At 37.7% G+C, this 230,686-nt stretch carries 206 protein-coding genes, 1 tRNA gene and 1 riboswitch (1 of these 208 running past the window's edge); of the genes, 100 read left to right on the top strand and 107 right to left on the bottom strand.

The window, feature by feature from the left end:
• The first annotated feature begins 53 nt into the window (after positions 1-53).
• The 7 genes from astA (at position 54) to B6A32_RS01260 (ending at position 7,867) form a co-directional block, all read left to right on the top strand.
• Positions 54-1,070: an arginine N-succinyltransferase gene (astA, locus tag B6A32_RS01290; RefSeq protein ID WP_085300950.1), complete on the top strand. Its 1,017-nt coding sequence runs from the start codon at positions 54-56 to the stop codon at positions 1,068-1,070.
• 57 nt (positions 1,071-1,127) lie between these two features.
• Positions 1,128-2,600 (top strand): succinylglutamate-semialdehyde dehydrogenase, encoded by a 1,473-nt coding sequence (astD, locus tag B6A32_RS01285; RefSeq protein WP_085300949.1) that lies wholly within the window; start codon positions 1,128-1,130, stop codon positions 2,598-2,600.
• A 235-nt stretch (positions 2,601-2,835) separates the two neighbouring features.
• Positions 2,836-3,633 (top strand): DUF1338 domain-containing protein, encoded by a 798-nt coding sequence (locus B6A32_RS01280; RefSeq protein ID WP_085300948.1) that lies wholly within the window; start codon positions 2,836-2,838, stop codon positions 3,631-3,633.
• 144 nt (positions 3,634-3,777) lie between these two features.
• Complete coding sequence (locus B6A32_RS01275; RefSeq protein WP_332888748.1) at positions 3,778-4,134, top strand: DUF3802 family protein; 357 nt, start codon at positions 3,778-3,780, stop codon at positions 4,132-4,134.
• Positions 4,135-4,176: 42 nt separating this feature from the next.
• Positions 4,177-4,830: a single-stranded DNA-binding protein gene (locus tag B6A32_RS01270; RefSeq protein WP_085300947.1), complete on the top strand. Its 654-nt coding sequence runs from the start codon at positions 4,177-4,179 to the stop codon at positions 4,828-4,830.
• A 43-nt stretch (positions 4,831-4,873) separates the two neighbouring features.
• Positions 4,874-6,991 (top strand): hypothetical protein, encoded by a 2,118-nt coding sequence (locus B6A32_RS01265; protein WP_085300946.1) that lies wholly within the window; start codon positions 4,874-4,876, stop codon positions 6,989-6,991.
• A gap of 210 nt (positions 6,992-7,201) precedes the next feature.
• Entirely contained in the window at positions 7,202-7,867 is a 666-nt protein-coding gene (locus B6A32_RS01260) for a TVP38/TMEM64 family protein (protein ID WP_085300945.1), read from the top strand.
• A gap of 233 nt (positions 7,868-8,100) precedes the next feature.
• Here the strand turns inward: B6A32_RS01260 and B6A32_RS01255 are convergent, their stop codons facing one another.
• The 3 genes from B6A32_RS01255 to ccoG are packed head-to-tail and all read right to left on the bottom strand — an operon-like array spanning position 8,101 to position 11,196.
• A complete protein-coding gene (locus B6A32_RS01255) occupies positions 8,101-8,733 on the bottom strand; it encodes a DsbA family protein (RefSeq protein WP_085300944.1) in 633 nt (210 codons plus the stop codon).
• Positions 8,734-8,785: 52 nt separating this feature from the next.
• A complete protein-coding gene (locus tag B6A32_RS01250; RefSeq protein WP_085300943.1) occupies positions 8,786-9,763 on the bottom strand; it encodes a serine/threonine protein kinase in 978 nt (325 codons plus the stop codon).
• Positions 9,763-11,196, bottom strand: a complete 1,434-nt coding sequence (gene ccoG / locus B6A32_RS01245; protein WP_233131289.1) for a cytochrome c oxidase accessory protein CcoG — start codon at positions 11,194-11,196, stop codon at positions 9,763-9,765. The genes B6A32_RS01250 and ccoG overlap by 1 nt, the downstream gene beginning before the upstream one ends.
• Before the next feature lie 232 nt (positions 11,197-11,428).
• On the opposite strand from ccoG, the gene B6A32_RS01240 reads away from it, so the two are divergent.
• On the top strand, positions 11,429-11,785 hold the full coding sequence (locus B6A32_RS01240) for a hypothetical protein (protein WP_085300942.1): 357 nt from the start codon (positions 11,429-11,431) through the stop codon (positions 11,783-11,785).
• A gap of 156 nt (positions 11,786-11,941) precedes the next feature.
• Here B6A32_RS01240 and B6A32_RS01235 read toward each other — a convergent pair whose 3' ends face one another.
• Together B6A32_RS01235 and hutG are read right to left on the bottom strand one after the other, a co-directional pair.
• Complete coding sequence (locus B6A32_RS01235; RefSeq protein ID WP_085300941.1) at positions 11,942-13,306, bottom strand: formimidoylglutamate deiminase; 1,365 nt, start codon at positions 13,304-13,306, stop codon at positions 11,942-11,944.
• A gap of 11 nt (positions 13,307-13,317) precedes the next feature.
• Complete coding sequence (gene hutG, locus B6A32_RS01230) at positions 13,318-14,130, bottom strand: N-formylglutamate deformylase (RefSeq protein ID WP_085300940.1); 813 nt, start codon at positions 14,128-14,130, stop codon at positions 13,318-13,320.
• Positions 14,131-14,455: 325 nt separating this feature from the next.
• Between hutG and B6A32_RS01225 the strand changes: the two genes are divergently transcribed.
• The 9 genes from B6A32_RS01225 to B6A32_RS01185 all read left to right on the top strand — a co-directional run bounded on the left by B6A32_RS01225 (position 14,456) and on the right by B6A32_RS01185 (position 25,752).
• A complete protein-coding gene (locus B6A32_RS01225; RefSeq protein ID WP_085300939.1) occupies positions 14,456-15,184 on the top strand; it encodes a glutathione peroxidase in 729 nt (242 codons plus the stop codon).
• 158 nt (positions 15,185-15,342) lie between these two features.
• Positions 15,343-15,588: a VF530 family protein gene (locus tag B6A32_RS01220; RefSeq protein WP_085300938.1), complete on the top strand. Its 246-nt coding sequence runs from the start codon at positions 15,343-15,345 to the stop codon at positions 15,586-15,588.
• Between the two features lie 83 nt (positions 15,589-15,671).
• On the top strand, positions 15,672-16,532 hold the full coding sequence (purU, locus tag B6A32_RS01215) for a formyltetrahydrofolate deformylase (RefSeq protein WP_085300937.1): 861 nt from the start codon (positions 15,672-15,674) through the stop codon (positions 16,530-16,532).
• Between the two features lie 115 nt (positions 16,533-16,647).
• Positions 16,648-17,544 (top strand): M61 family metallopeptidase, encoded by an 897-nt coding sequence (locus B6A32_RS01210; protein WP_085300936.1) that lies wholly within the window; start codon positions 16,648-16,650, stop codon positions 17,542-17,544.
• A gap of 1 nt (position 17,545) precedes the next feature.
• Positions 17,546-19,759 (top strand): recombinase family protein, encoded by a 2,214-nt coding sequence (locus B6A32_RS01205; protein WP_085300935.1) that lies wholly within the window; start codon positions 17,546-17,548, stop codon positions 19,757-19,759.
• A 22-nt stretch (positions 19,760-19,781) separates the two neighbouring features.
• Positions 19,782-21,212, top strand: coding sequence for a glycerophosphodiester phosphodiesterase (locus B6A32_RS01200; RefSeq protein ID WP_085301512.1), 1,431 nt, complete (start codon positions 19,782-19,784; stop codon positions 21,210-21,212).
• The gene (locus tag B6A32_RS01195; RefSeq protein WP_085300934.1) at positions 21,212-23,515 is read left to right on the top strand and encodes a hypothetical protein; all 2,304 of its coding nucleotides are present in this window, start codon (positions 21,212-21,214) and stop codon (positions 23,513-23,515) included. Before B6A32_RS01200 ends, B6A32_RS01195 begins: the two co-directional genes overlap by 1 nt.
• 267 nt (positions 23,516-23,782) lie before the next feature.
• Complete coding sequence (locus tag B6A32_RS01190) at positions 23,783-24,142, top strand: hypothetical protein (RefSeq protein ID WP_085300933.1); 360 nt, start codon at positions 23,783-23,785, stop codon at positions 24,140-24,142.
• 2 nt (positions 24,143-24,144) lie between these two features.
• Positions 24,145-25,752 (top strand): hypothetical protein, encoded by a 1,608-nt coding sequence (locus B6A32_RS01185; RefSeq protein WP_085300932.1) that lies wholly within the window; start codon positions 24,145-24,147, stop codon positions 25,750-25,752.
• A 13-nt stretch (positions 25,753-25,765) separates the two neighbouring features.
• Here B6A32_RS01185 and B6A32_RS01180 read toward each other — a convergent pair whose 3' ends face one another.
• Positions 25,766-28,612, bottom strand: a complete 2,847-nt coding sequence (locus B6A32_RS01180) for a serine/threonine-protein kinase (protein WP_085300931.1) — start codon at positions 28,610-28,612, stop codon at positions 25,766-25,768.
• An 89-nt stretch (positions 28,613-28,701) separates the two neighbouring features.
• On the opposite strand from B6A32_RS01180, the gene B6A32_RS01175 reads away from it, so the two are divergent.
• The 4 genes from B6A32_RS01175 to B6A32_RS01160 all read left to right on the top strand — a co-directional run bounded on the left by B6A32_RS01175 (position 28,702) and on the right by B6A32_RS01160 (position 30,839).
• Entirely contained in the window at positions 28,702-29,277 is a 576-nt protein-coding gene (locus tag B6A32_RS01175) for an ECF-type sigma factor (protein ID WP_085300930.1), read from the top strand.
• Between the two features lie 156 nt (positions 29,278-29,433).
• On the top strand, positions 29,434-29,799 hold the full coding sequence (locus B6A32_RS01170; protein ID WP_085300929.1) for a hypothetical protein: 366 nt from the start codon (positions 29,434-29,436) through the stop codon (positions 29,797-29,799).
• A gap of 13 nt (positions 29,800-29,812) precedes the next feature.
• Positions 29,813-30,142: a hypothetical protein gene (locus B6A32_RS01165; protein WP_085300928.1), complete on the top strand. Its 330-nt coding sequence runs from the start codon at positions 29,813-29,815 to the stop codon at positions 30,140-30,142.
• A 19-nt stretch (positions 30,143-30,161) separates the two neighbouring features.
• The gene (locus B6A32_RS01160) at positions 30,162-30,839 is read left to right on the top strand and encodes a PEP-CTERM sorting domain-containing protein (RefSeq protein WP_085300927.1); all 678 of its coding nucleotides are present in this window, start codon (positions 30,162-30,164) and stop codon (positions 30,837-30,839) included.
• A 130-nt stretch (positions 30,840-30,969) separates the two neighbouring features.
• Here the strand turns inward: B6A32_RS01160 and B6A32_RS01155 are convergent, their stop codons facing one another.
• A complete protein-coding gene (locus B6A32_RS01155) occupies positions 30,970-31,965 on the bottom strand; it encodes a plasmid recombination protein (protein WP_085300926.1) in 996 nt (331 codons plus the stop codon).
• A 317-nt stretch (positions 31,966-32,282) separates the two neighbouring features.
• On the opposite strand from B6A32_RS01155, the gene B6A32_RS01150 reads away from it, so the two are divergent.
• Together B6A32_RS01150 and B6A32_RS01145 are read left to right on the top strand one after the other, a co-directional pair.
• Positions 32,283-34,079 (top strand): M61 family metallopeptidase, encoded by a 1,797-nt coding sequence (locus B6A32_RS01150; RefSeq protein WP_085300925.1) that lies wholly within the window; start codon positions 32,283-32,285, stop codon positions 34,077-34,079.
• A gap of 24 nt (positions 34,080-34,103) precedes the next feature.
• Positions 34,104-34,862 (top strand): sce7726 family protein, encoded by a 759-nt coding sequence (locus B6A32_RS01145; protein ID WP_085300924.1) that lies wholly within the window; start codon positions 34,104-34,106, stop codon positions 34,860-34,862.
• Here the strand turns inward: B6A32_RS01145 and B6A32_RS01140 are convergent.
• From B6A32_RS01140 to B6A32_RS01130, 3 genes are read right to left on the bottom strand one after another with little or no spacing between them, the layout of a single operon-like run.
• Positions 34,859-35,986: a beta family protein gene (locus B6A32_RS01140; RefSeq protein ID WP_085300923.1), complete on the bottom strand. Its 1,128-nt coding sequence runs from the start codon at positions 35,984-35,986 to the stop codon at positions 34,859-34,861. The two genes, B6A32_RS01145 and B6A32_RS01140, sit on opposite strands and share 4 nt — an antisense overlap.
• Positions 35,987-35,995: 9 nt before the next feature.
• Positions 35,996-36,490 carry an ImmA/IrrE family metallo-endopeptidase gene (locus tag B6A32_RS01135; RefSeq protein ID WP_085300922.1) on the bottom strand — a complete coding sequence of 165 codons (495 nt, stop codon included), beginning with the start codon at positions 36,488-36,490 and terminating at the stop codon, positions 35,996-35,998.
• Between the two features lie 11 nt (positions 36,491-36,501).
• Positions 36,502-37,146, bottom strand: coding sequence for a hypothetical protein (locus tag B6A32_RS01130; RefSeq protein ID WP_085300921.1), 645 nt, complete (start codon positions 37,144-37,146; stop codon positions 36,502-36,504).
• A gap of 103 nt (positions 37,147-37,249) precedes the next feature.
• On the opposite strand from B6A32_RS01130, the gene B6A32_RS01125 reads away from it, so the two are divergent.
• The 5 genes from B6A32_RS01125 to hemN all read left to right on the top strand — a co-directional run bounded on the left by B6A32_RS01125 (position 37,250) and on the right by hemN (position 42,229).
• Positions 37,250-38,212: a M61 family metallopeptidase gene (locus B6A32_RS01125; RefSeq protein WP_085300920.1), complete on the top strand. Its 963-nt coding sequence runs from the start codon at positions 37,250-37,252 to the stop codon at positions 38,210-38,212.
• A gap of 151 nt (positions 38,213-38,363) precedes the next feature.
• Entirely contained in the window at positions 38,364-38,897 is a 534-nt protein-coding gene (locus tag B6A32_RS01120; protein WP_085301511.1) for a VOC family protein, read from the top strand.
• 667 nt (positions 38,898-39,564) lie between these two features.
• Positions 39,565-40,137, top strand: a complete 573-nt coding sequence (yihI, locus tag B6A32_RS01110; protein WP_085300918.1) for a Der GTPase-activating protein YihI — start codon at positions 39,565-39,567, stop codon at positions 40,135-40,137.
• A 9-nt stretch (positions 40,138-40,146) separates the two neighbouring features.
• On the top strand, positions 40,147-40,653 hold the full coding sequence (locus B6A32_RS01105; RefSeq protein ID WP_085300917.1) for a DUF2489 domain-containing protein: 507 nt from the start codon (positions 40,147-40,149) through the stop codon (positions 40,651-40,653).
• Between the two features lie 205 nt (positions 40,654-40,858).
• On the top strand, positions 40,859-42,229 hold the full coding sequence (hemN, locus tag B6A32_RS01100; protein WP_085300916.1) for an oxygen-independent coproporphyrinogen III oxidase: 1,371 nt from the start codon (positions 40,859-40,861) through the stop codon (positions 42,227-42,229).
• 1 nt (position 42,230) lies between these two features.
• Here the strand turns inward: hemN and B6A32_RS01095 are convergent, their stop codons facing one another.
• Complete coding sequence (locus B6A32_RS01095) at positions 42,231-42,779, bottom strand: DUF1285 domain-containing protein (protein ID WP_085300915.1); 549 nt, start codon at positions 42,777-42,779, stop codon at positions 42,231-42,233.
• Between the two features lie 214 nt (positions 42,780-42,993).
• Here B6A32_RS01095 and B6A32_RS01090 point away from each other — a divergent pair.
• A tRNA-His gene (locus B6A32_RS01090) sits at positions 42,994-43,069 on the top strand.
• A 168-nt stretch (positions 43,070-43,237) separates the two neighbouring features.
• Here B6A32_RS01090 and B6A32_RS01085 read toward each other — a convergent pair.
• The 4 genes from B6A32_RS01085 to manD are packed head-to-tail and all read right to left on the bottom strand — an operon-like array spanning position 43,238 to position 48,291.
• Complete coding sequence (locus B6A32_RS01085; RefSeq protein ID WP_085300914.1) at positions 43,238-44,101, bottom strand: hypothetical protein; 864 nt, start codon at positions 44,099-44,101, stop codon at positions 43,238-43,240.
• Positions 44,102-44,117: 16 nt separating this feature from the next.
• Entirely contained in the window at positions 44,118-45,863 is a 1,746-nt protein-coding gene (locus B6A32_RS01080; RefSeq protein ID WP_085300913.1) for a sodium:solute symporter family transporter, read from the bottom strand.
• Between the two features lie 23 nt (positions 45,864-45,886).
• Positions 45,887-47,026 (bottom strand): Gfo/Idh/MocA family protein, encoded by a 1,140-nt coding sequence (locus B6A32_RS01075; protein ID WP_085300912.1) that lies wholly within the window; start codon positions 47,024-47,026, stop codon positions 45,887-45,889.
• Positions 47,027-47,073: 47 nt separating this feature from the next.
• Positions 47,074-48,291: a D-mannonate dehydratase ManD gene (gene manD / locus B6A32_RS01070; protein ID WP_085300911.1), complete on the bottom strand. Its 1,218-nt coding sequence runs from the start codon at positions 48,289-48,291 to the stop codon at positions 47,074-47,076.
• A gap of 162 nt (positions 48,292-48,453) precedes the next feature.
• Between manD and B6A32_RS01065 the strand changes: the two genes are divergently transcribed.
• The 3 genes from B6A32_RS01065 (at position 48,454) to B6A32_RS01055 (ending at position 53,367) form a co-directional block, all read left to right on the top strand.
• Entirely contained in the window at positions 48,454-49,461 is a 1,008-nt protein-coding gene (locus B6A32_RS01065) for a LacI family DNA-binding transcriptional regulator (protein WP_085300910.1), read from the top strand.
• 61 nt (positions 49,462-49,522) lie between these two features.
• On the top strand, positions 49,523-50,596 hold the full coding sequence (locus B6A32_RS01060; protein WP_085300909.1) for a polysaccharide lyase family 7 protein: 1,074 nt from the start codon (positions 49,523-49,525) through the stop codon (positions 50,594-50,596).
• A 407-nt stretch (positions 50,597-51,003) separates the two neighbouring features.
• Positions 51,004-53,367: a TonB-dependent receptor gene (locus B6A32_RS01055; protein ID WP_085300908.1), complete on the top strand. Its 2,364-nt coding sequence runs from the start codon at positions 51,004-51,006 to the stop codon at positions 53,365-53,367.
• A 153-nt stretch (positions 53,368-53,520) separates the two neighbouring features.
• Here B6A32_RS01055 and B6A32_RS01050 read toward each other — a convergent pair whose 3' ends face one another.
• Positions 53,521-54,426, bottom strand: coding sequence for a LysR family transcriptional regulator (locus B6A32_RS01050; RefSeq protein ID WP_085300907.1), 906 nt, complete (start codon positions 54,424-54,426; stop codon positions 53,521-53,523).
• An 85-nt stretch (positions 54,427-54,511) separates the two neighbouring features.
• Between B6A32_RS01050 and B6A32_RS01045 the strand changes: the two genes are divergently transcribed.
• From B6A32_RS01045 to B6A32_RS01035, 3 genes are all read left to right on the top strand, one after another.
• Complete coding sequence (locus B6A32_RS01045) at positions 54,512-55,318, top strand: class II aldolase/adducin family protein (protein WP_085300906.1); 807 nt, start codon at positions 54,512-54,514, stop codon at positions 55,316-55,318.
• 80 nt (positions 55,319-55,398) lie between these two features.
• Entirely contained in the window at positions 55,399-57,399 is a 2,001-nt protein-coding gene (locus B6A32_RS01040; protein ID WP_233131288.1) for an AMP-binding protein, read from the top strand.
• A 6-nt stretch (positions 57,400-57,405) separates the two neighbouring features.
• Positions 57,406-58,293 (top strand): bile acid:sodium symporter family protein, encoded by an 888-nt coding sequence (locus B6A32_RS01035; protein ID WP_085300905.1) that lies wholly within the window; start codon positions 57,406-57,408, stop codon positions 58,291-58,293.
• A gap of 40 nt (positions 58,294-58,333) precedes the next feature.
• Here B6A32_RS01035 and B6A32_RS01030 read toward each other — a convergent pair whose 3' ends face one another.
• Entirely contained in the window at positions 58,334-59,239 is a 906-nt protein-coding gene (locus tag B6A32_RS01030) for a LysR family transcriptional regulator (protein ID WP_085300904.1), read from the bottom strand.
• 134 nt (positions 59,240-59,373) lie between these two features.
• Between B6A32_RS01030 and B6A32_RS01025 the strand changes: the two genes are divergently transcribed.
• From B6A32_RS01025 to B6A32_RS01005, 5 genes are all read left to right on the top strand, one after another.
• On the top strand, positions 59,374-60,594 hold the full coding sequence (locus tag B6A32_RS01025) for an acyl-CoA dehydrogenase family protein (RefSeq protein WP_085300903.1): 1,221 nt from the start codon (positions 59,374-59,376) through the stop codon (positions 60,592-60,594).
• Between the two features lie 15 nt (positions 60,595-60,609).
• Complete coding sequence (locus tag B6A32_RS01020) at positions 60,610-61,434, top strand: SDR family oxidoreductase (protein WP_085300902.1); 825 nt, start codon at positions 60,610-60,612, stop codon at positions 61,432-61,434.
• Positions 61,435-61,458: 24 nt separating this feature from the next.
• Positions 61,459-62,529 (top strand): phosphotransferase family protein, encoded by a 1,071-nt coding sequence (locus tag B6A32_RS01015; protein WP_085300901.1) that lies wholly within the window; start codon positions 61,459-61,461, stop codon positions 62,527-62,529.
• Position 62,530: 1 nt separating this feature from the next.
• Entirely contained in the window at positions 62,531-63,262 is a 732-nt protein-coding gene (locus B6A32_RS01010) for a histidine phosphatase family protein (RefSeq protein ID WP_085300900.1), read from the top strand.
• A gap of 69 nt (positions 63,263-63,331) precedes the next feature.
• Positions 63,332-64,081, top strand: a complete 750-nt coding sequence (locus tag B6A32_RS01005; protein WP_085300899.1) for an SDR family oxidoreductase — start codon at positions 63,332-63,334, stop codon at positions 64,079-64,081.
• A gap of 75 nt (positions 64,082-64,156) precedes the next feature.
• Here the strand turns inward: B6A32_RS01005 and B6A32_RS01000 are convergent, their stop codons facing one another.
• Positions 64,157-65,101 carry a response regulator gene (locus B6A32_RS01000; RefSeq protein ID WP_085300898.1) on the bottom strand — a complete coding sequence of 315 codons (945 nt, stop codon included), beginning with the start codon at positions 65,099-65,101 and terminating at the stop codon, positions 64,157-64,159.
• 189 nt (positions 65,102-65,290) lie between these two features.
• On the bottom strand, positions 65,291-65,782 hold the full coding sequence (locus B6A32_RS00995) for an NYN domain-containing protein (RefSeq protein WP_085300897.1): 492 nt from the start codon (positions 65,780-65,782) through the stop codon (positions 65,291-65,293).
• Positions 65,783-66,043: 261 nt separating this feature from the next.
• On the opposite strand from B6A32_RS00995, the gene plsB reads away from it, so the two are divergent.
• Complete coding sequence (plsB, locus tag B6A32_RS00990; protein WP_233131287.1) at positions 66,044-68,488, top strand: glycerol-3-phosphate 1-O-acyltransferase PlsB; 2,445 nt, start codon at positions 66,044-66,046, stop codon at positions 68,486-68,488.
• 195 nt (positions 68,489-68,683) lie between these two features.
• Here plsB and ubiA read toward each other — a convergent pair whose 3' ends face one another.
• The gene (gene ubiA, locus B6A32_RS00985) at positions 68,684-69,544 is read right to left on the bottom strand and encodes a 4-hydroxybenzoate octaprenyltransferase (RefSeq protein WP_085300896.1); all 861 of its coding nucleotides are present in this window, start codon (positions 69,542-69,544) and stop codon (positions 68,684-68,686) included.
• Between the two features lie 11 nt (positions 69,545-69,555).
• The gene (locus tag B6A32_RS00980; RefSeq protein ID WP_233131286.1) at positions 69,556-70,128 is read right to left on the bottom strand and encodes a chorismate--pyruvate lyase family protein; all 573 of its coding nucleotides are present in this window, start codon (positions 70,126-70,128) and stop codon (positions 69,556-69,558) included.
• A 379-nt stretch (positions 70,129-70,507) separates the two neighbouring features.
• Between B6A32_RS00980 and B6A32_RS00975 the strand changes: the two genes are divergently transcribed.
• The gene (locus tag B6A32_RS00975) at positions 70,508-70,888 is read left to right on the top strand and encodes a flagellar basal body-associated protein FliL (RefSeq protein ID WP_085300895.1); all 381 of its coding nucleotides are present in this window, start codon (positions 70,508-70,510) and stop codon (positions 70,886-70,888) included.
• A 70-nt stretch (positions 70,889-70,958) separates the two neighbouring features.
• Here the strand turns inward: B6A32_RS00975 and glpG are convergent, their stop codons facing one another.
• Genes glpG through B6A32_RS00955 form a run of 4 tightly spaced genes read right to left on the bottom strand, consistent with a single transcriptional unit; the run spans position 70,959 to position 74,406 of the window.
• Entirely contained in the window at positions 70,959-71,825 is an 867-nt protein-coding gene (gene glpG, locus B6A32_RS00970; protein WP_085300894.1) for a rhomboid family intramembrane serine protease GlpG, read from the bottom strand.
• Positions 71,825-72,157, bottom strand: a complete 333-nt coding sequence (gene glpE, locus B6A32_RS00965; RefSeq protein ID WP_085300893.1) for a thiosulfate sulfurtransferase GlpE — start codon at positions 72,155-72,157, stop codon at positions 71,825-71,827. The genes glpG and glpE overlap by 1 nt, the downstream gene beginning before the upstream one ends.
• Positions 72,158-72,163: 6 nt before the next feature.
• A complete protein-coding gene (gene tdh, locus B6A32_RS00960; protein ID WP_085300892.1) occupies positions 72,164-73,189 on the bottom strand; it encodes an L-threonine 3-dehydrogenase in 1,026 nt (341 codons plus the stop codon).
• Positions 73,190-73,191: 2 nt separating this feature from the next.
• Positions 73,192-74,406, bottom strand: coding sequence for a glycine C-acetyltransferase (locus B6A32_RS00955; protein ID WP_085300891.1), 1,215 nt, complete (start codon positions 74,404-74,406; stop codon positions 73,192-73,194).
• 178 nt (positions 74,407-74,584) lie between these two features.
• On the opposite strand from B6A32_RS00955, the gene B6A32_RS00950 reads away from it, so the two are divergent.
• Entirely contained in the window at positions 74,585-75,013 is a 429-nt protein-coding gene (locus B6A32_RS00950) for an Lrp/AsnC family transcriptional regulator (protein ID WP_081179719.1), read from the top strand.
• Here B6A32_RS00950 and B6A32_RS00945 read toward each other — a convergent pair whose 3' ends face one another.
• Positions 75,014-75,832 (bottom strand): alpha/beta fold hydrolase, encoded by an 819-nt coding sequence (locus B6A32_RS00945; RefSeq protein ID WP_085300890.1) that lies wholly within the window; start codon positions 75,830-75,832, stop codon positions 75,014-75,016.
• A 174-nt stretch (positions 75,833-76,006) separates the two neighbouring features.
• On the opposite strand from B6A32_RS00945, the gene waaA reads away from it, so the two are divergent.
• Positions 76,007-77,299, top strand: a complete 1,293-nt coding sequence (waaA, locus tag B6A32_RS00940; protein ID WP_085300889.1) for a lipid IV(A) 3-deoxy-D-manno-octulosonic acid transferase — start codon at positions 76,007-76,009, stop codon at positions 77,297-77,299.
• 23 nt (positions 77,300-77,322) lie between these two features.
• Here waaA and B6A32_RS00935 read toward each other — a convergent pair whose 3' ends face one another.
• The 3 genes from B6A32_RS00935 to B6A32_RS00925 all read right to left on the bottom strand — a co-directional run bounded on the left by B6A32_RS00935 (position 77,323) and on the right by B6A32_RS00925 (position 79,599).
• The gene (locus B6A32_RS00935) at positions 77,323-77,937 is read right to left on the bottom strand and encodes a PepSY domain-containing protein (RefSeq protein WP_085300888.1); all 615 of its coding nucleotides are present in this window, start codon (positions 77,935-77,937) and stop codon (positions 77,323-77,325) included.
• A gap of 111 nt (positions 77,938-78,048) precedes the next feature.
• A complete protein-coding gene (locus B6A32_RS00930) occupies positions 78,049-78,492 on the bottom strand; it encodes an NUDIX domain-containing protein (RefSeq protein ID WP_085300887.1) in 444 nt (147 codons plus the stop codon).
• An 18-nt stretch (positions 78,493-78,510) separates the two neighbouring features.
• Positions 78,511-79,599 (bottom strand): glycosyltransferase family 9 protein, encoded by a 1,089-nt coding sequence (locus tag B6A32_RS00925; RefSeq protein ID WP_085300886.1) that lies wholly within the window; start codon positions 79,597-79,599, stop codon positions 78,511-78,513.
• Between the two features lie 48 nt (positions 79,600-79,647).
• Here B6A32_RS00925 and B6A32_RS00920 point away from each other — a divergent pair, with 48 nt between their 5' ends.
• Complete coding sequence (locus B6A32_RS00920; protein ID WP_233131285.1) at positions 79,648-80,412, top strand: 3-deoxy-D-manno-octulosonic acid kinase; 765 nt, start codon at positions 79,648-79,650, stop codon at positions 80,410-80,412.
• Between the two features lie 30 nt (positions 80,413-80,442).
• Here the strand turns inward: B6A32_RS00920 and B6A32_RS00915 are convergent, their stop codons facing one another.
• Entirely contained in the window at positions 80,443-81,099 is a 657-nt protein-coding gene (locus B6A32_RS00915) for a TetR/AcrR family transcriptional regulator (RefSeq protein ID WP_085300885.1), read from the bottom strand.
• Positions 81,100-81,271: 172 nt separating this feature from the next.
• Here B6A32_RS00915 and B6A32_RS00910 point away from each other — a divergent pair, with 172 nt between their 5' ends.
• Complete coding sequence (locus B6A32_RS00910; protein ID WP_085300884.1) at positions 81,272-81,655, top strand: nuclear transport factor 2 family protein; 384 nt, start codon at positions 81,272-81,274, stop codon at positions 81,653-81,655.
• A gap of 175 nt (positions 81,656-81,830) precedes the next feature.
• Complete coding sequence (gene coaD, locus B6A32_RS00905; RefSeq protein ID WP_085300883.1) at positions 81,831-82,319, top strand: pantetheine-phosphate adenylyltransferase; 489 nt, start codon at positions 81,831-81,833, stop codon at positions 82,317-82,319.
• A 139-nt stretch (positions 82,320-82,458) separates the two neighbouring features.
• Here the strand turns inward: coaD and B6A32_RS00900 are convergent, their stop codons facing one another.
• The 5 genes from B6A32_RS00900 to B6A32_RS00880 form a co-directional block, all read right to left on the bottom strand.
• A complete protein-coding gene (locus B6A32_RS00900) occupies positions 82,459-82,782 on the bottom strand; it encodes a hypothetical protein (RefSeq protein ID WP_085300882.1) in 324 nt (107 codons plus the stop codon).
• A gap of 219 nt (positions 82,783-83,001) precedes the next feature.
• Entirely contained in the window at positions 83,002-83,520 is a 519-nt protein-coding gene (locus B6A32_RS00895; protein WP_085300881.1) for a hypothetical protein, read from the bottom strand.
• 23 nt (positions 83,521-83,543) lie between these two features.
• Positions 83,544-84,422: a bifunctional DNA-formamidopyrimidine glycosylase/DNA-(apurinic or apyrimidinic site) lyase gene (gene mutM / locus B6A32_RS00890; RefSeq protein ID WP_085300880.1), complete on the bottom strand. Its 879-nt coding sequence runs from the start codon at positions 84,420-84,422 to the stop codon at positions 83,544-83,546.
• A 1-nt stretch (position 84,423) separates the two neighbouring features.
• Complete coding sequence (locus tag B6A32_RS00885) at positions 84,424-85,359, bottom strand: ATP-grasp domain-containing protein (RefSeq protein ID WP_143327855.1); 936 nt, start codon at positions 85,357-85,359, stop codon at positions 84,424-84,426.
• Between the two features lie 43 nt (positions 85,360-85,402).
• Positions 85,403-85,894 carry a hypothetical protein gene (locus B6A32_RS00880; protein ID WP_085300879.1) on the bottom strand — a complete coding sequence of 164 codons (492 nt, stop codon included), beginning with the start codon at positions 85,892-85,894 and terminating at the stop codon, positions 85,403-85,405.
• A 125-nt stretch (positions 85,895-86,019) separates the two neighbouring features.
• On the opposite strand from B6A32_RS00880, the gene B6A32_RS00875 reads away from it, so the two are divergent.
• Positions 86,020-87,762 (top strand): DUF885 domain-containing protein, encoded by a 1,743-nt coding sequence (locus tag B6A32_RS00875; protein ID WP_085300878.1) that lies wholly within the window; start codon positions 86,020-86,022, stop codon positions 87,760-87,762.
• A 313-nt stretch (positions 87,763-88,075) separates the two neighbouring features.
• On the opposite strand, the gene rpmG is transcribed toward B6A32_RS00875, so the two are convergent.
• The 6 genes from rpmG to radC all read right to left on the bottom strand — a co-directional run bounded on the left by rpmG (position 88,076) and on the right by radC (position 90,872).
• On the bottom strand, positions 88,076-88,231 hold the full coding sequence (gene rpmG / locus B6A32_RS00870; RefSeq protein WP_070375415.1) for a 50S ribosomal protein L33: 156 nt from the start codon (positions 88,229-88,231) through the stop codon (positions 88,076-88,078).
• Positions 88,232-88,242: 11 nt separating this feature from the next.
• Positions 88,243-88,479, bottom strand: a complete 237-nt coding sequence (gene rpmB, locus B6A32_RS00865) for a 50S ribosomal protein L28 (protein WP_077284236.1) — start codon at positions 88,477-88,479, stop codon at positions 88,243-88,245.
• Positions 88,480-88,716: 237 nt separating this feature from the next.
• Positions 88,717-89,103: a hypothetical protein gene (locus tag B6A32_RS00860; RefSeq protein WP_085300877.1), complete on the bottom strand. Its 387-nt coding sequence runs from the start codon at positions 89,101-89,103 to the stop codon at positions 88,717-88,719.
• On the bottom strand, positions 89,090-89,758 hold the full coding sequence (locus tag B6A32_RS00855; RefSeq protein WP_085300876.1) for an AAA family ATPase: 669 nt from the start codon (positions 89,756-89,758) through the stop codon (positions 89,090-89,092). The genes B6A32_RS00860 and B6A32_RS00855 overlap by 14 nt, the downstream gene beginning before the upstream one ends.
• Before the next feature lie 71 nt (positions 89,759-89,829).
• Complete coding sequence (locus B6A32_RS00850) at positions 89,830-90,153, bottom strand: PilZ domain-containing protein (RefSeq protein ID WP_085300875.1); 324 nt, start codon at positions 90,151-90,153, stop codon at positions 89,830-89,832.
• A 38-nt stretch (positions 90,154-90,191) separates the two neighbouring features.
• A complete protein-coding gene (gene radC, locus B6A32_RS00845) occupies positions 90,192-90,872 on the bottom strand; it encodes a RadC family protein (protein ID WP_233131284.1) in 681 nt (226 codons plus the stop codon).
• An 84-nt stretch (positions 90,873-90,956) separates the two neighbouring features.
• Between radC and coaBC the strand changes: the two genes are divergently transcribed.
• The 4 genes from coaBC (at position 90,957) to B6A32_RS00825 (ending at position 95,309) form a co-directional block, all read left to right on the top strand.
• On the top strand, positions 90,957-92,186 hold the full coding sequence (gene coaBC, locus B6A32_RS00840) for a bifunctional phosphopantothenoylcysteine decarboxylase/phosphopantothenate--cysteine ligase CoaBC (protein WP_085300873.1): 1,230 nt from the start codon (positions 90,957-90,959) through the stop codon (positions 92,184-92,186).
• 156 nt (positions 92,187-92,342) lie between these two features.
• On the top strand, positions 92,343-92,927 hold the full coding sequence (gene slmA, locus B6A32_RS00835) for a nucleoid occlusion factor SlmA (protein WP_085300872.1): 585 nt from the start codon (positions 92,343-92,345) through the stop codon (positions 92,925-92,927).
• A 60-nt stretch (positions 92,928-92,987) separates the two neighbouring features.
• The gene (locus B6A32_RS00830; protein ID WP_085300871.1) at positions 92,988-94,460 is read left to right on the top strand and encodes an aminoacyl-histidine dipeptidase; all 1,473 of its coding nucleotides are present in this window, start codon (positions 92,988-92,990) and stop codon (positions 94,458-94,460) included.
• Positions 94,461-94,649: 189 nt separating this feature from the next.
• Entirely contained in the window at positions 94,650-95,309 is a 660-nt protein-coding gene (locus B6A32_RS00825; protein ID WP_085300870.1) for a response regulator, read from the top strand.
• A 285-nt stretch (positions 95,310-95,594) separates the two neighbouring features.
• On the opposite strand, the gene B6A32_RS00820 is transcribed toward B6A32_RS00825, so the two are convergent.
• The 4 genes from B6A32_RS00820 to B6A32_RS00805 all read right to left on the bottom strand — a co-directional run bounded on the left by B6A32_RS00820 (position 95,595) and on the right by B6A32_RS00805 (position 101,723).
• The gene (locus B6A32_RS00820; protein ID WP_085300869.1) at positions 95,595-99,035 is read right to left on the bottom strand and encodes a hybrid sensor histidine kinase/response regulator; all 3,441 of its coding nucleotides are present in this window, start codon (positions 99,033-99,035) and stop codon (positions 95,595-95,597) included.
• A gap of 94 nt (positions 99,036-99,129) precedes the next feature.
• Positions 99,130-99,570, bottom strand: a complete 441-nt coding sequence (locus B6A32_RS00815; protein WP_085300868.1) for a hypothetical protein — start codon at positions 99,568-99,570, stop codon at positions 99,130-99,132.
• A gap of 162 nt (positions 99,571-99,732) precedes the next feature.
• Positions 99,733-101,472 carry a sodium:solute symporter family protein gene (locus B6A32_RS00810; protein ID WP_085300867.1) on the bottom strand — a complete coding sequence of 580 codons (1,740 nt, stop codon included), beginning with the start codon at positions 101,470-101,472 and terminating at the stop codon, positions 99,733-99,735.
• Entirely contained in the window at positions 101,472-101,723 is a 252-nt protein-coding gene (locus tag B6A32_RS00805) for a DUF4212 domain-containing protein (RefSeq protein WP_085300866.1), read from the bottom strand. The genes B6A32_RS00810 and B6A32_RS00805 overlap by 1 nt, the downstream gene beginning before the upstream one ends.
• Before the next feature lie 313 nt (positions 101,724-102,036).
• On the opposite strand from B6A32_RS00805, the gene B6A32_RS00800 reads away from it, so the two are divergent.
• From B6A32_RS00800 to B6A32_RS00775, 6 genes are all read left to right on the top strand, one after another.
• On the top strand, positions 102,037-103,884 hold the full coding sequence (locus B6A32_RS00800) for a putative nucleotidyltransferase substrate binding domain-containing protein (protein ID WP_085300865.1): 1,848 nt from the start codon (positions 102,037-102,039) through the stop codon (positions 103,882-103,884).
• A 14-nt stretch (positions 103,885-103,898) separates the two neighbouring features.
• Positions 103,899-104,597, top strand: a complete 699-nt coding sequence (locus B6A32_RS00795; protein ID WP_198946857.1) for an exonuclease domain-containing protein — start codon at positions 103,899-103,901, stop codon at positions 104,595-104,597.
• A 99-nt stretch (positions 104,598-104,696) separates the two neighbouring features.
• Positions 104,697-104,933: an RNA recognition motif domain-containing protein gene (locus B6A32_RS00790; RefSeq protein ID WP_085300864.1), complete on the top strand. Its 237-nt coding sequence runs from the start codon at positions 104,697-104,699 to the stop codon at positions 104,931-104,933.
• A gap of 385 nt (positions 104,934-105,318) precedes the next feature.
• A complete protein-coding gene (locus tag B6A32_RS00785; RefSeq protein WP_085300863.1) occupies positions 105,319-106,494 on the top strand; it encodes an efflux RND transporter periplasmic adaptor subunit in 1,176 nt (391 codons plus the stop codon).
• Between the two features lie 11 nt (positions 106,495-106,505).
• Complete coding sequence (locus B6A32_RS00780) at positions 106,506-109,658, top strand: efflux RND transporter permease subunit (protein WP_085300862.1); 3,153 nt, start codon at positions 106,506-106,508, stop codon at positions 109,656-109,658.
• A gap of 78 nt (positions 109,659-109,736) precedes the next feature.
• Entirely contained in the window at positions 109,737-110,369 is a 633-nt protein-coding gene (locus B6A32_RS00775; protein WP_085300861.1) for a TetR/AcrR family transcriptional regulator, read from the top strand.
• A gap of 28 nt (positions 110,370-110,397) precedes the next feature.
• Here B6A32_RS00775 and B6A32_RS00770 read toward each other — a convergent pair whose 3' ends face one another.
• The gene (locus tag B6A32_RS00770) at positions 110,398-111,099 is read right to left on the bottom strand and encodes a DUF2982 domain-containing protein (protein ID WP_085300860.1); all 702 of its coding nucleotides are present in this window, start codon (positions 111,097-111,099) and stop codon (positions 110,398-110,400) included.
• A 152-nt stretch (positions 111,100-111,251) separates the two neighbouring features.
• Here B6A32_RS00770 and arfA point away from each other — a divergent pair, with 152 nt between their 5' ends.
• Complete coding sequence (gene arfA, locus B6A32_RS00765) at positions 111,252-111,455, top strand: alternative ribosome rescue factor ArfA (protein ID WP_085300859.1); 204 nt, start codon at positions 111,252-111,254, stop codon at positions 111,453-111,455.
• 52 nt (positions 111,456-111,507) lie between these two features.
• On the opposite strand, the gene B6A32_RS00760 is transcribed toward arfA, so the two are convergent.
• The 5 genes from B6A32_RS00760 to cyaY are packed head-to-tail and all read right to left on the bottom strand — an operon-like array spanning position 111,508 to position 116,270.
• Positions 111,508-112,695 (bottom strand): heme biosynthesis HemY N-terminal domain-containing protein, encoded by a 1,188-nt coding sequence (locus B6A32_RS00760; protein WP_085300858.1) that lies wholly within the window; start codon positions 112,693-112,695, stop codon positions 111,508-111,510.
• Entirely contained in the window at positions 112,695-114,185 is a 1,491-nt protein-coding gene (locus B6A32_RS00755) for a uroporphyrinogen-III C-methyltransferase (protein WP_085300857.1), read from the bottom strand. The genes B6A32_RS00760 and B6A32_RS00755 overlap by 1 nt, the downstream gene beginning before the upstream one ends.
• Positions 114,186-114,235: 50 nt before the next feature.
• A complete protein-coding gene (locus B6A32_RS00750) occupies positions 114,236-115,009 on the bottom strand; it encodes a uroporphyrinogen-III synthase (RefSeq protein ID WP_085300856.1) in 774 nt (257 codons plus the stop codon).
• A complete protein-coding gene (gene hemC / locus B6A32_RS00745) occupies positions 114,996-115,928 on the bottom strand; it encodes a hydroxymethylbilane synthase (protein ID WP_085300855.1) in 933 nt (310 codons plus the stop codon). Before hemC ends, B6A32_RS00750 begins: the two co-directional genes overlap by 14 nt.
• 21 nt (positions 115,929-115,949) lie before the next feature.
• On the bottom strand, positions 115,950-116,270 hold the full coding sequence (cyaY, locus tag B6A32_RS00740; protein ID WP_085300854.1) for an iron donor protein CyaY: 321 nt from the start codon (positions 116,268-116,270) through the stop codon (positions 115,950-115,952).
• 110 nt (positions 116,271-116,380) lie between these two features.
• Here cyaY and lptM point away from each other — a divergent pair, with 110 nt between their 5' ends.
• From lptM to uvrD, 6 genes are all read left to right on the top strand, one after another.
• Positions 116,381-116,551 (top strand): LPS translocon maturation chaperone LptM, encoded by a 171-nt coding sequence (lptM, locus tag B6A32_RS00735; RefSeq protein ID WP_101685890.1) that lies wholly within the window; start codon positions 116,381-116,383, stop codon positions 116,549-116,551.
• Between the two features lie 11 nt (positions 116,552-116,562).
• Positions 116,563-117,813, top strand: a complete 1,251-nt coding sequence (lysA, locus tag B6A32_RS00730) for a diaminopimelate decarboxylase (RefSeq protein WP_085300852.1) — start codon at positions 116,563-116,565, stop codon at positions 117,811-117,813.
• 16 nt (positions 117,814-117,829) lie between these two features.
• Complete coding sequence (gene dapF / locus B6A32_RS00725) at positions 117,830-118,660, top strand: diaminopimelate epimerase (RefSeq protein WP_085300851.1); 831 nt, start codon at positions 117,830-117,832, stop codon at positions 118,658-118,660.
• 13 nt (positions 118,661-118,673) lie between these two features.
• Positions 118,674-119,360, top strand: a complete 687-nt coding sequence (locus B6A32_RS00720; RefSeq protein WP_233131283.1) for a DUF484 family protein — start codon at positions 118,674-118,676, stop codon at positions 119,358-119,360.
• A gap of 11 nt (positions 119,361-119,371) precedes the next feature.
• A complete protein-coding gene (locus tag B6A32_RS00715; RefSeq protein WP_158088434.1) occupies positions 119,372-120,097 on the top strand; it encodes an HAD-IA family hydrolase in 726 nt (241 codons plus the stop codon).
• A 168-nt stretch (positions 120,098-120,265) separates the two neighbouring features.
• Entirely contained in the window at positions 120,266-122,440 is a 2,175-nt protein-coding gene (uvrD, locus tag B6A32_RS00710) for a DNA helicase II (RefSeq protein ID WP_085300849.1), read from the top strand.
• A gap of 113 nt (positions 122,441-122,553) precedes the next feature.
• On the opposite strand, the gene rarD is transcribed toward uvrD, so the two are convergent.
• Complete coding sequence (gene rarD, locus B6A32_RS00705) at positions 122,554-123,474, bottom strand: EamA family transporter RarD (RefSeq protein WP_085300848.1); 921 nt, start codon at positions 123,472-123,474, stop codon at positions 122,554-122,556.
• Between the two features lie 266 nt (positions 123,475-123,740).
• On the opposite strand from rarD, the gene recQ reads away from it, so the two are divergent.
• On the top strand, positions 123,741-125,540 hold the full coding sequence (gene recQ / locus B6A32_RS00700) for a DNA helicase RecQ (RefSeq protein ID WP_085300847.1): 1,800 nt from the start codon (positions 123,741-123,743) through the stop codon (positions 125,538-125,540).
• A gap of 66 nt (positions 125,541-125,606) precedes the next feature.
• Here recQ and B6A32_RS00695 read toward each other — a convergent pair whose 3' ends face one another.
• Positions 125,607-125,906 (bottom strand): c-type cytochrome, encoded by a 300-nt coding sequence (locus B6A32_RS00695; protein ID WP_085300846.1) that lies wholly within the window; start codon positions 125,904-125,906, stop codon positions 125,607-125,609.
• Between the two features lie 172 nt (positions 125,907-126,078).
• Here B6A32_RS00695 and B6A32_RS00690 point away from each other — a divergent pair, with 172 nt between their 5' ends.
• Positions 126,079-126,384, top strand: coding sequence for a DUF3630 family protein (locus tag B6A32_RS00690; RefSeq protein ID WP_085300845.1), 306 nt, complete (start codon positions 126,079-126,081; stop codon positions 126,382-126,384).
• Positions 126,385-126,680: 296 nt separating this feature from the next.
• Positions 126,681-127,151, top strand: a complete 471-nt coding sequence (locus B6A32_RS00685) for a DUF523 domain-containing protein (RefSeq protein ID WP_085300844.1) — start codon at positions 126,681-126,683, stop codon at positions 127,149-127,151.
• A gap of 7 nt (positions 127,152-127,158) precedes the next feature.
• Here B6A32_RS00685 and B6A32_RS00680 read toward each other — a convergent pair whose 3' ends face one another.
• Positions 127,159-128,172, bottom strand: a complete 1,014-nt coding sequence (locus B6A32_RS00680) for a GGDEF domain-containing protein (RefSeq protein WP_085300843.1) — start codon at positions 128,170-128,172, stop codon at positions 127,159-127,161.
• Between the two features lie 262 nt (positions 128,173-128,434).
• On the opposite strand from B6A32_RS00680, the gene B6A32_RS00675 reads away from it, so the two are divergent.
• The gene (locus B6A32_RS00675; RefSeq protein WP_085300842.1) at positions 128,435-130,219 is read left to right on the top strand and encodes a DUF885 domain-containing protein; all 1,785 of its coding nucleotides are present in this window, start codon (positions 128,435-128,437) and stop codon (positions 130,217-130,219) included.
• 83 nt (positions 130,220-130,302) lie between these two features.
• Positions 130,303-130,385: riboswitch (cyclic di-GMP riboswitch) on the bottom strand.
• A gap of 282 nt (positions 130,386-130,667) precedes the next feature.
• Positions 130,668-132,500, top strand: coding sequence for a tetratricopeptide repeat protein (locus tag B6A32_RS00670; RefSeq protein WP_085300841.1), 1,833 nt, complete (start codon positions 130,668-130,670; stop codon positions 132,498-132,500).
• Positions 132,501-132,603: 103 nt separating this feature from the next.
• Here B6A32_RS00670 and B6A32_RS00665 read toward each other — a convergent pair whose 3' ends face one another.
• Complete coding sequence (locus B6A32_RS00665; protein WP_085300840.1) at positions 132,604-132,858, bottom strand: hypothetical protein; 255 nt, start codon at positions 132,856-132,858, stop codon at positions 132,604-132,606.
• A gap of 256 nt (positions 132,859-133,114) precedes the next feature.
• Here B6A32_RS00665 and tesB point away from each other — a divergent pair, with 256 nt between their 5' ends.
• Positions 133,115-133,972, top strand: coding sequence for an acyl-CoA thioesterase II (tesB, locus tag B6A32_RS00660; protein ID WP_085300839.1), 858 nt, complete (start codon positions 133,115-133,117; stop codon positions 133,970-133,972).
• Here the strand turns inward: tesB and B6A32_RS00655 are convergent.
• Positions 133,956-135,221 carry a mechanosensitive ion channel family protein gene (locus B6A32_RS00655; protein ID WP_085300838.1) on the bottom strand — a complete coding sequence of 422 codons (1,266 nt, stop codon included), beginning with the start codon at positions 135,219-135,221 and terminating at the stop codon, positions 133,956-133,958. The genes tesB and B6A32_RS00655 overlap by 17 nt on opposite strands.
• On the bottom strand, positions 135,221-136,126 hold the full coding sequence (locus tag B6A32_RS00650) for an acyltransferase (RefSeq protein ID WP_085300837.1): 906 nt from the start codon (positions 136,124-136,126) through the stop codon (positions 135,221-135,223). The genes B6A32_RS00655 and B6A32_RS00650 overlap by 1 nt, the downstream gene beginning before the upstream one ends.
• Positions 136,127-136,568: 442 nt before the next feature.
• Between B6A32_RS00650 and proB the strand changes: the two genes are divergently transcribed.
• Entirely contained in the window at positions 136,569-137,669 is a 1,101-nt protein-coding gene (gene proB, locus B6A32_RS00645; RefSeq protein ID WP_085300836.1) for a glutamate 5-kinase, read from the top strand.
• A gap of 60 nt (positions 137,670-137,729) precedes the next feature.
• Here the strand turns inward: proB and B6A32_RS00640 are convergent, their stop codons facing one another.
• From B6A32_RS00640 to ilvC, 5 genes are all read right to left on the bottom strand, one after another.
• Entirely contained in the window at positions 137,730-138,236 is a 507-nt protein-coding gene (locus B6A32_RS00640; RefSeq protein ID WP_085300835.1) for a hypothetical protein, read from the bottom strand.
• A gap of 45 nt (positions 138,237-138,281) precedes the next feature.
• Entirely contained in the window at positions 138,282-138,404 is a 123-nt protein-coding gene (locus B6A32_RS19400) for a lipopolysaccharide assembly protein LapA domain-containing protein (RefSeq protein ID WP_233131318.1), read from the bottom strand.
• A gap of 237 nt (positions 138,405-138,641) precedes the next feature.
• Complete coding sequence (locus tag B6A32_RS00630) at positions 138,642-139,472, bottom strand: glucosaminidase domain-containing protein (protein WP_085300833.1); 831 nt, start codon at positions 139,470-139,472, stop codon at positions 138,642-138,644.
• A 506-nt stretch (positions 139,473-139,978) separates the two neighbouring features.
• Entirely contained in the window at positions 139,979-140,296 is a 318-nt protein-coding gene (gene ppnP, locus B6A32_RS00625; RefSeq protein ID WP_085300832.1) for a pyrimidine/purine nucleoside phosphorylase, read from the bottom strand.
• A 114-nt stretch (positions 140,297-140,410) separates the two neighbouring features.
• Complete coding sequence (ilvC, locus tag B6A32_RS00620; protein WP_085300831.1) at positions 140,411-141,895, bottom strand: ketol-acid reductoisomerase; 1,485 nt, start codon at positions 141,893-141,895, stop codon at positions 140,411-140,413.
• 167 nt (positions 141,896-142,062) lie between these two features.
• Here ilvC and ilvY point away from each other — a divergent pair, with 167 nt between their 5' ends.
• Positions 142,063-142,962: an HTH-type transcriptional activator IlvY gene (gene ilvY, locus B6A32_RS00615; protein ID WP_085300830.1), complete on the top strand. Its 900-nt coding sequence runs from the start codon at positions 142,063-142,065 to the stop codon at positions 142,960-142,962.
• Between the two features lie 19 nt (positions 142,963-142,981).
• Here ilvY and B6A32_RS00610 read toward each other — a convergent pair whose 3' ends face one another.
• A complete protein-coding gene (locus tag B6A32_RS00610; protein WP_085300829.1) occupies positions 142,982-144,499 on the bottom strand; it encodes a YifB family Mg chelatase-like AAA ATPase in 1,518 nt (505 codons plus the stop codon).
• Between the two features lie 518 nt (positions 144,500-145,017).
• Between B6A32_RS00610 and ilvG the strand changes: the two genes are divergently transcribed.
• The 5 genes from ilvG to B6A32_RS19395 all read left to right on the top strand — a co-directional run bounded on the left by ilvG (position 145,018) and on the right by B6A32_RS19395 (position 152,477).
• A complete protein-coding gene (gene ilvG / locus B6A32_RS00605) occupies positions 145,018-146,685 on the top strand; it encodes an acetolactate synthase 2 catalytic subunit (protein ID WP_085300828.1) in 1,668 nt (555 codons plus the stop codon).
• A complete protein-coding gene (gene ilvM / locus B6A32_RS00600; RefSeq protein WP_085300827.1) occupies positions 146,685-146,930 on the top strand; it encodes an acetolactate synthase 2 small subunit in 246 nt (81 codons plus the stop codon). Before ilvG ends, ilvM begins: the two co-directional genes overlap by 1 nt.
• Positions 146,931-147,312: 382 nt before the next feature.
• Positions 147,313-149,187: a dihydroxy-acid dehydratase gene (ilvD, locus tag B6A32_RS00595; protein WP_085300826.1), complete on the top strand. Its 1,875-nt coding sequence runs from the start codon at positions 147,313-147,315 to the stop codon at positions 149,185-149,187.
• Positions 149,180-150,760 (top strand): threonine ammonia-lyase, biosynthetic, encoded by a 1,581-nt coding sequence (ilvA, locus tag B6A32_RS00590; RefSeq protein ID WP_085301504.1) that lies wholly within the window; start codon positions 149,180-149,182, stop codon positions 150,758-150,760. The genes ilvD and ilvA overlap by 8 nt, the downstream gene beginning before the upstream one ends.
• Positions 150,761-150,890: 130 nt before the next feature.
• Positions 150,891-152,477 carry a DUF418 domain-containing protein gene (locus B6A32_RS19395; protein WP_233131282.1) on the top strand — a complete coding sequence of 529 codons (1,587 nt, stop codon included), beginning with the start codon at positions 150,891-150,893 and terminating at the stop codon, positions 152,475-152,477.
• Between the two features lie 51 nt (positions 152,478-152,528).
• On the opposite strand, the gene ubiK is transcribed toward B6A32_RS19395, so the two are convergent.
• Complete coding sequence (gene ubiK, locus B6A32_RS00580; RefSeq protein WP_085300825.1) at positions 152,529-152,783, bottom strand: ubiquinone biosynthesis accessory factor UbiK; 255 nt, start codon at positions 152,781-152,783, stop codon at positions 152,529-152,531.
• 176 nt (positions 152,784-152,959) lie between these two features.
• On the opposite strand from ubiK, the gene rep reads away from it, so the two are divergent.
• Together rep and B6A32_RS00570 are read left to right on the top strand one after the other, a co-directional pair.
• A complete protein-coding gene (rep, locus tag B6A32_RS00575; RefSeq protein ID WP_085301502.1) occupies positions 152,960-154,978 on the top strand; it encodes a DNA helicase Rep in 2,019 nt (672 codons plus the stop codon).
• A 118-nt stretch (positions 154,979-155,096) separates the two neighbouring features.
• Positions 155,097-156,089 carry a GGDEF domain-containing protein gene (locus B6A32_RS00570; RefSeq protein WP_085300824.1) on the top strand — a complete coding sequence of 331 codons (993 nt, stop codon included), beginning with the start codon at positions 155,097-155,099 and terminating at the stop codon, positions 156,087-156,089.
• Positions 156,090-156,142: 53 nt separating this feature from the next.
• Here B6A32_RS00570 and B6A32_RS00565 read toward each other — a convergent pair whose 3' ends face one another.
• The 13 genes from B6A32_RS00565 to B6A32_RS00505 all read right to left on the bottom strand — a co-directional run bounded on the left by B6A32_RS00565 (position 156,143) and on the right by B6A32_RS00505 (position 169,853).
• Positions 156,143-156,622: a YehS family protein gene (locus tag B6A32_RS00565; protein ID WP_085300823.1), complete on the bottom strand. Its 480-nt coding sequence runs from the start codon at positions 156,620-156,622 to the stop codon at positions 156,143-156,145.
• Positions 156,623-156,712: 90 nt separating this feature from the next.
• Positions 156,713-158,278: a ubiquinone biosynthesis regulatory protein kinase UbiB gene (ubiB, locus tag B6A32_RS00560; RefSeq protein ID WP_085300822.1), complete on the bottom strand. Its 1,566-nt coding sequence runs from the start codon at positions 158,276-158,278 to the stop codon at positions 156,713-156,715.
• 9 nt (positions 158,279-158,287) lie between these two features.
• Positions 158,288-158,917 carry a ubiquinone biosynthesis accessory factor UbiJ gene (locus tag B6A32_RS00555; protein WP_158088433.1) on the bottom strand — a complete coding sequence of 210 codons (630 nt, stop codon included), beginning with the start codon at positions 158,915-158,917 and terminating at the stop codon, positions 158,288-158,290.
• A gap of 16 nt (positions 158,918-158,933) precedes the next feature.
• On the bottom strand, positions 158,934-159,722 hold the full coding sequence (gene ubiE, locus B6A32_RS00550) for a bifunctional demethylmenaquinone methyltransferase/2-methoxy-6-polyprenyl-1,4-benzoquinol methylase UbiE (protein ID WP_085300820.1): 789 nt from the start codon (positions 159,720-159,722) through the stop codon (positions 158,934-158,936).
• Positions 159,723-159,949: 227 nt separating this feature from the next.
• A complete protein-coding gene (gene recG / locus B6A32_RS00545; RefSeq protein WP_085301501.1) occupies positions 159,950-162,082 on the bottom strand; it encodes an ATP-dependent DNA helicase RecG in 2,133 nt (710 codons plus the stop codon).
• Positions 162,079-162,789 (bottom strand): tRNA (guanosine(18)-2'-O)-methyltransferase TrmH, encoded by a 711-nt coding sequence (gene trmH / locus B6A32_RS00540; protein ID WP_085300819.1) that lies wholly within the window; start codon positions 162,787-162,789, stop codon positions 162,079-162,081. Before trmH ends, recG begins: the two co-directional genes overlap by 4 nt.
• A 72-nt stretch (positions 162,790-162,861) precedes the next feature.
• Complete coding sequence (locus B6A32_RS00535; RefSeq protein WP_408607649.1) at positions 162,862-163,251, bottom strand: RidA family protein; 390 nt, start codon at positions 163,249-163,251, stop codon at positions 162,862-162,864.
• Positions 163,252-163,264: 13 nt separating this feature from the next.
• Positions 163,265-165,376: a bifunctional GTP diphosphokinase/guanosine-3',5'-bis pyrophosphate 3'-pyrophosphohydrolase gene (spoT, locus tag B6A32_RS00530; protein ID WP_085300817.1), complete on the bottom strand. Its 2,112-nt coding sequence runs from the start codon at positions 165,374-165,376 to the stop codon at positions 163,265-163,267.
• 268 nt (positions 165,377-165,644) lie between these two features.
• Complete coding sequence (rpoZ, locus tag B6A32_RS00525; RefSeq protein WP_085300816.1) at positions 165,645-165,920, bottom strand: DNA-directed RNA polymerase subunit omega; 276 nt, start codon at positions 165,918-165,920, stop codon at positions 165,645-165,647.
• Positions 165,921-165,994: 74 nt separating this feature from the next.
• A complete protein-coding gene (gene gmk / locus B6A32_RS00520) occupies positions 165,995-166,618 on the bottom strand; it encodes a guanylate kinase (RefSeq protein ID WP_085300815.1) in 624 nt (207 codons plus the stop codon).
• A gap of 172 nt (positions 166,619-166,790) precedes the next feature.
• Complete coding sequence (locus tag B6A32_RS00515) at positions 166,791-167,198, bottom strand: VOC family protein (RefSeq protein ID WP_085300814.1); 408 nt, start codon at positions 167,196-167,198, stop codon at positions 166,791-166,793.
• Positions 167,199-167,471: 273 nt separating this feature from the next.
• Positions 167,472-168,659, bottom strand: a complete 1,188-nt coding sequence (locus tag B6A32_RS00510; protein WP_085300813.1) for an amino acid aminotransferase — start codon at positions 168,657-168,659, stop codon at positions 167,472-167,474.
• Between the two features lie 483 nt (positions 168,660-169,142).
• Positions 169,143-169,853 (bottom strand): DUF445 domain-containing protein, encoded by a 711-nt coding sequence (locus B6A32_RS00505; RefSeq protein ID WP_085301500.1) that lies wholly within the window; start codon positions 169,851-169,853, stop codon positions 169,143-169,145.
• A gap of 190 nt (positions 169,854-170,043) precedes the next feature.
• Between B6A32_RS00505 and B6A32_RS00500 the strand changes: the two genes are divergently transcribed.
• The 3 genes from B6A32_RS00500 to B6A32_RS00490 all read left to right on the top strand — a co-directional run bounded on the left by B6A32_RS00500 (position 170,044) and on the right by B6A32_RS00490 (position 174,236).
• The gene (locus B6A32_RS00500; RefSeq protein WP_233131280.1) at positions 170,044-170,994 is read left to right on the top strand and encodes a peptidylprolyl isomerase; all 951 of its coding nucleotides are present in this window, start codon (positions 170,044-170,046) and stop codon (positions 170,992-170,994) included.
• A 238-nt stretch (positions 170,995-171,232) separates the two neighbouring features.
• Positions 171,233-171,943, top strand: a complete 711-nt coding sequence (locus tag B6A32_RS00495) for a FecR domain-containing protein (protein ID WP_085300812.1) — start codon at positions 171,233-171,235, stop codon at positions 171,941-171,943.
• A gap of 106 nt (positions 171,944-172,049) precedes the next feature.
• On the top strand, positions 172,050-174,236 hold the full coding sequence (locus B6A32_RS00490; RefSeq protein WP_332888753.1) for a CHASE2 domain-containing protein: 2,187 nt from the start codon (positions 172,050-172,052) through the stop codon (positions 174,234-174,236).
• A gap of 40 nt (positions 174,237-174,276) precedes the next feature.
• Here the strand turns inward: B6A32_RS00490 and B6A32_RS00485 are convergent, their stop codons facing one another.
• Positions 174,277-175,110, bottom strand: coding sequence for an SDR family NAD(P)-dependent oxidoreductase (locus tag B6A32_RS00485; protein ID WP_085300810.1), 834 nt, complete (start codon positions 175,108-175,110; stop codon positions 174,277-174,279).
• Positions 175,111-175,266: 156 nt separating this feature from the next.
• Here B6A32_RS00485 and B6A32_RS00480 point away from each other — a divergent pair, with 156 nt between their 5' ends.
• The 3 genes from B6A32_RS00480 to B6A32_RS00470 all read left to right on the top strand — a co-directional run bounded on the left by B6A32_RS00480 (position 175,267) and on the right by B6A32_RS00470 (position 179,717).
• Positions 175,267-178,155, top strand: coding sequence for a M16 family metallopeptidase (locus tag B6A32_RS00480; protein WP_085300809.1), 2,889 nt, complete (start codon positions 175,267-175,269; stop codon positions 178,153-178,155).
• Between the two features lie 329 nt (positions 178,156-178,484).
• Positions 178,485-179,114 carry an OmpA family protein gene (locus tag B6A32_RS00475; RefSeq protein ID WP_085300808.1) on the top strand — a complete coding sequence of 210 codons (630 nt, stop codon included), beginning with the start codon at positions 178,485-178,487 and terminating at the stop codon, positions 179,112-179,114.
• 159 nt (positions 179,115-179,273) lie between these two features.
• Positions 179,274-179,717 carry an MgtC/SapB family protein gene (locus B6A32_RS00470; protein WP_085300807.1) on the top strand — a complete coding sequence of 148 codons (444 nt, stop codon included), beginning with the start codon at positions 179,274-179,276 and terminating at the stop codon, positions 179,715-179,717.
• Positions 179,718-180,204: 487 nt separating this feature from the next.
• On the opposite strand, the gene B6A32_RS00465 is transcribed toward B6A32_RS00470, so the two are convergent.
• Positions 180,205-180,756: a BON domain-containing protein gene (locus B6A32_RS00465; protein WP_085300806.1), complete on the bottom strand. Its 552-nt coding sequence runs from the start codon at positions 180,754-180,756 to the stop codon at positions 180,205-180,207.
• 344 nt (positions 180,757-181,100) lie between these two features.
• On the opposite strand from B6A32_RS00465, the gene greB reads away from it, so the two are divergent.
• Complete coding sequence (gene greB / locus B6A32_RS00460; protein ID WP_085300805.1) at positions 181,101-181,574, top strand: transcription elongation factor GreB; 474 nt, start codon at positions 181,101-181,103, stop codon at positions 181,572-181,574.
• Positions 181,575-181,756: 182 nt separating this feature from the next.
• Entirely contained in the window at positions 181,757-182,341 is a 585-nt protein-coding gene (locus tag B6A32_RS00455) for a YqaA family protein (RefSeq protein WP_085300804.1), read from the top strand.
• 172 nt (positions 182,342-182,513) lie between these two features.
• Here the strand turns inward: B6A32_RS00455 and B6A32_RS00450 are convergent, their stop codons facing one another.
• Together B6A32_RS00450 and B6A32_RS00445 are read right to left on the bottom strand one after the other, a co-directional pair.
• Complete coding sequence (locus tag B6A32_RS00450; RefSeq protein WP_085300803.1) at positions 182,514-185,225, bottom strand: TonB-dependent receptor plug domain-containing protein; 2,712 nt, start codon at positions 185,223-185,225, stop codon at positions 182,514-182,516.
• A gap of 103 nt (positions 185,226-185,328) precedes the next feature.
• Positions 185,329-186,639: a GntP family permease gene (locus B6A32_RS00445; RefSeq protein ID WP_085300802.1), complete on the bottom strand. Its 1,311-nt coding sequence runs from the start codon at positions 186,637-186,639 to the stop codon at positions 185,329-185,331.
• Positions 186,640-186,842: 203 nt separating this feature from the next.
• Here B6A32_RS00445 and B6A32_RS00440 point away from each other — a divergent pair, with 203 nt between their 5' ends.
• Positions 186,843-187,505, top strand: a complete 663-nt coding sequence (locus tag B6A32_RS00440) for a response regulator (protein ID WP_101685888.1) — start codon at positions 186,843-186,845, stop codon at positions 187,503-187,505.
• 35 nt (positions 187,506-187,540) lie between these two features.
• On the opposite strand, the gene B6A32_RS00435 is transcribed toward B6A32_RS00440, so the two are convergent.
• From B6A32_RS00435 to trxA, 5 genes are all read right to left on the bottom strand, one after another.
• Complete coding sequence (locus B6A32_RS00435) at positions 187,541-191,014, bottom strand: PAS domain-containing hybrid sensor histidine kinase/response regulator (protein ID WP_085300800.1); 3,474 nt, start codon at positions 191,012-191,014, stop codon at positions 187,541-187,543.
• A gap of 252 nt (positions 191,015-191,266) precedes the next feature.
• Entirely contained in the window at positions 191,267-191,962 is a 696-nt protein-coding gene (gene fre / locus B6A32_RS00430; protein WP_085300799.1) for an NAD(P)H-flavin reductase, read from the bottom strand.
• Between the two features lie 46 nt (positions 191,963-192,008).
• Positions 192,009-193,511: a 4-hydroxy-3-polyprenylbenzoate decarboxylase gene (gene ubiD / locus B6A32_RS00425; protein WP_085300798.1), complete on the bottom strand. Its 1,503-nt coding sequence runs from the start codon at positions 193,509-193,511 to the stop codon at positions 192,009-192,011.
• A 189-nt stretch (positions 193,512-193,700) separates the two neighbouring features.
• The gene (gene rho / locus B6A32_RS00420; RefSeq protein WP_085300797.1) at positions 193,701-194,960 is read right to left on the bottom strand and encodes a transcription termination factor Rho; all 1,260 of its coding nucleotides are present in this window, start codon (positions 194,958-194,960) and stop codon (positions 193,701-193,703) included.
• A gap of 189 nt (positions 194,961-195,149) precedes the next feature.
• Entirely contained in the window at positions 195,150-195,476 is a 327-nt protein-coding gene (trxA, locus tag B6A32_RS00415) for a thioredoxin TrxA (protein WP_085300796.1), read from the bottom strand.
• A 222-nt stretch (positions 195,477-195,698) separates the two neighbouring features.
• Here trxA and rhlB point away from each other — a divergent pair, with 222 nt between their 5' ends.
• Complete coding sequence (gene rhlB, locus B6A32_RS00410; RefSeq protein WP_085300795.1) at positions 195,699-196,964, top strand: ATP-dependent RNA helicase RhlB; 1,266 nt, start codon at positions 195,699-195,701, stop codon at positions 196,962-196,964.
• A gap of 3 nt (positions 196,965-196,967) precedes the next feature.
• Positions 196,968-198,476, top strand: coding sequence for a Ppx/GppA phosphatase family protein (locus B6A32_RS00405; RefSeq protein WP_085300794.1), 1,509 nt, complete (start codon positions 196,968-196,970; stop codon positions 198,474-198,476).
• Between the two features lie 227 nt (positions 198,477-198,703).
• Here the strand turns inward: B6A32_RS00405 and hemB are convergent, their stop codons facing one another.
• The 6 genes from hemB to tatA form a co-directional block, all read right to left on the bottom strand.
• Positions 198,704-199,720: a porphobilinogen synthase gene (hemB, locus tag B6A32_RS00400; RefSeq protein ID WP_085300793.1), complete on the bottom strand. Its 1,017-nt coding sequence runs from the start codon at positions 199,718-199,720 to the stop codon at positions 198,704-198,706.
• Positions 199,721-199,820: 100 nt separating this feature from the next.
• Positions 199,821-201,266, bottom strand: a complete 1,446-nt coding sequence (locus B6A32_RS19390) for a sensor domain-containing diguanylate cyclase (RefSeq protein ID WP_085300792.1) — start codon at positions 201,264-201,266, stop codon at positions 199,821-199,823.
• Positions 201,259-202,053 (bottom strand): TatD family hydrolase, encoded by a 795-nt coding sequence (locus B6A32_RS00390; RefSeq protein ID WP_085300791.1) that lies wholly within the window; start codon positions 202,051-202,053, stop codon positions 201,259-201,261. The genes B6A32_RS19390 and B6A32_RS00390 overlap by 8 nt, the downstream gene beginning before the upstream one ends.
• 69 nt (positions 202,054-202,122) lie before the next feature.
• A complete protein-coding gene (tatC, locus tag B6A32_RS00385) occupies positions 202,123-202,872 on the bottom strand; it encodes a twin-arginine translocase subunit TatC (protein ID WP_085300790.1) in 750 nt (249 codons plus the stop codon).
• Positions 202,869-203,237 (bottom strand): Sec-independent protein translocase protein TatB, encoded by a 369-nt coding sequence (gene tatB, locus B6A32_RS00380; RefSeq protein ID WP_085300789.1) that lies wholly within the window; start codon positions 203,235-203,237, stop codon positions 202,869-202,871. The genes tatC and tatB overlap by 4 nt, the downstream gene beginning before the upstream one ends.
• Complete coding sequence (gene tatA, locus B6A32_RS00375; protein WP_085300788.1) at positions 203,237-203,485, bottom strand: Sec-independent protein translocase subunit TatA; 249 nt, start codon at positions 203,483-203,485, stop codon at positions 203,237-203,239. The genes tatB and tatA overlap by 1 nt, the downstream gene beginning before the upstream one ends.
• A 100-nt stretch (positions 203,486-203,585) precedes the next feature.
• Between tatA and B6A32_RS00370 the strand changes: the two genes are divergently transcribed.
• On the top strand, positions 203,586-204,560 hold the full coding sequence (locus tag B6A32_RS00370; protein WP_085300787.1) for a hypothetical protein: 975 nt from the start codon (positions 203,586-203,588) through the stop codon (positions 204,558-204,560).
• Between the two features lie 32 nt (positions 204,561-204,592).
• Here B6A32_RS00370 and B6A32_RS00365 read toward each other — a convergent pair whose 3' ends face one another.
• Positions 204,593-207,211: an EAL domain-containing protein gene (locus B6A32_RS00365; RefSeq protein ID WP_085300786.1), complete on the bottom strand. Its 2,619-nt coding sequence runs from the start codon at positions 207,209-207,211 to the stop codon at positions 204,593-204,595.
• Positions 207,212-207,637: 426 nt separating this feature from the next.
• Entirely contained in the window at positions 207,638-208,501 is an 864-nt protein-coding gene (rpoH, locus tag B6A32_RS00360; protein ID WP_085300785.1) for an RNA polymerase sigma factor RpoH, read from the bottom strand.
• A gap of 370 nt (positions 208,502-208,871) precedes the next feature.
• Here rpoH and B6A32_RS00355 point away from each other — a divergent pair, with 370 nt between their 5' ends.
• Positions 208,872-210,089, top strand: a complete 1,218-nt coding sequence (locus B6A32_RS00355) for an EAL and HDOD domain-containing protein (RefSeq protein ID WP_085300784.1) — start codon at positions 208,872-208,874, stop codon at positions 210,087-210,089.
• A gap of 29 nt (positions 210,090-210,118) precedes the next feature.
• Here B6A32_RS00355 and ftsX read toward each other — a convergent pair whose 3' ends face one another.
• The 3 genes from ftsX to ftsY are packed head-to-tail and all read right to left on the bottom strand — an operon-like array spanning position 210,119 to position 213,094.
• Entirely contained in the window at positions 210,119-211,093 is a 975-nt protein-coding gene (ftsX, locus tag B6A32_RS00350) for a permease-like cell division protein FtsX (RefSeq protein WP_085300783.1), read from the bottom strand.
• Positions 211,083-211,784 (bottom strand): cell division ATP-binding protein FtsE, encoded by a 702-nt coding sequence (gene ftsE / locus B6A32_RS00345; RefSeq protein WP_085300782.1) that lies wholly within the window; start codon positions 211,782-211,784, stop codon positions 211,083-211,085. Before ftsE ends, ftsX begins: the two co-directional genes overlap by 11 nt.
• Positions 211,785-211,792: 8 nt before the next feature.
• The gene (gene ftsY / locus B6A32_RS00340) at positions 211,793-213,094 is read right to left on the bottom strand and encodes a signal recognition particle-docking protein FtsY (RefSeq protein WP_085300781.1); all 1,302 of its coding nucleotides are present in this window, start codon (positions 213,092-213,094) and stop codon (positions 211,793-211,795) included.
• Positions 213,095-213,270: 176 nt separating this feature from the next.
• Between ftsY and rsmD the strand changes: the two genes are divergently transcribed.
• On the top strand, positions 213,271-213,867 hold the full coding sequence (gene rsmD, locus B6A32_RS00335; RefSeq protein WP_085300780.1) for a 16S rRNA (guanine(966)-N(2))-methyltransferase RsmD: 597 nt from the start codon (positions 213,271-213,273) through the stop codon (positions 213,865-213,867).
• Between the two features lie 90 nt (positions 213,868-213,957).
• Here rsmD and B6A32_RS00330 read toward each other — a convergent pair whose 3' ends face one another.
• Together B6A32_RS00330 and B6A32_RS00325 are read right to left on the bottom strand one after the other, a co-directional pair.
• A complete protein-coding gene (locus B6A32_RS00330; protein WP_085300779.1) occupies positions 213,958-215,556 on the bottom strand; it encodes a serine hydrolase in 1,599 nt (532 codons plus the stop codon).
• 94 nt (positions 215,557-215,650) lie between these two features.
• Entirely contained in the window at positions 215,651-216,613 is a 963-nt protein-coding gene (locus B6A32_RS00325; RefSeq protein WP_158088432.1) for an adenosylmethionine decarboxylase, read from the bottom strand.
• A gap of 491 nt (positions 216,614-217,104) precedes the next feature.
• On the opposite strand from B6A32_RS00325, the gene B6A32_RS00320 reads away from it, so the two are divergent.
• Entirely contained in the window at positions 217,105-219,162 is a 2,058-nt protein-coding gene (locus tag B6A32_RS00320) for a TonB-dependent receptor plug domain-containing protein (RefSeq protein WP_085300777.1), read from the top strand.
• Between the two features lie 45 nt (positions 219,163-219,207).
• On the opposite strand, the gene B6A32_RS00315 is transcribed toward B6A32_RS00320, so the two are convergent.
• The 5 genes from B6A32_RS00315 to B6A32_RS00295 form a co-directional block, all read right to left on the bottom strand.
• Entirely contained in the window at positions 219,208-219,750 is a 543-nt protein-coding gene (locus B6A32_RS00315) for a response regulator transcription factor (protein WP_085300776.1), read from the bottom strand.
• Entirely contained in the window at positions 219,747-221,006 is a 1,260-nt protein-coding gene (locus B6A32_RS00310) for a sensor histidine kinase (RefSeq protein WP_085300775.1), read from the bottom strand. The genes B6A32_RS00315 and B6A32_RS00310 overlap by 4 nt, the downstream gene beginning before the upstream one ends.
• Positions 221,007-221,078: 72 nt before the next feature.
• Complete coding sequence (locus B6A32_RS00305) at positions 221,079-221,693, bottom strand: YjaG family protein (protein ID WP_085300774.1); 615 nt, start codon at positions 221,691-221,693, stop codon at positions 221,079-221,081.
• A 198-nt stretch (positions 221,694-221,891) separates the two neighbouring features.
• Positions 221,892-223,778: a coiled-coil domain-containing protein gene (locus B6A32_RS00300; protein ID WP_085300773.1), complete on the bottom strand. Its 1,887-nt coding sequence runs from the start codon at positions 223,776-223,778 to the stop codon at positions 221,892-221,894.
• Positions 223,779-223,966: 188 nt separating this feature from the next.
• Positions 223,967-224,731 carry a SapC family protein gene (locus B6A32_RS00295; protein ID WP_085300772.1) on the bottom strand — a complete coding sequence of 255 codons (765 nt, stop codon included), beginning with the start codon at positions 224,729-224,731 and terminating at the stop codon, positions 223,967-223,969.
• 192 nt (positions 224,732-224,923) lie between these two features.
• Here B6A32_RS00295 and B6A32_RS00290 point away from each other — a divergent pair, with 192 nt between their 5' ends.
• Positions 224,924-225,223 (top strand): hypothetical protein, encoded by a 300-nt coding sequence (locus tag B6A32_RS00290; protein ID WP_233131279.1) that lies wholly within the window; start codon positions 224,924-224,926, stop codon positions 225,221-225,223.
• A gap of 282 nt (positions 225,224-225,505) precedes the next feature.
• Here B6A32_RS00290 and B6A32_RS00285 read toward each other — a convergent pair whose 3' ends face one another.
• The 3 genes from B6A32_RS00285 to B6A32_RS00275 are packed head-to-tail and all read right to left on the bottom strand — an operon-like array spanning position 225,506 to position 227,204.
• Positions 225,506-226,150: a DUF799 domain-containing protein gene (locus B6A32_RS00285; RefSeq protein WP_085300771.1), complete on the bottom strand. Its 645-nt coding sequence runs from the start codon at positions 226,148-226,150 to the stop codon at positions 225,506-225,508.
• 10 nt (positions 226,151-226,160) lie between these two features.
• Positions 226,161-226,514 carry a DUF4810 domain-containing protein gene (locus B6A32_RS00280; RefSeq protein ID WP_085300770.1) on the bottom strand — a complete coding sequence of 118 codons (354 nt, stop codon included), beginning with the start codon at positions 226,512-226,514 and terminating at the stop codon, positions 226,161-226,163.
• Between the two features lie 12 nt (positions 226,515-226,526).
• The gene (locus B6A32_RS00275; protein WP_085300769.1) at positions 226,527-227,204 is read right to left on the bottom strand and encodes a CsgG/HfaB family protein; all 678 of its coding nucleotides are present in this window, start codon (positions 227,202-227,204) and stop codon (positions 226,527-226,529) included.
• 150 nt (positions 227,205-227,354) lie between these two features.
• Here B6A32_RS00275 and B6A32_RS00270 point away from each other — a divergent pair, with 150 nt between their 5' ends.
• From B6A32_RS00270 to B6A32_RS00255, 4 genes are all read left to right on the top strand, one after another.
• The gene (locus B6A32_RS00270; RefSeq protein WP_085300768.1) at positions 227,355-228,683 is read left to right on the top strand and encodes a sigma-54-dependent transcriptional regulator; all 1,329 of its coding nucleotides are present in this window, start codon (positions 227,355-227,357) and stop codon (positions 228,681-228,683) included.
• A 43-nt stretch (positions 228,684-228,726) separates the two neighbouring features.
• The gene (locus B6A32_RS00265) at positions 228,727-228,939 is read left to right on the top strand and encodes a HAMP domain-containing histidine kinase (RefSeq protein WP_085300767.1); all 213 of its coding nucleotides are present in this window, start codon (positions 228,727-228,729) and stop codon (positions 228,937-228,939) included.
• 64 nt (positions 228,940-229,003) lie between these two features.
• Positions 229,004-230,479, top strand: a complete 1,476-nt coding sequence (locus tag B6A32_RS00260) for a sensor histidine kinase (protein WP_085300766.1) — start codon at positions 229,004-229,006, stop codon at positions 230,477-230,479.
• Positions 230,472-230,686, top strand: partial view of a response regulator gene (locus B6A32_RS00255; protein WP_085300765.1) — the 5' end (the start) only. Its footprint extends 238 nt past the window's final position; only the first 215 of its 453 coding nucleotides appear in the window; its start codon is at positions 230,472-230,474; its stop codon lies beyond the right edge, outside the window. The genes B6A32_RS00260 and B6A32_RS00255 overlap by 8 nt, the downstream gene beginning before the upstream one ends.

The raw sequence follows: 230,686 nt of genomic DNA, 5'->3' as shown, positions 1-230,686 counted from the left end.
GCTCAAAAGCCTGACAATAGTCCGGTATTTGAGCGTCTCATTGAGAGTTTTCTATGATTATAATACGCCCTATTCAAAGCAGTGATTATGATGCATTGCATCGTATTGCTGTTGAGTCAGGACATGGTTTTACATCACTGCCCGTAAATGAAGAACTACTAAAAAAACGCATTTCTCACGCTGAAGTGTCTTTTAAAAGCATAGTTTCACAGCCTGGCAATGAAGGCTACCTGTTTGTTATGGAAGATACAGAAACAGGCGCGGTAGTTGGTACAAGTGGTATTGAATCTGCTGTTGGTCTAGATGATGCATTTTATCATTACCATTTAGGTAAAGTTGTGCACAGCTCTCGTGAGCTTAATATTTACAACACTGTTGAAACATTATCCTTGTGTAATGACTACACAGGCGCTTCTGAAATCTGCACCTTATTTTTGAGCGAAACTCACCGTAAAAACCGTAACGGACGCTTTTTATCACGTTTTCGTTTTCTATTTATGGCAGAGCATACTGAACGTTTCGCAGAAACTGTTATTGCAGAAATGCGCGGTGTTTCAGATGAAAATGGCGAATCTCCTTTTTGGAAATGGTTAGAAGAGCACTTTTTCTCTCTCGATTTCCCTACGGCTGATTACCTTACAGGGATAGGTAAAAAAGAGTTCATTGCTGAATTAATGCCTAAATACCCAATTTACGTCAACTTGTTAAGTAAAGATGCACAACGCGTGATTAACAAAGTACACCCGAAAACAGTACCTGCCTTAAGGTTACTTGAAGCAGAAGGTTTCTCGCGTCGCGGTTATGTTGATATTTTTGATGCCGGCCCAACGGTTGAAACACAAACAGCATCGGTGAAAACAGTACGTCTAAGCAAAAAGCGTCAAGTTATCATTGGTGACGTTGCAAACGACAATAACTACATCATTTGTAATGACAAAGTTGCTGATTTCAGAGCAACACAAGCCGCCATATTGCTACGAGATACCGCCAAACAGGTCGTGTTATCACAAACGGTTGCCGATGCATTAATGGTTAAAGAAGGAGACTGGGTACGCCTAGTTTCCAATTAATCAGTAAGATAACTCATTACTAAACTCATGAGCGAAAAACGCACAGAGGAAATAAGCATGTCACACAATATACAATTGATTAATGGTCAATGGACAGCAGGTTTAGGCCATGAAATTTTTTCAAAAAACCCAGCTAAAAACGAAGTCGTTTGGCAAGGTAATACAGCCACTCCAGCACAAGTTGGTGAAGCCGTTATGTCTGCACGCGCTGCTTTTGAAGCTTGGTCAAATACGCCTATTGAAGCGCGTATTGCCATTGCCGTTAAATTCGCAGAATTATTAACTGAGCACAAAGAAGCTTTTGCCACCACTATTGCCCTTGAAACCGGTAAACCACTTTGGGAAACCCGTACAGAAGTAGGCGCTATGGTAGGCAAAATTGCCATATCTGTGCGCGCAAACGAAGAGCGTACGGGCACGATTGAAAACCCTATGCCAGGTGCAAAAGCCTTTATTCGTCATAAGCCTCATGGTGTTGTAGCGGTATACGGTCCTTATAACTTCCCTGGTCATTTACCCAATGGTCATATTGTACCGGCACTTATTGCGGGTAATACCGTCGTATTTAAGCCAAGTGAATTAACGCCTATGGTTGCTGAAGAAACCTTAAAGCTATGGTTAAAAGCAGGTCTTCCTGCTGGCGTTATCAACATGGTACAAGGTGAAGTTGAAACAGGTAAAGCACTAGCAAACCATCCACAAATTGACGGCTTATTCTTTACCGGTAGCTCAACCACAGGCCATTTCTTACATGAACAGTTTGGTGGCCAACCGGGTAAAATATTAGCGCTTGAAATGGGTGGTAACAACCCATTAGTAGTTAAAGATGTTAGCGATATCGATGCCGTAGTGCACGATATCTTACAATCTGCATTTATTACTACAGGCCAACGTTGTACCTGTGCTCGCCGCTTATTTATTGAAGCCGGCCCACAAGGCGATGCTATTTTAGCTAAGTTAGTTGCGAGTACTGAAGCGATTAAAATTGGTTATTTTGATGATGAAGAGCAACCATTTATCGGCTCAATGATTTCTGAGAAAGCTGCTTTAGGTTTAGTTGCGGCACAACAGCAATTACTTGACCTGGGCGCTGAATCAATCGTTATGATGAAGCACCTTGAAACAGGCACAGGCTTCATCTCACCGGGTATTGTTGATGTTACCAACATCACAGAAATGCCGGATGACGAGCACTTTGGTCCATTATTAAAAGTTTATCGTTATACTGATTTCGACGCGGCAATTGATGAAGCAAACAATACATCATTTGGTTTATCTGCGGGCTTATTAAGTGACAGTGAAGACTTATATAATCACTTCTTCCGTCGCATTCGCGCTGGCATTGTAAACTGGAATAAGCCAATTACTGGTGCCAGCAGTGCAGCACCGTTTGGTGGCATTGGTGCTAGTGGTAACCACAGAGCAAGCGCATTTTATGCCGCTGATTACTGTGCCTACCCAGTAGCATCAGTTGAAGCTGAAAAAGTATCATTACCTGCTGCGTTAAGCCCTGGTTTAACTATCAAGTAATCAGTACAAACGCACCGAAATGAAACATTACTGCCCATTAAAAAAAGCTGGGATCCGTCCCAGCTTTTTTAAAAATATCGACCAAATATAGCCACCCATCCTGAGTGGTTATTCATCGTTCTTTGCTTAAAATTTCTTCAATACACTATTGAAAGATTAACTCAATAACCACATATACCGCTCAGTAAATTTGAGATATTGACACTAATTTTATTTAAGTATTTAGGAAATTAACATGACACCGGTTAAAGATTTATTTAACAACATATGGCAAAACTATCTGGAAGTTACTCCTTCAGCAGATAAAGTACACCAACTTTTAAGCAACGGTGAAGAACTCATCAATGATCATGTTGCTTACCGCACATTTAATATTGCGAAAGTTAATATCGAAAAAATCTCAGCACACTTACTTAACTTAGGTTACAAAGAAGGTGGTGAATACCATTTCGAAGCTAAAAAGCTTTATGCAAAACACTTTGAGCATACCGACACTAACCTGCCTAAAGTATTTATTAGTGAATTGTTAGTGGAGGAGTTTTCACCTCGCGTTCAAGCAATTATCGAAAAAATGGTCGCTGGCATAGAAGAAGCTGCCATTAATGCAGAAAGCTTTTTATACTCAGGTACACACTGGCAGGTTAGCCATCAAGAATACTTAGACTTACTTAGCGAAAGCGAATATGCCGCTTGGGTAGCAGCTTGGGGTTACCGTGCCAACCATTTCACAGTAAGCATTAATCACTTAGCCAACTTCGACTCTATAGAAGCTGTAAACGAAGCCGTTAAAGCGGGTGGGTTTAAGCTCAACACCACAGGTGGCGAGATCAAAGGTGATGAAGGCGTAAAATTAGAACAATCTTCTACGATGGCAGATCACGTAATGGTTGAGTTTTCAGATAAAACCGTTGCTATTCCAAGCTGTTTTTACGAATTTGCCAAACGTTACCCAATGGAAAACGGTGAGCTCTACACGGGTTTTGTTGCCGCATCTGCTGACAAAATATTTGAAAGTACCAACACTGCTGCATAATGGCTTAATTATCAAGGGCACTTATACTTTCCTAGTAATAGGTGCCAATTTTCATTAACCTATATTGATATATTATTTTTTAATGCATAGACATTTTTCAGTTTTGTATTAATGAACAACATTAAAGTACCGTAAGAATAAAGCATGAAAGAAAAAACAATGATAACCCATACAGATGGTTACATTCATATAATTGAATATCTAACTGCGCATTTAAGCTTATTTGAAAACAGTTCAACTATCGATAATACTGGTGATTCAGTGTTAGAAGTTATTGAACTGGAAATGAGCGAACAGATTATGGCTTTATGCAGCCAAAACGAAAGCTTAACTTTTGAACAACGTAATACCATTATTCGAGAAATTGATGTTATAGTTTATGACTTGCAAGAGATTTTGTCTGGTGTGGTCAATAGCCCAGTATCTGCTCAGCAATCAGCTTTTATCAAAGAATTTGCTATTTTAATTAAAAATTTATTTGATACTGAAATTAATCAATAGCATTTACTGTCGACCAATTAACCCCTTTATCATAAGTAACCTATGTTAACTGAATTACCTCAAAACCATTTATGCACCGTAACGTTATTAGGCAACTTAGTAAACAAGCCTGATATTCGCTATCAGGCTAATCCTGTGGTTGCTTTCGCTGAGTTCACACTAGCAACACATAGTCGTTGGTTTGATAAAACCACTAATAAATTCAAAGAATGGACAAGTTATCATACGGTCAAAGTTATAGGTGATATTGTTGAACGTGCACTTATATTTGCCGAAAAAGGTGACATTATTTTAGTGCAAGGCTATTTAATTAATAGTAAAAAAAATAATCGTGAAATCATCCACGCGAGTTACGCCCAAACGTTCCCAAAAGGTTACGCTCAATCTATTAATCAAATTCATTACTCAGGTAAAATAACCTCTGAGATAAATGTACTAACCACCGAGCATAACAAAGAGTTAACAGAAATAACTGTTGAGTCTGAGCAGCAAATTTTTTCTCTTATTACTCACAAGTATCACCTGGTTAAAATACAGCGACCGATACACGTTTGGGGCAAACAAGCACTCTACCTTGCCGAGCATGGAAAAATAAATGATCAAATAATAGTTGACGGGAAATTAAGCTATCTTAATAATAAGAATAAAAACCAATTCATAGATGCTCAACAAGCTGTTTTAATAAGCAAAAATTAAACGATAGCTGCCTATGATAAATCATCAAAGGAAGTAATATTTAATGCATAAAGGAAGTTGCTTCAATCGTTGTAAATTAAGATTAGTTTTTATCATACTAACCGTTATTAATTTCACGGTGTATGCTCAAACTTCAGCAGTAAATGAACTCGAGTTATCTGCAATTGCAAGCCTTGATAATGCGGCATTAGACAACGACCAGTGGCAAACAATATTACCTGTTCTAGGTGACCAAGATCATTACTTTATTGCATCACGAGCTGGAAACATATATCAATTACATAATAACAAAGTGTCTTCCACTGCCTTTTTCGATCTGAAATTAGCGCTACAAAATCCTGATATTATTACGTTAACTGCAATTACCTTAGACCCAAACTTCCATTATCGTGACAAAGACGGTTATCACATTTTTTATACCGCTCATACTGAAAAAATTAATAGTTCATCTCCAAAATTATCCCCTGTTAATACTGAAGTTAAACCACTTTACGATACTGTTGTAACGCGCTGGAAAGTTACAAATCTTCAGCATTCAACTCCTCAAGTAAGTTTACAAAATGAAGTACTACGTATTGCAATTATGCAAGTGAATGAGGCCATTCAGCAACTCAGTTTTAATCCGTATATTGAGCCTTGGCATGATGATTTTGGTTTGCTATTTATAGCCCTTGCACGTAACGAAACTTTAAAAAATGAAGCCCTTTATGCTGGTGCTATATTACGCATAAAACCTGAAAAGTATGGTTTACAGAATTATACCATCCCCGTAGATAATCCTTTTACAAAAGTAGCTGATATACAGAATGAAATTATTTTCATTGCCGGACAAAAAACTCAGCATTTCGACTGGATAAAACAAAGTACCTATAGCCTGCTGGTGCAGTATAACCAAACAGATAGTAAAGTACTTATTGAGGCCAAAATAGGTGATGATTGGCGCGAAGCTGTTCCTGATAATCAAATTAAAAAACACTTACTTAAGACAGCTAAAAAGCACAAAACCTTAGTTTACCAAGGCCGAGATTTAAAAAGTTTATGGGGAAAAGTATTACATTTACAAGAGAATGAAAATGAATGGCAACTCAACGCTTTAACCATTAACTCAGTCAACGATGACAGTACACCTAGCAGAAATATTTCGCATAAACTGATCAATCATAATACCAAGGGCCAGTCACAATTTAGTTTACATCAAAAGCATAATGGCGAGTTATTACTGCTTGAGCATAGTCAGCAACGTTTATATGCAATTAAAAAACCGACTGCGGTGCTAACTAATGTTATTGACAAACAAGACTTAACAACTGACTCAACTAAACCTAACTTATTGTGGATAACATTTTGTTTTGTGCTTATTTTAATCGGCATTATTTGGTATTACAGAAACAAACAGGCTCAGAAACAAAGCTTCTTTCAGCGTCAATGGGCAAACTTTGAAGTCAATCTGCAAACTCAGTCTGTATCACTTTATAAGCGACACAATAAAACCCCTGAAATAAGTATCAATATATCGTCTCTTGTTGGTAGTGAAATATTATTAAACGATGAAGTTATCTCAACGGTGAGTGCGAATGAAGATCAGCCTTTCTCTAACGAGCTAGAAGATTTAGTCTTAGCCACTTTTGGTAATGAACATCGCATAAAAATGATGAATGACAAGCACAGGAAAATACAGCTGTGCTTGAGCGATGAACATAAGCAAAAGTACATGATCTGCCTTTATTATCGAGTGGGGAATATTCGCCATACTAAGTTAAAATATCAACAAATAATTGATAAAGCTATCGACTGGCAATGGCTGTTTTCAGAACTAAAAAATCCAGCTGCAACCACAAAACGAAAAATAAAAGCTAAGCCAGTTATTAAAAAAACAACTACGCCTAATAGCAAAACGACAACTTCAAGTACTCCTGAGCCTGAGTTTTTTGAAGACAACTCAACCATGGTAACTCAAAACAATAATGATTTTATCGAGCCAAGCACCATCAATATAGCAACAGAAACTAGCACCAATGCAATTGATGGCAATGAAGCTAGTGATACTAATAGTGCACTTGTTGCGGATCTAGACAAACTCGTTATGATGAAAAAACAAGGTTATTTAAATGAAGTGGAATTTAATGCAGCGAAGGCCAAAATTTTACAAAAATTTAGCTAATAATTAAACTAGTTTCATTTAGCTGGGCCCAGTAACAATACCTGTTTTAGTTTTGCAATCACGCTAGTCTTAAATAAGTTTGTCTAACATACGACACTATTTACAGCTATAATTTCAGTGTATTTTCCATCACAAATAACCACATCGTATGTGCAGAGTTTTACTGTATTTACTGGTGAGCAACGATATTTAAAATGATAAAGATTACGCGTGATTAATAATAATTCTGCCGCCAAATTAACCTTGTTCGCCACAATTGTGTCTTTATTGTTTGCAATTACTTTAGCGACAATATTTTTAGGTAGTTATGGCGATTATATTCAACAATATTTGAATACCCTCATACCAAAAACCTTATTTGGCGCTTTACTATTTGGTCTACTACTCGCTCCTGCAATAGCGATAGGGCTACCACGCCAAATTGCGGCATTAAGTGCCGGCTTTCTATTTGGCGCTGGCTTTGGTGTGCTAGTAGCTACTACATCCGCCATCATAGGCTGCTTAATGACATTATTCTTGGCGCGAAAATTATTTCATAACCTTGTTGAGAAAAACTATCCTCAACCTTTAGCTAAAGTAAGCTATTTTTTTCGTCACAACACTTTTATGAAAGCCCTAATTATTCGACTAGTGCCCGCCGGCTCTAATTTCTTAACCAATGTACTTGCAGGAACCGCTAGAACACCTGTGTCGCCCTATATTTTGGGTTCCGCTCTCGGTTTTATACCGCAAATGACCATATTCTCATTAATGGGAGCAGGATTGCAGGTGAATGGTCAGCAGCAACTGATCAGCAGCGTTATACTTTTTGGCATCGCGCTCTTGCTAAGTGCTTACCTATATCGCAAAAATCACCACAACTTACCTTTGCAATAGTCACTTTGGCTGTTTTATATAAAAGAAAGGTTTAGCCCTGATTAATTGAGAATCTCCTCGCAATTAACTCGTCATTATAAACACAGCAAACAGCACTAAGCTTTTAACTTTTAAGTGCTTAGCGATTAGGTGTTTATAATTAGATTTTTATAATTATGTGTTTAGACAATAAGTGTTCAGGCAATAAAAAAAGAGGCCGTAGCCTCTTGTTCATATCACCTGAGTAATCTTATTTATTTTAGCGTTAATAAGTAATTTACTAGGTTAATGTAATCTTGCTCAAAGTTATTGCGGTCTAAGCCTTGTGCATCAACACGGTATTTACCGTTAACAATTACTGCTGGCACGCCTTTTAAAGCACCTTTGCTGGCAAAGTAATTCTGTTGCTTCTTCATAGCTTTCGCTTTACTTACCATACCAAAGCTTTTCATCAACTTATCGAATTTTTCGCCATCGGCACCATTTAGAACGAAAACATTACGAATATCTTTTTCTGATGTAAATACCGCTTTTTGTATATGTATATAATTGAACATTGCGCCAATTACTTTTTTCTCTACACCCATTTGGTGCGCAACAACAACAGCTTTAGTTAACATGCCTTGCACTTTAGGAGAAGCAGCACGTAAAAAGTCAACGTGGTTCATTACGAACTTAGTATCTTCTGGAATAGAGGTTTTTAACTTCGCCATAAATGGTTCAAATTGAAAACAATGAGGACAATAAAATGAGAAAAACTCGCGTACTTCTGGCTTAGCGGTAATTTCTTCATTAACTTTAGTGTAATGCTCGCCTTCAGTATAATTTGCTGCGAATGCGAATACTGGTAACAACATTAAAGCGAATACGCTCACTAACTTTTTCATAAAAATATACTTCCTAATCATTAAAAAATAAAAATAACATGGCTAAACTGACTTAATAAGGCAGTAAGCTTAACGGAGGCTGCTGTAATGCCGACATTTGCTCTTTTAGCATCAAAATTTGTTGTTCCCAATATTTCTCAGTATTAAACCAAGGAAAATTATGAGGAAAAGCAGGGTCTTGCCAACGTTTGCATAGCCAAGCCATATAATTAACTACTCGCATAGTACGCAATGATTCAATTAAAGGCAATTGATTGGTCTCAAAGCTATGAAATTCATCGTAGCCTGACAATATAGTATCTAGCTGCAGTAACTGTTGTTGACGGTCACCACTGAGCATCATCCATATATCTTGTACTGCTGGCCCTGTTCTGCAATCATCAAGATCAACAAAGTGAGGGCCTTTATCTGTCCATAGAATGTTACCCGCATGACAATCACCATGAAGGCGAATTTCTGATGTAGGTTGATATTGCTGGCTCGCAAGCTTGATTACTTGCTCTAAAATAGTGAAGAACGGCAATGTTAAGCTAGGCGAAACAAAATTAGACTTTTCGATGACCAATTGCGCCTGCTGTAACATTTCTTCACTGTTAAATGCAGGTCGTTCAGTGAAATTATTTTTCGCGGCAACGGCATGAATACGTCCGAGAAAACGCCCCATCCATTCTAATTGGTCTAAGTTATCAACCTCAAAAATTCGGCCACCACGACACGGAAATATTGCAAAGTGATAGCCTTCATATGAAAACAAAGACTCACCATTAATTTTCATTGGCGCTACTAGCGGTAATTCATTATCTGCTAGTTCGAAAGAAAACCTATGTTCTTCTCTAATTTGCGCTTCAGTCCAGCGTTGTGGACGATAAAACTTAGTAACATATTTTGTTTTATCAATATCGTGAAATTGATAAACACGGTTTTCATAACTATTTAATGCTAATAAACCACTATCAACAATTAGGCCTGTGCTTTCTAAACCATCAAGAATTAAATCCGGCGATAGCGAGGTAAAATCAAATACTGACATTAGCGCTTATTAAAGAAGCGGCTTTCATGTTCAAGCTTAACCTCATCCGTGTCTGATACTAATTCAACAACAAAACTTATATCTGTCATATAACCCTCTAATTCGTATGGGTCTACTGAAATACTAATGGGTAAGGTGAACACTTTAGCCGCCTTAACAAACACTTCTTGTTCGCCGTGCCATTTAGTATTTTCAATGCCTTTTATTGACAAGCGATAGTGATTATCTGTTTGAGATTTATTCAGTATTTTCAGCGTATATACATTCTCAATATCACCGTTAAAGTTCTCTTTAGCTAGCTCGTTTCTATCTCGAATAATGTCTAAAGATACCGGTACTCTGTTAGCCATTTCAATCACCAACAAACTGGTCATTACAATTAAAACAAGCGCATAGCCTATGAGTTTCCCACGTACAAAATGAACCTTCTTACCTTCTAATTCATGTTCGGTCGTGTAGCGTATTAAACCTTTGTCGTAACGCATACGTTCCATAACATCATCACAGGCATCTACACAGGCACCACAGTTAATGCACTCATATTGCAACCCGTTTCGAATATCAATACCGGTAGGGCAAACCTGAACACATAAATTACAATCGATACAATCGCCTAAACCAACATCTTTTGGTACATCTTTTCGACTACGTGGTCCGCGATTTTCGCCACGCTTTGCATCATATGAAACCGTTAAAGTATCCTTATCAAACATAGCTGATTGAAAACGTGCATACGGACACATATGTAAACACATAATTTCGCGCATCCAACCAGCATTACCATAAGTACAAAATGCAAAAAACCATACAGTTGCCGCTAAGGCAAACGAGGCGTTAAAGGTGAAGAAATCAACGAATACCTCACGCATTGGCACAAAGTAACCGGCGAAAGTTAAAGCCGTTAAAATAGAGAAAAAGCCCCAACAGAAGTGTTTAAGTGCTTTTCGCCAAAATTTATTTGCATTCATTGCTTGGCTATCAAGCTTTTTTCGCTGGTTGGCAGTACCTTCTATTTTTTCTTCAAACCAAATAAAAATAAAAGTCCATACTGTTTGAGGGCAAAGGTAACCGCACCATACACGGCCCAAAAAGGTTGTCACAAAAAATAGTAGGAATGCGCTAAGAATAAATATCCATGCCAGCAAGGTTAAATCTTGCGGCCAAAGCGTAACGCTCCACAAAGTAAAGCGCTGCTCACTTATATCAAATAAAATGGCTTGATGACCGTTATATTGTAACCAAGGTAAAACGGCAAATAATGCTAAAAAGAAAAAATTCATCTTCTTGCGAAGTTGTTGAAATACGCCTTTTACTTTTCGAACATAAATTTGATCTCGAGGCGCATATGATTCACTTTTAACCGGCTGATGAATTTGAACATTTTTAATTGGAATTTGCTGACTAGCTTGAATGTTTTTATCTTTAGAGTTCAAAACGGTTCCTTTAAGACATTAAGGCTATTTGATTATAACGGATCAGTTAGCATTTCTTATCAAAAAATTAGCAATAAATTGTAAAGAATTGCTTTGTAGGTATAAAATTGAGTACTCTAGCGCTATTCTTATGGCATTTCGTCTAAAAAATCGATAATACTGTGTGTAATAGCTTCAATAACATCATCTAACAACATGTTATTTGTACGCGCACATGATTATAAGGCAAGGTATGAAAAAATTATTGATCTTGATCGTCGCCGCTGCATTATATTTTCATTATTACCCTAATGAAGAGCTAAATAGCTGGTTATTTAAACAAAAACAAACAGTACTCAGTTATTTTTCAGATGCAACTGACACAAAAGTTCGTCTAAAATCAGATAAAATTTATCAAGATTTAGTAAAGGATTTTGGCCAATTTAACAGCCAAGAAAAAGCATTTGTTACAGAAATAACCAGTAGCCGTGAAAAAGTAAAAAACTTTAACGAGCAACATTGTAAAACTAAAAAGCAAACACCAAAGTTACATCGCGATAATTTTACTAAGGTTTGCTTTACCATTAGTAAATACAGTAATTTATTATAAACATCATTAATATATGACGATTAGCCTGCTTGCTAATCGTCATACTTTGTTTAACGTTTGCGTTAAGCTCAAGTAAAACCACCTAGACTGCACAACTTATTAATACATCTAAGCGGATAACTAACCAGAAAACTAAGCAGCAAACGAAACAACTAACTAGGCCGATAACTTCGCCAGTACCTGTGCAAATCGTTCTGCACTCTCTTGCCCTAGAACATGTTCGGTATCACGTATAATCCACTGTCCATTTACCATAACGTCAAGTATCGGGTTGCGTTGACTTGCAAATATTATACTATCGAGTAAATGCTTATCATCGTGAGCAAATAAGCGTAATTGGCTATCATCTAACACTAATAAATCCGCTTGTTTATTTATCGCTAATGCTCCCGTATTACTATTGGTACTTTGCGCACCTCCGGCAGCAGCTTTTTGCCATAAGTTTAGTCCAACCGACTTCTGCTCGTTATTCGCTAACAATGCGCGCTTTTGTTTACTTAGTCGCTGTGCATATTCAAGCCAACGTAACTCTTCAATAGGATTAACTGAAATATGACTATCAGAACCAATAGCGAAAGTGCCATTTTCCAGCAAAAATTCATCCGTAGGGAATATGCCATCCCCTAAATTAGCTTCCGTGGTTGGGCAAATACCTGCAATAGCTTTACTGGCAATTATACCTTGGCGCTCTTGTTCGTCGATATGCGTTGCATGGATTAAACACCAGTTTTTGTCTAATTCAGCATTATTAAGTAACCACTGTACAGGCCTTTGGCCATAATGCGTTAAGCAGTCTTCAACTTCTTTTTGCTGCTCAGCAATGTGGATATGAATAGGTGCTTGTGCATCGAGCATGCGAACATGCTCAACGGCCGCGAGCAATGAGCTTTTATCTACTGCGCGCAAAGAGTGCGGTGCAATGCCGACATTACAGTTGTCTTGTTTTTTTGCGAGATTAAAGCATTCGCTAACTAAATCGTTAAACTGCTCCACACTATTAATAAAGCGTTTTTGGCCATCAGTAGCAACCTCAGGGCCAAAACCGCTAAAGCGATACAACACTGGTAGTAATGTTAAACCTATACCTGAATCTTTAGCGGCATCAAAAATAGCTTTCGCCATAGCGGCTAGGTTTTCATGGTTTTTACCGTCAATTTCATGATGAAGGTAATGAAACTCAGCAACTCGGGTATAGCCCGTTTTCAGCATTTCAATATAAAGCTGACTCGCAATAACCTGCACATCTTTCGCGTTTAATTGCCCCAGAAATTTATACATAATATTGCGCCAAGTCCAAAAGCTGTCATTGCCTTCGCTCCCTTGCTCACTAAATCCTGCAAAAGCACGTTGAAAAGCATGAGAGTGACAGTTGACCATGCCCGGAATAACCACGCCTTTTGCACGTTCAGCGCCAGCGACATAGCCAGAGGTAATATCAGTAATAATGCCTTGTTCAATTGTTAAGGTTTTATCATTTGCCCAACCATCAGCTAACAATATTTTTTTGACAAACAGTTTCATTATTTCACCTATTAATCTGTAACAGTTTTGTTTGGCTGCGCTGTTTGGGTGAAAGCAATCATTGCCTTCACTAAGGTCTCAAGCTTAGGTTGTACTTGCTGCGCCAACTTTTCATCGTAAGTCATCGCTTGTTCATTCATATAAGTAAATTGCGACAGCTCTAATTGAAGCGCATGGAAGCCGTTATCAGGTTTACCGAACGCTCGCGTGATATAACCGCCTTTAAATCGGCCATTGCATACCATGCTATAAGGCGCGTAATCTAAGTTAGCTATCGTTGAAATTAATTCAGCGGCACAACTTTTACCGTCAGCATTACCAAAATTAAAATCAGGTAATTGGCCCTGAAAAAACCTCGGTACATGTGAAAGAATTGAATGAGCTTCAAGTAACAACGCTTGGCCAAACTCAGCTTTGATTTCCTGCATTGTTGTCGCTAAAGCTTGATGATACGGTTGCCAATAGCACTTTACACGTTCCTTTATTTGCGCCGGAGTAGGCTCACAACCGGCTTGGTACAAAGGTGATAAGTCAAAAGCTGTCGTTGGACAAAGTTCAGTATTATTAGCGCCGGGATATAAATCAACGCCTTCAGGATCACGGTTTAGGTCAACAACGTAACGACTAAACTTAGGAATTAATATGTACGCACCCAATTCTTTAGCAAACGCGTATAAACGATCCATATACCAGTCAGTATCGGCTACTTCACGCCCTTTATCTGTCATCACCTTAGCAATAGCATCTGGAATGGCTTCACCGTTGTGCGGCATACTAATAAGTAAAGGTACAGAGCCTTTAATTAACGTGTAGCTGTTCGACATATAATCCCTCTTAATTTAAATTGTATATACAACTTTTTAAATATAATTTACCACTTCATAAGCAAAACTGGAAACCATTTCGGTCTTTAAAGATAAATTCATCTTGGAAATATTTGCCCTTAGCATTAATACTGAAGCTACTTTCAAGCAGAATAAATAGCATTAAATATAGTTTGCATACATAAAATCGTGTACAACTTAGTTATCAATCGCTTTTATTGATTATTAAGTGCAATATTAATCACTTTATTAATAAGCAGCCATATTCGATAATAAGTGCATGTCGAACAACACTACTATTTTATAAACTATAAACGGAGCCATTATGTTAGAAAATAAAGAGCAACAGAAAGTCCCTAATGTTACATTCACATTAAGAGCGAATGACGAGTGGACAACACGTACTAGTGATGAAATTTTTAACAATAAAACTGTAGTGGTTTTTTCATTGCCTGGTGCTTTTACCCCTACCTGTTCATCTTCACATTTACCTCGATACAACGAATTAGCGCCAACACTATTTAAAAATGGTGTCGATGAAATTATTTGTATGTCTGTTAACGACACCTTCGTTATGAATGCATGGGCTGAAGCTCAAGATGCTGACAATATTAGCTTTATACCAGACGGTAATGGGCAATTTACTGATGCTATGGGCATGCTTGTAGATAAAGCTGATATTGGCTTTGGTAAGCGTAGCTGGCGTTATGCCATGCTAGTGAAAAATGGCGTTATTGAGAAAATGTTCATCGAACCTGACTTACCAGGCGACCCGTTTGAAGTTTCAGACGCTGACACTATGTTAAAGCATATTAATCCTGCGGCATGTCAAGTATCTGCGATTACCGTATTTAGTAAACCAACTTGTCCATACTGTAAAAAAGCAAAAGCATTGTTAACTGAAAAAGGCTTAACATTTGAAGAGTTAGAAGTAGGTAAAGATGTTAATTTAACCATGTTTAAAGCCATAACTAATTCTGATACTGTTCCACAAGTATTTATCGATGGCAAAAACATTGGCGGTAGCGAAGCATTAGAAGCTTATTTTAGTTAAAAATTACGGCCAATAAGCTAAGCTTTATTCTCACATTGTTTAGCTTAATCATTATGTAATTAAAAGCTTGATAAAACGGCGCACTGCGTCGTTTTTTGTTTTTACCTATTGAGTCACACCGTGGTAGAGTAGAGTACAAATTAGTTAAGGCCTAAAATATGGATCACCAACCCTACAACCCTTTACACGGGATAACGTTAAAAACCATTGTTACCCAATTAGTTGAACACTTTGGTTTTACATATCTAGGCAAAGAAATAAAAATTCGTTGTTTTACTGATGATCCCAGCATTAACTCAAGCTTAAAATTTCTTAGAAAAACCCCTTGGGCAAGAGAAAAAGTTGAGACACTTTATATTCAACATAAAAGTAAATTCAGCGATGAAAACGAGCCTGCCAATTAGCATTAACATATAGCTCAAAAGTATTTATCAATGAGTCAGTAAAATGTAAAACTACATACATATAACCATAGAATTTTTTCAATATGACAAACACCCACCACTATATTTTAACTTGGCAATGCCCAGATACTTCTGGCGTACTGGCAAAAGTTAGCCAAAGCTTATTCGAACATGGCGCGTTTATTACTGAAACTAGCCAATACAGTGACCCTTATACCGATACATTTTTTTCACGCATTGCTTTTGATGATCGGGAACTAACGGTAAGTTTTGAAGAGTTTAGCCAAGCCATTGAACTCTTAGCAAAACCACTAAACATGAATTATCAACTGCGCAAAAAAGAAAACTTTCCAAATGTAGTTATTGCAGTTTCAAAAGACGATCATTGTTTAGTGTCGTTATTAACCAAATGGAAAGCCGGCGTATTACCGGTAAACATTGTAGCGATAACCTCAAATCATCAAGACTGTCAGGCGCTAGCACAATGGCACAATGTACCTTTTCATTACTTACCAGTTAATAAAGAAAATAAAGCCCAGCAAGAGCAAGCCTTATTAGACATTTATCAACACTATAATGGCAATTTATTAATACTTGCTCGTTACATGCAAATATTATCCGATGAACTTTGTAATAAGTTACGCGGCCAAGCCATTAATATTCATCATTCATTTCTCCCTAGCTTTAAAGGTGCAAAACCTTATCATCAAGCACATAAACGCGGCGTTAAAATCATTGGTGCTACTGCACATTATGTTACCGCTGACCTTGATGAAGGGCCGATTATTGTGCAAGAAGTCAAGCCGATCAATCATGCTTTTACTATTGAGCAAATGGTGCATTCAGGACACGACTTAGAAGCTACGGCGCTATGCCATGCGGTAAAAATGCATGCCGAACAACGTATTTGTATCAATAAAGACAAAACCGTTATTTTAAACTAGCTTAAAAAAATAAGAATATTAAATAGTCGCCGCTAACGCTTATTTTCAGGCTGTTTTATTGAAATAACTCTGCTACATTGGAGCACAAATATCTAGTCAACATTTGTGCGCCAATATGATCCAATATCAAATTTCTCCTCTTAACCCAAATAGTCACTTATTTGAGGTATTACTGTCTTTTAAAAGCACGATAAATCAAAGCTATACCCTAACGCTACCCGCTTGGTTGCCGGGCAGTTATATGATCCGTGATTTTGCGAAAAACATTACCGAAATTGCTGCCGTTAACAGTGTAGGTGAAGTTATTGAATTAACTAAAACTGACAAACAAACCTGGTTATTACAGGCAAGTGATGAACAAGTACAAGTGCGTTATCAAGTATTCGCTTTCGATCTATCCGTACGCACCGCCTATTTAGACAGCCAACGTGGTTTTTTCAACGGTAGTTCAACATTTTTACAAGTTGAAGAATTAAGCGCACAACCTTGTCAGCTTAAAATACAACCCTCAGCCTTAGCTGAACATAATCAGTGGCGTGTAGCTACAGGGTTACCCCGAGAAAAAGGCACAGAAAAGTATCAGTTCGGTAATTATATTGCCGATAACTACCAACATTTAATTGATTGCCCAGTAGCCATTGGGGAGTTCGATAGCACTGAATTTACCGTAGAAGGTGTGGTGCATCACTTAGTATTTACCAGTAAACATTATGGTGACACACAACAATTAGCCGACGATGTTAGTAAGTTATGTCAGCACCATATTAATTTGTTCGGTGAGGCGCCGTTCAAAGAATATTGGTTCATTACCCATTTACTCGCCAACGGATTTGGTGGTTTAGAGCATAAAAACTCAACGATATTACAAGCGAGCCGCTTCGACTTACCCAATGCGCAAAAATCATCAGAGCGTACTGAAAATTACAAAACATTCTTAAGTTTATGCTCGCATGAATATTTCCATTCAGTGCTACAATTAACCAAAATAAATAATCTTCCATTAGCTGCTTAGAATGATCACAGAAAAATTATCAGGGAATGCGATTTCATATCGCCGATTTTCATCTATTGAACAAGCCCAAGGCGATAGTCTTAGAAGGCAAAAAGAATCATTTGAAACATTCAAGGAAAGGCATGACTTAGAAGTTTTAAGTGAAGTTGAAGACCTAGGAAAAAGTGCTTATCACGATGAACAATTCACTAAAGGTGGATTGGGCGCACTTGTTCAAGCTATTGAAGATGAAAAGGTTGATGTTAAATCTAAACCGTTTTATTTGATCATGGAAAGTTTAGATCGATACTCAAGAGCACATCCACATGAAGCTTTAGTAAGCTTTCTTTCATTATTAAATAAAGGTGTAAATGTAATCACATTAAGTGATCAGCAGTTATACAAACAAAAAGCCTCACCTGACAGCATTATGCTCGCTCTAATGCAATTATCTAGAGCAAATATGGAGTCAGAAATTAAATCGAGCAGGATAAAAGAAGCTTATGCTGAAAAATGGAAAAGTTACCGAAATGGTGTTGGTAGAAAGTTAAATTCTCACCCAAAATGGTTTAAACAGGTTCAAATCGAAAATTCTAACGAGTGGCGATTAGAGCCAATCCCTGAACAAGTTGAAGTTGTTAAACGTATTTTTGAAATGTCTCTTGTGTACGGTAAACCCACTATTTGTTCTATTTTAAATGAAGAGGGTACACTTTCTTTTACGGGTAGAAAGTGGAAAACATCCAGCATTGTAAATCTTTTCAAAAATAAGCGAGTTCTTGGACAGTTAGATATTTGCACGAAGCAAGAAGATCCTGAAACTAAAAGACGAGTATCAACACCTACAGGTGAAAAGATAGAAAATTTTTATCCTGCGATTATCTCTGAAACTTTATTTAATAAAGCGCAAGAAAAAGCAGAAGAACGATGTATTACTATATTTAACAATAAAGATCATGGGAAAAAGCCGCAAAAAATAAAACGAGGAATTGGTGGGCGAACTGGTAACAAAGGGAATATCTTCACAGGGTTATTGATTTGTATAGAATGCGGTAAAAACTTTTCACATTACACCAGCACTTATACCAATAAAAAAACAGGAAGAAAAATAGTTTACCCAAACTGTAAGTGTATTGATTATGCGAACAAAGCTGGTTGTACAAATAAACCTATTCGTTTTGATTACTTAGAAAAATTATTTTTTAAATTTATTAAAGAAATTAATTTTACTTTGTTGTTTAACAATAAAAATCGAAACATGAGAGTCAATTCAATTAAAAATGAATTAGAAAAAGTTGATGCTAAGAAATTAGAGATTAACCAACAAATTGAAAATTTGACGTTATTAAGTTCAAATATAACAACGGGCAATATTCAGCAAATAGCGAAACAAATCGATGAAAAAAATCTTTTATTACAGGCAATAGATAATCAAGAAGATAAGCTAAAAAGTGAAATATTAGAGATTAATGAAAGCATAAGTTTAGCAAATCAATCGCTCAATAATATGTGCGATATATACAAGCAAGTTATGCAAAGTGATGATTTTGAACAAAAGCATAAACTACATAACTTAATTAGAATATCAATAAACGGTATATTGCTCGATGGTCATAACAAATATGCCACTATCTTATTGAACAAAAATAAACTTAGAAAAGCATTTTTATCAACTTTATCAATTGTCGATGATCAGGTGGTGTTTGATATAAACCCTGACGACTTTTCTGAAACCTTTTTAGTTCGCTTTCCTGTAGATAAAAGCTTTTATGAGGCAAGTGCAGAATTTTCATCAGAACATATAGTTATGATAAGAAATAAAATGCACCCTGATCTTGATTATATTCATAAAATTAATCGAGCAATTAGACTCAACAATAAATATTATCAGGAAAATAAATATTTAAAATTTGGTCAAGATCGTGAAGAAATTGAACCGTATGATGATTCAGTGTTTGACAGTATTTTTAAACTAGCTACAGAGCAAATTCAGAAATTAGTCGCAGGTAAAGAGCTAGATATTCAAGTTTCAGGCGTACAAAACATTGATAAATTTAAAAGCATTACCGATCATTTCAACAAAATTGATTCAATGTTTGACGATTGGAAAATCAAACAAGTAGATACGGTTCACCCTCCCCATTTTATTTTAGGTAAATACCCTGAATTATTTAAAATTCCTGAGCCTAAAAAGCCTGTAAAAGAGAATCCATATTATGAGAATATTACAAAGTAATTCTGAAAGGACCCTATTACCAATGAATTTAAAGCATCTCCTAACAAGTAATGATATATGCAAAATTTTTTCTATCCTTTTAGCTCTTATACTCATTAGTAGTTGTTCCAGTACATCTAAACAATCTAGTCGTTCCAAAAGCACAAATGATAACTCTGCTACTCAACAACAGACTTCATCGCTTTCAAAAGCGTTAGCTGCACGAGGATTTTATAAATCTCGGTTAGGTAATATTAATTATATCAATGCCCCGCAATGTGCAAACTATCAAGTGCAAAGTCATCGTGGTGCGGTGAGACACCCTGAAAATTCGGTTAACGCTTTAATAGATGCTTTAGATAATAACTTTGATGTCGTAGAAATAGATGTAAGGGTTACAAGAGATGATGTTTGGGTTGTTCACCATGATGCTCAAACAGGGCGTGAAACAGGTACAGTAGATAATAAACGGCGTAAAATTGAATCTCTTAGATATGAAAAGGAATGGGGATATTTACGTATTAGAGATCAAAATACAGGTCGCCTACTTAGTACATTACCACCAAGCTTTAGGCAAATTGCAAGCGCATTTTCTCGTAACGCAAAATCAAAACAGCTTTTAAATATTGAAATAAAAACTAAAGCATCTATCCGAGATTTGGAAATGTTGGATTATTTAGCTTTCAAACTTATTGGACAAGGGCGTTATTTTTATTCTAGCTTAACACTAAAAAACCTCTCCAGAATGCGGGATATTAACTCAAGTGTGTTTTTGTCGTTTATTCAAAGTCCAGCAAATCGTTCACTGGCCGTATTACGTAATGATCTTGAAAAAGGTGCGGGGGCTGATCCCATATTTTTACGCAACAAAAGCTTACTTGAAGACTTAGCAGGAGTGGCAAGTCGCCGTTATAAGGAGTATCGCTATGACGATGTTCTTGGTATGGCTAAATTGAAAAAATCATTGAAAAATAACTACGGATTAGCAATGGATATTCGTCAGTATGGGCAACGTGCTAGCAAGATAAAAAGGTTGGTAGACCAACAAGGCATTCCTATTGCAACTTATACAATTAACGGCCAAGCATATCATGCGAAATCTTTATTAAGCATAAAGAGTAAAAGTAGACCAACTTCAGTAATTATTGACGATACTTTGTATGGCTTTTGTAGCGAATATGGATTGCCTGAAATGAAAAAACATATTGCCATATCAGGCTTAAGCAAACGTTTGACTATGTTACCACAAGATCTTGATCTTGAGCGGCTAGATCAAATTAACCTCTATTTTGATAGCGGTTTATATCCAGCAATTGGTGATCAATTAAAATCAATAGGCAAAAGAATTACAGCACTCAAATACACTCCTGTGATCCTAAACACTACGGCAGGAAAAAAAGAAGCAGGCTCTGCTGTTAATCTCAGTTCAGAAGAAGCAATTAAGATAGAATTACGCAAAGGAAGCGAAAAATAATGAGGTTAAAATCAACATTTTGGCGTGCAACATTTTTAATACTCAGTGCCGCATACCTGATACCTGAAGCCATTTTTAATGCCCAATTAGTCTCTCTTATTGGCTTAGGTACTCCAGAAGAAAGTGCTCTTGAACAGTTAGAAATTTATGGGAGAGCTATTTCAGGAATAGGAGTCACTTTATTAATCGCCGATTTATTGCCTGCCAAATTTTATAAAAGCACAAGCAAAGGTGTCATATCGCTTTTAATCCTTGCAGCAATCATATGGCCAACGGTTTATTTTGGTCAAAAAGCACTAGTAGAAAATTTACTAATCGCTCCTTCAAGTTCACAAGAGCGGGAATACGCAGTTTTAAGTGCTGTGTTTCGAGATGCTTTAGCAATTAATGCATTAGAAGTAGCCGACTTAGAGTATGACGCACAAGAGATGAAAACGTCAGAAAACCTAACCTTTTTAGCTCTATTTGGTGGATTACTATATGCTGACGAAACTTTAGCTGACAATCTAGAGAGCCATAAAAAAGACATTATTAAACAATTTGTTCAAAAGAAAGCATATCAAGATTTTACCCAACATTTTCAAGACTATTCAGCACTTTACGATCGACTTTCAGGCAACTACAGCGAGTATGCTAAAGGCTCCAATAAGTATAACCAAACCCTCGCAGATATCCCTAACCGTGAGCAAGGTTATTGGAAAAATGTAGAGCAAGAAGTCAATCAAGGATGGGAAAAATACCAACAAGCGAACAAAACATTTATTGCTCGCGCTGAAGCCAGAGCGCAAAAATATGGTCCTAAAATATATCAATACCATGAATCAACAAATCGCTGCTCTGAGAAATATAAAAAGTATTCTCAAAGAAGCCGAAAAGCCAAGTGTATTGAACGATTGCATGCGAGATATAAAAGGGAAATTGATAAAGCGGGTCTAGGTTATGTGGAGCCGAGTTATTGGCTTATTGTGGAAGATGTAAGTGGCTTGGAGAATACAGCAAATACTCTGCTTTCAGGTTTGCTTACTGGTGGCCTCACTACTGTAATGCAAGGTTTAAGTTTAGCTACTGGAGGTGACGGCGGAATAAAAGATAAGCGATATAAATATACGGATGATCCTGAGCATTATCAGTTAAAAATTTTACAACATCCTAATTTTCAGGCGCAATTTAAAAGTGAAACAGGCTACCCTATGGGGATTCAAACCTTGACGACTTTTAGAACGCATAATGTAACTCAACAGCGCATACGTAAATCGCTTACTGAAAAAGGGTTAACCCTCTCTAAAAATTGGAAAATTACTAATCGTAATGAATTTGCTCAGTCAGTGGCTAATAAAGTTAAAGCCGATGCCGATAAACAGTGGCAGCAAGCAATGAAGAAGAAAGGATTAGACTTACCAATAAACCTTGATTGGGATTCATTTCAGCTTCACCCTAGTGTACAAAAGAAAATTAAATTACAAATGGGCGACACCTATGTACACAACATCAAATCTGACTGGAATCAAGCAAACTTTAAACGTTATGTTCTAGATCCAAATATTGAAAAACGAACACAGCGTTATCTAGATATGATAGAAGATGCGAGGCAACATTTTGAAGATGGTGAAAAGTATGCCGAAGTAGGAAAGCAAGCTCTGAGGTCTGTAATTATTCCTCCTATTTCGATGTCACTTAGCTTATTTCTTATCTGTTTAACGCTCATTAAACTACCTGTTAAATTAGTCGAAGTTATTAAACCTAACTGGCTAGAAGGTCAAAGAAAAAGTGTTACATTTGCAATTAAGTCATTACCCCCTATTTTATTAATTATTTTACCTGTCATGTTGGTTGGCAATCAATTTACAGCACAAACAAATAGCCCCGTGAATTATTTTTTAGTCAAGGTTGAAAATGCTAGTAATTCGGTGTTTTCATATGCACTACGTTGGACATTGCATGCCCAACCTGTATTGCACCCTATGGGATTAGCCTTTGAAAATAAAACAAATATTTATCAAAATACCAAGCCATTTATTCATGTTTTAGCTAAGTTAGATGAGCAACTTCCTCAGTGGCAGCTTTCTAATAATCAAAAGAAAAATATGAAAGACGTAATAAAAGGAATAACACGTCTAACTATCTTGCCTAATGTCGAGAATACGACAATTCGAATTATGAATATTGCTCCTAAATATCAATCAGGAATGCATTTAAAGCCAGGGGCTTACGATATACAAGTATCAGCTAACGGATACGAAACCTATCGCGAATGGCATCAGTTATTAGCAGGAGAACAGAACTTAGAAGTCATTTTGCATTAAATTAGAACCTTTAAGTTCTATCAAAAATTGTATTAAAGATATAGTGCTGAAAATAATATGGTTATTTTCCACTTAGAGCACTTTAATGCTATATAATCAACCACATGGTTGACAGCTTTAGTCGCTTTGTTGTCTACCAATAATCAGTTAAGCAAAAGATATAAAAATTTTGTTTAACATACAACATCAGGTACTTGTTTTAATTGACAATTAGCTCTCTGGCAATGTATTTTAGTGTTCAATTATTATAATAAGGATGTTTGCAGCGTGTTATCTATTCCTCAGTTATTCGGCATTTGGCTGATTCTCCTAGCCTCCTTTATTACTTACAAAATATCTACTTCAGCTCCTAGTGATATAGATCGGAAATATTCCAAGACTTCATCTTTTTCTCATAAAGAGACAAAAGAAAAAGAGTTCCCTTTAGTTATAAATACTTGGCCTATTTATGCAGATATTAAAATAATGAATATTAAGCAGAAATATGAAAGATACATGCTATTACCTGAGGGGGAGTATATTATTGAAGTTTCTTCTCAGGGCTATCAAAAAAAGAAAAAAGTTGTGAAATTAAATCAACATTTCTATGTTAGAGATATTACTTTAAAGCCAAAACAAGGAAGTTAATTGTGGAAAGTATGATTATTGATAGACTCGATCAAGAAGCAGTTAACACACTAGGCCAAAATAATTTAACTTTTAAAGTTGATGACGTAAAATACGAAGAACAAACCGTTCGTATAGAACAAGCAATTCGTATCACGGCTGACTATAAAGTAAAAAGCACCCGTCCTGGATCGCACGCACACGGTGTCAGTCAAACCTATAGCGAATTTAAAAGCTGGATAAATCAGTACCACAATTTAGCTAACGAGCAGAACGATACTCAAGCCCAAGTGCGCCTGAACGAAGTTTTACAAGAAAGTCCATTCTATTTCTTTGATCACACCAGTTGTCCACTTTTTGAAATAGAGTCAAGCTATTCAGAGCGTTGCACTACCTGTAATAGTAGTGGGCGAGTTCACGGGACTAAATATCGAACAGAATCATATACAAACGCTTCGGGAGAAAGGAGAACAAGAGAAATAGCTGAAAATTATGAAAAAACATGTGATTCATGTAAAGGCCATGGAGGCTTCGTTACTAAATATATCGTTTATGTTACAGCCCAAAGAGTAAACAAATATAGCTGTCCAGATGGCACGTCAATGGCTTGGTTTGATGGGTATGTGAAAAAAGTGTCCGAACAATCACCTGATTATTGTCAGTTACATCAGCAAATAACTTGGGATAAAGAAACATATAAACAAGATTTTATTCCCCAAAAAGGATGTCGGATATTTGTGTACGGTAATATTCAATTAACTCAATGCCAAACGAGTGTGTCAAACCAAGCACCTAAATTATCGACATTTATTGGTTCAAACTATATGGTTGAATCCCTCTCAGGGATATTTAATACGGCAGTTATACATGAGTTAGAATTAATAGATAGTAGGGATGAAACCGCTGCACAATTGTTATTTAACGCTAAATTTGGTGATGACATAGGGCAGAACTGTAAAAAGCCTATCGACAGCATAGAGTTTCGCCATATACAAACGTCTAGCGTAACAAGTGACATTGCAGAGCAAACTAGGCAATGTTTCTTAACCTATGCTAAAGGCTACAAACAGGGAAAAGCCAATAAAGTCTCTATATTTTCTTTTATTGCCAAAAGCTTACTGTGGTTTGTTTTTTTTATGGCATTAACGGTTGGGTTAAGCATATTAGATGCAATCCAAGGAGGCGGACCTCTGACTTTTCAAAATCTTGGAGTGGAATTACTAGTTCAGCACTTCGATTTTTACTTCGATTCTTTTCGAGGAATAGGGGGAAATACAGTTGCTTCATCAGCTATTGGTGGCGTAATTGTTGGATACCTTTTAATGAAAATGCTGTCTTCTCCTAAAACTATTGGTAAGTGGAAACTCTGTCGTTGGTGGTTGGTTAGTACTTTTTTTATATATATTCTTAATGTTCAATTCTCCAAACCAGTTGTAAACGAAATTTGGGCAGGTTTTTCACCTTCCCACTGGCAACTGTGGATAAACTTTGGCTTTAACTTATTATTAGTATCAATGTTAATAGTCATTATGCGTTCAAGACGCGACATTCACTCAAGGTTAAAAGGGCAACTAGCAAAGATTAAAATTCCAGCACTCAATAAATACCTTGGATTTAAGTCGCTGGAGTAAGGTATTTACTTATCTAAAAACAAATATCAATTATGCCAACGTTGTCTGCCACTTGGTTTAAATGCATTCTAAGGTAGTTTTTAGGTGCATACTGGCACACGGTATTCGAAACCTCTTTAAGTAATGCAACTGCTGACTCTTTATGGCTTTCTAATACCTTTACTTCAGCTCTGAATATTTTAGAGCGGTCGATATGGACGATATATGAATTGCCAGCGTAGTCTTTGATGGTTGTATCTAACAGTTCAAGATAAATATTAGCTTTTACCACATTATTACGATTAATAAAGTAATAAATTAATGATTCTAGTTGCTGAATTTTCAAGTGATGTGAACTATTGGGTAAGATGTTTTCTAATCGCTTAACATGAGTTTTTTCACCCTCACTGTACGAGTTTAAACCGTACCACCATACTAATTGAGTTAAGGTATAGTCTGTCCAGAAGTTCTTTTCACCTAAAGCTGATTTCGTTAACAAGTAGGGTTGCTTACAAAATTTATCTAGCTCTTCTTTTGCTAAATGATAACTCAGTGGAACACAGAACTTTAACATCGCAGAAGCTTTTGAATTATCCGATTCATATTTTATGTAATGCGGTAATAAGGTTTCATTTATAAGTAATAAAGACTCGCCAATTACCCCTTTTTTTAAATTTAACTCGATGATATTTGACTCTAGGTTAATCATCTCAAAACCTTTAACGCCATTTTCTTCAACAACTTGATTCTTTATTATTTCAAATGCTTCCGTTGATTGCTCATACTGACCCGTAATAAACAAATATTGCGCCTCTCTTATACTAGACGTTTTGTCTTCTTTTAGTTTAGAGTTTTCAATATTCGTAAAAGGAAAACTTTTAAATTGATCAAAAAGCAGTGTTTGATTAATTCTCGAATATAAATTCATTACTCCATTATTATCAACGCTAAAATTCACCTTAGACAGATAGATATGTGACTTTTGAACCATTTTAAAATAATCAATACTGAATCCTTGATATTTTTCTATTGTTTTAACATTAAGGTACAGCGTTACTAAATAGAGTTCTGAAGGGATTTCATCCGAATGTTTTTCCGCTATAGCTAACGCCTTTTGGCTAAAATTTGTTGGGTTAATGCTGATATTAGTTGCAATATCACTAAAATAAAATGCTTTTATTAGGTTGTATTTAATACTTTCTGACGGCGATAGTGCTTCTACAATAAGTGTTTTATCAAGTTGTTCTAATTCCTTTTTCAATTTGATTTTAACGTAATGTAACTTCCCTAAATTCATGGTGACAAAAATAATATTTATTCTTTCTTCTGGCGTTAAATCGTTACGCACTAATATATCGTTAAAACTTCGTCTGAAGGCTTTAATCATTTCATCTGAATTAATAACCTTGTTCTTTACTAGAAATGCGCGATATTCCACTAGATGTAAAGTTTTGTCATCACTAAATTTATTTTCAAGTAACAATAGCTTTAGTTGATTCATAGTTTGCAAACCATTAACAGCACTGCTTCCCACTTCTAAATCGTATTTTTGAAAGGCTAGCTTAATATACAAATTAAGTGGTATGGATTCTGATGAAGGTAGTTCAATAACATCTGATTGATTTGTAATCTCTTGCAGCGTTGTATACTGATTTATATAAGACCGAGTTAACTCTTGATACGATTGTTTGATTTTTATGTTGTCGTACCAAACTTTACTGGTAAACGTGATAATAAGTATGACGACAGAAAGGCTTAATACATAAGTTACTTTATGCCGTTGCCATGATTTTACTAATTTATAAAATAACGAGTTTTTTGTACTTAATGGCTGATTGTTTTGATAATAACTTAATTCTAAATATAGAGCTTCTACCGATCTAAAGCGTTGCTCTGGTTGTTTTGCTAAACAGGTTGATAATACCCAATTAATGTCTTGTCTAAACTTTAGCTTTTGGCTTATTTTGCAGGGCGGAATTTCTTGCTCTGTAATTGCTTTAATTTTGTCAGGTAATGTGCCGCCTACTTCTTCAAAAGGTGTTTGACCTGACAGGATAAAATATAACAATCCTCCTAAAGCATATACATCACTATGAATACTCGCTGGTTGACCTTGTAATTGCTCTGGTGCTGCGTAATTCACCGTCATGGCACACAAATATTGATTAATAAAGGTATTGGATTTTTCTTCCTTACTCCCGACAAATTGCATAATGCCAAAGTCAATTAACTGTGGATGATTTTTATGGTTTATCAGAATATTTGAGGCTTTGATATCTGCATGAATAATACGTTGTGAATGCGCTTCTTGTACGGCATCAGCAATGGTCAAAAAGAGGTTGAGCTTTTCTTTTACAGATAAATTATTTTTCGCGAGATATTCGGTTAACGTACACCCTTCAATATATTCCATCACCATGTAAATTATCCCATCAGGCATTTTTACAACATCTAAAACAGTGGCAATGTTAGGATGATTTAATGAGGCTAATGCTTGTGCTTCGTTGAGTAAGGTTTGCGTTGAATTTAATTGATATAACGCAGGGTGAAGAAATTTAATAGCCACTTGCTGTTCAATTAACCCGTCATTACGCTTGGCTAAATAAACTTGTCCCATACCGCCAGAACCAATAGGTTTTACAATGGTATAAACACCAAAATTATCACCCTCACTAATACTTGGTATAGCCATATTTTCACTATAGCTAGAAATGTTTTCTAAAAAGTGCTCAGTAAAGTCATTACTATCTTGGGTTAGTAGTTTTAATTGTTCTGCTTTGTCAGGATATTGCGCTTTTAACTCAGCTAAAAACGCTGGTTTTTGAGTCTCAGGAAGCGATTCGTATTCACTAAATAATTCAAATAAGTCTTCCGTGAACATTTTATTTTTGGCTTCCTAGTGAAATTAATTTAAGCTATTGTTTCATATTGTAATACTAAAGATAGGTTGTCATCTAGTAGGAGTAAGCATTGGAAGCATTAACAAGTATCATATTAGATTGGTCTAAAGGGCATAAACACTCAGAAGACAAACTGTTCTCTTTTACTTACGATAGATTTAAGCTTATTGCATCTCAAACAAGAAAAAAAGTAATAAAATATCAAGATGATACTAACCATGTTGACGATGTTATTCACTCAACAACCTCTTTGGTGCATGAAGCTTTTTTGAAATTAACGGCTAAAAATGAGATAGATGCTGAAAATAGCAAAGAGTTTTTTCTGTTAGTTAGTAAAATTATGAGACACATTTTAGTTGATCATTATCGAAAACTGACCGCAGATAAAAGAACACAGAAAGAAGCCCCCAAACTTGGCAACCAAGAAGATTCAAGTACAGTTGAATATTTAAATTATATTTCTATTGAACAGGGCTTGAGCAAATTAGCTAAACAGCACCCTAGGCAAGCCGAAACATTTCAAATGCGATATTTTTTAGGCTTTAAAAACAAAGAAATTGCGAATTTACAAAGTGTTTCAGAAAGCTTAATAGATAAAGATTTAAAGTTCTCTAAAAATTGGATCCTGAACCTACAAACAGCTTAAGTTAAACATCAGCTCACTTCTAAAATTATAGAGTTGATACCTTCCAATAAAAATTAAAAAAAGTTTACGTGTTTTCGACTAGAAATACGTGTCTTTTATCCGTCCTGTTTTTTCCATACATTTACTTTATTTATGAATTGTGGAATGGATTTTAAAATGAACAAGATGCTATTAACTTTGCCGATATTGGCATTATCTCTCTCTGCTTGTAGTGACCTTCAAACAAAAGAACAGCTATCTACTTTAACTATCGAAAACTTTGCAAGTAAAGCGTGTGAAGAGATGCTTGATGCAAACTTTGAACAACTTGAAGTGATGCTAAATAAAAATGATTTGAAAAAGCTTAAAAAAGAAGTTGACGATAATCCAGATTCTTGGGCAACCCTATCTGATCGCATGTCGTGTGAAGTAAAAAAATCAGTCCCTAAAAAAGAAAGAACTAAATTTTATTTTGAACGTGGAGTTTTCAATATGGATATTGAGAAAGTTGACGGTTCATATTTTGTGGTTGATGTTGATTAAGAAGGAAATTCAAATGAAATTTAGATCGTTTTCACTGTTTGCCGTTATTTTACTCTCAGCTTGCAGCACACCAGAAGATAATGCTCGAACAGTTATAGCTGATTATTGTGAAGCATTTAAAAAGATAGATACTGAAACTCTTAGCGAACTAAGCACTGATTCAAAACTTGTTAACTTTCCATATTTGACAGAATCAGCGCGTAAAAAAGCTAATTGTGGCGAAGAAATAAAAAAAATATCGGAAGAAAAGTTTCTATTTATGCTTGGTGAAGAAGAGATGTCTATGCCAATTGTTGTAGAAAAAGTTGACGGTGAGTTCAAAATTACTGGTTTAAATTTGTAGCTACAAAGGAAGTATTAATATGAAAAATTTATTTTGGGGAATGGCTTTTGTTTTTTCTTGCTTTAATGCTAGTGCAGGGTTAATTACTGATACAGACCGTGACAGTTTTATCGATTCAACCACATCACTTGAGTGGATGGATTTTGGTGTTAATAACGGACAGTCTTTTAGTTTTATTTCAAGTCAGTTATCAACTGATGGTGACTATGAAGGTTGGAGATTACCAACAGTAGATGAAGTTTATGTCATGTGGGCAAATGTTGCTAACTTAGATGGTGTTGAAGCTGATATAGAAACACCTGATAGATACGGTGATGGTCAATTTCTTGCTCGTGATAAGAATAATGATGCCAAAACCGAAAGTGTATTTGATGGTGTTTTTGAACTAATAGGCTATAACAAAGCATCTCCTTATGGCTCTGGTGAAGCATTTAAAGCCTATGGTTTTTTTGAAGGTGCAGATGGACTTTCATATGTAGAATATCGAAATTATACGCTTCATTTAGGCGTATCTGATGATATTTTATTAAGAGATAATGGAAATTTCGATAGTATAAGAAATCTTGGGTATGATTCTTATAGTACATTATTAGTTAAAAACTCATTACAGGACTCTTTAGAAGTACCTGAGCCTTCTACGTTAGTTATTTTTGCTATGGGACTACTTGGTTTAGCCTCACGTAAATTCAGCAAATAAAGTTAAGCTTTTCCTAGAAAAGCATTATTAGCGTAATGCCTTATGCCACTTTTAAATAATTAATAAGATTCAATATGATGAATCAAAAGAATAAAAAAGCACACTTAAACAGTGTGCTTCGAAATAATAATTAGTCGCTAGGCTTTGACTTAGGTTTAATAATAGAGTTTCTAGGTTGTTCGCTTTTATTAACTGTATTCTTATGCTCTTTTTTATTTGCTCTTTTTTTATCTAAATATTTATTAAAAAAATTATTATCTTTTTTTATAAATATATTCCGTAACTTATTAATAATCAGCGGAGCGACTTTTTCTACTATCATCAATGTTTTAGTAATAAAGCTCTCAAGCTTTATTACTTTTTCTTGTTCTGTAATTAGCTCATCTGTTAAATTTACTTTTTCAATAAAACTAGATTTTACTTCTTGTATTAGAGCTTTATTTTTGTTTTCCAATAATTGAACTCTCTGCTTTAAGCCTACAGCTTCAACAGTTAACGCTTTTTTTGTATCATCAAGGTTTTTATAGAAAGATTTTAAATCCTGATGCTTCGCAGTTGATTTTTCTTGATATGAAAATTTATATTCTTTAATTGATTTAAATGTTTCGCAGTACTCTTTTTGAAGTAATTGTAAATCTGATCTATCAAAGAACCTTTTAGCTGCTAACTTGTGTTTACCTGAAACGTTATCTAAGTATGTAGGTACGACAACAGCGTGAATATGAGGTGTCGATTCGTCTAAATGTACCGATAAATGCACTAATTTATTTCCGTATTTATTTATCAAAAAATCTTTAGCTTTTTTAATAAAGTCTAACGTGTTTTTTTTATTAAATTTATTTTTAAAATCTAGTTCGTTCTCATCAAAATATTCTGGTGAAAGCGTCAACAGTAATTCATTACAAATCACTGCATTTTTTCGTAAACCACCTATTGATAAATCATGTTTCTCTAAATATTTTTTAACATCAAATACTAAATTCGTAGTACCTATCAGCCTTTTAATATCATGGTTAGGTGATGCATTCGGCACATCTTTTAAGCGATTATTATGAGCACCAACATTGTGAAGCTGTTGAATGGTTTTTATTTTTTCTGTTCTTATTATTGTTTTTATAGTTTTCATTTTCTTACCTTAATTTTAATTATATTTTTCTTCTTTCTCTCCTTCTCACTCACAACGTGAGCGAATAACTTTTGAAAAAAGTGTAGTGAGTACACATTTGAAAAATGTTTTTAAAAAATATGTACGCTTTCTACATAATTAAAATTTATCGTAAAAAATTGGGTTTACTAGAGCTAGAACTAGCAAACCCTATTAAAGTGATTAGCTAATGGTTTATTTATTAACTGATAAATTTAACTGGCATTTATATCTATTAAAATCATGTATGATTAAGTCATAAAATTAGTAAATAAAATTAAAAGCCTAAGAAAATAAAAATGACTTTAAAATATTCTGTTCACTTTGATGATGCCAATAAACATATATTTAATGTAAGAGTTGAAATACCTAAACATCCACAATCAGTTTTAAATTTATCTTTACCTGCATGGATCCCTGGTTCTTATATGGTTCGCGATTTTTCTAAAAACATTATTAATCTTGCTGCCAAAAAAGGTAATGATAATTTAGAAATAATACTGATTGATAAACAAAACTGGTCGGTTGAAACTAATGGTGATGAATGCATTATTGAGTATCAAGTTTATGCATTTGATAGTTCAGTTAGAACCGCTTATTTAGATCAAAATAGAGCATTTTTTAATGGTACAAGCTTATTTATATCTGTTAATGAATTTCAAAATAATAAGCATCAAGTAAACTTAATAAAGCCAAGCTTCACAGAGTCATGGAAAGTAGCAACAGGTTTACAGAGAACGAGTACAACATCGCTTTATAGCTTTGGTATTTATGAAAGTGATAATTATGCCGAGTTAATCGATTGTCCTGTAGAAATTGGTGATTTTACTCACCTAGAGTTTGAGGTTGCAGGAACAACTCATTATTTAATTTTAAATGGTAAACATTATGCTGATACGGAAAGGTTGGTTAGAGATACAACTAAGCTTTGTCAGCACCATATAGATTTATTTGAAAAAAATACAGGTGGTAAACCACCATTTAAAGAATATTGGTTTTTAACTAATATTTTACCTAATGGTTTTGGTGGTTTAGAACATAAAAACTCTACGGCATTATTATGTTCAACGTTTGATTTTCCGAATATAAATAAGCCTGAAGAATTATCCGATGGTTATAAAACTTTATTAAGCTTAATTTCGCATGAATATTTTCATAATTGGAACGTTTGCAGAATTAAACCTGAAGAATTTGTTCCATATTCATTAAATAATGAAAGTTACACTCAACAGCTTTGGGCATATGAAGGTATTACTTCATATTATGATGATTTTAGTTTATTCAGAACTGGTATTGTTTCATTTGAAGATTATTTAAAGCTGAAAAGTAAAACTATTAGCCGTGTAAACCGTGGTAAAGGTCAATTAAAACAAAATTTAATTGAATCCAGTTTCTACACATGGACAAAATTTTATCAACAAGGGGCTGATGCAACTAATAACATTGTTAGTTACTACACTAAAGGCTCGTTAATCGCTCTGTGGCTCGATTTAACCATTCGCAAGACCACCAATGCAACTAAATCATTAGATGATGTAATGCGTACTTTATGGGCTGAATTTATTAATAAAGGTGTTGATTATAAAGGTACTCAATTAGATACCATTATTAATATCGTTAATGAATTAACTCAAACAAATTTAACGCAAGAATTTAATCATTTATTAAATGATAAATCACCAGTTCCACTTACTGATTTATTGGCTGAATTTGGCGTAAAGCTTGAAAAAGTACCGTCAAAAGCTAATTCACTATTAGAAATTTCAACAGACAACCATACTCCATTTATCGGTTTTATGTTTAAAGAAGCTAAATTAGGTATAGAAGTAACTCAGGTGTTAGAAGATTTACCTGCCGAAAAAGCAGGAATTAGCGTTCAAGATAATATTATTGCTATTGATAATATTGTAGTGAGTAAAGGAAACTTTTCTGATGTTATTAATAGCTTGGCATTAAATAAAGAATATAATATTACTTATATTCGTAATGGTGAATTATATAATGCTTGCATACTTCTTACGTTGCCAATTAACGAGTTAACTCAATTAAATATATTCGATAAAGAAAAAGTAAAATTTTGGAATAGTATTAAATAATTTTAATAAATTAAAATATAAAATATGAATAAAAAACTATTAGAAATAGATATCAAAGCACTATTAATAAACCATTTAATTAATCATGATGGTTTAGATAAAAGTGTATCTATAATTAATGAATTTACTCTTGATAACCTATCTAGAAGAGCTGATTTAATAACCATTGATAATAGAAAAATTATTGGGTATGAAATAAAAAGTGAAGCTGACTCTTTATATCGATTAGAAGGGCAAGTTGAAAAATATTTAGAGTATTTCGATAAAGTTGTAATCATTGTCGCATCAAAACATGTAGGTGCGACACTTCAGTTAGTTCCTAGCAATGTAAGTGTTTGGGAAGTAAAGAATAATGAATTCTTAATAAAACAACGCGGTAAAGTTGAAAAAAATCAGAATAAAGAAAAATTAATTAATTTATTAAAATCTAATGAGTTATTAAAATTAAGTAAAAAGCTAAATATTGATATTTCAGCAAAAAATCGAAAACACCTTGAGGAAAAACTACTACAAAGTTCAATTCATAATTTAAGGGAAGCTGTACTAACTAGTATTTCTTCTAGGTATCTTTCGACTAACCTAAAATTTTGGGATGAAGTGAAAAATAGGAATGTATCACCTCAAGATATCATACATCTCAGCCACTATATTGAAGAAAGAAAAAACGAAAAAACAAATAAAATCAATCAACAAAAATTGTGGAATGAATGGGAAAACAAACTAAAAAAAGACCCAAAAGTTAAGAAACTGTATAAATTAAATCAAACACTTATTACAGTTTAATCTTCCCAATCTTCATCTGTATCTACAACTTCAATAACATCATAATGAAGTTGTTGATGGAGATGTATATTAATTCTTACGGCTGTAGCCTTCATAGGATTACTAATCCCCATTTTATCGCCTTTGGCTGTCAATTCAATAAGTTGAGTTCCCCAAAGGTGTAAATTTTTAATCCAATAATCCATCCCCATTAACTCAATAGAAGCCTTTTTATATAATTCGATTTTTTCGCCATCTTGAATATCATATGGATCATCAAATTCATGTCTTACAAATCTCCAATCATTTTTTAATGGGTAGTCTATTCTTGGATAAGGGGGGATACCACCTCCACCATTTTGTTGTTCTGCTTTTGCACTACCTTTATCGGAGTATACGAACCTAATACCTTCGCATAAATTAATTACTTTTTGAAAGAGCTGTCTTTCTCTTATAGGGTTTTCACCTAAATGTTGATTTGCAAACCCATTAGGAAATGATGTGCCAGAAACCGCAAACAATGCGTCAGGGAGTATAAGGTGAGCTTCTTGAATTACAGAAGCAATTAACGGTGCTGAATTTACCGTATCAACAGTCACTTCTTCAAAATCAAAAATAACTAAGTTATCTTCATAGTTTTCAGAAGCTATAGATTTTAAAATTTCTATATAAACTTCTGATTGAATGAAATTAAAGTCAAATTTAGTAACTAATCCTCTATCTAAAGAAGTCAATTTCTGAATTTGTTCACTAATAACCTTTTCATCTCCGAGCTGCAAGCAAGGAATAGCATTTGGTAACTCTTTTAAATATTCAAACCAATTGGAGTAACCATCATTCGGATCAAGCAACTCCTCAATTTGATGGTAAACCTCTCTAGGGTATTCTCCATCCGCTGATTTAGTTTTATCTTTGATAAAAGATTGATCTATATCAGCTATCCAGTTTTTCGTTCCAAAAGCTTTAGATATACGTTCTGGTGTGTTTTTTAATTTTTTAGAGCCTGCCCAGCCTTTTAAAGAGAACAAAGGTAATAATATGTCTTTATCTTTTTCTGGTAGCTCCTCTAAAGCTGACATTTCAGCAGGTTTAATAGCTAAAATAGGAATATATTTAAAATTTTTATTTTCAATTTCAAGAAACAAGTTATTCTCCTATTTTTTACCCAATCGAATCTTCAAAGCAACCGTTGATACTTCAGCTTCTTGAGCTATCAGTTCATATTTTTGTTCATCTTTTTTATCTTGATAAATATTCATAGCTTGATTGACTAAACTTGGTGGCATAATTAAATCAGCAGCTAGTCGATTTGCTTGTGCTTCTATTGCATCAGATTGGTTTGATCTATATAAAATATCATCAGTGATGCCATCTCTTAGTAAGTGCTTATGAAGTAAAAAATGCGCTATTTCATGAGCAAGAGTAAATCGTTGTCTAGCTTTAACATCATGTCTATTCACTCGAATAATACAAACATTGTCTTCTTCTTTAATTTCACCAGAAATACCCGCAGGTAAAGTGGACTTTTTAACTATTATTCCTAATTTTTTAGCAATAGCACCAACAGGGATTGGAAAATTTTGTTGAAAGCTAATTATCAATTCTTTATTTTGATCACTTAATTGATTCCACTCTTGAGATGTTCTCATAAAAATTTGCCTTATTTATTTACACTAGTGTCATCGTCATTTGTAAGTTCTTCATCTGCATATAAATCTTTATATACAACTCTATCAACAGCCTGAGTTATATGAGATTCAAATGCGCCACTGTCAATGAGTCTAGTCATCTCATCATTTGCTGTTTTGTTAATTAAAGAAGCTGTAATTTCTCTAGCCTTATCTTCCGCTCTTTGAACTATATCCTTGTAACCGATAAAAGTTATAACCGCGATTATAACCCCAAGAGTGGTAACTATAACGGCTACGGCCGTTAATAATACACTAGCAATACTGCTACTATTATCACTTGCATCTACATTTGACTTTACTTGATATAGCTGTTTTTTAAGCGACAATATTTGATTTTCTAGGCCTTCGTTTTTAGTTACTTGCTTATTAAAATTATTCTGTAGATGCTTTATTTCAGTACTCTGAATTGCTAATTGCTCTGTTGTCACCTTATTTTCATGAATATAATTATTAAGGAATACAGAATCGAAATTATTATTTTTTTCAATATTTGTAATTGGATTTTCTTGGATAACTTTATTTGGTAATTTTTGCTCAAATGCAAATGATTGAAAAGTAATAAATAATAAAATGAAAGTTGTTGCTATTTGGAGAGTTTGATTTTTTATTGTCATATACGTCACTGTATTAAAGCCTATATCCACTAATAATTGATATTAACGATTTATTTAACTAATTAAAATATAATAATTATTATAATTTCTTTATTTTGGTTAAATGTATGGCAAATACTTCCATGCTTGGAATGTTTGTCGTATAAAACCAAAAGAATTTATTCCTTACAATTTACAACAAGAAAGCTATACCAAACAGTTATGGGCTTTTGAAGGCATAACCTCTTATTACGATGACTTTGCACTTTATCGCACCGGCATCATTACTTTTGAAGAATACTTAACTATTTTGGCAAAAGGAGCTACACGCATTAGTCGCGGAGTAGGTGAGTTAAAACAAAGCATCACGGCCTCTAGTTTTGATGCCTGGACCAAGTTTTATCAACAAGGCCCAGACGCCGTAAACAACATAGTAAGTTATTACGTTAAAGGAGCGTTCATCGCTTTGTGGTTAGATTTAACAATTCGTGAAAAATCTAATAACCAATACAGCTTAGATACCTTAATGCGAGAATTATGGATACATTTTGGGCGGACGAATGTTGGTACTAGCGAAGAAGACTTTATTAATATAGCCAACCTACTTTGTGGCGAAGATATTACAGCAGCATTTAAACACCACTTATATAGCACTGAACGTATTGATCTAACAGCCGAGTTAGCTAAAGTTGGCGTTGAACTACAAAAGCATAAGTTTAAAAAACTAAACAGTGTAGAAACAACTTCTGCTACAAACTTTCATGCTTATTTAGGCGCACAATATAAGGCACAGCCTTTTGGTTTAACCATTACCCAAGTATTAGAAGAGTCACCTGCGGCTAAAGCTGGCATTGCGGTTAACGATGTACTTATTGCCGTTGATCATGTCAAAGTTACCGAACAATCAATACAAGCCATATTTGATCATCAAGCTGAAAATAGTGAACTAAACTGCCACTTTTTTAGAGACGATCAACTTTTAAAATCGACAATAACCATTATCGACTCACCTTTAGCAGGCATAGCTTTTAACGTTGTCGACGAGAGTTTAGCTAAGCTATGGCAAGCTATTATTCCTCAAGGCTAAGCTCTTAATAAGTTATTGTAAACTTAAGCGTACGCAAAAACTGACAACTTCTTGCTGCTAAACTGGAATGAAAATTAGGGCGAATTATCGAGTTATGGTAAAAATTAACTTATCCGATATTCGCTCAACTTATAATTTAAGTGCTAACCCTATGATTAATTTAAAACGCTTTCACCACGTGGCTTATCGCTGTAAAGATGCCAAAGAAACTGTCGACTGGTACCAAAAACATTTAAACATGGAACTGACGGTTGCGATTGCAGAAAATGAAGTGCCGTCAACCAAGGCGCCTGATCCTTACATGCATATATTTTTAGATGCAGGCATGGGCAATATACTCGCATTTTTTGAAATTCCAAATTCTCCTGACATGGGTCGCGATGAAAACACACCTACATGGGTACAACATATCGCTCTAGAAGTTGAAGATTTAGACGCTTTAATCTCAGCAAAAAACGATTTAGAGTCACAGGGAATAGATATATTAGGCCCGGTAAATCATGGTGTATTTAAATCAATTTACTTCTTCGACCCAAATGGACATCGTTTAGAGTTAGCAGCCAATATTGGTACAAAAGAGCAATATGCTGAACTTAAACGGGTCGCTCCACTGATGGTAGAAGAATGGTCAAAAACTAAAAAAGCACCAACACATGCCGCTTGGTTACATGAGTTAAACGACTAAATTTTAACCAGAACATTGCTACAAGCCTTAATAACGAAGAGCTTCGTAAGTAAGGCTTGCAAACAAATTACCCTTCAAAGTAAGCTTTTTTGTAAGACATTGACCATAAAATAGAAATTAATAAAAAATAAATTACATATTTTAACAATTTTATTACACTTAAAAACAAAGACTTGCTGAGTTTTAGCTTTTGAGTTAGTAAAAAAACGAAAAAAAGCACTTGATGCTTGTCGAAACTCACGTAAAGTATGGGCAGCTACGTAGATAGCAACTAACAAAATGGATAGTCACAGCACGGACAGCAAGTAAGCGTTATTTAACGCAGAACAATATTTACAATAGGGATGGTTTACTACTGCTTAGGGAAAGCATTGAATATTTTGTCTATATTAGACATAAAGGATAGCCCAAGAAAGTGTCAGGATGACCGATAAAAATAAAATAAAGTGCTACGATAATAATAAAAAATAATATTAGAAATTATTAAACTCACAGGGACTGTAACAAAAGGCTAGGACAGCCACTTAAGAATCGGGATTTATATGTTGGCAATTGCCGCATTTTCTCAAAAAGCGACGTTATTTACGTCGCTTTTTTTCTTTCTATCGCTGTTTAGTGCGGAATGTCGTAAAATAAACCTAATTGTTCATTATTTTAAGTTATTACTATGTCTCGTACGAAAAAATCACGCAAACCGGGCACAGGTTCTATTGGCATCCTAAAAGATGACAAAAAAAAATTAGTCGAACCAAAACCGCGTAGAGCAAAAAAATCTAATGGTAACGAAGCGGGTAACCGTCAAAAAGAAGCCACGAAAAAAGTTACTCAAAGCCAAACTTCTGCTAAGCATAAAGATCCTCGTATTGGCAATAAAACGCCTATCGATTTAGGTAAGCCGATTAGTGCGCCAATAAAAACCAAACCAGCGAAGAAAGTGCAAGATAACTCCCCTATCGCAGGCATCCGCGCAGTTGAAACAGGCGAGTCATTAGCAGATCAATTAAGTCGCATTGAGCAAGATCCAAGATTGCTTGAGATTCTTGAAAAACAAGATGATGACATAGCTTTATCATCAGAAGAAATTGACTACTATAATACCCTAATGGAACAACACGAAAAAATCAGTGATGCGTTAGGCCTAGATGATGAAGATGATGTTGTAGCACAGCCTAAAAAATCAGACTCAGAAGATGATCTATGGGACAAATTTAATAATAGTGATTTAACCAAATTTGAATAGGTAACATCAATGCTATCAAATCCATGGGTTTACCTTGCATTATTGGCTTTTGTTATTATTGCAGTATTAGCCGCCATAGCCGTAAAACTATTGCGACAGTTAAAACAGCAAACACTGGCACAAAAGCAAAAAGAAATAGCTCAGCAACAAGCTTTGCAACAGCATGACAAAAAAATAATAGCTAGCGTTATTATCATTGTTCGCGCGATGAAAGAAGAGCAATGCGATATCGCAGAAGGCTGTTGGCGCTTAAGCGTTTTACTTGACTCATTAAAATTAAGCCAAGATTTAAGTGTGCAGTTTCCTGCTATATTTACATTTTATGAAGCTATAAAGCATATGCCAATTTTAGCAGCGCGTAAAAAGCTTGATAAAAAAACACGCATGAAACTAGATTTTGAGCGCATGAAACTCGAAGCTGAAATGGCAGATGCTATTCGACAAGATATAGCGCTATTACATCAATACGCCAATGAACGAAATAGTATGCTAAGTGAAACAAAAACTACCATTTAAATAGCAATATTTACTTAAAGCACCTGTTAGTTACTATAGTATAAAAAGCTCAAAATTTAAGTTTGAACGTACTACAATAAGCTATTCATATATTTACACTATGAGTAGCTTTTTTTTCTCAAAAAAGCATGCACTATTGCGCTCGATCAATGTTTGAGAAGCGAGTTTATTTATAATATCGAAAAATAGATAAACTGGCCCTCTTATGCAAACCCATAACTTTTTCGATAATGCCTTACTAAAAAAATATAACACCAGTGGGCCGCGTTATACCTCGTACCCAACCGCGTTAGAATTTACTGAACAATTCAAATATAGTGATTTAGTTTCAACTATTGAAGCATCCCCAAATCAAGCGTTATCCTTGTATGTTCATATTCCTTTTTGTCATAGCCTTTGCTATTACTGCGGGTGCAATAAAGTCGTTACTCGCCACAGAGATAAAGCTGACACCTACCTAGCATTTCTTGCAAAAGAAATTATCGCAAAAGCACCTTTATTTAAAAACTATACCGTTAAACAACTGCATTGGGGTGGAGGTACGCCTAGTTTCTTAAATCACGAACAAATAACCAAATTAGTTGTGTTATTAAAAGAGCAATTTACCTTCTCTGAGCAAGTAGAGATGAGTATTGAAATAGACCCACGTGAAATAGAAATGAACTTAGCCGAACATTTATATAGTTTAGGGTTTAATCGCTTAAGCATTGGTGTGCAAGACATCGATGAAAAAGTGCAGCAAACCATTAATAGAGTGCAATCAACCGAATTTATAGAGAAATTTATTGCTCATGCCAAGCACGTTGGCTTCAAGTCGATTAATATTGATTTAATCTATGGTTTACCACATCAAAATATAGCAACATTCACCCGTACACTGAACAAAGCACATGAAATGGCCGTTGATCGCATTTCACTCTTTAGTTATGCCCATATGCCCTCCCGGTTTGCTGCTCAACGTAAACTGAAAGATGAATGGCTACCAAGCATAGATGAGAAGTTTGCTTTAATGAAACTTGCCATAGAAAAGCTTTGTGACTTTGGCTACGACTTTATCGGAATGGATCACTTCGCCAAGCCGGAAGATGAGTTAGCTATCGCTCAAAAAGAAGGGAATTTACACAGAAATTTTCAAGGCTACACCACCAAAGGCGGTGGCGACTTGCTCGGTTTAGGTGTGTCAGCAATAAGCGCTATTGGAAATAGCTTAAGCCAAAACACCAAAGAACTACCGAACTATTATAAAGCAATTGATGCAAACGCGCATGCACATGAAAAAGGGTTAAAACTCACTCAAGATGACATTATTCGAGGCGAAGTTATTCGTGAATTAATGTGTAATATGTCTATCAACAAAAATAAAATTAATGAAAAATATTCAATTGATTTTGACCAATACTTCGCTGAAGATCTACCTCTGCTTAAGCCTTTTATTAATGACGGCTTACTCAGCAATACACAAAATAATATTCGTGTAGATCAAAAAGCTCGATTATTAATACGAAACATTTGCATGAGCTTTGATGCCAACCTAAAGCAAAAACTAAATCAGCAACGCTTTTCTCGGGTGATATAACTTAATCTTCTAGTTTGCCTAAAATAAACCGACAATCGGCGCTGAAAAACACCAACTCAGTGCCCTGCTCATTTTTATCTTCTTTGGCTAAATCTACCCATTGATAATAAACATTACGATGTACCTTGGCCTTTAAATTTCGTCTAACCGTAACGTATAAAGCACCATCTTCTGCAATATCTAAAGGGTGTTCTGCATTTAATATAAAGCTATCGTCTAAATTAGTAGTGACTTGCATACGGGTTTTTTCTTCATCGATCCATTGCCATTGCGTTAAAATAAATGGTGCATCAACAACCTTTATGCCTATTTTTTCAACCGGCGTTACCAAAAAATATTTTTCATCTTCTTTTTTTAATACCGATGCAAATAACTTAACTAAAGACAAACGCTTAAAAACGCTACCATTATAAAACCAGCTACCGTCCGATTTTATTTCTAGGTCTATATCACCACAAAAAGGCGGATCCCATAACTCAACAGGTGGCATTTTCTTAACATTACCCTGCTGAGCGTTTGAAATTTGTGTTGAAATTTTTTCTAATGACATAATGGCTATCTTATTAAATGGCTATAACTCATATTAGCAAGTTACAGATAAAAGTTAAAATAACGGAATAACGGGTCCCCGAGCAAAAAATATTACAATACTCGACAAAAATTCAAAAAAAACGATCTAAATGTGATATTTCACTTGTCATATCACTATAAAATGCAATACAATCCTCGCGCCTTGTCACTGGGCGCTTCAAGTAATATCAGTGGTGGCTATAGCTCAGTTGGTAGAGCCCCGGATTGTGATTCCGGTTGTCGAGGGTTCAAGTCCCTTTAGCCACCCCATTCTTCTATTAATACCTTGTCATATATACATAATTAAAGACAATTATCAGTATTTTCAAATAAAACTCAACCAATTATTAGTGCTTTACTTGCTTTATTTATAATATCTAAAGCGCGGCCTAGTGCTGCTAAAATATCGACGAAAGAAATAACTTATCAAATCGCTATTTACAGCATAATTTTCTCGACCGTTACTTTTACTTGTTCATATTCAGATGATTCAATAAAACCAAGAGAAAATCGTTGAGGCGTATCTAAGAATTTATCTTTATTACTTCGACCAAAGCCAAAGACAGTCATATCAGGTCTACTTACGTAATTATCTGGGTATTCATCGTCTTGATGGTGCAACATATATAACATTCTTGGGCTTTTTATATCACCGAACGCTATCCATTCAGTGTTTGGTAAGTCAGCCAAATATGGCTCGTTGATGGCATGAGCTTTGTTGTCACTCGCACTAAACCAAAAGTCGGTTTTATCCATTTCCCCATAAGGCACACCTTCGTATTGTATCCAGTATTTATAGCCTGCACTAACTTCGCTCATGGTAAAATCTAAACGCTCAGGGTAGAAATCCCATTGGCCTTGCCACTTTTTATTACCTGATGTAAAAGTAATGCGAACGTGTTTTTCTGATTCAATATTAACTTCAGAAGTCGATAAATTGGTGCCGGCGTTAAGCGCATGAAAATAATTACCGTCCTGCTTATGAATAGCATTTGGAAAGCCGCGATATTCACCCTTGTGGCCGGAACCTTTAGTGTTGTTAAACCCTAACCAATCAACACCTTCAATATCTTCCATGCTTGATAAACCGCCACCTTGTTTTTCCAAATAATAAGTCGCGTTATTCGTTGTTATTATGTAAGTTGCAACACCGCCAGCAGATTGGTCAATACCATGAGTTAACACCACGGCAGGTTTTACTTTACTTACCGTGCTGTTAAGCGTTTTATGCTTTGCAGTACAACTAATAGTCGTAGTAGAAAAGATGAAGACTATTGCTATTAAGTTAATTTTTGCAAACATTATATTATCTCTTTAATTAAGCGATTGGTTTAGCGCTTCTTTTCAAAAAAACACCTACGGCTAAAATCACCAAAGCACAGGCGACAAACATACCCCTACCCCATAATGGGTTGGGAATTAACGCCATAAATGTTACGCCGCTGCCCATTAACAGCACCATAGAACCTAACTTGTCTCTTTGTTTACGGTCGTAATCATCTTGTTCGTTATCGGCAATGACTGGGGTTTCAATATCAACAAAGAATTTTTCTCGCGCTTGTCGATGTTCGTCATGCTCGGCTTTATAAAAAAAAGTGGTTAAGCAGAAAAATCCTGCGGTAAAAATCAAGTGTGCGGCTATGGTGAGCATTAAGTTCATATCAACTGATTCTCTTCGAGTTAGTTCATTTAAGCCTAACCAATTAGCGAATACTTGTGGTGTTAATACATTCATCATAAACCACGAGATAAACAAGCCTAAAGCGACGGTAACCCATGGCGCCCAATTAGGTGTTTTCTTGATAAACAAACCAAAAATAAGCGGAATAAGCAGCGGTACTTGGATCATGGTTGATAACGACATCATTAAGTCAAACAAGCTTAATTCTTTAAGTGACTTAAAAAATAACGCCACCGAGATCACCAAAATACCACAAGCGAAACTAACAACTCGGCTAACCTTTAATAAGTGCTTATCATCAATAACTTTATTTTTTTTCGCCAATAATGGTTGGTAAATACTGCGCACAAATATACCGGCGTTTTTATTTAAAGACGAGTCCATTGATGACATGGTAGCAGCGAAAAGTCCGGCTAATAACAAGCCTACCGTTCCTATTGGCATAGTATTGCGAGCAAATACCAAGTACACAGCATCAGCTGCTTTGTTACCTAATTCTGGAAATGCAGCGGCCGCTTCAGGATACAAAATGGCCGAAACCCAAGGCGGTATAAACCATATAATACTACCAAACCCCATTAATACCATGGCCAGTAAAGCCGCCTTTCTAGCGTTGTCAGAGTCTTTTGCATTTAGAAAGCGAAAGGAGTCGTTCAAATTCATAATGGTGATCATTTGTTTAGCTAGAAAGAAAACAAAAGTGCCAACTAATAACAAACCATAGTTCATATCGGGACCCATCATAAAGTCAGACGGAAATTGGGTTACCATTTCAACAGGACCGCCTACTTGAACTAAGGCGACAATCGCGCAAGCAATAGAAACTACAGCAACGACTAACGTTTGCACAAAGTCTGATGCTACAACTCCCCATGCCCCAGAAAGTACTGAAACAAATAGCACTGTTAAACCAGTAATAATAATAGTAAGCGTAATATCAGCATTAAATACCGCGCTAGAGAACACACCCAGCGCATTCAGCCAAACACCGGCATTAATCACACTAAACACAATTAATGCCCATGAAAAAAACGTTTCATTTTGCTGGCCAAAGCGACGTTTTATGCCTTCGGTTGGTGTATCAACACGCATTTGACGAAAACGGTGTGAAAAATATGCCCAACCGCAAAAGTAAGCAAAAGTATTGGCGAAAAATACTAAACTCATAGCAAAACCATCTGTGTATGCTTTACCGGCTGCCCCGGTGAAGGTCCAGGCAGAAAACTGCGCCATAAAGGCGGTTGAACCTACCATCCACCACAACATTCTCCCGCCACCGCGAAAGTAGTCACTGGTTGAGTTTTTAGCCATACCTTTAAAAGCAAAGCCTATCCCCATAATGAGGGTAAAGTATCCTGCGATTACCAAATAATCATAAAACATGAGCTTACCTTTTCGGCTTAAATTTATTGCAGATGACTGACATCAACCCAGTAGTCATTTTTACGAATTAAATCAATAAGCTGTTGATATTGACTGCCTTCTTTAAATGTTTGGTAAGGCGGCACAGTTTCACCTTTAATGTCTTTCACTAATTCACGAATAAGGTAGCGCCAGTTTCTTTCGGTATCACCTTCAACATTAGGCACATCTGCTGCAATTTCTGCAGGTAATGGTACTTCCTGCCATTCTTTATTATCGCCGTATATATACAGTGGCCCTGCACCGTAATGCCCCTTAATATAAATTGCACCTTTACTACCATAAAATACAATGTGATCTTCGTTAAAGCGTGGATGCAACCCGCCATGTTTAAACATGACAGAAACCGGCTTTTCAGCAAATGGACTCTCTAATTGCGCTAATACGTTATACGACCACTCAACATTTGATTCTCCCCACTGCAGTGAAGCATCGTTTAAATCCTTGGGAATAAAGTCACGTCGAGTTTTAAAGTTGTGCACACCTTCCACAATCGGCGCTTTACCTAAATCGTCACGAACCTCACCCATAATAGATAAAATTTTCTCGCCAACGACCGAAGTAACAATCGACATCATATGAGTAAAGTTATTATTCAGTCGTCCACCACCCTCTTCTTTTCGATGCGACCAGCCAAAGGGAATATCACGCTCTAAATTAAAATGAGAAATACATTCAACTTCAAGCGGTTCGCCTATAACTCCTTCAGCAACAAGCTTTTTCGCATGGAGTATTTCTGGCATATACCTAAAACTTGCGGCGAAAGCAGTTTTAACATTTTTAGCTTGAGCTAATTGGTATAACGCTTTTGACGTTGCACCACTTTGTGTTAATGGCTTATCGCAGAAAACATGACAGCCAAATTCAATTGCTTGCTCTATCGGCTTAACATGTGCGCCACCCGGTGTAGCAATCGACACCACATCAGGTTTACACTCTTCTAACGCCTGCTGCCAATTTGTGCCGGCATAAGGAATACTCATGTCTTTAGCAACTTGTTCAACCACGCTCTTGGTTCTACCAACAATACCCACCACTTCAGCGCCGGCATATCTAAAGGCGTCTGTGTGCCCTTGCCCAGCAAAACCAGTGCCATGCACTAATACTTTAATTTTATTACTCATGTATTAATCCTGTTTTTATGTTTAATCAAAGCCCACAATGCCAGTGTTTACCAGTTCCACAATGTGCCATCTTCTAACCGACTTACGGGCAAATAAGAGCGTTTATAAGGATATTGACTCGCCGCTTCTTCATCAAATTCTATACCTAAGCCCGGCGCCTCACTCATATAAGCCATGCCATTTTTTACGCTATATTCATGCTTAAATATTTGCTTTAATTGCTCATTACCAAAACCTACAAACTCTTGAATACCAAAATTAGGTGTCCAAATATTAAGATGCATATGCGCTGCAAAACAAATCGGCGATAAATCAGGAGCGCCATGCGGTGCCGTTTTTACGTTATATATACTGCTAAAATCTGCGATACGTCTTAACGCCGTAATACCACCGGCATGTGTTGCGGCCACTCGAATATAGTCAATAAGCTGGTTTTGTATCAGATCTTTACAATCCCAAATCGTATTGTAGGTTTCGCCAATAGCCAATGGCGTTGTGGTGTGCTGCCTGATTATGGAAAAATTATCTTGGTTCTCTGCCATTGAAGCATCTTCGAGAAACAATAAATTAAACTCTTCTAATAACTTACCGAGTTTGGCTGATTCAATGGGTGTTAGCCTACTGTGTACATCATGAACAAATTGAATTTCATCACCAAAACGTTCACGTGCAGCACGAAATAGCTCGACCACCGAATTAAAATATTTTGGCGTTGACCATTCTTCTTCTGGCGGCAAAGGGCGATTGCCCTGCAATTCGTAATAATCTTTTTTATCCCCTAGAACGCCATAAGTTACTTTAAGCCCGGGAATTGCCGACTGTAATCTAATAGCCTTAAAGCCTTGTTCAATTAATACCTGTGTTTTATCAAGTGTGTCAGCAATGCTTTCCCCATTGGCGTGTGCGTACAAGGTAACACCCTTACGGCTTTTTCCACCAAGTAACTGATACACAGGTAAACCAGCCACTTTTCCTTTAATATCCCAAAGTGCCATATCAATCGCTGCAATCGCGGCCATATTAATTGGCCCTTTTCGCCAATACACACCTTTGTACAAATATTGCCAAATGTCTTCAATGTTGCTTGGGTCTCTACCTATTAAACAAGGAATTACGTGTTCTTCTAAATAGGTAACAACAGCCATTTCTCGGCCATTTACTGTTGCATCACCTAAACCGTAAACACCAGCATCAGTCATCACTTTTACCGTGACAAAGTTCCTACCAGGGCTACATACAAAGACTTTTATCGCTTCAATTTTCACTTATCTTCCTTACGTTCAATACTCATTCAATACTAAATCAGCAGAGTAACTATGATTTACCGAACAAACTAAATCGTTTTACTAAATCGGTTTAGTTGATTAAATTAGCACACTGTTGCACAATGTCAACACTCGAATATTTAGCGCCTCAAAGAAAAATCCATGGTAAAAATCAAGTTAATCGATGTAGCTGAGAAAGCTGGCGTGTCTAAAAGCACGGTTTCTCAATATTTAAATGGCCGTTTTGATTACATGGCAGAAAAAACCAAACAAAGAATAATGCAAGCGATTGAAGAGCTAGATTATGTACCAAACCCTATTGCCAGAAGCCTGAAAACAGCTAAAACGAAAACCATTGGCGTTATTGTGCGTGACGTTACCGGTTCATACACAGGTAAAGCGATACGAGGTATTGATGATTTTTGTAAAAAAAATGGCTATAACGTTTTAATTTACAACACAGATTTCGATCCAACGATTGAAGCGCAATCTTTACAGGCGTTAAGACAGCTAAATGTTGACGGTATTATTATCGCGTCGTCAGGAAAAAACGCTGAGCTTATCTGCAAATTTATCGACAAAGGTTTACCCGTTGTGCAATTTCAACTGGAGCACGACGGTACCGAAAAGCACATAATATTATCAGATTACCGCCAAGGTGCGTTTGATGCTACTGACTATTTAATTACGTTAGGTCACAAGCGAATTTGCTTTATTACACAACATTTCGACAGTGTTAAATCACGAAACGAACGTTACCAAGGCTATTTAGAAGCGCATCTTAAGCATGGAATGAGTGTTGATAATCAGCTTATTCAATATTGGCATCGTGAAACCGGGTTTGAACTTTCACCCACAGAAGTACTTTCGCAGTTGCATCCACCTAGTGCTTTTTTCACCCAACATTTAGCGATTACTACCGCATTACTGGAAAATTTAGAGCACGGAAATATCACCATTCCTGACGATGTATCAGTTATTAGTTTTGACGATATCCCCATGGCTAAATTTTTTAAAGTGCCTATTACTGTGATTAAACAAGAGCCTTACGAAATAGGCACTGAATCTGCTAGCGCGCTACTCAATTTACTTAATGAAAAACAAACTTCAGCCAAGAAAGTGATGGTACCTTGCTCACTAATTAAAAGATCTTCTTGTAAAGCGCCATAACGTTTAGTTAAAAATCGCAATATAACACTCGACTTAACAATTTTTATTAAAGGCATATAAAATGAAATTTAAGACAATACTAGCGTCAACCATAGTAAGTACCTTCTTCATCACGAGTTGCGGCACTAGCACAGGTAACCAAGAGTCACTCAACGTAATTCCTGCGACTCAGTTTGATTTATCAACATGGAAAATTACGGTACCAACCGATAAAGATAATAACGGCAAAGTTGATCAGGTAAGTCGCATTGATATTCAACACTATAGTCACCCCGATTATTTCTATCTTGATGACAATAATAATTTGGTATTTGCTACACCTAACAAAGCATTTACCACCGCAAATTCAACTAATACCCGAAGTGAGTTACATCAATTATTAGGTGGTCCTAAAGTTAAAAGTAATGCGCCGGCTAATAATTTTTCCTTAAAATCTCACCCAAATGTAAAAAACCATGCTCAAATTGGTGGTAACTTACAAGCCACAGTAAAAGTAAACCACGTTGCTAAACGAGCGACTTATCCAAACAAAAACCCAGCTTACTCTGTAGTAGTTGGACAAATACATGCCACTAAAGACAAAGCCATCGTTGCACAAGGTAATGGTTTTGGTTATGGCAATGAACCGATAAAAATTTACTTTAAAAAATGGCCAAATCACCAATATGGTTCAGTGTTTTGGAACTATGAACGTAACTTACCAAAAGCAGATGTTAATCGTGTTGATATTGCCTACCCAGTGTGGGGTGAATTATGGAGTGAAAGCAATGAGCCCGGTGAAAATGGCATAGCATTAAATGAAGAATTTAGTTACGAAATTAATGTTTACAACGACATTATGTATTTAACGTTCACTACGGCACGCCATAAAACCGTAAAGTTTCAAATTAACTTAGCAAACAACATTGATGCGAACAGTAAGGTAGACAAGTATGATCATCCAAATGGCTATCTTGGTGATGCTTTGTTTTTTAAAGCCGGCGCATATAACCAATGTAGCATTAAAGATGATCCTGGTTTTTGGTATCCTAAATGCCTAGGAACGGGCGACTGGCAAACGGATAAAAAAAATGGCGATTACGCGCAAGTTACATTTACAAAACTAACAACTGGCGCCGCTAAAAAGCCTGAATAGTTTTACTAATAAATAGATTACTTCAACATTTCGGTGCTCAAGAGTAGCAAATCAAATCTATTGAAATATTTAGTTAAATTGTTAGCCAAATACCACTGTAGTGGGTAATTAAACTTAACCATTACAGTGCAAAGCAAATCGTTGACATTAATTTTTTTACAACAAAAACAACTACTTTCCTCAAAAAAAACCGACAACTTAAATACTAATTCAAGCTTGATTTTTTGCGAATCTTTGTTCGTTAAATGCGTCAACTCATTACTATTGTATGCATTTCATTCATACTTAAAGATAACTAAACATCATTTTCATTTAATACTAGCTAGCTTCAACATGATTTCAATCAACAAAGTGCAGAAATTAAATACAACAAGCACGATTTCATTTATCAATGGGGAAGCCAATACATGTTTAAACGTTCACTAGTGAGTATTGCTACACAGGCAGTTATTTATTCAGCTATTGTTATGCCAAGTAGCACCTTTGCAGCTGAAGCACAGCAACAAGAGAAAGCAGCAGGCTTGGAGCGTATTACCGTTACATCTCAAAAGCGCGTGCAATCAATTCAAGATGTTCCAACGTCTATTCAAGCGTTTACAGGCGCTAGTTTAGAGAAAAACAACATAGATAACTTGTTGGGCATGTCTGAGTCTTTACCCAATGTGCACATAACAGAATCTTCAAGTAGTAAGCGCATATTTGTCCGCGGTATTGGCTCAGGCACCAATGCCGGTTTTGAACAATCGGTTGCCATGTACAAAGACGGTATTTACTTAGGTCGCGGGCATCAAGCTAAGTTTCCTTTTTTAGACATGCAGCGTATAGAGCTAATCAAAGGCCCGCAAGCCGTTATGTTTGGTAAAAACGCTACCGCCGGTGCTTTTAGTATGGTGACAAATTCGCCGACCGATGAAAATGAAGGCTCTATTTCAGTTGAGTATGGCTCTGACAACGAGCGCCGTATTAACGCTATGGCAAATTTTGCAATAAATGATGATTTAGCTATTCGAATTGCGGCTTTTGATGAATCAATGGACGGCTATATTAACAACATTGCCCGCGATAAAGACGAATCTTCCTCAGAAGCTAGCGGGGTTAGATTTTCTGCTGATTGGCAATTAAGCGACAACGTAAACGCACTATTCAAATGGGAACATGCTAGCTTTGATACTAAGGGCTCTCGTTATCAATATATTGTTGATGAAACGAGTCGTAATGAACAAGTGGCTAGCGATCCGGCTAACCTAGGTAACGTTGGCTACCGCTCATTTTTACTTTCTGATGCTTCAGGCCTTGATTACACCAGCGCGGTATCGGGTGACCAACACCCTGGCGGGCTAGATGAAGGTAATTCTACAACTTCAAATAATGCCGTATTGCAGCTAACTTACGACCATGGTGAATATGAGTTTACCTCGATTACTACTTACAGTGATTACGACTGGGATGCTTTATTCGATGCTGATTATTCTGAAGTTTCTTTGATTAAACAAGATCATATTGAGAACTTTGAGCAATTTACTCAAGAGTTTCGTGTTTCTTCGCCCGCCGGTGAAACCTTTGAATACGTTGCAGGCGTATTTTACATGAACAGCGAACTTAGCCATCCAAACGATATTTTACTAGCAGCATCAACGCTTATCCCAACGTTGCCGCCAGCAACTTCAGTGGGTACTCGGGCGTTATTTGAACAAGACCAAGAAAGCTATTCTGCGTTTGCTTCACTGACTTGGAATGTAAATAACGACTGGCGTGCCAATCTTGGTTTACGTTATCAAAAAGAAGAAAAAGAAGTTACTAGTGAACAAAGTTCATACGCCATGTTTGCTGAAGGCGTGCCTGAACCTGTACAACAGTTTGTTAATACCTTAGTACCCGGCATTGCTGCAGCGTTATCTGGTGCAGGCATGCATGAAATTGAAGCTGATCGCGACGAGTCACATCTATCACCAAGCATTAGTGTGCAGTATCTAGGTTTCGAAGACACCATGCTATTCGCTAGTGCCGGTATTGGTTATAAAGCAGGTGGCTATGACGGCTCAGGTTTAAACAGTTCAAGCGGTAATCAACCTGATCCTGAGTCAGGTTTCGAGTTTGATGATGAAAAAGCCACTAATATTGAGTTTGGTATAAAGTCTGAGCCCATTAAAAATGTTTTAGAAATTAACGCCACCATTTTCCACACCAAATACGAAGACTTGCAAGTATCTGAGTTTAACGGCAATGCTTTTGTGGTAAAAAATGCAGCTGAAACCAAAGTACAAGGTATTGAAATTGATAGCCGCTGGGCAATAAACGACAACTGGACCCTATCAGCCAATATTGCCTTACTTGATTTTGAATACGAGAGTTACACGGGAGCTTCTCCAACAGTACGTCAAGCTGAATTACTGGGCCAAGCAACACAAGATTTGAGTGGCAAAACAGGCGCTTTTGCTCCTGATTATTCAGGTAACCTCGCACTTGACTACAATACCGAAATATTTTCAGGCTATCCGCTGTCGGCAAATTTATCGGTTAATTTCAGTGATGACTATTTTCTTGAACAAGATTTAGATCCCATTGCTGTGCAAAAAGCCTATGAAAAAGTAAACTTTAGACTTGAAGTAACAGACAAAGATGATGCTTGGACCCTAGCATTTTTAGTGAAAAACTTAACCGACGAGCAAACCTTTAGTCAGGCAAACGATGTCCCTGTATTAAGCTATGCGCATCGTTTCTTGTCAGAGCGCCCTCGTAGTTATCACTTGCAAGCGAGTTATAACTTTTAGCATATAAACGTATTATTGTTATAAAAATTTAGCACGCGCACAAAGCAATGTGCCGTGCTTTTTTAATTTTTCACTTAACGCTCTACACCATGCCTTACCTTTAATATTTCTTTATCTGTATCACTTGATATGCCTTGATACCCACAGCAAAAATCACAACAACTCTTTGGCAATAACTAATAGTTTTTCTCGCATCCAACCATTGATAGGATCATGCTCAGCTTGTTTATGCCAATACATATGTACCGGCAATACAGGTACCTCAAAAGGTAATGGCACAACCTCAACGGGCATTTTCTCTTTTAATAAATTCGCGTATGCGTTGGGCATGGTTAACAACATGTCGCACCGACTTATCACACTTGTAGCGGCAAAATAATGCTCGCATTGAAGCACTATATTACGTGTAGCGCCGTGGTTTGCTAGCGCCATGTCAACTAAGTCTACCCGAGAGTCCTTAAGTGCCACTAACGCGTGTGAAGCCTTAATATAATTTTCTAAAGTTAATTCGTTAAGAATAGGGTGTCCTTGGCGACATATTAACGAGAAACTTTCATTACAAATCAACGTACTTCTAATGTCGTTACTGGTTGGCGTAAGTACATCAATAACAATATCTAACTCTTGCTGCTCAAGTGCCTTTTCCATTTCAACACGCGACACTTGTCGGCTATTAATCGTTATATTTGGTGTATTGATCAGTAAATCGGTAACTAGGGTAGGAAAAAATATAGATTCAAGAATGTCTCGAAAACCAAATTTAATCTCACGTTTGTGCGCGGTTACATCAAACAATTGGTTATCTAACAGGGTTGATTCTAAAGCAGTTAACGAGGTGATAACTTGCGGCATAATTTTCTGGCATAGCGCCGATGGCACCATTTTTCGGCCATGACGAATAAACAAGACATCATCAAACTTAGCGCGTAATCTTGATAAGGCATGACTCACCGCAGGCTGAGTTAAATGTAATTTATTTGCTGCAGCGGTAATAGTCCCTTCTAAATAGACGGTTCTAAGTATTAAAAATAAATTTAAATCAATTTTACTATGCAGCATATTTATATATATCCATTAATTTGCATCACTTCAATTTATTTTAAGACTAATTAGACTTAAGTCAAACAGTCTTTTGGGAATAGCTATGAGTAACGATTTAATTGAGCAAGCAAAAAGTATGACTATAGGTAGTGATAAATTTGCTTTACCTATGCCACCAACTTTTGACAATTTAGCAGCACAACAAACCTACGAAAAACAGCGCCTAGCTGCTGGATTTCGTGTTTTTGCTATGCACGGATTTGATGAAGGGCTAGCAGGGCATATTACCCAGCGTGATTGCATTGACCCTGAAACTTTTTGGGTAAACCCATTAGGTATTCATTTCGCGCATATTAAAGCCTCAGATTTAGTACGTGTTGATCACAAAGGTAATATTGTTGAGGGTAACTCAGTAATTAATAATGCGGCCTTTGCTATTCATTCACGTATTCATATGGCACGCCCTGATGTTGCCGCAGTTGCTCATGCACATACTAAGTTTGGCCGCGCTTTTTCATCACTCGGACAATTACTTAAACCTATTTCGCAAGACGCCTGTGTTTTTTACGAAAACCACAGTGTTTTTGATGTGTTTTCGGGTGTAGTAGCCGACGCAGAAGAAGGCGATATGATTGCAGCTTCACTTGCTGATAAAACCGCGGTGATCTTACAAAACCATGGTTTACTCACCGTAGGTAAGTCGCTTGACGCTGCCGTTGCCAACTTTGTTTTAATGGATAGCTGCTGCCAAAGCCAGCTTTTGGCACAAGCGGCTGGCGAATTAAAGCTGATTAGTCACGATATTGCAGTGAAAACCAAACGGGCTAATGGCTCAGACATAGTCACTTGGGGCAACTTCCAACCACTCTACCAAGTGGTAAATGCACAAGATAATAGCTTTTTAGATTAAGGCGTTAAACGCACAAAATCACATAATAATAACAGCGCAATAACTCAAAACGCTAAAAGTAACGTCAGGCTGAGGTAGTAATGGTAAACAAAATAGATATCACGACAGTCCAAACAAAATTGGATATGGCAAAAATAGATGTAGCAAGTATCTCCCCAGAACGGCTACCTCATTCTATCTATGAGGCTATTACTGCTTCAGCCCAGCGTTCTCCAGAAAGTATTGCTTTACGTTATATTTTAGACGGTGACTGCATAGCACCAGACAAAATACCATTTGCTAAGAAAGCACTACATCAAGTGGTTAAGCTCGTTAAAGGTCGAACTTTCGCAGCGCCCTATCGCGAAATTAGCTATCGTGAAGTTTCACAACGCGTAACACAAGTAAGTAATGCCCTGCATAGCTTTGGCATAGGCAGAACCGATGTTACCTCAATTATTCTCCCTAATTTCCCTGAAATGTATTTTTCATTGTGGGGCGCTGAAACTGCCGGCATAGCTAATCCGATTAACCCGTTACTTGAAGCCAATATTATTAAAGAAATAATTACCACGGCAGGCAGTAAAGTGTTAATAGCATTAGGGCCTGTTCCTGGCAGCGATATTTGGCAAAAAACCCTAGCCATAAAAGATCAAATACCTGGGTTAGAAGCGGTGATTTGTTTGTTTGGTGATGACATTCCGGCGTCATCTAATCATAAAGTACCGGTTTATAGTTTTGAAAAATTAATAGCAAAACAACAAGCTGAAAAATTACTGCACGCTACACCTCAACAGTCAGATATTTGTTCTTATTTTCATACCGGTGGTACTACCGGCTTGCCTAAGCTAGCAAAACACTTGCACTTAAATGAGCTTACCAATGCCGCACAAATGAACCTGATATCGCCGATGGAGCCTAACGATACTGTCTTAATTGGTTTGCCAATTTTCCATGTAAATGCCGCCATTACTGGTTTAGCTTCAATGATGTTAGGTTCAACTATTTTACTTGCCGGTCCTTCAGGTTTCAGGGGCAAGCATGTTATTGCGAATTTACTGACTATTCTTGATAACTTTAACATTGCATTTATGACCGCTGTCCCTACGGTTTATGCGGGTTTACTACAGCATTTATCGGCTGAAAACATTACCCCTAAACGACCGAAAAACATGAAATTGGCCTTGTGTGGTGCAGCGCCATTGTCACCAGATCTACAAGCAAAATTCATCAAAAAAACCGCGATAAATTTGGTTGAAGGCTACGGTTCAACCGAGGGGACTGCAGTAAGCACAATTATGCCGGTAAATTCCGTTGCCACGCGTACCGCTGTTGGTTTAACGATACCCGGTACGGTATTACGCATTGGCGACATTGATGCCGACGGTAATTTATTAAGCTTGTGTGATACTGATGAAACCGGCGAGATACTTATTATGGGTAATAACGTTTTCCCTGGCTATGTAGATGACTTACACAATCAAACCTTGTGGGTAACGACTGCCACTGGCGAAAAAATGGTTCGTACCGGAGATTTAGGTCGAGTTGATCATAACGGTTATCTCTCACTTTGTGGTCGACAAAAAGAATTAATTATTCGAGGTGGTCATAATATTGATCCTAAAATGATTGAAGATGTTGCCTCAGCACATCCAGAAGTATTGCTTGCTGCTGCAGTGCCACGCCCTGATGCTTATTCAGGCGAGTTACCTGTGCTCTATTTAACCCTTATTGAAAACAGTACCGTAACCAAAGCAGCACTAGAACAGTTTATGAAAGACAATGTGCCCGAGCGTGCTGCCATGCCAAAAATTATTAATATCGTTGATGAAATGCCATTAACTGCTGTTGGAAAAATGTTTAAGCCTGAATTGGTATGCCGTGAAATAAAACAAGTTATTAGCCTTGTTCTAGCAGAAAAATTTAGTGAAGAAAAATACCAAATTACCGTAAAACCTGACAAAAAACATGGCATTATTGCAACAATTAATGTAGAAACGTTTACAGAACAAGTCACCGTATCATCTGAAATTAAAGCATTACTCGCTGATTATTCTTTTCATTATCATGTAGTGTGTACAGACAAAATATTGTCGGAGTAGACGTAAATGGAAGCATCAATTTTTACCCAAGTGTTATTGCCTATCGCCATAGCATTGATCATGTTCGGAATGGGGCTAAGCTTAACCATTCAAGACTTCACACGGCTTGCCAAAGCACCTAAATCTATTGGTGTGGGGTTACTAGGACAAATAATATTGATGCCTTTATTGGCGCTAGGTATTTGTTTAATACTCAAATTAGATACACCAATTGCGGTTGGTCTAATGATATTAGCAGCTTGCCCGGGCGGCACTACGTCAAACGTTTTTAGTCAGGTTGCAAAAGCAAACTTAGCACTTTCTGTTAGTTTAACCGCGATATCTACCTTTATATGTGTGTTTTCAACCCCTTTTATTATTCAATATGCGATCAATAATTTCGCCGGTGAGCAAGCGATAGAATTTTCTTTACTGCAAACCGCTATCGGCTTATTTGTTGTCACTTTAGTGCCAGTTATTATTGGTATTGGTATTCGTCATCGCTTTACTAATGCAGCGCTAAAAGCAGAAGTGTATTTTCGACGTTTCTCGCTGCTATTTTTGGTCGCTATGATTTTAGCGCTAGTAATTAAAGAACGAGAGATGTTAGTAACTTCGTTTGATCAGGTGTTTTTCGCTGCTCTAGCATTAAATATTATCTCTATCGCCATGGGCTTGTTACTGTCGAAAATATTTAACTTATCCTTTATCGACGGCATAACCTTAGCAATTGAAGTGGGTATTCAAAATGCCACGCTGGCGATATTAATTGCTATTAGCTTTTTAAATGCCCCCGAATTTGCTGTTTCTGCCGGGGTTTATGGTTTAGCCATGTACATTGGGCCAACGTTTTTAGTGTTATGGGTAAAGTCAGTGCGCAAAAAACGCGAAACGTTAACCGCTGCCGAAAATTAAACACGGTTTTCCGTCTCGGACAAATCATCACAGTCAATCATTAGATAAATAGCTGTTGAATTTTGTTTCTCAACCATAATAAGGCATCGTCTTGCTCCGTATTTTGATGCCAATATAAATGGGTCGACACCGAGGGTATACGGTACGGTAGCGGCCTTATCGCTAAGTCATTATCAACAAACTTATCGGCTAATAACGTGGGTAAAGTTAACAAGGCATCTGAAACCTTTAACAATTCTTTTGCTGTTTGATAACTTTGACAACGCGCACTCATCGAGCGATTAATACCTTGTTGCAATAAAGCAAAATCTTCAACTACGACACCACTTGCTCGGTTAGAAACAGCAATATGTTTCGACAATAAATAATGTTCCGCAGTCATATTATCGACATTTTTGTGCGCTTTATTTAACAACACACAAAACTCATTGCTAGAAAGTTTTAAATGTTTAATTGGCATTTTTAGTGGCAAAGCAATATCGATAGCAACATCAACTTGATTTGTGCTGAGTTGTCGCGCCATATCTTCACGCACTAATTTACTGCTGATCAGTTTAGCGTTTGGCGCCTCTTGTAGTATTACTTGCTGAATTTTAGGCAAAATTAGAGGCTCTAGCGCGTCATGAATGGCTAGCTTAAACGTTTGCGCGGTTTGCGATAAGTCAAAATCACCGCAAGTTTGTAATATTTGTCGTAGCTTTTCCAAGGTATCTAATAACTGCGGTGCCATGCGCTGACAAACCGCTGTTGGCTGCATAATTTGGCCTTGGCGAGTAAAGAGGTCGTCATTCAGCACCAAGCGCAGACGCTTAATAGCATGACTCACCGCTGACGGGCTGATAAATAAAAGTTTAGCGGCCAAGCTCATATTGCGTTCTTGATACAGACATTCGAACACTTTAAGTAAATTAAAATCGAGTTGCTGTACTTTTTTAGCTTCTATCATGCAAACACCCAATGAATTAAATTCATAGTAGGTTAGCAATATATTTCACTTAATTCATTACTGATTTTGCATTATGCTAAATCAACTGCGTAATGTAACACGCCATCTTTTTATACTAAGTTAGAGATAAAGCCATGAATTTTGAAGCCAGTGCCAAAAGCCAAGACTACCTAGCGCGCTTAAAAGCGTTTATGGACGAGCATGTTTTACCTATCGAACAAGACATTTTTGACGAGAACAGTCGTTTAAACGAATCACCAGACTGGCGCACATGGCAAGTGCCTTCGCAAATTCAGCCCTTAAAAGAAAAAGCACGCCAAGCAGGCTTATGGAATTTATTTTTACCTGACACCGAGCTAGCTCAAGGTCTTACATGTTTAGAGTACGCGCCACTTGCTGAGCAAACGGGGCGTAGCTTAATTGCGCCTGAAATTTTCAACTGTAACGCACCTGATACCGGCAACATGGAAGTACTTTATCATTTTGGTAACGAGGCACAGAAAAAACAATGGTTAACGCCATTACTTAACGGTGAAATTCGCTCAGTATTTGCTATGACTGAGCCTGACGTTGCTTCTTCTGATGCAACCAATATGGAAGCCACTATAGAAGCCAGCGGCGATGAGCTAATACTTAATGGCAAAAAGTGGTGGACTACGGGCTTAGGACATCCTAACGCTAAAATCGCTATTTTTATGGGTTTATCTAACCCTGAAAACGACAAACACAGCCAGCACTCAATGGTTATTGTGCCACTTGACACGCCAGGTGTATCAATCAAACGTATGTTAACAGCTTGTGGCGAATACGACGCTCCATATGGTCATGGCGAAATGGAATTTACTAACGTTAGAGTACCGAAAGAAAATCTTATTATGGGACTTGGTAAAGGCTTTGCTATTGCTCAAGGACGCCTCGGACCTGGACGCATTCATCATTGTATGCGCGCCATTGGTGCGGCTGAACGTTCACTTGAACTAATGATAAAACGTGGTTTATCGCGTACAGCATTTGGCAAACCTTTGATTAAACTCGGTGGCAATTTAGAGCGTGTTGCAAAAGCAAGAATGGCGATTGATCAAGCACGTTTACTTACGCTACATGCAGCATGGAAAATAGATACCGCTGGCGTAAAACATGCCATGACCGAAATCTCTAGTATTAAAGTTGTAGTGCCAAATATGCTACAACAAGTATCTGACATGGCGATACAAATGTTTGGTGGCGCTGGTGTTAGTGGCGACCATCCTGTTGCATCATTTAATGCTATGGGACGTATTTTACGTCTTGCCGATGGCCCAGATGAAGTGCATATGGGCATGGTTTCTCGCCTCGAGCTTAGAAAATATTTATAAGAATAAGAGATAGCTATGACCACACGATTATTAATTACTGGCGGCGCTACCGGCTTAGGTAAGTCCATGGCGCTCGCTTGGGCAAAAAATCAAAAATCTGAGGTTAATATTTGCATCGCGGATATTAATAAAAGTCGCGGAGATACCACCGTTGCCGAGTTACAAGCTTTAGGCGCAAACGCTTTTTATCAACATTGTGATATTACCAAGCAAGAAGATATTGATCAGCTGCGCACCGCCATTAATACCCAGTGGCAAGGACTAGATATAGTGATTAACAATGCTGGTGTCGCTTCAGGTGGCTCGCTACAAGGTGAAAGCATTGAACAATGGCAATGGATACTAGATATTAACTTGCTCGGCATGGTGCGTGTTAGTCAAACCTTTCTTGCTGATTTTAAAGCACAAGGCCATGGCTATTTTATTAATATTGCTTCGCAAGCAGGCTTAACACCGATTCCGTTTATGAGTAGCTACAATGCTGTAAAAGCCGCCGTGGTTAGCTTATCAGAAACCATGAAACTTGAGTTAGCCCACGATAATATTGACGTTAGCGTGGTTTGCCCGAGCTTTTTCAAAACCAACTTAGATGAGTCAATGCGCACAAGCGAGCCAGCCATGAAAAAAATGATGGACCGCGCCTTTGATAAGTCAGATATTAACGCAGAACAAGTTGCCACTAGCATTTATCAAGCAGCACAAAAACGCAGGTTTTTAATTCTGACCCACAAACTTGGCAAACAAGCATTTTTAATGAAAAAATTAATGCCTACTGCTATGTATATCAAGAGTATGCTGAAGAAAACTAAATCCATGCAGCGATTCACTCAAAAGCGTTAGTCACCAGTAAAGAGTTAAAGATTTATGAGCAATACATTATTAGATCAAGCCAAACAAGTGCGCAGCGGTGAAGAACTCGACATTGCCAATGTGCATGCGTGGTTATCGGCACATGTCGACGGGCTAACGGCACTACCAACAGTTACGCAATACGCCGGCGGTGCTTCAAATTGGACATATTGTTTAGATTACCCAGAGCAATCGTTGATATTACGCCGAGGCCCAGAAGGCACTAAAGCCAAAGGCGCACATGACATGGGGCGCGAGTATCGTCTGCAAGACGCTTTACGCCCTGTTTATCAATACGTACCAGAAATGAAAGCGTTTTGTGATGATGCCAGCGTTATTAATACTGACTTTTACGTGATGGAAAAATTAACCGGTATTATTCCGCGTAAAAACTTACCGCGCGATTTAGCCGTTACACCTGCACAAACGAAAAAACTTTGTCAGAACGTATTAGACTGCTTAGTTGAACTGCATCAAGTCGATTACCAAAAAGCGAACTTAGCGCACTTAGGTAAAGGTGTGGGCTATACCCAACGACAAATCGAAGGCTGGAGTGAGCGCTTTAGTAAAGCAAAAACTTGGAATGTACCTTCTGGCAAGTTTGTTATGAAATGGTTAGCAGAAAATATGCCTGCAAACGAGCGCATTTGTATTACCCATAACGATTTTAGATTCGACAACGTAGTGCTTGACGCCAATGACTACACCAAAGTATTAGGTGTGTTAGATTGGGAGTTAGCCACTTTAGGCGACCCTTTAATGGATTTAGGTAACACCTTAGCTTATTGGGTTGAACCCGGTGACGACTTTTTAGCACAATCGACCCGCCGACAACCAACGCACCTTGAGGGCATGCTAACCCGCAAAGAAGTGGTTGAATACTATTGTAAAAAAATGTCGATCACGGTTGACGATTTTACTTTTTACGAAGTCTACGGTTTATTTAGATTGGCTGGCATAGTACAGCAAATTTATTATCGTTATCATCATGGTCAAACCAACAACCCCGCTTTTAAAAACTTCTGGATATTTGTTCATTACCTCATGCATCGCTGTAAAAAAGCGATCCGCAACCAAGGTAAATAATATGACAGTGTTTTATTTGGTCAGACATGGCCAAGCCAGTTTCTCTGCTGATAACTATGATCAACTCTCCGATATCGGCATCGAGCAAGCTTTGCTGGTTGGCCGCTATTTAGAAAAGAAAATACCCAAGCTAACTAAAGTTATTTCCGGTGAAATGTTACGTCACAAACAAACCGCTCAGCATAGCCTGTTAGCATTTGCATCATCAAAATATGCTACGCCACCTGCACAAGAAGTCGATTTGGCTTGGAATGAATACGATCATCAAAATATTTTAGCCGCCTACAATAGCGAATTAGCGACACCAAGTCGTGCAAGAAAATATTTAGCGAAACAAGAAAATCCAACAACGCATTTTAAAGAGTTATTTATTAATGCTATAAACCAATGGATACAAGCCGACGAAAAAACTCCGCAAGCTAACAACACTGAATACAGCGAGTCTTTTTCAGCTTTTGGTCGCCGCGTGATCAACGCGCTTGAACAGGCTGCACACCAAAACCCGAACGGACATGTGGTTATTTATACCTCTGGCGGACCTATTAGCATTATTGTATGTTACTTACTCGGCTTACCTTTATCGCGCTTTATTGATATTAATTGGAGTTTAGTTAATGCGGGTGTAACCAAAGTTGTTACACGTACAACGAGCAATAAGTTAACGCTTTCAACCCTAAACGAGCATGATATTTTTGAGCAACAGAGCACAAAAAAATTGATCACCTATACCTAACATTAATAAGTGACAAAATTTACATTATTCGTCATTACAACTAAAAAATTACAACAATAAGAGAATCCCATGACCCGACAAAATATTTTAATTACTGGCGCCAGCTCAGGGCTTGGTAAAGGCATGGCAATTGAGTTTGCTAAACAAGGGCGAAACTTAGCGCTATGCGCACGCCGAGTGGAAAACCTTGAAGAACTTAAAGCTGAGTTAGCACAAATAAACCCTAATATTACTGTCGTTACCAAAGCGCTTGATGTTAACGACCACCCTGCGGTGTTCGAGGTTTTCAACGCATTTAGAGATGAATTAGGCAGCTTAGACCGAGTAATAATAAATGCAGGCATGGGAAAAGGCGCCTCTATTGGTACCGGCTATTTTCATGCTAACAAGCAAACAGCAGAAACAAACTTTATAGCCGCCATTGCACAAGCAGAAGCGGCTATGGAAATATTCAGAGCACAAAATAGTGGTCATCTTGTCACCATATCATCTATTAGTGCAGTACGAGGATTTAGACGCGCAATGACCGTATATGCTGCCACTAAAGCCGCTATAACGTCATTAAGTGAAGGCATACGCGTTGATGTGATGGGTACACCGATTAAAGTCAGTTGTATTCACCCAGGCTTTATTCGAAGTGAAATTAACGAAACAGTAAAAACCGTGCCGTTTATTGTTGATTTGGAAACTGGCTGTAAAGCTTTGGTAAAATCTATAAATAAAGAAAAAGCCAATAGCTTTGTGCCAAGTTGGCCTTGGGCATTTTTGCACTGGATCTTGCGTATTGTGCCGGCCAGCACTTTAAGAAAAATGAGTTAATTGCGCGATTAAAAAAGGCAGTAACAAGAAGCAAATTTTTACTCCTTGTTACTGCCTTAACAGCGTTTTGATTATTTACGCTATTTTTAAATATTCTTTAATAATTTCAGCACCAGTATCAGCTTGAATTGGTTTAAATATAAAACCTGAAATACCTTCACTTGCACAGCTTTGTATAAGCGCTTGATCTGTTACCGATGACAACATAACCACAGGAACATTACTACCATTAGCACGAATGTTAGCTAAAGCTGCATCGCCATTCATTTCACCCATAACAACATCCATAAACATAAAGTCAGGTTGTTGCTCTTGCACCATAGTAACAGCTACTGAACCATCGTCAGCTTCAATAACATTGTTATAGCCCAATTGTGCTAAGTAACGTTTTAACGCTTTGCGTATCATGCCACTGTCATCTACTAACAATATTTTACTCTCTAATGGCAAAACCTTAGTGTGTGGGTTACTTATGCCTCTACTCGCTTCACGCTTAATGCCGATTGATTGATACTCAACATTACGGATTAATAAGTTAAAGTAATAACGTCCTACACCTTCAACAGTAATTGGCACAGTAATAACTTCTTTTACGCCGGCCAAATATTTATCCATATCATTTACATCATGAACAAAGTACGGGCTTGAAAACTTATAATCTAAGCTATAACGGCCATGTAAATCAGTTGAACGACCAACAATAGTGTTGCCCCATTCAGCTAATGCATGACTTAATTCTTCATTAATTTCAGTAAATTGATATTTTTCTTCAAACATATGTTCACAAACAGAGTTACCAATAGCAATGGCGGTTTCTGGATAATGATGCATCATAATAACACCGTCTAAACCACCGGTAACTTCAGAGCATACTGCATAGCCTTTAAAGCGAAAGTCATCAACATTATCGACAAAAGCTTCTCCAGCTTCGCCAACTAAGTTCGTCATTGCTTTTAAACTGGCAAGTGACTCATTAATAAATGGGTATAAAATAACTTTATATAACGCTTCTACTGACATGATTTTTCCTTGTTTATAATTATTTCTACGACAATTTTTCTAGTACAATACTAAGCTCAAACAATAAACACAAATTTAGCTTATTTCACGATAAATTTCATCTGTAAATGAAATGTATTTTATTACTCAAACTAAGTGTATATCTGAGATGAAAGCAAAATAGGTTACCACTTAACTGAGCAAATTTCACTATATCAAAAGTTGCTTATCTATAGGGAAAAAGTCACTCGCGGCATTAATTAATGACTGAGCCGTTAATGTTGTAACACCATAAACATGTGTTTTTACGCCATCGCGTAACATAACTTTTCTGAGCAATAAATCAAAGTCGCCATCACCTGATAGTAATACGACGATATCAACTTCGGGTGCTGCTTCCATAACATCAATTGCAATACCTACATCCCAATCACCTTTTGCAGAGCCGTCTCTGCGCTGAATAAAAGGTTTAAGCTTCACATCAAAACCTATGTGTTTTAGCGCTTTTTGAAATTTATGCTGTTGGTCGTCACTAGGTTGTATGGCATAAGCATTAGCCAGTACAATTTCACCTTGCTGGCTAATTTGCTGCCAGAAAGCGCGATAATTAAATGGCTGTTGAAAAGCATCACGTGTGGTGTAATAGATATTTTGTACATCTACAAATATAGCTATTTTTAATGCTTGCGGGCTATTTTGCATAAGCTTCCTATTGTCTAAATGAAGTAAAACTTGCCAATACTTCAGTTATTTCTTTATATTTCATTATAGTACTCTGAATACGTGCTTTTAGCAGTTAATTGTTAGTGTATAAAACTACTCATCGCCAATCTCAAAGAAGTACAGGTATAATAGCCAATATAAAATGCAGTTGTGCACTAAGCCAAACGAACTCTACCGAGAAAACGAGATACCGTTCAAGCTAAGTGTTACCATAACCAGTCAAATAAAACTGAGTAAAACATGATGTTAGCCATTCGTAAGTTATTTTATTTATTATTACGTTTACCGATAAAAATATTAGTACGTTGCAAAGTTGTTGCCGACGAAATTATTAATTCAGGTCAATTAAGTCCTGAGCAACCGGTATTTTATGTATTACGTCACCAATCAGCCAGTGATGTGTTATCACTGCGCACTGCTTGTAAGCATGCGAATTTACCTGACCCGTTAAAGCCAGTTAATGTTGATGGACAAACCTTATCTCGGTTACTTTTTTTAGAAAAACCTACCGCGTTATTTAACTGGCGAACACCGAAGAAAACCTCAGCAATAGCACAAGGTTTTGAATTACTTAGTGCTCACGCGAATAATGAAAAACTAGACGCTCAACTTATTCCTGCCAATGTAATTTGGGGCCGTACCCCAACAAAAGAGAAAAACAATACCAACGTTGGCGCATTGTTAGCTGATCAAGAATCTCCAACTTGGTTAAGAAAATTCTTTATCGTACTTTTTCTAGGTCGTCACACTATGGTGCGTTTTAGTGAAGCGATTTCTTTTCGTCATATGGCAGATAAACATGGTAGTACCGAAGGCAGCGCCCATAAACTAATCCGCATTGCGCGTTTTCATTTTCATCGCCAAACTATTGCAGCTACAGGCCCTAGGCTGATGCATCGCCAACAAATGTTTGCTAATTTAATGGTTAATCCGGCAATTAAACGGGTAATCAATGAAGAAGCAGAAAGTAAAAAAATTACTCAAGCAGAAGCGAAGAAGCAAGCATTAGCCATAATGGACGAAATTGCTGGTGATTATCGAGATGTTACTGTGCGTTTTGGTGAACGAATTTTAGGTTGGTTATGGAATCGTCTTTATAACGGCATAGAAGTTAGTAAAGCTGAGCGATTAAGAAATCTAGCCCAAGAAGGCCATGAAATTATTTACGTGCCTTGCCATCGTAGCCACATGGACTATTTATTACTCACTTACGTAATATTTCAACAAGGCCTAGTTACACCGCGTATTGCCGCGGGTATCAATTTAAACTTTTGGCCAGCGGGGCCAATTTTCAGAAAAGCCGGTGCCTTTTTTATTCGCCGTAGCTTTAAGGGGAATCGTCTTTACTCCACTATTTTTCGTGAATATTTAAGCCTACTTTTTGAACGCGGCTATTCGGTAAAATATTACTCGGAAGGCGGCCGCAGCAGAACCGGTAGATTACTATCACCCAAAACAGGCATGCTCGCCATGACCATTCAAAGTATGCTGCGCGGTATTGATCGCCCATTAACCTTAGTGCCGGTTTATTTAGGTTACGAGCATGTAATGGAAGTAGGTACTTATCATAAAGAGTTAAGTGGTAGTAAAAAGAAAGGTGAGTCCATTTTTGGCGTTATCAAAGCGATTCGAAATTTACGTAACTACGGTAAAGGTTATGTTAATTTTGGCGAGCCGATCAATATTAATCAGTTTTTGAATAATCAGGTACCTGATTGGAAACAAGCAATCGATCCGATAGACCCACAAAAGCCTCAGTGGCTAAATCCTTGCGTTAATGTTTTAGCTCAACAAGTTATGACTTCTATTAACCAATGTACTGCATTAAACGGCGTTGCTTTAGTCTCTTTGATTTTACATGCAACTGAAAACAAAGCACTGACGAAAGCCGAGTTAATCAGCCAGCTTGATTTTTTCATCGAATTACAACGTGCAGCGCCATATCATGCAGAGTTAACTCTACCGACAGAAACTGGCGCTGAACTTTTAGAGCATGTTATCTCATTAAATAAAGTCACCATTAACCAAGACAGTTTTGGTGACATTATTTCTTTAACGGAAAGTGCAATATTAGAACTACGTTATTATCGCAACAATATTCTGCACACTTTTATACTGCCATCACTAGTTTGCCGTTTATTAGAACGTAATACTAAAATTACGCCAGAAAATTTACTCGGCCAAACGCAACGTTTAGTCGAGTTACTCAAAACTGATTTATTTTTATGGCAGTCACCTGAAGACATCGCCCTGCAAGTAACAGCTGTTTGTGATTTCTTAGCAGAAAAAGGCATTGTAAAACAAAGTAAATCTGGAGCATGGTCTTTAAGTAGCGATGACGACGATAGAGCAAGTATTCGTTTAATTGCTGAATGTGTTAACGAAACTATGCAACGTTTCGCAATAATCACTTCTCTACTCGGTCAGCTAGCACCAATTAAAAAGGCTGAACTCAATGATAAAGTTGTTGCAATCGCTCAACGTTTATCAGTATTAAACAACATAAATGCGCCCGAGTTTATTGATAAAAAGGCGCAATTAACCTTAATAAATGCCATGAAAGATCAGGGCTATATTGTGTCAAATGAAGAGGATAAATTAGTAGACAGCAGTACGTTAGGGTTACTAAAAAGTTCAGTCAGTAACTTAGTCGATATAGAAGTTTTACAAAGTATTGTGCGTTAGCAAACATCGTGTTGAAATGATCTAAAATTAACGTATGACTAGGCCAATAATAAAGCTGGGTTTAGTCATACGTTTATGATGCCCAATATGGCATTAAATCCGTAATGTTAGGCTTAGAAATAAAAATCAGCTTATGCACTCGCATAAAGCAACCGTTACCTCTTTCAAATAAAACAAGCGTTCAGGTTACTTAAGCTAAAGGTACTCTATAGCTACACCAACAAATACGATCAAGCCTACGTAATGGTTATTTAAGAAAGCTTGGAAGCAGCGATCTCGCTCTCGCCCTGCAATTAAAATTTGTTGATAGCAGAAAAAACCCGCGGCAATAACCAACGACAGTTGATAAGGCCAGCCAAAAGCTAAAATATCACCGACCGTAAATAACAGTGCTAAGGTCATTAACTGCAAAAATAGAATGATACGTTTATCATTTTCACCAAAAATAACCGCGGTAGATTTAACGCCTATTCTTACATCGTCATCACGATCAACCATGGCATACATAGTGTCATAAGCAACGGTCCATAAAACGTTAGCCGTAAACAATAGCCAAGCAACAGTCGGTATTTCACCTTGCTCTTGAGCAAATGCCATGATCATCCCCCAACTAAAAGCGGCGCCCAACACCACTTGTGGAAAGTGAGTAATACGTTTCATAAAGGGATAACTTGCGGCTAAAAAAACCGCCACTACCGACAACATGATGGTGTAATCGCTTAAGGTCAGCACTAAAGAAAAAGCCAACAGAATAAAGGTAGAAAATAACTGTAATGCTTCGCTGCCTGATAAAGCGCCAGTAACTAGCGGCCTGTGTTGTGTACGTTTAACTTCGCCATCGACTTTACGATCAGCATAATCGTTAATAATACAGCCGGCGCTACGCATGAAAAAAACACCTAAACTAAAAATAACCAACATCTGCAACGACGGCCAGCCATCAGAAGCAATCCATAACGCCCAATAAGTTGGCCACAATAACAAATATGTGCCAATCGGCTTATCCATACGGGTAATTTGCTTAATCGCGGTTAACTTTTCTGTAAACTCACTCAATGTAATACCTTTTATATTGTGTTTTTATAGGCCATGGCGCCGGGTAAAAACACCTCTGCTACCATTAATGGTTTATTATCTAAAATAAAAATTGAGCGTCGGCCCCAAAGTGTTTCTTGACTAGTATTGAGGGCTAATGTTCCTACCAGCTTAGCAATACTAGAACTTGAGTTAAACTCAGCTACTTCAATTTTTTTGCGTTGTAAATCTGGGTGGTTAAACAATACTTGTCCTAAAGACTGCGTACCTAAATGCGCTAACTGCTGTTGTTCACCAGTTAAAGAGCTTAACGGTAATAAGCTACGCGCAAAGACCTGTGCTATTTCATCGCAATACAATAACACTTCTCGAACTAATACAGGTTCGCCACAAACAATGTCATTATTGGCCTCAGCAGCACTACAATTTTCAATTTTTTGTCCGAGCACTTCAACACGAAAATTTTGACAATGAGACTTAAGGCGCGCTGTTAAAGAACTAGGGTCAAGTAACCAACTGCTTAAGTTAGCATGAAGTGCAAAGCATTGTGAAGACTGCCAACGGGCAACCATTTGCACAGGAAATAATGAATGTTCTGTTGTCATACTTTAAAACTGTTTAGCCTCAACACGGATAAATAATAAGTAATTAATAACTTCAGCTAAAACCCTTTTAAACTACAGCAACAAATAGCGAATAATTCATTATGGGTTTAATTAGGGTAAAAGTTATTTGACGAAAAATCGACGTATGATAGCGTTTAGCTTAACAAAAATACAGCTTACTGCTTGTTTCTAAAAGCGCTACTTCCCCCTGATTTACCTAAACCAAACTTGGTTATTTTCACGCCAAGGCTATCAAGCTAATAAAAATAGTTAAATAAATCAGCGCATGATCAAAATTCGCGTTATTATTTAATAGTAATCAACCTATTTAACTGCTTAACACAAATAGTTAATTTATTTTTAATTTGAGTTTTAATGTATGAAAACATCTATTTTTTTAATGCTTGTACTACTAAGTTCGGCTGCGACTAAAGCGGCAGATTATGCCTACTTTGGTTTCGAACCTTCTATTGTTACGAATTACGTCGCTGTTAAGAAAAAAATGGGTTATGTTCGCCTAACAGTAGAGTTGATGATCGAAGATGCAAGCAATTATGAAATTGTTGAGCATCACTCACCATTATTGCGAGATGCCATTATCAATATTATTGGTCAGCAACCTGAATCAAAAGTAAAATCTATTAATGGTCGCCATGAAATACAGCGTTTGTGTGAAGACAAAGTAAAAGAATTACTAGAAAAAGAAACTGGTAAACCATTAATTAAAAAGCTTTTATTTACTCAATGGCTAGATAATTAAGCCGTTATTTCAAACGAATGAACAATCTGCTTAATGCTATATTAGCGAGTTTAAAACACAGCCATCATACTCAGTGACTGTGTTTTTTTGTTTTTAAAACCTGTAAAAAAGCTAAAGCACAGCCACTGACTAAACCTAATAAATGCGCTGTATTAGCAACATTTATTGGCATTAAACTGGTATAACCAAGTAATAGCCAGAACAGCATAAAGCCGATAATAGGTTTAGATAATGACAAACCTTTTTCTGGCATTAACCAGCCCATCCACCACACATAGCCGACAAGCGCGTATACCACGCCTGATAAGCCACCAAAATTTGGTCCATCAACCATAAACTGACCAAGATTCGAAACCAGCGCGGAAACAATTAAAACACTAAACAAGCTGAACTTACCGTTAACTTGTTCTATGGAGCCACCTAACTGCCACCACCACATGGTATTAAAAACAATGTGTAACCATGAGAAGTGAAAAAATGCGGGTCCTAATAATCGGTGAGGTGCTTGTAAAATGGCATCGACACTTAACTGAGAATAAAAATGTAAATGCTGAAATATAGCATTACCCCAGCCAAGATTGCTGCCAAGGAATACTAGCCAACAGATAACAAAAACAGCTAGCGTTACGACACCTGCATGTGAAAAGAATTGCTTTTTAAAGCTGCTAGCCAAGGTAGGAAAACTTGAACTCACATCAGTTACATCACCATTTTGCCAAGCCGCTTGTTGATATTTGGCTTGTTCCGGTTGCTGAATAAACTGTTCAAACTCTTGTTGTACGAAGTCAAACTTATCTTGCTGACAATAAATAACAAAGCCATCGGCTTCTTTTTCAACTTGCGTTCGAATTTGTAGTGTTTTTAAGTAATCACAAAAAAGTAACGCAATATTATGTTGCGTTACTTTAACCAGCGGTTGTAATTCAGTGTTTTGCATTAACGGGCTACAACATCCGGATGCTGTAATTGCCAATCGGCAAAGCCACCATCCAAAGAGTACACTTCGGTGAAGTCTTGACTGATCAAAAACTGCGCCGCTTGTTGGCTTGAAATACCATGGTAACAACACACCACAACGGGGGCATCAAAATCAGCATCGCGTAAAAAGTCAGGTAAGCTTTCATTACTTAAATGAATTGCATTCGGAATATGCCCTGATTGAAACGAGGCCGGATCACGAATATCCACCACCACATAAGATTCATCAGCTAATACTTGGTGCAGTTCACTGATCTGCATATGCTTAAAACTTTCTTCGCTACTTGCCATTTTTCATTATTCCCAATTTAAGATAACTTTGCCTGATTGCCCTGAACGCATGATATCAAAACCTTGCTGAAAATCATCAATATTAAAGTGATGGGTGATAATTGGCGTTAAATCTAAGCCAGATTGGATTAAACTCGCCATTTTATACCAAGTTTCAAACATTTCACGGCCATAAATACCTTTAATGGTTAATCCTTTGAAAATAATTTGGCTCCAATCAATTGCCATATCTTGTCCAGGAATACCTAGCATGGCAATTTTGCCGCCATTGTTCATATTGGCTAACATATCAGTAAAGGCAGATGGTACGCCTGACATTTCCATACCAACATCAAAACCTTCAGACATGCCTAAATCAGCCATAACATCTGTTAGTTTTTCTTTGCTGACATCAACTGCACGCGTTGCGCCCATTTTACGAGCAAGGTCTAAGCGATATTCATTTACATCGGTAATAACCACATGGCGAGCGCCGACATGCTTAGCGACAGCCACCGCCATAATACCGATAGGACCAGCGCCGGTAATTAAAACATCTTCGCCAACTAAATCAAACGATAATGCCGTGTGTACTGCGTTACCAAACGGGTCAAAAATAGCCGCTAAATCATCAGAAATTTCATCGGGTAATTTAAAAGCATTAAATGCAGGAATAACTAAATACTCGGCGAATGAGCCTTCACGGTTAACGCCAACACCAACCGTGTTACGGCATAAATGCGTGCGACCGCCGCGACAATTACGACAATGACCACAAGTTATATGACCTTCGCCCGATACCCGATCACCTAATGCAAAACCTTTAACTTCTTGGCCAATGCCAACGACTTCACCCGCATATTCATGACCAACAACCATAGGTACAGGAATAGTTTTTTGTGACCACTCATCCCAGTTGTAAATATGAATATCGGTACCACAAATGGCGGTTTTTTTAATTTTGATTAACAGATCATTGTGACCTAACTCTGGCTTAGGCGAGTCGGTCATCCAAATGCCTGGTTCTGCTTTTAATTTCGCTAATGACTTCATGTTTAACCCTCAATCACGTTCATTTCTTTACCGATACGAATAAAGGCTTCAATGGCTTTATCTAACTCAGCTTTCGTGTGTGCAGCAGAAATTTGTGTACGAATACGTGCTTGGCCTTTTGGTACCACAGGGAATGAGAAGCCAATAACATAAATACCTTCCGCTAATAATCGATCAGCCATGGCACTTGCCACTTTTGCATCACCTAACATCACAGGCACAATGGCGTGGTCAGCACCAGCACAAGTAAAACCTGCAGCTTCCATTTGGGTTCTAAAATACGCGGCATTATCTTTTAAGGTTTTACGTAGCTCGTCACCTTCCGCTAATAAATCAATGACTTTAATTGACGCATTAACAATAGCAGGCGCTAACGAGTTAGAGAATAAGTACGGACGTGAGCGTTGACGTAACCATTCAACCACTTCTTTTTTAGCCGAAGTGTAACCACCTGAAGCACCACCCATCGCTTTACCTAAAGTACCGGTAATAATATCTACTCGACCCATTACATCGCAATATTCGTGGCTACCACGGCCTTGTTCACCCACAAAACCAACGGCATGAGAGTCGTCAACCATTACCATGGCATTGTATTTGTCGGCTAAGTCACAAACCGCTTTTAAATTTGCGATAACACCATCCATTGAAAACACACCGTCGGTAGCAATTAACTTAAAGCGTGCGCCAGCTTCATCGGCTTCTATTAAACGTGCTTCAAGCTCTGCTGCATCATTGTTTGCATAACGAAAACGTTTAGCCTTACATAAACGTACACCATCGATAATTGAAGCATGGTTTAAAGAGTCAGAAATAATCGCGTCTTCAGGGCCTAATAAGGTTTCAAACAAACCAGCATTTGCGTCGAAACATGAAGAATATAAAATGGTGTCTTCCATACCTAAAAAGGTACTTAATTTTTGCTCTAATGTTTTATGGATATCTTGCGTACCACAAATAAAACGTACTGATGCCATACCAAAACCGTGTTCATCTAAGCCTTCTTTAGCCGCAGCAATTAACGAAGGGTGGTTCGCTAAACCTAAGTAATTATTGGCACAAAAGTTTATTACATCTTCACCGGTATTTACGGCAATTTGTGGTTGCTGTGCGGTAGTAATTACCCGTTCAGCTTTATATAAACCATCTTCTTTTACTTGGTTTATTTGCGAAGTTAAGTGAGCATAAAAGTTATTTGTATCAGCAGAATTGGTCACGGTAATTCCTTAAAAAGTTATTGTCTTTCAATCATCGTATTATCCGCTCAGATGCTGTTTTTAGCAAAGTGACACTACGTGATAATTCGACCTTCTTTATAGTTAAATTGACATATAACAATGTCAATGTGTAACATTAGGTACTGTATTTTGCATTATTAATGCTCAGGAGCCTTAATTGCTAACCGAAAAAGATGAAGAACTGCTCTCCATATTACGACTGAATGCCCGTGCAAGTGTGTCAGACATGGCAAGGGCAACCGGTGTTTCAAGAACGGCGATACAAAACCGACTCAATAAGCTTGAAAATAATAATGTTATTGAAGCATACAGTGTAGTGCTTGGCAGCGAATATACCAGTGGCTTAATTTCTTCTAACGTTTCTTTAAAAGTGAACCCTAACCTGAGAAAAACCATCTGTTTAGCATTAAGAAAAGTACATCAAATCAGTCATATTTATTCTATTAGCGGAGAATACGACTTATTGGTAACCATACAAGCCAGCACATTAGAGAAATTAAGCGAAGTTCTGAATATGGTGTGCTCGCTTGAAGGTGTAGCAAGAACCAATTCTTCTATTATTCTTGATACCATTTTTAAACGTTAATTATTCAACTAGCGTACTCTTTAACCAAATTGATAGATTGTTATTCAGGTAAGTCTGTTTTTTCAATAATTGAACGCTAGAATCGTTACCCTTAAATGTTTGCAGTACTGAATGGCTATCACCACTCCATTCAAACAATTCCTGAGCATTAAGCATAGCTTCAGTTAAGTATTTTGCACTGAGCAAATAAATGGGCATATCGGCTAAGTGCTTAAATTGCTCTTTATCGTCAACACTAAGTTCGGGCGAGAGCATAACCACACTTTTTAACGCGGTTTTTTGTGCCAAGTAAATCGCTTGATTACTACTGCAACCACTTGTTACCACACTAATGCCTTGCTTATTTTTCATCGCACCTTGTAAATACTGGTAAGCTAAATATACATCGTTTTGCCAATGCATCATCAATGTAGCTAACTGGCCTTGATAACTAACAATGTTATCAGCCTTTATTCGAAGACTTTTATCAGAATAGTCTTGATTTTGACTAGCACCAAAGCCGCGTAAATCTAACGCTAAAACAAAAAAATCTTGTTTAACAAGTGCGGAATATAAGCCGTGAAAATCTTTCGATGTGTTTTTGCAGTCATGAAGTAACAAAACACCACCTGCCGTTGCTGAACCAAGATGCAATTTCGCTGATAGCTTAAATTGATCAAGCACGGTTAACTCAACCATGCTACTGGGACTAGTCGTATCTTTTAACGTAAGCGGTTGCGCTGCAAGTTGCTGAGTTACTACAAAAGTTAATAAGCATAAAGCACGTTTTAGTATTGAGGTTTTCACCTTACTATTTCGATTAATTTGAGACTTATTCATACGTTACCTAAAACTCCATGCACTACTGACAAACCTTTCTCGGCTCGGTTAGAAAGATAAATAATAATAACAACTTAAGCCCTATGCTCAGCCCTTTTATAGCTTGCTTGATTTTTTTAAGCAAGATTTTAGGTATACTACTGATTATACAATACTGATATTTGAGCTTGTTAAGTGCGTTTTACTCTTGCTTTAGTTTTATACCGTTTATTATTTTTGCTATTAACACCATTGCTTTTAGTCGTATTGTTGTTACGTTCGATTAGCCATAAAGCCTATAGAAATCGTCTTTTTGAGCGTCTCGGGTTACTGGCAAAAAACCTCAAGCCTCATGGCATTATTGTGCATGCGGCCAGTGTGGGTGAAATCATCGCTTTAAAACCTTTTATTTCACAACTGCTAATATTGAATCCTGACTCGCCAATAACAGTCACCACGTTTACGCCAACCGGTTCAGCACAAGTGCAAAAATTATTTGCTGACAAAGTACAGCATTGCTATTTGCCACTCGATAACATTATATCTACAGCATTATTTCTAAAACGCTTACAGCCTAAAGCTATGGTGTTTATGGAAACAGAGTTATGGCCGAACTTAATTGCACAATGTAAACATAAGCAGGTTAAGTTGTTGCTCGTTAATGGTCGCTTATCTGATAAATCTATGCGTAGCTATAAAAAACTATCTTGGTTAATTACACCCGCTATTCAACGTTTTGACAAAATATTAACCCAAAGCCAAGTCAACCAAGATAATTACTTAGCCATGGGCGCTAACGAAAATTCATGTAAATTATCGGGTAATCTTAAATTTGATGTTTCACTCAATAACGAGACTAAATCTAAGCAACAGGCATTAAACAATTTATTACCTGCAGTTAAAAAAGTGTGGTTAATTGCCAGCACACACCCCGGCGATGAAACGCTTGCGCTAAAAGCCTTTGAAAAAATCAGAAAAAAAATTCCTGAAGCATTGCTTATTATTGTACCAAGACATCCTGAACGCTTTGAACAAGTGGCTAAGTTAGCACGTGAAGCTGGAAATAATGTGCTTCAACGCAGCCAAAATATCCCCGTTACTCCCGACACTCATGTTTGGGTTATTGATACTTTAGGCGAATTACTTGCCGCCTGCTCTTTAGCTGACGTGGTAACCATGGGGGGAAGCTTTAGCAGTATTGGTGGCCATAACCCATTAGAACCGGCTTTATTTAAAAAACCTGTAATTGTTGGCCCAAATATGAGTAACTTTATAGAGATTTTAGCGCAACTAAAAACGGCACAGGGCATCATTCAGTTGCTTGAAAATAACAATATGGCGCAAGCTTTATCTGATGAAGTGCTGCGTTTATTTACCGATGAAACCAGTGCTAAAGCACTAGGAAATCATAGTTACCAAGTAGTGTTAGCAAACCAAGGGGCAACCGAGCAATCTTTAGCGGCATTACAAACATTAATTAAAAGATAAGCCTATTGTTTAAAGGCTAACAGCTAAGCACGTTGTTTAAAATATAGCCTTACACCTAAAATGGTTAGCGAAATCAACAAAATTAGTCCTAATATACCCAATACCTGGTTAAGTTCTTTATAAGGCGTCCATTGTAAATAATGCACTTGGTAGAGTAAGTTAATTAATTGGGTATCTTGTCCTTGCTGGCTTAAGGTTAGATTTTTCCAATTTAACGTTACTTTGACACCAGTGCTGGTTTTCGCCGTTAAACCATCAGTAGAAACTATGTCACCATACCTTGCCTGATTATGCGTAAAAGCATCGTTCAATAAGGCTTTAAATTCAGATGTTGTTGGCTCAGGCATCGCAAGTAATGAGTTAAGATTTAAGTGTTCACTTTTGTTATTCGCTTGTACTAAAAGGTGATCGCCTAGCACGGTTTTAACAACGCTAAGTTTTTGCCAATTATCTTGAGGAGTCAACGAAATGGGCTGGCTAAGCGGGTATTGTTTAACGGATAACTGCTCGTAAGCACCTTGGTAGCCCGGCTTTATAAAAAACACTAACCCAGTAAAAGTCCAACCCAACATAGGTAACACTAGCATTAGGCCGATAATTTTATGCAGTTTTCTACTTTTTATTTTGCTGTTTTTCATGGTTATTTTTTATCTGTTAAATGTGATGCGTATAAATTTTTATTAATAGCTACTTTTAAATCACAACTATTTCAATCGATAGATTATAAAATAGTTTAAAATATTAAATGGTTAAGCTTTAGTGCGGTTTTCAGCAATTTCTTTTATTAATACCGGAGTAGAGAAATCAGCTTGTTGGTCGAGTGCCAACGGAATTAACCATCGTAAATTTGGCACAATCTTACGCGGTAATTCAGCCAACTTAATAATATGTACTTGCTCTTGCTCAATAGTTTTAGCATTAAAGGCGAGATCAGAATGGCCAAAATACACGTCTACGTCGTAACAACTTTCTCGATATACATTTGCGTAACATGTCCAATCAGCTTGTTGGGTGTTCACACCGGTTTCTTCGAAAAATTCTCTCACCATGGCATCGATTGAAGACTCATTAACTTCAACTTTGCCGCCAATACCGTTAAATAACCCGCGCTGCCATTCTGGGTTAATTTTTTCAATAAGTACGACATAACGAGTATCTTTTGAAAACAAAAAACCGGTAACATATTTTTTCATATCTATCCTTGTTTGCTACTACAACATCTCTGGATAGTTGTCGTGAATAACACGATCAATGGTTTTTTTAACTTCTGCAATGCTAATTTGCATCATTAAATCTTTACCTTTAGCACGCGTACCCCAAGGTAATTGTTCAACACGCTTTTTATATTGCTGTTGTATCGATGCAGCATAAGCACTAACAACATATTGAGGATATAGATATGGGCCAGTACGCATTGGATTACTATGGGCATATAACCCGACAACGGGTGTTTCTACTGTAACCGCCATATGCGCCGGCCCTGTATCAGGAGCAACCACTAAATGCGCAACTTTTAATATGGCTAACAGTTGTTTTAAACTGGTTTCTCCGACCAAATTTTGTATTTCGTTATCACCTTGGCTGAACTTGCTGCGACTAATAATTGCCTCAGCAAGTAGTTTTTCCATGGTAGTTGGGCCACCGCATATAACAACTTTAAAGCCACACGCATGTAAATACTCAGCCGTTTGCGAATAACCTTCTGCATGCCAATTACGTTCGGCTTTACTTGCTGCAGGGCTAATGACGGCAATAGGTTTATTTTCTGGGTTGCCTGCACTGAGTTTCTCGCTAGCCCATAATTGGTCGCTATCTGGCAAGGGCATGTTCCACAAGGGTGCTGCAACCTCTAAGCCTAATGCTGCTGCGAATCCCATAAAGCCATCTAGAACATGTGGTTGGCTTTGTTTAGCTATTTTTTTATTACTAAATAACCATTGCCCTTCTTTTGCACGTTGGCTGTCAAAACCAATTTTAACTTTCGCTGATATACATAAACTGGCAATGCTAGCGCGTAAGGCAACTTGCATATGCAGTAAAACATCAAATTTTTGGCCTTTTAGTGCTTGTTTTAAATCTTGATAACCTTTTAAACCCGCACGTTTGTCAAAAATAACAAATTCCACACCGTGCAAGCCTTGTAACAAACTCGCTTCAACCTTACCAATTACCCAAGTAATTTTAGTATTAGGCCATTGTCGCTGAATATTTTGCACCATAGCCACAGCATGACAAACATCACCAATGGCAGATAATCGCAATAAACATAAATTTTTCGGAGCAGATAATTGACCCAGCATAAAGGATTCACCACAATAGGAGCAGATATATAATATAGGCCTATTATCTTGAACAAGCCCGCAATTGTAAAACCCTGTCATGAAAAAACTTTTCAACAAGACAACATTTATTGCCGATATAACAGCGATGAAATTAACGCTTTTGTCCCTGAAATGCTTAATGGCGACTATTGGCAAGAAAAAAATGCCATCGTTGGTAGTGCCCAAGGTCGTGGTACCACTTGGTTTATCGCCAATGAAAATTCTGCTGGTGTTTTGCAGAACTGGGTATTACGACATTATTATCGTGGCGGACTTATCGGTAAAGTGCTGAACGACCAATACATGTATACAGGGTTAGAAAACACCCGTGCTGCACGCGAGTTTGACTTATTAAAAACCATGCGCGCATTAGGCCTGCCAGCCCCTAAACCTATTGCTTTTCGAGTGAGTAAACACGGTTTAATCTATCGTGCTGATTTATTATCGTCACGCATCGAAAACGCTAACGATTTAGTCGCGATACTGAGTAAACATGAAATTAATGATCAACTTTGGCAAGATATTGGCAAAGTAATAAAGGCTTTTCATCAACAAGGTATTTATCATCACGATTTAAATGCCCATAACATTTTGCTTGATGATAATAATAAGGTTTGGCTAATTGACTTTGATCAAGGTGAAAAAAGAAATAATCAACATAAATGGCCAACAGAAAATATGGCCAGGTTACTCAGATCTTTTCGCAAAGAAAGTCATAAAATAGCAGGCTTTCAATGGCATGAGAAAAATTGGCAAATGTTACTAACAGGTTATCAGTCTACCATTACATAGTTTGTAATAACGAAGAGTAACCGCTGAGCGTTAAGCTACGTCTAAGCTATCTTGGCAACGTTGGCGATACATAGCGCGGGCTTCTAAAAACTCACTCTTAGCACTTTCACTAATATAAGGGTGAATAATAACTAAAATTTTCAACACGCCTTGATAGAAAACGGCGTCGTTAATTTCATTATCGTTATTTTGTGTTTGATAAAAGCTTAACCAAAAAGTATTAACTAAACGCAATATGCTAACAATATCAGGCAAGTCTTCATCTGAAAAATCCATCATACCTGCATCACGTAGCGAAAGTAATAACTCACTAACACGCTGTGCGATAAACCCTTGCACTTCAACATATTTATCGTGCAACAAAGGATTTTTAGCTAATAAAACGGGTAAGTTACTGTAGAAAAATCGAAACTTCATCATTGCCTGAAATACAACGTCCATATATAAAAGTATAGCGTCTAATGGTTTAACATCAGGGCTTACTTCCGGCATGGTTTCAATTAATAAGTTACGGGCATATTCCTCATAAATTGAAAGGATAATGTCTTCTTTATTGCGAAAGTGGTAGTAAAGATTACCTGGGCTAATACCAAGATCTGCGGCAATGTGGTTGGTGGTAACATTACGCTCACCCTGTTCATTAAATAATACAATACTCGCTTGAATTATTTTGTCCCTAGTTTTCATCGATACTACTTCTTGTATTTGTGGCTAGATATTTTTCTATCATACTATCAAAAATCATCAAACTTAAAGTATTTCGAGTAAATACTTTAAGTAATTTTAATGTTGACACTTGTCAGATTTGATTGCACCTTATGTAACGCACAATACAAACTGATTAAAAAGGATAAATATAATGCTTAATAAATGGCATACATTGATTGAAAATAATGCAGTTTCTGACATTTCGACTTTACTTGCTGATGACGTAACTTTATTTTCACCGGTTATTCATACACCTATCAAAGGTAAAGAAATGGTTAGTCTGTATTTAACCGCTGCCTTTCATACTTTTTTAAATGGCACCTTTACATACAACCGTGAATTTTCAGGCGATAACGCTGCGGTGCTAGAGTTTTCATTAGTCATTCAAGAAATAGATATTAATGGTATTGATATGATCACATGGAATGATGCAGGTAAAATCACTGAATTTAAGGTGATGATCAGACCATATAAAGCGCTTAATATGATTAATGAACAGATGACCGCTATGCTAACGCAATTAAAAAACCGTTAATTAATTGTCCTAGAACAAACGGGTTAATTAACCGTTCATTTTAAGATTTAAGACAAAAAATAGCTCACGTAATTACTTAACTTGTATAACATGCAGTGCAATTTCTGATTTTTTTGAAATTACTCGCATCAGCAATTACAATGGTTTTTTTATTCATTTAGTATCATTGAAACTTATGGCAATTAAAGCAATTTATCCCGGTACATTCGATCCGGTTACCAATGGGCATGCCGATTTAATAGAGCGAGCAAGTCGTTTATTTAGTGAAGTTATTGTAGGTATTGCCGCTAGCCCAAGTAAAAAGCCACTCTTTGATTTAGATCAGCGCGTAGCTTTACTTAAAGCGGTTACAGAGCATTTACCTAATGTAACCGTCGTTGGCTTTAGTGGTTTATTAATAGACTTTGCTAAAAATCATCAGGCAAAAGTGCTTATTCGGGGTTTACGTGCTGTTTCTGATTTTGAATATGAGTTTCAATTAGCGAATATGAACCGACGTTTAGCACCCGACTTAGAGTCGGTATTTTTAACACCTGCTGAAAAAAACTCTTTTATCTCATCAACGTTAGTCAAAGAAGTAGCTCTGCACCATGGTGATGTTAGCCAGTTTGTCCATCCTGCGGTAAAAAAAGCACTCGATGCCAGTATGCTTAAACATCAATAAGGCTTACAAATAAGCTAGGGCTGATTTACAGAGAAGAATAAGTAATTAAAAGGCTATAATTCACATAATACTGACGTGATATTACAAGCCTTTTAATCAACTAAGGTTGAATGAATCGCCACTTTATTAACCGGTATTATTAGCGTTGCTTACCATTTTTATTTTTCGTGTTAGCAATTTTACGCGCTATAGCGAGTAAATCAGGTGAGATGTCATCGCTGCCCGACTTAATTAATTTACTGACATCACCCGAAGAAAATAACGAGCCACGTTCAGACTTTACACCTAACGAGCGGACAAAGTCTTTAGTTTGTCCGGTACTGCCCGTTTCAATATACTTAAAAAGAACTTGCTCGTTAAAGTTTTCTGGCGCTGTTTTTAGGGTCGTAATTTCGTGGTTAATTGCTTGAATTTCTTGTTCAAGATTAGCAATTAACTCAGCAATATTTTCGTAAGGTTTCATCAATTATTTGACTCTTTTTAGGGGCATATCAGGTAAAAAGTGCTCAAGGTAGCCCAGTTGCACATAATCTTGGTATTAAAGTAGAATTATAACGTGAACTAAAGCTTGGCAATAGCTTTAGCGTTAACTACTTTAAAAAGCATGAAAATAACAGTCTTTAACGTGCACATTGCAGCTAAATTTAACTTATTAAATTTAGCTAGCGCCGCTATTTTATACCTACTCAACTAAATCCACTTCATATAAAATACTCAAGCCATCATACTTGTGACATTTAACATCAACTCGATTCGATGAAGTGTTAATAGACTTTCGACACGTTACATGTTGTGAACTAAGTCCATATCGACGAATATATTCAGCGACAATAGTGTCGATTTCATTTTGAATAGCTGGCGTTGCAAAAGCATAAAAATCATCATATTGCTCATTCCATTCCCTTACATTCGCCTCCTTAGCTACTCCTAACCATCCCATACCAAGCAAAACTGACTGTTCAACATATTGACCCTTCAAGAACATAAAAGCTAAAGCATATTGTGAGCCTTTATAGCCCCATGCTGCTGGCTCTTTAAGCAAATGAAATGCTTGCTCATAATTGCCTTTTTTATATTGTGTCATCCCGGTAATTTCTTTTACTTCTAATGAGCGAGTCGTTTTTCTGATGCTATCAGTTGACTTACAAGACAGCATGAAAAGAGAGAGGAACATCAACATTAGACTTGATTTAACTGGCATTTTAATCCTTTAAGTGCATTATTTTAAATTGCTTTAGTTGCATTAGTAGCTTTCTTTGGCTTTTTTTTCGCTGCTTGTTTAGGTATTACCTGAACTTGGCAAGTGGGGCAAAAAACAGAGCTGCGATTCGATTGGCGAATCTCTTCTAGTATGGTTTGGCAACCATCACATTTTTCCCCGGCACGCCCGTACACAAAAAGTTTTTGAGCAAAATAGCCTGGTTTGCCATCAGCCTGCGTAAAATCTTTTAGCGTTGTACCGCCTTGCTCAATTGCCGCCGCTAACACTTGTTTAATAATGTCTGTTAACTGATTAAATTTTTCTTCACTAATACTATTAACTAAAGTGGCGGGATGAATACTAGCAATAAATAACGCCTCATTCGCATAAATATTACCAACACCCACAACCACATGATTATCCATTAAAAAGGTTTTAATCGGCACCTTACGGTTACCTGCTTTGGCAAATAAATGTCCATAGGCAAAATCTGCTGTTAAAGGCTCTGGTCCTAACTTGGTTAACAATCCTTGTAAGTCCTGATGCTCAGGAAACCACAGCACTGCACCAAAACGTCTTGGGTCATTTAACCTCAGCATTTTGTCGTTATCAAATAGCATTTCAAAATGATCATGCTTAGCCGCTGGCGTATGTTCTTCCAAAATTCGTACCGAGCCAGACATGCCAAGATGTAGCAATAAAGTACCACTAGAAAATCTTAATAGAAGGTATTTTGACCGCCGTTCTATTGTTTCTAACTTTTCACCCACAACATTATGTACTTCATCAGGTATAGGCCAGCGTAACTTGGCATTACGCACAATTACTTGGGTAACTTTTTGCTGTGTAATATGTGGCGTTATGCCTAATCGGCACACTTCTACCTCGGGTAATTCAGGCATATTAAGGTTTTCCTGGTAGTGACGAACTGCTGTTAGCTTTAGTATTACTTGCTTGTTGTTCGAAAGCCTTCATTCTAGCAGCAAAGGCGCTAGCAAAACGCTGCGGTGAACCTTCGTCCATATTAAAATACAATGAAGGTTCGATTAACTCAGCTTCCATTAACGCAAATGTGTCTTGATGACGAACAAAATCAATGCGGGCATAAAGTAATTCACCATGAAGCTTACTAATGGCTTGCATCGTTTTGTTAGCAACTGCAATCAAGCCATCTTCGGGTGTTACTGACAATAAACCTCCACCATGCTCTTCTTGTACTCTAAAATCGCCCTGCGCCGGCGTTTTTAAAATGGCATGGCTGTATTCACCATTAAAATAGAACAAGGAAAATTCGCCTTCTTGACAAATACTTTCCATAAAAGGCTGCACCATTAACTCTCGGCTGGCAAAAGCTTGCTTTAAATCGGTTATATTGTCTTTATAATTAGCTTTTGTAAGCCAAAAGGTATTATCTGAGTTGGCACTAACTCTGGGTTTTAATACCACTTGCTCGGTTGCAAAATAATCAAAATATTCTGTTAGCTTGTCAGCTTCAAAAGCATCGGGCCAAAGTGTTGGCACAATGGTTATTTTCTCAGCGGCTAAGCTTTTTAAATAGCTTTTGTTAATATTCCATTTAACCACACTTAAACTATTTTCTAGTCGGGCTGTCGATTGTTCAATGCGCGATAATACCTCGAGAAAGCGCTCCATATCGTCTTGATAATCCCAAGGGCTTCGAATAATAACCGCTTTATAGTCATTCCAGTTCACCTTAGCACAACGCCATGAAACCTCTTCTGTTTGCCACCCTAAAGCTAATAGCGGCTGATCGATTAAATAGTCATAGACTTCAAAGTCTTCTAAATTGTCCATCGATAAAATTGCACATTTGTTCATTGGGTTACTGCCTTCTAATTCGATAAAATTGAAATAACATCTGCTAACCGGCAAATATTTCTTGTGGAAATAATTGCCCATACATAGCGATCGGCATTGTCAGCCATTGTTTTGAGCGCTGATTAAATATTAATAATTGCTGTTCTGTGGCATAAAAGTTTAACGCTAGTGGTTCAACCTGGCCTGCAATATCAAGTTTTACATCAAGCGAAAATTGTCGGTCTATCTCTGGTGCTTGCGCCATAGCCTCACCAGTACTTTGTTGCCAAGACATCATCATTTGCGCTAAAGCTTGCCCGGATATGTTGCTGGGTGTTGATCGCCATGTGCGACCAATACGTTCAATATTTACAATATTATTAATACTTAAGGTTAGTATGACATTTTGCTTACCAACGAGTGCAATTTCCTGCTCACTACTAACATTGTCATCAGCTGAAAATATTTTTTTATTGGTTAAATTAATCACTAAAATAAAGCCCATAACCGCAAAAATAATGACATTGTTCCAACCCGTTTTTGATAGCTTCACCATAATATATTCCCAAGACGAGCATTGACTTCATAATACGAAAAAATTGAGCTTATTAGTACATAGCTTTACACTATTAACAAATAATAAAGCATTCTCTTAGTGCTTTCAAAAACCAAGGTTTTCTTATGAAAATAAAACAACTCAGTATAGGCATATTATTGTTCAGTGGCTTATCGCTCACTACTAGCACGTTTGCAAATCAAAACAGTGAAAAATTTCAACAGTTACTCGACGAGCATTGGCAAAACGCAAATAAAGAACAAATATTTTTCAGAAAAGACCCTGATGCCTTTCGAATGAACGGTAAGTTACCTGAAATGTCAGCAAAAGGTCGCGAGCGTCGTGCAACCTATAACCATGAATTATTATCTCGCATCGAAACCATTGACGTTACGCAACTAACATCGGCTGAACAAGTAAGTTATCGTTTATTTAAATATGAACGCGAAGCAGAAGAAAAGAGCTATCAATTTCAAGATCATCTTTATCCGTTAACCTACTATTCTGGTTTTCATAGTTATTTTGCTGGCGCCCCCGCGAATATGTCATTCTTAACCGAGCAAGACTACCGCAATTATTTGATCAGCCTTGCTGACTATCCACGCTATAACCAAGAGCACATTGTTGATCTTAAACAAGCGGTTGCTTTGGGGCATACACATTACTGTAAAAGCTTTAAAGGCTACGAAAAGTCGATCAGTAAACATTTAGTCAATAATGTGGAAGAGAGTGTTTTTTATGCGCCTATGCTAAATATGCCAACAGCAATATCTCCGGCGCAACAAAGTACTTATCGTCAGCAAGTAAAAAACTTAATTAAAAACACTGTGCTTCCCGAGTACCAAGCGTTTTATGACTTTTTTACTCAAGAGTATATGACAAACTGTCGAACGACTGCCGGTATTAATAGCGTTAAAGGGGGGGCTGATTACTATCAATACTTAATTGAGTATTACACCACTACAGACCTAACCGCAGATGAAATTCATCAAACAGGCTTAGATGAAGTTAAGCGTATTCGTCAAGAAATGCAGACCATTATCAAAGCAGTCGGCTTTAAAGGAGAGTTCAAAGATTTCATTAAATTCTTACGTACCGACCCACAATTTTATACTGACAATGCAATGGATATGCTTGAAAAAGCCAGCTATATCACACGTAAAATGGCTGCCCAATTACCCAAATGGTTTACCGTACTACCTCGTTCGACCTTTGATATAAAATCTAGCCCTAATGGCGGCGCGTATTATGTTGCCTCAGATGGCAGTGGCACTACATCAGGAACTTATTTTTTAGAAACTAAAAATTTAGAGAGCCAACCATTATATACCTTAGAAGCTTTAACCTTTCATGAGGCCGAGCCCGGTCATCATTTTCAAAGTGCCATTGCACAAGAAGTTGATATGGCAGAGTTTCGTAAAACATTATACCACGCAGCTTACGGTGAAGGCTGGGGACTATATTCAGAACGCTTAGGTAAAGAAATGGGCTTTTATCAAGACCCTTACAGTGACTTTGGCCGCCTAACTTACGAGGCATGGCGTGCTTGTCGCTTAGTGGTTGATACCGGCATTCATGCTAAAGGTTGGACTCGACAACAAGCCATTGATTATTTAGCTGACAATACAGCGTTAAGCATGGCCGATGTTATTGGCCAAATTGATCGATACATAAGTTGGCCAGCACAGGCATTATCATACAAAATTGGTGAAATTAAAATTCGTCAGTTACGTGCTACAGCAGAGGCCGCGCTTGGTAATAAGTTCGATGTTAGAGCTTTTCATGACCAAATGTTGAAAAATGGTAGCTTACCTATGGCATTGCTTGAAGAGTTAACTATGGACTGGATTAAACAACAGCAAATATAACCACAAAGCTTTTATCCCAGCCTTAACATAAAGGAGAAGCCGCATTACGTGGTTTCTCCTTTTTTATATCAATGTGTTCAATTTATTACACTACTTTTTCATGACTAAACATGAGCAGCTAATTGAGTAGCTTTTCAAACTAAAAGAATAAACTCATCTTACTAGCGCATCAAACAACTCACGACTATGTACAAAATAAGCATCTATCAAGGTGGAAGTTAGCCATGGTTAATCAGTTGTGCTTAACTGCATACTTTTCTTTAGGCAATAAAAAACCCGGTATAAACCGGGCTTTTAAATAAGCAGTAATCAATTACTTGATTTTAGCTTCTTTATACATAACATGCTGACGAATGCGAGGATCAAACTTTTTGATCTCCATTTTCTCAGGCATAGTTTTTTTGTTTTTGTCTGTAGTGTAAAAATGGCCAGTGCCAGCACTAGAAACTAAACGAATTTTATCGCGCATTGTGCAATTCCTTAAACTTTTTCGCCACGGGCACGGATATCAGTTAAAACTGCATCAATACCTTTTTTATCGATAATACGCATTCCTTTCGGAGTTAAACGTAATTTAACGAAGCTATTTTCACTCTCAACCCAAAAACGGTGAGTTTGAAGGTTAGGTAAAAAACGACGACGAGTCGCGTTTCTTGCGTGCGAACGGTTGTTTCCAACCATTGGCTTTTTGCCTGTTACTTGGCAAACTTTAGACATAATGAGTACTCCAAAATTAATTTCAGGTCGTGCTGTATTTCCCCAAGACCGTCGCCTCGGGATCCTGAAAAAGGTGGCATATTATAGTGAAACTGAAAAATGAATTCCAGTATTAATCGCCCTAAAAACAAATACTTTTAAAATAGATTAAATTTCAAGGGCTTAGATAAATAAAATGGTAAAAATGAGGCAATAATTGCAGTAATATCATTCTAGTCGATTAATAAAGGTGCGATTTTAGTCTATTTTTGAGTCTAATAATTTACGCAATTTTTCTTTTTGAGCTTTATTACAGAGTTCATCAATTAAAATACGAATAATATGAGACTTAGCTAATTGCGTATCAACGGCCAATTCTTGCAACTGTTCTATAGCAGCTTCGCTTAACGTGAATGTTGCAGGACGAAAACGACGACCGACCTCATTGCTGGTTTGTGTTTTGCGATTTGCATGTTCTTTAGCTGCCAAAATTGCTTCTTGCAATGACATTTCATCATGTTCACGACTGACAATTTTAGGTTGCCCTTTGGCATAATCTTCCGCATCAGCAATAAATTCATCAACCGTGAATTTTTTCTTTTTCTTTGGACCGTCCTTGGATTTTTTTAGATCAATTAAACTCATGGGCATTGTCCGGTTTCATCGATAATAGCTCTTCAGCTATTGCGATCATTTCTATCGCCGCTTTACTATCAGGTTCAATTTCCAGTACAGATGAACCCATTTCTTCACTGTCATCATAAACATTACGGTTAAACGTTACGGCATTTAATACATTAATGCCGAAGGAGCTACATACTTCTTTAGCTTCTAGAATTCTACCTGCTTGATTAGGTAAAGAAGGGCATTGTGTTATGACAAACGATGCTAACATTTTAGGGTTAACCATTTTACATGTGCTTAGCATGTCTTCCATATGGGGTACTGTTTTTAAATCGCGACGTTTAGGTCTCAGTGGTATAACAACATGGTCAGCTACTGACATAGCCGCTCGTAAGGCTAAGTTATCTTGGCCACCACAATCTACAATCACATAATCATAGTGTTGGTTTAGACTTAATAAATCATTTCTAATTTTACCGTACAATTGAATACAATTGATGGCTGGTAGTGACGGATCAGAATTTCTTGCTTGTATCCAATCAGACGTAGTTCGCTGTGGATCACAATCAACCATCAATACAATAGCTTTTTTCTCACGGGCAAAATACACAGCTAAATTCTGCGCTAGGCAACTTTTACCACTACCACCTTTTTCCCCGCCTACTAAAATCATCATCTTGGTAATTCCTTGTTTACTACTTAAAATACAACAACCACTTTATTATAGTTCAATAATTCAGGGTTAGCTTAAGCAAGATCTGTCAGCTGCATTGCAACTTCGAACCAGCCATTATCTTGTTTTACACAACGTATAACTTTACCAAACAACTTTTGGCTATTTGGATTTGCTGCTTTAAATATAACGGTTACTTGGGTATTTGCTGCAATTTCGCAGTCACAATCTACTTTTAAGCCGCCACGAGAAAAATCTAAACACACTATTTTTTTGCGTTTTTCATCGCCGTTGTTATCAACCCAAACGATATCAATTATTTCTTTTTCCATATCGAGACGAAACGATCGTCGGCGTTCGCTTGCTTCGTTTTCGTGTGTATTGTCAATATCACTCATAGAGACTCCTTAATTTACTACGTTTGCATGATAAGTATTCATTGTTCAACCATTCGTCCATGTTCAGCATACGAATAACAATGGCAACCCGCAACTATTATATGATCAAGCACTTTAATATCAATTAAAGCAAGCGCTTGCTCTAATCGACTAGTAATTTGATTATCGGCAATGCTCGGTTCTGCAATACCAGAAGGGTGATTATGCGCCAGAATAACCGCACCTGCTTGGTGTTTAATTGCCGCTTCAACAACAATGCGTGGGTAAACAGCTGCGGCATTAATAGTACCTTGAAATAAGCGTTCAAACTTAATAACTTGATGCTGGGTATTTAAAAACAACACCGCAAATATTTCGCGGGTTTCATGGCGTAGCTCTGCTTTTAAAAAATTTTGTGTGCGCAAAGAAGATGTTAGCCCTTCGCCTGTTTTCATTTGCTCGGCTAAATAGCGCGTCGACATTTCCAAACATGCTTGCAACTGCACATACTTAGCAACACCTAAACCATGATGCTGACAAAAGTCGGTTAAGTCTGCCTGATAAATTTTCGCTATACTGCCAAAATCTCTCAATAAATTTCTTGCTAAATCAACTACATGACAACCTTTAACACCAGTACGTAAAAAAATTGCTAATAATTCTGCATCGCTGAGGCTTTTAGGCCCGTGCTGTAAGAGTTTTTCTCTTGGTTTTTCACAATCTGGCCAGTCTTTTAACATAAGTGCATCCTTGCAAAGTGATTTTAAATAAAGCGCGAATAATGCTATCTTATCGCCCATTGTCGTTATTAAGATTAGCAGCTTATGCAGATTCTTCAGGGTAAAAAAATTCTCTTGGGTATTAGTGGTGGTATTGCCGCTTACAAAACGCCTGAACTTGTTCGCCGATTAAAAGAAAAAGGTGCCGATGTTCGCGTGGTTATGACAGAAGGCGCTAAAGCCTTTATTACACCTTTAACCTTGCAAGCGGTTTCAGCTAATGCAGTTTCTGACAGCTTATTGGATACGCAAGCAGAATTAGCTATGGGCCATATTGAGTTGGCAAAATGGGCAGACTTTATTTTAATTGCCCCTGCAACCGCAGATATAATCGCTAAAATTGCTGCAGGCATGGCGAATGATTTATTAACCACACTTTGCTTGGCAACAGCCGCGCCAATAGCGATAGCGCCAGCAATGAATCAACAAATGTGGCATAGCCAAGCAACCCAAAAAAATATTAATACCTTAACTGCTTGGCAATACACATTATTCGGCCCTGGAGCAGGAGAGCAAGCTTGTGGCGATGTAGGTTTAGGTCGCATGCTAGATGTACCAGAATTAGTAGATCTAACCTGCCAAGCTATTGCAGCGGGTAATAACAATACTTCTGTTGAACAAAAACCTTTAACAGGTCAAAAGTGGGTAATTACTGCTGGACCCACTCGTGAAGCTATTGACCCTGTGCGTTACATTTCTAATCACAGTTCAGGAAAAATGGGTTTTGCTATTGCTGCAGCAGCCCAAGAACTTGGCGCTGAAGTGACTATAATTTCTGGCCCTGTAAATTTAACGACACCGCTAAATTGCAAAAAAATCGCCGTTAACAGCGCCATTGAAATGCATCAACAAGCGCTAACTTATGCTCCAACATCTGATGTTTTTGTTGCATGTGCTGCGGTAGCTGATTACCGCATTGATAATATCGCGAATGAAAAAATTAAAAAGTCGCAAGATACCATGCAACTTAATTTAATCAAAAATCCTGACATTGTTGCTGATGTTGCAGCACTAGAGAATAAGCCGTTTACCGTAGGTTTTGCTGCTGAAACACAAGATGTAAAACATTACGCACAAGACAAGTTAGCTCGCAAGAATCTTGATATGATAGCCGCTAACAATGTTGCCACAGTGGGACAAGGGTTTAATAGTGACAACAATGCGTTAACAGTTTTTACGCCTAATAATGAAAAAGAGTTATCTTTAATGAATAAAAGTGAACTTGCTAAACAATTAGTTCAATATATTCATCAAACATTACTGGGTTCTCAATAATAAAGTTAATCTTATTGGATTTATTTTATTATTGAATATCAGCTAACTAACGCTATACAATCACGCTAATCTTTCAGTTGTCATATTGCGCCGATGTATTTATTAATTCGGTAAATATGGCAACTGAAAACATAATAAAAATAGAGAATCAGTTTTATGCCGGCGACTCAAAAACCTAATCGTAAACAACAAATTTTAGAATGCCTTGCGCACATGTTACAAACTAGCGCAGGACAAAGAATTACTACGGCAAAACTTGCCGCTGAAGTAGGCGTTTCTGAAGCCGCACTTTATCGCCACTTTCCTTCAAAGGCGCGTATGTTTGAAGGATTAATAGAGTTTATCGAAGAATCAATTTTTTCACGTGTAAATTTAATCTTAACAGATCACAAAGAAGCCCTTGTTCGCTGCCACCATATTCTGCATGTTTTACTGATTTTTGCAGAGCGTAATCCTGGTATGTGCCGTATTCTAGCGGGTGACGCTTTAATGGGTGAAAACGAACGTTTACGCGCCCGCGTAAATCAATTTTTTGAAAAGCTTGAGTCGCAATTTAAACAAGTACTTCGTGAGCGTAAATTGCGCGAAGGTAAAGGTTTTACTATTTCAGAATTAGCCCTAGCTAATATTTTAATGGCTTTTGCTGAAGGTAAAATTAACCAATATGTTCGTTCAAACTTTACCAAAAAGCCAAGTACTGACTTTAACGAGCAATGGCAATTTTTAATGGCTGATAAATAACTTAACTATTTACCATAGTGTCAGTCACTCTGCTTAACACCAAACAATAAAGGAACTTCATTGAGCACCTTAGCACAACTACAGCCAAAAAAATTATGGCAAATATTTGATACCATTTGTAGCATTCCACACCCTTCAAAACACGAACAAAAAATATCACTTTGGATCCAAACTTGGGCGACCGAACAAGGGCTGAGTGTGAAAGAAGATGCTGTAGGAAACTTAATTATTAAGAAACCTGCTACCGATGGCTTAGAGAATAAAAAAGGCGTTATTTTACAGGCCCACATGGATATGGTGCCGCAAAAAAATGCCGATAAAGTACATGACTTTCTCACCGACCCTATTAAACCCTATATTATCACGGAAGCCGATGGCGACTGGGTTACAGCAGAAGGTACTACATTAGGTGCAGATAACGGCATTGGTCTTTCATCTGCACTTGCTGTATTGGCTAGCGATGATATTGCCCATGGCCCATTAGAAGTTCTAGTCACCATCGATGAAGAAGCCGGTATGACGGGTGCTTTTGGTCTAGAAGCCGGTTGGCTTGATGGTGAGTTACTGATCAATACCGACTCAGAGCAAGAAGGTGAAATCTATATGGGTTGCGCCGGCGGTATTGATGGCGAAGCGACTTTTGCCATTAAGTATGAAGATGTTACAGATGAAGTTGAATCATTTAACTTATCTATTTCGGGCTTAAAAGGAGGCCATTCTGGTGTGGATATTCATACCGGACGTGCAAATGCTAATAAGCTACTTGTCAGGTTTTTACTCGACGCTAGCCAAGCATTAGATATACGTTTAACCGAACTCAATGGCGGAAGTTTACGCAACGCGATCCCACGAGAAGCTGATGCTAGTTTCGTTATTGATCGTGCAAAGGTACCGGCACTAAAAGAAAAGTTATCTGAATACTTAGCCACCATTAATCAGTCTCTGGGTGCTATCGAAACCGATATCGAGATGTTATTAATATCTCCTGAAACTTTTGACGAGTGTTGGACCAGTACAACTCAACATACTATTTTACGTGCGCTTAATGCTTGTCCAAATGGCGTGCTACGTATGAGCGATGATATTGAAGGTATTGTTGAAACGTCTTTAAACTTAGGTGTTATGCGCAGTAAAGGTAATAAGTTTGTTGCCATGACGCTAATTCGCAGCTTGCATGACGATGGCCGACAAGAAGCGCAAACCATGGTGCAGTCTGTATTTGAACTAGCAGGCGCAAACATTGCTTTTTCTGGGGCATACCCTGGTTGGAAGCCAGATACAAATTCAGCATTAATGCAAACGGTGCGTAATACCTATCAGTCTTTGTTTAATAAAGTACCTGAAATTATGGTTATTCATGCCGGTTTAGAATGTGGTTTATTTAAAACTGCCTATCCAAATTGGGATATGGTGTCATTTGGACCTACAATTAAATTTCCACATTCTCCGGATGAAAAAGTACAGATTGCAACCGTAGAGCAATATTGGCAATTATTAATAGCGGTACTGGCAAATATTCCTGATAAAGCATAGCGGTAACACTAGTATATTGATGTCTTAGCTTAATTAGCGCAGCGACTTTTCAGTAACATAGACTATGATTAATACCAGTTTAAATGTTTTTTTAAACTGGTATTATTTTTTTACTAGGCTAAAGTCTAATAAAAAATTAACGTTTATTGGTCTACGATAGGATCGGGGAACTTTTAAGGAAACAATAATATGATTCAGCCAGAAAAAATTATAATAGCTGACGATCACCCACTATTTAGGCAAGCACTACTAGGCACACTAAAATTAAAGCTCACGCAAACCCACTGGCTAGAAGCACAAACCATTGCAGAGCTCGAACAACAACTTAGCGATAATAATGACAGTGATTTATTGTTACTCGATTTACATATTCCCGGCGCTCATGGTTTTAACACTTTGATCCATGTACGTAATCACTTCCCACAAATACCCGTTGTGGTGGTATCAGCCCATGAAGATCACGATACCATTCATAAATCTATGGGTTACGGAGCTTCAGGTTTTATTCCTAAGTCTACGCCAGTAGACGATATCTACAATGCTATTCAACAAGTATTGCTAGGGAATATTTGGACACCGGAAGCGTATAGTCAATCATCACCTATGCAAGACAATAACGATATAGCTGAACGTGTTGCAAGTCTAACGCAACAACAATATCGAATTTTAATGATGTTTGCTCAAGGCATGCTCAATAAACAAATAGCTTATGATTTACATGTTTCTGAAGCGACAATTAAAGCACACGCAACGGCTATATTTCGTAAACTCGATGTGCGTAATCGTACCCAAGCGGTTATTGCAATTGCACAACTTGATATTAACGACGTACAACTACAAGACTGTTAATAATCCCTCAAAAAACATTGAATTAATTTTTTAACTTAGTTCAATGTAAGGCGATTATTGCAAATAACCTGAACGCTAGATAAGCAGCACTTGCTCAACCCTTCTTTTTAACCCATTATCTGCGTTAAAACGTCGATAAATAGCGCGCTATCCATCAACGTTTTGCCTTGGAAATGGCAGAAAATGAAGCATTGGTGGCTATTCGTGATGTTCACCTTGCTATAGCATTGACTTTACCACTTAAGCTTTTTATTCACTTGAGTATTAAGTACTCATTATTCAGTGTCAGGTTAAATACTTCGCTTGTAACTTCTTCGTTAACATCGAGCTCATCATCGCCCTAAGCGCTGCAGGCTTGATTAACTTCCGCATAAAGCCAATATCAGCAGCTAAAGTTTTCTCTTCTAAGTCGCTATCAGTGGTCGCGGTAATTAAAATGGCAGGCACGTAATGTCGACTCATTTTTCTCAATTTAGCAATTAAAGCAATGCCGTTATAGTTAGCGTCAAGTTGATAATCAACTAACAAAATTTCAATATCGTTTTTATGAATATCATACAATGAAAGCGCCTGTTGATAAGAATCTGCCGCTAATACATTACAATCCCAAGCGGTTAACAGTTCAACCATGCCGTTTAATACATCAGGGTCGTTATCAATACACATGACCGTCACATCTCTCAAGCCTATATTCGCTTTCGGTTTTACCGCTAAAACTTCTTGTTGTTCTTGCGCTCTTTCAACGTTAATTGAGAACTTACAACCTAGACCAACTTGAGAAATTAAGGCTAAAGGGTGATCTAACAGTTGCGCTAAACTTTGGGTAATATTTAACCCTAAACCTAGCCCGCCAGCAGATGAATTTTGTTGATTTTCTAGTTGCGTAAACTGTTCAAAAACTAATGTTTGTTTATCCTCAGGAATACCTGGACCGTTATCAAGTACTTGAATATCAACGTTACCACCTTTGGCTCTTGCTCCTAATAACACTTTACCTGGGCTCGCATATCGAAACGCATTACCGATTAAATTTTGCAGTATCCGACGTAATAAACTTCTGTCTGAGCGTAGCCACAGACTATTGTTACAATGCACTCTAAACTCAATATCGAGATCAACAGCACTGGCAGAAAACTCTTTAGCAAGATCATCAAACAGAGATTTTACTGAAAACCTACTGATTTTAGGCTTAATATTACCACTTTCAATACGTGCGATTTCAGCAAGATCTGCCACTAAGTCATTTGCAACTTTCAGTGAATGATCTATGTTATCTACCTGCCGTTGCTGAGTAGCCGTTAAGTTTCCTTGACTCGATAATGCCGAAGTAAATAAACGTGCTGCCTCTAATGGTTGCATTAAGTCGTGGCTACATGCTTTTAAATATAAACTTTTTTTAACATGTGCTTGTTCAGCTTTCTCACGTGCTAATGCTAAAGCATCATTGGTTTGTTCTAGTTTTTGTGTCCGCTCAAGTACCCGTGTTTCTAAATCAACATTCGCTTCTTTCAAACCTTTTTCTGCTTGACGATAAGCGGTTATATCGGAGAACAACATAACAAAACCACCACCTGGTAGCGGATTACCTTCAATACGAATAACTCGGCCATCGCTATGTTCGCGTTCAGAGCTATGTGGACTACCATTACGCAAATGCTCAAGGCGTTTATTTACTTGCTCTTCAACTTTACCAACACCGCATAAGCCACGTACCACGTTAAAGCGAATTAAATCACTGATCGGGCTACCTTGGTAAATAAGTTCACTAGGGTAGGAAAATAAATCAATATATTTTTTATTCCAAGCAACAAGATTTAATTCACTATCGACAATAGAAATGCCCTCACTGGCGTTTTCAATAGCACTTTGTAATAAGTCTTGGCTATATTGTTGACGCTGGCTTGATGCTTCTTCTACCAATACGGCTATTTCATCTAAAGCAATATCACGCCCTTCTAATGCCGATGATAAAACTAAACGTGCTGACGAAGCCCCCATAACACTTGCTAACGTGTTTTCAGTGTGCTGCAGCAATTTCTGGTTATAGGCAACATGACTCATTTTGGCTTTGTCTATCGAACGTTGAAATTGCTTAAAACTCGTGATGGTTTTTTTCTCACCAACAAATCGAGAAACTAATAATTCCAACTCTAGATAATTAATTTGTTTGTTGCGCTGCAGCTGTAATGCTTTTGGTGCTTGATACTCCATAAATAACGAGGCTTGCATACGCTCTTGTACACTTTGACGACTAACATGTGAAAGTAACCACATCGCAATAATATTAACAGAGAGTGACAATAAGCTTGCCATTGAATTGGCGGGTAAAAAGCTGCCTTCAAATGGGTGCGGGTAAACACCAAACTGAGGAATAAAGTTCAGAGTAAGCCATGCAGAAAACCCAATAGCGATACCGCCATAAACGGCTGTTAATGTTGCTCTGCGCCAGTAAAAAGCAGCAACTAAAGCGGGTGTTAATTGCGCAAAAGCACCAAATGCTATTTCACCTAACGAGCTCAAGGTATCTGGCGATGCCATTAGAAATACGCTGTAACCTAATAAAATAACAAATAAGACTAAGACTTTACGAATGGTTAATAACCGTAAGCGAAATTTGTCATAATCAGTATCATGACTTTTATTTGCGCGATACAGCCAAGGGAAAACAATCTCATTACTGAGCATGGTACTCAAAGCAATAGAAGAAATAATAACCATTGAACTAGCTGCAGAAATCGCACCTAAGAAGGTAAATAGTGTTAACCAAGGTTGTTGTTGGTACCAAGGTAAAAACAATACATAAGCGTCAGACGGAACCGTATCTCCGAGCAATAAATCGCCTGCCAATCCTAGGGGTACAGCAAAAACAGCAAAAACTAATAAATAAAGAGGGAAAATACGGCGACTCAACCAAGTATCTTTCTCATCTTTTAGCTCAACCACCATCACTTGAAATTGACGAGGTAAAGATAGGAATGCTGCCATTGTGATCACTAACATGGCGAACATTGACATTACATTTGGGAAACTCAGTTGTTGATCAAGTTGTAGACTTACCGATGAGCGGCGCCAAAGCTCCATAGGCGAATCAAACAATACATAAGTGACAAAAAAACCGACCGCGATAAAAGCAAATAGCTTCACTAAAGACTCAAAAGCAATAGCAAGCATAACACCTGGGTGGCGCTCCGTAACATCGATATTTCGTACACCAAAGACAATAGTAAAACCAGCCAAAACTAAACTGACCACTAAACCGAAATGCCAATTGGCGAGACTTTGCTCTGCTTGTAATTGTTGAAAGGTATAAACAATCGCTTTTAATTGCAGCGCAATGTAAGGCATAGTGCCAATTAACGCCACAATGGTGACTAAGATAGCTAAATTATGTGATTTACCAAAGCGTGCTGCTAATAAGTCAGCAATTGAAGTGAGGTTGAGCTTTAAACTTACCCGTATAATGCGTTGAATAAAGGGCCAGGCAAAAATAAAAAGTAATATTGGCCCTAAATATATTGGTAAATGAGAAATAAAGTTATTAGATGCTTGCCCGGGAGTGCCTAAAAAACTCCAAGACGTACAATACACGCCAAGCGTTAAGGCATAAATTATCGCTTGGCTTTTACGCAATAATTTATGTCGATACTTATCCCCAATATAGGCAATAAAAAACAGCAAACCTATATAAGCAAAACTTAAGCCCGCTAATTGCCAATTTGGAAACATTGAATTTCTCTATAACTTAAATGGTGTGTTTTAACATACGATTATATTAATTTATTTACGTCTGTCATTAAACTTGTCATGCGAAGGTTAATGGCTACTGTATAGTTTGAGTATAAAATTCAGCAATATATTGTCCGCCTTTTATATTCGCTATTACCCGTAATTTTTGCTTATCACTGTTACCTGACATTTTGTTTCGCAAAGGCGTTGGACTCTTCCAATAATATGCATTGTCAATCATACCTAATGGGTATGCATTGACTTGCTTATCGTTATCAACGATAAAGAATGTTGCGCTGTCGAGCGGGAATGTTGAATTTAACGTAGTCGTTCCTGCTTCATCATATATATTGACTTCAAATTCACCTGATTTCAAAATACATTTTTTATTAATAACATCACAATGACCAAAAGGCACCATATTAAATACCCTTTCTTGATCCGCTTTATTTTCAAGATAAAAATCTGACGCTATGTAGCCACCCAAAATAAGAAACGGTGCCACCATTAAAGCTACTTTTGTATGACGATTCATGATCATCCTCTTTAATATTCAATTGTAAACGTTATGCTGTAGCACTATAAGTAGTGCCGATAATACAAAGCCGATTCGCTTTAAGTCCTCCCTAAATCAGAAAAATTAAAGGCCCCAAAGTGGAGCCTTTATTCATTGAATATACAATTCCATTACTTGTTATTAATGGTCATGTGCTGCCGAAACCCCACCATGTGGCGTACGGAAGTTTTCAACTAATTGTTGAATATGCGCAGGTGCTGGACCGGTAAATTTCAACACAGTAAATGCTACCGCAAAGTTAACAACCGCACCAACTGAACCAAAGGCATTTGGAGAAATACCAAAGAACCAGTTAGGACCCATATCTCCTAAGAATGAAGTACCTGGGATAAACATAATACCTTTATGTTGGAATACATAAAGCATAGTTACACCGATACCTGAAATCATACCAGCAACGGCTGCTTTTCCACTCATTTTCTTAGCGAATATACCCATCATTAGTGCAGGGAATATTGACGACGCTGCCAAACCAAAGGCCAGTGCAACCGTACCAGCGGCAAAGCCAGGCGGATTTAAACCTAGCCAACCAGCCACCAATACCGATATTGTCATCACAATACGACCAGCCATTAACTCATTCTTCTCTGTTAAATCGGGCGTTAATATACCTTTCATTAAATCATGAGAAATTGAGGATGATATGGCCAATAATAAACCAGCAGCCGTAGACAATGCAGCAGCTAAACCACCCGCAGCAACTAAAGCTATTACCCAGTTAGGTAGGTTAGCAATTGCAGGGTTAGCCAATACCATAATGTCGCGGTCAACTTTAATCATTTCATTGGTTTCTTTATCAGCAGTGTACTGAATTTTACCATCGCCATTTTTTTCTTCATATTGTAATAGACCGGTATTTTCCCAATCTTTAAACCACTGAGGACGCTCAGCATATTCAAGATTTTGACCTGCTACTGGTTCAATGGTGTTCATTAAGTTTAAACGAGCCATAGCGCCAACTGCAGGAGCAACGGTATATAACAAAGCAATAAATACTAAGGCGTAACCGGCTGATTGACGTGCTGCTTTAACTGAAGGAACTGTGAAGAAGCGCATAATAACGTGCGGTAAACCTGCAGTACCAATCATCAGAGATAAGGTATAAGCAAACATGTTTACTGTGCCGCCCATGTTATCAGTGGTGTATTCTTTAAAGCCTAAATCTGTAACCACCATATCTAACTTATCAAGTAAGTAAACACCACTACCGTCAGCTAAAGTAGAACCTAAACCTAATTGTGGAATTGGGTTACCCGTTAACTGCAATGAAATAAACACGGCTGGAATGGTGTAAGCAAAAATCAATACACAGTACTGAGCAATTTGCGTGTAAGTAATACCTTTCATACCACCTAATACTGCATAAACCCAAACAACGAACATACCGATGTAAAGACCTAAATCGTAGTCAACTTCTAAGAAGCGAGAGAAAGCAACACCTACCCCCTTCATTTGACCGATAATGTAAGTTAATGAAGCAATAATTAAACAAACAACCGCGACTATACGAGCCGTTTTTGAATAATAACGATCATATATAAATTCAGGTACGGTAAATTTACCGTGTTTGCGCATGTAAGGTGCAAGTAGCATGGCTAATAATACATAACCACCGGTCCAACCCATTAGGAATACAGAGCCCCCGTAACCTAAGAATGAGATCATACCGGCCATTGAGATAAATGACGCAGCACTCATCCAATCGGCACCAATAGCCATACCATTTTGCATAGGTGTTACACCACCACCAGCCACATAAAAATCACTTGTTGAGCCAGCACGTGCCCACCAAGCTATACCGAAATAAATAGCGAAAGAACCAAATACGGCAATGTATGTATAAATCTTTAACTCATCCATTATGATTCCTCCACGTTATATTTTTTATCAAGGTCGTTCATTTTCTTGGTATACCAAAAAACTAAACCGACAAATGTGTAAATCGAACCTTGTTGTGCAAACCAGAAACCTAGTTTGTACCCACCCAATCGAATCTCATTTAATGGCTCTACAAGCAATAAGCCAAAGCCAAACGAAACTACAAACCAGACAGCAAGACATATAAATATTAGGCGCAGATTCTCTGTCCAATATGTTGCATTACCTTCCATCATTCTCTCCTAGCAATTATTCTTATCAAACATAATCAGCTTAATAAGCACAGCGTTTTATGATTTTTATACGCTATATACCAAATTGATTTTCAATCGGTATTACCTGTTGTTTAAGAGAGGTTGACTATTAATTCGACCCGCTGGTAAAACCAACATTGGATAAATGAATACTTAACCTACTCTAAGTTACACACTAGCAATATTATTTCAGCGCTTATATTAAACTTTAGTCTAGAACGCGATTCTAACGGTTGACTTAAGTCACACAATTCCCCTAAATACAGTAAGTGTATTTACTTGGGATATTGTTATGGACTCAGCATTAAGTGAAATCAGCGAATTTATTCAAGCGATTCCTCCTTTGGACTTATTGCCGAGTAATATCATTGAGCAAATAGTAAAAGAGATCAGCATTAGTTATGTTCGTCGCGGCCAATCACTGTCAGCCACAAACAATGAAGAAGCGAATATCTACATACTTCGCAAGGGTGCTTTAAGTTACTTTAGCGAAGATGAAAAGTTATTAGCAAAGTATAGTGAAGGGGAGATATGTTCGGCTTTTTGTTTGAGTCAACATAGGCATACACCCCCAAATATTGCTTCAGATGAAGATACCTTACTCTATGGGATTAATTACAATAATTTTCAGCAATTAATTAAAGAGTATCCTGATGTAATCGCCTACTTTCAACACACTTCAGAGCAAAGACTGAATAAAAAAATGTTGCAAGTAAATGAAGAAGCAATAGTAAACTCGTCCTTATTGAATAGCCCAATTGATAATTTTTATCACAGCCCTGTAGTAACGATTAGTCCGAATAAAACGATTCAACAAGCAGCTATTTTGATGACCGAACAAGGCTTTTCTTGTTTAGTAGTTGCTGATAATGAACATCCATTAGGCATAGTCACCGATAAAGACATTCGTCGTCGATGTGTGGCGCAAGGGTTAAGTATAAAACAACCCGTTAGTGCAATTATGACGGACGATATGACCACCATAGATATTAATAGCACCGCTTACGATGCGTTAATGAAAATGACACAAAAACATATACATCACTTACCCGTGACTGCTAATAACCAACTTAAAGGCATGGTTACCGTCACCGACTTAATGAATAATGAAGGACAAAATGCCGTTAACATTACCAGCGTTATTCATAAAGCAACCTCTGTAGGCGAGCTAACTGAAATAAGTAGCATGATTCCTAAGCTACAAATTCGTATGGCTAAATTAGGCACTACTGCTGATCATGTGGGTAAGAGTATTAGCGCTATTACCATGGCATTTACTATTCGTTTGATAGAAATGGCTGAAAAACTGTTAGGTCCTCCTCCCGTACCTTATGCATGGTTAGCTGCAGGGTCTCAAGCGCGGCAAGAGCAATTTGCGCACTCAGACCAAGACAACGCCTTGATCATATCTAACGACCTAAAACCAGAGCATGGCTATTGGTTTAAAGACCTTGCTACGTTTGTATCTGATGGCTTAGCTGCTTGTGGGTTTATTTACTGCCCAGGTAATGTCATGGCCACAAACCCACAATGGTGTAAAACCCAAAAACAATGGTCACAATATTTTTTTCAATGGATAAACACACCAGAGCCAAAAGCCTTAATGCATTGCAGCACTTTTTTTGACTTAACCACCGTTTATGGCGATAACCAATTATTAGAAAAAGTGCGAACGAAGATGTTGAAAACCACTAAAAGCAGTACGCTCTTTATCGCTCACTTATCACGTAATGCCTTAAATTTAAGGCCACCATTGGGCTTTTTTCGTGACTTCGTTTTAAAGCAAAATGGCGAAAATAAAGCAACACTAGATTTAAAGCATAATGGTATTGCGCCGATTGTTGACCTTGCGCGTATTTATGCTTTATCAGAAGGAATTTCTTCTGTTAATACCATAGAACGACTAAAGCAAGCAGCAGGCACACCTTCATTATCAACAGCATCGGCAGCAAATCTTGTTGATGCATTTGAGTTTCTCAGTATGTTGCGCATGGTTAATCAAGCCGATAAATTACAACAAGGGCTACAGCCGAATAATTATTTATCGCCAAAAGATATTTCAAAGCTTGAACGAGAACATTTAAAAGACGCTTTTAAAGTGATCAAAACCATGCAAGACAGCCGACAATCCACTTACTAAAAACAGTACTTATTATGTTAAACCATCATCCACTAATGCGTTGGCTAATCGGCTACGAAGCGCAACGAAAACGCATGTTAGCGCGCGCCCCAAAGGGGCCATTACATGACTTTCTTAGCGTGCCTTTTCCTTTGCTTTACACACCCGTTGACCAAATACCGATATTAGCAGTAGATTTTGAAACCACGGGCTTAGATGCTATTCAAGACAAGCTACTCAGTGTTGGTTGTGTTGAGTTAATTCAAAGACAAATTAAAATTGGCACAAGCTATCATCAAATCATTCAAACTCAAGGGAGTTTAAAAGCAGATAATGTCACTATTCATCAAATTACTGATGACCAGAAAGATCAAGGTAAACCTTTAGCTGAAGTGGTTGCTGCGCTACTTAAAATGCTAGCCGGCAAAGTCATGCTAGTGCATTTTGCTCGTATTGAGCGGCAATTTTTACAGCAAGCATGTATCGAGCTATATGGTATGGCGCCGGTATTTCCAATAATTGATACTTTAGTTATTGCAAAAAAGAAGCTTGATAAACGCGATGTGGCTTATGACCCTTCAGAGTTAAGGCTTTCAGCTTTGCGCGCAAAGTACCAATTACCAAATCACTATGCCCATAATGCCTTAAATGATGCCATTGCTACCGCTGAGTTATTGTTAGCACAAACGAGTAAAAAAAATGAAGATTTAACGCTTCAACAATTGATTTTATAACTCAAGCTAACGCCTTATTTTTGCTAAATACAAAAATAGCTTGGTCTTGAGCAAAACTATGAGATAATTGACACTGCAATCACATACCTATGGTCAATTATGAAACTTTTAGTTCGCAACCTTTCTCGTTCAACGACTGAACAAGAACTCCGTATTTTATTTTCTGCTCACGGCAACGTAACTGAATGTACTTTAGTTTTGGACCAAGCAACCGCAAAATCAAAAGGTTTTGGCTTTGTTGAAATGCCAAATGAAAAAGAAGCTAAAGACGCTTTAAAAAACCTTCATGAAACCAAAGTTTCAAATAATAAAATTCGCGTTAAAATCGCACAATAATTTGTCACTTTGATAGAAAATAAAAACCAGCATTAAGCTGGTTTTTTTGTCTCTAGGGTTTGTCATCCTTACCCCTATAAATGATAAACAATCTCTTATGCGCTAGGCTTCAAAACCAGCTCAAAATAGCGCATAGAAATCGGTTGTTTTTAACCATAAAAATTAACATTTCTTATCGCTAGACTTAACCCATTATGTACCTACAAGCCTTATCACAATTGCTCTGATGAATGATAAAAAGCTAAATGTTTCATGAAAAGTGTCATGTTTGTTTCATAAGTGTAATGTTTTGTAAAAAAGCACTTATTAAATTTCTTCTTACATAAAATTCGCTTAGAATGATCGTTCATTCTACATTCTATATTTAAAATTAAAGGTATTTAACATGTTGCGTTCTCGTATCGCTTTATCTCTATTTTCAGCCCTTGTTGCTCTGGTTGCTTTAACAGGTTGTGAACAAGCGACTGGACAGCCACAAGCTTCAGGTCCTCAAGCCGTTCCCGTTGGTGTTATTACTTTAAAAAGCCAAGCGCTTACGCTAAAAAAAGAATTACCTGGGCGTATTAATGCCTTTCAAATCGCGGAAATTCGTCCTCAAGTCAGTGGTATTGTTCAATCTCGCTTATTTACCGAAGGCAAGCGCGTAGAAAAAGGCGAGTCACTTTATCAAATTAATCCTGATACTTTTAAAGCACAACTAGCCGTAAGTGAGGCAGCAGTTGCAAGTGCGCAAGCGAGTATTGCAAGCAGTAAATCTAAAGCGACTCGTTTCAAGGAATTATTAAAAATTCAAGCCGTTAGCCAGTTAGATTTTGATGAAGCAGATGCAGCATATAAACAAGCACTAGCTGCTTTGCTTACCGCCAAAGCGCAACTTCAAACAGCGCAAATCAACCTCGACTACAGTCATGTTTCGTCGCCTATTAGTGGCCAAATCAGTAAATCAAGTGTCACCGTTGGTGCTTTAGTTAGTGCAAATCAAAGCACTGCGCTAGCAACAGTTACCCAGCTTGACCCTATTTATGTTGATTTAACACAATCGAGCAATGAGCTTACAAGACTCAAGAAAGCATTGGCAACAGGTGCCTTAACAGTAGATGCTGCAAACCAAACAGACGTTGAATTAACTATGGAAGATGGTTCAGTTTACCCGCATAAAGGCACTTTACAGTTCTCTGAAGTAACAGTTGACCCAAGCACAGGTTCAGTAACCTTACGTGCACAATTTCCTAACCCAGAAAACTTTTTACTTCCAGGTATGTACGCTCGCGCCTCTATTGTTGAAGGTGTTGTCAGCGATGCTATTTTAGTACCGCAGCGTGGTGTCAGCCGAAATTCTAAAGGTGAGCCAACAGCTATGGTGGTAAATAAAGATAACAAAGTAGAAAGCCGTGTTTTACAAGTTGATAGAACCATTGGCTCAAATTGGTTGGTTACCAATGGCATAAAAGCTGGCGAAAAGTTAATTATTGAAGGCTTACAGAAAATTCGACCTGGCAGTGCAGTGGCTCCTGAAGAAGCAGAGTCGACTTTACATTCTACAACTAACAAAGCGCAATAACGGAGTATTCAATGTCACGATTTTTCATCGACCGACCTATATTTGCTTGGGTACTTGCTATAGTTGTCATGCTAGCAGGGGTTTTAGCGATTAATGGTTTACCGGTTGCACAATATCCTTCAATTGCGCCACCTGCTATTAGTATTTCAGCTAACTACCCAGGAGCATCAGCAAAAACACTAGAAGACTCGGTAACCCAAGTTATTGAACAGAAAATGAAAGGGCTTGATGGTTTACTTTATATGTCGTCAACGTCTGAATCTAGCGGTTCAGCAACGCTTACGCTTACTTTTAGTGCTGATACCGACCCAGATATTGCCCAAGTTCAAGTGCAAAATAAATTAGCTACAGCAACACCATTACTGCCAGAAGAAGTACAACGTCAAGGCGTAGTGGTAGCAAAATCTGCCCGTAACTTTTTATTAGTGGTTGGTTTTGCCTCTCAAGATGGCAGCATGAGCAATATCGATATTGGTGATTATGTCTCTTCAAATATACAAGACATAGTCTCACGAGTTAATGGCGTTGGTGAAGTGCAGCTCTTTGGTTCACAATATGCGATGCGTATTTGGCTAGATCCCGCCAAGTTACAAGACTTTAATTTAAACCCTGCCGACATAAGTGCGGCAATAAGTGCACAAAATGCCCAAGTTTCTGCCGGTCAATTGGGCGGAATGCCGTCTGTTGAAGGTCAACAACTTAATGCCACCGTTACCGCACAAAGCCGTTTACAAACGCCAGAACAATTTAGAAATATCTTTGTTAAAACCAATAGCGATGGCTCTGTAGTACGTCTTGAAGATGTTGCTAAGGTCGAGCTTGGTGGTGAAAATTACGGTGTAGTAGCACGTTTCAATGGTAAGCCTGCATCAGGCTTAGGGGTTAAGTTAGCCAGTGGTGCTAATGCGCTTGATACCGCTGCTGGTGTTAAAAAAGCATTAGCCGAATTACAGCCGTTTTTTCCTGAGGGCTTAGTATCTGTTGTACCCTATGACACGACACCTTTTGTGGCTTTGTCTATCGAAAAAGTTGTTCACACCCTAATTGAAGCGGTTGTTTTAGTATTTGTAGTTATGTACCTATTTTTACAAAACTTTCGTGCGACACTTATTCCTACAATAGCAGTACCGGTTGTACTTCTGGGTACCGTTGGTATTTTATTCGCTTTTGGTTATTCAATTAATACCTTAACAATGTTTGCTATGGTATTAGCCATAGGCTTGCTCGTTGATGATGCGATTGTTGTTGTAGAAAATGTTGAGCGCTTAATGACTGATGAAAAGCTCTCTGCGCTAGAAGCAACTCGAAAATCCATGGATGAAATTAAAGGTGCTTTAGTGGGTATCGCCATGGTGCTATCTGCTGTATTTATTCCAATGGCATTTTTTAGTGGTTCTACGGGTGTTATTTATAGACAGTTCTCTATTACGCTGGTATCAGCCATGGGGCTTTCAGTATTAGTTGCTCTTATATTAACGCCTGCATTATGTGCAACGTTATTAAAACCAAGCCATGTGCACAACAACAAAACCTTAATAGGTAAGTTCTTTTCAGGCTTTAACCGCGGATTTGATAAAACTAATGCCGGCGCACAAAGCTTTGTTTCTAGAATGATCAACCACTCTAAACGTTATTTAATTATTTATGCCATGATTGTTGGCGGCATGGTCTATGTTTTTTCAAGCTTACCTACCGCTTTTTTACCCGATGAAGATCAGGGGCTCTTATTCAACCAAGTTATGTTACCTGCTGGTTCAACTACCCAAGAGACACTAGAGGTAGTCAAAAAAGTAGAAAATCATTACTTAAATGAACAGTCAGAAGCTGTAAAAGGTATCTTTACCGTTACTGGTTTCAGCTTTGCGGGCTCAGGGCAAAACTCAGCTATTGGTTTTGTTAGTTTAAAGCATTGGGATGAGCGACAACGCGACGACCTGTCAGTTTGGGCGGTTGCAGGCAAAGGTATGCAATTTTTCTCAACGATTAAAGAAGCATTTGTTTTTGCCTTCCCACCACCTGCTATCGTTGAATTAGGTACCGCAAACGGCTTTAATATGTTTTTACAAGACCGTGTTGGTCTTGGTCACGAGGAACTTTTAAGCGCTCGAAATCAATTATTGGGCTTGGCAGGTCAAAGTAAGATTTTAGCAGGTGTACGTCCTAACGGGCAGGAAGACATGCCTGAGCTGAAACTTGATATAGACCTTGCAAAAGCGCAAGCCCTTGGTGTATCACAAAGTACCATTAATAGTACGCTTTCTACCGCTTGGGGTAGTAGTTACGTTAACGACTTTATCGACCGTGGCCGTGTTAAAAAAGTATATCTTCAAGGTAGTGCAGAATCTCGTATGGTGCCCGAAGATCTTAATAAATGGTATGTGCGAAATAATCTTGGTGATATGGTGCCTTTCTCTGCATTTGCGAGCTCTTATTGGTCTTATGGCTCTCCACGTTTAGAAAGATATAATGGATTTGCTTCAATGGAAATTCAAGGTAGTGCCGCGCCTGGTTATAGTACGGGTCAAGCCATGGACGAAATGGAACGATTGGTTAATCAACTGCCTCAAGGTTTTGCTTCTGAGTGGACAGGCATTTCATTTCAAGAACGCTCAAGCGGTGGACAAGCGCCACTGTTATACGGTCTTTCATTACTGTTTGTATTCTTATGTTTAGCCGCACTATATGAAAGTTGGTCTGTACCCTTTGCCGTTATGTTGATTGTACCTTTGGGTATATTTGGTGCCATCATGGCAGCTTTTGGTGGCGGCTTATCAAACGATATTTACTTACAAGTAGGCTTGTTAACTACCATAGGTTTAGCGTCGAAAAATGCGATATTAATTGTTGAATTTGCTATTCATCAAATGGAAGAAGAAGGCCTAGAACTTGTTGATGCAGCCATTGCCGCTGTTAGACTTCGTTTGCGTCCTATTTTAATGACATCAATGGCCTTTATTTGTGGTGTATTACCACTAGCTATTGCATCAAGTGCCGGTTCAGGTGCCCAGAATGCCCTAGGTATTTCAATTATTGGTGGCACACTGGCATCGTCAATTTTAGTGGTGGTGTTTGTACCCGTATTTTTCGTTATTGTTCGTCGAATATTCCCAGCTACAACTAATGACAGCAATGATAAAGCGGCACTTGAAACTAAAGCACCTTAATAACCTACTTAAATTTATTTTAAGTAGCACTTAAATATGGTTTTTATCGGGCCAATAGGCTCGATAAAGGAAATTTAAATGAAAACAAAAAAATACGCAGATCCTGCACTCGCTAAAGCACGCCGCGAACAAGTACTAAGTGCAGCCGCTGAATGCTTTCATCGTAAAGGTTATCACGGTGCAGGAATGGCCGAAATATCACGCACTGCCGGTATGAGTGCTGGACATATTTATAATTACTTCGATAGTAAAGAAGCGATTATTGAAAGTATTATTGAGCAAGATATGGAAGAAATGTTTTCTATCTTTCAACAATTTGAAGATCATCCAAGTGATGTGCTCACTGCACTTTTAGATGGATTAAATATGGGTGTATCACGACATATGGATACAGGCTCATGTGTCATAAATTTAGATATGATGGCCGAAGCTAATAGAAATTACAAAGTGGCTACACTCTTACGTGAGTGTGATTTAAAAGCCAGAACTCGCATGAGGCAATTGTTAATTAGTGATAGAAGTGTGTTAAAAAACCAACCGGAAGAAGAGATTGAAAGTCGCATTAACGTTATTTTTTCTGTGATGGCAGGGTTATTACTGCGAAAAGTGTTACACCCAGAACTTACTGAAGAAACGGTTCTTATCGCGCTTCGACCAGCAATGAGAACCTTACTTATGCCATTTGAACAAGCGCAATTAAAAGCACAGTAAACTTTCACTCAATAGCTAAATAGCTTATTTAGCTTGTTTGTTTAGGTGCTGAGTAATAATCTTGTTTCGCATGTTGTAAATAATGGTTCGATAAGACCACAAAATCATCAATTGAGCTATTTAAACTACTCGCTGAAATAAACAAATGCGCGCCAAGTGCTTGGTGCAATATTTCACAATGATGTAAGAAACCTGCCAAAGGCCCTTTTATCACTTCACCGGTTGTTAACCGATAAGGCTCAAAATTTAATACCCCTTGCTCCATGGTAATAAGTTGCTGCTTTATGCAATAGTGAATAAGCGGCTTTTGTTCGTGAATCATTCGATTGGCTAATCGTAACGATATATTACTCGCAAGTGCATCTACAGAGTATAATTTAATCCCAACGTAATTCAGCTCTTGTCGCTCAATGCCAACGGTATTAGTGACACTATGAATATGTCGAATGTGTTGCCATTTAAGCTTCCAGCGTCCATGTCGATGATAAAACGTTAACGTTTCAGGTGCTAATATTAAGCTATGCTGAGGTTCTGCAAGTTTTAATAAGCCAATAAAAATAGTTACCAAGCAAGTTAACACCATAAACATCAGCACAAACCTAGCTTGGTGCCAATAATTAAAACAAAAACCTAGCACAATAACTAACGCAATAAGCCCCAGCAAGGTAATAAACAAACCATGATGACGAGCGATAGCTTTAATTTTTCTGGTGGTAATAGTCGTTGTCATGGCCACTTGCTGTTAGTTAAATAATTTGTGTATTTAATATTTGTGCATATTTTTTTGTTTAGTATATACTCAGCGCGTTTTCGCTACTAAGCAACAAATTTATCGAAATTTGTTTGAGCAACTCAATTAATAGTAAGTAAAAGGTAAATAATATGACTAAGAATAAAGTAAAAAAACAACTCAAAAATCAAGGGGGTTGTGAATTAGGCCGAGGGGTAATTAAAGATAACTTTTTAGCCGCTGTAGTTACATCTAAGCTATTTAAGCAACAAGTTATAACAGCAAAAAAAGGTAAAGGCGCTTATCAAAGAACGCAAAAACATAAAGGACAAGAGTCCTATTTAATAGCGGTTTAATTCTTAAGAATATAACCGCTATTAAATAGGACTTTAGTTTTATATGGCTAAATTAAAGGTGTATTTTTCGCAGTACTTGGTTGGCTTTATCTAACAGCCCTTGATGCTCAAGTACTTGTGAAAAAGTCAGCAAATCGATTTTATCGTATTGCTGTTCTTCAAGGTTTACTAAGCTGTTGAAGGCCTTTTCTGCTAATGACCACTGTTTAGAAGCTGCGGCAAAGTGTGCAACTAAAGATAACCAAAGCGCATTATTAGGCTGGTTGTGCAAGTGCTTTTGAGCTGCCGCCATCAAACTATCGTCATGAGTAATAGGCAATGTTCTTAGTGCTTTTAATAAGCTTAACGCGTTGCCTTTTTTAATGATCGGTAATAATAACTTTGCCAAAGGTTCATTGATTTGATTTTCTGCCAACACTTGGCAATAAGTCATAATTACAACTTCATTTTGCTTGATTTTTTTCGGCAGCTGTTGCCAATATTCAACTAATGCCGAGCTGTCGTGCTGCTTTATTTGCTGATTAAATGCACCATAAAAAGCTTGTTGTTGCCATAAGGTTATCGTCTCGATACTAATAGATTTTTCTTTTTGAGCCGCGTTAAACTGCTTGATTGCATAATCAAAGCGCTGCTCAATTAAACTTAATTCTATTTCCAGCTTGAGTAATCGTGCGTCATGTCCAATATGCTTGTGGTGTTCATCTATAATCGTGCGCGCTAGTTGATAGTTTTTTTGTCCCATCAATAATTTAACTTTAATTATTATCGCTTCTAAGCCCGTTTCTTTAATACTGGTCGTTGTGTTTTCTAATAAACCTAAATAATGATCAGTATTGGGCTTTAATGCTTGTTTCTGAGCGGCATCAGCGGCAACAAGGTAAGCAATATGCTCAAAGGTAGAGCCGTCAGCAGACTTAGCTAACAAATGCTCAGCTTGTTTGTAATCACCTAGCACATAGGCAGCAATACCTTTATTAAAGTCTTTAAGCGCTTTTCGACGACTGGCAAAAGCAATTTTATTCCAAGCTTTAAAGCTAAAGTTAACTCCGCCGCGGAAAAATTTTATGATAAGTGCCAAGGTAAAAAAGCATAATGCCAGCGTTATAATTGCGGTAATGACTGTTGTTTCAATGGCTGAATCGCCAATAGAAATCAGAATATAGCCTTTTTCTCCAATTAACATAGGCGTTACAACAACGACACTAAGAAATAAAATCAGCAATAATAAAAGTCGTTTCATTATAATTCCTCGTTCAGTTCAGAGCTTGTTGCTGGCTCTGGTGTAGCTGGCGGTGTTTCTACGCTCTTACTGCTATCAAAAACCTCTACTGAAGACGACTCTTTATCCGACAACACTTGTCGAATGGCCTGCAATGAGGCAAGTTTATTTGGGTAATCAACTTTGATAGTGGCTGTTTTTAACGTATTTATTGTCTGAAGAAAATGTTGGTTTTCATCTGTTGTTAGATCAAAATATTCATTAATCCAGCGCTCAGTAGCATTAAGCGCTTGAAGATAGATCTCGTTTTTAGATTTACTCGCTGCCCAAATAGCCGTTTGCACTTTTAAACTTAAGTTTTCACGTAAATTTTGCTGAAACTGTGGCGACATTAATGGTTCAACATTACCTGTTCTGCGTGTAACGGTGAAATACTCATCGATAAACTTACGCCATGTTTTCGCCAGGTTTTCACGCCAGTCAGCTGCGTTATCTGTTAACGCTAATGAGCTCTGAGCTGGGTTTAAGTCTGGAATTTCAAATAGCGCCATCGGTAATGTGGCAATTTGTTGTTCAAGTACCATCAACTTTAAAATTACATCATCGGTCGCCAATGTAGGTAATAGCTGTAATTGCGCAACATCTTGTTGAATAGTTTGGCGCAATGCTAAAAATTGTGGGTCATTTAATTCTTTTATACGCAATTCAGCATCTTTAAGCAGGCTAACCGCTGTACTTGGCGTTTTTTCTAACCATAAACTCCTTGAAGCAACTCGAATTAGATATTCCGCTTCTTGTAAGAGCCAATCACTGGGTTGATTTTGTCCTAAGCTAGCCAGTTTTTGCTTCAATTGAGTAAGCGCAGTCTGGTTACTATTTTCAATACGATTTATTTGGGCAACTTTATCAGCTAATGCATTAATTTCATTAGTATTACTTAATTTATTTTGAGAAAACTGTTGGCTAACTTTCTGACTAATATTTTGGCTGTTATTTGCAAGCTGTTGGGCTACTTGCTGTTGGTTTTCAATAAGCTTGCGCTCTAAAACATCATTGAGTTGTTGGCTGTATTGCGCCTTTTGCTGCTCATTCCAATAAAAGTGGCCAACGCTGGCCAAAATTGCAAGCAAAGCAATTATTAAAGCGATAATACCAACTTTAGACATTTTATTTTGCTGCGTTTTAGTCGTGGTATTTTTATCGATAGGCTTTTTAGTGCTAGCCGTTGTTGGCTTACTTGATGCGGTAGTCGCGTTATTTTTCAATGGGGCTTCGCTCTTTTCATTAGGTTTTTTCGAAGATGACTCAGTTGGCTTTTGGCTTGCTGCACTGGGTGCTTTTTCTGACTGGTTTTCATTAGGTGCAATAATGGCAGGATTTTCAGGTACGACTTCATTCGCTGAACTAACCTTAATCGAGGCAGATAAACCTGTTTGCTGCTCAACATTACTGTTTGAAGCTGAAGATTTATCATCAGATTTAGTTTGCTTAGGTTGTTTTTTATCGCTCATGAACTGATCCTATCTTGCATGGTTATTACTACATACTTTACTTTTATAGCTTACTTAAGCGCTATTTCACTTGTCGTGCTTTCGCTAACCTGACAAGCAAGCGTTCGTATAATGGCAATGGTATTGGCGCCGTTAGCATTTACTACACGCTGAATACCCATAGTTTTGGCATTTTCAGCAATTCTTTGGCTCGCAACGACCCATAAACATTGTTGTTGCCAGTATGGGTCTGAATCCTTAATTAAGTTTACTATGAATTCTAGCAAAGCGTTACTAGTGATTAAGATACAATTTATCTGTTGCTGATGCCATGTTTTGATGATCTTTTGTGGGTAATTTCGCCAAACACGTCGATAACTTTCAAAATAATGCACAGTTGCATCACGCTGACGTAAAGCATCAGCTATTAGCTCTCTACCGCCATCGCCACGTATAATCAGCACATTTTTATTTTGTACATTTTTCAAAGGTAATAGCGCTAAAACCCCATCACTGTCGTGCTTTTCGGGAACCAGTGCGTTAATGCCTAACGCTTTTAACGCTTGTTGAGTAGCACTGCCTACTGCAACAACAATTTCTGCAGGCCATAACGATATTGGCATTAATTTTTGTGCAAATTCAACGGCTGCTACGCTAATAAAAATAACAATAGGTGATACTAACTGTTTTTGCAGTGTCTGTAATTGATCAAGGTTTTCGGCGGCTTGATAATCGAAAAATGGCTGGCAATAACTGCCATAGCCATATTGCTCTAGACAAGTTTGTAGCTCGCGCCCTGCTTTTTCAGGACGCGTAATTAATACATTAAGCTTATGATTGTTCATATACCTGACGAAGAATTTTATCAGCGCCTTTAGCCAAGAGATTTTCAGCTAATTGGTTGCCTAGTTGGGCGGCCTGGTCAATATTACCACGTACTTCGCTGGTTAATATTTCGCTACCATCAATAGCACCGACTAAGCCACGTAAATATAACTGTTGATCTTCAAGCACAGCGTAACTACCTATTGGCACCTGACAACCCCCTTCAAGCGCACGGTTCATGGCTCGCTCAGCCACCACTCTAACACGCGTATTTTCACATGCTAGCGGTGCAAGTAAGGTTTTTATTATCGTATCTTCATTTCGACATTCAATACCGACAGCGCCCTGGCCATTAGCCGGCAACATAACTTCTGGCTCAATATATTCTTGAATACGTTCAGGCATTTCTAAGCGAATTAGGCCTGCTGCCGCTAAAATAATCGCATCGTACTCACCATTATCAAGCTTCTTAAGACGGGTATTAACGTTACCTCTAAGATCGCGAATATCAAGGTCTGGACGCAGTGCTTTAATTTGACATTGACGACGTAAACTTGAGGTACCAACAATAGCGCCTTGTGGTAAATCAGCAAGACTTTTAATGGTGTTAGAAACAAATGCATCACGCGGATCTTCACGCGGACAAATTATTTCTAATCCTAAACCTTCAGGGAATTCAACCGGTACATCTTTCATTGAGTGCACCGCAATATCAGCACGATTCTCTAACATCGCCACTTCAAGCTCTTTTACAAACAAACCTTTACCGCCAACTTTTGCTAGCGGCGTATCAAGAATAATGTCACCTTTTGTGGTCATGGGAACTAGTTCAACATTAATACCTGGATGAAAGTGCTCAAGTTTCGCTTTCACATATTCGGCTTGCCACAACGCTAACGCGCTTTTTCGAGTGGCAATACGTACGGTGTGTTGTGTCATTTCAATTACCTTAATTAATATTTATTGCGCAGTAAGCACGATGGCTTGTTCTGCTTGTTTGCTGACCGCATTAGATAAAAAATGCCATAGCTCATCGCCACCGCGTTTATCTAACCATTGCTCATTTTCGAAATGAAAATGGTGGCCATTAAATTTTGTTGCTACCCAAATTTCATGTAAGGGCGCTTGTTTGTTAATGATGATTTTACTGGCATTTTTAAAGGTCAGCGTTAACATACCGCCAACACCTTCATAATCGATATCGCAACCGCAATCTTCAATGGCTTCTTCTACCGCAAGTAAAATATTTTCAGCGGCTATATTGTATTGGCTATCATTCATTAACTATTCCTTTCTACCGGTACATTAAGATTGTTTAATCTTTGCTTGGTAATTGTTGGTCAAGGGATTATAAAACGTCTATCATGGGAAAAAAATCGAATAAATCAATTATGCGTAAACAAATTGTAATTATTTTCTTCAGCTTGGTTAGTTTAGTAATCATAACAGGCTGTGGTATTAAAGGTCCTTTATACCAAACTCCTGAGCAACAGCAAGAGAACTTGCCTAAAACAAGTGAAGAAACAGACAAAAATAGCGATAAATCTAATTTAAAGCATTAGGAATAACGGCATTGGACTTTTTTAATCGTAAACAACACTCATTATACGCCGAGCAATGTCAGGTCACTGAGTTAGCAAAGCAATATGGTACGCCACTCTATATTTACTCTCGAGCGACTATCGAGCGTCATTGGCATGCCTTCGATCAAGCGGCTGGCGATCGCCCGCACCTTGTTTGCTACGCCGTAAAAGCCAATAGCAATATTGGTGTGTTAAATGTAATGGCTAGACTAGGCTCAGGCTTTGATATTGTTTCCAAAGGTGAGCTAATGCGTGTGGTTGAAGCAGGTGGCGATCCTAAAAAGGTGGTTTTTTCAGGCGTTGGTAAAACATCTGAAGAAATAGCTTATGCCTTAAATCTTGATATTTATTGTTTTAATGTTGAGTCAGCGGCAGAGTTAGATCGCATTCAAGAGGTTGCCAAAGGCTTAAATAAGGTTGCGCCAATTTCTTTACGGGTTAATCCCGATGTTGATGCTGGCACACACCCTTATATTTCAACAGGCTTAAAAGAAAATAAGTTCGGTATTAGTATTGAACATGCTCCAGCCCTTTATCAATATGCTGCAACCTTATCGCACATTAATATTCAAGGTGTTGATTGCCATATAGGTTCGCAACTTACCGAGGTTTTACCCTTTTTAGATGCTCTCGATCGCGTGTTAAAATTAGTTGATCAACTCGCTGAGCAAGGCGTTGTATTATCACATATTGATGTTGGTGGTGGGTTAGGTGTTTGTTACGACGACGAAAAGCCACCGCACCCACAAGAATATGCTGAAGCTATTGCGCAAAAGTTAGTAGGTCGAGACCTCAAGCTAATTTATGAGCCGGGCCGAGCCATTATGGCCAATGCCGGTATTTTAGTGACTGAAGTAGAGTATCTAAAAGAAAATGAAGATCGAAATTTCGCCATTGTAGATGCCGCGATGAACGATTTGATCAGACCCGCACTATATCAAGCTTGGCAAGCGATTATTCCTGTTGAACAGCGTGATGATATAGCCAGTGCACAATATGATATTGTCGGGCCAATCTGTGAAACAGGGGATTTTCTCGGTAAAGATAGAAGCTTAGCCATACGCGCGGGCGATTTGCTTGCTATTCGTAGTGCAGGTGCTTACGGTTTTACGATGAGCTCAAATTACAATAGCCGACCACGCGCAGCCGAAGTTATGGTTGATGGCACTGACAGTTATTTAGTGAGAAAACGCGAAACCTTAAGCCAATTATGGCAAGGTGAAAGCATATTACCTTCATAGTGGAAGATAAGCATAGATGTTAGTAAATTTTTCTAAAATGCATGGTTTAGGTAATGACTTTCTTGTACTCGATAATGTAACGCAAAACGTTTACTTATCGAATGAGCAAATAAAGCAGCTTGCCGATCGAAACTTTGGTGTTGGCTTTGACCAAGTATTAGTGGTTGAACCGCCGTATGATCCTGATTTAGATTTTCATTATCGAATTTTTAATGCCGACGGTAGTGAAGTTGGGCAATGTGGTAATGGCGCACGTTGCTTTGCAAAGTTTGTGCGTTTAAAAGGCTTAACCAATAAACATAAAATAAAGGTCTCAACGCAATCGGGCAAAATGACCTTATTTGTTGAGCGTGACGGTAATGTTTCGGTCAACATGCCGGTACCGCAATTTGAACCACCAAAAATTCCATTTACCGCACAAAAAGCCGAAGGAACCTATATTCTGCGCAGCGAAGACGAAACTGTGCTTTGTGGCGTTGTTTCTATGGGCAATCCGCATTGCGTCTTAACGGTAGACAATGTAAAACAAGCACCCGTAGAAGTTTTAGGTAAAGCATTATCATTTCATGAGCGCTTTCCTGAACAAGCAAATATTAGCTTTATGGAAGTTGTTTCACCTGAATATATCAAGCTACGCGTTTACGAACGTGGGGCAGCTGAAACCTTAGCTTGTGGTAGTGGCGCTTGTGCTGCTGTCGTTATTGGCCACATGCAAAAAAAGCTCAATCGACAAGTATTGGTTGATTTACCCGGCGGACAATTAAAAATATTTTGGAAAGGCCCCGGTAACTCAGTAAAAATGACAGGTCCCGCCGTGCATGTGTTCGATGGGCAAATAAACCTATAAACAAGATAAACCTATGCAAATAAATGATCAAAACTTACTGTCTGATGACGAAATAAAACTAACCGATGAATTAATCGTCGCTTACCTTCAAGAAAATCCTGAATTTTTTAACCGTCAGGCTGACTTTGTTACCACCTTGAGACTGCCCGATCATCAGCGGGGCACAATTTCTTTAGTGGAACGTCAACTATCTCAACAACGACATAAAATTCATAATCTCGAAGAAGAAATCACCCAATTAATGGTAATTGCTAATCAAAACGAGCAACTTTTTGCTTTATATAGCGATCTCTACCTACGCCTACTTGATTGTACTACCGCCGTTGAACTGCTCGATTGTTTGCATCAAGCGACAACGCAATTATTATCATTAGATGCCTTAAAGCTATGGCTAGTTAAACCAGCTAAAGTTAGTCACAGTGCTTTAATTAACAATAATTGTGCTGAAATAATTGAAAACCGATTAAGTAAAGATGAATATTATTTTGGTCGATTACAACAGAGCGAACAAACATTGATTTTTGGTGAATCTAACGCCGGCTCAGTTGTTTTAGTTCGCCTTATGCATAACCAAGAAGATATCGGTTTCCTGGCGATTAGTAGCCAAGATGCAGAGCATTTTGACCCACGAATGGATACCTTGCTGTTGGGGCAATTTAAAAAGTTAGTCGCTAAATTACTTCATCAACAACTTTTCTAGGCTGAAGTATTGTGAGATTTTATCGTCGACTGCACCCTTTTCATGCTATTAGCTTTGATTTAGATGATACTTTGTACAGTAACCACCCAATTATGTTGGCTACCGATACCAAGATGATCAAATATTTTAAAACTATTTTCAGTGACTATGGTTTAGAGAGTACTTTATATGCCTTTGATATGACTTTCTGGTGGCCTTTTCGCCAACAAGTTATCGCGCAGTCGCCTTGGATAAAACATGATATAAGCCTGCTACGAGAAAAAACCTATTATCTTGGCGCTATGTCATTGGGTTTAAATGACACAGAAGCACAAAAAGTTGCGGCTTTAGCCTTAGCTTATTTTGTTGAACAACGCAGTAACTTCACGCTACCACAACATACACACGACTTTCTTAGCACCCTTCAGCGTAAAATTCCTTTAGCAGCGATCACTAACGGCAATGTAGATACCGACAAAATAGGTATCGCAAAATATTTTACAGCCCACTTTAATGCGACCACCGAAAATAAATTAAAACCTGATCGCGATATGTTTGATAAAACCTGCCAAACCTTACAAATAAGCTCTTCACAATTACTGCATGTCGGTGATTGTGGTAAAAATGATGTTTTTGGCGGTATTAACGCCGGCTGCCAAACTGCTTGGTTAAATCCCTACCAAGTAGGTAAAGCCCTGAAAGTTATTCCTACCCTAGCACTTGACCATATTGAACAGCTAACCAAAATTGTAAAATAAGTAATTGTATTTACTTCTTTATGTGAAAAAACAAGCAAATTGACGTTAATATTTCAGTAAACAAAAGCACTTTATATATTCATTAGCTTCGCAGGCTTATAGCGTTATCAAAACAGTGCTGAACTTGTTATGATAGCAGCATAATTTTGCTTTAGATTTTACCTTGCTATGGATGTTTCTGAATTACTTGACTCGTTAAACGATAAACAACGCGATGTGGTGGCTGCACCATTACAAAATATGTTGGTGCTCGCTGGCGCGGGCAGTGGTAAAACGCGAGTTTTAGTTCAACGTATAGCTTGGTTAATGAAAGTTGAGCATGCATCTGCTCACAGTATTTTAGCAGTAACTTTTACCAATAAAGCCGCAGCAGAAATGCGTGCCCGAGTAGAACAAACCGTTGATGGCAACGTACATGGTATGTGGGTTGGTACCTTCCATGGTTTAGCACATCGTTTATTGCGCATGCACTTTCAAGAAGCCAAGCTACCGCAAAGCTTTCAAGTACTTGATTCTGATGACCAACTTCGTATGGTTAAACGTATTGTGCGTTCCTTAGAATTAGACGAAAAACGTTGGCCACCAAAGCAATTTCTTTGGTATATCAATGGTAAAAAAGATGAAGGTTTACGTCCACAACATATTGATACTCAGTACGATGCGACCGAAGAAACTTTTGTTAAAGTTTATCGTGTTTATCAAGACACTTGTGACCGAGCAGGCTTAGTAGATTTTGCCGAATTATTACTGCGCGCTCATGAACTTTGGTTAAACAACCCAGAATTACTCGCACATTATCAACAGCGCTTTGCCCACGTATTAGTAGATGAATTTCAAGATACCAATGCCATTCAATATGCCTGGTTGAACATGCTAGGTAAAAAAAGTGGCAGTGTCATGATAGTAGGTGACGATGACCAATCTATTTATGGCTGGCGTGGTGCAAAAATTGAAAATATTCAACGATTTTTACAAGACTTTAATGGCGCAAAAACTATTAAATTAGAGCAAAACTATCGTTCAACAGCCAACATTCTTAATGCGGCTAACCAGTTAATTGGTAACAATAATAATCGCCTCGGTAAAGACTTATGGACCGAGGATGATGCTGGCGAAAAAATATCTATTTACACCGCTTTTAATGAAATTGACGAAGCTCGCTTTATTGCCGGACGCATTAGCGACTGGAAAGATAAAAAAGGCTCACTCGACGATGTTGCTATTTTATACCGCAGCAACGCGCAATCACGCTTAATGGAAGAAGCGTTAATTCAAGCTAAATTGCCGTATCGTATTTATGGCGGTTTACGATTTTTTGAACGTCAAGAAATTAAAGACGCGCTTGCTTATTTGCGCTTACTGAACAACAGAGATGACGATGCTGCATTTGAGCGTGTTATTAATACACCGGCGCGTGGTATTGGTAATCAAACATTGAGCTTAGTTCGTGATGCTGCACGTAGCCTCGAAAGTACGCTCTGGGAAGCCTGTCAGCACATGATGCAAAATGAAGAGCTTAAAGGTCGCAGTGCGAAAGTGATCAAGCAATTTATCAATGTTATTGATCAACTAGAAGATGAATCGAGTCACTTAAATCTAGACCAACAAGCAAATTATGTTATTCAGCATTCAGGCCTTAAAGCCATGTATCAAGCGGAAAAAGGTGAGCGTGCTGAGGCTCGTATTGAAAACTTAAATGAATTAGTTACGGCTTGTCAAACCTTTGAAGTTGACCCTGAGCTTGAAGAAGAACAAAGTCCGCTTACTTCATTTTTAACCCATGCTGCATTGGAGTCGGGTGAATCACAAGCCGACGATTATGAGTCTGCAGTACAACTGATGACCATGCACTCAGCTAAAGGCCTTGAGTTTCCATTAGTATTTATCGCTGGTTTAGAAGAAGGCATGTTCCCTTCGCAACAGTCGGTTGAAGACCTAAGTCGTTTAGAAGAAGAGCGACGTTTATGCTATGTAGGTATGACCCGAGCAATGCAAAAGTTGTACTTGTGTCATGCAGAAAGCCGTCGTTTATATGGCCAAGAGAAGCATCATAAAGCCAGTCGTTTCCTACGAGAATTACCCGATACTTGTACTGAAGAAATTAGAATGCAAAACCAAGTAAGCAAACCCAGAACCACCGGGAAATTCTCTTCAGCGCTGACCTTAGAAACCTTTGGTAACTCAGGCTTTAAGTTGGGTGAAAATGTTCGTCATGCCAAGTTTGGTGACGGCGTGGTATTAAATTATGAAGGTAGTGGTCCACAAAGTCGTATTCAAGTTAACTTTGCTGATGCAGGGTGTAAGTGGTTAGTCGTTGCTTATGCTAATTTAGAGAAGCTCTAAATATTTAATCGAATATGACTTAGCACGCTTGAGTTAAGTCTCAAGCGACATTCCTGCCATTAAAGCACAAAATAGAGCGTGCTTTTTAACACGCTCTATTAACTGATATAAACTTATATTAACTTTGTCGCTGCTAACTTAGCAGCTTTACGTCTGGTTTTTACTGAGTCAAAGCTAAATATTGCCAGTGCGGTCCAGATACAAGCAAAGGTAATTAATTTCGCAAAATAGAGCGGCTCTTGATAATAAAAGGTTGCCAAAACAAACATAATACTTGGCCCTATATACTGAAAGAACCCCAATGCGGTTAGGGTCATACGCTTCGTTGCTGCAGAGAAGCAAAGCAAAGGTGCGGTAGTTACTATACCAGTACAAATTAATATCATATTTAATGACATAGCATTTTCGAACATATTATTGGTATTGGTTTCTAAAAACACTAACCAATAAATTAGCGCGATAGGTAACATCATAAGTGACTCAACTAATAACCCAACAAATGAGTCTAAAGGTAACTTTTTCCGCAATAAACCATAAGTAGCAAAAGTACCAGCCAAGGCTAACGATATAACGGGAACCGAGCCAACCATAATAAGCTGAATCATCACGCCAATAAATGCCAAACCTACAGCAAATAACTGCCAAAACCTTAAACGCTCACCTAAAAACACCACGCCCAACGCTACACTAAGCAACGGATTAATATAATAGCCAAGGCTTGCATCGAGTAGGTGATCATTATTAACCGCCCAAATAAACAGAAACCAGTTTACGGCTAAAAAGCTCGCCGATATTGTTAACTGCATGACTATTTTAGGCTGTGTAATGGTGGCAACAAAGCTACCCCAACGCTTAGTCAATAAAACAATTAGCATCAATAACACGGTCGACCATACTACGCGATGAACAAGAATTTCATCGGCATCAATATGATCAATTAATTTAAAGTATAAAGGCGCAATACCCCACATGGTGTAAGCGCATATGGCAAAAATAATACCGCCACGAAGGGCGTTGGTTTCAGTTGTTGGCATGAGGTGAACTTGAAGACTAAATTTTGCTAAGGAACAAACATAATAACATTATTAATTTAAACAGCCTATCAACAAGTTAATACCCGCTAAGGATATTGAGATACTGTCGCAGTTAATATTATTTAGCTTAAGTAACTAATTTATAAATTATTATACAAACTACTTTTTGAAAGCGTTAAAATTCAGCTTAATGTTGAAAAAAATCTCCGCACAATGCCATTACTACGGTAAAATGCCTGCTGATTTAATTTAATAAAGACTTTCTGTTGCAAGCCATTTCTCCTACAACACTAACTGACTCTCTGAAACATCATTTTGGCTATCAGGCCTTTCGCCCTGGCCAAGAAGAAATCATCAATCAGGCACTTCAGGGCCGTGACAGCTTAGTATTAATGCCAACGGGTGGCGGGAAATCAATGTGTTTTCAGTTACCGGCAACTATTTTACCCGGTGTTACTATTGTTGTTTCACCCTTAATCGCCTTAATGAAAGATCAAGTTGACGGTTTGGTACGACAGGGCATAGCTGCTGCGTTTGTTAATTCATCACTTGACGCTGACACGATTAACGATATTTTTCGCCGTTTGGGGCAAGGCGAAATAAAATTACTTTATGTTGCACCTGAGCGTTTGAAGAGTTACTACTTTATTCAAGGGCTTTCTCAACTGAATATCAGTTTATTTGCTATTGACGAAGCGCATTGTATTTCGCAATGGGGCCACGACTTCCGCCCAGCTTATACCCAACTGCATTTACTAAAGCAAAATTTTCCACATGTACCTGTAATGGCACTCACCGCCACGGCTGATGTCACTACACGCAGAGACATACTGCAGCAATTAGCCCTAAACGATCCTTATATTCATCTTGATAGCTTTGACCGTCCCAATATTCGTTTTACTTTGGCAGAAAAATACCAAGGTGAACAACAAGTTGTCGGCTACATTAAAAAACGTAAAGATGAATGTGGCATTATTTATTGTAATAGCCGCTGGCAAGTTGAAAAGCTAGCCAAGCGTTTAGCTGAAACCGGTGTTAATTGCTCTGCGTATCATGCCGGTTTAGAGCCCGAAATTCGCAATATTATTCAAGATAAATTTGCGAAAGATGACATACAAATTGTGGTCGCAACAGTTGCTTTTGGTTTAGGCATTAACAAATCTAATGTACGTTTTGTCATTCATTTTGAACCACCAAAAACCGTTGAATCTTATTATCAAGAAATAGGCCGAGCAGGTCGTGATGGTTTACCAGCAGAAGCACTGTTTCTTTACGATGAAAAAGATGCTGAACGCATTAATAAGCGCATTAGCGAGGGTGAAAACGAAGAGCGTGTCAATGTAGAGCTACAACGTTTTCAGGCTATGCGTGGCTTTATTGATGCTCAAACATGTCGACGCAGAGTAGTATTAAATTATTTTGCTGAGTTTACTGAAAAAAGCTGTGGCAATTGTGATATTTGTTTAGATCCACCAAGCCAGTTTGATGCAACACAAGCTGCACAAAAAGTACTTTCCTGTGTTTATCGCATTGAAGAAAGTGGTGATGTTGAGCATGTTGTTGCCGTGTTACGCGCAGAGTTAAATAATAAAATAACCCAGCTTGGTCATGACAAAGTATCAACCTTTGGTATTGGCAGAGACAAAACCCCCGGTTATTGGTTTTCAATTGTTAGGCAATTAATTCATTTAGGCTATCTACAACAAGATATTGCTGCCCAATCTAACTTATGTCTTACGCAAGCCGCTGGCGATATATTAAAAGGTAAACACCCCTTAATGTTAGCTGCGCCGCGTTTACAAAAAGCGAGTTATTGGCAAAGTAATAAACGCGAAAAAGTTTATGACAGAGCATTATTTGCTAAGTTGAGATCCCTGCGTAAAGAAATAGCTAAACTTGAAGATATTGCGCCTTTTATTGTCTTTAACGATGCGACATTGTCTGAATTGGCGAGGGTAAAACCTACAACAACCAGGCAGATGCTCAATGTTAGTGGTATTGGCGATACTAAGTTAGCACGTTACGGTGAGCCGTTTTTATCTTTAATAAAACAACATCAAAGCTAAACATACCCTAAATTTTAAAGACAAAAAAAGCGCTTAATAGCGCTTTTTTTCAAAACATAAAGCTTATTATTTAAGGCCAGCGTAGTAAGCTGCGATGTTAGCAACATCTTCATCAGATAATGCCATTGCCATAGGCGCCATTACTGGATCTTTACGGTTGCCCGATTTAAAATCTTTTAATTGCTTTGCAAGGTAAGCTTCTTTTTGACCAGCAAGATTAGGGTACATAGGAACAGCAGAAATACCAGCAGCACCGTGACAAGCTGCACACATAGCTGATTTTGCTTTACCGGCAGCTGCGTCACCAGCAAATGCTGGAGAAGCCATCATAACAGTAGCAGCAACGGCTAAAGTAAGTTTTTTCATAGATAATATCTCTCTTTGGTAAATAATTTTAAGGGATCCTTTGTTGATTATATGTAAAAAAAATACCGTTGTCGTTGCTTTTTTTAAATGCACACTCGGATGAAAAATAATCTAATACATTACGCCAAGGATATATGTTTTCAACAATTAACTCATTTGAAGTAGAAACGGTATGCTAAAAGAAAAGAAAATAGAAATCATAAAGCTTGAAGAAATAAATGTCACAACACTGCAACTTTCATTTAATATTGCATGGACAATGGATGATAAAACCTCAGTAATTAATCATATTTTACGCTTAACATCAGCGAAGAAATTAGAGGTTTTAGAAGGGGCAGATCTTTATAGTTTAAGAGTAAAAATTGCTGATAATGAATTTTTTCTCAATTTTGAAGAATATAGCCACGCTTGTTGGTTTGAATGTGTTAGCGAACAAGACATCTGCGGGTTACCAACCCTGAAACAACTTTTATTATAACTAACAACATAAGACCTATGCTTTTATTTACTTGGCAGAAAGTCTTATACCCAATGTAATAAATTGTTCACCAATGTTAAGCGAGGATAAATTGTTCAAGAATACATGTTTATTGTTCCAGACTAAACATAAGTACCTGCATCCTAAGTTATTAGCGCAATAAAGGAGCATATTGTCGAGTAATAGCGGGTTATTGGGATTGAAAACAACGCAGTTATTGACGATTTAAACCGCCTTAAAGTGATCGATTATTTATTTCAATTGGTATTAATATTTAAATTGTATAGGAATAGCTAGTGGAAAAAATTCTCATCAGCAGCTGCTTTTTAGGTAATAAAGTGAGATACGACGGTGGTGACAACTTATTAGTTAATGCCACACTTTTGCGTTGGCAAGAAGAAAACCGTTTAGTCGTGATCTGTCCTGAGCTAGCAGGTGGGTTAACTACGCCAAGACCTCCTGCTGAATTGCAAGTTATTGACGGCAGCATTTCAGTTAAAACTATAACGGGTCAAGATGTGACTAACGAGTTTAAACAAGGCGCCTCTAAAGCGTTAATACTCTGTCAAAAACATCATATTCGATACGCCTTGTTAAAAGAGTCTAGCCCTTCTTGTGGTAGCACAACTATTTACAATGGTAGTTTCAAGCAAGAAAAAATCCTAGGACAAGGTGTTACCAGTGCAATATTAAGAGCGAACGGGATAAAGGTATTTTCAGAAAAAAACTTACCGCTTTTAATAACTGAACTCAGCGCAGATAAATAAATACCGGTTAAGTATTAGCAATATTAACGTGGTTAGTTCGTTTATTCGTATTATCATTAATCAGAGCGCGGGTTTGGTTAATAATATTATTAGCGCTGGTAGCAACATTAAAATCGCTAACACCGATACTCAACGTCATTTGAGGTAACCTAGTACCGGACTTGCTGGTAATAAACCTTAACTTCTCAACACTTTGTCGAATTTTTTCAGCTACCTCGCCAGCAACCATTCGTTTTATATTAGGCAATAAAATTAAAAACTCATCGCCAGCGGTTCGCACCGGTAACCCACTCTGACCAACATAACTGCTCACTTTATTGGCAATTTTTGTTAATAATACATCGCTGATTAATGGGCCTAAGCTTTCATTCATTTGAGTAAACTGATCAATATTAATAACAATTGCTGCAACTTGCTTTTTGGGGTCATCACAAAGCCAAAGTTCTAAATGCTGATTCATCGCTTTGAGATTATATAAACCGGTCAGCGGATCTAAGTAGATTTCTTTTTTGACGTCGTCCAACTCTACACGTAATGCGGCTGTAGATTTTTGTGAAAACTTAAGCTGTTTAGCAAGCTTTTCTTGTTCATGTTTAAATTGCTGAGCTGTTAAACGTATTTGTTTAATAGCGTTGAATATTTCGCTTCTATCTTTGGATTTTAGATTAACAATATTTTCGTCTAACTCAGTCACTAAACGCTGAGTATTAAGAGTAGATTGTTGACTATTAGCTTGTAAATCTACGAGCACTTCATCAAGATCGTCAATTAATTCACCTCTAAAAGCGCTTTGTCCTAAAATAAATTGACGATACATTTCTTCTAGAAAAAAATTATCGAGTTTCTTTTTAGATGCAAGTTGCTTTTCAATAGCACTATTAAGACTTTTTGAGTGTTTATTAAGGTAGCCGTAACTCACCGCGTAATTGATTGGAGTCGCCGCTATATGCCATAACTGCAATTGTTTTATGGCGGCATGCATTTTTTGTTCAGCTTGTGCTATAGAGTCATGGTACTGCACTATGCCAACTTTTTATTTCATTATTGCTAAATTTAACCGGTAGGTTATTGTCCAGTAATTTACATGAAAGTGCCATAATAAAATGCCTAAAGCCTGCAACAAGTAGCCATTTTGTGGCTAAAAAGCACAAAACGCGCTCCTAATAGACTAAAGTGTTGAAAAATTAAGACGTGATCGTAATCTTTGCTTTATAAATGGTTTCGATTTGTTATGGTAATTAAATCAGAGAGTATTTTAATATAATTAACATTTGAGATTTCTAATGAAAGCTTTTTCAATCACCTTATTCCTTGTTGCATTTATTATGGGTTGTCAGTCGACAAAACTTAACGCGCCAATTGTTAGCAACAATCTTGAACAAATAATTAAAGACTACCAGCAATTTAAAGACAACCAAAGCCCGTTTAATCAAGATATTGCCGGCGATACTAACAGTCGATTACCCGATTTATCTCCAAAAAACCTACAAGTGCAACATCTAGCACTGTCTGAAATTTACCAGCGACTATCAGCAATAGACGACAAAAACCTTAATCAATCTGAGGCCATTAATCATTCAGTTTTGTCATATAGCATAAAAAACCAACTCGATAATTACACCAACAAAGAGCATTACATGCCATTAACCGCTGAGTCAGGGTTCCATGTTTGGATTAGTCGAATTAAGAGCCAAGTAAGCTTTAAAACTGAACAAGATTATCGCGATTACATTTTGCGTATGCAGGCTTTACCAAAATATTTTACTCAACAAATGTATTGGATGGATAAAGGTATTGAAGCAGGTATTACTCAACCCAAAGTTGTACTGCTCGGTTTTGAAGACTCTATTAAAGCATTTATCAAGCCTGATGCGAGTTTAAGCACTTATTATCAACCATTTACTGCCATGCCTGAGTATTTTTCACCACAATTAAAAGCGCAACTAAAAGCACAAGCTATTAACGCTATTGTTGAGTCTGTAATACCCAGTTACCAACAATATTACGACTACATGGTAAATCGCTATCAACCCAATGCACGAAAAAATATAGCCGCAAGTTCTTTACCCAATGGTGATAACTATTATGTTAATCGATTACAACACTATACAACCTTGCCTAATACAGTTGATGAGGTACACAATACCGGTCTAGCCGAAGTAAAACGTATTCGCCATGAAATGGACACCATTATTGAGCAACTAAACTTTACCGGCAGCTTTGCTGACTTTGTCCATTTTTTACGCACAGATAAGCAATTTTACGCCACTAGCCCAGAAGGTTTATTAAAAGAAGCCTCGTTTATTGCTAAAAAAATGGATGCTCAATTACCGAAACTATTTAAGACATTGCCACGCACACCTTACGGCGTTATTGAGGTACCGGCGAACATTGCACCTAAATATACAACAGGCCGATATTCTGGCCCTTCACGCGATGATCAAGCAGGTAATTATTGGGTTAACACCTACCGTTTAGATCGCCGCCCTCTATATGTTTTAGAAGCACTAACGTTACATGAAGCAGTACCCGGACATCACTTACAAAACTCTATTGCTCGAGAAATGGAGAATGTACCTCAGTTTCGAAATAGTACTTATATTTCTGCGTTTGGTGAAGGCTGGGGACTTTACTCAGAGTACTTAGGTAAAGAAGCTGGATTTTATCAAAGCCCATATAGTGATTTTGGGCGCCTAACCTATGAAATGTGGCGTGCTTGTAGGTTAGTTGTTGATACCGGTATGCATGCGAAAGGCTGGAGTCGTGAACGTGCTATGAACTATTTGGCTGATAATACCGCTCTGTCACTGCACAATGTAAAAACTGAAATTGACCGTTACATTTCTTGGCCTGGACAAGCGTTATCTTATAAAATGGGCGAGTTAACCATCAAAAAGTTACGTCAACATGCAGAAAAAGAGCTAGGTACATCATTCGATTTACGCGATTTTCATGATCAAATATTAAAGAATGGTTCAATGCCATTATCAATGTTAGAAACTTTGATTTATAAGTATGTTGAAGATAAAAAATCGCAAGATAAAAGCAATAATGAAGAAAAGCGATGAGAAAACAAAGGAAGGCACGCAAAGTTACCAGAGACTAGAATGAAGGAACCGATAAATTAAGATAAGCCCCCACTATATCTAAATTTTGCAGTTCCGCTATCATAGGTTGCCCCTTAGATCGGTAACTTTGCGTCTCCAGTTTTCACTGGATTTGCCCTTATTAAGCTTAAAAAGCTCAGTAACAATTATAAATAAAGAATTATATTTGTAAACACCTTTTAATATCACTTTGGCAGCAACAATTAAAGCCTTGATATTAAAGAGTTTATTATTTATAGCTTAGGTTTAAAGTAGTATTACTAATGGTTAATTACGCTGTAGAGTTAATAATTTTTCAGCTTTAATTCTACATTATCAGTGCTAACTGTTAATTAAATACTTTAAATAAAATATAGTTACAGTAAAAAACAAAAGTGACCCACAACCTAAAAATGGAAGTTAACGTTCAATGAATCGAATGCTAATAGGTTTTTTAATCAGTATTTGTATCTCGCTTTCTATTCAAGCAAGTGAAACGAATAATGACATCAATTATATTCAAGTTATTGACAATTATTACAGTCTAAACAAAGAATTATTACTTTCACAAGATGTGGTCGATACAGCACAATCAATTGTCCATTTTAGAGATCAATTTAGCTCAAACACCATCGCCAAAGCATTTTCGCTTTTATCTGATGTTGCTTACAATCGAGGTAACTTGCTTGTGGCATTTCAACTCGCACAATATGGTAGTGAAATTGATCAAATAGCTACCGAAATACAGCTAGATTTAATGTTAAAAGTTGCTCGCGGCTATTATGCACAGGGGAACTACCTCCAATTACAAGATACCTCACAGGCTGCAGCATGGTTGGCTGAACAAGCCAATAATATGAATTATCATTTACAAGCTCTCGCATACTCTGTTGTCGCCTATGCATTAAGTGCTGAATACGAGGAAGCAGTAAAAACGCTTAATAAAGTTGAAACGTTACTCAATCAAAATCTCACCAATGTGGATCAAATAACATTGCTTGAAACTATTGCTCAAGCACATTTCTATTTATCAGAGTATAACAACGCTGTAGAAATTCTCACACATGTCATCAAGTTACGCACTGACATGGCAAGATCAGAAGGCCTTGCTCGCAGTTATCATTTAGTCGCTCAAGCTTATTATCAATTGCACCAATATGATGATGCATATAATGCTTTTTGGCAGTCATTAGAATTTTCTAAACAATATAAACTCGACATACATGCAGCTTATGCCGAGCTTGGTCTAGGTCAGGTATTACTTGAGCAACAGCGGCTTAAAGCGGCCAAAAAACACTTATTTAATGCCCAAGAGGTATTTAATCAATACAACTTAGTACGGGTTAAATTGTCGGCTAAAATTAGTTTAGTTAAAGTGTTATTTGCTTTAGGCGAAAACCAAGAAGCGGAAAGTACGTTGCTTTCAGCGCAAGTATTAACTGAAAACATTGTGCTTTCTCCACAGCAAATTGAATTGTATTTGTTATTAACCGACTACTATATTGTAAAAAATAATCTTCCACTTGCGCTGAAAAATCAAAGTCTTTATTTATCATTATATCGAGGGATATACCCTAACGTTAGTGTTAAAGATTCTTTCGCTAGAGCCGCTATATCAACAAGTGATAAAGCTAAGAAACTTGCTTTAAATTTAGCAGAGCAAAGCCAACTGAGCCTAAAGTTCAATGAAAAATATACTCAACAAAAAAATATCATTATTCTGCTTTCTCTACTCTTATGCTGTAGTACTGTTTTTATCGCTTTTTGTCGTTTTCAGACTCATCGCCAACAACTTAACCGTAGTTACGATGAAATAGAGTTGCCTCAAAACCAATTAGCACAACCAGTACAAACAAAACGTTGGTATCAACAGCAATATAAAATTGCTAGAAAATATCAATATGAAGCTTCTATCGCCTATTTAAAAATAGAAAACTGGCAAGAATTGAGCTTTCGTTTTAATCGGAAAACCCTTAACGATGTCAGCCAAACACTGGCTATCATTATTAATGAGAACATCGATGAAGAAGATTACGCTGGAGTCATAAGCACTGGCGAATATTTATTTTTATGTCCTCACCAAAGCCCTGAGCAGGCAGTGATAAAATTAACGCGTATTAAACAAGCAATAAGCACTCGCTTCTTCGCAAATCTAGGAGACTACTCGGTTAAAGTTGTATTCTCAATAGATTCGCCCAATATTCAAGATATTGATCCCTACGTATTTCTTTCACGTTTAAGCGAATGCTCTAGTAAAGAATAAATAAAGCCGTATTGTTTATAGCGGTAGGCTGAGGCTCTGAAATATTAAAAGGTAGCAATAAAAAAGCCGCTCTGTAAGCGGCATTTTTATATCAAAATAGGAATTAAGCTCTAACAGTAATATTTGGTGAGGTATTAATTTCGCCATCGTCCGAAATGGTCGCGGCATTATTATCACATAATAAAATAGCGATGTTGCCAGCTTTACTACTGCGAATAAAACAAAGATCGTAGCCGAATTGAGTCAAACTGCTAGTAGCAAATTTTTGCGCAAGCGAAAGCTTGTCCCACAAATTAGATTGCTCTGCGGTATATTGGCGTCTTTCTAGTAATACTTCTCGTTCAAGAACTGCGTGCACAATGGCCTCTTTATCACGTTAGTAATACGTATTTTACATTCATATTATACGTTTAGTAGCTGCAACATATCGTAGATCATTATTAAGATCAATCATTAAAGTTAAAATTTTCATAAATAAACTTTTGCTGGTTGGCCAGTATAGCAGCCTGCATTTGTCAAAAAGAATAATTTTTTAAAGTATATTTCGTTATTCTCCCGAGATAGCAGGTTATAATTAATGTAGATTTGTCACAGTTAAAGAGAGTAAGGTTTTTATGAGTCAGGTATTGGATGATCTTTCAGCACTTTTAAAATTAGAAGTAATAGAGCAGGGTATCTACCGTGGCGAAAGTCAAGATTTAGGCTTTAGAGCTTTATTTGGTGGCCAAGTTATGGGCCAAGCGTTGTCGGCCGCACAAGAAACCGTTGCAGAAACTCACAATGTACACTCTTTACATTCTTATTTTTTAAGACCAGGTGATGCCAGTAAGCCTGTAGTTTACCAAGTTGAAAATATTCGTGATGGTAAAAGCTTTAATACACGCCGTGTAAATGCAATTCAAAATGGCCAAGCAATTTTCTATATGACGGCTTCATTCCAACAGCAAGAGCAAGGTTTTGACCATCAAGATGTTATGCCTGTAGTGCCTAAGCCTGAAGAGTTAAAGTCGTATACTGATTTTATTTTTGATAATCAAGAAGCTATTCCTGAAGGAATACGCGGTAAATTCTTATCTGAAAAGCCAATAGAAACTCGCCCTGTCAAACAATACGATTGGCTAAAACCTGAAAAAACAGAAGCTAAGTGTCAAATGTGGATAAAAGCTAATGGTAAACTACCTGATGACCTTCGTATTCATACCTACTTATTAGCTTATACTTCTGACTTTAATTTTTTACCTACGGCTTTATTTCCTCATGGTGTTAGCTATTGGCAACCAAACTTTCAGTTAGCAACTATTGACCATTCCATGTGGTTTCACCGACCATTTCGCATAGACGAATGGTTGCTTTATTGTATTGATAGCCCATCAGCTAGTGGTGGTAGAGGGTTAGTAAAAGGACAAATATTTAACCAAGCTGGCTTGTTAGTCGCCTCTACTATGCAAGAAGGTGTTATGCGCCAACGTTAGATTGGGCATTTTTCCAGTCGTAACCGCTTGGGTGCTGAAACACTCGCAAGCCGAAAAGCGGTGCTGCTGCATATAAATGGTCGAATATATCAGCCTGTATAGCTTCATAATTCACCCAGTTTTGATCACTACTGAAAAAGTATAACTCTAGTGGCAAGCCAACCTCTGTTGCCGGTAACTGCCTTACCATACAGGTCATATTATGATGCACTTTTGAGTGCTGCTTTAAATAAGCCGTTATATAAGCTCTAAAGGTGCCAATATTGGTTAGCTGCCTTGTATTAATCGTTGAGACAGTTATAGCGCTATCAACATCTACTTCAACCTGTTGCTTGAATATTTCAGCTTTTTTCGCTGCTAAGTAATCTTTAAGTAAATTCACTGATGCCAATGATTCAAGTTGTTGTTGGTTATAAAACTCAATACTACTGACATCAATCACAATAGCGCGTTTAATTCTTCTGCCGCCAGAATTAAGCATGCCACGCCAATTTTTAAAAGAACCACTGGTTAAAGCGTAGGTAGGCACTGTGGTTATAGTATTATCAAAATTTTTCACTTTTACGGTATTTAAGCCTATCTCGATGACATCGCCATCGGCACCATACAGGGGTAATTCAATCCAATCGCCGGGTGCAACCATTCTATTAGCTGAAATTTGAATACTCGCGACCAAGCCTTTAATCGTATCCTGAAACACTAAAATTAACACCGCGGTTAAAGCGCCTAAACCACTAAGTAAGTAAAGCGGTGAACGATCTAAAATTTGCGATACCGCCAATATTGTTGCTACTAAATACACCACAAGCTTAATAACTTGTAAGGTCGAATTCAGCGGTAAGTATCGTTCGCTAGCAGTTTGTCGATAGAGTTTATTAATAACATTAAGCACAGCACTTATAGTGCGCGCTATTTGAAAACAAAGGCCTATTTTGGCAATCACTATCAGTACTGTGGCGAGTAATGAGCTTTCATCCAAAAAGTAAGGGGTCAGTAACAGTAATAATATAAAAGGAACTAACAAAGACATACGGGCAAATACTTGGTGATCAAAAAATAAATCGTCCCAAGTGTTTTTTGAAGCTGTGGTTAGTTTATGTATAAATACAAGTACATAGTTTTTCGCGATATAAAAACTAATGCTGCAAAACACTAAAATAATCAAGCAAGCGATAATCACCGAACTCAATGTTAAGTATGACTCATGTACACCTTGCGCCGTTAACCATGAAGTGATTATGTCCTGCATTAATTATCCTTGTTTGCTTGTTCTTCAAGCTGAAGCATTTTTTTATCTTTATCTAACCAAAGCTGATTAACCCACTTTTGAAACTGTATTTTATAAGCACGATCATTAACATAATCACCCTTTAAAGAATCGCCAATATCTTGCGTTTCAATAGCAATATCTACTTGCTTTATCTTGCCTGATAGAAAGTCTATAAAGTTTGGCTCACCATCGGGATAATAAATGGTTACATTAACAACTTTACTCAAATTGCCTTTCATTGCTTGTAATACAAAGCCAATACCACCCGCTTTAGGTTTTAATAACCGTTGAAAAGGCGAGTTTTGCTTCTGATGTTTTTCAGCGGTAAAGCGAGTTCCTTCAATAAAGTTCATTACACTTACTGGCTTGTGTTTAAACTTTTCGCAGGCTTTTTTGGTTGTTTCAATATCTTTACCTTTTAAGTGTGGATTTTTCCTTAAAAAGTGTTGGCTATAACGTTTCATAAAAGGAAAGTCGAGTGCCCACCATGCTAGTCCCAGAAACGGAACATAAATTAATTCTCTTTTTAGAAAAAACTTTAAGAATGGAATTTTGCCATGAAAAACACGCTGAAGAACTAAAATATCGGTCCAACTTTGATGATTACTAATCACTAAATACCAGTCTTTCATTTTTAGCTGTTCTAAGCCAGAAACGTTAATTTTTGTTTTAGTGAATAGCTTTTGGATAAAAGTATTAAAAAGTACCCAATTACTGGCCATTTGATCCAGTAAATAACTAAAGAATTTTTGCCACAATGGAATAGGCCCTAAAGCTTTTAACAACGAAAAGATTAGAATAGGTAGTAGCCACAATAAGGTGTTAGCAAGATACAAAAGCACAGAGAAGCACGCAATAATAGGGCCAGGTAAAAAATGTAGCATATAAACAACCGAAAAATTAAAGTCTAAGAACTAGCTATGATATTAATGGGTTTCGCACATATTTTCAGTAAAAATCGTTAAAAAAATAATAGCTTGTTAATAGAGAATATACATCGTAGTTATTTGAAGTGTATCTATAAACTAGTATCAACGTCACAAAAACAGGCTTTATAGCAGGTTTTATTTAACGTAATAAAGCTAGAATTCAAGTTTCTATGTTATTGCGAGGAAAAAGTAACATGGGTAAAAACGCACCATATATTTATTGCCATCGACATTCTGCGAATAAAACACCATATTAACTTAGTAAAACATTAACTTTAGTGCACTAATTCCATAAACCATTAAAAAAGAGTAAACAAGTCTAATACAGCGGCAAAAGTTGGTTGCAAAACTACCATGTTTCAAGGCAATCTTAACCAATAGAAAAAGAGGGATTGTAATGAATTTTAATCGGGTTGTAATAAAAGTTGGTAGTGCATTAGTTTCACCTGACGCTCAGGGTTGTAGCGGTAAGTATATACTCGCTATTGCGCGTTTTATTACTCAATGTCAGCAAGCAGGTAAAGAAGTTATTCTGGTTTCATCGGGTAGTGTAGCCGCTGGCAGAGGATTAATTGCGCACGGTTCATCCAATCCTTCAATACCTACAAAGCAAGCGATGGCGTCGGTTGGTCAAATGAAGATGATGGCTAACTGGCAACGCTTTTTTGATGTTCCTTGTAGCCAATTATTAATAACGCATGGCGACTTAAAAGATCGTCAACGCTACATTAGCATTAAAAACACCTTACGAATTTTACTCGAAAATGGCGTTATACCTATTGTTAACGAGAATGATACGGTGGCTACAGAAGAGTTAAAAGTTGGTGACAATGATAATTTAGCAGCATTAGTCGCTGTCGTTAGCGAAGCAGATAGTTTATTTATTTTAAGCGATGTTGACGGCGTATTCGAAGAAGATCCACGTATAAACCCACAAGCTAAATTAATTCCTGTTATCAACAAAATCGATGACGCTATTTATGCCATGGCAGGCGCTACCAATAATAGTATTGCTACCGGCGGCATGAAAACGAAAATTCAAGCAGCAGAAAAAGCGGTAGAAAACGGAATTGAAACCTACATTTTTAATGGTAGTCGTGGAGAAATATTCGAGCAAATATTACGTTTTGAAAATCCAGGCACTCACTTTGTTGCTAAAGAAAGTGCTACACGGGCACGTAAACATTGGTTAAAGCACACGTTAAAAAGTAGTGGTACGGTCTTAATAGATGTTGGCGCAGTTAGTGCTTTGAACAATAAAGGCGCATCTTTACTTCCTTCAGGTGTTGCTGATGTGACAGGAAACTTTAAAGTTGGCGATTGTATAGATATTTATGACGCCAAAAATGGCCAACATATCGCAAAAGGTATAAGCCAATACAATACCCATGATCTCAAGCGCATTAAAGGTTGTAAAAGTGATGAAATAAACACTTTACTCGGTTATTGTCCAAGCAAAGTCGTTATACACCGCGATGACATGGTAATGTTAAAATAATCAATAAGTTAATTGGTGCTTTATATATCGTGAGTAAACTTCTGCATAGATTTAATCGAACTAAAACTCTACCCTTAAACCCTCTTCTACAATGACTAAACTAGAAGGTGTAAATTTAAATAAATCATTACTAATACGATCAAAATCAATCAATACTGAAATGGGCAAATGTTGCCCGATAGTATTTTTAATTGAGTTAATAGAAGCCTCAGACTTTGGGAAGGTGTTATCAATAACATCAAATTTGGTTATTAATGGATTACTGACTTTCAAAGCGTTGCTCGCTTTGTCAAAAAATATTTGGCCTTTAAATGTAGCATCCGCAACAAGTTTGTTGCCATTATTGGTTACATTAATACGGGCGCTAATGGCTACTGATTGACTTGAAGAATATAATGCTAAATAAGGTGCTGAAGCCTCTAGTCGGTATTCCATATAATTTTCTACCATTGGAAACCTTAAGCTTAAAATACTATTTATTTGGCGCTCAGACATCGTTAACCCTAAAGCAAAAACTTGTTGGCTAAACACGATACAAACAAAAATCAATACGGCTATTTTTTTCATTACGACTACTTACCTTTTAAAAACCTTTCAATGACCTGTTAAAAACTACTTACGCTTACTTTTTATAATTAGACCTATGATCAAGCCAATAATTAACATCAAACCAATAAGAATAGCTCGCGGTATTGCAAACTCCCAAAACAGGAATGATATGCTAACTGTTGCCATATTCTGAAGTACAATAATCAGACACAAAATTGACAATATTAAAATAAAATACCGGTGTAATTTACTCATTTGTAACTCCTAGACATAAACTTATATTTTGGTTTTAACGAGACTAATATCATTTTACAACCAAAATCAGTAAATAACGCTTCTAACTTTTAGATACGATGACATATCTAAGAGTAACTCTTAGAGAAAGTATACTCGCTTGCTTTTAGTACGAGCTAAAAATCCAGACTACTCATTGCTAAGAGCAACAGTATTTTCAAAAGCGATTGTAAATCGTTGTAGCTTGTTTTGATGAATAAAATCAGTTAATTTTACTACATATAGGCTACCTTCTTCTGAATAGTCTGCCAGCGCCTTTGCTAAAGCAATACCTGTAAACGATAGCTCTTTATCGCGTAAGTCTGCTCTGTTTTCTCTTAATTCTGTATACGATTCATGACTATTTAGATTTAATATATAACTACGAACCGCCAAATTGACCGTATCAAACTTAGCAACTTCGTGACCTTTTCCTGATTCTCTTAACGATGGCACCATGCCGCACCCTGATGAAAAGCACCATTGGCCAAATAAATTATTACCTTGTCTTGCAAATCTAGATGATCCCCAGCCAGATTCAATAGCGGCTTGAGTCAGAGCTAACGATGGAGGCACGTAATCGACCCTTTTAAGCAACTCTTCAAAAATATTGTTATTAATATACTGATTTTCCAATTTATATTTTTTCGACACACTCAATAGCCAAGCCTGCTGTTTTGCACTTAACTTTTTAACTGGGATGTCTTTAAGCATTACAATGAGCTTTCTTAATTGTAATACGTGATTATTTTCTGCTTGAATAATGGGATATAAAGTCGAGAAGAACGCTTCTTTTTTTTCGTTTACGTTAGATATTTTTGAGAAGTCAGGTAATTTTTTTATGCCGATATTAGTTTGAGCATAAACGTTAGAAAGTAAAAGCGTGGAATTATTTCCGTTAACAACACCTGTAATTAGCGAAAAGATATAAAGTACACTGAAAAAAATCGCCGGCGTTTTAAATTTCATCTTACGTTTCATTTAGTACCTTAAGTTTGATGTAAAAATTGCGCATTATAGCATTTGAATGAAAGGGGAATTTTATTTATTTGTACAATTGCATCAATCCTAATAGTAATTTTCATTAATGCACCTTTATAACTGAGCATCTATAAATTGCCTATAAACAGTTAAAATTGTTTTTTATATTATGGTAGAACTTGGTATTTGGAGGATTTAACAATGAATAAAGCAATATCAGGCATAGCATTACATCATGTTTCTACTAGGCCATTAGGAGAGAAAAGAATGACAGGTGCAACAAATATTAAAGCTATAACCGAGTAAGTTTACTGGTTTAGTTCAATTAGCATATAGCTAATAATGTAGATTCAAACTCTAAAGATAAGAACTAATTTTTATTTAGGTGTAATTTTTGCTCTATTGGAAGTTAGAGTATTGTGCAAACATCACTAAAAAGCGCTTTATTTGCACAAGAGTTTATTATTCAATGGATGAACGTCAAATAAAAGTTATAACTCAACAAATTATTCAGTAATATAAGTACAACAGTAGTCAGCTAATTCACTTACTTTAATATCAAAAGAGGCGTTCGCTGGCACATAAAAAGATTGGTTAGCTGTTATGGTCTGCCAAGTATCACTACCAGGTAATAACACGCTAACAACACCTTGTTGAAATTCCATCAACTCTTTTTCAGCCGTTTTAAAGGTGTATTCACCCGGCATCATAATACCTAAGGTTTTGAATGAACCATCCGCAAAGGTAACTTTTCTGCTGGTAACTTGGCCATCAAAATAAACACTTGCTACGGTTGAGATAGTGACGTTATTAAATTCTGTCATGAGTTTTCCTTTTTTACTTAATCTGTTTATTCGAGATAAATGTGTGACATAAAAAAAGCGGTACTAGCTCAATGCGCTAACACCGCTTTTTAATAATCTGTGTCGTTTTAGTTATTAAGCGTTTGCTTCTACAATGCGCTTCATGTCGGTCATGTAGCCACGTAATTCTTTACCAATTGACTCAACGCCATGGCTGCGAATGGCTTCGTTTACTTCGATTAAACGTGCGTTATCAACACCGTTTGAAGTCGACTTTAAGCCTTCGCCTAATTCTTCTAGTGTTAATTTGCTAGCGAACTCTTCTAATAAAGGTACTGCCGCATGTGAGAATAAGTAGTTGCCGTATTCTGCCGTATCTGAAATAACTACGTTCATTTCATAAAGCATATTACGTGCAATAGTATTAGCAATTAGTGGTGTTTCATGTAGTGACTCATAGTAAGCCGAAGCATTAATAATGCCTGAGTCAACCATAGCATCAAACGCTAGTTCAACACCGGCTTTAACCATAGCAACAACGAAAATACCTTTATCATAATATTCTTGCTCTGAAATTTCAGTGTCACAGGTTGGTGCTTTTTCAAAAGACGTTTCAGCAGTTTCTTCACGCCATTTTAATAAGTTAGCATCGCCATTATCCCAATCAGCCATCATACCGGCAGAGAAACGACCTTCGATGATGTCATCCATATGTTTTTGAAATAAAGGACGTAAAATTTCTTTTAATTCTAAAGACATATCAAATGCTTTAATTTTAGCTGGGTTTGATAAACGGTCCATCATGTTAGTAATGCCACCGTATTTTAAACCTTCTGTAACACCTTCGATACCGTATTGTAATAATTTACGTGCGTAACCTGCATCAACACCTTGAGCCAACAATTGCTTGTGACCTAAGATAGCGGCAGTTTGTAACATGCCACAAAGAATAGTTTGTTCACCCATTAAGTCAGACTTAACTTCAGCGATAAATGAAGAGGCTAAAACACCAGCGCGATCGCCACCTGTTGCAGAAGCATAAGCTTTAGCAATAGCCCAACCATTACCTTGTGGATCGTTCTCAGGGTGAACAGCAATAAGTGTTGGTACGCCAAAACCACGTTTGTATTCTTCACGCACTTCAGTACCTGGACACTTAGGTGCCACCATAACAACGGTAATGTCAGGGCGAATTTGCATACCTTCTTCAACAATGTTGAAACCATGTGAGTAAGCTAACGTTGAGCCTTCTTTCATTAGTGGCATAACCGCATTAACCGCTGACGTATGCTGCTTATCAGGTGTTAAGTTTAATACTAAATCGGCTTGTGGAATTAGTTCTTGGTAGTTACCAACAGTAAAACCATTTTCAGTCGCCCATTGGTAAGATTGACGTTTTTCAGCAATCGCGGCATCACGAAGTGCATAAGAGATATTTAAACCTGAATCGCGCATGTTTAAACCTTGGTTAAGCCCTTGTGCGCCACAACCTACGATAACAATATTCCAATCTTTAATGAAGTTACAGCCATCACTAAACTCTTCACGCTTCATAAAGCGACACTTGCCTAGTTGTGCCAATTTTTCGCGTAAACTTAATGTATTGAAATAGTTAGACATCGTATTCTCCTGTGCTTGGTACAACCAAGAAATTAGTTAGGTGGTCAGTTTGTTGACCTTAACCACATCATAGCGAAAACTTATCGTTGCTTAAAATGATATATTTGCATTGCTGTGTTGCAATTTTTGCAATACAGTTAGGTGTAATGACGATTTAAGGAATAAATATGGAATTAAAATCTTTGCGTATGTTTGTCGATTTAGCCAAGTCGTTACATTTTGGCAAAACCGCAGAGCAGCATCATGTTAGCCCCTCAACGCTCAGTCGTGTCATTCAACGACTTGAAATTGAATTGGGTAACGCATTGCTACATCGCGACAATCGTACAGTGGTGTTAAGCGAAGCGGGCCAACAATTCTACCAATTTGCTGAGCAGCAACTTGAGCAATGGCAATTGTTACAGCTTTCGCTGAACCAAAAGCATGCCGAACTGCAAGGCAAACTTCATATTTATTGCTCTGTTACTGCCGCTTATAGTCATTTACCACCGCTACTTGAGCGCTTTAGGCAGCAACATCCTATGGTAGAAATTATGCTAACCACAGGTGATGCAGCTGACGGTTTGGAGCAAGTTGAAAAACAAGCAGTAGATCTTGCTATTGCGGCAAAACCAGAACAGCTATCACGTATTTTTACTTTTCAGCATTTAGCAAAAATTCCTTTTGCAGTTATTGCGCCTAAGATGATTTGCCAAGTACAACAACAAATTCAGCAAGATTTTCTTTGGTCTGATATACCGATTATTTTGCCCGAGCACGGCCCTGCACGAAAACGATTTGAATACTGGTTTCGGAAAAAACAGCAAGGAAAAGCCAATATTTACGCAACAGTGTCAGGACACGAAGCATTGGTCAGCATGGTCGCTTTAGGGTGTGGAGTAGGCATAGTGCCGCAAGTTGTGGTGGAAAATAGCCCAGTTAAAGATAGGGTTCAATACTTAGCAGATGCAGGCGAAATTACCCCGTTTGATCTCGGGGTATGCTGTTTGAATCAGCATAAAGACAAACCATTGATTCAAGCTTTTTTTGAAGCTATTCAATCGTATCAGTCAGATCAAAACGCTTAAAATCTCTGTCGTATTGTGATTATATTGCTTCAGTCAAATGGCGTAATATTCTATCCATAGCCCGATACGACAGTGCTTCGATTAAGTGTTTACGTTCAATATGTTCTAACGATTCCATATCTGCCAGTGTTCTAGCGATTTTAAGTATTTTATGATGCGCCCTGGTAGATAAATTGAGCTTTTCAATAGCAAGCTCCAAAAACTCATTGTCTTCGTCGTTTAATTGACAAAAACTTCTAACCTCGGCGCTAGTTAACTGCGCATTCGCCTTACCTTGACGAGATATTTGTCTTTGATGGCAAGTGCTTACCCTTTTTTGAATCGTGCTACTCGACTCACCTTTACCGTTATCGTTTGCCCACATACCACGCGGTAAACGAGTCACTTCAATCTGAATATCAATACGATCTAAAAAGGGCCCTGACAGCCGGTTGAGGTAACGTAATACCTGCTCAGGTGTACTACGTTTATCATTGTAAAACCCAGTAGGACTGGGGTTCATAGCAGCTACTAATTGAAATTGTGCTGGAAAAGTTTGTTTTACTAGCGCCCGCGAAATGGTTACCTCACCAGACTCTAATGGTTCACGTAACACGTCGAGCACTTTGCGCTCAAATTCGGGTAATTCATCGAGAAAAAGTACGCCGTTATGCGCCAATGAAATTTCACCCGGTTGCGGGTGACTGCCGCCGCCGACTAGCGCAGCTGAAGAGGCGGTGTGATGTGGCGCTCGAAAAGGTCGTGTTAACCATGACTCTGGACTAATATTTTTATGGCAAATAGATTGAATTGCCGCACTCGACAGAGCTTCTTGCTCAGTCATGGGAGGCAAAATTCCAGGTAATCGACTCGCCAACATGGTTTTTCCGGTTCCTGGTGGCCCTATGAAAAGTAAATTGTGCCGACCGCTAGCAGCAAGCTCTAATGCCCTTTTGGCTAATGGTTGGCCAACAACATCGGCAATGTCATGTTCGATTTTGGTCTCATACTCTTGTAAAATTTTTGTCGGAACCAGCGGCAGGCTCTGCTGTTTTAAAAAGTGCGGAAATAACTGGCTTAGATGAGATAGGCTTAATATGTTTACTGCTTGAACCCAACTTGCTTGTTCTGCATTTTCGCTGGGTATAACTAAGGTTCGGCCACTTTCTCTGCAGGCCATTGCCATCGGAATTTCACCAATAATCGGCCTGAGCTCTCCCGACAGTGCAAGTTCACCAGCAAATTCATATTTGTTTAAGTCGGTATCTGGCAATTGAGCAGCAGCGGCCAGAATACCAATGGCAATAGGTAGGTCGAAGCGACCGCCTTCTTTGGGCAAATCGGCGGGAGCCAAGTTAACGGTTATACGCTTTGCAGGGAATTCATAGCCACAATTGATAATAGCGCTACGCACACGATCTTTCGCTTCACGTACTGATGTTTCAGGTAAACCAACAATATTAAAAGCCGGTAACCCGTTAGCTAAGTGAACTTCTACGGTAACTAAAGGCGATTCGAGCCCAATACGCGCTCGACTGAAAACACAGGCTAAGGTCATAAAAATCCATTTTTATTTTTACATATCGAACAGAAAGTGTAGTTAAACAAACCCCATTGCGCGAAAAATAATCAGCTAAAATTTTTCATAATATCTTGGCCGTTATAACGCGTAATTATTTTTTACTGAAAAAAACACTAATAAACCACTTGCGCTTGATATTAGAGCTATGGTACTAATTTAAATAGGCTTGAAACTCTTAGCACTCAACAAATAATTTTACAGATAAATTAAATAAATATGCAAAACTATACCTTAGTGATTATTAACGTCCTCATCGTGGTGATTCTCAAATCGTCGCGGGGTATTTGTTGAACTAAAGAAAATTAAAAATCTTAAAATAACAAACCCCCCGCTTCGCAAGGACCGGGGGGTTTGTCGTATTAAAATATTAAACCGCGCATAGCGCACAAACATTATTAACTTTTGGAGAATACTTGTTAATTTTAATAAATTTATACTTTTCACTTTAGTGAATGGTTTATGAATAAAATATTTTTAATAAGTTAAACAATTACATGACAACAACTGAAAAAAAATTAACCGGCGCTAGCTTATTATTTAACGTGCTAGAACAGCATGGTGTTGAACATGTTTTTGGCTACCCAGGTGGTGCAATAATGCCGATTTACGACGCACTTTATGACAGTGGCGTTGAACATTTTTTATGTCGACATGAGCAAGGTGCAGCATTTTCGGCTGTAGGTTATGCAAGGGCATCGGGAAAAGTTGGTGTTTGTTTAGCAACATCAGGCCCAGGCGCAACTAACTTAATCACGGGTCTTGCTGATGCTTTGGCCGATTCTATTCCCGTTGTTGCTATAACCGGCCAAGTAGCCACTGCCGCTATGGGTTCAGATGCCTTCCAAGAAATAGATATTTTTGGTTTATCACTGGCCTGTACCAAGCATTCTTTTCAAGTCACTAATATTGACGATTTAGCAGATGTTTTACATCAAGCCTTTGCCATCGCATTAGAGGGCAGACAAGGGCCAGTATTGGTTGATATTCCAAAAGACATTCAAATTGCAGCCGTTAATGGCTCGGTCGATGATTTAGTTAATTTACAAAACAAAGTTAAGTTACCACCAGCAAACGTAGGCAATGCATTAGCATTATTAAATCAAGCGAAAAAGCCGATTTTATATGTTGGCGGTGGTGTTGGCATGGCTAATGCTATTGATGAGTTACGCGATTTTGCCAAAATAACTGGCTTACCTTGCGTGTCAACATTAAAGGGGCTTGGCGCCATTGACCCCGAAGACAAATACTATATGGGCATGCTAGGAATGCATGGCACTAAAGCTTCTAATTTAGCGGTACAAGAGTGTGATTTATTAATTGCCGTTGGAGCTCGTTTTGATGACCGAGTAACAGGTAAATTAAACGAATTTGCGCCCAATGCAAAAGTTATTCATTTTGATATTGATACTGCTGAAATTAATAAACGCAGAGTTGCTGACGCTTCAATTTTAGGCGATTTAAAAGTTAATTTACCGGCCTTAGCTATTCCATTATCGATTGAGCCATGGAAAGCATTTTGTTTACAAATGAACGCCGATTATGCCTGGGATTATAATCACCCTGGCGAGACTATTTTTGCGCCAGCAGTCTTGAAAGAAATCAGCGATAAAATGCCTAAAAATAGCTGTGTAACTACCGATGTAGGCCAGCATCAAATGTGGGCAGCGCAACATATGGTATTTGACGATCCAAGTAACTTTTTAACCAGTGCCGGCATGGGGACTATGGGCTTTGGTATACCTGCGGCGGTTGGTGCACAAGTAAGCCGACCAACTAATTGTATTATTGCCATTTCAGGTGATGGCTCTTTTATGATGAATGTACAAGAGTTATCAACCATTAAACGTTTTCAATTACCGGTTAAAATAGTGCTAATTGATAACGCTAAGTTAGGTATGGTTCGCCAATGGCAAGACCTATTTTTTAATGGCCGATTAAGTGAAACCGACTTAGCTGATAACCCTGATTTTATTATGTTAGCTAATGCTTTTGATATTAAAGCTCAAATGATCACTAAAAAGTCAGAAGTAAGTGCTGCTATCGAAGAAATGCTAGAGCACGATGGTCCATATTTATTACAAGTTAAAATTGACGCACAAGACAACGTATGGCCGTTAGTGCCACCGAATACGGCAAACGATAAAATGATGGAGAGTACCTAATGAATAATTATCAATTAATGATATCAGTAGATGATAAGCAAGTGGTACTTGAGCGCATATTACAAGTTACCCGTTATCGTGGTTTTTTAATCAATGGCATGAACGCTAAGGTTAATACCGGAACCAAAATTGGTACCATCGAATTAATGGTTAGCAGTGAACGCCCAATTGAGCTTTTAGTCGACCAGATTAATAAACTGATCGATATCAAAGAAGTAAAAGTAGACCACACAGCAATGCAGTAAGAGCATGCCTGCACTAGTTTAACAAAGCTTTAACGCATACAACATGCAAGGTTTAATGGTGAACTTATGCCGTGGCAAAATGCTACGGCACATGTTTTAACCATCATATTCATTAGGGGTCAGCGGTATTTGAAGCTACTTTTCACGGGACAACAACAATACCTGAAAATTGCTTAAAACCAGTTTAATCACTTTATACGTTCTAACTTCGCTTAATATGTTTACGTTAAGTAAAGTGCAGTAACATTGCTAAACTACAATGAGTAAATCAGCACAGCTGAAAATTATTTTAAAAGCGCATAAATTAATGAATTTTTAAAATAATTTTTATTACATACAACAGTTTATTATCGTATTCATCAAATATATAGGGACTAAGGTCATGCCAAAATTAAGATCAGCAACTTCTACTCAAGGCCGTAATATGGCTGGCGCTCGAGCACTATGGCGTGCAACGGGTATGACAGATGGTGATTTCGGCAAACCTATTATTGCCGTGGTTAACTCATTTACCCAATTTGTACCAGGTCATGTACATTTAAAAGACATGGGGCAACTCGTTGCTGGCGCGATTGAAGAAGCCGGTGGCGTGGCAAAAGAATTTAATACTATTGCTGTTGATGATGGCATTGCTATGGGCCATAGCGGCATGCTCTATAGCTTACCTTCTCGTGATTTAATTGCCGATTCTGTTGAATATATGGTGAATGCTCATTGTGCCGATGCCATGGTGTGTATTTCAAACTGTGACAAAATCACTCCAGGCATGTTAATGGCAGCAATGCGCTTAAATATACCGGTAATTTTTGTTTCTGGTGGTCCAATGGAAGCCGGTAAAACTAAGCTTTCTGACCAAATTATCAAGCTAGATTTAGTTGATGCCATGATTAAAGGCGCTGATCCTACGGTAAGTGATGAAGACAGCGATAAAGTTGAGCGTTCAGCTTGCCCTACCTGTGGTTCATGTTCTGGCATGTTTACCGCAAACTCAATGAACTGTTTAGCAGAAGCATTAGGTTTAGCCTTACCGGGTAACGGTTCAATGTTAGCGACTCATGCCGACCGTGAGCAACTATTTTTAAAAGCAGGTAAAGAAATTGTTAAGCTAACTAAGCGCTATTATCAAGACAATGACGAATCAGCCTTACCACGTAATATTGCCTGTAAAGATGCGTTACATAACGCCATGTGTTTAGACATTGCGATGGGTGGTTCAACCAATACTATTTTACATTTACTTGCTACCGCACAAGAAGCAGAAATTGACTACACCATGGAAGACATGGATAAATTATCTCGCATAGTACCGCAGTTATGTAAGGTTGCCCCTTCAACGCCAGAATATCATATGGAAGACGTGCATCGCGCCGGTGGTGTTATTGCTATTTTAGGTGAGTTGTCACGCGCCAACTTACTTAAAACTGACGTGCCAAATATTTTAGGTACAACATTAGCTGATGTTATCGCCAAATATGATATTAAAGTTACTGACGATGAAGAGGTTAAAAAATTCTACCGAGCAGGCCCTGCCGGTATTCGCACCACTAAAGCATTCAGCCAAGATTGTCGTTGGGATACTTTAGACGACGATCGCGAAAATGGCTGTATTCGAAGCATAGATAACGCCTTTTCATTAGAAGGGGGTTTAGCTGTACTTTCGGGCAATATTGCTGTGGATGGCTGCGTAGTTAAAACCGCAGGTGTTAGTGACGATAATCTTGTATTTACTGGCCCTGCTCACGTATTTGAAAGCCAAGATGCTGCAGTTGCAGGCATATTAGATAAAAAAGTTGTTGCCGGTGAAGTCGTTGTTATTCGTTACGAAGGTCCTAAAGGTGGCCCAGGCATGCAAGAAATGCTGTATCCAACTACGTATTTAAAATCGATGGGATTAGGTAAAGCGTGTGCGTTACTTACTGATGGTCGCTTTTCCGGCGGCACTTCAGGCTTATCTATTGGCCATGTTTCGCCAGAAGCAGCGAGTGGTGGCACTATCGCGTTAGTTGAGCAAGGCGACATTATTCATATTGACATTCCTAATCGCTCAATTAAATTAAAAGTAAGTGAGACAGAGCTAAATCAACGTCGTGATGCTATGAATGCTAAAGGCAAAACCGCATGGAAACCTGCTGAACGTATTCGCCCAATCAGCTATGCATTGAAAAATTACGCCATGTTAGCCACCAGCGCCGACAAAGGTGCAGTACGAAATCGAGAATTACTCGATGGTAATTTTAATGGTGAAAACAATGACTGAGGCTGAACAAACAGCATTAATGCAAACACAAGCGACGCAAGCGCAAGGTTTAGATTACTTACGCAGGATACTGCTTGCACCCGTTTATGATGTAGCGGTTGAAACAGCATTAACACCGATGAGCAAATTGTCGTCACGTTTAGGCAATCAAATATTTCTTAAACGCGAAGATCAACAACCGGTACACTCTTTTAAATTACGCGGTGCATATAACAAGTTAAGTAACCTAACTGAGCAACAATGTTTATACGGCGTTATAGCCGCGTCTGCTGGTAATCATGCACAAGGCTTAGCCTTAGCAGCACATAAACTGGGTATCAAAGCGACGATAGTGATGCCAATAACTACACCTGACATTAAAGTAGATAATGTTAGGCGTTATGGCGCTGAAGTGCGCTTAGTTGGTAAAAGTTTCAACGAGGCACAGCAAGCCTCAATGGCATACGCAGAAGCCGAAAAGAAAACTATTATCCATCCTTTTGATGATAGTGATGTTATTGCAGGCCAAGGCACAGTTGCTAAAGAGCTACTACAACAGCGACCTCATACCGATGTGGTGTTTATTCCTGTTGGCGGCGGCGGTTTGTTAGCCGGTATGGCGGTGTACTTAAAACAACTACAACCTCATATAAAAGTAATAGGCGTTGAAGCAGAAGATTCCGCTTGTTTAAAAGCAGCCTTAGTTGCTGGTAAGCCTGTTGATTTAGCACAAGTTGGATTATTTGCCGATGGTGTTGCGGTTAAACGTATTGGTGAACATACTTTTGATTTGATAAAACATTACTGCGATGACGTGATCACAGTATCTACCGATGAAATCTGTGCTTCAATTAAAGATATTTTTGAACAAACGCGCGTTATATCAGAGCCTGCTGGCGCACTTTCTTTAGCGGGCTTACAAAAATACTGTCAAAGCAGCCAAGGTGATGAATCATTAGTCGCGATTCTTTCAGGCGCAAATATGAACTTTCATACTTTGCGTTATATATCTGAACGCTGTGAGCTAGGTGAGCAGAAAGAAGCAGTATTATCGGTAAAAATTCCAGAAGAAAAAGGCAGCTTTAGAAACTTTTGTAAGGCACTCTCTGGGCGTGTAATTACTGAATTTAATTATCGCTATGCTGATAGCGCTAACGCTTCAAACCCAACACAAAATGCTAATATTTTTGTAGGTGTTCGCCTCGGTGGTGAAAGTAATGAGCGACAAAAACTTATACAAAGTTTACAGCAACAACATTATGAGTTAACTGATTTTACAGAAAACGAACTGGCTAAATTGCACGTTAGGTACATGGTTGGCGGTAAAAACGAATTGTCGGCACAAGAACGTATTTTTCGCTTTCAATTTCCAGAATACCCCGGCGCTTTAGAGAAGTTTTTAGATACGCTTGGCGAGCATTACAATATTACCCTATTTCATTATCGTAATCATGGTGCGGCTTTTGGACAAGTATTAGCGGGTTTTGAAGTAAAGAAATCACATGAAGATAACTTCTTTGCGCATTTAAAAGCCTTAGATTATGAATGCCAAGAAGAAACTGACAACAAAGCTTATCAGACTTTTCTAACCTAAATATCACAATATTTTCATCCTAGGATGTTAACTTCCATTGCATTAAGCAGTTTTAATAGTTAATTAAAGCTGCTTTTTTTGATCAAAAAATTTATATTATTAGGCATAGGAATAATAAAAAGGAAGTTAAATGTCAGGTACTCATGCTGATTTGTCAGGGTCAAATAATGCTCAAAAACCACACCTAGAAAGCCTCTCCCCTATTGCTGTGACAGAACGCATAGACGCCATGGATATTCTTCGTGGTTTAGCCCTGGTTGGCATCTTATTAATGAATATTGAGTGGTTTAATCGCGCAATATCCAATTTAGGCTTTCAAGATACTAACTTAACTGGGTTAGATCATGCCGTAGGTTGGCTGATACGATGTTTTGTAGAAGGTAAATTTTATAAGCTCTTTGCTTTGCTTTTTGGCATGGGCTTCGCCGTAATGTTAATCAGAGCAAAAGCCGCCAACAGGCCTTTTGGCGCTTGGTTTTCCCGCCGTATGCTAGTGTTAATTGTTATCGGTTTATTGCATATGATATTTTTATGGGGCGGTGATATTTTACATGATTACGGGGTAGCTGGACTCTTATTATTAGGCTGGATCACCCTTTTACAAAAACCAAACCTGCAGAAATACGATAATCCGAAATCTTTTTTTAAGCTCTCTGTTGTTTGGTTAACTGTGCCAATAATACTATCAGTACTCGGCGGCATGGGTTTTGGTTTGCTCAATGACAATAATGATTTAACAAGCCAATGGCAGGAGGAAACTCAAATATCTCAACGTGTTGAGGCTATTTGGCTAGAAAAAGAGACATTATTACAACAACAATCTGAAGCCTTAGCTGAGGTTGCGGCAACAGAACAACTAATAGCCCCCACAGAAGAAATAGCGCCTGCTAACGCAGAAAAAAATATAACCGAGACTGCCTTAGGTAATCTTGCTGATGAAGTAGTCGTTATTAACAACACAGGTGAAGAAAGTAGCACCGAGCTTCCTCCAGCCGACTTAATTGAACAACAAGCGCAAGCCATCGTCGAACAGCAAACAGAGATACAGCAAGAGGTAGATGCTGAAATTACAGCATTTACCGCAGATAGCTACTGGCAGGCCACTGAGTTTAGATTCAACTTTGCGTTATTTATGTTGATGTTTACTTTGCCTTTTTCGTTAACCGTGCTTTTACCCATATTTATTTTGGGTTATTGGTTAGTCTCTAGTGGCATCATGCAAAACTATCAACAGCATGCTAGCGCATTTAAAGTCATGGCATATGTTGGTTTAGGGTTAGGCTGTGTGCTTGAAGTAGGAGGATTATTGGTTGTTCAACACCCGGTATCTAATCAAATAGTGCTATTACAAACTGTTGGCGAAGCATTGTTTTATATTGGTCAATTTGTCATGGCGGCAGGATACTTTGGCTTAATTATGCGCTTACTCTGCCATGTTAAATGGCAAAAAATCTTAGCAATATTTACACCGATGGGCAGAATGGCGCTAAGTAATTACCTTATGCATTCTGTTATTTTAACTACAATATTTTATGGTTATGCTGGCGGCTATTTTGGTGAAATATCACGTGCGCCACAAATGCTGATTGTTTTCGCCATTGTGATTTTCCAATTGCTATTTTCACGCTGGTGGTTAAATCACTATGCATTTGGACCATTAGAATGGGTATGGCGCTGTTTATCTTATAAAAAACTGCAATCAATGCGTATTAAGTAGCTGGGTCAAAATAAGGCCTTTGTTTAAATTAAGGCCTTATTCTCTGCTCTGTTACTCTGCCGCGTTTAGCATAGCTTCTAATGCCGCAACTTTAGCTTCAAGATCCGTTAATTTTGCTCGCGTTTTAATTAACACCTGAGTTTGTACATCAAACTCTTCACGAGTTACCACGTCAAGCTGTGAAAGTTTTCGTTGTAAAACAACTTTGGTTTTATCTTCCATTTCATGAGCAAAATCTTTAAATCCTGCAGGAATCGAGTCAGTTACTTGCTTTGCAATTTCTTCTATTTTTTTAGCATTAATCATTTGCGGCTTCTTCATTAGTAAACTATTAGGTTATTGTAAGCGCTTTTAATATTAATATCTCCTTTGCTGGTACAAGAAATTACAAGAGTAAACGTAAAGTTGATGTTGTCTTGCTAGAAAAACAGGTAAAATCTACCGCCAAATATTTTATCCACTAATTGAGTTACAACGCAGCAATGAAATTAAACCCAGGTCAAAATGAAGCAAAAAAATATGTTGATGGTCCGTGCCTAGTATTGGCAGGAGCAGGCAGTGGTAAAACTGGGGTTATTTGTCAGAAAATTGCATACTTAATTCAAAACTGTGGTTATAAGGCGAAAAACATCGCCGCGGTAACTTTTACCAATAAAGCCGCACGTGAAATGAAAGAACGTGTAGTTAAAATGATGGATAAGTCGCAAACAAGAGGTTTAACGGTTTGTACGTTTCACTCTTTAGGTTTAGATATTATCAGAAGAGAGCTAAAAACCTTAGGCTACAAACCTGGCTTTACGCTGTTTGATGATCAAGACAGTTTGGCGTTATTGAAAGAACTGACTCAAGAGCAACTTGATGGCGATAAAGACTTGCTCAGCAGGCTGCAAATGATGATTTCAAATTGGAAAAATGATTTGTTATTGCCTGATGCAGCCATTAAAAATGTCAGCGATGCCGATAGCCTGCAGTTTGCTGAGTTTTATGCCATGTATCAAAAGCATATGAAAGCCTATAACGCGCTAGATTTTGATGACTTAATTTTGATCCCAACATTATTAATGCGTAATTACCCCGAAGTACGGGCCCGCTGGCAACAAAAAATTCAATATATGCTGGTTGATGAATACCAAGATACCAATGCCAGCCAATACGAATTAGTAAAACAAATAACGGGCGAGAAAGGTTTATTGACAGTAGTAGGTGACGATGACCAATCAATATACTCATGGCGTGGTGCTAAACCACAAAACTTGGTGTTATTAGGTGAAGACTACCCGAACCTTAAGCTAATAAAGCTTGAACAAAATTATCGTTCTAGCGGTCGTATATTAAAATGTGCTAATACGTTAATTGCTAATAATCCACATGTTTATGATAAAGCCTTATTTAGTGAGCTAAATTATGGTGTTGAATTACGCGTTCTACAAACTAAAAATGAAGACCATGAAGTAGAGCGAGTTGTAGGGGAGCTCATTGGTCATCGCTTTTTAAATAAGAGTAAATTTAAAGATTACGCCATATTATACCGGGGTAATCATCAATCACGTTTACTTGAAAAAGCCTTAATGACCAATAGAATACCGTACAAAATTAATGGCGGCACCTCGTTTTTCTCACGGTCAGAAATAAAAGACATGATGGCGTTTTTAAGGGTGCTAGTGAACCCAGATGACGACAATGCTTTCTTACGTATTGTTAATGTTCCGCGTCGTGAGATTGGCCCAACAACCTTAGAGAAACTAGGCAGTTATGCCAATATGCGTCAAATAAGCATGTTTGCCGCCAGTTTCGAGTTAGGCTTAGAGCAGCATTTAACGGGTCGTGGGCTACAAAGCGTTCAAAGATTTACACGCTGGTTGGTAGAAACAGCTGATCACGCTGAACGAGGAGAAACATCTGAGGTATTACGTACCATGGTGCGTGAAATTAATTATGAAGATTGGCTCTACGACACTTCACCTAGCGCAAAAGCTGCAGAAATGCGCATGAAAAATGTTACGCAGTTATTTAGCTGGGTTACACAAATGTTGGAAGGTGAAGACGATGAAGAGCCAATGACCTTAGCTCAAGTTGTCACCAGACTGACTTTACGGGATATGATGGAGCGTAATGAAGATGAGGAAGATACCGACCAAGTGCAATTAATGACATTGCACGCTTCGAAAGGGCTCGAATTCCCTTACGTTTTTCTTATTGGTATGGAAGAAGGTTTATTGCCGCATCAAACCAGTATGGATGAAGGTAACGTTGAAGAAGAGCGCCGATTAGCATATGTTGGTATCACTAGGGCTCAGCGCGAATTAATATTTACTTACGCAAGAGAGCGTAGGCAGTTTGGTGAAGTTTCTCGCACTGAAGCAAGTCGATTTTTACATGAATTACCTCAAGATGATTTAAGTTGGGAGCTTACTCAAACAAAACAAAGCGTTGAAAAAAAGCAAGCAGCAGCCAAAATGGGTGTGGCCAACTTACGTGAAATGCTAAAACAAAAAAAATAACGTAAACTATGATTGTTACTATATTATCTATTTGAATTTTAAAATAGATTTCTCTATATTAAGCAGAGAATATAGCGCAGAGTTTGTCAGAAAATTGTCGATTTATTAGGGATATACAATGACACAACGTTCAACAGCAGAAAAAATGCTACTGATATTAAGTGCATTTGCCTTTCTAACGATTACGCCATTTGTATATATTCGGTGGGTTGAGGGTGATATGGTCATGGCAGCCATTGATGCTATTCTTTCTTTAGGCACCGCTATTTTCTTTGTGTTTGTTTTTTATACACGAAAAATAAAGACTGCAAAATTTATCCTTTCCATTTTTTTCTCGATCGCCATTGTTACCATTGTTGCAATTAGAGGGCAGACGCACTTATTTTGGCTATACCCTGGTATGATTGCTTTTTATTATATTTTACCCGCTAGAGCCGCCGGTGCGATTTGTTTTCTTGCTATTTTACTGATTGCTTCAATTATTTTCCCAGTGACTAATATGTTAGATTTTTTAACCATTATTAGTACGTTACTGCTAACAGCCATATTTTCTTATGTTATTTTTAGCAATTTCAACAAAACAAACGATAGGTTGACGTTATTAGCAAGTATCGACCCATTAACTTCTTCTGGAAATCGCCGAGCTTTAGATTTAAAGCTTGAAAAAATCCTTTCAGATCAAAAGCGTGAATCTTCAAAAGTTTCATTGTTATTATTAGATTTAGATCACTTTAAAAAAATTAATGATAGTTATGGTCATGCAAATGGCGATATCGTACTGGTTGAGCTAGTAGAACTCATTCAAAAACATACCCGTTCTCTTGATGACCTTTATCGTTATGGTGGTGAAGAGTTTATTATTTTACCTTTGAAGGTTGATTTATTAGAGGCTAAACAAATTGCTGAGAAATTACGTGCAATAATCGAAAAATCTACTTTTGCCGGTAAGATTTCTGCCACGGTTTCAATTGGTGTTGCTCAATATCGAGCAGGTGAAACTGCTGAAGCATGGATTAGTCGCGCCGATGCTGCCCTTTATGTTGCTAAAGATAGCGGACGTAATCGCGTGGTGGCTGAATCAGAGCTAAATAAAGAAAACGATCACAGCTAAACCTATGGGGAGAAATGAAACTAAGTAAAAGCTTAGCTTCATTTATATGGGCCTTACTCTTTTATCATTAAAACCGCTTGTCTCTTTTGTAAATGTAAGCCATTAAAAAACTTTAATAAAGTCTCATCGGTACAGGTGCAATAGTGCTTATGATCTGTCTTTCTAAAAAACGCACTAAGCTCATGCTTACTCAAGGTGAGCTCAGCTGTATCAAGTAAAGCAATAATGTCTTCTGCTTTCAAAGCGAGTGCTATTTTTACTTTATTAAAGACGATATTGTTATTTATTGACTGATTTAAAAGCGCTTGTGCGCCTTCTTTTGCTCCGCGGTTTGCGATAATTAAACCATCAAGGAAGCTAGCTAGCTGATTATCTGCAATGCGAGCAAAGCTTGGCTCACCATTCTTACGGAAGAAATTGTTAATGTCTTCATCGGTTTTTGGGCACTGCGCCTGCTGAAAAATGGTCGCTATTTTTTCATTGCTCAGCGTAAAGATATAACGAATGTGATGTAAAACTTCGTTGTTAGTCATGGTTATTCCTGTTTAATTGTTCTATTTTTTACTACTGAACAGTAACGCTAAATATTAGTTTCAGCGCTAAAATAGTGAAAGATCACTTTATCAAGTAAAGCTAATGGTTAAGCAAATAGCGAGCGTGGCAATAATAACCAACTTTGTCATTTGCTTACTGTGTTGTTGCTGCTGCAATTGCATCTGTTGCATCGACTTTAACTGCAGCCGTTGTGCTTCGCGATTAGTTTTTAAGTAATCGTAGACTAAATCGGGAATTTCCGGCAGTTTTTCATTCCAAAATGGTAAATTGTCTTTTACCTTTTTATATACGGCTTTAATACCCATTTGCTCTTTAACCCAGTTCTCTAGAAATGGCTTCGCTGTTTGCCAAAGATCTAACGCTGGATAGAGCTGACGGCCTAAGCCCTCAATATAGAGTAGTGTTTTTTGTAACAACACTAACTGGGGTTGTACTTCCATATTAAAACGGCGAGCGGTATTAAAAAGGTTAACTAGCACCTGCCCAAATGATATTTCCGACAAAGGTTTATTAAATATTGGCTCGCAAACCGTGCGAATGGCAAACTCAAATTCATCAACACTGGTATCACTCGGCACCCAGCCTGAGTCAACATGCAACTGCGCGACTTTGCGATAATCGCGATTAAAAAAAGCGACAAAGTTTTCGGCTAAATAACGTTTATCTTCACGATTTAAAGTGCCAACAATGCCGTAATCTATAGCTATCCAAGTAGGATCTGCTGGCTTAGTGGCGTTAACAAAAACATTGCCTGGGTGCATGTCAGCGTGAAAAAAACTATCACGAAACACTTGGGTAAAAAAGACTTCTACGCCACGTTCGGCAAGTAACTTCATATCGACATTATTGGCTTGTAATGTCTCAATTTCACCGACACCGATACCGTAAATTCGCTCCATTACCATAACGTTTTTCGAACAGTATTCGCTATACACCTCTGGCACGTATAGCACTTTGTCACTGTCTCGCCCTTGACTAAAGTTACGCTTTAATTGCATAGCATTAGCGGCTTCACGATTTAAATCTAGTTCTTCTAAAATGGTTTTTTCATATTCGGCAACCACTTCAACTGGTCGTAAACGCTTACCATCAGGCAACCATCGAGCAACTATTTTGGCGAAAGACGACATAACGTTTATATCGGCTAATATAGTTTTGGCAATATTAGGTCGCAAAACTTTCAAAACAACGTTTTTATCGCCATCGTCGTGCATCATAGTGGCAGTATGCACTTGCGCAATTGAAGCTGATGCTAAAGGAGCGCGATCAAAGTCTTTAAAATATGCTTGAAATATTTCAACACCCATTGCCGCAATAATGATGCGTTCGGCTTCTTCACCGGCAAATGCAGGCACTTTATCTTGTAATAAAGTTAGTTCATTGGCGAAGTCGTCAGGTAGCAAATCTCGACGAGTAGAGAGCATTTGACCAAACTTAACAAATACTGGCCCTAATGACTCGATTGCGAGTCTAAATCGTAGTGCTTTAGGTTTATCGCGATGTTTATTTCGCAGCCAAAATAAAGACTTGCGAGCTATTTTTATATACCACGGCAAATATTTTTTCGGTAACAGCTCATCAAGCCCATACTGAAGAAATGTTTTTACTATTTTGTATAAACGTTTGCTACTCACCACAGACCCTTATGAACTTGCATTGAAGCGATTTATTAAGTTTTCGATACGTTGGCTTAACTTTGGCAACTGTTGTTCTATAACATCTACATCGCGATTAAAAGATGATAATTCGGCTGATGTTACTATTAAACGCTTTTCATGAACGAGCCATTCGCTAGCGTCTGCTTGAATTTGTTGTCGTGCAAAGTTTAACTTATCCACTATTTTTCGCCCTAACTGGCCCAGTTTGTAAGCTGGAATATCGCCAATTCTTTTCGCTAGTTCACTCTGCCAATCAATATCAAGTGATTGAGCAATATCGGCGAAACGCTGCGCAACTTTTAAATCGCCTTGAATATCGAGTTTATCATTTCTTATTAAGTCAGTAAGTTGTTGTTCTTTTTGCAGCTCAATCAAGGTACTAACACTGGTAACAAGGCAACAGTCGTAGTGTGCTTCGCTAGTGCTAACATGTATTTTTTCATTGTTAACAGTAAAACTTAAGGGAAATGGTAATTCACCAAGCTTCACGGTCAGTGTTTTTTCAGATAAAGGTTTTAATGCGCGTGTGCCATGTAAGTTGTAGCGCAAAAACTGCTCGATCAACTTTTCCAACATGGCACTTAAGGCCTGGGCAAACATAAGTTGCTGACTCATAGTCTGAGGCATAAGGTTAAAATTTATAACCTTTGTGCAAGGCAACAACACCGCCTGTTAAGTTCTTAAAGCTGGTTTGCTCAAAACCTGCATTATCCATCATAGATTTTAGGGTTTCTTGATCTGGGTGCATACGAATTGATTCAGCTAAATACTGGTAACTATCGCCGTCTTTAGCCACTAACTCACCCATTTTAGGTAAGATATTAAACGAGTAAAAATCGTACGCTTTATTGACTAGTTCATGCTCAGGTTTTGAAAACTCTAATACCAATAGTCGACCACCAGGCTTAAGCACACGATACATAGAGCGTAATGCCATGTCTTTATCGGTAACGTTGCGTAAACCAAAGGCTATTGTGATCACGTCAAAGGTATTATCTTCAAACGGTAAGTATTGAGCATTGGCTTGTACGTACTCAATGTTTTGTACTAAACCACGATCGCGTAGTTTGTCGCGACCTACATTGAGCATTGAGCTGTTAATGTCGGCTAATATTACCTTTCCTTCACGACCCACAAGTTGAGAGAATTTAGCGGTTAAGTCACCCGTACCTCCGGCTAAATCTAATACTTTGTTACCCGGACGTACGCCACTTGCGTCAATGGTAAAACGTTTCCATAAGCGATGAATACCAAATGACATCAGATCATTCATTACATCATATTGCTGTGCAACAGAATGAAATACGCTGGCAACTTTCGACTCTTTTTCATTTTTTTCGACCGTTTGGAAACCAAAGTGAGTAGTGGCTTCTTCGCTGTTGTCGTTATGAGTAGGATGATTTTGATCGTGTGAAGACATCATGGTTTCGCTATAAACTAAAGTTACTGCTAGTTTACCGCATTTTTTTAGAATTATTAACACTTCAAATCAAGGTGACAGATATTTATGGCAAATGCATTAGTTAGGTAACTTTTAAAGCCGATAATGGCTTTAACAAAAGCGCGAATTTATTAATGTTTATTTGAACACAACTTTCTCTAAACCATAATTTTTGAGGTATTTAACTAATAAACTTACCATTACAGTTAGGCATTTGAATATCTCTCTCGATTGGCTAACCAACGATCGATTAAAGCGTTGGCTTTATCAGGATACTGTCGCCATATCAGGTGCGCTTGTTGTTGAACTTCTGGGATTAAGTAAGCGTCTCGCTGTAAATCTGCTATTCTCAAATCGGCTAAACCGGTTTGTTTAGTGCCTAATAGCTCACCAGGGCCTCGAATTTCTAAATCTTTTTGTGCAATAACAAAACCATCGTTACTTTCTCTAAGTACTTTTAACCTTTTAGTCGCTGTTTTCGTCAGTGGTGCTTTGTACATTAATACACAATGGGACGCTACTGAACCGCGACCAACACGACCACGTAGTTGATGGAGCTGCGCTAAACCTAAACGCTCTGGGTTTTCAATTACCATTAAGCTTGCATTAGGTACATCAACACCCACTTCAATTACCGTTGTAGCAACCAGTACGTTAAGTTCGCCAACTTTAAATTGGTCCATTACGGCTTGTTTTTCGTCGGCTTTCATTCGGCCATGCACCAAGCCAATTTTCAAATCAGATAATTGTGCCTGTAAATACACTGCGGTATCTTCAGCAGCTTGACATTGCAGGGCCTCCGACTCTTCAATTAAGGTACAAACCCAATAAGCTTGTCGATTATCGTTTGTACAACCTTGACGAATACGTTCAATTACATCGTCACGGCGACTATCAGGTAATGCGACTGTGGTGATCGGTGTTCGGCCAGGTGGCAGTTCATCAATAACCGAGGTATCTAAATCAGCATAAGCCGTCATTGCCAGCGTACGTGGAATAGGAGTTGCCGTCATAATTAATTGATGTGGATAATTACCTTGCCAAGCGCCTTTTTCACGTAATGATAAACGCTGATGCACACCAAATTTATGCTGCTCATCAATAATAATTAAGCCGAGTTTGTTAAATATCACTTGCTCTTGAAATAAAGCATGAGTGCCAACAACCATTTGCATATTACCGTTTTCAATATGCTCTAAGGCGCTGCGCCTAGCTTTTGCTTTGGTTTTTCCGACCAGCCAACCGACCGTAATATTGAGCGGTTCAAACCATTTTTTAAAATTAATGGCATGCTGTTCAGCTAATATTTCAGTTGGTGCCATTAAAGCAACTTGAAAACCTTGGCCAATGGCAGTGAGTGCGGCTAATGCAGCCACTAAAGTTTTTCCTGAGCCTACGTCACCTTGTACCAAGCGCATCATAGGCAAAGGCTTGAGTAGATCGGTTCGTATTTCTGCTGTAACACGTGCTTGAGCGCCCGTAGGTGAAAAGGGTAATGATGCTAAAAAGTTCTTTTCCAGTGCTGTATCTATTGCTAACACAACCGCGGGGTGATGATCACTAGCCGCTCTTAACTTCAACATACTTAGGTTATGAGCTAAAAGCTCTTCTTTAATCAACCTTAGCTGCGCCGGATGCTTACCTTCTTCCATTAATACCACTGAAGTTTCAGGCGGCGGACGATGAATTAAGGCTAACGCAGACGCTAAACTATATTGTTGATGGTTAATTTCTTCAGGCAGTAATTCTTCAACATGGCCGCGCTTTAAGCGAATTAACGCTTGTTCGGTTAAATTTCGCAGCGATATTTGTCGTAAACCATCAGTTGTTGAGTAAACGGGGGTTAGGGTTTCTTCCACTGGAGTTAATGGTTGGTCTTGATCGAGCGCTTTATATTCTGGATGCACTATTTCAAAGCCACGCATTCCACGGTTTACTTCACCGTAGCAACGAATATTTAGTCCAACTGCCAAGCTATTTTTTTGGCTAGCTGAAAAATGAAAAAAACGTAAATTAATGCTACCTGTACCATCATTAATGGTTACTAGCATCATTCTACGTTTGCCTTGAATTATTTCGTTCTGTGTAACTTCACCGATAATATTGGTGAATAAACCGGGAATTAGATCACGAACAGCTGTAACCCGGGTGCGGTCTTCGTAGCGAAGCGGTAAATGAAAAAGTAAGTCTTGTAACGACACTAGACCTACTTTTTCGAGTTTCGCTGCCATACCAGGGCCAACACCTTTTAACGTTGTAACGGGTATTTGGGCTAAATTAGATAGCGCTTCGATTTGGCGAGACACCGCAGACTCCCTTGCTGTAGGTTTATTGGTTATTCGTCGTCGATTTTCTTCCAAGCATCTTGAGTCATTTGCATTTGTTGCCACCACTGCTCTGAAGCAACTATTTGTCCGTCTTCATCAATCTCTGGATATGGTAAGCCTTTACGCTGACAAGCGGTAGCAAAAATAGGGTGTCCACCTTCAAATAATATCCGTTGACGGCGTTCGTGGCTTATTCTTGGTTGTTGATATAAACCTGCTGCTTGGCGCTGTCGCTGGGCTTCATATAACACCACAGAACAGGCAACTGAAACATTTAATGACTGCACCATGCCAACCATAGGTATAACAATATCTTGGTCAGCCATTTCTAGTGCTTTAGCAGAAGCGCCAAACTTTTCTTGCCCTAAAATAATAGCGGTAGGTTTGGTATAGTCAATTTCTCGAAAGTCTACTGCGGTATCTGATAAGTTAGTGACCAATACCTGCATGCCTTGATTTTTTAATTCAGTGATTGCATCTTCAGTATTACTGTAATCGTGCACATCTATCCAATTTTGACTACCCGCAGCACTTCCGCCCGAAAGGCGCATGGTTTCATTCTTCCATACGGCATGTACATCACTAATACCTATAGCGTCAGCTGTTCGAACAACCGCGGCTAAGTTATGAGTTTTATGCACGCCTTCCATACATACGGTTAAGTCGGGTTGGCGTTGATCTAGCATGCTGTTAATTCTTTGTAGTCTATCTGGTGTCATATACGTGTTCTAAAGTTGGTTATTTATTAATATATCTTTATCGAATTTATCGTTTACATGAAGCGATGTTTATTAACTGTAGTTAGGTAATTCCATAATACCGTCAATTTCAATAGCAACATCTTTTGGTAACCGAGCCACTTGCACCGCTGCGCGTGCAGGGTAAGGTTGTGAAAAATACTGGCTCATAATTTCATTAACGGTCGCGAAATTAGCAAGATCTTGTAAAAATATATTCACTTTTACCAGATCATTAATATTGCCACCTGCCGCTTCACATACTGCAACAATATTTTTAAAAACTTGTTGTGTTTGCTCAGCAAAATCTTCAGAAACAATTTCCATCGTTTCAGGCACTAATGGAATTTGTCCTGAAAGATAAACGGTATTATTTACCTTAACTGCTTGGCTGTATGTCCCGATTGCACTAGGTGCACTGTCTGTATTAATAATGGTTTTCATAATTTTCCTAAAGCTATTTATTACGAACTACGCGTTGAACGTCGCCCATAACTTTAATTTTTCTGATGATGTCGGCAAGATGAACCCTGTTCCGACAAGTAATTTCTATATCGATAAGATACAAGCCTGACTCTTTTTCACCTGAATTAAGTGAGTGAACATTTGAGCCACAACGAGCGACCACATTGGTTAATGCTGCCAATGCACCTTTATGGTTAAGAATTTCAATACGTAACTTAGCAATAAAATCTCGATCTATGTCAGTATCCCAGCGCACAGGGAATAAACTGCCTTGCTCATGACCTTTGTTATTACGACAGCCATGTTGGTGCACCATTAAACCTTTTCCTGGGCTTAGGTAGGCTAATATTGAATCGCCAGGAATAGGGCGACAACATTTACCATAACTAACCATCATGCCTTCGGTGCCTTTAATTGGCATTTTATTTTTAGTTGCTGCAGGCTTAAGCAGATCAGACTCTTCGGTAAACTCGTCTTTCAAGCGCTTAGCAATACCTATACTTAAGGCATTACCCAAACCTATGTTTATCAGTAACTCTTCAACATTACTGTTACCTGTATCCTTAACCACTTGGGTTAATTTTTCTTCAGCAATATCTTCTAGCTTGGTAGCTCCAAGTGCATGGCTCAGTAACCTACGTCCTAACGCTAACGACTCGGTTTTTTCTTGCGATCGTAAGTATGTACGAATTTGCAAGCGAGCTTTGGCGGTAACAACAAAGTTAAGCCAAGTGGCGTTTGGTCTGGCGGCTGTTGAGGTTACAACCTCTATGGTTTGGCCTGAATCTAATGGCTTACTTAATGGGAAAGGTTTACGTTCAACTTTAACGCCTACACATGAGTTACCAACATCAGTATGAACAGCATAAGCAAAGTCAACCGCGGTTGCGCCCATCGGTAATTCAACAATGCGACCATCAGGGGTGAAAACATAAATTTCTTCTGGAAATAAATCCGATTTTACATTTTCGATAAACTCAAACGAACTGCCCGCGCTTTGCTGTAGTTCTAATAAACTTTGCATCCATCGACGTGCTTTCATCTGTGCTGTGGTGCCAGTATCTTCACCATCTTGTTTATATAACCAATGCGCCGCAACACCTTTATCTGCCATTTGGTCCATATCGTTGGTACGAATTTGTATCTCAACCGGAATACCATGCGGACCAATTAAAGAGGTGTGCAATGACTGATAGCCGTTAGTTTTTGGTATAGCAATATAGTCTTTAAATCTAGACTCGATAGGTTTAAATAAATTATGAGCTGCGCCTAAAGCACGGTAACAGTCGTCTATTTTATCACCAACAATAATTCTAAAAGCATAAATATCCATAACTTCATTGAACATAAGCTCTTTATTGCGCATTTTTCGATAAATTGAATAGAGATGTTTTTCTCGGCCAATAACTTGCGCTTTAATGCCATTTTCCGCTAAGCGGCTAGTGACTTCTTGTTGAATATTATTGATAATTTCTTTGCGGTTACCACGTGCTTGTTTAACGGCTGATTTTAACGCACGTGAGCGCATAGGATATAATGCTTCAAAACCTAAAACTTCTAATTCATTTTTTACATCGTGAATACCCAGACGATTAGCAATTGGGGCATAAATTTCTAATGTTTCTCGGGCAATACGACGACGTTTATCAGGTCGTAAAGAGCCTAGTGTACGCATGTTATGCGTGCGGTCAGCGAGTTTAATCAAAATAACGCGTATGTCTTGCACCATGGCTAAGATCATTTTACGGAAGTTTTCCGCCTGCATTTCTTCTTTATTATCAAACTTTAGCTTGTCTAGTTTACTAACACCTTCAACCAATTCAGCAACCGTATGACCAAAAAGCTCTGAAAGCTGATCTTTGGTTACCGGAGTGTCTTCAATGACGTCGTGCAGTAATGCTGCCATTAGCGTTTCGTGATCTAGGTGCATTTTGGCGAGATTCAGCGCAACGGCTACGGGGTGGGTTATATATGGCTCACCACTAGAACGCATTTGGCCATCGTGGGCCTCGCGCGCAACAATATAGGCCTGCTTTAGCAGGTCAATTTGTACTTTCGATAAATAACTTGATACATGTTCTTTTAGTGGTTCAAAAAGGTACACCCAATAATTCCCTGATGATTGCTGACGCTGTGATTAGTTTAGAATACGATTATTTTGCCGCTATGCCAATATTTATGCCATTTTGATTAATTATGCGAACTACTTTTTCATTCTAACCATTAAAAAAAGTAGCTAATTAACTTAATTTGAAACACATTTGCACGAATTTTTCTCATGAACCATGAGCAGATAATAAAAAACGCGTAAATCACAGTGATGTAATTTACGCGTTTTGAATGTTGCTACTAACGTTAAACGTTAGAAATAATTATTGGTTACCACCAACAATTGCTGCAACAGCATCTAATTCAGCAGCGTCTTGTTGTACTTGCTCATGCTTATCTGAAACGTCCATTACTTCAGTAGTAATAAGGCCAGCTTCGATTTCACGTAAAGCAATTACTGTTGGTTTGTCATTTTCAACTTCAACCAATGGATCTTTACCGCCCGTAGCAATTTGACGAGCACGACGAGATGCAATTAACACCAAGTCAAAACGATTACCGACTTTTTCTACGGCATCTTCAACAGTTACGCGAGCCATTTGGTCTCTCCAACAATTAAATTCATAAAATAGTCGCGTAGTTTACTTGATCTACACGCATGTAAGCAAGCGTTCTACGCTAATAATTCATCAAATAAAGCTTGATGCTCGCTCGCTTGTTGGCTGCGTTTTAAGCGTTGGTTGTTCACTACTGTGGTTAAATCAGCTAATGCCTGCTCGAAATCATCGTTAACAATAATATAATCGAACTCTTGATAGTGTGAACATTGTGCTTGTGCTTCACTCATTCTTGCTTGAATAACTTCTTCACTGTCTTGGCCTCGGCCACGTAAACGGTTTTCTAACTCTTGTTTTGAAGGCGGACTAATAAATATTGTTGTGACGTCAGGCTTTTTCATTCTAACTTGTTGAGCACCTTGCCAGTCAATATCAAGAAATACGTCGATACCTTGTGCAAGTTGTTGATCTATTGCGACTTCACTTGTGCCGTAAAAATTTCCAAATACTTCAGCGTATTCATAAAAGTGCTTATCAGCAATTGACTGCTTGAATTTAGTTACACTAACAAAATGGTAGTGCTGGCCGTCAACTTCACCAGGGCGCGCATTACGTGTAGTATGAGAAACAGATACTTGCATAGGTCGCGATGATGCTTGCTTGAGTAAGGCGGAAATTAAACTCGATTTCCCTGCACCACTTGGCGCAGACAGAATGAAAAGGTTGCCTTTGGTTGTCACAATTTATCCTTTGTAGCTGAATTAATAGCAGCTTATGGTAGTGCCAATAATGTTATTGCATAGAACGCAATGTAACTTGGCATAGTCAAAATTTATTGTCGCGCACTATACCTAAAAGTTCGCCCATTTCCCATAATTTTGCTTTGAATAATTTGTTGATTCTTTTTTTAAACTAAGGAATTTTAGCGCGTAATTCAACATTATTACCGGCAATATCGGTTAAATACAACGAACGACCCATACCTTCTGCCCCATATCTTTCTTCAAAATCACCAACTTCAACCCCTTTACTGGTGAGGAAGTTTTTTAAAGCAGTTTCATCAAACGCGGCTATTTGTAAACAGAAGTGATCAACATTATTACCGGTAGTTTTGGGTGCTTCACCGCCAACTTTTCCTAACGTTGAATTTACCTTCACTATATCTATTAATGAACTGCCGGCTCGCAGTTGCGTTAAACCTATATCGTCGGGTAATACTCGCTCGACAACACAACCTAATACGTCACAATAAAAGTCAATAAGTGCTTGGTATTTGGTGGTGCGCAAAACGATATGATCTAGCGCAATAGGTTTAATCATAAATAATCCTTAACTAATATAAAATTTCTCAGCTAACTATTAGCTTAACTTTATAGTATAGCGTGCTCAAATTTCGCCGCATAACAAAGTAACATGAAAACGGGTTATCAACGTGTCGATGTTTAATTTTTTGCTCGCATTATTGGTACATTAACTTAAGTTGCTTTTGCAGTGCTTGTAGATATTAAGGGTAGAAAGAGTGTTAGGAGTATTTACTTAGCAGAAGTAAAAAACTCCATGTATGAGTGCATACATGGAGTATATAGCGTTAGCTTATAGCACCTTTGCGATTGATTGTGCTAAGTAATCAACGTTGCGGTTAGCAATACCGGCAATGCTCATACGGCTTGAACCCACCATGTAAATGCTGTATTCATCTTGCAGTTGTTGTACTTGCTCAGGCGTTATACCTAAGAAAGAAAACATACCTTTTTGACGAGGAATAAAGCTAAAGTCGCGTGTTACGCCGTTTTCAACAAGCTTATCAACCAATAATTGACGATTGCCATTAATGCGATCACGCATTTCTTTAAGCTCGCTGTGCCATTGCGCACGTAGCTCGTCAGAATGCAGAATAGTTTCCACTAATGCCGCACCATGTGCTGGTGGCATTGAATAAATACAACGAATTACGCTAAGTAATACAGAATTTGCAATATCAGCACTGTGCGAGGTTTCACCAATAATAGTGCAAGCGCCAATACGTTCGCGGTATAAACCAAAGTTTTTAGAACATGAACTACAAACGATCATTTCTTTTACGCTGTCAGCCATTAATCGTAGACCATAGGCATCTTCGTCTAAACCTTCACCAAAACCTTGGTAAGCCATATCAATTAATGGTAAAAAGCCAATGTCTTTAGCAACTTCAGCAACTTGTTGCCATTGTTCATTGGTTAAATCCATACCACTTGGGTTATGACAACAAGCATGAAGCAATACGGTATCATCAGCTTTAACTTCTTTTAAAGCCGCTAACATGCCATCGAAATCAAGGGTTTTGTTTTCATAATCATAATAAGGATACGTTTTTACATTTAATCCTGCGGCTTCAAATACACCGGTATGGTTTGCCCAAGTAGGATTACTTACCCAAATAGTTGCGCCAGCTTTACATGAATTAATAAACTCAGCCGCTACTCGTAACGCCCCAGTACCACCAGGTGTAGAAACCGTTCGCGCACGATTTTCAAGCAACACTTTATGATGACCGAATACTAACTTAGCCATTTCTTCGTTAAAAAGTGATGAGCCTGTTGGGCCAATATAAACTTTGGTATCTTCAGTATCGAGTCGATGTTTTTCAGCGGCTTTTACACACTTTAAAACTTCTGTATGACCCGCTTCATTTTTATAGACACCAACACCTAAGTCGATTTTATTCGGATTAGAGTCTTCACGATATTTAGCCAACAAGCCTAAAATAGGATCGGCAGGCAACGCCGTTAAGCTACCAAACATTTTTGGGTTTACCTTTTACGAAGAGAGGGCTTGAGCGATTAAACTCCAGGCTTGGAGCCGCTACATTTAACCCTGTGATTAAAGCCTAAGCATAACGGCTATCAGGCTAAAATTAAAGCACAAAAATTAAAATATTCTCGACTAAATAGCCTAAAAAGATCTAGCTGATAACCCAGTGTTATAGCGAAACAATTCTGCTTAAAATTTCACTCAGATATTGTACCTAAATGAGCGAGTGTTCAATCTAACGGTAAATATATTGCTGAATCAGTATGATGTTGATGATATTAGACTTAATAGGCAGATACTTTAGTCACAACCTAGATAAGCTTGATTTAACTCAGATAACTTAGATAACTTAGATAACTTAGATAACTTAGATAACTTAGATAACTTAGATTAAAAGAGCTTCACAAACGTTAAGCTTTAGTTAACCAGGGCCGACTAAAGCTTAAATTCAATATAAAAAACAAACAGCCCTTATTAAAGCTGGGTGGTAATTGCTGCAATAAAACCAATTATGCCACCAAAAACACCGCCCCAAACCACAAGCCAGCCTAAATGCTCACGAATCATGCGTTGTACTATTTCTTTAACAAGTTGTGGTGTTAGTTCATTAAGGCGCTTTTCAATAATATCGCTTACCTTGTCACGCATACCCGCCATGATATTAGGCTGCTCTAACTCTTTGCGTAGAATGGCACTAAATTCATCACTTTGGCTTATTTCGATAACTGAGGCGCGCATTTTCTCAATAAATGGTTCACGCATAGGTTGCAGCGCTTCAGTGCCACCTACCATAGCTAACATACCGCCAAAAGAAGATTGTTCAACCACACTCACTAAGTTATCAAAAGCTGGCGACAAGTCGACTTTATTAATAACCGGCGCAAGATCAATGGCTGTTGCAGGATTATCGCTTCCAGCAAGAAACCTATCTATATTTTCTTCGGTAAAGAATTGTTCCATCATTAACCCACGAATTGCGACTTTAAAGTCTTCAAAACGCGCAGGAATAACACCAGAACCATATAAAAAAGGTACACGTTCAAATAACATATGTATGGCAAGCCAATTAGTTACAGCTCCAGATAAAGCAAATAAACCTACGGTAAAAATAATATTATTTGCGACTGTGTAGCCGATAATAATGGCAATAAAGGCTAAAAAATTAGTGATAAAACTTTTATTCACAAAAGCTCCGTAACGTTGAGAGTAATTATTCATGCTATGGTATCAATTGCTTGCGATTGCGCCAATATTTCATTGTTAGTGAAATGAACATCAATAAAATGTGTAACATCTTAAGCCACTCGTTTGCTATTTTCGTGACAATATTAAACAATCATTAACATAGTAAAAAAAATAATAAAAAAGGCACTTTATGTATAATCGAATAAGCTTTTCAATGTTAATAACCCTATTTAGTTCATGGCTTATGTTGATAAGCGCAAGTGCGATTGCCGAACAACAAACGAAAGCGTTAATAACTGACAACATAGCAACACAAGCTAATGTTCAGACTGAATGGCGAACTGTTGCTATTGAAAACATGGTGTTATTAACACTGCCACATGGCAAGGTTGTTATCGAATTAGCCCCACAGTTTTCTCCAAAGCATGTTAAACAATTTATCCAACTTACTAAGGCTGGCCACTATAACGGCAATAAATTTTATCGTGTAATTGACGGTTTTGTTGCACAGGCGGGTCCTGAAGATGCGAGTAACGCCGATCGTTCTGTTCCTTTATTGTCGCTTGAGGGCGATTGGACAACAGAACAAGATTTTGCATTTACTTTAGTACAAAACAATGATTTATTTGCTGAAAAAACGGGCTTTAAAAACGGTTTTGCCCTTGGCCATAATCCTAGTGAGAATAAAGCATGGTTAACGCATTGCCCTGGTATTATTGCTATGGCTCGCGGCAACGAGGCTAATTCAGCTTCAAGCCACTTTTATATTACTAATGGTCAAGCGCCAAGGTATTTAGATCGAATTATGAGTATTTTTGGTCGAGTTATTTATGGCATGAATCATGTACAGTCTATAACTCGTACTGCCGTTATTGAGGGAGAAGATGCAGTGCCTGATACTAAACACACTCCCATAATTAGCATGCAAATGATGGCTGATGTACCTAAAGCAGAGCAAATTCACCTACAAGTAACAAATACTGAAAGTGCCTTGTTTGCGACTAAACTTGCTGACCGTATCAAGCGTAATAGCGCCTTCTTTTTTAAAAAACCGCCACCGGTTCTCGACATCTGTCAAACTCCAGTACTAACGCGCTTAATACAAAATAAAGCAATTACAAAAGAGACTGCAATTAAATAATAACGATAAACTCTGGCAAGCATCAGTTAATCATGAATTAGCACTTTTTAGTTATGCCAATCAGTAGCTTTTGTAAAATATTGGTTGATGTTACTTGATAATATTTTGCTTTTACTTTTATAGTAAAACCATTCGATTAGCTGAACATGTTATTTTTACAGTTATCTATAGCGAAATATTATCAATTAAAAATACTAAAATATAATGCAAATCAACCATTGGGTAATTGGAACTAATTATGAGTAGTCAATCAGTAAATACACGCAGAGCGTTTTTAATAAAAGCTTTCAACACCGGTTTATTGGCAACTGTAACAAGCAGTGCTTTACTCAGTTCACTGGTAAACGCGATGGCTGAAGTACCAGCAGAATTGCCACTTGGACAATCTATCTATAACTTCGAAGGTGAAGTAACGGTTGATGGCACAATAATTACCAAAGCAAATATGTCAAAAACCGTGATCAGAGCTAATTCAATAGTGGTTACAGGCCAAAGCAGCTGGATAATGTTTGCCATCGGAAAAGATGCCCACCACTTAAGGGAGAACTCACGTTTAGTGCTAGAAAGTACCGGTGTATTTGAAGAAGCAATGCGTTTATTTACTGGCTCGGTAATGTCGGTATTTGCTAAACGTAAGCCAACTGAAAAGCAATTTAAAATGCACACAACTACCGCTACGGTAGGTATTCGAGGAACCGCTGTTTATGCAGAGTCAGATACAGCGTTAAATCGCAGCTACGTGTGCACCTGTTACGGAGAGGTTGATGTTAGCGCCATTGCTGACCCTAGCATTTCTGAAAATATTAAAAGTGCTCATCATGACAACCCTCGTTACATCTATGCAGATACTAGCCAAGGCGATATTATTCAAGCAGCACCGATGAAAAACCATGCTGACGCAGAATTAAGCTTAATTGAAGCAATTGTTGGTCGTACCACACCATTTTAGGGTGATGAAAAACTGCTTCACAGTTAAATAAGCACTTTATTATTTCAGTAACTCATGGTTGGTAACAATAAAATGATATTTCAGCGATCAAAAAAGAACATATTAAATTTTATTATCATTTTATATATTTTTATATATTTTTATTAGTACGACACCATTCATCGAAGTACCTATTTTAAACACCTTAGAAATGTTCACTTCTGACCTTCGTTTAAAGCTAACCATGCCAAAAGGAATTGATGACCGGGTAGTTATCGCCGATATCGATGAAGACAGTATTCAAGACGTTGGCCGCTGGCCATGGAATAGAGCAATTTTAGCTGAATTAATTGACACGCTTTTCGACCATTATCACATTAAAGTGCTTGGCTTTGACGTTGTGTTTTCTGAGCCGGATGATGTAAGTGGTTTAAAAGTGCTTGAGCAACTTGATTCATTGAAGATTAACGATAGTCAGTACCTCGCTGCAAGCGCAGAATTCAAACAAAAATTGGCTTATGACCACATATTTTCAGAAGCTATAAAGGGTCGTAATATCGTATTAGGTATGGTGTTTGATCAAAGTAATACAGATGAAATTAACTCTCTAAAAAAAACCATCTCCACCATAGCGCAAAGCCTTGCAGAAAAAACCTTAATAGCAAAACCACAGGGGTACACAGGTAATATAGATATTATTCATCAAGCAACTGACAGTGTGGGCTTTTTTGACAATCCTAATATTTCTGAAGATGGTTTATACCGTAAAGTGCCTCTGTTTCAACTTTATCAAAATGGCTTTCACCCTTCTTTGGCTTTAGCTATCACACGAAAAGCTATTGGCGATCAAAATTATTATTTTAACATTACAAAAACAGGCAATTACCAGGCAATAGAGCAAGTGCAACTGGGCAGTTTTATTATTCCAGTAGATAAAACCGGCTCAGTTACTGTGCCTTATCGAGGTAGTGCAGGCAGCTTTCCTTACATTTCTGTCAAAAACATTTTAAACAAGAGCATTGCAATAGACGCGCTTAAAAATCGCATTATTATTTTAGGTACGTCAGCACCTGGGTTGCAAGACATCAGAGCAACACCTGTTGATACAGCAATGCCAGGTGTTGAAGTACATGCCAATATTATTAGCGGCATACTCGATCAACGCATACCTTATCAACCAAGTTATATTCTGGGGGTAGAGCTCACTATTATAATTATTTTGGGTTTACTCATGATGGTGGTTTGCAATTATTTATCCCCGATCAAAACCATGCTTTTTACTTCAACACTGATCGCGCTTTACCTTATTTTAAACTTTTTAATTTGGCAGCAAGGCATTGTTATTTTTCTTGCCTCACCCTTGCTATTAATAATGATGATATTTGTTGTGCATATGTCATGGGGCTTTGTGGCTGAAAACAATACTAAAAATACGGTAAAAAAACTGTTTGGACAGTATGTGCCCCCAGGGCTAGTTGATGAAATGGTTAATAAACCAGAATGGATTACCCAAGAAGGACAATCTCGAGAGTTAACGGTATTGTTTGCCGATATACGGGGCTTTACTGCAATTTCTGAAAGCCTGTCACCTAAAGAGCTTAGCGAATTATTAAATTTAGTGCTTACGCCGTTAACTAAGGTTATATATGACGAAAGAGGAACCATAGATAAATATATTGGCGATTGCATTATGTCTTTTTGGGGGGCGCCATTACCCAACAATAATCATGCAGAACATGGTGTTAGCGCGGCACTTAACATGTTAGAAAAAGTTAAACAGCTTCAATCGAGTTTCTCAGAGCGAGGATGGCCAGCAGTTAATATTGGCATTGGTTTAAATACGGGTGAAATGAGCGTTGGCAATATGGGCTCAGAATATCGCATGGCCTACACCGTTTTAGGCGATGCGGTAAACTTAGCTGCTCGGGTAGAAGGGCTGACTAAGCAATATGGTGTGGCATTAATCGTTACTGAATTTACTAAACAGGCTGCACCAAATTTTATTTATCGCAAATTAGACCAAGTTAAAGTAAAGGGCAAAAATGAAGCGGTAACCATATATGAGGTGGTTAACTTTATTGGTTCAGTGAGTGATGAGTTAATCGAAGAAATTCGCCAATTTCATTTCGCTTATGAGTATTATTGTCAGCAAAAATGGGATGACGCTGCAGGTATTCTCAATACGCTCGCAAATCAAAAACAAAGCGAAACAAACAACGTTTTATATCAATTATATTTGCAACGTATTAAAAACTATAAGCTATCGCCACCAGATAAAAATTGGTCTGGCGTTTATAGCCATCAAACTAAATAACCTGAACTCTGGATAAGCAGCACTTGCTCATTTCTACCACTTAATTGGGTGAATCTAAGTTACGTTTTTTATATTGCGCTTTCATTTTACCGCCTTTGCGATAAAGCGCGGGCCGTAAGGCTTTGCGAAGTGTTGGAAATAAATACGATATGGTTGTTAGCCATCCGCTAACTTTTGGTAACGATATTTCAGTTTTCTCACCTCGCGCCACACTCACTATGGCATCAGCGACTTGTTGAGCAGTGCTCATGGGTTGTGAAAATACAATATCTTCAACTTGATCAATTTCCGACATAATAAACCCGGTATCAATAGGTCCTGGCGATACCACGCCAACATAAATCCCCGTATTTTGTAATTCATCCGCTAATGAATAGGTAAAGGCACGTAAACCAGCTTTTGTTGCCGCATAAGTTGCTGCACCTTGCAGGGGCGTTCTACCTGCAAGCGACCCAACATTAACGATTGCACCTCCACCAGCCTGTTTTAAATACGGTAATATCAAGCAAGACAACTGAATGGGCGCGCGTAGGTTTACATCGACCATTTTAGCCAAATCACTCGCTTGATTTAAGGTGACATCTCCACGGTGGTGTAAACCTGCATTATTAATTAACACATCAACAGAACCAAAAGTTTGAGCCGCTGTAATGAGTAAATTTTCATTTGCGCTTGCATCATTAATATCCATAGCAATATTGATGACCGATGTTATTTCAGCAAGTTCTTCTGTGATAACATCTAAGGCCGTTTGCCCTCGAGCAACTAACACTAAATTAGCGCCTAGTTGAGCAAAAGTTCGTGCAGTTGCTGCACCAACGCCAGCCGAAGCGCCAGTAATAATCACCGTTTTATTCTTAAAATCATCTTTCATCGTATTTGCTCTCTTTGATTCACTAAAGTACTTTGCCAGCTTTAACTAAGCACTTATGTGGCTTGTTACAAAACATCATTGTAAATAAAGTGTTAACATAGTGAAAAAACATCAATAATTTCATAAAATAGCAGCATAACAACAAAGGGCTCGATAATGAAAATAAAATATTTAGCGGCAGTTATTGTCGCCAGCTTCACTCTCTCTGCGTGTATAGCAACGCAAACTCATCAAAATTCAACACCGCAAAGTGCTGCCATTGAAAGTAATAACAACAAAGTATTCAGCCAAAACTATGTTTTTAAAGAGCTTGAAAATGGCTTACGTGTACTTATTGTTAAAACTGATTACCCTGATCTAGTTTCTGTGCAAATACCTGTTTCCGTAGGTGCTCGCGATGAAGACGAAAAAGGCCGTACTGGTTTCGCGCATTTTTTTGAACATATGATGTTTAAAGGCTCAAAAAAATATCCACAAGCGGTATATGCAGATTTATTCAAAAACGCTGGTGTTGATAACGGCGCTTATACCACCAACGATTACACCAACTATCATTTAGATTTTTCAAAAGATCACCTAGACAAAGTATTAGAGATTCAAGCGGATCATTTCCAAAATCTAAGTTACACAGAAGCGCAATTTAAAACTGAAGCCTTAACGGTAAAAGGTGAATATTTAAAAAATAACGCCAGCCCTATTCGAAAATTACTTGCTGCTGTGCGCAAAGAAGCCTTCGATACTCATACCTATAAACATACCACCATGGGATTTTTTGAAGATGTTGAAGCTATGCCTGAGCAGTCAGCTTATGGTGAGAAATTCTTTCAACAATTTTATAAACCCGAATATGTATCTTTAGTTATTGTGGGTGATGTCGAGCCAACAGCAACCATGGCAATGGTAGAAAAACATTGGGGTAATTGGCAAAAAGGCGACTTTGTCAACAATATTGCTCCAGAGCCAAAGCAACTAGCACCAAAATACGTACATGAGAAGTTTGAAGGTTTACCGGGCCATTGGTTACTGGTGTCTTATAAAGGCGCTGACTGGCAACCGAAGAAGAAGGATCGTGCGGCATTAGATTTAATTTCAGAATTGTACTTTTCAAATAACTCAGCACTTTATCAAGAGTTAGTTGTTGATAAACAACTTGCAAGCCAAATGTTTAACTATAACCCTGAAACTAAAGATGCTGGCTTACGCCATGTATTTATTAAAGTGAATGAAGAAAAAGATTTAGCCACAGTGCGAGATGCTATCAACCAAACTTATGCAAAAGCGCGCACTGAATTAGTTTCTGCCGAAAAGCTTGATAACTTAAAATCAAACTTAAAATACAGTTTTGTCAATAGTTTAGATTCTTCAGAGTCAATCGCATCAACATTAGCAAGTTATATGCACTTTGACCGAGATCCTGAAACCATAAACCACCTTTATAATAGTTTCGATAATATTTCTGCAGATGATATAAAGCGTATTGCTAATAAATACTTTATTGACGAAAACCGCACAACCGTGACCTTATCTGCATTAGATAAAGTAGCAGGATTTGATCAAGAAGTTGCCTTAAACACAGCAGTAGCAAACTTCAAAGTGAAAAGCTCTCAGCCCAAAAAAGCGCAATTTACGGTATTAGACAAAACCAATGACTCACCGTTAATCGATGTAAACTTTCTGTTTTATACTGGTGCCGCAGCTGATCCAGCGGGTAAAAAAGGCGTAGCTGCATTGATGGCACGTATGTTAACGCAAGGTGGTTCTCAAACACGCAGTTACCAAGACATTCAACAAGGTTTATACCCTTTAGCTAGCGAGTTTTCATCACAACTTGATAAAGAAATGATGTCGTTTACCGGCAGAGTACATAAAGACAATGCTGAATCATGGTATCAACTAATTAGCGATCAATTATTAAACCCAGGATGGCGAGAAGATGACTTTAAACGCCTGAAAAAAGAATTAATTGATAGCATTAAATCAGGGCTTAAAGCCTCTAACGATGAAGAGTTAGGTAAAGAAGTTTTATACAGTGAACTTTATAAGGGTCATGCGTATGAGCATTATAATAGCGGTGACTTGTCTGACTTAAACACCATTACATTAGACGATGTGAAAGCTTTTTATCAAAGCCAACTCACGCAAGCAAAATTACATCTTGGTATAACTGGCGCGCTTTCAAATAACTTAAAGAAAAAAATGTTCGCGGATCTTGCCTCATTACCCCTGGGTGATGAAAAGCGTCTAAACATTGCTAAAGCACCGGTATTAAAAGGTCATCATGCAACTATTGTTGAAAAAAATGCCCAATCAACGGCGGTTTCTTTCGGCTTTCCAATCGATACTATTCGTAATAACAAAGATTGGGCCGCTTTATGGTTAGTACGCTCTTATTTTGGCGAACACAGAAGCTCGAATAGTTACCTTTATCAACAAATTCGCCAAGCACGTGGCATGAACTACGGTGATTACGCTTATATTGAATATTTCCCTCGAGGTATGTTTCAAACCAAACCTGATGCTAACTTAGGTCGTTCAAGCCAAATTTTCCAAGTTTGGTTACGCCCTTTACGTTCAAATAACGATGCGCATTTTGCTACCCGAGCCGCTTTATATGAATTAGATAAGTTAATTGAAAATGGCATGAGTGAAAAAGACTTTCAAGCAACGCGTAATTATTTAACCAACTATGCGCCGCAGCTAGTTGCTAGCCAAGATCAGCAATTAGGTTATGCGCTTGATAGCGAGTTTTATCAAACCGATGAGTTTGTAAAATACGTACGTGAACAATTTGCAAAACTTTCGTTAGCTGATGTAAATCGTGTAATTAAAGCTAATTTACAAACCGATAATATTCACTATGTGTTTATTTCTGCTGACGGCGAAGATATGAAACAACGCTTACTGTCTGAGCAAGTATCATCGTTAGAATATAATTCTGATAAGCCCGCAGCGCTAATAGCAACTGATAAAGTTATTGAAAACTACAAGCTAAAACTGCCGAGTAAAAACGTTAAAGTTTTAGCTGTTGATACCGTTTTTGAATAGCCTTAACTGACACGATTAAATTAGAAAATTAACTATCATTAAAAGCACCACGCCTGTCGTGGTGTTTTTGTTTCTCCATAGGAATTTATCTATAGAAACAACCTAAAAACCAGAACCTTAACCACAAAGTCGGCTACTTTGAGCATATAAAAAATTTTAACCTACAGAGAAATACCTGTAATAACTTAAGCTTAGATGACAAATTGATCTTTAAAGGTTAATTCCTCGTATTTAATTGTTACAATCGACTTTCTCGTTCATTAACCATTCATTTTTCTTTGGTATGATGAAAACAAGTTATTCAATTTATATTTTTTAAAGGTCAATTTATGCAGTGTAAAAAATCCATTATCAGTTTAGTTGTTGTGTCGTTAGCCTTCAGTGGCTGTGCGAGTACTAATAAAGAAAAAGGAGCTGCAATTGGCGCCATTACGGGTGCGGTTATCGGTAAATCAACCAGTAATCATAAAAATAAGCGTGCTGTTTGGGGTGCCGCTATTGGTGCGCTTGCAGGTGTAGCGATTGGTGATTACATGGATAAACAAGAACAAGAGTTTCGTGACGAATTGTCAGGCTCAGGCATTGAAGTCGTAAGAGAAGGTGATAACTTACGCTTAATTATGCCAGCTAACATTACCTTTGCTACAGGCCAAGCTTATATAACATCTGGGTTTTACAGCACACTAGACGATATCGCTCGCGTGTTAAATAAATATGAAAAAACTTTACTCAGTATCGAAGGCCATACCGATAGCCAGGGTGCGGCAGATTTTAATCAAAACTTATCTGAGCAACGCGCAGGCAGTGTAAAACAGTATTTAACCAATCAAGATATTATTGCGAGTCGTTTACAAACCGTTGGTTATGGCGAAACTCGTGCGGTTGCCGACAACAGCAGTGCCAATGGCCGCGCATTAAATCGCCGAGTAGAAATTCAAATTATTCCAAACCAAGCTTAATTTACGGCAAAATTTTCTCAGCGGAATATTCATTATAAATACCACTAACATTAGTGGTATTTTTTTGGACTATTTTCAGTTATTCAGTAATATAACTTATAAAAATTGTACGGTGTGAATGCTCTAACAAGCTTTTCCAATATAAGGACACTAGAATTTATGGATTTATTTAACCTCAACATTAATATAGATGAAGTCATGAAAAATCTAATGCAATTATTTATAGCATTAATACTACCCATTATGACCGCATGGGAAAGAGAGAAAAGTAGCAGATCAGCTGGGTTAAGAACCTTTCCTTTAGTATCAATGGCAGCTTGTACTTTCACTATTCTGGCCATGTCTATTTTTAACGACCAAGATGCTCAATCTAAAGTAATTGCTGGTATTGTCACTGGCATTGGTTTTATCGGTGGAGGTGCAATTTTAAAAGACTCATCGCAAGTTAGTGGAACATCAACAGCGGCAGCAATTTGGTCTACCGGAGCAATTGGTATTGCTGTTGGTTTAGAGCGTATAGAAATTGCAATAGCGCTAAGTATTATGACCTTTGCAACACTAAAAGTTATCGGTAGAGTGAAAGAAGAGGTGCCTAAAGATTAATATTGAGCTTAATGCTTTCAGCACGTTAACTAGCGCTATAAAACTTCGCGGCTACTATATTGGTAAAAATAACCATGTAATGACCGCAACACTATTCGTCGCTTTTTGATGTGAAATATTTAGTGTTTTTCGGGTTGTACCAACAATAACATTGACCAGATTGAACATAGGGATTTTTCGCGCGCGGCCGATGACATTTTTTAAATAGTTGATCAAAAACTTTCTTGTAATTTTGCAAAATTTTTCCCCTTAAAAATCTCATTAACTGCAAATTGATTAAGACCGTAAGTTTTTGCTTTATACAAACTCACGTCGGCTTGGTTAATAAATGCTTCAGCCTTTGAGTTTATTTCATCTATGAAATCAAAACTCAGCAATACCAAATCACAACAGTAATAGTTTATGATGAATACATGCTCAAACTTTGAAAAGCGCGAAAGATAAACGCACGCCAGTGGCGTGCGCTCGATCGAGCTATTGTGAAATATTAATGTTTAGCTATTTCTAATTGATCAACCACCGATTTAACATCTGTTGTATTTTCGGTAATAGCAACAGCAAGTTGTTTTTCAGCATCTGAATCTACCTGGCCTGATAATGTAACCACGCCTTCTTCAACTTCTACTTCGGTAGCGGTTCCGCTGACTTCTGATTCAAATAATAACTTTGTTTTAACCACTGTCTCAATTTTTGAATCTGTTAATGCCATAAGCATTTTACTGTCTTTAGTAGGCTCATTATCGATTACTGTTAACTGGTTATCGACTGAGTTCACCCCCTCCAGACTGGCAACCAACTCTTCAGCTAGCGCTTTATCAACACCGCTTTCAACTTTACCCGTAAGAATAACCACACCATTTTTCACATCAGTATTAATGTCAAAAGAATTTAAGTTTGTATTAAATAATAAAGTACTTTCTGCTTTACCATCTAACCACGCATCTTTTGAGGTATCTTTCCATGTATTCTCTGCATACGCAGCTGATGAACCAACTGTTAATAATGTTAACGCAACCAATGAACGAATTGAGTTTTTCATATTATTCTCCTTTAAGTTAAGACAACAAGACTAAAGCCATAACCATGCCAACAACTTAAACAACTGATTAATAGAGGTATTTATTATTTTCTCTACTTGGCTGTGGACGTTATTGATAGAGAATTACGCTTTATTTACAGATGGAATTGTAAAAAATACATAGGTGAGTAAAAATAAGAAAGTATTAATCTCAAATTGATAAATTATCCGCTCATTTTAATGATTAAAATATACAACTACCGCGTTATAATATAAACCACAGCTTGATGAGTGATTGTTTTGCTTATTTTTTTTGCAAAGTATCACAGTTATTGCCTCAATTATTGAAGACAAAAAGCAAACTTATGAAAACCAAATTAATTACTCGACCAGGCTATGAGTTACTTCAGCAAGAGTTAAATAAACTTTGGCGAGAAGAGCGTCCAGAAACCACCCGAAAAGTTTCATGGGCTGCCAGTTTAGGCGACAGGAGCGAGAACGCTGATTATCAATATAATAAGAAGCGCTTGCGTGAAATTGATCGCCGCGTACGTTATCTTCGTAAAATACTTGAAGAGCTAAAAATTGTTGATTATGGCCCACAACAAGAGGGCAAAGTTTTTTTTGGCGCTTGGGTAAGTTTAGAAAATGATGACAATGAAAGATTAAAATTTCGCATTGTTGGACCAGAAGAGATCTATGGCCGCAATGACTACTCGTCAATAGATTCGCCTATTTCACGCGCATGTTTAAAAAAAGAAGTCGACGACGAAGTTGTGGTAAAAACCCCTGCCGGTGAAAAAATTTGGTATGTAAATGACATTGAATATGAAAAATAATATGTTTAATACAAAATGTGATAAGTTATTGACGATTTAAACCGCCTTAAAATGATCGATTATTTACTTCAATTGGTATAAGTAGTGTAATTTCATATTAACTAATATGGTTGATTTTTGCCTATGAATTAAGAAAGGTATGGCTATAAGCGCCATTCATTTGTGCCGTAAAAGGACGTTTTATGTCTATCCAAGAAAAGCTTAAGCAAAAAACACGACAATTTATCGACTCTAAAAAAATGTTGAGAAGCATTACGCTGGCATCATTTTTAGAGTCCACCATAGTCCCCATTCCTTTAGAAGCAGTATTAATACCTTTAATGCAAGCACGCCGTGAAAAAATATGGCTTATTGCTCTAATGGCAACTTTAGGCTGCCTTATTGGCGCATTATTTGGTTATGCGCTTGGCTATTATTTATTTGATATTGTGGGTGAATGGGTTATCTCGACATTCTCAAATCCAGAACAATTTGAAGTAGTTAAGCAAAAAATGCATGAACAAGGATTTTGGTTTGTTATTACCTTAGGCATAGTACCTATCCCTTTTCAAATAGCCATGTTGGCCGCTGGTGCAACAAAATATTCACTCACCTTATTTTTAATCGCCTCGGTCATTGCACGCTCTATTCGCTATTTTGGCTTAGCACTTATTGTGTATTACGCGGGTAATCAGGCTGAGCGCATTATCAAAAAGCATAAAACTAAGGCCATCTTAGCTTTAACCTTGATAGTATTAAGCGCTTGGTGGATAAGTACATTGGTTTAACCTAACGAATAAAAATTATTGTCAATAGTAAGCAGTAATCCGACTAAACTGCATTAACCAAGTTATATAGTCTTGATAACTCAAATGAGGAAGAGGAATTTTTAGAGTTATTTGCTAGCTATATTTACCGCAACATAAAAATAGCTAGCACTATAACTAAACGTCTATGGAATTAAAACGTGTAGCTTGCTTTTGCATAAAATATGCGTCCGCGTGGATCGTGGTGTTTAGGGTCGTAACTAAAGTTAGCGCCATCTGCTACAACAGGCGCCGCGCGATCAAATAAGTTCTGTACACCAACACTAAATGCCGCTTCACCCTCTTGAATAGCCGTAACAAAACGGTATTGCAATTCAACCGGGGTAAAAGCGTCAATCGTATCGCCTTGACGGTTATTTATATAGCTTGATACGTAATCAACTCGTGCCATTACACTATGATTATCCATTAACCAATGTGCAGATATATTACCTTTATCTTCAGGCATTGAACGTACAAAACTACCAAAATTAAATTTACCTACAGCATCGTAAGTACTGCCATCGGCATTAGGTACATCGTAACTTAAATAACGTGAAAAGCCTGCTGAAAGCTCTAAAGAACTACCATCAAGATCGAACCTATAACTTGTTTCAATATCGATACCACTTGCGTCAATAGTTGCCGCATTAAAGTAGTCGGTTGAAATGCCTGCTAGTGTACTTGATGGGTCATTAGGATCTTGACGTACTATCGTTGGACCATTAGGGTCTTGATCCAATACCGCTTGAGCAGACTCGATAGTAATGACGTCTTTGTAGTCAATACGCCAGTAATCAAGTCGTACTTGAAAAGCATCGCTACTCCATAATGCGCCAACATTATAGTTTGTTGCCTCTTCAGGTTTTAAATCGGCATTACCTGTAGTTGTTTGGCGAATAAATAACGAAGATGCATTCGGGATTTTATTGCCACTTGAATCAAGCACGGGTGTGCCATCTGGATTTAATTGGTAATCAACTAAGTTAACCGTGTTGGTTACATCAGCATTAAACTGCGAAAGTGATGGTTCACGAAACGAGGTACTTGCAGAAGCGCGTAAGGATAAGTTATCTGTAGCGCTATACAGCACTGAAATTTTTGGGTCTAAGCTATTGTCAGTATCTAAATTTTCATAACGTAAGGCTGCATTTACCGTAATATCGTCAGATATCGGCAGCTCAATTTCAGCAAAAATTGCTGCTGCTGAGCGAGACTCATCAATGTTATTTACACTACCTAAAAAGGTGAAGTCATTGGGTAGTGGGTTGCCGGCTGCATTATAAAGAATTGTGCTATTTTCTGCTGGATTAACTTGATAAGACTCTCGTCGGTATTGAGCGCCGAAAGCACCATAAACCGTTCCACCGTCCAACTCAAACAATTCACCATTAATAACCCCATCCCAGACTAATAATCGAGTTGTTGTCTCAGATTTAAAGTCAGTTTCTAGCCAATCTAATAAGGCTGGGTCATGATTTAGGTCAGTACTGAAATGATCAAAGGTCATATCTCCAGACACGCCACCTTGGCCATTCATAGCTAACGCTAAACGAGAAAGTGACATTTCTGGTTGGCTAATTTTATAAGTATTACCACTGTAAGCCAGTGAAGTTACCCACTCCCAACCATTGTCTAAATATCCACTTAAGCTAGTTTCTAATCTAAAGGTTTTATTATCTCTAGGTGCCGCTCTTGATTTACTAAAATCGGCTACGGTTGGGTTATGACGACCAAAAATTATAGCGTCAACACCAAATGGGTTGGTCGAATTATCTGCCGATACTACTGGGAAGCTTAAATTAGGCAACGAAGGTACTGAGAAGTTATCGATAATGCGATAATCACTGTAGAATGCCGATACATTTAGTTTAATATCGTTACCAAAAAAGTGCGTTAAGCTAGTGTAATACTGTTCACGTTCTTCTTCGTTTACAATATTGTAATGTAAGCCATATTTAAAACCACAACGGTCAATATCGCCATCGCCATCAAGATCGAGAATATTACCGTTTACGCCAGCACAATTAGGGTTACCTACTTGCTCTCCTTCAGCGTAAGTGCCAGCCCATGGGCCAGAAGTAACAACAGAATCACCAGTTAATTTAAACCCGGTACCTAAACTACTCGCAGCATTTTTAACTAAATCAGGGCGCTCCCAACCTTGCATATTACTACGTCTTAACATTGAAGCGGCAAAGACAATATTGGTGTTATCAGATAACTTCATGCCCGAAAGAATACTTATATTTTTATCATTTTGGTCAAAACCTTCAATCGTATGATAGGCGCCATCTATTTTTACCCCTTCAAAAGTGTCGTTAGTTACAAAGTTAACAACACCAGCAATTGCATCAGAGCCATATGAAGCTGCAGCCCCTTCTTTTAAAACTTCAACGCGTTTAAGGGCAATAGCAGGAATTGATGATGTATCAACAAACACACTACCATCTTGTGCTTTAGCGCCGCTTAATACCTGTCGCTTGCCATTAATCAGCACTAAGGTAGAAGAAAGCCCTAAACCTCGTAAGTTTACATTCGAGGTGCCTTGATTATAAAAACTAGTAAAAGTATCGGGACGATTTTCAGCTCCGCTATTAATCGGTAAAATATTAACTAAATCGGTAGTGTCAACAGCACCTGAATACTTCATGTCGTCAGCATTTACCACAGATACAGGATTAGCCGTAATCGTATCTGCCCCTTTTATGTAGCTACCTAATACTTGTATTTTTTCAGTTTTATCATCTTTTTTTACGGCGGTTACATCTTGTTCTGCATCGGCAGAATAGGCCAATGATGAACTCAATGCCAAGCCTACAAATACGGCTAAAGGGCTGAGTTTAAACTTCATACTTGTTTTCATGTGTGCTCCTAAAATAGCGTTGTTATAGTTAAATTTTTATTGTGCTTATTTATAATTATTATAATTTTCTGTTTTTTACTGCTTTGATATTACTAACTAATTTCTAGGTGATTAAAAAAAGCATAACCGCGACAATAGTCCCCACTACCGGTACTACAACGGTTAATGCTGCCATGGGTCCATAAGCTGCTTTGTGAGTTTCGCCACAGATTGATCGAATGGTAGTAACGACATAACCATTGTGTGGTAGCGAGTCCAACGCACCGGAGGAAATAGCGATTACACGATGTAGTGCTTCAGGATCAACGCCTGCATCAAGGTAGTGAGGTGCTAAAACAGGTAAAGCGATAGATTGACCACCAGAAGATGAGCCAGTTAATGCAGCGATAACGGTCACAGCAATAGCGGCACCTATTAATTCGTTACCTGGAATAGCGGTTAGATGATTAACTGCGATGGTAAATGCTGGTGAAACCTTAGCGACAGCACCAAATCCAACCACAGCAGCCGTATTACCAATAGCAAGAAGTGACCCTGCGGTGCCTGCTCCTATGGTATTACTTAAATTGGTAAAAAAACGTGCATTCAATAACCAAGCTGCAATACAACCAGAAAGCAGAGCCAGCACCAAAGCGAATTGCGCAAAAGCGTGATGACCTAGAAATGTAACAGTAAGCACGGTTAAAATAGGAATAGCGGCAATAATAGGATGAGGTAAAGTTTTTGCCGAAATTACGGGATCGTTATCACGAGCTTCAAAAACTTCACCATTGGCAATCGCTTTATTGAGCATACGTTGTAACCAAAAATAGCCGAATACAGCCATCAATACTGCAACAACTAAACTAACTTCCCAGCCGGCATAGGGCGAAGTACCTAAGTACTTTATGGGGATCCAGTTTTGAATTTCAGGTGAACCTGCTGATGTCATGGTAAAAGTTACTGAACCAAAAGCCATCACGGCAGGGATAAAACGCCGCGGTAAGTTTGCTTGTTTAAATAAGCTTAATGCGATGGAATAAGCAGAGAAAGCGACCACGAATACACTCACACCGCCATAGGTTAAAATGGCACAAACTGCGATAACGGCAAAACTCGCATTTTTAACCCCAGTTTTGCTTACAATCCACTGCGCTATACTGTCTGCTGAGCCACTATCTTCCATTAACTTGCCGAACAACGCTCCCAACAAAAACATAAAAAACCAGGAAGCAATAAAGCCAGAAAATCCAGCCATGTAACTTTGAATGAAGTTAGCGCTGGTTTGTGTTTCCTCGACAGGAAAAAGTGATAATCCTCCGGTTAATGCAACAATAATAGCGGTTAAAGGTGCGGCAATTAATAAGTTCATCCCACGTATGGTGAGATAGATTAACAGCGCTAACGCACCGATAAGGCCAATTAAACTGATCATAAAAATTCCTGTTCACATAAATAGATACAAAATAATGTGCCCTTGAGAAGGGGCCTACTTTGCTGGCGTTTATTATGTGAACAGTAACAAAATATAAATATAGTACTTTAGGGTGGCGGTTGATTTTTCGTTGAATTTAGCTAGATGTTTGATCGTAGCTTCTGTTATGTTATAGCGATATTTTGACGAGTAATTTAGATTTAATGACAACAAATATAAAAATAATAATAGCTGATGATCATCCGCTATTTAGAGGTGCAATTAAACGCACTATAGAAGATTTAGTCACGGTATTAGATCAAAATGTATCGGTTACTGAAGCTCAAAGTGTTGCTGAGGTGTATAGTGTTTTAGAGCACAATGATGATTTTGATTTAGTCTTGCTCGATGTTAATTTTCCGGGCACCAATGGCTTATCTGGGCTGGCTAATTTAAGAGGCTGTTTTCCGTTAGTGCCTATTGCTATGATCTCTGGGAATGACGCATCTGACATTATTGAGTTATCTCGCGAGCTTGGCGCTTGCGGTTTTCTCTCAAAAAGTGCAGCACCTGAAGCAATAGCTCAATCAATAACACACTTGCTCTCTGGTGAATATTGGTTTCCAAACTCTAGTTTAAACCCAAAAGATAATATTGGTCGAGAAATTGCCGAAGTGGCTGAAAAAGTGGCGAGCTTAACACCGCATCAATTTCGCATTTTTACCTTAGTTTGTGAAGGCCTACTGAATAAGCAAATTGCCTATGAACTGGGTATTTCAGAAAACACCGTAAAAACTCATATGAGTAATATTTTTGTTAAATTTAATGTTAGAAAACGTACTAACCTCATTGTGTTAGGTAATCTGTTAAATACCAGTAATAGCTAAGTGCATCTGGGGGATATATGTTGATCTGCTCTATTTTATTTACTCGAAATACGTGAAAGTGCAGCACGAAGCGCCAATGGTTTAATGGGTTTTTGCATAAACAAAAAGCCTAGCCCTTTACTTTCTGCTTTAACTTGTTCAGTTTGATCTGCCGAAATAACAATACACGGCACAGTTTTTCCCCAATACTTAAATAGTGTTTGTACAACCTCAATACCTGAGTCTTCGTTTTCTAGGTGATAATCAGCCAATATAACATCCGGCGCATTACTCGCGGATGTACTTGCTTTAGCTTCAGCTAAACTAGTTGCAGTAATCACATTATGATGCCATTTTCCAAGTAAAGAATGCATACCCTTAAGAATTTTCTCTTCATTGTCGATAGCCAAAATATTAAGTGAGGAATAGCTCAGTTTTTTATTACTTTTCGAATTTACATCTAGTAGAGGTTTTTCTATCTTGGCAGTACTCCCGCGTGGCACAGTTATTTTAAACCCTGAGCCTTTCCCAAAAATAGAATTAACTTCTATCGGTAAGTTAAGTAATAAACACAGGCGGTGAACTGTTGCAAGACCAAGTCCTGAACCCTCATCGTTTCCACTATGCCCAATACGTTTAAATTCTGTAAAAATATCTTTTGCGTCTTTTTCTAAAATACCAATTCCGGTATCCCATACCTCAATTTTTACACTATTTTTTGTTCGCCTACACCCTATAATTACTTTGCCTTTGTGGGTATACCGAAGAGCATTAGCCAGAAGATTTTGTAAAATTCGTAATAACAATTTGCTATCAGTTTGCACAATAAGATCACTGGCTTTCACGTGAAAATCGATATTTTTCTTGCGGGCTAATACACCAAAGTCATTTTGTAATAAATCAAATACTTGCTTAACAGGAAAATGACTAATTGTTGTTTTAACAACACCGGCATCAATTTTAGCAATATCAAACAACTCACTGATTAAGCTTTCGGCATTTTGCAAAGAGTCTGATAAATTATTAATTAAACTCGAAGGGTCTTTTGGTAAATCAATATGTTGCAGCGCAGTAACAAATAACCGAGCTGCGTTCAGTGGTTGAGCTAAATCATGACTCGCTGCCGCTAAAAATCGTATTTTACTTTGATTAGCCGCTTCAGCTTGAGACTTTGCGACACCTAAACGATGATTAATGTTAGTTAATTGTGTTGTACGCTGTGATACTCGCTGCTCTAATGTTTCATTAGATTCTTTTAAAGCGTCAACCATCAGTTGATAGCTTGTAATATCGGTGTAGGTTATAACATGGCCTTTACTGGGGATCGGCTCAACCCGAACCTCAATAACTTGTTGAGTAACTGATATTCTTTTGTACACATAAGATTGCTGACTGGTATATTTCTCTAGCTGCTCATTAATACGCTCTGCGACCTGCTGCTCTGACAATTTTTCCTGTTGTGCATTAAAACGTACTAACTCAGCAATCGGATTTCCTACATAAAATAAATTTTCAGGATACTCAAACAGCTCGATACAACGTTTATTCCAAGCGACCAAACGTTGGTTATTATCTATTACTGTAATGCCTTGGCTCATATTATCGATGCTACTTTGCAGTAATTCTCGACTAAATTTTAAAACATTCGAAGCTTCTTGCAGTAGTCGCTCAGTTGTATTTGTTTCGTCTGGAATATGGCGAGGAGCAAGAGTAATAATATGTTTGGCGGAAGACGGACCAATAATACCGGCCAATAATGATTCGGCAAATGTCACGGTTTCAACGTGAGCCATGTGTGAAAGACAAAAGCCACTGCCATGCTGATTACAATGCTGAAGTAGCGCTAGCTTTGCTTGTTCTTCTCCTAAAAATCGGCTAATTAAATGCAGTAATGATGCGTTAGAAAGACCATCGATATTTGTTTGTTCATTATCAGGTAAAGAATGCTTTTGAAAATAAAATGAAACAACAATAAAGACGAAAGTATTTAATCCTAAACTCCATAAAACACCATGGGTTAATGGGTCTAGAGTCGTAAAGTTGAATAAGGCTTCAGGGCGCAATTGCGACAAACCAAACAAACCATTTTGCAATAAGTCATGTGAGAACCAACCCGCTTCAACTAATGTTGGTGTTAACAGCGTATACGCCCAAATTATTGCCCCTGTTAAAACGCCAGCAATAACACCATATTTATGACGTTTAGGCCAATATAAAGCGCCGATCAGAATGGGGAAGAGTTGCACCAATAAAGTAATAGAGATTAAGCCCATAGCGCCAAGATTACCCGACGCTCCCACTAAACGATAAAATATATAAGCCATTAAAAGGATAACGACAATCGTACAGCGCCTAATTTTAAGCAACGAACTTCCCACTCCCGTTGTTTGTAAATGAAAACGTTTATGGCGAAGAAGAACGGGCATGATCATGTCATTACAAATCATGGTAGAAAGTGTGATAGTGGCAACAATTACCATGCTAGTGGCTGCAGATAAGCCCCCTAGATATGCAAGTAAAGCTAAACTTGATTGTTTTTCTGCTAATGGAATAGCCAAAAAAAACATCTCGGTATTCACAAACTTCGCCTGAAAGTAGATCATGCCGACAACGATCACTAAGAGTAAAAAAAATGAAAATATAATAGCGTAAGAAGGAAAGAACCATTGCGCCGTGTCTGCATCTGTTTGGTCATTACTTTCAACAACTAACAAATGAAATAACCAAGGTAAGCATACAATCGCAGCCATGCCTAAAATTACTGCGGTAAAGTAACCATTAGACTGCTTTGCAGAAAGTGCTTGTTGAATATTTTCGTTGTTAAGCGCCTGTATTAGCACATCGCTAGGGTTATTAAATAACTGATACGCCACAAACAAGCCAATGCCACACACTGATATCAATTTAACTAAAGACTCGAAAGCAACCGCTAACATTAAACCATTATGATGTTCGGTTAAGTCAACATGGCGAGTACCAAAAACAATGCTAAACACTGCCATTAATATGGTGACAATAGCGGTAGTATCTTGCCAACTAAACAAGCCATTTTTTTGCGCGTTGTTTAATGGAAAACCATCTAAAAATGGCGAAGATATAACATCGAAACTGGTTGAAATAGCCTCTAACTGCAGAGAAAGATAGGGCAAAGTTCCAATAATAACCACTGTTGTGATCAACAATGAAACCGTTTTAGAATTTTGATATTGCGCTGAGATAAAGCCAACAATAGAAGTGCTTCTACGTTGCTTTCCCAAAGTGATTAGCCGCTTAATAACCGGAATAGCAAAAGTAATACTTAATATAGCACCAATTGTAGTTGGGGGAATAAACCAACCATTATTTGCGGCCTGTGCAGAGGTTCCGTAAAAGCTCCAAGCAGTAAAAAATATCGGTAAGCAAAGTGCGACAATAATGGGTTTAAAGCGATGGTTCTTTTTATCTATAAACTTATCACCAAAATAGGCAATGCCAAATAAAATCAATAAATAAGCTAAAGATATTATTGAAATATTAACAACACTTAACATGTAATTTCATGCCCTATTAATTCAGGTGTAACTGACTATTTTTCTATAGTCTTCACATTTATACAGAACAGTAAAGACGTACTATAAATGAATAGTGCGACAACATGGCTAGTACTTTAGTACTACGGTGAGTGGTGTAATGCTTGCAGGACATAAAGAGGGCAGGTTAGAAGTTATTAAAGCTGATGTAAGGGTATTAAATATAATTTTTAATACCCTTAATTTTCAATATCCATGAAAAGCTTTTATATCTTAAATAAATGCAAAAGCATCGGCATACATCTGCTCTATTAGCGCGCCTTGTTCAACAAAATCACCTCTTACAGCCGCAACCATTTCAAATCGACCTGCTAAATAGATATCGTAATCGGCTAAATTTTTAACGTCTTCCATTACGGCTTTATGCACCATGCCTGAGCGGCCTTGCCAATCGGTATTTGGCGCTTCAATTACGGGAATAAATTTACCATTCGACAGTGTATTAATAATAGTAGCTGTTTGATCTAAGTCGTAACACGCACTTGAATCACGTAAGCCCCAATAAACAATAACTTCACGTTGTGATTGTTTTAATGCCAAATATTCAAACATAGATTTTATATAAGAAAACCCTGTTCCACCGGCAATCAACAATAGTGGGCGCTCACTTTCTTCACGCAACTGTGCGTTACCAAAAGGCATTTCAATCGTCACTTCAGTATTGGCTTTAATGTGTTCAATAACTTGCATTGGATAACTGTCTAAACCAGAAGCCCCAATTTGTAATTCAATAAGCTCAGCGCCTGGGGCACTCGCTATAGAAAAAGGGCGTTTGTCTTCGTCACTCATTACAAAATTTAAATATTGTCCGGCAGAGAAATCAACAGGCATGCTTGGCTTTAAAAGAGCCTTATAAACAAACTCCGTTAATGGTGTTAACGACACTACCTGACATGTGATCACTTTCATTTATTCTGTACCTTATTACTTCGTGCTTACTATATTAGTAGCATTATTAATTTGAATTATCAGTGCCGCTTGAGATATTAAGTTCGTCCCAAATATCATCCACTTGGTCTTTCACTGCTTGGGTCATTTCAATGGGTTCGCCCCATTCACGATTGGTTTCACCTGGCCATTTATTGGTCGCATCTAAGCCCATTTTTGAACCTAGGCCTGACACTGGTGAAGCGAAATCTAAATAATCTATTGGGGTGTTTTCAATTAACACTGTATCGCGACTTGGATCCATACGCGTCGTCATTGCCCATATTACGTCTTGCCAATCACGAGCATTAATATCATCGTCGCAAACTATAACAAATTTTGTGTACATAAATTGACGTAAAAAAGACCAAACCCCCATCATTACACGTTTAGCATGGCCAGCATATTGCTTTTTAATCGTAACAACGGCTAAACGATAAGAACAACCTTCTGGTGGCAAGTAAAAATCTTGAATTTCTGGAAACTGCTTTTGCAAAATCGGCACAAAGACTTCATTAAGTGCAACACCTAAAATAGCAGGCTCATCTGGTGGGCGTCCGGTATAAGTACTGTGATAAACAGGGTCTTTTCTGTGGGTAATATGAGTAACGGTCATGACAGGGAAACCGTCAACTTCATTATAGTAACCCGTATGATCACCATAAGGCCCTTCTGGTGCCATTTCATCGGGGTCAATATAACCTTCTAAAATAATCTCGGCTGTTGCCGGCACTTCTAGCTCGTTACTGATACATTTGGCAACTTCCGTTTTACTGCCGCGTAATAAACCCGCGAAAGCATATTCAGAAAGGGTGTCTGGCACTGGCGTAACCGCACCTAAAATGGTCGCTGGATCTGCGCCTAACGCAACAGCTACTGGATACTTTTCACCTGGAAAAGCTTTTTTAAATTCTTGAAAGTCTAATGCGCCACCACGGTGAGATAGCCAACGCATGATGACCTTATTGCGACCTAATAATTGATTACGATAAATACCCAAATTTTGTCGTGATTTATGCGGGCCTTTTGTAACGGTTAAACCCCAGGTAATCAAGGGAGCCACATCGCCTGGCCAACATTTTTGAATCGGCAGTTGAGTTAAATCAACCGCATCACCTTCAAGCACTACTTGTTGACATAACGGCTTTTTAATCACCTTAACAGGCATATTCAACACTTGTTTATACAAAGGTATTTTGCTTAATGCATCACGAAAACCCTTTGGTGGCTCAGGTTCTTTTAATGCCGCTAACAGTGTGCCGACATCACGCAAGGCTTTTACATTTTCTTGACCCATTGCCAACGCTACGCGCTCAGGAGTACCAAATAAATTGGTTAACACTGGCATACCGTGTGGCTGACCATTTTCGTCAACGGGATTTTCAAACAACAATGCTGGACCGGCTTGTCGCAAGGTACGGTCACTAATTTCTGTCATGGTTAAATCAGTAGAAATTGGCTGGCTAATACGCTTGAGTTGGCCTAATTTCTCTAACTGAGAGATAAAGTCTCTTAAATCACTGTATTTCATATTAGAATTTGATGAAAAATTTGTCTTACATTATAACGGTAGAAAGCCTAAATTCCCTAATCGATAGCGGTATCAAGTGAATAATTTTTCATTTAACGTTTCTAGTCGCATTTTTACTGGCCAAAATTTTATTAAGTACATAAAAAATGCCAGCTAATTGCTGGCATTTTTCAAATATAAATAACTGGCTTATTGGCGTTTCATTGAATCAAAAAACTCATCATTCGTTTTAGTCATCGCTAATTTATCAATCATGAATTCCATGGCGTCAATTTCACCCATTTCATGAACGATTTTACGTAATATCCACATTTTTTGTAACTCGTCTGGCTTAGTTAATAGCTCTTCACGACGCGTACCACTGCGGTTAAAGTGAATAGCAGGGAAAACACGTTTTTCAGCAATTTTGCGTGAAAGGTGTAATTCCATATTACCTGTACCTTTAAACTCTTCGTAGATAACTTCATCCATTTTAGAGCCAGTATCAACAAGCGCTGTAGCAATAATCGTTAAGCTACCGCCTTCTTCAATGTTACGTGCTGCACCGAAAAAGCGTTTTGGACGATGTAAAGCGTTAGCGTCTACACCACCGGTTAATATTTTTCCTGACGATGGAATTACTGTGTTATAAGCTCGTGCTAAGCGAGTAATTGAATCAAGTAAAATCACCACGTCTTTTTTATGCTCAACTAAACGTTTTGCTTTTTCAATAACCATTTCAGCTACTTGAACATGGCGATTCGCTGGTTCGTCAAAAGTAGAAGCAATGACTTCACCCTTAACTAAGCGCTGCATTTCGGTAACTTCTTCCGGGCGCTCATCAATCAGTAACACCATTAACTCAGCTTCAGGATGGTTATGGGCAATACTTTGAGCAATGTTTTGTAATAACAATGTTTTACCGGCTTTCGGCGGTGCAACAATTAATCCACGTTGACCCATACCAATTGGCGATGCTAAATCTAATACACGTGCGGTGATATCTTCAGTCGAGCCATTGCCACGTTCCATTGTTAAACGGTCAGTAGGATGAATTGGTGTAAGGTTTTCAAAAAGGATTTTATTGCGAGAGTTTTCAGGGCGGTCGAAGTTTACTTCATTAACTTTCAAGAGAGCAAAATAACGTTCGCCGTCTTTTGGTGGGCGAATTTTACCTGTAATGGTATCGCCTGTTCGCATACTAAATCGACGTATTTGGCTTGGTGATACATATATATCATCAGGTCCAGCTAAATAGGAAGAGTCTGCAGAGCGTAAAAACCCAAAGCCGTCTTGTAGAATTTCTAAAACACCGCTGCCAAAAATATCTTCCCCGCTTTTAGCATGGGCTTTTAATATAGCAAATATAATGTCTTGTTTGCGGTTACGAGCTAAATGCTCTAGTTTCATTGATTCTGCGAGTTTAACCAGTTGGCTAATCGACTTTTCTTTAAGTTCGTTAAGATTCATATTGGGGGTTCTTAAACTATTTAGGTTCTTATGCTGTGCCGTTTGGCAATTTAGGATGTTTGAATATGGTTTTTTTGAAATGTTCTTTCGTTAGAAAGTTAAATTTAGCATTAAAAAGCAAACCAGTAAAGGATCACTTAATTGATCTTAAAATAAATAATAAAAAGGTCCGAATTATCGGACCTTTTTTTATAAATTGTTATCAATAAACTCTTTTAATTGCGTTTTTGATAAAGCGCCAACTTTCGTGTCGGCAACCGCACCATCTTTAAATAGTAACAAGGTAGGAATACCACGAATACCATATTTAGGTGGGGTGTTTGAGTTTTGATCAATGTTTAATTTGCCGACTGTTATTTTACCAGCATACTCTTCAGCTACATCATTTAACAATGGCGCGATCATTTTACATGGTCCACACCACTCAGCCCAAAAATCAACTAGAACCAAGCCTGATGCATTGATTACATCAGTGTCAAAACTATCATCAGTTAACTGAACAATTTTATCGCTCATTTATATCTCCAAAAAAAGGTGGCCTATTGCCAATGGGTTAAGATTATACCTTCATCAAAATTAATTACCATCAATCGTATATAACAGTTATAGGTAATAAATTTAAATCACATATAACAGTAATGGGCATTTAAATTAAAAAATCAACTAAAGCTATCATTTTATTGTCGCTTTTATGTGAATCTAATTTTTATTAATAGCTTAAGGTGTTAAGCTAGCGGTATGAAAAAAACACACTTAACAGAAATAAAGTTCTCGGAACTTAAGCTCGAGCCTACCGTTGTTAGCGGCCTCGAATCTATGGGCTTTGAATATTGCACTGCAATTCAAGCAAAGTCTTTACCTATACTGATGACAGGCAAAGATATTGCCGGTCAAGCACAAACCGGCGAAGGTAAAACCATTGCCTTTTTAGCCGCAACATTCCATCATTTATTACAGAAAAAAAATGTTAGCCACAATCAACCACGCGCCTTAATTATGGCGCCAACACGTGAGCTTGCTATTCAAATTCACCGCGATGCTATCGCAATGGCAAAAAGCACAGGTTTACGCCTAGGATGTGTTTATGGTGGTGAAGGTTACGAAAGCCAACGTTTAGAACTTGAACAAGGTGTAGATATTTTAATTGGCACTTGTGGCCGCTTACTTGATTACTTAAAACAAGGCATTTATAACCTCAATAATATTGAAGTTGTAGTGCTTGATGAAGCTGATCGTATGTTCGATTTAGGCTTTATTAAAGATATTCGTTACATGTTTAACAAAATGCCTGCAGCAACTGAGCGTTTGAGCATGCTTTATTCTGCAACCTTATCTTTTCGTGTTAAAGAGTTAGCTTTTGAACACATGAACGAACCTGACAGCGTTGAAGTAGAACCTGATCAAAAAACTAATATTCGCATAACAGAAGAGCTATTTTACCCTTCTAATGAAGATAAAATGCGCTTACTACAAACCTTAATTGAAGAAGATTGGCCTGATAAAGCGATTATTTTTGCCAACACTAAACATGTTTGTGAAAAAATTCACGCGCACTTAGAAGCAGATAAAATTCGTGTTGGCATGCTTACTGGCGATGTTATTCAAAAGAAACGTTTGAAAATTTTGGAGCAGTTTACCGCTGGCCAATTAGACGTTTTAGTGGCTACTGATGTAGCAGCACGTGGCTTGCATATTCCAGCCGTTACGCATGTATTTAACTACGATTTACCTGATGATTGTGAAGATTATGTTCATCGTATAGGTAGAACGGGTCGTGCTGGTGCTACAGGTCATGCTATTAGTTTAGCCTGTGAACAATATGTGTTTAATTTACCAGCCATTGAAACCTATATTGAACATGCCTTGCCTGTAAGTAAATATGATCACGATGCATTATTGACCGATCTACCTCGACCTAAGCCTCGTCAACGTCGTCATAAGCCTCATAATGGTGGCCAAAACCGCAGTCGTAGTTCTGGCAATAGGCCTCAAAGGAACAGTTAGTTGATGTCGACCACTTCCCTGGAGCTTTTATCACCTCTATATGCTGTGGTCGATTTAGGCTCTAATAGCTTCCATATGTTAATTACTCGACAACTTGCCGATAGCGTGCAAGTTGTTGATAAAATCAAGCGTAAAGTTCGACTCGCTGCTGGCTTAGATACTAACAATATATTATCTGAGCAAACGATGGCAAAAGGCTTAGAATGCTTACGTTTTTTTGCTGAACACTTACAAGACATCCCTCAAAAAAATATTCGTATTGTTGCTACCGCCACTTTAAGGTTAGCAAAAAATCGCGACGAGTTTATTGCTAAAGCTGAAGCAGTGTTAGGGCATCCTGTTAACTTACTAAGCGGTATTGAAGAAGCTGAACATATATATCTTGGTGTTGCTCATACCAGTTTAAGTGCTGACAAACGTTTGGTTTTAGATATTGGCGGTGCTAGTACAGAACTTATTGTTGGTCGAGGCTTCAAGGTTAAAAAGGCCCATAGCCTTAATCTTGGTTGTGTGACTTATAACCAGCAATACTTTCCTCATGGCGAGTTATCAAACGAACACTTTAACCAAGCGATTTGTGCTGCTGAGCTTATTATTGCGCCAATAAAAAATGAATTTTGTGATATTGGCTGGCAATGTGTTCTTGGTGGCTCGGGTACCATGCAAGCGTTAGCGGAAATGCTAATTTATCAGCATAAGCCAAGTGTTATTTCGCTAGAGTTTCTCTATCAGGTTAAAGCGCAAATATTGCATTTTAATCAAATTGACAAGATTAACTTAGCAGGGTTATCTAGCGAAAGGAGCCCAGTTATTGCTAGTGGCTTAGCTATTTTAATTGCCTTATTTCAACAATTGTCGATTAAAGAGTTAACACTTTCTAGTGGTGCATTACGCGAAGGCTTGTTATACGAAATGCTACCAGAGCAAAGCACTTCTAACATTCGCCAAAGAACCATTACAGCATTGAGCCAACGTTTTCATATTGATCAGCGGCATGCTAATAGCGTAAAACGTCAGATAGAAACGCTTTATTTACAGCTTAAATCTATTTGGGATTTACCTGATGGTAATGCGCTTGCACTTTTACTAGCTAGTGCTGACTTGCATGAAATAGGCTTATTACTAGAGTACAAGCACCATCAGCAACATAGTGCCTATATTTTAGCTCATGCTGACTTAGCGGGTTTTAATCAATCAGAGCGGCAACTACTGGTCAGTTTGGTCACCTTGTATAAAGGAGATATCAATTTAGCCCTTATTGAACAGCAATCAGCTATTGATGATCAAACCGCTAAAAAATTATTAATTATTCTGCGCTTAGCAGTAAAATTATGTCGTCACCGCAATGATCAGACATTACCCGACTATGCTGTATCGCTAAATGATAAGTGTTTGCAGCTTAGTTTGCCGCAGCAATGGTTGTTACAACACACGCTCATTCATGATGAATTTGCGCAAGAGAATGAACACATTGCCATACTTGGTTATAGCCTGGAGCTCGATAAAGTATAGATTAGATTTTAGATATAGTTTAGCTATAAACACAGATGAATAATGGAGAAGCCCGTGGTGAATAATTTATGTTTAACGCTTATATATTAATTATCAAATAGCGCACCACACTTACATTTCTGGCACTAGATTAAATAAAATTAAAATTCACACATAAAAAGCCGTAATAAATATTTATCACGGCCATTCTCTTTCTTTATTTTTCACGCCTGAAATAACTCAGCGTTTTAGCTTGTTTGTTCTGCTTTTAACCAGCGCGCCACTTGTTTTGCAAAATAGGTTAATATACCGTCGGCTCCTGCACGTTTAAAGGCGAGTAAACCTTCCATTACGCAAGGTTTTTCAGCTAACCAGCCGTTTTGAATAGCTGCCATATGCATGGCATATTCACCACTTACTTGATAAGCATAGGTTGGCACTTGAAAATTATCTTTCACTCGGCGAACTATATCTAAATATGGCATGCCTGGCTTAATCATTACCATATCAGCGCCTTCATAAATATCTTGGGCGACTTCATGCAGTGCTTCATTACTGTTGGCAGGATCCATTTGGTAAGAGAACTTATTGCCCCCTTTAATGTTGCCTGCCGAACCTACCGCATCGCGAAACGGGCCATAGTAACTTGAAGCATACTTGGCTGAATAAGCCAGTATTTTAGTATTAACATAGTGGTGTTTTTCTAATGTTTCACGAATTGCAGCGATACGGCCATCCATCATATCTGATGGTGCAACGATATCGGCACCTGCTTGGGCATGAGACAAGGCTTGCTTCACTAAAATATCTTTTGTTATATCGTTTAAAACATATCCTTGTTCATCAATAATGCCATCTTGTCCATGGGTTGTGAAAGGGTCTAAGGCAACATCGGTGATCACCCCTAAACGAGGAAACTTGGCCTTTATTGCACGAACAGTGCGCTGAGCTAAACCATCAGGATTATAGGCTTCTTCTGCTAACAATGACTTTTTATCTGCAGGTGTTACCGGAAAAATAGCGATAGCAGGTATGCCTAAGTCGGTTAACTCTTCACACTCTGCCAATAGTAAATCGATACTTTTGCGCTCAACTCCTGGCATCGATTCAATAGTTTCACATTGGTTTTCACCTTCTAAAACAAAAACGGGATAGATTAAATCATTAACCGTCAATTGATGCTCTGACATTAAACGTCGTGAAAAACTATCAGAGCGCATGCGGCGCATTCGACGGGCAGGATATTGACCAAAAACGTTGTTCATACTCTTTCCTATAACAATGTAAATTCTATTCAAACAAAAATGTAATATACGACGATATGCATTAGGAGCTATCTTAAGCCGTCATTTGATTTCAACTGTATTACCGTGGCTGGGTTGATCTTTCTATTGGTATGACTTGCACTTGATCCCGGCCTGCTTGTTTTGCTTTATAAAGTGCTTTATCTACGTAATCAAAAATAATTTCTGGTGTGATCTCTTTCTCTTGCTGATAAGTTGTAACACCACAACTTACAGATAATGTAATGATGTTTTCATTGCTATAAACCTGTTGTTGCCTAACACTCTGACATATCTCTTGTGCAAGTGCTAAAGCACCTTGAGCATCGGTTTCGGGTAAAATTAAACAAAACTCTTCCCCACCATATCTACAGCCAACATCTGAGCTTCGACGCAGTAAAGATTTAATCATACCTGCAACTTCGACAATGCATTTATCGCCAGCCAAATGGCCAAAGTTATCATTAACACGCTTAAAGTGATCTATATCTACGAGAATAAGACTTAACGGTGTTAAATTGCGACGACTACGTCTAAATTCAGCCACTATTTTTTGATCATAATAACGTCGATTATATAGCCCAGATAGCTCATCAAGCGTATTTTTTTCTTTTAATTCTTGATTAACAACTTCTAACTCTTGTAACGCTATATTTAACTCTAAAGTCCGTTCTTGCACGCGGCTTTCTAATTGCTCTTGGCTTTCATCTTGTAATCTTGATATTTCTTTTTGTGCTATTTCTGAAGCTTTTATGCTTGAAAGTGCTTGTTGTTGAGCTAACTTTTCATCACGTAATTGACAGTAATATTTATGCCCCATCAAATAAGTCGCCATAATAGCCATCACCCAAAAGGCGAGCATATCAAAACAATTTATAACGTATGAAGAGAAGCCGAGGTAGTACAACATAAAAGCTAAAAGATTAAAGCTTAATTGTATCATCAGAATTGGTGAAAATATTGAGAGTAAATCAAGGTCAATGGCTTTTTCGTATCTGAAAATATACAACAAAGCGAGTAAGCTTATTGAGGTTGGTATTTGTGTTAATAGCCAAGTGTTACTGGGGTGGGTAATAAAACTTAAGGGCACACTCAGAGCTATAATAATAGATAAGCGCAGTAACAGTTGATAGCTTTTATGCTTATTTTTTTTTAAGGAAAATAACTTAATTGTAAAAATAAAAAACAGAATGTTAGCGCTACTGGCAAGCAACACACTCTCAGCATTAAGAAAATAGGGGTTACTAGTTAAAAGTACGAGTAAAGAAGCGCCACCAGCAACTAAAATACCTAATGACTTTACAGCAAAAAATAACGCCAACATTGCCATGCTATAGCTTCGTGAAGCTCTAGCCCATGTAAGGCACATAAGAATTAATATTAAACTACTGCCGATAAAAACATGCTGGCCATGTAATTGAAAAGTAAAGTCTGTTTTTGTTAATACACGTGCGCCTTGAGCCACCACATTAAAGGAGCAAAATATGATTATAAAATAAATAACTAAACGGCTAATTAGGTTATACATTGCTAGTGCTTATACTAAAAAATGTTTCTGAATTAAGCGTAGTTTGTTTAATTATATCTTGCTCGCTAAAAGGCATTAATTCAGCCAAAGTCTTAATAATATAAGGTAAATAGCTAGGTTCGTTACGGCTACTTTTAGGCTTTGGTCGAATGTTTCTTGGTGTTAAATAAGGCGCATCCGTTTCAATCATTAGACGATCTAATGGAATTAAAGAAACAATATCACGAAGCTCTTGTCCTCTTCGTTCATCACATAACCAGCCTGTTATACCTATATACATACCAGCGGCTAAACATTGCTCTAACTCTTTTTTATTTCCGGTAAAGCAATGAGAAACCATAGCAGGAACTTTAGAAAAGTATGGCGTTAGTATTTCAAACCAAGGCTCAAAAGCATCTCTTTGATGCAAAAACAAAGGTAATTGCAGCTCTGAAGCTAACTTTACTTGCTCTAAAAAAACTCTTTTTTGGTTCTCTACCGTTGAGAAATTACGATTAAAATCTAATCCGCATTCACCAATGGCCTTCACACATTTATTGTTGGCTAAAACCGTTAATTGCTCTTGAAAATTTATCGCTGCGTTATCGGCATCATGCGGGTGAATACCAACAGTACTATGTAAATACTCAGGGTATTGCTGACAAAGGCTTATAGCTTGCTTACTTTCTTCAACACTGGTGCCTGTAACCACTATCGCGCTAACATTTGCCCGCTGGGCACGTATAAGCATTTCACTTCGATCTTTATCAAAGCGCGTGTTGGTTAAATTCACACCGATATCAATCAAGAGTAAACTCTTTACTTTTAGCTAGAACACTCAAAAAATATGCTTTTATCTTAGTCGAACTTTGAGGCATTATTTTTCATCCGTCGTGTCTTCTTCTTCTTTATAATAAAGCGAAGCGATAATAATGCCTAACTCGAATAGCAACAGCATTGGCACTGCCAGCATTGTTTGAGAAATAATATCTGGTGGCGTAAGTAGCATACCAATAATAAATGCACCTACAACAATATAAGGGCGTTTAGTGCGTAAACTGTCAGGCGTTGTTACACCAGTCCAACATAAAAGAATGATAGCAATTGGGATTTCAAATGCGGCCCCAAAAGCAAAAAAAAGTTTTAAGACAAAATCTAAATAACTACTAATATCAGTTGCTATAGTTACGCCATCAGGAGCGACTGATGAAAAAAATGTAAAAGCTACTGGAAATACAATGTAGTAAGCAAATGCAATTCCACCATAAAACAATAATGTACTACCAACCATTAAAGGCGCAATTAAACGCTTTTCATTTTTATATAAACCAGGCGCAATAAAAGACCAAATTTGATATAAAATGTAAGGCATAGTAATAAATATTGATAAAACTATTGTCAGTTTAAAAGGCGTAAAAAAAGGTGATGCTACATCAGTTGCGATCATCTGCGTGCCTTCTGGCATTACTGCCAAAAGTGGTTGAGCAACATATTGGTAAATATCTTGAGCGAAATATATTAACGCACAAAACACCACAAGAACACCCAATACAGCATGTAATAGCCGTGTTCTCAGCTCTAACAAGTGATCGAATAACGTATAGTTTTGTTTAGCAGCTGAACTCATTTAACCTGCTTTTCATCTTTATTATCATTTAGCTTTTCAATTTCATCATTAGACTTTATTGACTGTTCAGCTGTCTGATAGGGGTTATTAACCATTTCTGCCGCTTCTTTTAGAGACTTAACTGAAGCCTCTAACTCTGGCGACAAATCTTTCATGCCTGCTTGTTCAGCTTTTTTTAGGTTGGCATGCAACTCTTGAATGCGAAGTTCTTCCGTAAGTTCGTTTTTAACGCCCTCACTAAAGCCTCGAATACTCGCGATCCAACCACGTACAGTTCGAATTGCAACGGGTAATCGCTCAGGACCAAGTACAACTAAGCCAATAATAGCGATTAATAATAATTCCCAAAAGCCGATATCAAACATTAGACTTTATCTTTCTCTTTTTCATCAACGCTATGCTTGCTTGCTGTGCTATCACCTAAACTATCACCTTGAGCAGAGTCAGTTTCTGACGATTGCTCTTTTTTAGCCGGTTCATCTGATACTGCGCCTTTAAAACCCTTAATAGCTGAACCTAAATCAGTGCCTAAATTACGTAATTTTTTAGTGCCAAATAACAACACAACAATCACTGCAATAATTAATAATTGCCAAATACTTATACCGCCCATAAAAAACTCCTATAATTTAATTGAATTCATTATAAAGTTTATAGAAATAAAATCACCAACTGATATGCTAAATGACGAGGTAAAACAAAATTTGATAAGAATGAATTGTAAAAAACCATGTTATTGGCAGATATGCTTCGTATTTTTTTACTTTGCATTTGCAAATTCAGCATTAGCTTTCACTACAGAAGAAGAAAAAGCACAGGTTGAACAAAAAGATGATCACTGGATGCAAGGATTGCATGAAACGGTTTCAGATACCGTTTATCAATCTGCACAATGGTTTGATAGTTTTTTTATCGCAAATGATAGTGAAGAACAACAAAGCCCTACTACAACCGCAAAAATTCGCTTTGCTTGGCTACCCAAAAGTCGTGACTGGAGCGAGGTAAAAACACGTTTTCGCGTACGTGTTAAATTGCCGCATTTACAAGACAGAGTTAGCCTAGTGTTATCAGATGAAGCTGATGATGAGCTCAATAACTTGCCTTTAGAGTCAGCAAACACGAAATCTAGCATTGAAGAAGAAAAATTTTCTTTAGCATTAAACTACACTCAAGAAAAAAAAGAAGATCGTTTAATGAACTATCGAGTAGGTATTTCAGGAGGCGACATATTTGTTAGAGCAAGACATAAACGCCGACTCAACTTGAGCCCTACACAAAGTTTTCTAGTTGAACCATCAGTTTATTATTTTCTCGACGAAGGCCTAGGGACAAAGCTTTTATTGGAATATGACTACCAAATCAGTAAAAAATCTCAATTTCGTATTAATTATAGTATTCGAGGCTCAGCAGAGTTTAGTGGCATTAGGTGGAAGCACGGCTTTTATAAATTACATCAAATTAACGATACCACAGCATCAGTAATCAGCTTACAAGTAGAAGGTGAACGAAATGGCGCTAGAGGGTTTTTCGTTGATAACTATACTTTAGGTTATCGATATCGCTTTAATGCACTTCGAGATTGGTTATTTTTTGAAATCGAACCTTTTTTGGAGTTTCCAGAGGAAAAAAACTATAGAACAACTCCTGGCATTGCATTGCGTATAGAAGGTTTTTTTCATAAAGGCTAAAGTTTGGATATTACCCGCTGCTATACCCGTTACTATGCTCGATGCATAGCAACGACATTACTTTGAACGATATCTTTTTCTATTTTTCCAGGTCGGCTGATATGATATCCCTGACCAAATTCGCAACCAACATTTTGTAATTTCTTTAACATCACTTCCGACTCAATGCCTTCAGCAACTAAGCGATAACCAAATTTAGTGCCTAGTTCATGTAATGCTTTTACTAATGAAAGGTTTTTATCACTTTGGTTTATCGTTCGAATAAAGCTACGGTCAAGCTTAATAAACTCAAAAGGGTAGTTATGTAAAAAATTAAACGAAGACAAGCCTGCACCATAATCATCTAAAGCTAACTTTACACCAAATTCTTTCAGTTTTCGTAGCCCCTTAAGCGCTAATTCGGTATGACGAGCAAACGCAGACTCGTTAAACTCTAAAATAAGTCGTTCTGGCTCGATAGTATTATGGCTGATGAGTCCCATAAGTTTTGTTAATTGATTTGCTTGAATTAAATGCCGTCCTGATAGGTTAATCCCAACATAAGCATTTTCATATTCTTTAGATTTTTTCCACATTTTTAATTGTATGCAAACTTCTTCAATAACCCAGGTTTCTATTTCTAAAATCATACCCGTTTCTTCTGCCATAAAAAGAAACTCGCTAGGTGTTAATAAGCCTTTAGTCGGATGCTTCCAACGTAAAAGCACTTCAAAACCCAAAATTTTAGTGGACGTTAAGTCTGATATTTTTTGATAATGTAGCTCAAACTGTTTACTTTTTATTGCCTGCCTAAGCTCTTGCTCAAGCGTCATACTCGCAATAATTTTTTCTCGCATACTATCATCAAAGAAAACATAACGACCGCGGCCTAAACTTTTAGCCTGATACATTGCCGCATCGGCATCTCGTAATATTTCATCAGCATCTTTATAGCTAATACGACTTTGAGCAATCCCTATGCTAGCATTTGAATATAACGTATGACCTTCTAATTCAAAAGGTTGTGCAATGGAAGTAATTATACGTGTAGCAATTTCTTCCATATCATCAGGAGACTGCAACGAATCAAGCAGCACGACAAATTCATCGCCGCCTAACCTCGCCAAAATGTCATTATCGCGAACACAATCTTGTAATCTACGGGCAATTTCAATTAGGAATTGATCACCTGCATGATGGCCTAAGGTGTCATTAATCATTTTAAATCGATCTAAATCGATAAATAAAACCGCAAATCTATGATGAGGGTGACGTTTTAGGTGACGAATGGCATAGGTTAATCGATCTGAAAACATCGCTCGATTAGGCAGCTCGGTTAGGCCATCGTGATGCGCCTCATGGTATAAACGTGCTTCAGCTTTGCGTCTTTCTTCGATTTGCATGCGTAAATTTAAATTAGTCGCTTGTAGCTCTTCAGTTCGTTTATTTATCATTTTCTCAAGAGCTTCATGACTTTGTAGCGCTTGTTGCTGAACTTTTTTTCGTAAAATTTCTATCGAGATATGGTGACTAACAAAACGAAGAAGCTCAAGATCTTTACTCTGATAGGCACTTTTATCTTGATAATGTTGAATGGCAATAACCCCAAAAACTTCACCTTGGTCACATAATGGTGCAGCTAAAAACGCCTGAGGCAGTTTATCTTCAGGATAAGGTTGAGTAAATGCAGATTGGGTTACTTCACCTTGCTCCGCTAACGTATAAACGATTCTGTCTCTCAACAGTATGGGTTTTCTCGCTCTTATAGTGATCTCTGAAAGACCATCACTCAGTGTGCGTGTTTTCGGTTGTTTGGATTGTTCATTGCAATAATAGGGAAACGCTAATTGGCTTTTATCATCAGATAATAATGCAATATAAAAATTTTTTGCTGGCAATAATTTACTAATTTCAAGATGCAACGCTTGATAAAATTCATCTATAGCATAAGATTTAGCGGTTAGTTCAGAAATATTCAGCAAGACTTGATGTGTTTTAACCGCTTGCTGTCTCTCAGCAATTTCACGCTGTAACTGCTGGTTAGTTTGCGTTAACACTAATGTGCGTTGCTCAATGCTCGACTCTAGCAATTCTCGGCTACGAACCCGATCGATTGCCGTGACTAAATGTTCGGCAATACCTTCTAAAATTTGGCAATCTTTTGCTGAAAAGCTTAATGCTTCATCATAACTTTGTAAGGCTATAACACCAATAACTTGCTGATTTCTTTTGAGCGGTACACCTAACCAGTCTTTAAACTCAGAGTCATATAAAATTATTTCATCAGCATTTGCTAATACTCTTCGTTTATTCGCAGAGCAATGTAATTTCTGTTGACGCATCACCACTAAGCCTGAAAGACTTTTTTGCCAATGGGTTAAATCAACTTGCTCGCACAAGCCTTTTTCTAATGGGTTATGGCAATGAGTTAACTTTAATTCATTAGAAGAGTTCAAAAGAGCAATATGAAAACTATCAGTCACTAATAGGGTTTTAATTACGGATTCAAGCGCATTATAAAACGCATCCATATCAGTTACAGCACTGGCCAACTCAGACAGTTGCAATAAAGCTGATTGCATAGTTTTATTTTGACGATATTTATTAAGTAACCGCTTTAACCTAGGAAGTTGACGTACCGCTAGTGTAGTTTCCGTCGTCGGCAATTCCATTTGGAAATTCCATTTTATTATTAGTATTATTTTTATACGGTTAGTCTAACAAAATAAATTTGATAAGCTAGACCTAAGCGCAATTTATTCAATGTCACTTATCTCATAACCCATGAACTGACTGACACAAGTCAAAACATTAACAGCGCAACCTTAAATCACTTAAGCGCTAGCCCAAGTAATACAAGACTATGACAACACGTTTGAATCTGCTTTAGGGTAATAATTTTTTAAAGCTTATGCAAAACTGATGATATTGTTATTATCAAACAACCAAAAAAAACCAAAAAATAACCTTTCGGGGCCAACTAATCCCCCTAGAATACTCTCTGCGTGTTAGTTGAAACTGTCGGCTTGCCATACTTTTTGAATTATTTTAAATATAAAAAAACCGGCAAAAGCCGGTTTAAGTAAATATCATTGAGATTAAGTAGCCATAGCGCCTTTTAATTTTGCTAGTGCATTTTTCTCTAATTGGCGAACACGCTCAGCAGATATTTCATATTTATTCGCTAACTCTTGTAAAGTTGACTTATCATCAAGCAACCAACGAGTACGAATGATATCTTGGCTGCGGTCGTCAAGACTAACTAAAGCGTTACTCAGCCTTTTATTAGCATGCTGCTCCCAATTCGAATCTTCTACTTCTGTAGCAAGATCAGATTGTTTGTCTTCTAAATATTGCGCAGGGGAGTATGTGCTTGCACTAGCGCTATCATCATCGTCAGTTGATAACTCAAAAGCTTGGTCTTGGTTACTCATACGAGATTCCATTTCCAAAACATCTTTAGTTGTAACACCTAGCGTTTCGGCAACATTACTGACTTCTTCATGACTAAACCAACCTAAACGTTTTTTATTTTTACGTAAATTGAAAAACAACTTTCGTTGAGCTTTAGTTGTAGCAACTTTAACTATGCGCCAATTTTTTAAAACAAACTCATGAATTTCAGCTTTAATCCAGTGAACTGCAAACGATACTAAGCGAACCCCAACTTCTGGGTTAAAACGTTTAACAGCTTTCATAAGCCCGATATTACCTTCCTGAATTAAATCAGCTTGTGGTAAACCATAACCGGCATAGCCTTTAGCAACATGAATAACAAAACGAAGATGCGACATAATTAATTCTTGTGCCGCTTTTAAATCATTTTCAGAATATAAACGAGTTGCTAACTCATGCTCTTTTTCAGCACTAAGCATTGGAATGCTATACGAAGATTGCACGTATGCTTCAATGCTGCCACTTTGCGGAACAGTTAACGCCATTGATTGCATTGATTCACTCATTTAATAACTCCTCTTTCTAATTCTAGCTCGCGATTATAACATATTTATCTAAATTACCTCAAAATATAGTTTCAATGGTAATGTAAATAAGGGGGGATGACCGATTATCACGATTTTAATAAGCCAACATTAGCTTAGAAGACAGTGCTAAACAACAGTCTCTTTCAATTTTTTTGTCAACAAACTGTTAAACTTTGTCATCATTATAAAAATATTATTAAATTACATGTAGATAAATGAAAGAGCGTGACTTTTCAAGCATAATAAAATCAATCAAATATATTATTCATATTGAAAAATATCTATACTAAAGATATAACTTTTAGAACAATCATCAAAATCGCTACCTGAAACGGAATTAAGAGGTGTCATGTTTTCATTTATTGCCCGACAACCCATTTTAAATGTAAATAAAAAGGTTGTAGCATACGAGTTACTGTTTCGAAGTGGTGAAAATAATTGTTTCCCCGATATTGATTCAGACCAAGCCACATCTAACCTTTTAAGTAATAACCACCTAGCTTTAGGTGTTGAAAATATTACACAAAACTTACCTGCTTATATAAACTTTCATACGAAAGCGTTAATCGCTAACTTCCCTAGCTTTTTAGATCCTAAGAAAGTTGTCATCGAAATTCTTGAAGATGTGGAACCGTCAGATGAATTATTTACAACCTGTAAATTATTATCTGCTAAAGGTTATACTTTAGCCTTAGATGATCATGACTTTGATCCAAGATGGCAACGATTTCTACCCTATATAAAAATAATTAAGATCGATGTATACGACTATTCACTTGCTGAAATAAGTAACTTTGTTCGCTCAATCGATACAACTAACATTACTTTGCTTGCTGAAAAAGTTGAAACTATTGAGCAATTTGAGCAATTTAAATTACTCGGATTTACTTTATTTCAAGGATATTTTTTTGCCAAACCTGAATTACTAAAACAAAGAAAAATCACCACCGCTAAGCAAAATATTTTAACGCTAATGGGTTACGCAAGTGATGAAAAATTAAACTTTGAAGAAATGAGCAATATATTCAGCTCAGATCCTGGTTTAAGTTATAAGTTACTACGCTTTATTAACAATCCTTTTTATGGTCGAAGCCAAGAAATAACGTCATTAAAGCATGCGTTAATTTACTTAGGCGATATAGAGTTGAAAAAGTTTATTGCATTACTCGCGTTAACCGATCTAAATGACAGCAAACCAACTGAAATTATACGTTTATCATTAGTACGTGCGAAATTTTGTGAGCATGTGTCTTTATTAAGAAAGCATCATGCTAACCCACCAAAAGCATTTTTGACTGGAATATTATCGTTAATTGATGGGGTATTAGATAATAAAATTGAAACTATTGTAGAAATACTACCTATTCATCAAGAGATAAAACAAGCATTAGTAAATCAGGATAACTATTTGTCAGACTTCTTAGATTTAGCTAAAGCTATCGAAGTTGGTAATTGGAATGAAAATGATCAACTCATTAAGCGACTTTCGTTAACACACGATGACTGTCTCAAGGCACACGAAGCCGCGACTCTTTGGGCTGATGGTATGTTAAATGTTGCGCTATAACCTATAGAAATTTACGCTAAGATTAATTGTTAGTCAGCCGTTGGCTCAATTGCTCGTATATGTTGTCGGACAGAAATAAAACTACCTAATAAGCCTAGGCCTATTGCTGTTGACTGTAAAAATAACATTTCATTAAACGATAAACCGGTCAAAACAAATTGGCTTTGATAAAGATCGGTTAATTCACGCATTGCCCCTGAAAGGTAACTAGCTAAAATAGCAACGCAAATGCTGGCAACAAAGCCACCTAATATGCCGTACCATACGCCTGCATATAAAAATGGCCGTTGAATAAAGCTGTCTGTAGCGCCAACCAACTTCATCACAGCAATGGCATCTTTTTGATTGAGTATCGCCAAGCGAATGGTATTTCCTATAATCAACACCACTGACAAACATAATAATAAAGCAATACCAAGCACAACGTCTTCAATAAGTGCTGCCATGGCTTGTAAACGCGTTAACCATTCTAAATCGAGCTTACCTTGGTCAACACCACGTTCTTGCTCTAATTTAAGCAATAACTCTTGGGCGGCTTGTGCTTGGCTAAATCGTTGTGTTGGTGTTACTAACAGCGTAGCAGGTAAGGGATTATCATCTAAATACTCCAATGCTTGGCCAAAGCCAGAGTTGACTTTAAATTCTGTTAGCGCCTGTTCAGCAGAAATATAAACAACATGAGCAACTTCTGGATAAAGCTGAATGCGTTGAACAAGGTTTTGTGCGGCTTTATCCGTAGTCGATAGCTTTAAAAATAACGTGATTTCAGAGGCTGAATCCCATTGCTGAGTAACCGTTTGAGTATTTTTTACAAATAAGTGTAAAGTTGCTGGCAGTGTTAAGCTAATACCTAAAACAAGCACCGTCATTACCGATGTAAAAGGCGTTCGCCACAAATCACCTAAGCTACCTATGGCTTGTTGTAAATGTCTCAAAACCCTTTCAGTAAAGCGAGCTGTCCAATTTAAATGTTGGCCATGGTGGCGGGTGTCGTTAGCTGCCATTATGTTCACCTACCGCTTGTAAACCATCAACAATACCATCGGTGATCATATGCCCTTGCTTTAAGGTCAGTGTTCTATATCTCATGCGAGCAATTAGCCCTAAATCATGAGTCGCAATAAGTACACTCACCCCCATATCGTTAAATTCTTCAAACAATCGAATAATATCTAACGACAATTTAGGGTCTAAATTACCTGTTGGCTCATCCGCTAATAAAATAGGCGGTTTATTTACAATGGCTCGTGCAATACCAACACGTTGTTGCTCTCCGCCCGACAACATATTTGGGAAACACTTCAATTTACTGGTTAGATGCACCTTGTCTAATGCTGCCTCAACCCGCTTACGCGTTTCTTTCTGACTGTAACCTTCAATAATCAGCGGTAATGCGACGTTTTCAAATACGGTGCGATCAGCTAATAAATTATGGTTTTGGAAAATCATACCAATACCACGTCGAACATAAGGGATTTGTGAATATTTAATCGTTGATAATTCAGTGCCGTTAATTTCAATACTACCGGCACTGGGTTTTTCCATGATACTCATTAGCTTAAGTAAGGTACTCTTACCTGCGCCAGAATGACCGGTTAAAAACGCCATTTCGCCCGGAGCAATAGTAAAGCTCACTTTTTTCAGAGCTAAAAATCCCCCAGGGTAGGTTTTGCTAACGTCATTAAATCGGATCATATTAGATGTTATCTTTCCTGATTTTCTTGAGTAAATAAGGCGTCAATAAAGTCACTGCCATCAAATGGTCGTAAGTCGTCAATGCCTTCACCGACCCCTAAATACCTGATTGGAATAGCATGTTTATCAGCAACAGCGAACACAACGCCACCTTTTGCAGTACCATCAAGCTTGGTTAAGGTTAAACCTGTTAAACCAACAGCTTCGTTAAAAAGCTTAGTTTGACTTAACGCGTTTTGTCCTGTGCCTGCATCTAGGGTTAACATTACCTCATGTGGTGCTTGCACATCGAGTTTTTTCATTACGCGAACAACTTTTTTAAGCTCTTCCATTAAATGACTTTTATTTTGTAATCGTCCGGCAGTATCCGCAATTAATACATCAACACCTCGTGCTTTAGCTGCACTGATAGCATCGAATATAACCGAGGCACTATCTGCACCGGTATGTTGAGCAACCACAGGTATATCGTTTCGTTCGCCCCACACTTGCAGCTGTTCAACAGCCGCTGCGCGAAAGGTATCGCCAGCAGCTAACATAACCGACTTGCCTTCGGCTTGAAACTGTTTAGCCAGTTTACCAATAGTAGTGGTTTTACCGACACCATTAACGCCAACCATTAAAATAACATAAGGCCCGTTAGTTGACTCAATTACCAGTGGTTTTGTCACTGGCTCAATGATTTTTTTCAGCTCGATTTTTAATAACTCATATAAAGCTTCAGCATCTTTTAAATCACGACGAGACGCTGACTCAGTTAATGAGTTGATAATTTTAGTTGTGGTTTCTACACCAACATCGGCAAGTAATAAATGGGTTTCGAGCTCTTCAAATAACTCTTCATCAATTTTTTTACCACTGAATAAGCTAAAAATTCCACCACCTAAGTTCTGGCGGGTTTTGCTTAAACCTTGCTTTAAACGAGCAAAAAAGCCAACTTTGGGCTCTGGCTCTGGCTCTGGCTCTGGCTCTGGCTCTGGCTCTGGCTCTGGCTCTGGCTCTGGCTCTGGCTCTGGCTCTGGCTCTGGCTCTGGCTCTGGCTCTGGCTCTGGCTCTGGCTCTGGCTCTGCATGAAATTCTTCAATAATAGCCCCATCAATTGCAACAACTTCTGCTACTGGCGGTGGGCTAAATACAGCAACTGGCTCTTCTTCAACAATAGAGGCTTCCGTTAAATCCTCTTTTGTATCAGTAGCTTGCTCAACAACCTCTGCGGATTGTTTAACAACTTCCTCAACGGCAGGAGTTTCATCTTCTTGTGCTTTCTTACCCAGACCTAACCAGGAAAACATACCTTTTTTCTTCGACATAAATGTATTTACAATATAAGTTGGATGTATAAGTTTACTACTAAAATCATTTGACTAGAATTCTTTATAACGAGAATAATTCTTGAGATCAAATTGGTATTCGCAAGTAAACAAGGATAAAATTGCCAATATAGTATCACCTAACCTGCCGACAAAAAACAAAAGCTGTTTAAGTTATGAGCAAAGTCAAAAAACAAAATGATAAAAATGCCACTAAAGGGCAAATTCGCATTATTGCAGGGCAATTTCGTGGTCGAAAATTACCGGTATTAATGGCCGATGGTTTACGCCCAACCACTGACCGAGTTAAAGAAACCGTTTTTAATTGGTTAATGCCCTATATTCAAGACGCACATTGTTTAGATTGTTTTGCAGGCTCTGGAAGTTTAGGTTTTGAAGCCATGTCTCGTGGCGCCAGCACGGTAACTTTAATTGAGTTGAATAAACTTGCTGTGCAGCAATTAAAAGCCAATAAAGCATTACTTAAAGCAGATAAGACTCAAGTTATTCAACAAAATGCCTTAGATTTTTTACAAAATAATCAACAACGTTTTTCATTAGTATTTATTGACCCGCCATTTAGAAAAAATTTAGCGCAACAAACCGCACAATTGTTAAATGAAAAAAGCTTAACAGATGACGCCTTAATTTATGTAGAAATGGAAACCGACAACAATACTCAAGTTATGCCAAGCCATTGGCAACTGCTGAAAGAAAAAGTAGCCGGCCAAGTGGTATACCGACTTTATCAAAATCAAAACAACGCCAATTAAAAAATAAAAGTAGGGTCAGATACACATTAAAGCTTTAATGTGTATCTGACCCTACTTTTTATTCCAAATTAATAATTTAAATTCAAGACCTTATAGCTTAGGCTTTAACTTTAAATCATGAAAATCAAAACTAAAGTCTGTTGCCATTGAAACTGCCTTCATGGTGACATATTTAATAGTGCCATCTGGATTTAAATTAAAATTTACATAAGCATCAGCTTCTAAAGTTCGATCGTCCCAGCGCACAATAAAAGTATTATGCTGATAATGCACTAACGTACCATGCAGTGCGGGTGTGTTAGCAAACTGCATTTTTAAATCATTATTTAATAAGCTAATTGAAACTTCACCATACCAATTATCTTCATAGCTTTGAGCATAATTAGTCAATGGCAGTGATGGAGATGAGTGTTTTTTAATATTAGCCGCAACTTTCTCTAACTCTTCATTTTTGTTGATATTTTTTTCTTGTTGTAATTGCGCATAATGCTCAACCCAATCTTTTTCAGGCAGTTCTAAATATTCAGTTAAAATTTGTTGAGATAACGCATTAAAAGCAAAGCCTGATTGTTGATTAGTTAAAATAACCATCGCTAAGTTCTCTTCTGGCACCATCACTACTTTTGACACCATACCTAAAATCCCACCTGTATGGCGCACTACTTTTACACCGTGATAGTCTTTAACAAACCAGCCTAAGGCGTAAGCATAAAAATGGGTTTTATCTTGCTCAGTTGCCTGTTCTGATACAGGTAATAATGTGCGTGCTTGCCACATTGCTTGGCTTTGCTCTTTACTAAAAAGTCTTAACACTTTATCGCCGTCAACACCGTATTGTCCGTTATTAAGTTGCGCTTTAAGCCATAACGACATGTCATTAACGCTTGATGCGACAGAGCCGGCAGAGGAGAATTTTTCTAGAAAGTTACCACCAACAACTTGTAACTCGTCGTTTAATGGCACATGAGCTCGGGCAACATTTTTATTGTTTTTGGCAATGAGAGAGAATTTAGCCCGGGTATTTTTCATTCCTAAGGGATCAAAAATACGTTTTTGAATTACCTCTTGCCAAGGCTGTCCAGTAAGCTTTTTTATGATTTCTCCAGCAATAACATACATTAAGTTATCGTAAGCAAACTCACTTCGAAAACTAGACACTTGCGGTAAATATTTTAAACCTTTAATAATATCTTGATTAGTCAGTGTTGTTTCAGGCCAAATCATTAAGTCGCCTGCACCTAAACCTAAGCCACTGTTATGTGACAGTAAATCGATAATTGTAAACTCGCGCGTAACGTAAGCATTAGGTAATTGAAACTCTGGAATAATATCAATAACTTTTGTTTGCCAGGTCAGTTTGCCTTCGTCGACTAAACCAGCCAACAACGCCGCGGTCATCGCTTTGGTGTTTGACGCTATACCGAATAAGGTATCAGCATTTACCTTTTCACTGCCATCATGCTTAAGTACGCCAAAGCCTTTACTTAACACCACTTCATTATCTTTAATAATGGCTACAGCAACCCCTGGCACTTGAAAAGCTGCCATCGCTTTTTTGATAGACAACTCAATACGTTCAACTTTGCTGCTATCACTCACGGCTTGCGTATCAACACTTTGCGCATGAAGTTGATGCACAGTCGACAAAGCCACTAAACCTATATAAAAACCGATAAAGCTTAATTTCATCTAACTTCCTTGATCTATGTTAATTTCATTATTAAAAGAGGGCTGTTCCGCTAATTTTAGATATTAATACGTAATACCTCGCAAAAGTAAAACATTAAAGCGCATGGCTTGCATCGTTAACATCAAGCGATTCGGCGTCACTAAATACGGTTTGCGGTAAAATATAGTTCGCAAAACTAACCAAATTATTATTACTTAATTTTTTTTGAAACAATGATTTACTGATATATTCTTTGGGCAGGTACTGCTGAGTTAATTGATTAAAAGCCTCTTCGTTAACACTCAAGAGATCAATTGATTTTGGCGCTAAAATACGTAAAAAATCTGGTGCAAGTGCAATCAAGTTAATATTAGCTTGGATACTGACATAGCTGCTGCTCGCTTGCGGCGTTATATGAATGGTTAAAAACTGTTTACCTTTGATAGCATTAATAGAGTAACCAAAAGGTTCAAAAACAAAATCATCAAATATAAAGCCCGCTAACAGTCTATCTAGCTGTAAAAACTCTCTAACTTCTTTCCCGCTTAGTCCAACATTTGTAAGCTTTTCAGAAACTTTTGGACAAATTTGATAAGCGATAAGCTCGTACGATTTATCTGCTTTACTGGCTTGAAAATCATTCTCTTGATGAAATATATAATTATGATGACCGTCTAATTCGCCAAACCTAAATGCCTTCCCATTAGTATATTGGCCAAGTAAAGCAATATCATCGCCAAAGCTGCTTAGTTGAGCATGAGCAAAATACTCATTTTTCCTTTGATAGGATATTTGTTTAATTTTCGCCATGCCAATTTGCTGAATAAAATATTCAACTGAGTGCACCAAACGGGTATTTCCACAAGTAATAATTAATAAGCGGTCGTGCCAAATAAATAGGCTCGACTCAGATAACAAGAACGCTTTGCAATCATCATTTTTAATCATAGATAGTATGTGGGCATTGCAACATTGTACAAGCGTTTGCCAAAAACTATCGGCAAGGTCATTCATTAAAGAAATTTGCTTTGCATCGACAATAATTTCAGCTTTTTTCTCTGAACCTTCAAAAAACAATGAGTATACCTTTTTAAAATGAGCTTGGCGCAAAGCAACCAAAATAGTGAAAAACAGAATATATGATCGTTATAACAATGCAAATTTTTCAGTTGCTTAATCGCATTATTTAATTAATGTCTCCACAGTTGAGGCAGATTTAACGATTATACACGGTAAGTTTATTAAACTAATAATGAGCATAAGCACTAATAACTTTAGTACGGTGTAACCTTTAAAAAGAGCCATAAACGATAGAAAAACTAAACTATGATGATTTGATTTGATTTGATTTGATTTGATTTTTATTTATGCAAAAATTTATTCAAAGCTAAGACCATCATTTTATTATTTTAATTACTGACAGACTCAATATAAAATTTTAAACATGAACTATATTAACTTCCCCTGCGACATAATGTCGCACTCTGCTTAACTCCTTTTGTTTTTAGTCATTACATCAGTAAAAATCGTTTTATTAGCTAATGCTACTTATTTTTCGGAATGTCGTAATGAAAATAACTAAAATCTCTCAAAGCCTTACCATTATTTTTTCAGTAATAACCACCACTGCGCTGGCTGAAGAACAGCACAAAAACAATATCGATGTTATTACGATTAAAGCGCCAAAGTTAAGCCTGTCGGATACTGCATTTGCTGAAGGTAATTTAGTTATGCCCGATGTCGCCGATTGGCTTAAAACCGTACCTGGGGCAAATATCAATAAAAATGGTCCCATTACTGGCATTGCACAATATCGTGGCATGTTTGGCGATCGAGTATCGAAAAACATAGGTGGACAAAAAATTATTGGCGCAGGACCAAATGCGATGGACGCTCCACTAACCTATATTAATCCGATTATAGTGGAGTCAGTCGCCGTTTATCGCGGTATAGCCCCGATAAGCGCAGGTATTGATACTATTGGTGGCGCAGTGTTGGTTAACTTAAAAAAGGCCGAGGTTGATAAAGCTGCCAACCTTAGCGGCGATATAGCCTTAAGTTACAATGACATTAATGAAGCCACAACATTGGCCGGCGATGTTAACATCAGTAATGAAAATAGCGCCGTTTTACTCTATTTAACCGACCAAAACGGTGATGACTATCAAGATGGTGATGGTAATACCATTACTTCAACACAGTACGATAAACAACAGTACGGTATCGATATACGCCACCTTGCCCAACATTGGGATATTGGTGCAACATGGCACCATGCAGAAACGCTTAACTCGGGTACGCCCGCTTTGCCAATGGATATTGATTATATAGATTCTGACCGATATAACCTTGATGGCGCAATAACGCTTCATGAATGGCAATTTAAATGGCAATTAGGCTACCAAGACGCCAGTCACGGCATGGATAACTTCAGCCAGCGTCTTAGCATGAATCCCACCATGTATCGCTATAATACCGCAACAGCTCAAACTAGCGACTATAAGTTTTCGTTAAATAACAGCGATTGGTTACTTGGCTTAGAAGGCTACAGTGCTAAACATAATTCAGAGATCACCAATCCTGAAAACGCCATGTTTAACATTGAAAATTTTAATAATGTTAAAGACCAACGGAACTCTCTATTTTTAGAATGGAGTCCAACTAATGATAGCTTTTCGCATACCATCGGCTTTCGCTTAAAGCAGAACCGTGCTGATGCCGGAAAAGTATCGCACTCAATGGCAATGATGAACCCTAATATCAGCGCTTTACGCGATGAGTTCAATACAACTGATAGAGCCGTATCTGATACCACGTTTGATTTGGCATTAAATAGTGAATATCAATGGAATAAAGCCTTATCGTTAAACGCCGCTTTAGCCATTAAGCAACGAGCCCCAAGTTATCAGGAGCGATATTTGTGGGTACCTATGCAAGCAACCGGAGGCTTAGCCGATGGTAAAACCTATGTCGGTAATATCAATTTAGACCCTGAAACGGCGTACCAACTCAATGCTGGGTTTTCTTATAACAACGACAAATTAACACTTGCTCCACAGCTGTTCTATCAAAAAGTAGCTGACTATATTCAGGGCTCTCCATCCACCGACATGCGTGTAAAAATGGTTGCAGGAATGATGGGAGATAGCAGCCCACTAAGTTTTAGTAATATTGATGCTACACTTTACGGCGCCGATATGAATTGGCATTACCCACTCAATCAACATTTAAAGCTCTCTGGTATGGTGAGTTATGTACGTGGAAAGCGTGATGATATTCAAGATAATTTATATCGAATCTCACCCTTAAATACTCGCATAAATTTACACTACCAATATCAAAATTGGCAAAGTAACTTGGCACTGCATGCATATAGCGCACAAAATAAAGTATCGGTATTGAACAATGAAATTAAATCTGCGGGTTATGCTGTTATTGATTGGCAAGTAGATTACTTTGTTAGTAGTGGCTTTGTGTTACGTTTAGGCGTAAATAATTTGTTAGATAAACACTACAATGATCACTTAGCAGGTGTGAATCGCGCTAATGGCAGTGATATTGAAGTTGGGGAAAAACTTACTGCAATGGGCCGTAATGTATATTTTGCACTCGATTATCAGTTTTAAAAAAAGTTGATGATTACACCCTGTCATCAATATTTAATACCAGTATCACTTTGATACTGGTTTTTTTTGTAATTTTCTTTGTAAAGTTCGACGATGCATACCAAGCTGCCTAGCCGTAGCTGAAACATTACCTGCATTACTACTCAGCACCTGATTGATATGCTCCCATTCAACACGCTCAGCAGACATAGTATCAATATCTAATGCTGCAACATTGTGCGGTTGTTTAGGATTAGTTAATGGAGAATCTAGTGCCGTTAATAACATCTGGGTACTAACCGGCTTTGCTAAATAATCGTCAGCACCAAGGCGCATAGCTTGAACCGCAGTGGTTACACTTGCAAAACCCGTCAATAAAACAAGCCTAACCTTGGGTAATGCGGCTCTAATAGGTTTAATCAGCATTAACCCATTGTCAGATACCAACTTCATATCTAACAGCACACAGTCGGGCTTTTGCTGCAAACAGGCATGTAATGCTTTATTGGCTTGATGCACTTGCTCACAACTAAAACCATGCTTTGACATGCGCCGAGCTAGCGTGGCTGCGAAAGGAACGTCATCTTCAATAATAAGGAGTTTTTTCATTGCTGTTCAGCTTTACTATCTAGTCGTAAAGGTAATGTAATTATCGCGATACAGCCCTGTTCGTTATGGTTGATTAATTGTAAATTACCGCCAAGACGTTGAAAGGTTGAGTTGGATAGAAATACCGCCATACCAAGTCCCGATTCGCTAGAGACAATTTTTTCGCCTAACGAAGCTCTTTGGGCGTTATTCATATTCGCTTCAATCCCTGAGCCAAAATCCCGTATTTGTAATAAAAGCTGTTGATTTAGATGACTAACTGAAAGAGTAATTTCTCTTTGTTGATTTTCTTTATTTGCGTGGGTAGCATTTTGGATTAAGTTGAGTAATGCGGGTAACAACATAGCGTCAGATTCAATCGTCGCGTATATTTTTTCAGTTTGGATAAGTGTCAATGTTTGTTCTGGAAAATGAAAGTGGACTTGATCAATCAGTTGTTCAATTAACTCATCAACAGATATTCGAATTTTTTTATTTTCACGAATGGAGGTGGCTAATGTGCGAAAGTAACCTAATTGTTCAGTACACGCGGCAAGAGGCTGAGCCATAGCTCGTATTGCAACATGCTCAGGGTAATCTTCAGCAAGTTCTTCATACAAAAGTTGAATATTAGCGAGTGGTGTTGCTACTTGATGTGTTACTTGTGCCGATGCCACACCAAGTGCTAATAATTGTTCACTTTTAAGCTGGTCTTCACGTTGTAGTGCAATGGCGCGCTCTCTATTAGTAATGACACGCGCCATAGCGCCAACAACAAAAGTTACCACCAATACTGAAAGCAAAAAGTTTGCCCACATTCCAATGAAATGATTATTCATATCCATTTGGTGCATTGCGTGTTCAGGTAATGACAACAGTAGGCTACTGTATGAAGCAATAGCAGAAAGCGAAATAAACAATAAATAACTGGCTGGTAAACTAACTGCTGCTATGACGATTGGAAGCAACAACAGTGAGACAAAAGCATTACTTGCTCCACCACTGAGTGATAATAAAATCGTTAAAAAAATCACATCCGCAATAAGTTGCAATACTATGGCAACATTACCGGCATCGCGCCGCCTGAAAATAACAATACTTGAAATATGGAATAAGGCTTCAACGGCAATGACCGCCAACAAAGGCAACAACGCTATTTGTAATGAAATAACAAAGTAAACAACAAGTACAGTGAGTAGCTGAATAACAATAGCAACGGTACGTAACAAAAACAGCCGCTGAATAATGGTCATACTTTGATAGTTAAAAACAGGCATAGCGATCCATAATATTAAAACGTTTTACCTTAACTTCTTATAGGCTCAACCTCATCGAGGTTTGAGCTTAATCTATAAGTTTATTTCTATACCTAAATTAGATAATCCTTCCTCTAACACCAGAACTTTGGCTTTAACACAGCTGGCTTTGTTTTCTCTCGCAGAGGTTAAAAAATCAAATAATTCATTTTGCGTCGCTATTTCCCATTGCATTAAAGGGTGCGCTGAAATTTGTTGCGCTGATATTACTATTTCGTCTTCTTCTGGCGTAATTTCGTCAACTTCCTGGGCTAAAATTAGCTCAACATAATAACTAACGCTGTTTTCTGAAAGCTTGCTAACATTGATAAAACCATCACCTTCAGGGTCTTGTATCGCTTGAAATAAAGACATTAACGCCATGGCGCTATCTAGGGCAGGAAACACGCCTAAAAAATCAAAAAGGTCAGGATCTGGTACCTGTTCTTCAAGTTTCGCTATTTGTGCATCGTAATTAATCTTGCAGCGATTAGCTTTATCTAACCATTGCCAAACAAGGTCTAATTGATTTCTTAACACCTTATAATTACCAAACTCTGTATGTTCTGAAAACATTTGATAATTGGGTATCATGCGCTCAAGTAACGCTGCACAAAATGCCACCTGTTGCCACTGACTTAATTTATTAAAAGGTAGGTGAATCGCCACGTAGAGTCTCGTTATTTAGAATAAAAAGGAAAGTATTATATACCGATACAACATTAATATGCGAATTACATCGGTATGTAATTAATAGTATTAACACGCTTTTTAAGTAAGTTGTTTGCTTGTGTTAACCTCAGCACGACTAAGCCTATTAATGCTAGGTATAACTCGCAAATAACGGTAATAACAGTGCGCTGCTACTTACCTATTTACTTTAGTGAGTTCTTTTTGTGCATACTCAAAGCGCAGTCGATACTCAGTCAACTTATCTTCAAGTTCACTAATTTGCTGATCTAATCTGCGATTTAACTCAGTATTTTCATCGCGAAGATACTTTATTGTTTCACGCGCTTTATTATATTCTACTTCTTGTTTATCTTTATTTTCTTGATGTAAAAGCCTGTTATTTGCTGTTTTTTTCCTGTCTTCATCAAGCTCTGTTTGTACCGCCGTAAGTTGTCGCTGTTTCTCAGCTAAATCTTTTTCGATACTTGCTATATCTACTAATGACTTAGCATAAGAGACCTCTATCTCTGCAAGTTTAGTTGACTCAAGCGTGTCACGCTTAACTTTTTCTTCAAGCTGTGAGGACAAGTCTGCTAATGCAGTATCACTTTTTCGCTGCAACTCAACATATAATTCATTCTGTTTAGCTAATTCCCGTTGATGCACGGTCACCATTTTATTGTGGTTTTCTTCTTGTTTTTCTACCGACAGCTTATGTTTTAGTTGCTCGTTTTTATTTTGACTAGTCAGCTCGTTAATCTTTTCTAATTTATCAGTATTTTTTTGCTCTAATTGAGTAATAAGTTGTTGCGAACTTTCCTGCTCAAGCACGGCTTTATCAAATGCTTTTGTTAACTCAGTTACTTTCTTAGTTTGCTGCTCTTTGATATGAGTTAGGTCAGACTCAGTTTTTGCTAATGTGGTTTTTAAGTGTGAGTTTTCATCACTTAGTTTGGCTGATAATGCTTGCTCTTTTTTAACTTGCGTCTCAAGCGACTTTACCGCTTCTTTAACTTGCTGATGCTGATTTTTTTGCAAACTTAGTTCTTCGTTTACTTGAGTAAGCTTACTTTCAATAGCTTGCTTGCTTCGTTCAACCTCGTGCATTTTTTTGACTATTTGCTCATTATTATCTGAAGACAACTTTAATGCTTGGGCATTTTTTTGTTGTTCGTTCAGCAAGCTAGTATTAATCTCTTTTTTGTCTAATTCATATTGCTGTTTCGCAACACCCGCAGCTTTTTCATTTTGTTTAACGGTTTGCTCAAGGCTGTTAATTTTTTTCTTTAAATCATTATTTTCATGTGCTTTTAGAGTTATATCCGCTTGCTGCTTATCATTATTTACTTGTTTATTCTCAAGCTCTGCTTGTAAAGCAGCTATTTGATCATTTAATAAATTTGTTTGTTGTTGCTCATGGGTTAATTGCTCATTACTGGAAAGTAATTTTTGCTCTTGTTCTGCTTTTAAATACTCTAGCTCGCTTGATACCTGTTCAAACTTAAGCTGTAAGTCAGAGTATTGCTGATTTTGAACGGCGAGTGTTGCAGCTTTCGCTTTATCATTTTTGGCTAATGCGTCTTTTTGTAAAACGATTTCATTTAGTGATTGCGTGGTATTTTCAGCAGTTAAATTTAATGATTCTAATTTTTGCTGTTGCTCGGTATTCTCTTTATTAAGTGTTGCAACTTGTTTCGCTAGCTGTGTATTTTCAGTGAGCTTTTCTTTCAAAACTTGTTCAGAATCAGTTAACTTAGCATTGTTCAGGTTTTCTGCATTAGAAAGGTCTTCTTGAAGTTTTACTAACTTACTTTGCTGCGCTTCTAGCTCAGCTTTTAATTTTTTCAGTTCAGCACTTTTTTCTTCTTGGTTTTGCGAAAGCAATAATAGTTCTGACTGATGTTCTTTTTCAAGGGCGGCATAATGCGGATGTGCTGCGATCACTTCAGGCGTTACTTCAATATTTTCACTGTAACTCGTTAATAGTGCCGTGATCTTATCTTCGATTTGCAGGTAAATATCACCCGCCAAATTTTGGATGTTTTCTTCAATATCACTTGGTAATTTTTTCTGAACAGTCATACGGTATAAATCCCTAACCCTATATCAATTAAAAAACGTCAGCTAAAATCATCCTAGCAGACGTTCAATATAGATTCACCAACTAATACCAATTTGTTTAAATATTAAACTAGCCTTTGTAATACATTAAATTTTAAGCAAAAAAAAAGGACCAACAAGTCCTTTTCTATAAACCTTTTACCGCAAAATTATTTTTCTGCTTCAGCGGTTACCGGTGAAAAACGAATAGCGCTTACTTTAGCTGGAGATTCACTTTGATTACGCAGTTGTGCTAAGCGGTTAACTTGGCCAACAGAGCCTAACATTGCGTGAATAGGGATAAATAAACCACGCTTATGGAAATCAAGTACTTGCTCATCGCTTAATGCTTGAATTTTCTTTTCGTCAACGCTGTATAAGCCAACTAACTTTTTCGTTTCACCTGAAGCAAAGTTTACATTCAATTCAAGCTCTAGTAATAGGTCATTATCTACTAATTCTTTAATGAATTTTTCGTTCATTACTTCATTGTCGTATAAACGACCTAGTGAATCTTGTACACCTTTAAAGAATTCAGTGTCGTTACCTTCAGCATCAAATAACTCATGCTCTTTATCTTCACCAACAAACTTACTGTCTAAATCGATACAAGCGGTTAATGTTTTTTCTTTTTCAGGGTCTAAACCTAAAGAGAACGGCGACATTGAAATGCTTTGAGGCACATAAACTGCCTGCCAAGAATCTTCTTTGTAATATAAGTTTTCGCCAGCTTCTAAACCTAACATTACAACACTACGGTAACGCTCGCTTCCTTGATCTTTTACAATAACAACTGGGTAGCTCGTGGCTGCTTGAGAAAACTCAGGTGCTGTGATCGGCGCAATATGCTGAGTTGATACATTTGATAAATCACGTTTTGCAGCGATTTTAATATTCTGATGAGTTTCTTTTTTAATCGGGGTAATGTTAGCCATGAATAGGGTCTCTTTTTACTGCGTCTTTAATCTTTGTCATTTTTGACACATGTTTTGTTGTGATAATAGTTATGGAGACACGCGAAGAAGGTTTCAATGGTATAATTAAATTATCTTCAGTTATTTTTAATTACTTTCTGACGGCAGTCAAAAAAAAGAGATTAAAACAATTTAAAAACAAAGAGTTAAACTATGAAAATAAAAATTTATTTTTATATTGTAATGCTGACTTTTAGTCCGGTTATTTTGGCATTACCTAAAGTAACCATTAGTTATAGTGATTCAAATGGTTTCGCACGTATAAAAATTAAAAACGAAACTTTTGAACCTTTAGCCTGCTATGTGGCTATTGATGGCCATAAAGTAAAATTTAAATTACAAGGACAATCTTCATCGCGTTGGATAAGTGCTACAGATAAACGTTTTAATTATCAAAATTTTAGTTCTTGGTGTGATTATTTAGAGCTTCACCCCAACTACCAGGCTTATTAAACATGTAAACTTTAGGTATTGCTCCTAGCCATACTCAACAAAACCCGACTAATTATATCCGCAAACAATATGAATAATTTCACTTAAAAACATAACTGAAAAAGCGTTCAAACATTCTTAAGCAGTTAAAAAATTATCACCCTAATACACCCCCCTCTAGATATAGAGTTAATCTCTTCAATCAACCAAGGGATCTGTTTTTTAACGTCATAAAAAAGGCTCATAAATTTAATTAAGAGCCTTTTATGACAATCAAATTATCTTTTTACAAAAGTAATTAGCTTATTTTTTTGTTTCTATCTTATACGGGCCATTCAATAGGCCACGTTTTTTTTGATTAAATGCAGCAGCATTTGCAAGCCTAGCCACTTGCGGTGAATTATCAGATATTTCACCAGCGATTTGTGAAACCACAGCACCTACCAATGCACCAACTAAGCCCCCACCATTGTTACTATTTGGATTATATTGCGCACTAATAATTGAATCCCATAAAAGCTCTCCAGTTTTAACTGATACTAATTTCACATGGCCTTGAACTACAGTGACGGAGGATAATACTTGGAACTTTTGACCCCAATCTTTTATATCAACATAGAGTACGGCATCTGCACCAATAATTTCATCAATTTTATCTAAAGCAATACCATTCATTTCAGCAGGTGTAGGTAAGCCATTCTCTTTTAAGAACGTATCAACAACCGTTACGGGGAAAACATAATATCCCTTCTCAGCTAATGGTTGTGAAATTGTTGATAAATATGAATAAGGGGCATTAACTTCAACAGAGCTATTCATTGGAGGTAATACTAAAATTGATCTAGGAGCCTCTTGCTTTAAAGCATCATAGTTATATGGTTCAACTGAAGCACAGCCAGATAACAACACAATTGCTATTAAGGTGATTTTTATTATATTTTTATTCATGTTCCACTCTTTAGCTATTATTTAATGAACGTTTTATTAAACCATCAATAAACGTTGATGATTCAGGATATAATTCTTTTTCTTTAGTAAGTGACGCTAAAGCAAGTTCTTTATTACCATTTGCTGCGTACATCAGTCCTAAATGAGCATATACCCCTGGAGGAATGGGCTTACCAACTGCTGCAGCTTTCTCAATATCAGTTTGCAATAATTCTATCTGAATACTTGGTGGTACTTCACCTGGTGTATGATGTGTTTTGTACACTAACCCCTCATATTCTCCCCAATAATATTGAGAGTTGTTGGATGCACAACCAGAAAACAATATAACTGTCACGACTATAGCTAATATTTTATTTTTCATACGTTTCTCTTATTATAAAACGAAATTTAATGTACCGTTTTCTAAATCTCTAGTTATGTTATTGATACTCTCTTTAATCGCAAAATCTAGCACCTTGCCATTAAGTGTCGCATCATAACCAGCTTTAGAACCAAAGCCTACAACCTGCCTTTCATTCAACTGAAATTCGCCTGCACCTTGAGTTGAATAAATAATTTCTGATGTAAGAACATCAATAATGTTAAGTGAAACTTTGGCATAAGCAATTTGGCTTTTCCCAGCACCTAAAATACCAAATAACTGTTTGTCTCCAGTTACTTTACGACCAAATTCAGTAACACCGCCACTAATAACATAACGAGCGCCTTTAATTTCTTGTTTAATACCTAGCAACTCTGCTTCTTTTTGCATGTTTACTAAGTTTTCTCTATCAACAACCTTAAAACGATTCGTTTGTTGCAAGTGAGTTTTTAAAATTGTTTTCCCTTGATTCCCTAGTTTGTCAATATTGGAAGAAAACAACCCTTGCATATAATTTGAACGATTATTAAATTCACCTAATACAAGAGTTGATTTAGGGCCACTGTAAACTGTATTACTTGCTTCGACTTTCGTTATAGCAACTGCCTGGTGGGTTTCTGTAGCACAGCCTGACATTAATGCTATAAACGAAAAACACAAGCCAAGTAACTTTATCTTATTGAATTCCATGAGATATACTCCTTTTATTTTATGAACTACGCATATTACTACATTAAAATATAAATTATCAATTTAACTTTGTTAGTCACATTTCACGTTATTTGTTACTATCTTACGATTATAAAAAGCGTTACCTAGTAACGTTCAAAGGAAATTAATATGCTACAAGTGCTTTTGGTGGATGACGATGCAGAATTTACAGAAGTTGCATGTCAAATAATCGAATTTATTGGCCATGATGTTTATGTTGCATCTACTTTAAAAGAAGCAGAGGAATGGCTAACCAATCAGCAATTTGATCATGTTTTGCTTGATTTCATGTTACCAGATGGTAGCGGCTTACACCTGATAGACTTTTTGCAAAAAAATAACCTCAGCCCTTATATAACACTTATAACTGGTCACCCTTCAGTTAAAGGTATGCTTGCCGGTTTGTGTGGGCCAAAAGTTAACTACATAGTCAAACCGCTGCAACGTGAAGATATTGAAGCAACACTCAATAGAAAAACTAAACAATCTAAAAAAACCAACAGTAAAATGCCAACCTTGCATTTTGGCTGCTTAGTAGGTGAGTCAAAGCCTATGCAAGAGCTTTATACCATGATTGAACGAGTAGCTAAAACCTCTGCTAACGTTATGCTTATGGGGGAAAGTGGTGTTGGTAAGGAGGTTGTTGCGAATGCCATTCATGCTTCTACTGGGGCAACGGATCCCATCGTTGCTACTAACTGTGGTGCGATATCGAAAGATCTCATTAGCAGTGAGTTATTTGGTCATGAAAAAGGCGCATTTACAGGCGCTGTTGCCCGCAAAGATGGCGTATTTGTTCGAGCTGGTCACGGTACACTATTTCTTGATGAAATAACCGAAATGCCAATCGACATGCAACCAAACTTATTGCGCGCATTAGAAAACAAACGCGTAACACCTGTCGGCGGCACACAAGAAATCAAGGTTAATTGCCGCGTTGTTTCTGCTACAAACAGAACAATGGCTGAGTTAGCTGAAGGAAAAGTTATTCGTGAAGATGTGTATTATCGTTTAGCCGTTTTTCCAATTAGCATTCCATCATTGAGCGAAAGAAAAGAAGACATTCCTTTACTTGCCGAAGTATTTTTACAACAACTGAACGATGAAAATGATGCCGAGTTTATTTGGACAACCGCGCAGTTAGATATATTAAAAAATAATCCTTGGCCAGGTAATGTTAGAGAACTTAGACACGCAATACACCGTGCATTTATTATGAGTGACCCGACAACAAAAGTAATGCAATTACCAAGTAGTTTTATCTCACCATTCGCGTCTAACACAAATAATTCATCTGCTATTTCGGCAGGCCAAACCATTGAAGGACTTGAAAAAGAACTTATTCGTGTAACGCTAAATAAAGTTGATGGCAATAAAACCCAAGCAGCTGAAATGCTAGGTATTAGTACAAAAACCTTATACAACAGATTACATGCATACGGTGACTTTACCGATTAACATCCTAATAAGTGGCTAAAATTTCAATAAAAAAGGCAATAACATGAATCAAGAAAAAAACGATATTAATCAATTAATACATGATACTCGTGCGCCTTTAAATAGAATTTCGATGCAAGCTGAGTTGATAAAAATGGTGCTCGACAACGATATGCCTAAAGACAAAGCAATCGCCGCGGTAAATAAAATAATTGATGCTTGCCAAGATTGTAGCAAGTATTTACAAGATATTGCTGAATTCTCTCATGATGATTAATTATTTTCCGTAAAAATCAAACAGAAAACTTCAGGTTTCTTAACTGACCAGCAAATGAGTAAAAATGAAAATTAAAACACTTTTCGACAATACATTATTTAATTGGGCACTGATCTCAAGCATCGTTGTTATGATGATAATTACCAACGGTTATTTAGCGATAAAAACCATTGAAGATTTATCTAATACGCAAAGTAGTTTATACAATACCGGCGATATTATTGGAGAGATAGACAATCTACATAGCTTAGTATTAATGGCTGAAACAGGCCAACGAGGATATTTATTAACTGAAATACCAGAATACTTAACCCCTTATGAAGATGCCTTAAATAGTCTAAATGAACAACTGACTAATACCAGAGAATTACGTTCTGAAGTACCAGGACAAACAGAAAGAATTGCAGCTTTACTTATTTTAGTAGAGCAAAAAACCGATGAATTAATTAAAACTGTTGAACTAGCATTAGCTGATAAAGAAAAGCGCGCGTTAAAACAAGTAATGACAGGTACAGGTCGCGACTTATATAAAGAGTTTAGAGCAGACTTAGAGTATATAAAAATACGGGAAATAAATTATCGAAATACACTGTTTGCCATTCTTTCAACAATCGAGCGTGAAGCAAAAGTTACTTTCGCCATTTCAGGCATTACCAGTACACTATTACTATTAGGGTTAGCCTTTTTTGCACGGTTAAGTAGTAAAAGCGAATTAAAATATCGTCTACAGCTTGAACAGCAAAATGAAGATTTAGCGCATAAAGTTGCAGTGCGCACCAAAGACCTTACGCTTTACTCTGAGGAATTATCGCGCAGTAACCGTGAACTAGAAGACTTTGCTTTTGTTGCATCACATGATTTACAAGAACCGCTAAGAAAAATTAGAGCATTTGGTGACAGGTTGCAAACAAACTACGCCAAATTGTTAGACGAAAAGGGCGCTGACTACATTGATAGAATGAAAAATGCAGCAGAGAGAATGTCAAACTTAATCAATGACCTACTTGAATTTTCTCGTATATCTACACGCGGAAAGCCTTTTAAAAATGTTCCTTTACAACAACTCATAAAAAATACCATTGGTGATATAGAAATTAGTATCGAAGAAAGCGGCGCAACAATTACACTAGATAAAATGCCCGAAATTAATGCTGATGCAAGCCAAATGCACCACCTTTTTCTTAATTTAATTTCTAACGCTATTAAGTTTAGAAAAAATGATGTTAAACCTGTTATTAAAATACAATATAGCCAAGAAACAACAAACCAAGAACAATGGCATGTTATTACTGTAAAAGACAATGGTATAGGGTTTGAGCAGGAGTTTTCTGATAAAATATTTGTACCATTTCAGCGCCTACACGCCAGAACTGAATATAAAGGCACCGGAATTGGTTTAGCAATTTGCAGAAGAATTGTTGAACGCCATGGAGGTAACATTTCAGCAACAAGCGTTTTAGGTGAAGGAACAAATTTCAAAATCGAAATACCTTTTAATAATACTTTAATTGATTTAAGCGGAGAAAATATTAATGCTTAATAGTACAGGCAAGCCTTTCACTATATTAATGGCCGATGACGATGAAGATGATCGTCTTCTCACCCAAGACGCTTTGCAAGAAAGCCGAGTTAGAAATAACTTATATTGCGTAGAAGACGGTGTTGAGTTGCTTGAATACCTCAAAAGAGAAGGTAAATATGCAGATCCTGAAAAATCACCCAGACCAGGACTGATTCTCCTTGATTT

The organism is Colwellia polaris, from assembly GCF_002104515.1.
GTDB classification, from domain to species: Bacteria; Pseudomonadota; Gammaproteobacteria; order Enterobacterales; family Alteromonadaceae; genus Cognaticolwellia; species Cognaticolwellia polaris.
The sequence above is the reverse complement of the archived record's forward strand: the minus strand, read 5'-3'. Positions and strand labels throughout refer to the sequence as shown.

Excerpts from the sequence above, each read along its gene's own strand:
- ubiD (WP_085300798.1), bottom strand. The coding sequence starts at position 193,511 with ATGAAATACAGTGATTTAAGAGACTTTATCTCTCAGTTAGAGAAATTA.
- B6A32_RS00820 (WP_085300869.1), bottom strand. The coding sequence starts at position 99,035 with ATGTTTCCAAATTGGCAATTAGCGGGCTTAAGTTTTGCTTATATAGGT.
- B6A32_RS00630 (WP_085300833.1), bottom strand. The coding sequence starts at position 139,472 with ATGAAACGTAAGATGAAATTTAAAACGCCGGCGATTTTTTTCAGTGTA.
- B6A32_RS00810 (WP_085300867.1), bottom strand. The coding sequence starts at position 101,472 with ATGGATGAGTTAAAGATTTATACATACATTGCCGTATTTGGTTCTTTC.
- tatC (WP_085300790.1), bottom strand. The coding sequence starts at position 202,872 with ATGAGTTCAGCTGCTAAACAAAACTATACGTTATTCGATCACTTGTTA.
- B6A32_RS00440 (WP_101685888.1), top strand. The coding sequence starts at position 186,843 with ATGACAACAAATATAAAAATAATAATAGCTGATGATCATCCGCTATTT.
- B6A32_RS01000 (WP_085300898.1), bottom strand. The coding sequence starts at position 65,101 with ATGTCAGTAGAAGCGTTATATAAAGTTATTTTATACCCATTTATTAAT.
- rho (WP_085300797.1), bottom strand. The coding sequence starts at position 194,960 with ATGAATCTTAACGAACTTAAAGAAAAGTCGATTAGCCAACTGGTTAAA.
- ftsX (WP_085300783.1), bottom strand. The coding sequence starts at position 211,093 with ATGGCAGCTAACGACACCCGCCACCATGGCCAACATTTAAATTGGACA.
- B6A32_RS00320 (WP_085300777.1), top strand. The coding sequence starts at position 217,105 with ATGAAAATAACTAAAATCTCTCAAAGCCTTACCATTATTTTTTCAGTA.
- B6A32_RS00945 (WP_085300890.1), bottom strand. The coding sequence starts at position 75,832 with ATGAATAAGTCTCAAATTAATCGAAATAGTAAGGTGAAAACCTCAATA.
- slmA (WP_085300872.1), top strand. The coding sequence starts at position 92,343 with ATGCCGGCGACTCAAAAACCTAATCGTAAACAACAAATTTTAGAATGC.
- tesB (WP_085300839.1), top strand. The coding sequence starts at position 133,115 with ATGAGTCAGGTATTGGATGATCTTTCAGCACTTTTAAAATTAGAAGTA.
- ilvM (WP_085300827.1), top strand. The coding sequence starts at position 146,685 with ATGAATAATTATCAATTAATGATATCAGTAGATGATAAGCAAGTGGTA.
- hemC (WP_085300855.1), bottom strand. The coding sequence starts at position 115,928 with ATGACACAACACACCGTACGTATTGCCACTCGAAAAAGCGCGTTAGCG.
- B6A32_RS00980 (WP_233131286.1), bottom strand. The coding sequence starts at position 70,128 with ATGACAACAGAACATTCATTATTTCCTGTGCAAATGGTTGCCCGTTGG.
- B6A32_RS00860 (WP_085300877.1), bottom strand. The coding sequence starts at position 89,103 with ATGAGTTTAATTGATCTAAAAAAATCCAAGGACGGTCCAAAGAAAAAG.
- dapF (WP_085300851.1), top strand. The coding sequence starts at position 117,830 with ATGTTAGTAAATTTTTCTAAAATGCATGGTTTAGGTAATGACTTTCTT.
- rpoH (WP_085300785.1), bottom strand. The coding sequence starts at position 208,501 with ATGAGTGAATCAATGCAATCAATGGCGTTAACTGTTCCGCAAAGTGGC.
- trxA (WP_085300796.1), bottom strand. The coding sequence starts at position 195,476 with ATGAGCGATAAAATTGTTCAGTTAACTGATGATAGTTTTGACACTGAT.
- B6A32_RS00265 (WP_085300767.1), top strand. The coding sequence starts at position 228,727 with ATGAATCAAGAAAAAAACGATATTAATCAATTAATACATGATACTCGT.
- rsmD (WP_085300780.1), top strand. The coding sequence starts at position 213,271 with ATGAGCAAAGTCAAAAAACAAAATGATAAAAATGCCACTAAAGGGCAA.
- B6A32_RS00495 (WP_085300812.1), top strand. The coding sequence starts at position 171,233 with ATGAGTAGTCAATCAGTAAATACACGCAGAGCGTTTTTAATAAAAGCT.
- B6A32_RS00850 (WP_085300875.1), bottom strand. The coding sequence starts at position 90,153 with ATGAGTGATATTGACAATACACACGAAAACGAAGCAAGCGAACGCCGA.
- trmH (WP_085300819.1), bottom strand. The coding sequence starts at position 162,789 with ATGACACCAGATAGACTACAAAGAATTAACAGCATGCTAGATCAACGC.
- B6A32_RS01255 (WP_085300944.1), bottom strand. The coding sequence starts at position 8,733 with ATGAAAAAGTTAGTGAGCGTATTCGCTTTAATGTTGTTACCAGTATTC.
- cyaY (WP_085300854.1), bottom strand. The coding sequence starts at position 116,270 with ATGAATGATAGCCAATACAATATAGCCGCTGAAAATATTTTACTTGCG.
- ftsE (WP_085300782.1), bottom strand. The coding sequence starts at position 211,784 with ATGATCCGATTTAATGACGTTAGCAAAACCTACCCTGGGGGATTTTTA.
- B6A32_RS00330 (WP_085300779.1), bottom strand. The coding sequence starts at position 215,556 with ATGAAATTAAGCTTTATCGGTTTTTATATAGGTTTAGTGGCTTTGTCG.
- radC (WP_233131284.1), bottom strand. The coding sequence starts at position 90,872 with ATGTTAAAAGACTGGCCAGATTGTGAAAAACCAAGAGAAAAACTCTTA.
- B6A32_RS00275 (WP_085300769.1), bottom strand. The coding sequence starts at position 227,204 with ATGGAATTCAATAAGATAAAGTTACTTGGCTTGTGTTTTTCGTTTATA.
- B6A32_RS00895 (WP_085300881.1), bottom strand. The coding sequence starts at position 83,520 with ATGCCAGTTAAATCAAGTCTAATGTTGATGTTCCTCTCTCTTTTCATG.
- B6A32_RS01280 (WP_085300948.1), top strand. The coding sequence starts at position 2,836 with ATGACACCGGTTAAAGATTTATTTAACAACATATGGCAAAACTATCTG.
- B6A32_RS01050 (WP_085300907.1), bottom strand. The coding sequence starts at position 54,426 with ATGCTGCATAGTAAAATTGATTTAAATTTATTTTTAATACTTAGAACC.
- B6A32_RS00295 (WP_085300772.1), bottom strand. The coding sequence starts at position 224,731 with ATGGCTAACATTACCCCGATTAAAAAAGAAACTCATCAGAATATTAAA.
- B6A32_RS01275 (WP_332888748.1), top strand. The coding sequence starts at position 3,778 with ATGAAAGAAAAAACAATGATAACCCATACAGATGGTTACATTCATATA.
- plsB (WP_233131287.1), top strand. The coding sequence starts at position 66,044 with ATGATGTTAGCCATTCGTAAGTTATTTTATTTATTATTACGTTTACCG.
- B6A32_RS01025 (WP_085300903.1), top strand. The coding sequence starts at position 59,374 with ATGAATTTTGAAGCCAGTGCCAAAAGCCAAGACTACCTAGCGCGCTTA.
- B6A32_RS01270 (WP_085300947.1), top strand. The coding sequence starts at position 4,177 with ATGTTAACTGAATTACCTCAAAACCATTTATGCACCGTAACGTTATTA.
- arfA (WP_085300859.1), top strand. The coding sequence starts at position 111,252 with ATGACTAAGAATAAAGTAAAAAAACAACTCAAAAATCAAGGGGGTTGT.
- B6A32_RS00515 (WP_085300814.1), bottom strand. The coding sequence starts at position 167,198 with ATGATTAAACCTATTGCGCTAGATCATATCGTTTTGCGCACCACCAAA.
- B6A32_RS00310 (WP_085300775.1), bottom strand. The coding sequence starts at position 221,006 with ATGCCTGTTTTTAACTATCAAAGTATGACCATTATTCAGCGGCTGTTT.
- ppnP (WP_085300832.1), bottom strand. The coding sequence starts at position 140,296 with ATGACAGAATTTAATAACGTCACTATCTCAACCGTAGCAAGTGTTTAT.
- B6A32_RS01095 (WP_085300915.1), bottom strand. The coding sequence starts at position 42,779 with ATGTCATTAGAAAAAATTTCAACACAAATTTCAAACGCTCAGCAGGGT.
- coaBC (WP_085300873.1), top strand. The coding sequence starts at position 90,957 with ATGCAGATTCTTCAGGGTAAAAAAATTCTCTTGGGTATTAGTGGTGGT.
- B6A32_RS01105 (WP_085300917.1), top strand. The coding sequence starts at position 40,147 with ATGCTATCAAATCCATGGGTTTACCTTGCATTATTGGCTTTTGTTATT.
- ilvA (WP_085301504.1), top strand. The coding sequence starts at position 149,180 with ATGACTGAGGCTGAACAAACAGCATTAATGCAAACACAAGCGACGCAA.
- B6A32_RS01080 (WP_085300913.1), bottom strand. The coding sequence starts at position 45,863 with ATGTTTTATGATTATTTGGTAATCGCAGGATACTTTACCCTCATTATG.
- B6A32_RS01265 (WP_085300946.1), top strand. The coding sequence starts at position 4,874 with ATGCATAAAGGAAGTTGCTTCAATCGTTGTAAATTAAGATTAGTTTTT.
- B6A32_RS01220 (WP_085300938.1), top strand. The coding sequence starts at position 15,343 with ATGGATCACCAACCCTACAACCCTTTACACGGGATAACGTTAAAAACC.
- B6A32_RS00915 (WP_085300885.1), bottom strand. The coding sequence starts at position 81,099 with ATGAAAACTAGGGACAAAATAATTCAAGCGAGTATTGTATTATTTAAT.
- B6A32_RS00720 (WP_233131283.1), top strand. The coding sequence starts at position 118,674 with ATGCAAATAAATGATCAAAACTTACTGTCTGATGACGAAATAAAACTA.
- B6A32_RS00510 (WP_085300813.1), bottom strand. The coding sequence starts at position 168,659 with ATGTTTGGTAGCTTAACGGCGTTGCCTGCCGATCCTATTTTAGGCTTG.
- ilvG (WP_085300828.1), top strand. The coding sequence starts at position 145,018 with ATGACAACAACTGAAAAAAAATTAACCGGCGCTAGCTTATTATTTAAC.
- B6A32_RS00475 (WP_085300808.1), top strand. The coding sequence starts at position 178,485 with ATGCAGTGTAAAAAATCCATTATCAGTTTAGTTGTTGTGTCGTTAGCC.
- B6A32_RS01060 (WP_085300909.1), top strand. The coding sequence starts at position 49,523 with ATGAAATTTAAGACAATACTAGCGTCAACCATAGTAAGTACCTTCTTC.
- B6A32_RS01030 (WP_085300904.1), bottom strand. The coding sequence starts at position 59,239 with ATGATAGAAGCTAAAAAAGTACAGCAACTCGATTTTAATTTACTTAAA.
- B6A32_RS01020 (WP_085300902.1), top strand. The coding sequence starts at position 60,610 with ATGACCACACGATTATTAATTACTGGCGGCGCTACCGGCTTAGGTAAG.
- B6A32_RS00780 (WP_085300862.1), top strand. The coding sequence starts at position 106,506 with ATGTCACGATTTTTCATCGACCGACCTATATTTGCTTGGGTACTTGCT.
- glpE (WP_085300893.1), bottom strand. The coding sequence starts at position 72,157 with ATGGCAAGTAGCGAAGAAAGTTTTAAGCATATGCAGATCAGTGAACTG.
- hemB (WP_085300793.1), bottom strand. The coding sequence starts at position 199,720 with ATGAACAACGTTTTTGGTCAATATCCTGCCCGTCGAATGCGCCGCATG.
- coaD (WP_085300883.1), top strand. The coding sequence starts at position 81,831 with ATGGCAATTAAAGCAATTTATCCCGGTACATTCGATCCGGTTACCAAT.
- B6A32_RS00535 (WP_408607649.1), bottom strand. The coding sequence starts at position 163,251 with ATGAAAACCATTATTAATACAGACAGTGCACCTAGTGCAATCGGGACA.
- B6A32_RS00755 (WP_085300857.1), bottom strand. The coding sequence starts at position 114,185 with ATGAGCGATAAAAAACAACCTAAGCAAACTAAATCTGATGATAAATCT.
- B6A32_RS01150 (WP_085300925.1), top strand. The coding sequence starts at position 32,283 with ATGACTTTAAAATATTCTGTTCACTTTGATGATGCCAATAAACATATA.
- B6A32_RS01135 (WP_085300922.1), bottom strand. The coding sequence starts at position 36,490 with ATGAGAACATCTCAAGAGTGGAATCAATTAAGTGATCAAAATAAAGAA.
- B6A32_RS00775 (WP_085300861.1), top strand. The coding sequence starts at position 109,737 with ATGAAAACAAAAAAATACGCAGATCCTGCACTCGCTAAAGCACGCCGC.
- B6A32_RS00500 (WP_233131280.1), top strand. The coding sequence starts at position 170,044 with ATGTATAATCGAATAAGCTTTTCAATGTTAATAACCCTATTTAGTTCA.
- B6A32_RS00290 (WP_233131279.1), top strand. The coding sequence starts at position 224,924 with ATGAAAATAAAAATTTATTTTTATATTGTAATGCTGACTTTTAGTCCG.
- B6A32_RS01225 (WP_085300939.1), top strand. The coding sequence starts at position 14,456 with ATGTTAGAAAATAAAGAGCAACAGAAAGTCCCTAATGTTACATTCACA.
- B6A32_RS00610 (WP_085300829.1), bottom strand. The coding sequence starts at position 144,499 with ATGACCTTAGCCTGTGTTTTCAGTCGAGCGCGTATTGGGCTCGAATCG.
- B6A32_RS00315 (WP_085300776.1), bottom strand. The coding sequence starts at position 219,750 with ATGAAAAAACTCCTTATTATTGAAGATGACGTTCCTTTCGCAGCCACG.
- B6A32_RS00300 (WP_085300773.1), bottom strand. The coding sequence starts at position 223,778 with ATGACTGTTCAGAAAAAATTACCAAGTGATATTGAAGAAAACATCCAA.
- B6A32_RS00465 (WP_085300806.1), bottom strand. The coding sequence starts at position 180,756 with ATGAAAAACTCAATTCGTTCATTGGTTGCGTTAACATTATTAACAGTT.
- B6A32_RS00975 (WP_085300895.1), top strand. The coding sequence starts at position 70,508 with ATGAAAACATCTATTTTTTTAATGCTTGTACTACTAAGTTCGGCTGCG.
- B6A32_RS00565 (WP_085300823.1), bottom strand. The coding sequence starts at position 156,622 with ATGACTAACAACGAAGTTTTACATCACATTCGTTATATCTTTACGCTG.
- B6A32_RS00365 (WP_085300786.1), bottom strand. The coding sequence starts at position 207,211 with ATGGAATTGCCGACGACGGAAACTACACTAGCGGTACGTCAACTTCCT.
- B6A32_RS00900 (WP_085300882.1), bottom strand. The coding sequence starts at position 82,782 with ATGAAACCTTACGAAAATATTGCTGAGTTAATTGCTAATCTTGAACAA.
- B6A32_RS00555 (WP_158088433.1), bottom strand. The coding sequence starts at position 158,917 with ATGAGTCAGCAACTTATGTTTGCCCAGGCCTTAAGTGCCATGTTGGAA.
- lptM (WP_101685890.1), top strand. The coding sequence starts at position 116,381 with ATGCGTAAACAAATTGTAATTATTTTCTTCAGCTTGGTTAGTTTAGTA.
- ilvC (WP_085300831.1), bottom strand. The coding sequence starts at position 141,895 with ATGTCTAACTATTTCAATACATTAAGTTTACGCGAAAAATTGGCACAA.
- B6A32_RS01055 (WP_085300908.1), top strand. The coding sequence starts at position 51,004 with ATGTTTAAACGTTCACTAGTGAGTATTGCTACACAGGCAGTTATTTAT.
- B6A32_RS00790 (WP_085300864.1), top strand. The coding sequence starts at position 104,697 with ATGAAACTTTTAGTTCGCAACCTTTCTCGTTCAACGACTGAACAAGAA.
- B6A32_RS00750 (WP_085300856.1), bottom strand. The coding sequence starts at position 115,009 with ATGAACAATCATAAGCTTAATGTATTAATTACGCGTCCTGAAAAAGCA.
- B6A32_RS00355 (WP_085300784.1), top strand. The coding sequence starts at position 208,872 with ATGTTTTCATTTATTGCCCGACAACCCATTTTAAATGTAAATAAAAAG.
- B6A32_RS00670 (WP_085300841.1), top strand. The coding sequence starts at position 130,668 with ATGAATCGAATGCTAATAGGTTTTTTAATCAGTATTTGTATCTCGCTT.
- B6A32_RS01075 (WP_085300912.1), bottom strand. The coding sequence starts at position 47,026 with ATGAGTAATAAAATTAAAGTATTAGTGCATGGCACTGGTTTTGCTGGG.
- B6A32_RS01085 (WP_085300914.1), bottom strand. The coding sequence starts at position 44,101 with ATGTTTGCAAAAATTAACTTAATAGCAATAGTCTTCATCTTTTCTACT.
- B6A32_RS00455 (WP_085300804.1), top strand. The coding sequence starts at position 181,757 with ATGTCTATCCAAGAAAAGCTTAAGCAAAAAACACGACAATTTATCGAC.
- yihI (WP_085300918.1), top strand. The coding sequence starts at position 39,565 with ATGTCTCGTACGAAAAAATCACGCAAACCGGGCACAGGTTCTATTGGC.
- B6A32_RS01155 (WP_085300926.1), bottom strand. The coding sequence starts at position 31,965 with ATGAAAACTATAAAAACAATAATAAGAACAGAAAAAATAAAAACCATT.
- ubiE (WP_085300820.1), bottom strand. The coding sequence starts at position 159,722 with ATGTCTTCACACGATCAAAATCATCCTACTCATAACGACAACAGCGAA.
- B6A32_RS00800 (WP_085300865.1), top strand. The coding sequence starts at position 102,037 with ATGGACTCAGCATTAAGTGAAATCAGCGAATTTATTCAAGCGATTCCT.
- ubiK (WP_085300825.1), bottom strand. The coding sequence starts at position 152,783 with ATGATTAATGCTAAAAAAATAGAAGAAATTGCAAAGCAAGTAACTGAC.
- B6A32_RS19400 (WP_233131318.1), bottom strand. The coding sequence starts at position 138,404 with ATGGCAACAGTTAGCATATCATTCCTGTTTTGGGAGTTTGCAATACCG.
- ilvY (WP_085300830.1), top strand. The coding sequence starts at position 142,063 with ATGGAATTAAAATCTTTGCGTATGTTTGTCGATTTAGCCAAGTCGTTA.
- mutM (WP_085300880.1), bottom strand. The coding sequence starts at position 84,422 with ATGCCTGAATTACCCGAGGTAGAAGTGTGCCGATTAGGCATAACGCCA.
- B6A32_RS00285 (WP_085300771.1), bottom strand. The coding sequence starts at position 226,150 with ATGAATAAAAATATAATAAAAATCACCTTAATAGCAATTGTGTTGTTA.
- B6A32_RS00925 (WP_085300886.1), bottom strand. The coding sequence starts at position 79,599 with ATGCTGGGTCAATTATCTGCTCCGAAAAATTTATGTTTATTGCGATTA.
- B6A32_RS00270 (WP_085300768.1), top strand. The coding sequence starts at position 227,355 with ATGCTACAAGTGCTTTTGGTGGATGACGATGCAGAATTTACAGAAGTT.
- B6A32_RS00825 (WP_085300870.1), top strand. The coding sequence starts at position 94,650 with ATGATTCAGCCAGAAAAAATTATAATAGCTGACGATCACCCACTATTT.
- proB (WP_085300836.1), top strand. The coding sequence starts at position 136,569 with ATGAATTTTAATCGGGTTGTAATAAAAGTTGGTAGTGCATTAGTTTCA.
- B6A32_RS00910 (WP_085300884.1), top strand. The coding sequence starts at position 81,272 with ATGCTTAATAAATGGCATACATTGATTGAAAATAATGCAGTTTCTGAC.
- rarD (WP_085300848.1), bottom strand. The coding sequence starts at position 123,474 with ATGCCAACAACTGAAACCAACGCCCTTCGTGGCGGTATTATTTTTGCC.
- B6A32_RS01045 (WP_085300906.1), top strand. The coding sequence starts at position 54,512 with ATGAGTAACGATTTAATTGAGCAAGCAAAAAGTATGACTATAGGTAGT.
- B6A32_RS01035 (WP_085300905.1), top strand. The coding sequence starts at position 57,406 with ATGGAAGCATCAATTTTTACCCAAGTGTTATTGCCTATCGCCATAGCA.
- B6A32_RS00640 (WP_085300835.1), bottom strand. The coding sequence starts at position 138,236 with ATGAAAAAAATAGCCGTATTGATTTTTGTTTGTATCGTGTTTAGCCAA.
- B6A32_RS00815 (WP_085300868.1), bottom strand. The coding sequence starts at position 99,570 with ATGAATCGTCATACAAAAGTAGCTTTAATGGTGGCACCGTTTCTTATT.
- B6A32_RS01065 (WP_085300910.1), top strand. The coding sequence starts at position 48,454 with ATGGTAAAAATCAAGTTAATCGATGTAGCTGAGAAAGCTGGCGTGTCT.
- B6A32_RS01040 (WP_233131288.1), top strand. The coding sequence starts at position 55,399 with ATGGTAAACAAAATAGATATCACGACAGTCCAAACAAAATTGGATATG.
- rep (WP_085301502.1), top strand. The coding sequence starts at position 152,960 with ATGAAATTAAACCCAGGTCAAAATGAAGCAAAAAAATATGTTGATGGT.
- B6A32_RS01170 (WP_085300929.1), top strand. The coding sequence starts at position 29,434 with ATGAACAAGATGCTATTAACTTTGCCGATATTGGCATTATCTCTCTCT.
- B6A32_RS01235 (WP_085300941.1), bottom strand. The coding sequence starts at position 13,306 with ATGAAACTGTTTGTCAAAAAAATATTGTTAGCTGATGGTTGGGCAAAT.
- B6A32_RS00435 (WP_085300800.1), bottom strand. The coding sequence starts at position 191,014 with ATGTTAAGTGTTGTTAATATTTCAATAATATCTTTAGCTTATTTATTG.
- B6A32_RS00855 (WP_085300876.1), bottom strand. The coding sequence starts at position 89,758 with ATGATGATTTTAGTAGGCGGGGAAAAAGGTGGTAGTGGTAAAAGTTGC.
- glpG (WP_085300894.1), bottom strand. The coding sequence starts at position 71,825 with ATGCAAAACACTGAATTACAACCGCTGGTTAAAGTAACGCAACATAAT.
- B6A32_RS00805 (WP_085300866.1), bottom strand. The coding sequence starts at position 101,723 with ATGGAAGGTAATGCAACATATTGGACAGAGAATCTGCGCCTAATATTT.
- B6A32_RS00880 (WP_085300879.1), bottom strand. The coding sequence starts at position 85,894 with ATGGTGAAGCTATCAAAAACGGGTTGGAACAATGTCATTATTTTTGCG.
- B6A32_RS00930 (WP_085300887.1), bottom strand. The coding sequence starts at position 78,492 with ATGAAAAAATATGTTACCGGTTTTTTGTTTTCAAAAGATACTCGTTAT.
- B6A32_RS00675 (WP_085300842.1), top strand. The coding sequence starts at position 128,435 with ATGAAAGCTTTTTCAATCACCTTATTCCTTGTTGCATTTATTATGGGT.
- astA (WP_085300950.1), top strand. The coding sequence starts at position 54 with ATGATTATAATACGCCCTATTCAAAGCAGTGATTATGATGCATTGCAT.
- B6A32_RS01010 (WP_085300900.1), top strand. The coding sequence starts at position 62,531 with ATGACAGTGTTTTATTTGGTCAGACATGGCCAAGCCAGTTTCTCTGCT.
- hemN (WP_085300916.1), top strand. The coding sequence starts at position 40,859 with ATGCAAACCCATAACTTTTTCGATAATGCCTTACTAAAAAAATATAAC.
- B6A32_RS00785 (WP_085300863.1), top strand. The coding sequence starts at position 105,319 with ATGTTGCGTTCTCGTATCGCTTTATCTCTATTTTCAGCCCTTGTTGCT.
- B6A32_RS01145 (WP_085300924.1), top strand. The coding sequence starts at position 34,104 with ATGAATAAAAAACTATTAGAAATAGATATCAAAGCACTATTAATAAAC.
- B6A32_RS00445 (WP_085300802.1), bottom strand. The coding sequence starts at position 186,639 with ATGATCAGTTTAATTGGCCTTATCGGTGCGTTAGCGCTGTTAATCTAT.
- B6A32_RS00405 (WP_085300794.1), top strand. The coding sequence starts at position 196,968 with ATGTCGACCACTTCCCTGGAGCTTTTATCACCTCTATATGCTGTGGTC.
- B6A32_RS00935 (WP_085300888.1), bottom strand. The coding sequence starts at position 77,937 with ATGAAAAACAGCAAAATAAAAAGTAGAAAACTGCATAAAATTATCGGC.
- B6A32_RS00260 (WP_085300766.1), top strand. The coding sequence starts at position 229,004 with ATGAAAATTAAAACACTTTTCGACAATACATTATTTAATTGGGCACTG.
- B6A32_RS19390 (WP_085300792.1), bottom strand. The coding sequence starts at position 201,266 with ATGTATAACCTAATTAGCCGTTTAGTTATTTATTTTATAATCATATTT.
- B6A32_RS00485 (WP_085300810.1), bottom strand. The coding sequence starts at position 175,110 with ATGAAAGATGATTTTAAGAATAAAACGGTGATTATTACTGGCGCTTCG.
- B6A32_RS01180 (WP_085300931.1), bottom strand. The coding sequence starts at position 28,612 with ATGTTCACGGAAGACTTATTTGAATTATTTAGTGAATACGAATCGCTT.
- B6A32_RS01165 (WP_085300928.1), top strand. The coding sequence starts at position 29,813 with ATGAAATTTAGATCGTTTTCACTGTTTGCCGTTATTTTACTCTCAGCT.
- B6A32_RS00570 (WP_085300824.1), top strand. The coding sequence starts at position 155,097 with ATGACACAACGTTCAACAGCAGAAAAAATGCTACTGATATTAAGTGCA.
- B6A32_RS00995 (WP_085300897.1), bottom strand. The coding sequence starts at position 65,782 with ATGCAAAATAGCCCGCAAGCATTAAAAATAGCTATATTTGTAGATGTA.
- B6A32_RS01160 (WP_085300927.1), top strand. The coding sequence starts at position 30,162 with ATGAAAAATTTATTTTGGGGAATGGCTTTTGTTTTTTCTTGCTTTAAT.
- B6A32_RS00480 (WP_085300809.1), top strand. The coding sequence starts at position 175,267 with ATGAAAATAAAATATTTAGCGGCAGTTATTGTCGCCAGCTTCACTCTC.
- tatA (WP_085300788.1), bottom strand. The coding sequence starts at position 203,485 with ATGGGCGGTATAAGTATTTGGCAATTATTAATTATTGCAGTGATTGTT.
- greB (WP_085300805.1), top strand. The coding sequence starts at position 181,101 with ATGAAAACCAAATTAATTACTCGACCAGGCTATGAGTTACTTCAGCAA.
- rhlB (WP_085300795.1), top strand. The coding sequence starts at position 195,699 with ATGAAAAAAACACACTTAACAGAAATAAAGTTCTCGGAACTTAAGCTC.
- B6A32_RS00770 (WP_085300860.1), bottom strand. The coding sequence starts at position 111,099 with ATGACAACGACTATTACCACCAGAAAAATTAAAGCTATCGCTCGTCAT.
- B6A32_RS01120 (WP_085301511.1), top strand. The coding sequence starts at position 38,364 with ATGATTAATTTAAAACGCTTTCACCACGTGGCTTATCGCTGTAAAGAT.
- B6A32_RS01130 (WP_085300921.1), bottom strand. The coding sequence starts at position 37,146 with ATGACAATAAAAAATCAAACTCTCCAAATAGCAACAACTTTCATTTTA.
- B6A32_RS01250 (WP_085300943.1), bottom strand. The coding sequence starts at position 9,763 with ATGTCAGTATTTGATTTTACCTCGCTATCGCCGGATTTAATTCTTGAT.
- B6A32_RS00875 (WP_085300878.1), top strand. The coding sequence starts at position 86,020 with ATGAAAATAAAACAACTCAGTATAGGCATATTATTGTTCAGTGGCTTA.
- rpmB (WP_077284236.1), bottom strand. The coding sequence starts at position 88,479 with ATGTCTAAAGTTTGCCAAGTAACAGGCAAAAAGCCAATGGTTGGAAAC.
- B6A32_RS00885 (WP_143327855.1), bottom strand. The coding sequence starts at position 85,359 with ATGAACAAATGTGCAATTTTATCGATGGACAATTTAGAAGACTTTGAA.
- B6A32_RS00795 (WP_198946857.1), top strand. The coding sequence starts at position 103,899 with ATGTTAAACCATCATCCACTAATGCGTTGGCTAATCGGCTACGAAGCG.
- B6A32_RS01205 (WP_085300935.1), top strand. The coding sequence starts at position 17,546 with ATGATCACAGAAAAATTATCAGGGAATGCGATTTCATATCGCCGATTT.
- B6A32_RS01210 (WP_085300936.1), top strand. The coding sequence starts at position 16,648 with ATGATCCAATATCAAATTTCTCCTCTTAACCCAAATAGTCACTTATTT.
- tdh (WP_085300892.1), bottom strand. The coding sequence starts at position 73,189 with ATGAAGTCATTAGCGAAATTAAAAGCAGAACCAGGCATTTGGATGACC.
- B6A32_RS00650 (WP_085300837.1), bottom strand. The coding sequence starts at position 136,126 with ATGCTACATTTTTTACCTGGCCCTATTATTGCGTGCTTCTCTGTGCTT.
- fre (WP_085300799.1), bottom strand. The coding sequence starts at position 191,962 with ATGAAAGTGATCACATGTCAGGTAGTGTCGTTAACACCATTAACGGAG.
- B6A32_RS01005 (WP_085300899.1), top strand. The coding sequence starts at position 63,332 with ATGACCCGACAAAATATTTTAATTACTGGCGCCAGCTCAGGGCTTGGT.
- B6A32_RS01240 (WP_085300942.1), top strand. The coding sequence starts at position 11,429 with ATGAAAAAATTATTGATCTTGATCGTCGCCGCTGCATTATATTTTCAT.
- B6A32_RS00280 (WP_085300770.1), bottom strand. The coding sequence starts at position 226,514 with ATGAAAAATAAAATATTAGCTATAGTCGTGACAGTTATATTGTTTTCT.
- hutG (WP_085300940.1), bottom strand. The coding sequence starts at position 14,130 with ATGTCGAACAGCTACACGTTAATTAAAGGCTCTGTACCTTTACTTATT.
- rpmG (WP_070375415.1), bottom strand. The coding sequence starts at position 88,231 with ATGCGCGATAAAATTCGTTTAGTTTCTAGTGCTGGCACTGGCCATTTT.
- B6A32_RS00760 (WP_085300858.1), bottom strand. The coding sequence starts at position 112,695 with ATGAAACGACTTTTATTATTGCTGATTTTATTTCTTAGTGTCGTTGTT.
- purU (WP_085300937.1), top strand. The coding sequence starts at position 15,672 with ATGACAAACACCCACCACTATATTTTAACTTGGCAATGCCCAGATACT.
- tatB (WP_085300789.1), bottom strand. The coding sequence starts at position 203,237 with ATGTTTGATATCGGCTTTTGGGAATTATTATTAATCGCTATTATTGGC.
- B6A32_RS19395 (WP_233131282.1), top strand. The coding sequence starts at position 150,891 with ATGTCAGGTACTCATGCTGATTTGTCAGGGTCAAATAATGCTCAAAAA.
- ilvD (WP_085300826.1), top strand. The coding sequence starts at position 147,313 with ATGCCAAAATTAAGATCAGCAACTTCTACTCAAGGCCGTAATATGGCT.
- B6A32_RS00470 (WP_085300807.1), top strand. The coding sequence starts at position 179,274 with ATGGATTTATTTAACCTCAACATTAATATAGATGAAGTCATGAAAAAT.
- B6A32_RS01195 (WP_085300934.1), top strand. The coding sequence starts at position 21,212 with ATGAGGTTAAAATCAACATTTTGGCGTGCAACATTTTTAATACTCAGT.
- B6A32_RS01200 (WP_085301512.1), top strand. The coding sequence starts at position 19,782 with ATGAATTTAAAGCATCTCCTAACAAGTAATGATATATGCAAAATTTTT.
- B6A32_RS01125 (WP_085300920.1), top strand. The coding sequence starts at position 37,250 with ATGTATGGCAAATACTTCCATGCTTGGAATGTTTGTCGTATAAAACCA.
- rpoZ (WP_085300816.1), bottom strand. The coding sequence starts at position 165,920 with ATGGCTCGCGTAACTGTTGAAGATGCCGTAGAAAAAGTCGGTAATCGT.
- astD (WP_085300949.1), top strand. The coding sequence starts at position 1,128 with ATGTCACACAATATACAATTGATTAATGGTCAATGGACAGCAGGTTTA.
- uvrD (WP_085300849.1), top strand. The coding sequence starts at position 120,266 with ATGGATGTTTCTGAATTACTTGACTCGTTAAACGATAAACAACGCGAT.
- B6A32_RS01015 (WP_085300901.1), top strand. The coding sequence starts at position 61,459 with ATGAGCAATACATTATTAGATCAAGCCAAACAAGTGCGCAGCGGTGAA.
- B6A32_RS00690 (WP_085300845.1), top strand. The coding sequence starts at position 126,079 with ATGCTAAAAGAAAAGAAAATAGAAATCATAAAGCTTGAAGAAATAAAT.
- B6A32_RS00370 (WP_085300787.1), top strand. The coding sequence starts at position 203,586 with ATGAATTGTAAAAAACCATGTTATTGGCAGATATGCTTCGTATTTTTT.
- B6A32_RS00450 (WP_085300803.1), bottom strand. The coding sequence starts at position 185,225 with ATGAAAACAAGTATGAAGTTTAAACTCAGCCCTTTAGCCGTATTTGTA.
- B6A32_RS00655 (WP_085300838.1), bottom strand. The coding sequence starts at position 135,221 with ATGCAGGACATAATCACTTCATGGTTAACGGCGCAAGGTGTACATGAG.
- B6A32_RS00695 (WP_085300846.1), bottom strand. The coding sequence starts at position 125,906 with ATGAAAAAACTTACTTTAGCCGTTGCTGCTACTGTTATGATGGCTTCT.
- ftsY (WP_085300781.1), bottom strand. The coding sequence starts at position 213,094 with ATGTCGAAGAAAAAAGGTATGTTTTCCTGGTTAGGTCTGGGTAAGAAA.